Source organism: Pseudomonas sp. KH_021, from assembly GCF_057838865.1.
On the sequence record NZ_CM174477.1, the window covers coordinates 1,539,968 to 1,764,808 of the forward strand.

Genomic DNA, 224,841 nt, shown 5'->3' on the forward strand with positions numbered 1-224,841 from the left:
GGTGGTCGAACATGAAATCTACCAGCGCATGCGAGAGGGCCAGCTGTCGAACCAGACCATGCGTGAGTACCTGATTGGCGGCTGGCCGGTGGTTGAGCAATTCGCCTTGTACATGGCCCACAACCTCACCAAAACCCATTTTGCCCGTCACCCTGGCGAAGACATGGCGCGGCGCTGGCTGATGCGCAACATTCGCGTGGAGCTCAACCATGCCGATTACTGGGTGAATTGGAGCCAGGCCTATGGCGTCAGTGTTGAAGAGCTCAAGGCCCAGGACGTGCCGGCCGAGTTGCAAGCGTTGAGCCACTGGTGCTGGCAGACCAGCACCTCCGATTCGCTGGTGGTGGCGATTGCAGCGACCCACTACGCCATTGAAGGGGCGACGGGGGAGTGGTCGGCGCGGGTCTGTGCGGGCGACACCTACGCCGAAAGCCTGCCGCCTGAAGGGCGCAAACGAGCGATGCGCTGGCTGAAATTACACGCCCAATACGACGATGCCCACCCTTGGGAGGCGCTGGAAATCATCTGCACGCTGGCCGGCACCAACCCGTCCGAAAGCCTGCAAGCCGAGCTGCGCCGAGCCATCTGCAAAAGCTACGACCACATGCACATGTTTCTGGAGCGCTGCCTGGCCCTGGAAATGCGCCAGGCCGGTCGGGGCCGCATGGCATTGGTACATGGCGGTTAACACGCCCCTTGTGAACGACACAAAACCCTGTGGGGCCGCGGACGGCGTTTGATCTATGTGGGAGCTGGCAAAGCCAGCTCCCACATGAATCAAAAGCAGCCCTGAGGGATTTCCATCAACCATAGAATCTCCCACATCCGTGGGAGCAAACCTTGGTCGCGATGGCATCACCGCGGTGTATCTGAACCACCGCGGTGAATTCATCGCGCGTTATTGGGCGTTGAAGGCCTGGCCGTTGATGCCGGTGCTGTCTGGGCCCATCAGGTAGAGGTAGACCGGCATGATTTCTTCGGGCGTCGGGTTGTCCAGCGGGTTCTCGCCCGGGTACGCCTGGGCGCGCATGCTGGTGCGGGTGGCACCCGGGTTGATGCTGTTGGCGCGTACAGCCGCCACACCGTCGAGCTCGTCGGCCAGGGTTTGCATCAGGCCTTCGGTGGCAAACTTCGACACGCCATAGGCGCCCCAGTAGGCACGGCCCTTGCGGCCGACGCTGCTGGAGGTGAACACCACAGAGGCGTCTTCAGACAGCTTGAGCAGCGGCAGCAGGGTGCTGGTGAGCATGAACATCGCATTGACGTTGATCTGCATCACACGCATGAAGTTGTCGCCCGAGAGCTGCTCCAGGGGTGTGCGCGGGCCGATGATCGAGGCATTGTGCAGCAGCCCGTCAAGGCGGCCGAACTCGTTCTCGATCATGGCCGCCAGTTCGTCGTACTGGTGCGGCAGGGCGGTTTCCAGGTTGAACGGAATGACCACCGGCTGCGGATAACCCGCCGCTTCGATGCGGTCGTACAGCTCGGCAAGGGTGGCCTCGGTCTTGCCCAGCAGCAACACGGTGGCGCCGTGGGCGGCGTAGGTCATGGCGGCTGCCGCACCGATGCCGCGTCCGGCGCCGGTAACCAGTATGACCCGCCCTTTGAGCAGGGTGGGGCGAGCGGAGTAATCAAACATAGGATTTACCTTATGCCTGGGTTGAGTGAAGGCAGCGGCTATTCAGCAGCGGCACAGCGCATGATCCAGCACCTTGCGCAGCTCCAGTGGGTGATCCACCACCACATCCGCGCCCCAGTGATCCGGGTTGTCGTCCGGATGAATATAGCCAAAGCGTACGGCGGCGGTCTTGGTGCCAGCGTCGCGCCCGGACTCGATATCCCGCAGGTCATCGCCCACGAACAGCACGCTGGCCGGGTCCAGGTTGAGCATCTTGCAGGCCAGGATCAGCGGCTCGGGGTCTGGCTTGCTGTTTTTCACATGGTCCGGGCAGATCAGCAGGGCAGAGCGCTCGGCCAGGCCCAGTCGCTGCATGATCGGCTCGGCGAAACGCACCGGCTTGTTGGTGACCACGCCCCAGATCAGGTTGGCTTTCTCGATATCGGCCAACAGCTCGGCCATGCCGTCGAACAGTTTGCTGTGCACCGCGCAGTCCACTTGATAGCGCTCCAGGAACTCAAGGCGCAGTGGCTCGAACTCAGGCGCGTCCGGGTCCATGTCGAAGGCGGTGGAGACCATCGCGCGCGCGCCACCGGAAATCACATCGCGGATCGCTTTATCGGCCACGACCGGGCGGCCGTGGGCGGCCAGCATGCTCTGGCAAATGGCGATGAAGTCCGGCGCCGTGTCGAGCAGGGTGCCGTCCATGTCGAAAAGTACTGCTCTTAAACGCATTGATTACTCCTCGCGCAGCGTTTGGATCATGTAGTTGACGTCGACGTCCGCGGCCAATTTATAGTGCTTGGTCAGCGGGTTGTAGGTCAGGCCGATGATGTCCTTGACGGTCAGGCCGGCCGAGCGGCTCCAGGCGCCCAGCTCGGACGGGCGGATGAATTTCTTGAAGTCATGGGTGCCGCGTGGCAGCAGCTTCATGATGTATTCGGCACCGATGATCGCGAACAGGTAAGCCTTGGGGTTGCGGTTGATGGTGGAGAAGAACACCTGGCCACCAGGCTTGACCATGCGGAAACAGGCGCGGATCACCGAAGACGGGTCGGGAACGTGCTCCAGCATTTCAAGGCAGGTGACCACGTCGAACTGCTCGGGCATCTCTTCTGCCAGGGCTTCGGCGGTGATTTTCCGGTACTCGACCTCTACGCCCGATTCGAGCTGGTGCAGTTGGGCGACGGCCAGGGGCGCTTCGCCCATGTCGATACCGGTCACCGTAGCACCGCGCAAGGCCATGGCTTCGCTGAGAATGCCGCCGCCGCATCCGACATCCAGGACCTTCTTGCCGGCCAGCTTGACCCGCTCGTCAATCCAGTTGACCCGCAGCGGGTTGATGTCGTGCAGGGGCTTGAATTCGCTCTCGCGGTCCCACCAGCGGTGAGCCAAGGCCTCGAATTTTGCGATTTCGGCGTGATCGACGTTGCTCATGGACAATCCTCTGAAGCTTGAAAATACGGGGTTCCTGATGCCAGGCAAAATTGGCCTGGCAAAGATTATTCGTTGATGCCGCTGATGCGCTGGCCCCATTGGGTGGCGCTGGCATGCAGCTTTTGTTCATCCATTTGGGTCAGACGGCGGTCGGCGAGGAGCTGTTTGCCGCCCACCCAGACATGCTTGACGCAATCGCGACCGGTGGCATAAATGAGCTGCGAGACCGGGTCGTAGATCGGTTGCTGAGCGAGCCCCGACAGGTCGAACGCGACCAGGTCGGCTGCCTTGCCCAGTTCCAGCGAGCCGGTCTGCGCTTCCAGCCCCAGCGCGCGTGCGCCGTTTAGCGTCGCCATGCGCAATGCGCTATGGGCATCCAGGGCGGTCGCGGAACCCGCCACGGCCTTGGCCAGCAGGGCGGCGGTGCGGGTTTCGCCGAGCAGGTCAAGGTCGTTGTTGCTGGCGGCGCCATCGGTGCCGACCGCCACATTGACCCCGGCTTGCCACAGTCGTTCGACCGGGCAGAAGCCGCTGGCCAGTTTAAGGTTCGACTCGGGGCAGTGGATGACGCTGGTGTTGCTTTCTACCAGCAAGGCCAGGTCTTCATCGCTGATCTGGGTCATGTGCACCGATTGAAAGCGTGGCCCCAGCAAACCCAGGCGCGCCAGGCGGGCCAGCGGGCGCTCGCCGCACTGTTCGACAGACTGCTGCACTTCGAAGGCGGTCTCGTGGACGTGCATGTGGATCGCCGCGTCCAGCTCTTCGGACAGCATGCGGATCTTCTCGAGATTCTCGTCGCCGACCGTGTAGGGCGCATGCGGGCCGAAGGCAATGCTGATACGCGGGTGGTGCTTGAGGTCATTGAACAGCTCGATGCCTTGGTGCAGCGCTTCATCGGCCGTGCGTGCGCCAGGAATCGGGAAATCCAGTACCGGAATGGTAATTTGCGCTCGAATGCCGCTCTCATGCGCGCAGTCCGCAGCGATCTTCGGGTAAAAGTACATGTCGGAGAAACAGGTGATGCCGCCTTTGATCTGCTCGGCGATCGCAAGGTCAGTGCCATCGCGGACGAAGTCTTCGTTGACCCAGCGAGCTTCTGCCGGCCATATATGGTCTTCAAGCCAGGATTTGAGCGGCAGATCGTCGGCCAGGCCGCGAAACAGCGTCATCGCGGCGTGGCCATGGGCGTTGATCAGGCCGGGGGCCAGCAGGCAGCCGGGCAGTTCGTGCACGGCTTGAGTGGCAAGTTTCAACCCATCGCTGCGCGGGCCAATAAACACAATACGGCCTTCGCGCACGCCCAGCGCATGTTCGGTCAGTACCACACCCGCAGGCTCGACAGGCACCAGCCAGGTCGGCAGGAGCAGGAAGTCCAGGGAGGGACTGGCGTTGGGCATGGGCGGTTTCCGTTGCATTTGAGCGAAGAGGGCGAAGTATACCCGAGCGTCTTGATCGGGGGATCGCTATAATCGGCCGCTTTTGATGTCTGAGTACGGGGTGAGGCATGCGCGATCGACTGTTGGCTGCGGAGAAGGTGAAGGCCATCGATTGGCGAGACGGCACCCTTTATCTGCTCGATCAGCGCGCTTTACCCCTTCAGGAGTCCTGGCTGGGCTACACCGATGTGGCCAGCGTGGCCGAGGCGATCCGCCTGATGGTGGTGCGTGGTGCCTCGGCTATTGGCATCACGGCGGCCTATGGCCTGGTGCTGGGGGCTCGCCAGCGTTTTGCCGCCGGTGGAGACTGGTGCGCCGCGCTTGAAGAAGACTTTACCCTGTTGTCCGCATCGCGACCCACGGCCGTCAACCTGTTCTGGGCGCTCAATCGCATGCGTGACCGTCTGGAGCGCCTGAAAAACAGTGACGACCCGCTGCCTGCGCTTGAAGCCGAAGCGCTGGCCATCCACGAAAGTGATCGCGAAGCCAACCTGACCATGGCGCAATTGGGTGTCGACCTGATTCGCAAGTACCAGGGTAATGAGCAGACCCTGCTCACCCACTGCAACACGGGGTCGCTGGCCACCGGTGGTTTCGGGACTGCGTTGGGCGTTATTCGCGGGGCATGGCTGGAGGGGATGGTCGAGCGTGTCTATGTCGACGAAACCCGGCCGTGGCTGCAAGGTTCGCGGCTGACCGCCTGGGAACTGGCCAACGAAGGTATTCCGGTCACCCTCAATGTGGACTCGGCTGCCGCGCACCTGATGAAAACCAAAGGAATAACCTGGGTCATTGTCGGGGCCGATCGCATCACGGCTAATGGCGATGTGGCCAACAAGATCGGCACCTACCAATTGGCCGTCACCGCCATGCACCACGGCGTGCGCTTTATGGTGGTGGCGCCCAGCTCGACCATCGACATGAGCCTGGCCAGCGGCGAGGATATCCTGCTCGAAGAGCGCGACGCCAGCGAACTGCTGGAAGTGGGCGGCCAGCGGCTCGGGGCGGATGTGCCCGTCTTCAACCCGGTTTTCGACGTGACACCCGCCGACCTGATCGACGCCATCGTCACCGAGAAAGGCATCGTAGAGCGCCCAGACACCGCCAAGATGGCGCAGTTGATGTGCCGCAAGCGCCTGCACTGAGATGGCCTCTGTAGGGGGGGCGCATCGGTCTCACATTGTAGGAGCTGGGTTTACCCGCGATGAAGGCGACGCGGTCTTGCCGATGTACCGTGGCGCGGCCATCGCGAGCAAGCTCTGCTCCTACAGTGGTCTGTAGGGGGCAGGGTCCCTGAAGTGCGCCTACCCCTGCTATCTCTCCTTATCGCCAGCCACGCGACGAATGTCGCTCTCACAGCCCTGTTTGTGATAACATCCGGCGGTTTCCAAGGCCGCTCAGTGAAGCGGCCTTCACTGCGCAGATCCATGGTTTAACTCGTTGATTTGTCGTAAGTCGTCGCAGGGCAGTGCTCGCGGCGGCGAGCTTCGTTCGTCCCATATGGATGTGACGAGGTTTCACCAGAAAAAGGAATCAGGCTTCTCATGGGCGAACTGGCCAAAGAAATCCTCCCGGTCAATATCGAAGACGAACTGAGACAGTCCTACCTCGACTACGCGATGAGCGTCATTGTCGGGCGTGCACTGCCCGATGCGCGCGATGGCTTGAAGCCCGTGCATCGCCGCGTTCTGTTTGCGATGAGTGAGCTGGGTAACGACTGGAACAAACCGTACAAGAAATCGGCCCGTGTGGTCGGTGACGTAATCGGTAAGTACCACCCGCACGGTGACACTGCGGTCTACGACACTATTGTGCGTATGGCCCAGCCGTTCTCCCTGCGTTACCTGCTGGTCGATGGCCAGGGCAACTTCGGTTCGGTCGACGGCGACAACGCCGCAGCCATGCGATACACCGAAGTGCGCATGACCAAGCTTGCGCACGAGTTGCTGGCCGACCTGCACAAGGAAACCGTCGACTGGGTGCCCAACTACGACGGCACCGAGCTGATCCCGGCGGTCATGCCGACCAAGATTCCCAACCTGCTGGTCAACGGTTCCAGCGGTATCGCCGTGGGCATGGCGACCAACATCCCGCCGCACAACCTCGGTGAAGTCATCGACGGTTGCCTGGCGCTGATCGACAACGCCGATATCTCGATCGATGAACTCATGGAGTTCATCCCCGGCCCAGACTTCCCCACCGCCGCCATCATCAATGGCCGCGCCGGTATCATCGAAGCCTATCGCACCGGTCGCGGCCGCATCTACATGCGCGCCCGCTCCACCGTCGAAGACATCGACAAGGTCGGTGGCCGCCAGCAGATCATCATCACCGAGCTGCCTTACCAGCTCAACAAGGCACGCCTGATCGAAAAGATCGCGGAGCTGGTGAAAGAGAAGAAGCTTGAAGGCATCACCGAGCTGCGTGACGAGTCCGACAAGGACGGCATGCGTATCGTGATCGAGCTGCGTCGCGGCGAAGTGCCAGAGGTCATCCTCAACAACCTCTACGCCCAGACCCAGCTGCAAAGTGTGTTCGGCATCAACATCGTCGCCCTGATCGACGGCCGTCCGCGCATCCTGAACCTCAAGGACCTGCTCGAAGCCTTCGTGCGTCACCGCCGTGAAGTGGTGACCCGTCGCACCGTGTTCGAGCTGCGCAAGGCGCGTGAGCGCGGGCACATCCTTGAAGGCCAGGCCGTTGCGCTGTCCAACATCGACCCGGTGATCGCGCTGATCAAGGCTTCGCCGACCCCGTCGGAAGCCAAGGAAGCGCTGATCAGCACGCCGTGGGAATCCAGTGCGGTAATGACCATGGTCGAGCGCGCCGGCGCCGATGCCTGCCGCCCTGATAACCTCGACCCGCAGTTCGGCATGCGCGATGGCAAGTACTTCCTGTCGCCAGAACAGGCGCAAGCCATTCTGGACCTGCGCCTGCACCGCCTGACCGGTCTTGAGCACGAGAAACTGCTGGCCGAGTACCAGGAGATTCTCAACCAGATCGGCGAATTGATCCGCATCCTCAGCAGCGCCGAGCGCCTGATGGAAGTGATCCGCGAGGAACTGGAGCTGATCCGCGCCGAATACGGCGATGTGCGTCGCACCGAAATCCTCGATGCGCGTCTGGACCTGACCCTGGGTGACATGATCCCGGAAGAAGAGCGCGTAGTAACCATTTCCCACAGCGGTTATGCCAAGACCCAGCCGTTGGCGGCCTACCAGGCCCAGCGTCGCGGTGGCAAAGGCAAGTCTGCTACCGGCGTCAAGGACGAAGACTACATTTCCCATCTGTTGGTCGCCAACAGCCACACCACGCTGCTGCTGTTCTCCAGCAAGGGCAAGGTGTACTGGCTCAAGACCTACGAGATCCCGGAAGCTTCCCGTGCCGCGCGTGGTCGCCCGCTGGTGAACCTGTTGCCGCTGGGTGAAGGTGAGTACATCACCACCATGCTGCCGGTCGAGGAATACACCGAAGGGCACTTCATTTTCATGGCCACCGCCAACGGTACCGTGAAGAAGACCCCGCTGGAGCAGTTCAGCCGTCAGCGCAGCGTTGGCCTGATCGCACTGGAACTGGACGAAGGCGACATCCTGATCTCTGCCTCCATCACCGATGGCGAGCGCGAAGTCATGCTGTTCTCCGACGCCGGCAAAGTGACCCGCTTCAAGGAATCCGACGTACGTGCCATGGGCCGTACCGCTCGGGGCGTGCGGGGTATGCGCCTGGCCGAAGGCCAGAAGCTGATCTCCATGATCATCCCGGAAGAGGGCAGCCAGATCCTGACCGCCTCCGAGCGCGGCTTCGGCAAGCGCACCGCGATCAGCGAGTTCCCGGAATACAAGCGTGGCGGCCAAGGTGTAATCGCCATGGTCAGCAACGAGCGTAACGGCCGCCTGGTAGGCGCCGTGCAGGTACTCGACGGGGAAGAGATCATGCTGATCTCCGACCAAGGTACCCTGGTGCGCACCCGTGTTGGCGAAGTGTCGAGCCTGGGTCGTAACACCCAGGGCGTGACGCTGATCAAGCTGGCCAGCGACGAGACCCTGGTGGGCCTGGAGCGCGTGCAGGAGCCTTCGGATGAAGGCGACGAGCTGGAAGGTGAAGAGACTTCAGGCGAGTTCGATGTCGATGCCGATGTGGTTGCCGGTGACGAGCCGCAGCCCGAGGCCGGTGCCGACGAAGAAACCCCGCAGGAATAATGTAATAGCGCTAATGCCCGTGGCCGCTGCGGCTGCGGGCTTGTGAACATGAGCAGAGCGAGAGTGGATGTGAGCAAACGAGCCTTTAACTTCTGCGCAGGCCCTGCTGCGCTTCCTGAAGCCGTGCTGTTGCGTGCCCAGGCCGAAATGCTTGATTGGCATGGCAAAGGCCTGTCGGTCATGGAAATGAGCCACCGCAGCGACGAATACGTGGCCATTGCTGAAAAGGCCGAGCAGGACCTGCGCGACCTGCTGAATGTTCCATCCAACTACAAAGTCCTGTTCCTGCAGGGTGGCGCAAGCCAGCAGTTCGCTGAAATCCCGCTGAACCTGCTGCCTGAAGCCGGCACCGCCGACTACATCGAAACCGGCATCTGGTCGAAAAAAGCTATTGAAGAGGCTCGCCGCTTCGGCAACATCAATGTGGCTGCCAGTGCCAAGCCTTACGATTACCTGGCCATTCCTGGCCAGAACGAGTGGAACCTGACCCCAGGTGCTGCCTACGTTCACTATGCGTCCAACGAAACCATCGGTGGCCTGGAATTCGACTGGGTTCCAGAGACGGGCGACGTCCCGCTGGTGGTCGACATGTCTTCGGACATTCTCTCGCGCCCGATCGATGTGTCGCAGTACGGCCTGATCTACGCCGGCGCACAGAAAAACATCGGCCCGAGCGGGCTGGTGGTGGTGATTATCCGCGAAGACCTGCTGGGCCGTGCCCGCAGCAGTTGCCCGACCATGCTCAACTACAAGGTCGCGGCCGACAACGCCTCTATGTACAACACTCCGGCCACTTACTCCTGGTACCTCTCGGGCCTGGTGTTCGAGTGGCTCAAGGAGCAGGGCGGCGTCGAGGCCATGGAGCAGCGCAACCGCGCCAAGAAAGATCGCCTGTACGGTTTCATCGACAGCAGCGACTTCTACAGCAACCCGATCGCCCATAATGCCCGCTCCTGGATGAACGTACCGTTCCGCCTGGCTGACGAGCGTCTGGACAAAGCCTTCCTGGCCGGTGCCGATGCCCGAGGCTTGCTGAACCTCAAGGGCCACCGTTCGGTGGGTGGCATGCGCGCCTCCATCTATAACGCCCTGGGCCTGGATGCTGTCGAAGCACTGGTCGCCTATATGGTCGAGTTCGAGAAGGAACACGCCTGATGTCTGAACAAGAGCTCAAGGCGCTGCGCGTTCGCATTGACAGCCTGGATGAAAAGATCCTCGAGCTGATCAGCGACCGCGCCCGCTGCGCCCAGGAAGTTGCCCGGGTGAAGATGGCTTCGCTGGCTGAAGGCGAAGTGCCGGTGTTCTACCGCCCTGAGCGTGAAGCCCAGGTGCTCAAGCGTGTCATGGATCGCAATCCTGGCCCGTTGGACAACGAAGAGATGGCACGGTTGTTCCGTGAAATCATGTCTTCCTGCCTGGCCCTGGAGCAGCCGCTGAAAGTCGCTTACCTGGGGCCAGAAGGTACCTTCACCCAGGCAGCGGCCATGAAGCATTTCGGTCACGCCGTGATCAGCAAGCCGATGGCCGCGATCGACGAAGTGTTCCGCGAAGTGGCGGCGGGTGCCGTGAATTTCGGCGTTGTGCCGGTGGAAAACTCCACCGAGGGTGCGGTCAACCACACCCTGGACAGCTTCCTTGAGCACGACATGGTGATCTGCGGCGAAGTCGAGCTGCGCATTCACCACCACCTGCTGGTCGGTGAAAACACCAAGACCGACAGCATCAGCCGTATCTACTCCCATGCCCAGTCGCTGGCCCAGTGCCGTAAGTGGTTGGACGCGCATTACCCGAACGTCGAGCGCGTTGCTGTTTCCAGCAACGCCGAGGCGGCCAAGCGCGTCAAGGGTGAGTGGAACTCCGCGGCGATTGCTGGCGATATGGCCGCTGGCCTGTATGGCCTGACTCGCCTGGCTGAGAAAATCGAAGACCGCCCGGACAACTCCACGCGCTTCTTGATGATCGGTAATCAGGAAGTACCGCCGACCGGCGACGACAAGACCTCGATCATCGTTTCCATGAGCAACAAACCGGGTGCGCTGCATGAGCTGCTGGTGCCATTCCATGACAACGGCATCGATCTGACCCGCATTGAGACCCGGCCTTCGCGTAGCGGTAAATGGACCTACGTCTTCTTCATTGATTTCATGGGCCATCACCGCGATCCGTTGATCAAGGCCGTGCTCGAGAAGATCAGTCAGGAAGCCGTGGCACTCAAGGTGCTGGGGTCTTACCCGAAAGCGGTTCTCTGAGGCGATTAGCAATGAGCGATTTCTGTGGTTGATGCGATTGCAGTAGAGCCTGTCGTAGGGCGTCTGGTAGTGGTTGGCCTGGGCCTGATTGGCGGCTCGTTCGCCAAGGGCCTGCGTGAAAGTGGCCTGTGCCGTGAAGTGGTGGGCGTCGATCTGGATGCCCAGTCGCGCAAGCTGGCGGTTGAGCTGGGCGTGGTCGACCGTTGCGAGGCCGACCTTGCCGCAGCGTGTGTCGGTGCGGACGTCATCCAATTGGCGGTGCCGATCCTGGCCATGGAAAAGCTCTTGGCCAAACTGGCTGCGCTGGACCTGGGCACGGCCGTGCTCACTGATGTCGGCAGTGCCAAGGGCAACGTAGTGCGGGCTGCGCGCGAGGCTTTTGCCGGGCGCCTGTCGCATTTCGTGCCGGGGCACCCGATTGCCGGCTCCGAGCAGAGCGGGGTGGAGGCCTCCAATGCCACCTTGTTCCGTCGTCACAAAGTCATTCTGACGCCGCTGGCCGAAACCGATCCTGCTGCATTGTCGGTGGTTGACCGGTTATGGCGCGCGTTGGGCGCTGATGTGGAACACATGCAGGTCGAGCGCCACGATGAAGTGCTGGCGGCGACCAGCCACCTTCCGCACCTGCTGGCGTTCGGGTTGGTCGACTCGCTGGCCAAGCGCAACGAAAACCTCGATATCTTCCGCTATGCCGCAGGGGGTTTCCGCGATTTCACGCGTATTGCCGGCAGCGACCCGGTGATGTGGCACGACATCTTCCTCGCCAACCGCGAAGCGGTGTTGCGCACGCTCGATACGTTCCGTAGCGACCTGGATGCGCTGCGTGAGGCGGTCGATGCGGGCGACGGTCACCAACTGCTGGGGGTGTTTACCCGAGCGCGGGTGGCGCGGGAGCACTTTGGCAAGATTCTGGCTCGTCGGGCTTATATGAGCGCCAAGGATTCCTCCAATCTGGTGTTCCTGGCTCAGCCGGGCGGCCAGCTATCCGGCCGCATTCGCGTGCCGGGTGACAAATCCATTTCCCATCGCGCCATCATGCTGGGCTCGCTCGCCGAGGGCACGACTGAGGTCGAAGGGGTGCTGGAGGGCGAAGACGTCTTGGCTACGCTGCAGGCGTTTCGCGACATGGGAGTGGTCATCGAGGGGCCGCATCATGGGCGGGTGACCGTTCATGGCGTGGGCTTGAAAGGCTTGAAGCCGGCCCCGGGAGCCATCTATGTCGGCAATTCCGGCACCTCGATGCGCCTGTTGGCAGGGCTGCTGGCCGCCCAACCCTTCGACAGTGTACTCACCGGTGATGCCTCGCTGTCCAAGCGACCCATGGACCGGGTAGCGGCCCCTCTGCGACAAATGGGCGCCGTGATCGAAACCGCTGCTGACGGTCATCCACCCTTGACCATTCGCGGTGGCCAGGCCCTCAAGGGCATCGATTACTCAGTGCCAATGGCCAGTGCTCAGGTCAAGTCCAGTGTGTTGCTGGCGGGGTTGTACGCCGAGGGCGCTACCCGCGTGACCGAGCCTGCGCCCACCCGCGATCATACCGAGCGTATGCTGCGCGGCTTTGGCTGCCCGGTATCGGCGCAGGGTTCGACGGTTTCGCTGACCAGTGGTCACGCGCTGAGTGGGGCGCGTATCGAAGTGCCGGCCGATATTTCTTCGGCCGCCTTTTTCCTGGTGGCGGCCTCGATCGCCGAAGGCTCGGAGCTGGTGCTCGAGCATGTCGGCGTCAACCCGACGCGCACCGGAGTTCTCGATATTCTTCGCTTGATGGGCGCAGACATCACCCTGGAAAACCCCCGTCTGGTCGGTGGCGAGCCGGTTGCCGACATCCGTGTGCGATCGGCGCAGCTTCACGGTATAGAGATTCCAGAGGCGCTGGTGCCGTTGGCGATCGACGAATTCCCCGTGCTGTTCATCGCCGCGGCCTGTGCCAAGGGGCGAACCGTGTTACGGGGCGCGCAGGAGTTGCGGGTCAAGGAATCGGATCGTATTCAGGTCATGGCCGAGGGTTTGCAGGCATTAGGCATTAGCTGCCAGCCGACCCCGGACGGTATCATCATCGAAGGTGGTAAGCTTGGCGGCGGTGAAGTTCATGGGCATGGCGATCACCGTATCGCCATGGCATTCAGTGTCGCGTCCCTGCGGGCGTCGGCCCCCATTCGCATCCATGACTGCACCAACGTTGCTACCTCCTTCCCCAACTTCCTGGCGCTGTGCGCCGAAGTGGGACTTCGTGTTGCAGAAGAGGGCAAGTCGTGAAAGAACAAGCGCCGGTCATAACGATCGACGGACCTAGCGGTTCCGGCAAAGGCACCATCGCAGGCATGTTGGCCAAGCGGTTGGGGTGGAACCTGCTCGATTCTGGGGCCCTCTACCGTTTGCTGGCGTTCGCTGCCCGCAATCATGGGGTCGATCTGACCAATGAAGAATTGCTCAAGGCGCTCGCCGCTCATCTGGATGTTCAGTTCATTGCCGCCGACGGCAAGGACCCCCAGCGGATCATTCTGGAGGGCGATGACGTCACCCAGGACATCCGTAACGAGACCATCGGAGCGGGAGCCTCCCAGGTAGCTGCATTGCCCGCGGTGCGTGATGCCTTGCTGCAGCGCCAGCGCGCGTTTCTGGAGGCGCCAGGCCTGATTGCAGACGGCCGCGACATGGGCACGGTGGTTTTTCCTGCCGCCCCGCTGAAGATTTTCCTCACGGCCAGCCCTGAGGAGCGAGCACGTCGCCGATACTTGCAGTTGAAGGCCAAGGGCGATGATGTTAGTCTGTCGAGTCTGCTAGATGAGATTCGTGAACGCGATGAGCGTGACACCCAGCGAGCTGTCGCACCGCTGAAACCGGCGCCCGACGCCATTCAGCTGGATTCGACGGAGCTGTCCATCGAGCAGGTGTTGGAACGCATCGAGAGCGAAATCGCCCTGCGCGATATCGCCGGATGAACAAGGACGCATGCAGGGGACCAGTCAAAGTCCTGCATGCTTTCTTTTATATGAACGAAACCCGCATTGTCTGGAGTGCGGCTGATGGGCGTATGTTTCGCCCTAATTACAGGAATTAAAATGAGCGAAAGCTTTGCAGAACTCTTTGAAGAAAGCCTGAAAACCCTCAACCTTCAACCAGGTGCGATCATCACCGGTATCGTTGTCGATATCGACGGTGACTGGGTTACAGTCCACGCTGGCCTGAAGTCCGAGGGTGTCATCCCGCTCGAGCAGTTCTACAACGAAGCTGGCGAACTGACCATCAAGGTCGGTGACGAAGTTCACGTTGCGCTGGACGCGGTCGAAGACGGCTTTGGCGAAACCAAACTGTCCCGTGAAAAAGCCAAGCGCGCCGAGTGCTGGATTGTTCTGGAAGCAGCTTTCGCCGCCGAAGAAGTTGTCAAGGGCGTTATCAACGGTAAGGTTAAGGGCGGCTTCACTGTCGACGTTAACGGTATCCGTGCGTTCCTGCCAGGTTCTCTGGTTGATGTCCGCCCAGTGCGCGACACCACCCACCTGGAAGGCAAAGAGCTGGAATTCAAGGTCATCAAGCTCGACCAGAAGCGCAACAACGTTGTCGTTTCCCGTCGCAGTGTCCTGGAAGCCGAGAACAGCGCCGAGCGCGAAGCTCTGCTGGAATCCCTGCAGGAAGGCCAGCAAGTCAAAGGTATCGTCAAGAACCTCACCGACTACGGCGCGTTCGTGGACCTGGGTGGCGTCGATGGCCTGCTGCACATCACCGACATGGCCTGGAAGCGTATCAAGCATCCGTCGGAAATCGTCAACGTTGGCGACGAGATCGATGTCAAGGTTCTGAAGTACGATCGCGAGCGTAACCGCGTATCGCTGGGCCTGAAGCAACTGGGCGAAGACCCATGGGTTGCTATCAAGGCACGTTACCCAGAAAGCACTCGCGTCATGGCGCGCGTCACCAACCTGACCGACTACGGCTGCTTCGCAGAGCTGGAAGAAGGCGTGGAAGGCCTGGTACACGTTTCCGAAATGGACTGGACCAACAAGAACATCCACCCTTCGAAAGTCGTACAAGTCGGCGACGAAGTGGAAGTTATGGTTCTGGACATCGACGAAGAGCGTCGTCGTATCTCCCTGGGCATCAAGCAGTGCAAGTCGAACCCATGGGAAGACTTCTCTGGCCAGTTCAACAAGGGCGACAAGATCTCCGGCACCATCAAGTCGATCACCGATTTCGGTATCTTCATTGGTCTGGACGGCGGCATCGACGGTCTGGTTCACCTGTCCGACATCTCCTGGAACGAAGTGGGCGAAGAAGCCGTACGTCGCTTCAAGAAGGGCGACGAGCTGGACACCGTCATCCTGTCGGTTGATCCAGAGCGTGAGCGCATCTCCCTGGGCATCAAGCAGCTGGAAGACGATCCGTTCTCCAACTACGTTGCTGTCAACGACAAAGGCGCTATCGTTACCGGTACCGTTAAAGAAGTTGACGCCAAGGGCGCTGTAATCACCCTGGCTGAAGACATCGAAGCTACTCTGAAAGCCTCCGAAATCAGCCGTGACCGCGTTGAAGACGCGCGTAACGTTCTGAAAGTTGGCGAGCAAGTAGAAGCCAAGATCATCAGCGTTGACCGCAAGTCCCGCGTTATCAGCCTCTCCATCAAGTCGAAAGACGACGCTGAAGAGAAAGAAGCTATCCAGAGCCTGAAAGCTGCTCCGGAAGGTGCTCCAGCCGATACCACCATGGCTGCACTGCTGCGCGAAGCAATGGCCAAACAGAACTAAGTTCTGCTGGATCATGAAAAAAGGGCGACTTCGGTCGCCCTTTTTTGTCCCTGCGTTTTTTCGCCCCCGCCGATATTCGCCCTGTTCAAATCCCTCCGAGCATGCTAAAACCATGGAAGCGCTTTCCTAGCTGCTTGATAAAGAAGGGAAAAATATGACGAAGTCGGAATTGATCGAACGTATTGTCACCCATCAAGGGCTGCTCTCATCCAAGGATGTGGAGCTGGCCATCAAGACCATGCTTGAGCAAATGGCCCAGTGCCTGGCCACCGGAGACCGAATAGAAATTCGTGGCTTTGGTAGCTTTTCGCTACACTACCGCGCGCCGCGTGTAGGACGGAACCCAAAGACCGGGCAATCCGTCAGCCTCGATGGAAAATTCGTACCTCATTTCAAGCCGGGGAAGGAGTTGCGGGATCGGGTGAATGAGGATGAGCACGAAGATTAATTCGTTTAAAGGGAGATTTTTGTGCGTAACCTGAAGCGCTTGGTTCTTGTTGTTTTTTTGCTCCTGATCGTGGCCGCAGTGCTGCTTTTTGTCTTGGAAAATCAGCAGCCGGCATCTTTGGTGTTCCTGGGTTTTGCGTTGCCTGTGTTGCCGCTCTCGGTTTTTGTGCTGCTAGCGTTAATTGTTGGGCTGGCGGTGGGGCCAATGTTGGTACTTCTGGGTCGAGTATCTTCGCTAAAGCGTCGTTGAGTGAGATTGCGAAGGGTCTTCTTGCGTAATGTCGCAGTAATTCTTAACTGCGTCGGAAAAGTTTTGTAAGATGATTCTTGGGATCAATTCGCTGGATAGGTGCTGCTCAAGCAGCGGTTCATGTGCGAGATATTTGCAAGCTTCGACATTAAAGAAGTTGCTCCGACCAGAAAAAGGTTAATCATAAATGCAGGGAAATTTAGGTGTCGGATCGGCGAGAAGTGAGATCGATCTGGTTGAGCTGATACGAGCACTTTGGCGTCGCAAGGTTTTTATTCTGGGTATTGCTGTGCTTGGAGCGTTGCTTGGGCTCATATATGTCCTGGTGGTGACGCCGGTGTATGAGGCGAAGGGGCTTGTCATTGCCCCAACCCAACATAGCATCGCCGAGCTGAATAACGGTCGGACCAAGGAGACCGGTCTAGCCCCTGTCACGGTTGCAGCCGTCTACAAAGTATTCACGCGAAACTTAAGTTCGGAAATACTGCGGCGACGTTTTTTTGAGGAGCATTTCCTGCCTTCGCTGAGTGCTGAAGACCAGAAAAAATCCGCGAATCTATTGTACGGCGATTTATCGCGAGCCCTAGTCGTGGCCGCGGTCGACAAAAATAATCCTGATCGTTATTCCGTGGTCGTCCGGTATCCTGACCCCGCTGTTGCCGAGAAATGGGCGCGGCTATATATCGAACAGGCGGGCGTTTCTGCCACCAAGGAAGTGGTCGAAAATGCGATGCGTGAAACTGAGGTCCGGGCCAAAAATCTGACACAACAGATCAACACTCTGCGTGAAACAGGTCGAAAAGTCCGCGAGGATGAAATCGTCCGCCTTCGTGAAGCGCTGCGTGTCGCCCAAGCGATAGGCTTGCGTGAACCTCCCTTGATCACTGGCAGGCTTTCGAGTGAAGTGTCAGCTGAAATGGGGGGGGATTTGACATATATGCGCGGTTCCAAGGCGCTTGAGGCAGAGCTCAGAAATCTGGAAGAGCGTCAGTCTGATGATCCGTTCATCGACAGTCTCAGAACGCTCCAGTCACAGTATTCGTTTTACAAGAATCTGGAAATCGACCCTTCGAAGGTTTCGGCTTTCCGCTTTGACGGTCCGATTGATGTGTCGGATGCACCGATCAAGCCCAAGCGTGTCCTGTCTGTGATCGGTGGGGGATTCTTGGGGCTGATCCTGGGTCTGCTGATTGCTTGTGGGGCCCATTTGCTGACTGTTCCCGCACGGCGAGCTGGCTGAGACCTTCTCTGTTTGATTCTATTCGAGTTCAAGAATAGTGGCAGAAAGCTTCGATTCTGACATCACAGAGCGATGCAAGCGCATCGCTCTTTTGTTTTGAGTCGGGTGAACGGGAGGCGGCAGCCTGGAAAGTCGGTAGCTGTGTGCGGCGAGGGAAGATATGATACGGCTCACTCACGGGTGCTTGCCAATCGCATGTTCAAGGTGCTCGGATAGGCAGGCGGTCTGGTTGCTGTCGACGGTACGCACCACGGTAGGCGATATCGACAAGCCAGTCGGTTATTCATGATTTTATAGTTGGAGTATTAGGGATGTCGCTGCACAAGCAAGCCAGCGTAGAGAAATTCAAAAGCAGGAAGGCTCTGATCGGAATCGTTGGGCTTGGTTATGTCGGCTTGCCGCTAATGCTTCGCTATAACGCTATCGGTTTCAATGTGCTGGGTATTGATATCGATGCCAATAAGGTGGCTCGCCTGAATAAAGGTGAAAGCTACATTGAGCACATCAGTGCGACAAAGATCAGTGCCGCCCGTAATAGCGGTTTTGAAGCAACGACTGATTTTTCTCGCGCCGCAGAATGCGATGCGCTGATTCTCTGCGTTCCTACCCCCCTGAACAAGTATCGCGAACCCGACATGAGCTTCGTGATTAATACAACGGACGCGCTCAAACCCTACATGCGCGCTGGTCAGGTTGTTTCTCTGGAGAGCACCACTTACCCGGGCACGACGGAGGAAGAACTTCTCCCCCGTGTGCAAGAGAGTGGGTTGGTTGTAGGTGAAGATATCTTTTTGGTTTATTCGCCGGAGCGTGAAGATCCGGGTAATCCAGACTTCGAGACTCGCACAATTCCCAAGATTATCGGCGGTGACACAGCTGCTTGTCTTGAGGTCGGCATTGCCTTGTATGAGCAGGCTATTGATGAGGTTGTATCAGTCAGTTCCACTAAAGCTGCTGAGATGACCAAGCTCCTCGAAAATATACATCGCGCCGTAAACATTGGCTTGGTCAACGAAATGAAGATCGTTGCCGACCGTATGGGTATCGATATCTTCGAAGTGGTTGATGCCGCCGCGACAAAACCCTTCGGTTTCACTGCTTACTATCCTGGGCCCGGCCTGGGTGGACACTGCATTCCCATCGACCCCTTCTACTTGACCTGGAAAGCCCGTGAGTACGGTTTGCACACTCGTTTCATCGAGCTTTCCGGTGAGGTGAATCAGGCAATGCCTGAGTACGTGGTTGGTAAATTGATGGATGGGCTGAATAACCACGGCAAGGCACTGAAAGGCAGCAAGGTCTTGGTCCTGGGTATTGCCTACAAAAAGAATGTCGATGATATGCGAGAGTCTCCTTCGGTGGAGATTATGGAATTGCTTGAGGCTAAAGGGTGTGTGGTTGCCTACAGCGACCCGCACGTACCAGTATTCCCAGTGATGCGCGAGCACAGCTTTAAGTTGAGCAGCGAACCGTTGAATGCTGAAAACCTTGCCAGTTTTGATGCTGTCGTGCTAGCTACAGATCACGACAAATTTGATTATGAATTGATCAAAGCATCGGCGCGCCTGATCATTGATAGCCGCGGTAAGTATCGTGCTGTTGCCGAACATATTATAAAAGCCTGATTACAACGAGAGTGGCCCGGTTCGACGCCTCCGCGCGGTGCCGGGCAGCTTGACAGAAGGATGTTTCTTTCCATGAAGAATTTCGCTCTTATCGGCGCTGCTGGCTATATCGCTCCGCGGCACATGCGCGCTATCAAGGATACTGGCAATGTGCTGGTGTCTGCATACGATATTAATGACTCGGTCGGCATCATCGATAGCATCTCACCTGAAAGTGAGTTTTTCACTGAGTTCGAGCGTTTCCAGGAACACGCCTATCGTATCAAGCGAGACGCTGCTACAGCGCTGGACTATGTGGCTATTTGCTCTCCGAATTACCTGCATCACGCTCATATCGCTGCAGGCTTACGGTTGGGCTGCGACGTCATTTGCGAAAAGCCATTGGTCCCGAGTAGCGCGATTCTGGATGAACTGGCGTTGATCGAAAAAGAAACCGGTCAGCGGATCTACAATATTCTCCAGCTTCGTCATCATCAGGCAATTCTTGACCTGAAAGCAAAAGTTGCCCAGCAGCCGCGTGAGGAAAAGTATGAGGTCGAGTTGACCTATATTACGTCGCGGGGCAAATGGTACATGGAGAGCTGGAAAGGTGATCCTCGCAAGTCGTTTGGCGTGGCCACCAATATCGGCGTGCATTTTTATGACATGTTGCACTTCATCTTTGGTGCCTTGCAGCGCAATGTTCTCCACTACGCTGATAACTACAAGGCTGCCGGATATCTCGAGTATGAAAATGCTCGCGTTCGGTGGTTCTTGTCGATTGATGCGAACGATCTGCCGGACGTTGTAAAGGGCAAAAAGCCAACCTACCGCTCGATCACGGTTGATGGCAATGAAATAGAGTTTTCCGAAGGGTTTACGGACCTCCATACCGTTAGCTATCAGGAAATTCTAGCGGGCAGAGGCTATGGAATTGAAGATGCGCGTCACTGTGTTGAAACGGTAGAAACTATCCGCGCTTCTAGCCCGCAGGATCCCGCTCCCGGTGAGGGGCATCCCTTTCTCAGCACGCTGAAACCCGTTTGATGCGGTAGCGCAGGCGCACTGATAAGCGATACGGACTAGCGATTCCCCCGTATCGTATGGTGATGCAGATGATACTTCAAACGTAACCAGAGTCTGAATGAGCACTGTGGCTCATGTTTCATACGAAATCTTAATGGAAGAGAGGGAAGGCCTTGCATACTCAGCATCCTAGCGCGATCGTCGATCCCGGCGCGATCATTGGTGAAGGCACGCGAATTTGGCACTTTGTACATGTGTGTTCCGGCGCCCGCATCGGGAAGGGTGTATCCCTAGGGCAAAATGTTTTTGTAGGAAACAAGGTTGTCATTGGGGATAACTGCAAGGTCCAGAATAATGTGTCGGTTTACGACAATGTGACCTTGGAGGAAGGGGTGTTTTGCGGCCCAAGCATGGTTTTTACCAATGTTTATAATCCACGTTCTTTAATTGAACGAAAAAGTGAATATCGCAATACGCTCGTCAAGCAAGGTGCCACATTAGGGGCTAATTGCACTATTGTTTGTGGCGTGGAGATTGGTGAGTTTGCGTTTGTTGGCGCGGGTGCGGTGGTTAACAAAAGCGTTCCTGCCTATGCGCTGATGGTTGGGGTGCCGGCTCGCCAAATTGGCTGGATGAGTCAATATGGTGAGCAGCTCGATCTGCCACTGACGGGGGACGGTGTCGTCTTATGCCCGCATACTCACGAACGCTATATTCTTTCTGCGGGTCGGGTGACCCGAGAGGCAGCCAGTCATGATTGAGTTTATCGATCTCAAGTCTCAGCAATTGCGCATCAAAAAACAATTGGATGAGGCCATTCAGCGTGTTTTAGCGCATGGTCAATATATTCTCGGCCCCGAAGTCAATGAATTAGAAACACGCTTGGCCGCCTTCACCGGTTCTAAATATTGCATCACCTGTGCTAACGGTACTGATGCCTTGCAGATCGCGTTGATGGCACTCGGTGTAGGTGTTGGTGACGAAGTGATCACGCCGGGCTTTACCTATATCGCTACCGCAGAAACAGTCGCCTTGCTTGGAGCAAAGCCTGTTTATGTCGACATTGATCCCCGCACATACACCCTCGACCCGAGCCTTCTCGAGGGGGCGATCACGGCCAAGACTAAGGCGATCATCCCTGTTTCTCTGTATGGGCAATGTGCGGACTTCGATGCGATCAATGAAATTGCCGAGCGGCATGGCATTACGGTCATCGAGGATGCTGCACAAAGCTTTGGTGCTACTTACAAAGGCCAACGGTCCTGCAACCTCAGTAGTATTGCCTGTACCAGTTTCTTCCCGAGCAAGCCTTTGGGCTGTTATGGCGACGGCGGTGCCATTTTTACCAATGATGAGTCACTGGCCAAAGTCCTTCGGCAAATTGCCCGGCACGGACAAGAGCGGCGTTATCATCACGTCCGCGTAGGGGTCAATAGCCGACTGGATACCTTGCAGGCGGCCGTTCTTCTGGAGAAGCTTGAGATCTTTTCCGATGAAATTCTGGCACGGCAGAAGGTAGCAGATGAGTACAGTCGTCTTCTTGCCTTGGCAGGTTTCACGGCCCCGTTTGTAGAGACCGTCAATACCAGTGTCTATGCTCAATACACACTGTGTGTCGAGAATCGTGACCTTGTTCAGCAGCGCTTGCTCGAGCGTGGCGTGCCAACGGTTGTTCACTACCCGGTTCCTCTGAATAAGCAGATTGCGGTCAGTGACGCTGAGGCTTATTTGCCTGTCGGTGACCAAGTGGCAGAAAAAGTATTAAGTCTTCCTATGCACCCTTATTTGGAATTATCGGAGATCGAACGTATAGTTTCGATGCTGGTAGAAGTTCGTGAGTCGATTAATTGATTCGTAAACTGGCGATTACATCGTACTGGCGAGATATCGTGCTTCAGGCTTCAGGGAATAGCATCGCTCAAGTCATTGGCGTGATCGGTATTCCCTTGTTGTCACGGCTTTATACGCCCGCAGACTTTGCTGTTCAGAATATTTTTTTGCAGCTCGTTATGTTTCTTGCGGGCGTCATGACGTGGCGTTACGAGTATTTTTTTCAAATGCTCAGATCGCATGATGAGGCGCGCTTGTTGCTGCGCAGCATCGTCAGGATGGGTGTCCTGACGGGTGTCGCGTATACGATTATTCTTTATGCTTCGCTGCAGCGATGGGACACTGCATTTATTCCACCGGAATATCGCTCTTACCTGCTGCTAGCGCCGCTGACGGCCCTATTTGTTTCTTTAGCCCTGGCGCTCCAGCACAATATGCAGCGTCGAGGCGATTTTCGGGTGTCCGCAGTTTCTGAGGTATTCGGAAAGTCTTCCTATGTGGCAGCTGGGGCCGGCCTGAGTGTCATCGGAGGCGCCGGGCTGGTTGTCACGACCTTGTTTAGCGCTGTGGCGAAAGTGGCGTACATCGCGTGTTATTCAAAAGATCTATTACTGGAGAGAGGCGGTCGTAGTTCTCAGGCACATCCTTTGAAGTCGCATCGCAGCGGTGCGAATGCCATGGTGGTCTCGCACCTTTTACTTACGGTCAGTACAGCGGCCCCCATTTTCTTTATTTCCTATCGCTTTGGCGCCGAAGTGCTGGGGCAGTTCACCATGGTCATGACGACTATCTTCTTGCCGTCAGGGCTGCTGGGACTTGCGATAGGTCAAGTTTTCTATCAGCGCGCTGCGGCGAGCTCGAATGACCCTGCTATTGTGCTTGGGCTATGGTTAAGCACATTGAAGCGATTAGCGACTGTTGGCTTCCCTATTTATTTGGTCGCGGCAGTGCTATCCACCTTTATCTATCCTCTGGTTCTAGGCGGGCAATGGGAGGAGGCAGGACGCTACGCACAAGTGTTTTCGATAGCTGCATTTTTTGCTTTTATCAGCACGCCGTTAGACCGAGTGTCTCTGGTACTGAAGATTTCTTACTATCTGCCTGCATTGCATACCATACGATTGCTGTTCTCAGTGGGGACCTTTTGTCTTGCGCTGTATTTTGACCTGTCATTCATGCAGTTTTTGCTGATACACACGGCGCAGATGTCGGCCGTTTATGCACTCGATTTATTAATGGGGCGTTACTTTCTTGTGAGGGCCAGAGGGGCGAGTCGTGCGGTATGAGGCTTGCAATGTTCTTGTGTTCTAATAATTTTGTTTGCAACAAGGACGTTGATTGAAGGTGCAGGAGGTTGCATTGAATTTTGCTGGGTTGTTGGAGGCATTAAAAGAGCGTACGTGGGCCACCTCCAGGGATCGACTTTGGTTAATGTTTTGGGTGTTTCTCTACGGAGGGACCATCGTTCTCGGACATGAAAAGTACTTGGCGGTGGTCCAGGCGTTCTGGGGGTATGGTCAACCACATTACGACGGAGTAACGCTGCTGGTTGCCTGCATTTTTATGATGGCGACTACGGCCTTCTTGCCGTTGAGTTTCGAGCGGCCCTCGTCCTTGTTTATTCACGCTATTTATTTTTTTGTTTACATTCCTTCGTTGATGATCGCAATGGTCAGTCACGAAGACTCGCTGGACCGATACTTCTGGCTTTTTTGCAATTTTTCCCTAGGCCTTGTTCTTTGTTGTATTGCTGTTCGTTGCGCGCCTGCTGGCACGGAGGGGGAAAAAGGGCCCTCTGCACTTGTGGTGATATTAAGTTTACTGGGCTCGGCAATCTGCTTTGTTGTTCTCTATGCGACCTACGCTTCCATTCTTTCCTTTTCAGGTCTGGATGAGGTTTATCAGCAGCGAGAAGCCGGTGCGGCAACTTCCTTATTTGTCGGGTATTGCCAAGTCTATTTGGCTTACGTTTTTTCTCCCTGCCTTTTTGTGATCGGTCTGATGTACAAACGTGCGGTTATTCTATTGCTGGGGTTGGCCGGATTTGTGTTCGTCTACATGATCACAGCTGAGCGGACAGTCCTGCTGCTGCCGTTTGTACTGTTGATCATATTCGTGATGTTCAGATGGCGTGGCTTCGGAACGGAAAATCCGCGTGCGCTGTATGCTGTTGGGGCGCTCGGCGTAAGTCTGATTGCATTTTTGTTCGACCTGTCAGATGTGTTTAATGAATTGGGTTTCTATTTTTTTACGCGGTTGATCGCCGTGCCTGGCTTGTTTGTGAGCCAGTACTATGACCTCTTTTCAGTGCAAGGCTATACCTATTGGTCTCATGTCACCTTCATCGGAGGGCTCATCGAAACGCCATTGGCCTATGCGGGAGATGAAAAGTGGCCCGCATTGGGGAAAATTCTCGCCGAGCGGGTGTTGGGCGTTGAAAGCCAGTCAAATGCCAGCTTTGTAGCAACTGACGGTGTCGCAGCTCTTGGAAGCGTGGGTGTATTCTTTATTTTTGTGGTGTATACGGCTTGGTTGTTGGTGCTTGACAGAGTGGCGAGCGGCTGGAACAGAATGTTTGTAATTATGGTCCTTTTTCCGTTGGCATTTGTGTCGACCAATGGATCTTTTTTTACCATGCTGACCTCGTTCGGCGGGGCATTCTGGATGCTGGTATTTTTTGCAGATAAATATGATATCCGGTTGACTCGGAGGGCGAATTGAATGATCGGTTATATCTATTCCAGAGTGCTAAGGAAACTTCGAGGGAAAGCGGTTCATCATTCCTCAATTCCTTCGACCTCCAAGGTCGAGTCAGGCTGCACTGTGATAAACAGCGAGTTCGGCGAGCACTCCTTCTGTGGTTATGACTGTTCGTTCATCCACACGTCGGTCGGACGTTTCTGTTCAATTGCCAGTCGAGTTGTTGTTGGAGGGGCCCGACACCCCATCGAGTTTGTGTCCACCAGCCCGGTCTTTCTTGCCCACAAGGAAAGCATCCAGAAAAAATTCTCTCGGCACGATTATCGGTGGGAACCGAAAACCGTAATCGGCCACGATGTTTGGATTGGAGAAGGGGTTTATGTAAAGGGCGGGGTTACCATTGGTGTGGGTGCGGTCATCGGCATGGGGAGTGTCGTGACCAAAGACGTCCCTCCGTACGCCATCTATGCCGGTAATCCGGCGCGATTGATTCGTTATCGTTTCTCGGAAAACGTCATTGCCGGGTTGTTGGAGAGCCGGTGGTGGGAGTATTCAGATGAAAAACTAACAGCGGTCGCCGTTCAGTTCAATGATCCAGAAGCGTTCCTGAAAAGCCAGAATTTAATATGAAAATTATACATTTATGTCTGTCCTGCTTTTACATTGACAACTATCGCTACCAGGAAAATGAACTGGTACGTGAGCATGTTGCCGCCGGACATGACGTACTGGTCGTGGCCTCGACGGAAACCTACGTCGATAATCTCTCTCTGGGTTATGTTGCTGCAGGTGAGTATGTAGGGAGCGACGGCGCTACCGTCATCAGGTTGCCCTACAAAGGTCCGTTTCCCTTTTTCATGAAGAAAAAGCTCAGGATGCATCCGGGCGTTGCCGATATTCTTGAGCGCTTTTCTCCCGATGTCATCATGTTTCACGGGCTGTGCGGTTGGGAATTAAATACCGCCGCGAAATACAAGCGCGATAATCCCCATGTTCGGTTGTATGTGGACAGCCATGAGGATGCCAATAACAGTGCTGTTGGCAAGCTCTCAAAAATACTGCATCGCTTTTATTATCGTCCGATTATTCGTCGTGCCTTGCCTTGGATCGACAAGGTATTGTGCATCTCTCTGGAGACGATCGATTTTTGTCATCAGCAGTATGGCATCGCCCACGAAGACATGGAGTTCTTTCCCTTGGGTGGCTACATCGCCGATGACGCGACCTATGAGGCGAATCGCAATGAGGTCAGGGCAGAGCTGCAGCTGACACAGGGCCAGGTTGTATTCTTGCAATCAGGGAAGTTCGATAGCAAAAAGAAACTCATCGAAAGCTTGAAGGCTTTTTCAGCGACTAAGGCCCAGAACTTTCGCTTTCTGATTGTCGGGCGCGTTCATGAGTCGATCGAACCTGAGGTTGCCAGTCTTTCGGCTGCGGACCCTCGCGTGCAGTTTCTAGGCTGGAAGACTGCCGATGAGCTGTACCGCCTGCTTTGTGCTGCTGATGTGTACGTTCAGCCCGGAAGTCAATCGGCCACTATGCAGATGAGCCTTTGTGCCCGGCGCCCGGTTGTCATCGCGGACGTGCCGAGTCATCAACCCTTCGTTCGCGGTAATGGCTGGAAGGTTGGCAGTGAGCAGGCGTTGACGAGCGCATTCATGGCCATTGAGAAGGATCCAGCGATGCTCGACGAAATGTCACAGCGCTCTTTGGAAATCGCATCCGACCTTTTAGACTATCGCCGTATGGCAAAGCGCCTTTTGGTTTAACCACGGAATTTACAATGGCCCACTACCAGATCTGTACCCAATGCATCATGGATACACGCGATCCTCGGATCACGTTTGATGCTAATGGAGTCTGTGATTACTGCAATAATTTCAGCTCCACGATTAAGCCCAACTGGCATACTGACCAGCGTGGGGAGTCTGAATTAATGGCGCTGGCCGAAAAAATCAAGGCTGAAGGTCGCGGCAAGGACTTCGATTGCATTATTGGCTTGAGTGGCGGTCTGGACAGCTCATACGCCGCTTATATCGCCAAGGAAAAAATGGGGCTGCGTCCTCTTCTGTTTCACGTTGACGCTGGCTGGAACACCGATCAGGCCGTGGGTAACATCGAAAAGCTGGTGGATGGGCTCGGTCTACACCTCTATACCGAGGTGGTCAATTGGGAAGAGATGAAGGATCTGCAGGTCGCTTTTCTACGTTCGCAGATTGCTGACCAAGACCTGCCTCAAGATGCAGCATTTTTCTCCGGCCTTTATAAATTTGCCCGCGAGAACAAGATCAAATACATCTTGACAGGGGCGAATTACTCCACCGAGTGTTGTCGCGAACCTGAAGAGTGGGGAGGGTATCCTGGGATTGATAAGACCCTGTTCAAGGATATTCACGAAAAATTTGGCACCCGGAAGCTCAAAAGTTTCCCGTTGGTAGATATTCTTATTTACAAGGTCCTGTATCAGCGTGTTTTCGGGATGACGGTGGTCAAACCGTTGAACCTGGTGCCCTATATCAAGAAAGATGCGGAAGACACCTTGGAACAGCGCTTTGGCTGGAAGCGTTTTCAGCACAAGCATCACGAATCTCGCTTCACCCGATTTTACGAAGATTACTGGATGCCTCGCAAATTCGGCTATGAGAAGCGTCGAGCGCACTTTTCGAGCTTGATCATGACTGGCCAGATGACTCGCGAAGCCGCACTGGAGCGTATCTCAAGGCCCGAATTGGATGAGCAGTTTCTCAAGGGCGAGTTCGAGTATGTCGCGAACAAGTTGGACCTTACGGTCGAGCAGTTGCAGGAAATCTTCGACGGCGAGAACAAAACCTACAACGATTATCGTAACAAACGCTTCCTCATTGGCGTTGGTTCGCGTGTAATGAGTGCTTTAGGCTTGGAAAGAAGGCTGTTCAGATGATCACGATCATCGATTACGGATTGGGAAATATTCAGGCTTTTGTCAATGTTTACAAGCGCTTGAACATTCCGGTGAGCGTTGCTAGACAGGCAGACGATCTGCTCGCTGCAAAACGATTGATTCTGCCGGGCGTCGGCGCATTCGATCACGCCATGGAGCGTCTGGACGCCTCTGGAATGCGTCCCGCTCTGGAGCGAATGGTCCGAGAAGAACAGGTGCCGGTCCTGGGAATCTGCGTCGGAATGCAGATTCTGGCAGCATCCAGCGACGAAGGTTCGTCGTCTGGCCTGGCGTGGGTCGATGGCCGCGTCAAGGCATTTGCCGATGCACCGGGTTTGAAGGATTTGCCATTGCCGCACATGGGCTGGAATGACGTGCGCCCGACATCAGGCTCAGCGTTGTTCAAGGGCATGGAAAACGATGCAAGGTTCTATTTCCTGCACTCGTTCTATTTCGATTGTGAAGGGGCTGACGGGGCTGCTGCTCACGCATCCTACGGCCATGATTTTGTTTGCGCAGTCGCCCAAGGGAATGTTTTCGGTGTTCAATTCCACCCGGAAAAAAGCCACCACTGGGGTTCCAACCTCTTGAAGAACTTCGCGGAAATTTGACATGCTCAGGCCCAGAATTATTCCCTGCCTTCTGATTCAGGATGGTGGACTGGTCAAGACCGTTCGCTTCAAAGACCCTAAATACGTGGGCGACCCAATCAATGCGGTCAAGATTTTCAATGAAAAGGAAGCCGATGAGCTGGTTGTACTGGACATCGATGCCTCGGTAAACGGGGCCGAACCAAACTACAAGCAGATTGCCAATCTGGCTGCGGAATGCCGTATGCCTCTGTGTTATGGCGGTGGCGTCAGGACCCCTGAACAGGCAAGGAAAATCATAAGCCTGGGGGTGGAGAAGGTCGCCATTAGTGCTGCGGCACTTGAGAATCCCCAACTGGTCTCTGACATTGCTCAGGAAATCGGCCGACAGAGCGTGGTAGTGGTCCTGGATCACAAACGACGGCTGCTCGGCAACACTCAGGATGTGTGGACGCATAACGGTACACGCAATACCAAGCGATCAGTCTTGGAAGTCGCGGCAGAGATGGCTGAGCTCGGCGCCGGTGAAATTGTTATCAACTCTATCGATAACGACGGTCGCATGAAGGGCTACGATGTCAGCCTGGCAGCCAAATTGCGTCAAACCGTCAAGATTCCCATTACGATACTCGGGGGCGGCGGTTCGCTTGAAGATATGCAAAAGGTCATCGCCGAATGCGGTGTGGTGGGGGTGGCGGCCGGTAGCTTCTTTGTGTTCAAGGGACCTTACCGGGCGGTGCTGATCAGCTACCCAACGGCACAACAAAAAGATGACGTCATCCTCTCAGCTCTGCAGTCAAACTGACAGTCGCTTGCATTGAATTCAGGACTCAATATGTTCAGTGGAAAAAAACTTCTTATTTCTGGCGGCACCGGTTCATTTGGTAATGCGGTGCTCAAGCGTTTTCTCGAAACGGATATTGCCGAGATTCGTATATTTAGCCGCGATGAGAAAAAACAGGATGACATGCGTAAACGCTACGCCAATAGCAAGCTGAAATTCTACATTGGCGATGTTCGTGATTATCAAAGCGTTCTGAACTCCACGCGTGGCGTCGACTATATTTTCCATGCCGCCGCTCTGAAACAGGTTCCCTCTTGCGAATTCCATCCGATGGAAGCCGTGAAGACGAATGTCATCGGCACCGAAAATCTCTTGGAAGCCGCGATCCAGAACAAGGTTCGCCGAGTTGTTTGCCTGAGCACTGACAAAGCGGTCTACCCCATCAATGCCATGGGCATTTCCAAGGCCATGATGGAAAAAGTCATGGTGGCGAAATCTCGTAACCTTGACGATACCAAGACGGTCATCTGTGGTACCCGCTATGGCAACGTCATGGCTTCTCGCGGTTCTGTCATTCCTTTGTTTATCGAGCAAATTCGCGCTGACAAAGCGTTGACCCTGACCGATCCAAACATGACACGGTTCATGATGACACTGGCCGATGCAGTGGACCTGGTGCTGTATGCCTTCAAGCACGGTAATAATGGTGATTTGTTCGTACAGAAAGCTCCCGCTGCAACGGTAGAGGTCCTGGCCCGGGCGTTGACGGAGCTGGTCGGCAAACCAGAACACCCCATCCAGGTGATCGGTACACGCCATGGCGAGAAGCTCTATGAAGCGCTGCTAAGTCGTGAAGAGATGGCCTGTGCAGAAGACATGGGTGACTACTTCCGTATTCCACCGGATCTGCGCGATCTCAATTACGCTAAGTTTGTGGAGCAGGGCGAAACCAAGATCTCCCGCACCGAGGACTACAACTCGCACAATACAGAACGCTTGGACGTGAAGGGCATGCAGCAGTTGCTGTTGAAGCTGGACTTCATACGGGCCATACAGCGTGGCGAGCACGCAACGCCCGAGGAGTAATTCATGAAAGTTCTGATTACCGGTGCCAATGGTTTTGTTGGCCAGAATCTGATCTCGCACCTGCGCGAGCGGCCAGATGTCGAGGTGCTTCTCTTTACTCGTCAGAGCACTCAAGAGAGTTTGCCAGGCCTCGTTGCGCAAGCAGAGTTCATTTTTCATTTGGCGGGCGTCAATCGTCCGCAGGATCCTCAGGAATTCCAAACCGGCAATACTGATCTGACTCGCTTGCTGTGCGAAGCGGTCAAGGCCAGTGGCCGGCTAATACCGGTGCTGTACACGTCGTCCAGCCAGGCGGAATTGGATAATCCTTACGGAAGCAGCAAGCGTGGGGCTGAGCAGCAGTTGCAGAGTCTCAAGTCCACGCATGGCTGTCCTGTGCATGTGTTCCGGTTGCTTAATGTGTTCGGCAAGTGGGCGCGGCCTAATTACAACTCCGCAGTGGCAACCTTTTGCCACAATATTGCGCGCGACCTACCCATCCAGATCAATGATCCGCAAGCGTGCGTGAACCTTGTTTATATTGATGATGTGGTCGCTCATTTCATTGCCGTAATGGACGGCAAACTGGCTGGCGACCCCTTTGTTAACGTGCAGCCACAATACAGCACAACGGTAGGTGAGCTTTCCGAACAGCTCTACGCTTTCCGTGACAGTCGCAAATCGATGATCACGGAGCGCGTAGGGACCGGGCTGGTTCGCGCGCTTTACTCCACTTACTTAAGCTACTTGCCACCTGAGCGGTTTACTTACCAGGTCCCCAAATACGGTGATCCGCGTGGCGTGTTCGTGGAGATGCTCAAAACCCCTGATGCCGGCCAGTTTTCCTATTTCACGGCTCATCCGGGTATCACTCGTGGTGGTCATTACCATCATTCCAAAACTGAGAAATTTTTGGTTATCAAGGGCGAGGCCTGCTTCCGTTTTCGGCACATTGTTTCCGGTGAGTTCTACGAGCTGTTCACCACTGGCGAGCAACCGGAAATTGTTGAAACCGTGCCTGGCTGGACGCATGACATCACTAACGTCGGTCAAGACGAGATGATTGTGATGTTGTGGGCCAATGAAATCTTCGATCGCGAACACCCGGATACCTATGCTCAGCCCGTGGGCTGTCAAGCGTAAGCCTCTGTAAACAGGGAATTGCAATGAAAAAGCTGAGAGTTGTCACAGTGGTGGGCACGCGTCCAGAAATCATCCGTTTGTCACGAGTGATGGCAAAACTTGATGAGCACTGCGACCACGTTTTGGTTCACACCGGTCAAAATTACGATTACGAACTGAACGAAATATTTTTTCAGGACCTGGGTATTCGTAAGCCTGACCATTTTCTGAATGCGGCCGGCGCAACGGGCGCTGAGACCATCGGCAATGTGATTATCGGCGTGGACCGGGTGTTGGGCGAGGTTCAACCTGAAGCAATGCTCGTACTGGGGGATACCAACAGTTGTATGTCGGTCATTCCGGCCAAACGACGTAAAATCCCGACGTTCCACATGGAAGCGGGCAATCGTTGCTTTGACATGCGTGTGCCTGAAGAAATCAATCGGCGTATCGTCGATCACACGGCTGATATCAATCTGACCTACAGCACCATCGCTCGCGATTATTTGCTGCGTGAAGGCTTGCCGCCTGAAATGATTATCAAGACCGGCAGCCCGATGTTTGAAGTGCTCAATTATTATCGCGAGGGGATCGATCAGTCCGATGTGCTCTCACGATTGGGCCTGGAGGCTGGAAAGTTTTTTGTGGTCAGCGCGCATCGTGAAGAAAATATCGATTCAGATCAGAACTTTCTAAAGCTGGTCGATGTGCTCAATACAGTGGCTGCTGAATACGACATGCCGGTTATCGTTTCAACGCATCCTCGTACTCAAAAACGAGTCGATGCAATGGGCGTCAAGTTTCACGGCAACGTCCAACTCTTGAAGCCGCTGGGGTTCAAGGACTATAACAAACTCCAATTGACCTCTAAGGCCGTGCTGTCCGACAGTGGGACGATCAGCGAAGAGTCCTCTATTCTGAATTTCCCAGCCTTGAATATTCGTGAAGCCCACGAGCGTCCAGAGGGCATGGAGGAGGCGGCCGTTATGATGGTCGGCCTAGAAGTCGAGCGTGTGCTGCAGGGTCTTCAAATATTGGAAACACAGGGCCAAGGGGAGCAGCGCGACTTGCGCCTGGTCGCTGATTACAGCATGCCGAACGTTGCTGAAAAGGTGGTCAGGATTATCCACAGCTACCGTGATTACGTAATGCGTACTGTTTGGAAAAGGTACTAAGGCACATGGCGACCCGCGTACTGTTGTTGACCCAGTGGTTTGATCCCGAGCCTACGTTTAAAGGTTTGGTGTTTGCTCGTGAACTGGTCAAGCAAGGATTCGATGTTGAAGTGATCACTGGTTTTCCCAACTATCCAGGTGGGAAGCTGTATGCCGGCTACAAGATAAAACTTTTTCAAAAGGAAGTGATCGACGGTGTCAAGGTCACGCGGGTCCCGTTATACCCAAGCCATGGGCAAAGTGGTATAGGTCGAGTTCTGAACTACGTCAGCTTCGCGGCTGCTTCGTTGTTTTATGGGCTCTTCGCTGCCAAGCGGGCGGATGTGATTTATGCTTATCATCCACCGTTAACGGTCGGTATCGCAGCGGCCTTTATTCGTTTTTTTCGTCGCATACCTGTCGTTTATGACATTCAAGACATGTGGCCCGATACCCTGCGGGCAACAGGCATGTTTTCCAATGAAAAGGCGTTGAACGTCGTTGCCAAGGTGTGCGACTGGGTGTATCGGCACGTTGATCAGTTGGTCGTGCTGTCTCCTGGTTTCAAACGACTCTTGGTCGAGCGAGGCGTTCCCGAGAGTCGAATTGAAGTTATTTACAACTGGTGCGCTGAAGACCAGTTGGCCGTCTCCAGTCAGACGTTGCCGGACAATTTTCCCGATGCGGGCACATTCCGTGTGCTGTTCGCTGGCAATATGGGCAAGGCACAAGCGCTCGATTCGGTACTTGAAGCCGCCTCATTACTGCAAGCCCGGAATGTTGAAGTCACCTTCATTTTCTTGGGTGGCGGCGTCGAAGTGGAGCGATTGAAGTCGCTGGCCCTGCAGAAACGCTTGTCTAATGTTCTGTTTCTACCGCCTGTGCCGATGGCTGAAGTCGGAAGCTATTTGTCGGCAGCGGATGCGCTACTGGTACATCTGAAAAAGGATCCTCTTTTTTCGATCACCATTCCCTCCAAAACTCAAGCCTATATGGCCGCCGGAAAGCCAATGCTGATGGCTGTCGATGGCGATGCTGCCGACTTGGTGATCAACAGTGGATGCGGCCTGGTCGCTCAGTCCGAAGATCCGCATTCCTTGGTTGAGGCGACGCTGGCGTTGATGAATTCCAGTCAACAAGAGCGTGATCTCATGGCTGAAAAGGGACAGCGTTTCTATCGGGAAAAGCTGGCTTTACAAGTGGGCACGAAGCGATTTGCAGTGCTTTTCGAAGCATTGGCCAAGCGTCAATCGGCTGTATTCATTCCTCGGCTGGATCGACAGAAGTTCAAGCGTTTTTTCGACATAGTGGCTTCTTTTTGCGGTCTGATTGTTCTGGCACCTGTAATGGGTATCGTTGCTTGGAAAATCCGTCAGAAGCTCGGGTCCCCCGTATTGTTCAGGCAGATTCGTCCTGGGCGTGACGGTGTACCTTTCGAAATGGTCAAATTTCGGACCATGCGAGATGCAGTTGATGAGCATGGCACTCCCCTCGCGGATTCGGAGCGCATGACTGCATTTGGCAGCTTCCTGCGTTCAAGTAGCTTGGATGAACTCCCGGAGCTGTGGAACGTTCTTAAAGGCGATATGAGCCTTGTGGGGCCGCGTCCTCTGTTGATGGAGTACCTGCCGCTGTATAGCGAGGAGCAAGGCCGGCGTCATGAGTTGCGACCCGGCGTGACGGGGTGGGCTCAGATCAATGGACGCAATGCATTGAGTTGGGAGGAAAAGTTCAAGCTTGACGTCTGGTATGTGGACAATCAGTCGTTCTGGCTTGACCTGAAGATTATTTTCCTCACGTTGAAGAAAGTCATTGTCAAAGAAGGTATCAGTGGCGAAGGCGAAGTCACCATGTCCAAATTCACGGGTAACAAGCGATGAAACGCTTGGCTGTGTTAGGCGCCAGTGGGCATGGCAAAGTCGTCGCCGATACAGCCCTGTGCTGTGGTTGGGAGCAGGTGGATTTTTTTGACGACTCTTGGCCCTCTCGAACGATTAACGGCCACTGGTCAGTGATCGGGGACACCCCGGCACTGCTTGCCAGGATCCGCGAATACGATGGCGTTGTGGTTGCGATAGGTAACAATGCCGTTCGACATACCAAGCTGTGCGACCTGATTGCATCCGCTGCGCCAGTGGTGTCGCTGATCCACCCTGCGGCGATAGTCAGTCAGTATGCGTCGATAGGCCCAGGGTCCGTGGTATTTGCCGGCGCGATAGTCAACGTTGATGTGACAGTGGGCTTTGGCGCCATACTCAATACAGGGTGTAGCGTCGACCACGATTGCTGTTTGGAGGATGCTGTTCACATCAGCCCTGGAGCCAAGCTGGCGGGGGCGGTGAAAGTGGGAAGCAAAAGTTGGATTGGTATCGGCGCCTGTGTAAAGCAGATGATGACTATCGGCTCTGAGGTTGTCGTCGGGGCCGGGGCTGCAGTGGTTAGCGATGTGCCAGACAATAGTGTTGTCGTTGGTGTACCCGCTCGAGCGATTAAAGGATACTGAACCGGCGACGCTGCTGATTGTCCAGTGGTGAGAAAGGTGTTGCTGGGCGTTCTTAACTTTCTAAATTGATGGGTAATGGTTGTGTCGAATTCTCCTTTTTCCCCGTGGCCTTCGTTCTCCGAAGAAGAAGCCAACGCGGTTCGCGATGTCATTCTCTCTAACAAGGTCAACTACTGGACCGGGCAGGAATGCCGCGAGTTTGAGAAGGAGTTTGCTGCCTGGAGCGGTACGGAGTACGCGATTGCCTTGGCCAACGGCACCGTCGCTCTGGATGTAGCATTCAAGGCCTTGGGGATCGGTGAGGGGGACGAAGTCGTTGTAACCTCTCGTACATTCCTGGCCTCGGTATCCAGCATTGTCAATGCGGGTGCGACTCCGGTGTTCGCTGATGTGGATCGCGACTCTCAGAACATAACCGCTCGGACTGTCGAGGCAGTTATTACTCCCCGCACACGTGCCATCGTCTGTGTTCACCTGGCCGGCTGGCCATGCGATATGGACCCGATCATGGCGCTCGCTGAGAAGCATGGCCTGAAGGTGATCGAGGATTGTGCACAGGCTCATGGCGCCAGATACAAAGGCCGTCCTGTCGGCTCAATTGGTCACATCGGTGCATGGTCTTTCTGTCAGGACAAGATTATGACCACTGGGGGTGAAGGAGGGATGGTCACAACGAACGATCATGCCTTGTGGTCGTCCATGTGGTCATACAAGGATCATGGCAAAAGCTGGGAGGCGGTGTACGAGCGCCAGCATGCACCAGGGTTTCGCTGGCTTCATGAAAGCTTCGGTACTAACTGGAGAATGCTGGAAGTCCAAGGGGTGCTTGGCCGAATTCAATTGCGTCTCATGCCGCAGTGGCACGAAAAACGTGCAGCCAACGCGCAGAAAATCTGGAGTACCGCAAACCGGTTGATCGGCCTGCGCGTTCCTACGCTGCCCGAAGACAATTTGCATGCTGCCTACAAATGCTATGTATTTGTTGAGCCTCAAGCGCTGAAGGCCGATTGGAGCCGTGATCGGATTCTGAACGAGATATCTGCTCGTGGCGTTCCCTGCTTTTCTGGCTCTTGTTCAGAGGTTTATCTGGAGAAGGCCTTTGACGGTACCGCTTGGCGGCCGACCGAGCGCCTGGCAGTGGCGAAGGAGCTGGGGGAGACCAGCCTGATGTTTCTGGTTCACCCCACCTTGACTGACGAAGAAATCGACAAGACGTGTCAGGTTTTAGAAGCAGTGATGAGCGAAGCCGCAGCGGCTTAAGTTCAGGTAGAGTGCTCGCGGTATTTTTACGTCCAAGCCTTTTATGCTTTGAGCAGTGGCAGTCAGGAAAATAAAGGGCTGCCATGGATTGGCCATCGTTCGGCGCAGCTTCTTGCAAATTCAGTCAACTGTGCAGGGTTGATTTGTCTTGAGGTCTTACAACAATTGCGTCGAACCCGGTTTGTGAGCGGTACGAGGTGCGTGAAGGGGTTATGGATAAGTTGCGCAATATATTATTGGAGCTGCCACGTCGACAGAAGCGACTGATTCAGGTCGCCACGGATGTGGTGCTGGTTTGGCTTGCGCTTTGGATGGCATTTGTCGTGCGCCTTGGTATCGATGAACTGATCAACCCCTTGGAAGGGCATCGTTGGCTGTTTATCAGCGCACCGATTGTGGCGATTCCCTTGTTCATCCGATTCGGTATGTACCGTGCTGTAATGCGCTATTTTGGCAATGATGCACTGATTGCCATCGTCAAGGCTGTCAGTCTTTCTTCATTGATATTGGCGCTCGTCGTTTATTGGTACAGCAACCATGATCCCGTCGTCCCTCGCTCGATCATCTTCAATTATTGGTGGCTGAGCCTTGTCATGATTGGCGGGCTGCGCCTGGCAATGCGCCAATATTTCCTCGGTGACTGGTTTTCAGCTGCGCAGCATGTACCCTTCACCAGTCGCGATGATGGGCTTCCGAAAGTGGCTATTTACGGAGCTGGATCGGCCGGTAACCAGCTAGCGGTTGCCTTGCGGATGGGGCGCCTTATGCGCCCGGTTGCCTTCATAGACGATGACTCGAGTATTGCTGATCGAGTGATATCCGGGTTGCACGTCTACACACCTAAACATATAGAGCAGATGATTGAGGTGACGGGGGCGCAGGAAATCCTGCTTGCGATACCCTCGGCAACTCGCGCTCGGCGCCGTGAAATACTTGGGTTTCTCGAGGCTTTCCCTCTACATGTACGAAGCGTCCCTGGATTTATGGACTTGGCCAGTGGACGAGTCAAGGTCGACGATATTCAAGAGGTCGATATTGCTGACCTGCTCGGCCGCGATACTGTACCGGCGCAGGAAGACCTGTTTTCACGTTGCATCGAGAATCAGTGCGTTCTGGTGACAGGGGCTGGCGGCTCCATCGGTTCTGAACTTTGTCGTCAGATACTGGGCGCTCGACCCAAGACTTTGCTGCTCTTCGAACACAGTGAATTCAATCTTTACAGCATATTGTCTGAGCTGGAGCAGAGGGTTAGTCGCGAGTCGCTGTCGGTGAATCTATTGCCGATCTTGGGCTCCGTTCGCAACGAAAAACAACTGCTGGATGTGATGAAGAGCTGGCATGTGGATACGGTCTACCACGCAGCTGCTTATAAGCACGTTCCCATGGTCGAACACAACATCGCAGAAGGTGTCCTGAACAACGTCATCGGCACTCTCAACACCGCACAAGCCGCGCTACAGGCCGGGGTCTCCAACTTCGTACTGATCTCTACCGACAAGGCCGTTCGCCCAACGAATGTAATGGGCAGCACCAAGCGATTGGCCGAAATGACCCTGCAAGCGCTCAGTCGTGAAATGGCGCCGGTGCTTTTTGGCGATACCAGCAACGTTTCCCAGGTCAATAAAACCCGCTTCACCATGGTTCGCTTTGGCAATGTCCTGGGCTCCTCCGGCTCGGTAATCCCGCTGTTCCACAAGCAGATCAAGTCCGGCGGCCCCCTGACCGTTACCCATCCAAAGATCACTCGCTACTTCATGACCATCCCCGAGGCCGCTCAACTGGTGATCCAGGCCGGTTCCATGGGGCAGGGCGGCGATGTATTCGTGCTCGACATGGGCGAACCGGTAAAAATCGTCGAGCTGGCCGAGAAAATGATCCATCTCTCCGGGTTGAGCGTCCGTTCTGATCGTAACCCCCATGGCGATATCGCCATTGAGTTCAGTGGTCTGCGCCCTGGCGAAAAACTGTATGAAGAGTTGTTGATTGGCGATAACGTCGTGGCCACTCAGCATCCTATGATCATGAGTGCCAGCGAAGATTTGCTGCCTTGGGAAACGCTGAAGGAAAAGCTTGCAGATCTCCTGGCCGCTATTTCCCGCGACGATTACAATCGCGTACGCCAGCTTCTACGCGAGACAGTCAGCGGTTACACGCCTGAAGGTGAGATTGTCGACTGGATTCATCAGCAACGACGACTTGATCCGTAACATTCGGCGGTTTGACAGAAAACAGCGCTCGGCTAGGTTTCAGGGGCAGCTTAGGAAAAGCTGCCTTGTTACTTTCTGATGGAGCGTTAACTCATGCGTAAAACATTCTTGTCCTCTGTTCTGTTTGCCCTGTTCGCTTCTGTGGCCTTGCCGGCAGTTGCAGTCAATCCCGCCCCCATGCAGGGTGCGGAGGTAATGATTATGGATTCGAGCAAGACAGCCATGATCGACCTGAACAGCGCCGACGCTCAAACGCTGCAAAAGGAGTTGGCGGGCATCGGGCGTACAAAGGCTGAGGCCATCGTTGCGTACCGCGACAGTCAGGGTAAATTTGAATCGGTTGATGAGTTACTGGAAGTAAAAGGGATTGGTAAGGCCCTGTTGGACAGAAACCGCGACAAGTTGACGTTGAACTAAATCCGCGCCACGTCATAAGCCTCTTCAGAAAAGGGGCTTATGACGAAACAAGTTGTTTGAACTGTGGTTATCGATCCTTCGCCTCTTTGGCATCCATCTCAGCATTTCTCTCATGTATTTTCTTCAACTGCTCTTCGGTCAATGGCACCTTCTTGGCCGTCTCTTTGAGCATCATCAAGCCGCCGACAATCGATCCAATTGCGATCAGCATGATTAACCAGGCATACCAAGGCATTTTGTTTCTCCTCAAGGACCCGCCCGAGCCGAAATTCGGTTTTGAGGCGGTCTACTCATGTTGAGTGAATTTATTGACCCATGGTTCCATTATAGGTCCGCCCACGCGCTAGCATGACAATGAGTAAAACCCACGCAATCACGTTTTTGCTGATCGGTGGGTCCCGTAGGTGCCGCGCATCCGCTACAATGCGCGCCGATTTCGACTTGACCTGAGAGCCCGCCAATGTCCGCTTGCCAGACGCCTATCATCGTCGCCCTGGATTTCCCCACCCGTGAAGCCGCTCTGAAGCTGGCCGATCAGTTGGACCCCAAGCTTTGCCGGGTCAAGGTTGGCAAAGAGCTGTTCACCCGCTGTGGATCCGACATTGTCGAGACCCTGTGCAAGAAAGGTTTCGAGGTTTTCCTGGACCTCAAGTTCCACGATATTCCCAATACCACGGCCATGGCGGTCAAGGCGGCGGCGGACATGGGCGTCTGGATGGTCAACGTTCATTGTTCTGGCGGCCTGCGCATGATGGCAGCCTGCCGTGATGTGCTGGACCAGCGCAGCGGCCCGCAACCGCTGTTGATTGGTGTGACGGTGCTGACCAGCATGGAGCGTGAAGACCTGGCGGGTATCGGTCTGGATATTGAGCCTCAGGAGCAGGTGCTGCGTCTGGCGGCTCTGGCTGAGAAGGCGGGGATGGATGGCCTGGTCTGCTCGGCGCTGGAAGCAAAGGCCTTGAAGACGGCGCACCCGTCGCTGCAGCTGGTAACCCCCGGCATTCGGCCAGCGGGTAGTGCGGTCGATGACCAGCGTCGTATTCTGACGCCGCGTCAGGCGCTGGATGCAGGTTCCGATTACCTGGTGATTGGGCGTCCGATCAGCCAGGCGGCGGACCCGGCTAAGGCATTGGCGGCAGTCGTTGCTGAGCTTGCAGGTCGGTAATTCCGCTTGAGGCCGCTTGCCGGCCTATCGTGGCCCTGGGTTGCACACACTGCTTTGGGGTAGGAGCCGGCTTTACCGGAGTGCCGGACCACCGCGATGGCCACACCGCGGTATCTCAGACAAACCGCGGTGTGGCCATCGCGGTGGTCCGGCACTCCGCTAAAGCCGGCTCCTACCAGGCCTTGCGCCAGTTGAGGATCAGTAGCGTCAGTACGCCCGCGACGATGCCCCAGAAAGCCGAGCCAATCGAAAACAGGGTAAAGCCCGAGGCCGTGACCATGAATGTGATCAAGGCCGCTTCGCGTTCCTTGGGTTCGTTCATGGCCACGCTCAAACCATTCATGATCGAGCCGAACAGCGCCAGCGCGGCAATGGAGAGCACCAGCTCCTTGGGCAGGGCCGCAAACAAGGCCGCAAGCGTTGCGCCGAAGGTACCGGCCACACCGTAGAATACTCCGCACCACACCGCTGCCGTGTAGCGTTTGCGGTGGTCCTCATGGGCGTGAGGGCCGGTGCAGATGGCGGCACTGATCGCGGCCAGGTTGATGCCGTGGGAGCCAAAGGGTGCCATCAGCAGCGAGGCAAATCCGGTGACGGAAATCAGCGGCGAGGCCGGCACGTTGTAGCCATCGGCGCGTAATACGGCGATCCCCGGCATGTTTTGCGAGGTCATGGCGACTACAAACAATGGGATGCCGATACTGATGGTGGCGGCCAACGAGAAGTGCGGTGTCGTCCAGACCGGTGTCGCCACTTCCAGGTGGAATTGGCTGAAGTCCAGCAATCCCAGTACGCCAGACAGGGCCGTGCCTACCAGCAACGCCGCCAACACCGCATAGCGGGCCGACAGGCGCTTGGTCAGCAGGTAGGTGAAGAACATGCCCAGCACCAGCAGCGTGCGGTGCTGCGCAGCGACGAAAATCTCACTGCCAATCTTGAACAGGATACCCGCCAGCAGGGCGGCAGCCAGGGAGGAGGGTAGTCGTTTGACCAGTCGCTCGAAACTCCCCGTCAGCCCGCAGATCAACACCAGGACCGCACAGGTGATGTAGGCGCCGATGGCTTCGCCATAGCTTACGCCGCCCAGGCTGGTGATCAGCAGTGCCGCGCCTGGCGTGGACCACGCCACGGTAATGGGAGTGCGGTAGCGCAACGACAAACCGATGCTGCACACCGCCATGCCGATCGACAGGGCCCAGATCCACGATGAGATTTGTGCGCTGGTAAGCCCTGCCGCTTGCCCTGCCTGGAACATCAACACCAGGGAGCTGGTGTAGCCGGTCATCATGGCGATAAAGCCGGCGACGACAGCGGAAGGGGAGGTGTCGGCCAGGGGGCGCAACTGCGCTGGGGCGGCGTTGGTCATGGAGCAATCCTTGTGCGGTATCAGCAGCGTTTCAGGCTACCGCGCAAGTAACAGATTGTTGCGATACAGCAATCCGCGCAATGGACCGTACAGTGCGTACCCACCAGCCCTGTATTCAGGCCGCAAAGCGCTTGTTCAGATAGTCAATGATGACCTTGGACTCATACATCCAAGTGGTCTGGCCGTTCTCTTCGATGCGCAGGCACGGCACTTTGACCTTGCCGCCTTGGTCCAGCAGGGTCTGGCGATCCTGAGGGTTGTTCTTGGCATCGCGCAGCGCCACCGGCACATTCAGGCGGTGCAGCGTGCGGCGCGTTTTCACACAGAACGGGCACGCATGGAACTGATAAAGCGCCAAGCCCTTGGCTTGCTGCTCTACCTGCGCTTGGTCACCCAGCGAGCGCTTTTGCTTGCGAGGGCGGGTGATCAGGTCGAGCAATACAATGAGCTGGCCTAAGCCCACGCGCAGCGCTTTAACAATCATGCTGTAAAAATCTCCAAATAAAATAAAACCCGGCCCCAGGGGCCGGGTGTCGCCGTTATTTGATCAGGCTGAGAAACTCGCTGCGAGTGGCCGCATTGTTGCGGAACTCACCCAGCATCACCGAGGTGATCATCGTAGAGTTCTGTTTCTCGACACCGCGCATCATCATGCACATGTGTTTGGCCTCGACAACCACTGCCACGCCCAGTGCACCGGTAACCTGCTGGACCGCTTCGGCGATCTCGCGGCTGAGGTTTTCCTGGATCTGCAGGCGGCGAGCGTACATATCGACGATACGAGCCACTTTCGACAGGCCCAAAACCTTGCCATTTGGAATGTAGGCAACGTGTGTTTTACCGATGAACGGCAGCATATGGTGTTCGCACAACGAGTAAAGCTCGATGTCCTTCACCAGCACCATTTCGCTGTTATCGGAACTGAACAGGGCACCGTTGGTGACCTCTTCCAGAGTTTGTTCATAACCGCGGCAAAGGTATTTCATAGCTTTGGCGGCACGTTTGGGCGTGTCGAGCAGGCCTTCGCGGGACACATCCTCGCCGAGCTGGCCGAGAATCGCGGTGTAGTTCTGTTCCAGGGACATGGATCTACCTGTGGTTTTTTTCGCAAACGCGAAGGTTACGGCGGCTGTGACTGCGCTGCAAGCACAGTGTTATTCGTCGCGCCCCTCAAGCATGGTTCGTTTGAGCATCACATAGACGGCGCCAGCACCGCCATGGCGAGCCTGGCAGGAGCAAAAACCGAGTACTTGCGGGTGTTGGCGAAGCCAGGTGTTGACGTGGCTTTTGATCATCGGACGCTTGCCGTCCAGGCGTACCGCCTTACCGTGGGTCACGCGCACGCAACGCACTTCGAGGCGGGTGGCCTCGGCCAGGAACGCCCAGAGGGTTTCCCGGGCTTTCTCGACGGTCATGCCGTGAAGATCAAGGCTGCCTTCAAAGCTGATCTGACCCAGCTTGAGCTTGCGCATCTGGCCTTCCTGGACGCCGTCGCGGGCCCAGTGCAGCTCGTCTTCCGGGCCGACATCAATGACGAATTGGTCGGAGAGGCCGTCAACCGTGGTGGCGTTGCTGCGTACCGTCGCAGCCTGGCGCAAGGTCGCCAGCTGCTTGCGGTCGCTTCGGGGTTTGCCGGTATCAGCGCGATCATGCTTGATCGGCTTTATGCCGTGCATTTCGCTTTTGAACAGGGAAAAATCGTCGTCTTGCATGTAAGCCTCCACCAGGGAGGGCTAGTTTACGCGACTGATCCGCACGGCTGGTCAGCTCAATCGTGTTTTTTCATCAGGTGCGGTGCCAGGTGCAGTTCGCGGCCACGGCGCATCCGCACTCGGCAGATTCGCCACAAGCGAACACCCAGCCACAGCAAAACCAGGCCGACGACGATGATCATCGTTGCGCCCATGGGGCTTGAGTTGAGTTCGCCCAGTGCCGGTGGGCGGCCCAGCAGGCTGGCTGCACCGGCCATGGCCAGCAGCACGCCCAAGGTCGCCATCAGCGCGCAGATTGCACTGCCCAGTCGCATGCGCCAGTTGCTCGGCTCCTTCGGACGCAGGCGCCGAGCGTCGAAACCATCGGATAACTTCATTCCGATTTCCTCTATGGATATCGGGCGTTGGACCGTTTGCTTCCAAGGTGGTTCCGGCCGCCGGGCATTTTACAGGGCCCGGCGGGCCTTATCGGATAGGCGGTGTTTCAAACCAGGTCTTTGGTCAGGGTAACGCTTGCAAAGTTGTCCGCCATGATCGCCATTTCCGTGCGTTGGACCTGCGCGGCCGTGATCACTTCACCCTTGAAGGGCAGGTCGCGGGTGGCGCAGGCGTCTTCCACTAATGTGCAACGATAGCCGTAATCCTTCGCGGCGCGAACCGTGGTGCTGACGCTGGAGTGGCTCATGAAGCCGCAGACGATCACATCCAGGTGCCCGAGGCCTTGCAGCAGGCTGTCCAGGCCCGTGCCGTTGAAGGCGTTGGGCAGGCGTTTTTCGATGATGCGCTCATCGCCCAGAGGCTTGAGTTCAGGAATGAATTCACCGCGTTCGCCTTGTGGGTCGAACAGGCCGCCTACGGTTCCCAAGTGACGAATATGCACCACCGGCCGATTCGCCGCGCGTGCCGCTGCCAGCAATTGGGCAATGTTGGCCACGGCTTCATCCATGCCGGACAGCGCAAGAGGCCCGCTCTGGTACTCTTTTTGCGCATCGATAATAACCAGTGTGGCATGGCTCAGGCTGGCCGGTGAATAACCTCGACCGCTGAGTTGAAACATCGTCTTTGGAACGGACATCGGGGGCTCCTGTGGGTAGGGCTTTTGTCACATTGTCCTCTGCTGGAGCACTTATGTGAACCGCTTCGGTTGAAGCCAGCGTCGTTACTGGCCTGCAGCCATCCCGCGCCTATCCGAAAGAGGCATGGCGGGGATCATTTCAGACGTATCGCTGCTAGAATTGCCGGTCGTATTTCAAGGAGTCTGCCGTGATCACTTCCCGCCTGCGCACGTTGCGCGACCACATCCGTTGGGCTGTCAGCCGTTTCCACAAGGAAGAACTGTTTTTCGGTCATGGGACGGATAACGCCTGGGACGAAGCGCGACTGCTGGTGCTGGGCGCTGTGCATTTGCCGTGGGAAATCGCCGACAGTTATCTGGACTGCCGCCTGGAAGACGACGAATTGGTATACGTGCAGCGTATGATCAAACGTCGAATCGAAGAGCGTGTGCCAACAGCCTATCTGTTGGGTGAGGCCTGGTTCTGCGGTATGTCCTTTATCGTCGATCAGCGTGTGCTGATTCCCCGTTCACCGATCGGTGAGTTGATCGAAAAGCGCTTTGAGCCTTGGCTGGCCGCTGAGCCTGCGCGCATTCTGGACCTGTGCACAGGCTCCGGCTGTATCGGTATCGCGTGCGCCGATGTGTTCCCAGAGGCTGAAGTGGTGCTGGGGGACCTGTCGTTCGAAGCGTTGGAAGTGGCCAACCAGAATATCGAGCGCCATGGCCAGGAGGCGCGGGTGTACACCGTTCAGGGCGATGGTTTTGAAGGCTTGCCGGGCCAGCGATTTGATCTGATCGTTTCCAACCCGCCGTATGTCGACGCCGAAGATTTCGCCGACATGCCCGAGGAGTTTCAGCACGAGCCCGAATTGGGCCTGGCCTGTGGAAATGATGGCCTGGACCTGGTACGACGCATGTTGGCGCAAGCGGCGAATCACCTCAACGACAAGGGGTTGCTGATTGTCGAGGTGGGCAACAGCCAGGTGCATGTCGAGCAGTTGTACCCGCAAGTCGACTTTGCCTGGCTTGATTTCGAACGCGGCGGGCACGGAGTATTCATGCTGACCGCCGAACAATGCCGACAGCACCAAGCGTTGTTCGCCGCCCAACTGTAGGAGCCAGCCTCGCCGGAGTGCCGGACCACTGCGATGGTCGCACCGCGGTGTATCAGGCAAACCGCAGTGCATTCATCGCGGCTAAAGCCAGCTCCTACCCGACCGTGTAGGAGCCAGCCTCGGCTGCGATGGCCGCACCGCGGTGTATCAGGCAAACCGTAGTGCATTCATCGCGGCTAAAGCCAGCTCCTACCCGACCGCGTAGGAGCCAGCCTCGGCTGCGATGGCCGCACCGCGGTATATCCTGCAGACCGCAGCGCATTTATCGCGGCTAAAGCCAGCTCCTACCCGACCGTGTAGGAGCCAGCCTCGCCGGAATGCCGGACCACTGCGATGGTCGCACCGCGGTGTATCAGGCAAACCGCAGTGCATTCATCGCGGCTAAAGCCAGCTCCTACCCGACCGCGTAGGAGCCAGCCTTGGCTGCGATGGCCGCACCACGGTGTATCAGGCAAACCGCGGTGAGTTCATCGCGGGTAAACCCGGCTCCTACGCCTACCGGTGCGTCGCAATCCAGATCAGCAAACCTGCCTGGAACACGGCAAAGGCCACCAGGCAGGTGATGGTAAAGCGCAGCCCGTTGTCCTCGCGGCGATACTGGCTGATCCGCTCCTCCTGTTCGCGCAGCTTCACTTCCTGTTCTTGCAGGGTATGGTCGGCCTGTTGAAGCATGTGGGAGGCGTCCAGGATCTCGACCACTTGCACGCGCTCGCTGTTCCAGGCCCCGATCAATTCACTCACCGAAGCCTCGGTGTAGCGTCCTTTCAGATGCTGCGGATCGGCATATTTGACGGTCAGGCCAAGGCTTTTGAGGACATGATCACGGCGCAATCGAGTGTCTTCATTCAAGCCATCACGGCTGGACAACAAGGCGCCGTCGACGCGGTACTGAGGCCAGCGGCGCTGGGCCCAGAGCACCGCCTGGGCCAGTAGAAAACGCCCCAGTCCCCGATTCAGCGGTTCAAGCTGCAGCCCCGCTTCCGGGGCGATATGCAGGCGGCGCGTGGTGTGGTCAACCCACACATCCAGATGGTTCTGCTCTTTGCGCACGTGCTGGCCGGGCAACTGGATGTCCTGGCGCAGTAGGCTGCGCTCCTTGCTGTGGCGTTCGATGCGGCCATGCTGGACGAAGCGCAGCGGTCGGGCACCGCTGCTGCGATCAGTCGGCAGGGGAGCCAGTCGAAGCATCTGGAAATGTTCGGGCTCCAGATCCGTCCAGGGCAGCGTGACGGTCGGCGCGTCTGGCGGCTGGGCCACGTCTTCGGGAGTTTGCTGGGTTGAGGCGTCAGTCATCACGGCGATCCTTTTATACGCAGCACCGACCGCATTTGCACAGCCAGCACCGGCTTATCGGCCAGTTCGACCAGGACTGGAGCTCGCCATGTATCAAATCCCTTATTTTTTCGGCAAAACCTCGATAAAACTCACCAGGCTCTGTGCCAGCGTGCTGGCCAATGGCAGATCAGGGTTCTTATAAGAGTCCAGTTGCGATTGCAGATCTTGCGGCACGATGCGCAGCACGTGGTTCATACCTTCGACCAGTACCCATTGCGCATCGGGCTTGGCAGCCTTGAGCCGTTCGGCGTCGTCGATGCTGACCTGGATATCGTTGCGTCCCTGCACGATCAACGCCGGCATCTGCAGGCGTGCGAACGCGGCGGCGGGGTCCTGGCGGAACAGGGAGATCAGATAAGGTTGCACGCTGGGACGGAAAATAACCTGCAGGTCGTCGGGCACATCCGTGTCGACCCAGCCGGCCTTGAGGCTGTCGATCAGTTGTTCGCTGCGCTTGAGCAAGGGGTGTGGCAGGCGATCGCGCAGTTGCTCGCGCAAGACGGCGTCGATTGGCCGACCGGAACCGGCCAGCGAAATCATCGCTTGGGCCCCTGCCGGTTGAGCCGCCAGGCTGGCAATCAGCGCGCCTTCGCTATGGCCCAGAACAATCAGCGGCCCCAGGCGTGGGTCGGACGCCAGTTTTTTACCCCAGGCCACGGCATCGGCCACATAACCCTCAACGCTCAAATAGCGCTCGTCCGGGCCAGCGGCCAGGCTTGCGCCAACGCCACGCTTGTCATAGCGCACGCTGGCGATGCCATTGTTGGCCAACAACAGGGCCAAGCGCTTGAGGCTGTCATTGCGGCCACCGCCCAAGGCATTGTTGCCGTCGCGGTCGGTGGGGCCTGAGCCGGCAATCAACAGCACCACGGGCACAGGTTTATCACTGCGGGGCAATAGCAAGGTGCCTGCCAGGATGCCGCTGCCAGTGTCCAGGTTGATCGGGCGTTGTAGAACGCTGGGCGCGGCTTGCAGCAGGCCACTGCAGAGTAAAAGCACAAGGGTCAAGACACGCAACATCATCAAGCCACTATCGAGAAGGTGTCGTTTGGACTCACCCGATCGCACAAGGTTCGCGCAAGTAGGGATGAACTGCTCGGTTAGCCTGCGTATACTGGCGCCTTTGGTTTTTCAGGCTGATTTTTCGGAGCGTCCTGCATGTCCGGCAATACCTACGGCAAGCTGTTCACAGTCACTACCGCTGGCGAAAGCCACGGCCCGGCGTTGGTCGCCATTGTCGACGGCTGCCCGCCAGGACTGGAACTGTCGCTGCAGGACCTGCAGCACGATCTGGACCGGCGCAAGCCCGGCACCAGCCGGCATACCACCCAGCGCCAGGAAGCCGACGAGGTCGAAATCCTCTCCGGCGTGTTTGAAGGCCGTACCACGGGGTGCGCCATTGGCCTGCTGATTCGCAACACCGATCAGAAGTCCAAGGACTACTCGGCGATCAAGGATCTTTTCCGCCCGGCCCACGCCGACTACACCTACCACCACAAGTACGGTGAGCGTGATTACCGTGGCGGCGGCCGCAGTTCTGCGCGTGAAACCGCCATGCGCGTGGCCGCGGGTGCGATTGCCAAGAAATACCTCGCAAGCCTTGGCATCACCATTCGTGGCTACATGAGCCAACTGGGCCCCATCGAGATTCCGTTCAAGAGCTGGGAGTCGGTCGAGCAAAACGCTTTCTTCAGCCCGGACCCAGACAAGGTGCCGGAACTGGAGGCGTATATGGATCAACTGCGTCGCGACCAGGATTCGGTCGGCGCCAAGATCACCGTGGTGGCCGAAGGGGTGATGCCAGGCCTGGGTGAGCCTATTTTCGACCGCTTGGATGCCGAGCTTGCCCATGCGCTGATGAGCATCAACGCCGTCAAGGGTGTCGAGATTGGCGCAGGTTTCGCCAGCGTCGCCCAGCGCGGCACTGAACACCGCGACGAGTTGACCCCTGAAGGCTTCCTGAGCAATAACGCCGGCGGCATCCTGGGGGGTATTTCTTCGGGCCAGCCGATCGTTGCGCACCTGGCGCTCAAGCCCACCTCGAGCATCACCACTCCGGGCCGCTCCATCGATATCCATGGCAATCCGGTCGACGTGATCACCAAGGGCCGTCATGACCCGTGCGTGGGTATTCGCGCCACGCCTATCGCTGAGGCGATGATGGCCATCGTGCTGATGGACCACCTGTTGCGTCATCGCGGCCAGAATGCCGATGTACGGGTGAGCACGCCGGTCTTGGGTCAACTTTGAGGCCCCATTGCACCCAGCGCGCCACGGTGGCTTGATCGCCGTGGCGTCGATCCCCTACTGGCGGCTGTCCAGTTTCTATCTTTTCTATTTCGCCTTGCTCGGTTCGACAGCACCCTTTCTGGCGCTGTATTTCGATCACCTGGGCTTTTCGCCTGCGCGCATCGGTGAACTGGTGGCCATCCCGATGCTGATGCGTTGCGTGGCGCCCAACCTATGGGGCTGGCTAGGTGACTACACCGGTCGGCGCCTGGCGATCGTGCGCTTCGGCGCGATCTGCACACTGTTCACGTTCTCGCTTATTTTCCTCGACAAGAGTTACGCCTGGCTGGCCATGGTGATGGCGCTGCATGCGTTCTTCTGGCATGCGGTGTTGCCACAGTTCGAAGTGATCACCCTGGCGCATTTGCAAGGTCAAACCTCACGCTACAGCCAGATCCGCCTGTGGGGCTCGATCGGTTTTATCCTGACCGTGGTAGGCCTGGGGCGGCTGTTTGAAGGGTTGAGCCTGGACATTTACCCGGTAGCCTTGGTGGCCATCATGGCGGGCATCGTGCTCAGCAGCTTCTGGGTGCCCAATGCCCAACCGCCCAGCCAGGGCGACCGACCGGCCGGGGACGGGTTTTTACGACAGTTGGCCAGCCCAGGCGTGCTGGCCTTCTACGGCTGTGTAGCGCTGATGCAACTGAGCCATGGCCCCTATTACACCTTCTTGACCCTGCACCTGGAACAGCTGGGCTATAGCCGTGGCGTGATCGGTATGCTGTGGGCTGTCGGGGTGGTGGCCGAAGTGGTGATGTTCCTGGCCATGAGCTGGATTCTGGCGCGGCTTTCGGTTCGGCGGGTGCTGATGTTCAGCTTCCTGTTGGCCGCATTGCGCTGGGTGTTGCTCGGTACATTGGCCGAGCATCTTGGGGTGTTGCTGTTTGCGCAACTGTTGCACGCCGCGACTTTTGGCAGTTTTCACGCAGCCGCCATCCAATTCGTACAGCGCAGTTTCGGCGCTCGGCAACAAGGCCAGGGCCAAGCGTTGTACGCCGCGCTCGCGGGTACCGGTGGCGCCTTGGGGGCGCTTTACTCCGGATACAGCTGGAACACATTGGGCCCCGGGGTAACCTTTAGTATTGCCGCCGTCGCAGCGTTGATGGCAGCGGTTATGATTGCGATCCGAATGAAAGAGGACACCCGATGAGCTGCCTGAGCGTTTATCACCAATCCACCCCGGATATCCCCAACAAGGTGTTGACCCATCTGGAAGACATCGTCGCCACCCTTGCCGAACAGGGTGTGGGTTTTGAACGCCGGCAAGTCACGACGCCCATTCGGCCGGGGGCAGCGCGTGAAGAGGTGGTAGAGGCTTGCCAGATGTCGTTGGATCAACTGATGACTGAGCGTGGGCTGGTGAGCGTGGATGTCATCAGCCTGGATGACCATCATCCCGATAAGGCTGAGCTATGGGCAAGGGACGAGCACCATCATCAGTCCGATGAAGTTCGTTGGTTCGTGGCCGGGCGAGGGTTGTTCAGCCTGCACATTGGCGAATATGTGTATGCGCTGTTGTGCGAAAAGAATGACCTGGTTTCCGTGCCTGCCGGCACGGCGCGTTGGTTTGATATGGGCGAGCAGCCGCGTGTGAGTGCCATCCGCTTGTTCAAGCATGCGCAGGGGGCTCAAGAACACTTTACCGGCGACGATATCGCTAGCCGTTTCCCACCCTTTGATGACTGTTTGGTTTAATCACTCGCACCGTTCGCCGCTACATTGCATGATGCCTATCGCAGGTAAACCTGGCTCCTACACGGCCGGTAGGAGCCGGCTTTAGCCGCGATGAACGCGCCGCGGTCTCGCTTAGTGGTAAGTCGGCAGCGCAAAGCGATTCTGGCTCTGCAGCATTGAAATCGCGGGCAGTTCGCTGGCTTGCTCGGCCAGGTCCCGGCGAATGGCGCTGATCACCCACGACAGCTGTTCGGAAGAGTGCAGTTGATTGTGCGAAATAGAACGCTTGATCTGCTTGCCATCGGCACTGCGCAGGGTCAGCAGAATGGCGCCGTCAGGGCGAACCAGAGTGGTGACTTCATAGGCCGCGAACACCGACTCGAATTTTTGCTGGATCAGGTCCATATCAGCTCCTTAGCTTGTTTGGGTTAAGCAAGGAGAGGGGTGCAGCAATTGTGCCAGCCTATTTGCTTTTTAAATCCCTTATAAATCAACAATTTAAAAATAAACCAATCACTCTCGGTCGTGCATTTTGCATGAGCGCCTTCAAAGGCTCTTGCAAATTGCAGGACTGCGTTTCAACAGCGCCTATTCCATTGAACACGTCAGGCCCAATTAATTCCCATGCGGTGGCCCCATAGGCACTTTGCGGCTATCCTTGGCGCCCTTTTTTACTTTGTTGCAGGCACCACGCATGAAAAACCAACTGGTCGAACTTATTGGCAAAATTAGCTCGGGCTGCCTGCGTGACGAAGACATCGAGCGAATCGCCGACGAAGCCGCCCAGGCCTACGCCGACCCGCAAGGTTTCCTGGCCGCCAACCCGGACATCAACTACGACGATACCTTTCCCATGCCGCTGGGAGAATGGGTGGTGGTGGGCAGCCTGCCCGATACCGTACTGTTCCAGGCCGACAGCTACGCCGACTTGCTGCAGCAGATCATCGATTCGTTCGGCAAGGACATCACGTTCAATATCAAGCCCAAGCAGTTGAACAAAGTCGAAGCACTGACGGCGCTAAACCGTATCCAGGTGCAGATGGGCAGCATGAGTAAGGACCGTGGTGGTTACCAGTTGGTCAACTTCAGCCAGTTGCTCGACGACGAATTGCAGATGGTGCTGGTGTTTGGCGACGACCTGCCTCGCGTGTTGGAGCTGTGCAACGAGGTCGGCATTGTCGCCGCGCCCGCCCTCGAAGCCCTCAAGGTGGCTGTTCACGTTTAACCCTTTTGCAATGGCCGGCTATCCTCATCAAGCGTGCCAACATCCAGGAGCTTCGTATGGGGTCCACGTTCAATGGCCTGGTTGGCCTGATCATTCTTGCCCTGGATATCTGGGCCATCATCAACGTGATCAAAAGCAGCGCTGAGGTCAGCATCAAGATCCTCTGGGTGTTGTTGATCCTGCTGTTGCCGGTATTGGGGCTGATTATCTGGGCCATCGCCGGGCCCCGAGGTGATGTGCGTCTCTGACGGCAGTATTGTTACTCGCTATTGCCGAGAAGCATCCTCAACGAAATTTTCACATTCCATTGCCCAAAATCTGCACGCATTTTTCTGCCCATGCCTTTGTCGTTAGCACAAATGGCTGGGCAGCGCTTGCGCGATGGTGCAACATCTGCCGCTTCGCTTGATACACCCACTTTTCAACTTGAATCCAACGGATCTCCTAACCCCATGGCTAACACGGACGCCTTGAGTCAGCAGCGGGCCTCGTCGCGCTTGCTGCAACCGACTCTGAAATCGCACCTGGCCTACACGCTGCTCAGTGGCCTGGCCATCATGGTGATGCTCAGCGGGCTGCGCCTGGCCCTGCTGATTTACAACCGCGAGATGATCGGCGATACACCGGCGATGACCTTCGTCGAAGCCTTCATCAATGGCTTGCGCTTCGATCTGCGGCTGGTGGTTTATCTCAGCGTGCCGCTGCTGCTTGCCATCTTCAGTGCCCGGGCCATGGCCGCGCGTGGCCTGTTCCGCTTCTGGCTGACCATCACCTCCAGCATCGCGCTGTTTTTGGGCCTGATGGAGATGGACTTCTATCGGGAATTCCACCAGCGCCTCAATGGCCTGGTCTTCCAATACGTCAAGGAAGACCCCAAGACCGTACTGAGCATGCTCTGGTACGGCTTCCCGGTGGTTCGCTATCTGCTGGCATGGGCCTTTGTGACCTGGCTGTTGAGCCTGGTATTCAAGGGTATCGATCGTGTGACCCGACCGAGTGGCCCGTATGGCTCTCATACCATGGGCTCCCGTGCGGTCGCTCCCTGGTATGTACGCGGCGGCGTTTTCGTGCTGTGCTTGCTGATCGCCGTGGTTGCCGCCCGTGGCACCCTGCGCCAGGGCCCGCCGCTGCGCTGGGGAGATGCCTACACCACTGATTCGAACTTTGCCAACCAGTTGGGCCTTAACGGCACCCTGAGCCTGGTCGGCGCCGCCAAGAGCCGGATGTCCGAAGATCGTGACAATATCTGGAAAGCCACCCTGCCGCAGCCAGAGGCCCAGCAGACGGTACGCGACCTGTTGCTGACCCCCAATGACACATTGGTGGATGCCGATACTGCCGCCGTGCGCCGCGATTTCCTGCCGCCACTGCAGAACACATTGCCGATCCGCAATGTGGTGGTGATTCTGATGGAGAGCTTCGCCGGTCACTCGGTGGGCGCCCTGGGCAGCAATGCCAACATCACGCCTTACTTCGACAAGCTGTCCGAGGAAGGTCTGCTGTTCGATCAGTTTTTCTCCAACGGCACCCACACCCACCAGGGCATGTTCGCCACCATGGCGTGCTTCCCGAACTTGCCGGGCTTCGAGTACCTGATGCAGACCCCGGAGGGCAGCCACAAACTGTCCGGCCTGCCGGAGCTGTTGAGTGCGCGCAAATTCGATGACGTCTACGTCTACAACGGCGATTTTGCCTGGGACAACCAGTCGGGTTTCTTCAGCAACCAGGGCATGACCACGTTCATTGGCCGCAATGACTTCGTCAACCCGGTGTTTTCGGACCCAACCTGGGGCGTTTCCGACCAGGACATGTTCGACCGTGCAGCGCAGGAGCTTGAGCATAACTACGGCAAGAAGCCGTTCTATGCCCTGCTGCAAACACTGTCCAACCACACACCGTATGCCTTGCCCAAGGATCTGCCGGTCGAGCCGGTGACGGATCAGGGCACGCTCAACCAGCACCTGACCGCCATGCGTTACTCCGACTGGGCGTTGGGCCAGTTCTTCGAGAAGGCCCGCAAGGCGCCGTACTTCAAGGACACCCTGTTCGTGATCGTGGGTGACCACGGCTTTGGCAACAGCCAGCAGATTACCGAGATGGACCTGGGTCGTTTCCACGTGCCATTGCTGCTGATCGGGCCAGGAATCCAGGAGAAGTTTGGCCAGCGTAACCACACGGTGGGGATGCAGGTTGATATCGTGCCGACCATCATGGGCCGCCTGGGCGGTGAAACCCGTCACCAGTGCTGGGGCCGAGACCTGCTCAACCTGCCTGAAGGCGACAAAGGCTTTGCCGTGATCAAGCCGTCGGGCAGCGACCAGACGGTAGCGATCATCAGCGGTGACCGCCTGTTGGTCGAGCCCAAGGAGATGCCACCACGGGTGTATCGTTTCGAGCTGGGCGCGCAACCCAAAGGGGAGTTGATTTCCACGGCAGAAGACGAGGCAGATCTCAAGCGCAAGCTGGAGTCGTTTATCCAGACCGCGACCAAGAGCCTGATCGACAACACCGCAGGCGTCGTTCACGGCAACCCGGACTGATCGGCATCACACCTGTAGGAGCACGGCTTGCCGGCGATGGCCGCACCGCATTCCATCAGGCAAACGGCGGTGCGGCCATCGCCGGCAAGCCGTGCTCCTACAGGGATTTGTTATCAATTGAAGAGGCCGCCCGGCCTCTTTTTTTTGTTCTGCAGGCGCTGGCCGGGAACGAATAACCTGCGTTCAAGGTCAAGCATGTGTAAGGCGCAATCTGTTTCGCTTCGTGTACTTCTGCCTCAGGAGGTATCAATGAAAAACTGGGATATTTCGTTCGTTGATCAAAAAGGTGAGTCCAGGCACCTGTCGCTTGTGTCCGAGCAACGTCCCACGGTGGAGGAAGCTGCCCGATTGATTTGCTCCAGTCTTTTTCCGGTCATTACTGATGTCGACCTCAATGATTTCCAGGATCGCGTCAACTCTCCTACTGCCGAGTGGCTCAAAAAGCAGAATGGCGTTGAGATCACCGAAATCTTAGAAGTCCCTTGATACCGACGGCGACCTGTTCCAGCGCTCTGGCACAGGCGCTGGCTTCGCGCTAATCTGCAATCGGGATCGACGATTTACTCGCAACGACCCGGTCTTGTCAGCTCCATGCTTGTTCCAGTCGTCAACCTGCGCGTCTTTTGTGTACGGCAGGTTGTGGAAGCACTGAAAGTCTATCCATCGGTATTGAGGAGGACGATTCATGAGCACAGAAGACATCAGCAGCAGCGTGCTGCGCCGCATGAAAGAAGGCGGTTTCGACTTTGCCCGTATCCATCCTATCGAGTTTTATGCCGTGTTCCCGGATGAGCACCAGGCACGCAGGGCTGCGGGCAAGTTTCGTGGAGAGTCACTGAATGCACAGGTTAGTAAACGCGATGACGGTGTCTGGCACCTGGAATTGAGCAAGGTGATGTACGCCACCTATGGCGGCATCGGTGAGTTTGAGCATGATTTCGAGGCGGTCATCGAGCCCCTCGGTGGAGAAATCGAGGGGTGGGGCGTCAAACATGAGGTCGGACGCCCTCAGGCATGAATGTGTAAACCCGACACAACGGCCAACCCTAGGGTTGGCCGTTGTGCTTTACACAGAATGAAAAAGGATCAGGGGCGTCGCGCTGCCATGTGTTTAAGGTAGCCGATCAGCAAGTCCAGGTCGGCCTCGGGCAGCGCCTGGCTGCTGAAGCCTGGCATCTTGGCTTGTGGCCATTGGCGCAGGCTTTGCGGGTCGCGGATGTAGTGGCGCAGGTAATCGCCGCTTAAGTATTCGGTAGGGCTGTGCGGGATATTCAAGTCCGGCCCCATTTGCGCATCGCCAGCGCCGTTGAGGCGATGGCAGGCCAAGCAGTTTTTCTGGAACAGGGCGAAACCCTGGTTGACCGGGTCATCGACTGCCAGCGCAGGGTCGGGGCGCATTTTCGGAAAACGCTCGGCCACCGGCGCAAGCCTGCGGATGCTGGCGAGTTGGAAGGGCCACTGCTCGGCACTGATATGGCCGGCTTGCGGGTCAGTCCAGACCAGATAAAACGGCCCGGCACTCGGTTTGCCCAGGCCCAGTGCGGGCCAGGGATGAGCGGGGTCTTCAACGGCAAGCCACGCTCGCGCCGGCCCATTGCTCAATAGTGGCGCTGCCGGCATTTCAGCGGCAAAACCATCGGATGCGACGCCCTGCAGGTGATCCTGAGGCTTGATGCCTTCGAGCAGTACAGCCAAGGGGACTGCGCGATAGCGCATGGTTCTTTTATAAGAGACGTCTTGGTTGATGATCACCGACTGGGCTTGCGGGTGTTTAAGCAATGCGCTGGTTTGCCAGGTCTTGGTGCCTTGCCCCAGGTCCAGGGTCAATTGAGCGGCGAGTACCGGAGTGCTCAACAGTGCGGCGAGCAGGGCAAAACAAATGCGCATAGGCCAGTCTCCATCAGGTCGAACCGACAGACGGGCACACAAGGCCCAGGCTCGGTAGTACGCCGAGTCAAATTGAGGGCGTGCGTTGGCATGCCGCTGAATTAACCGAATAATCGGGTCAGATTCGGCAGAATCAACAGCAGGGTAGTGGCAAAAACGATGAGTCCGGCTTGGCGTACTTTTGATTGCTTGAACATGGCTGGCTGCCTTTTTTGTTGTTATTCCTGGTTGCCGTCGCCTGTAAACAAGGGTGTGCGGCGTTTGCTGCCTGTTGCTTTAACGATCCCGATAGCGGGTGCGCGTTTCATCAAGAGTGATGATGCATGATTAACATTAGGGCTCGCGTCACTGCTTGCTTAGAACCATTTTGTCTTTAACCGTTAGCTGGTTAAGGCTATTAGCTATGAGGCTAAATAATGGCGCATCAGCATGCCTTAACTAGACACCTTGGCTTATTGAGAACTGTACTCCTTAGCAAGCTACCGTTCGTCAGTCTAACGCAGCTTTTGTGACGGCGGCCACAAGTGCGGCGAGGGGCTTGCCTTGCAACCCTCAATCAAGGCAGGCTCTAAGGGCACTTTCGCCTACGTTGTGTCAGGTATTTTTATGTCGTTACGCATTTGCATCCTGGAAACCGACGTCCTGCGGCCCGAACTGGTCGAGCAATACCAGGGCTATGGACGGATGTTTGAAAAATTATTTGCCCGCCAGCCGATTGCCGCCCAGTTCTCCACCTTCAACGTCATGAACGGTGATTATCCGTCTGATGAGTCGACATTCGACGCCTATCTGGTAACCGGCAGCAAAGCCGATTCTTTCGGCAGCGACCCCTGGATTCAAACGCTCAAGACTTACCTGCTCCAGCGTTACGAGGCAGGCGATAAACTCATCGGCGTCTGTTTTGGCCATCAACTGCTGGCACTGCTATTGGGCGGTAAAACAGAGCGCGCCACGCAGGGCTGGGGTGTTGGCACTCACCGATACACCCTGGCAGAACAGGCCCCGTGGATGACCCCAGCGGTCGAGGACCTGACTCTATTGATCAGCCATCAGGACCAGGTCACTGCACTTCCTCAGAATGCTACGGTCATCGCTTCGAGCGATTTTTGCCAGTACGCGGCCTTTCACATCAATCACCAAGTGTTGTGCTTCCAGGGCCACCCGGAATTTATTCACGATTATTCCCGGGCCCTACTGGAGCTGCGCCAGCAACATTTGGGCGAGCAGGTGTATCAGAAGGGCGTGGCCAGCCTGGATCAACAACACCAAGGCGAAACCGTGGCAGAGTGGATGATGCGTTTTGTCGCGCACAAACCCGACGCTGCCACTTCCTGAGCCGCTTGCTTAGCGTTAGAGCCAGCCGGAGCGCTTGAAGTTGGCGTAAAGCCCGGTACATCCCAGGCCGATGGCGCCCAGCACGGCAAAATAGCCGTAATGCCAGGTGAGCTCCGGCATGTTCTCAAAGTTCATGCCGTAGATGCCGGCCACGGCGGTGGGGAAGGCGAGGATTGCCGCCCAGGCGGCAAACTTGCGCTGCACAATGCTTTGCCGTGAGGCTTCCAGCAGCAAGCCAATCTCGATGGTTTGGCCGGCGATATCGCGTATCGTCGCCAAGTCTTCCATTTGCCGAGTGACATGAATCTCCACATCGCGAAAATAGGGGGCCATGTTCTTGTCGATAAACGGGAAGTCCAGGCGTTGCAGTTCTTCGCTGACCTCTACCATCGGTGCTACATAGCGGCGCAAGCGCAAGATGTCGCGGCGCAGGCTGTGAATGCGCTGGATATCGGCTTCATTCAGTGCACCACCCAGCACGCTGGCTTCCAGTTGCTCGATCTCGCCGTGAATCGCTTCGCTGACCGGCTGGTAGTTTTCCGTCACAAAGTCGAGCAAGGCATACAGCACGAAGTCTTCGCCATGCTCCAGCAGCAGCGGTCGTGCCTCACAGCGTTGTCGCACCAACGAGTACGAAGCGGAGTGCCCATTGCGGCAGGTGATGATATAGCCTTTGCCAGCAAAGATATGAGTCTCGATAAACTGCAATTTGCCTTCGCGTCGCACCGGCGAGTAGGTGACGATAAACAGGGCGTCACCGAAGGTTTCCAATTTCGGCCGGCTGTGTTGCTCCAGCGCGTCTTCGATGGCCAGTTCATGCAAGTTGAATTGGCACTGCAGGTTGGCAAGCTCTTGTGCGTTGGGCTCCTCCAGCCCGATCCAGACGAAGTGGCCAGGCTTGCGGGCCCACTGGGCACCCTCGTCAATACTGATATTGGTGACTTTTTTACCGGCGCTATAAACAGCGGCAGCGACGACTCGACCCATGGTTGTTCGCTTATTCAGGTGGCAGTGACAAGCATCTTAGCTTGGCCTGCCACTTGAGAGTGGCCAAAGTCGGCAGGGTTCAGGCCAGATTCAGCTCATGTTGCATGCTATCGATGCACTGCTGCATCTGTTGGCGGCATTGCTCGATCAGCGCCGGCATATCCTCTTGGGTCAAGCCAGCAGTCGGGATGGGGGCCAGCGAACGGATGATGACTCGCTCGCGCTTGCAGCGATTGAGGTTCAGGCCATCGACGTAGCGGCTGACGCAGACCGGCACGATCGGCACACCCGCTTCAATCGCCATCTGGAACGCCCCTTTCTTGAAAGGCAGCAACTGCTCGCCCGGGTTGCGCGTGCCTTCGGGAAATACCCAGATGGACGTCGCCGCCTGTTGCAGGGTGCGAGTCGTGGTCTGCATGGCCTTGCGCGCCTGTTGGGCATTGCCCCGTTCAATCAGGATATTGCCGCCCAGCCAGAACAACTGGCCGAACAGCGGTACCCACTTGAGGCTCTTCTTGCCGATGCAGACAGTGCGGGGCGGCACCACCTTGCCCAGCACGAACAGATCGTAGTTGGATTGGTGGTTGGCGATGATCACGCAGCCAGGCGGCTGGTCGAACAGCGTCTTCACTTGCGCTTCAATACGCAGCGGCACGATCCAGCCAAATGGCCAGCTATACAGCCGCGCGCACAGTCGGCTGTTGTCCGGGTTGAAGGGGCGGCACAGCCCGACCAGCAAGCCCAGCACACCGGCCACCAGGAAGTGCAGCCCCAGTAGCAGCATGCGGATGACAAAAAGCATTGAAACGCCCCACCTTTAAGAAAGGCGGCGAGTGTACACAGGCTTGGAAGTGTGGTGGGAGTTACTGAGGCGCGGGAGCGCTCAAGGGCGCTCCTGCAAGACCTCAACGGTGTTCTTAGGCCAGATGTTCCTGATCAAGAACAATGGCGTTGTCCAGCGTCTCGAGCAGCGCTTTGCGTACTTTCAGCTTGGTGTTGCGGTGTGCGGTCATATTGATCTTCTTCAACTGTCGGGCCGCCGCCAGGGCTTCGGCGTGCAACTGTTCGACACTGACAACCTTATCGAGGAAGCCTGCGTCCACAGCACTGATCGGGTCGAACATTTCGCCATTGATCACTGAGCGATGGAAAGCCGAGCGACGCAGGCGGTCACGGGCAAGCTCAATACCGGCGTGGTGCATGGTCATGCCGATCTGCACTTCGTTCAGGCCAATACTGAAGGGGCCTTCGACGCCGATGCGGTAATCGGCGGACAGCAGCAAAAAAGCCCCCTTGGCCACGGCGTGGCCTGGGCAGGCAACAATGACAGGGAAGGGGTGCGACAGCAGGCGTCGTGCCAAGGTGGAACCTGCGGTCACCAGGCTTACCGCTTGCTGCGGGCCACTGGTCATCACCTTGAGGTCATAGCCACCGGACAAAATGCCTGGGGTGCCCGTAATGATCACCACGGCGCGGTCCTGCTCGGCACGATCGAGAGCGGCATTGAAGGCGGCGATAACATCGGGGGAGATCGCGTTGACCTTACCGTTGCACAGGGTCAGGGTGGCGATACCGTCTTCCAGTTGATAGGCAATCAGCTCACTCATGGCAGGGTTCCTAGAAGTTGAATTGCAACAGACGTTACCCAGCGGCCATGGCCAGGTAAAGCGCTGTGACTGACTGACCAGTCAGCCTCGGTGGCTGCCGACCACGGGATTACAGGGCAGAGGTGTTCTGCAAGGCCGAAGGCCAATATAGATTGGCGGCTTTGCCTTGTTGCCCTAGAGCATTGGCTAATTTTTGAACAAGTCGCTTAAGCACATGAAAATTCTGAAAAAAACCTTTGCCATTAGAAGACCTTTCGACTACATTAGCGCGCCTCGACAGACGAACAGTTTGAAGAGAAAACGGTGAAGTGTCCGAGTGGCTGAAGGAGCACGCCTGGAAAGTGTGTATACAGGAAACTGTATCAAGGGTTCGAATCCCTTCTTCACCGCCACATTTGAACGAAAAAGCCCTGATTATTCAGGGCTTTTTCGTTTCTGCGTTTCTGGAAAAATCCCAGACGGTTTTTCCACGTTTTAGATAATCGTAAGCATAGGTATTTATTGGTTTTTTTTGATTTCGTGCTTGACGCCTCAGCCGTAAAAACGTTTAATTTCGCCGCGGCCCAGATAGCTCAGTCGGTAGAGCAGGGGATTGAAAATCCCCGTGTCGGCGGTTCGATTCCGTCTCTGGGCACCACTAATACCGAACAAAAAGCCTCAGCCATGCGCTGAGGCTTTTTGCTTTCTGGGCAGGCCCACGTCAGGTAGGAGCCAGCCTTGGCTGCGATGAGCATAAGTATCTACACATCTTTTGGCGTCTGCTACGAATGTAGCCGCTGACGAGGTACGAGGCTGCGATCGGCAGCGAAGCGGCCGTAAAACCTGAGACCATAATCCATCAGGCACACCGAAGGGCCTGAATTTACGACGGCTTCGCCGCCGATCGCAGCCTCGTACCTCGGCAGCGGCTACAAGAGCCGCGCTGCCCCAGAGTTGTGTAGATACCTATGCTGCGATGAGCGCATCGCGGGGTATCAGGCGCGACGCCTCGCGGGTAAACCCGGCTCCTACAGTCAAGCGTCGTGCCGCCGTCAGGTAGGAGCCAGCCTTGGCTGCGATAGGCCACGCTGCGGTGTATCAGCCAGACCGTGTTGTTTTCATCGCAGGCAAGCCTGGCTCCTACATCTGATGATTGTCTATGCTGCTACTTATCGTACCGAGCCTGGTTAGGCAGAAGACGCTTGGCAACAGCGTCCTCCCTGCACGCCTCATTCCAGAGTGCGAAACACATGGGGAGCGCGCCAATGTCTATCGACACACACCAAGCCTCGGTGGAAGTCATCCCGAGAGTGCCCTCCCAGCTCTATAACCAGGATCTCGCACCCACGCAACCGGAAGCACGAACCTGGGGGACGTTCAGCCTTTTTGCGATGTGGATGTCCGACGTCCATTCGGTAGGCGGCTATACCTTTGCAGCCAGCCTGTTCTTTCTTGGGCTGGCGGGTTGGCAGGTTTTACTCTCAATGACCATCGGGATCACGATTGTCTACTTTTTGATGAACCTGATCGGCAGGCCGTCGCAAAAGTACGGCATTCCCTTTCCTGTGGTTGCGCGCTTGGCTTTCGGCATCATGGGGGCCAATCTCGCCGCGAGCGTGCGCGGGATAGTAGGAATCGTCTGGTACGGCGTGCAGACGTATTTCGCCTCCAAGGCGGTGCAGGTGCTGGTTATCACGTTAATGCCCTCGGCAGTAGAGCTTACCCACACGAGCCTGTTGGGCCTTTCCACGCTGGGGTGGATGAGTTTCGCTTTCATGTGGTTCTTTCAACTGGTGATTTTCCTGGCCGGGATGGAATCGATTCGCAAATTTATCGATTTCTGCGGGCCGATTGTCTATCTGGTCATGTTTGTGCTGGCCGGCTGGATGATCTCCAAGACCGGCATGGAGAGCTTCACGATGCAGCTGTCCGACAACCAATTCACAGGCCTTGAGTCGATCGGCCTGATGGCTAACGCCGCGATGTTGATCGTCGCGTACTTTGCTGCACTGCTGCTGAACTTTGGCGATTTTTCACGCTTTGCCAAGAGCGAGTCAGTGATGAAAAAGGGCAACTTCTGGGGCCTTCCGGTTAATTTCATCCTGTTTGCAATCATCACGGTGATTGTGACGGGCGGGTCGATGAAAGTGTTCGGCGAGGCCATCATGGACCCCGTCTTGATCGTTGAAAGAATCAATAACCCCATCGTCTCGATCATCGGCGCCATCACGTTCATCATCGCGACGATGGGTATCAATATCGTTGCCAACTTCGTCTCGCCAGCCTATGACATTGCCAACCTTGCGCCACAGAAAATCAACTTCAGGATGGGTGGCTTTATCGCCTCAATCCTGTCGGTGCTGGTCTGCCCATGGCTATTCGTGTCGAGTCCGCAGGCGATCACGATCTTCGTCAGTGTCTTCGGCGCCGTGTTGGGGCCGATGTTCGGCATCATGGTCGCGGACTACTATCTGGTGAAACGGCAGATTATCAATCTGGACGATCTGTACACCCTGTCTCCTGATGGCTCGTTGTATTTCGAGGGTGGCTGGAACACCAGGGCCTTGTTTGCACTGATTGTTTCGGGAAGTCTGTCGATCGGGTTGGCGTTGCTGGGTGCGTTCGGGATGATCGTTAATATCGGCGACTGGGGGTGGCTGATCGGTGCCGTCGGCGGAGCATTCATCCATGTGGCGGCAAGTCGCAAGGCGACGGTGATGTCGACGTTGGGTTAAAAGTCATAAGCCCCAGAGGCTGCACCAAACGACTTTTCTGAACCCCTGCACATTCAGGGGTTTTGAGTTTTCAGCCCCCGGCGTTTCCAATTTCCGGCTATCTTCGAATAGGTTTTGCTGTCGGTCACCGCCATTAACTTGCGGCCATCCTTGAAGGTGGCGACAAAGGTCACTTCCTCTTCCTTGCCGCCCAGCCACAGACCGGCCAGCAGGCCAATGGGCCCCGCGACCAAAGCACCGGCCACGCCCCAGCCAATGGCGCTTCCCAGGCTTTTGGTGGATTCCTGGCTGGCGATCTTGATGTCCTTGATGCGTGTCAGCGAAATCGTTTCCCCAGGGTAGGGGCTTCGGGTTGTCTTGAGCGTGAGCGATCCGTTGCTGTACTCGCCTTCACCTTGCAAGAAGTCGCCCGACTGAACGGAGAGTCTGGTCATGGGATTTCCTGAATAAATGGGGATGATGACACTTACTGATAAGTGCGTTGACGCTGAGCGTCAACGCGTTGGCGACGGGGTGTAAGCGTAGGTCAGATCTTTGTGATTGAAGGGAATAATCTGATCTCTTTTGCTCGGACGGCGCTCAGACCACGCCCACGATCTCATGGTGTTGAACGACGCCTGCGACATTGATCTGCACCTCATCACCTTCGAATTTGCCCAGTAGCGCCTGCCCCAGCGGCGAGCGCGAGGTGATGACTGTGACCAGGCCATCCGCCAGGAGGATTTTCAACCCGGCGGCATCAGGGCCCAAAAACAGGTGCTGGTGCTGGCCATTGTCTGCCCGCAATGTGACCAAGGCGCTGACTTCAATCCCCAGTGCCTCATCATAGTCGCGCAGGACCAGGCTCTGGTAATGAGTCAGTGAGTGGCGAATTTCCTCCATGCGCCGGGCCTGCCCGGTGGCCAGGTAAGAGGCTTCCAGGCCCAGGGTGTCGTACTTGTTTTCGGCAATGTTCTCTTCGGCGGTGGCGGCCTCGTAGGCGGTTTGCGCCGCTCGCTGGGCCACGTCCAGGTCCACCACCAGCTTGTCGATGATCGACTGCAGCAACTGTTGTTTATCCCGTTTATTCACAGAACTTGCTGACATTTGCCTGGCTCTTTTCGGTGGGGGCAGTGCGGTTCTGTTGTAGCCAGAACTGGCACTTGGGATTGGATTGGTTACGCTCGTTGGAAAGCGCTTGTTCATTGGCTTGTTGCTGGGCCTGTTTGTTCAGGTTTTGCTGGTACTGATCGAACATCGGGCTTTGCGGCGCCGGTTGGGTGATCGCTGGGCTTTGCGGTTCCAGGCCGGCCTGGCCAATGGGCAAGGAGGTGGTATTGAATAGCAGCTTATAGGCAAGCCAAGCCGTTGCCACGATAGCGACAAAACCCAGCCAGATCCCCAAGGCAATGGAGCCGGTCAAATGCAATGGATTAAGGGTGATATACAGCACGCGACGACGTGGACGATAGGGCATGGCCGCCTCCTGGCAGAGCGCTCGAATCGGAGTGAGCCGATTGTCGCACTTCTGGCGCTGCTTTTAATCGGCTGCGGGGCTTTTGTCGTGTTTGATTTAGCCGGACAATCGGCGTTTTTTCGCGGTCGGTGGTGCCCCCTATGAAGGTCTCCTGGGATATTTTCTGCAGCGTTGTCGATAATTACGGCGATATCGGCGTGACTTGGCGGTTGGCGCGGCAACTGGTGGCCGAGCATGGGTTCGCCGTGCGGCTGTGGGTCGATGATGTGAAGGCCTTCGTGCGGATCTGCCCAGAGGCCGATCCGACGGCGTTGACGCAGCACCATCAAGGCGTGCAGGTGTGTCACTGGCCTCGGGATTGGTGCCCGACTCAACCTGGCGATGTGGTGATCGGGGCCTTTGCGTGCCAGCTGCCGGTTCCCTATGTCGAGGCCATGAAAGCCCGTACCCAGCCACCCCTGTGGCTGAACCTGGATTACCTCAGTGCCGAGGACTGGGTTGCTGGCTGCCATGGTTTGCCGTCACCTCAGCCAAATGGGCTGCGCAAGTATTTTTTCTTTCCGGGATTTGAAGCCGGTACAGGCGGCCTGTTGCGCGAAGCCGGATTGCTGGCGAGCCGCGAGCAGTTCCAACAGGACAAGCCAGCACAGCAAGCCTTTCTGGCAACCCTTGGGGTGCAGCCGTTGGCCGATGCTCGGCTGATTTCGTTGTTCGCCTATGAAAACCACACGCTGGGCGGCTGGTTAACGGCGCTGGCCGAAGACACCCGGCCCAACCATCTGTTGGTGCCGGAAGGCCGCGTGCTGGGGGATGTGAGCAACTGGCTAGACGTATCGAGCCTTGCTGCGGGTGACATTCAGGTTCGCGGCAATCTGACGGTGCAAATCCTGCCGTTTATCAGCCAGACCGATTACGACCGTCTGCTGTGGTGCTGCGATTTTAATGCGGTACGCGGAGAAGATTCCTTCGTGCGGGCACAGTGGGCGGGGCGACCGCTGCTCTGGCATATCTATATCCAGGAAGAATATGCCCACTGGGAAAAGCTCGAAGCCTTCCTGGTGCTCTATGTCCGAGGGCTGTCAGCACCTGCGGCCCAGGCGCTGACCGAATTGTGGCGGGCCTGGAACATGGATCGCGACATGGCGGGCGGTTGGCGAGAAGTGCTGAAACACTGGCCGGAGCTGGCTGCGCATGCGGAAAACTGGTGCAAGCAACAGGCCACCCAGCCGGATCTTGCCGCGGCGCTGGTACAGTTTTACCGAAATTGGATATGATACGCGGCCTAGATTTTTGTAAATCCATCCAAAATTCGGATATTCGCAATGAAAACTGGTAAAGAACTGAAACCCGGTACCGTGATCCGTCTGGAAAACGACCCATGGCTGGTTCAGAAAGCTGAGTTCACCAAGTCGGGCCGTAACAGCGCGATCATGAAGACCAAGCTGAAAAACCTGCTGACCGGCTACAAGACTGAAATCGTCTACAGCGCCGACGACAAGCTGGACGACGTGATCCTGGACCGCAAAGAAGCGACCCTGTCCTTCATCAGCGGTGACAGCTACACGTTCATGGACACCACCGATTTCACCATGTACGAGCTGAACGCAGAAGACATCGAAGCTGTTCTGCCTTTCGTTGAAGAAGGCATGACCGACGTCTGCGAAGCCGTATTCTTTGAAGAGCGTCTGGTTTCCGTTGAGCTGCCGACCACCATCGTGCGTCAGGTTGACTACACCGAAGGTTCGGCTCGTGGCGACACTTCCGGTAAGGTCATGAAGCCTGCCAAACTGAAGAACGGCACCGAGCTGAGCGTTGCTGACTTCATCGAGATCGGCGACTGGATCGAGATCGACACCCGTGATGGCGGCTCCTACAAAGGCCGCGCCAAGGTTTAATTGCAAACCTTGCGTCACCCAAAAGCCGGGCCACTGCACAGTGGCCCGGCTTTTTTGTGGGCGACGGTCAGCCGATTTTAACGGGTGGCGACGATAAACAGCCTCGGGAAGGGCAGCAGTACGGTGCCATCGGTCAGCGCCGGATAGGCTTGAGTGATGGCTTGCAGGTAGCGTTCAAGAAACGCTGTTTGTTCGCCTGCCTCCAGCGGGGCAAGGTACGGCAGCACGGCGGTGCCCTTGAACCATTCCACTACCGCTGTGGCGCCACCGGCCAAGGCATGAAAGTAAGTCGTACGCCAGACATCGACCTTACGGCAGTGCGGTTTTAGCAGAGAGTAGTAAAAATCCGGCGTGTGCCTGGCCGGGTGGCGGATGTGGGCGATTTTGTCGGCCCAAGGTCCGTCAGCGGCGATCTCGCGTAACAGTTGGTGAGCGGGCTCTTGCAGGTTATCCGGGGTCTGGGTCGCCAGGCTGCCGCCTTCGTTGAGCAGACGGGTTAGTCTGGGGTAGAGCGTGGCGTGGTCAGGCACCCATTGCAGCGAGGCGTTGGCCAGAATCACATCAAACGTGGCGACAGGATTCCAGGTGGCGATATCGGCCAGTTCAAACTGCTGTTCGGGCAGGCGCTTGCGCGCGGCAGCCAGCATATCCTGCGATGAATCCAGCCCGGTCACCTGGGCGCCGGTGAAACGTCTCGCCAGCACTTGCGTGGAGTTGCCGGGGCCGCACCCCAGGTCGATCGCCGTGGCCACCTGTTCAGTGGGGATGGCCGCAACCAGATCAATCACCGGGCGGGTTCGTTGCAATTCAAAGGCCGAATACTGTTGGGCGGACCAGGGCATCGTGGCTCCTTGCGCGGTGCAGGCGTTTAAAGCCTGAAACCTTCGGCAATGTGTTCGGCCAGGCACTCGGTCATTGGCGATTGGGTCGAGGCGTTACGCAGCAGCATCACACTGGCCATCGGTAGCTGCGGCAGCCCCTCTGCTTCACCCAGGACGCGCAGGTCTGGCGTAATCAGGCTCTGCAGTTGCGCAGTCACGGCAAGGCCGGCGCTGACCACCGCCATGATGGCCGCCAGGCTCGGGCTCGTGTAGGCCACCCGATAGTCCTTCTGCATGGCATCCAGGGCATTGCACGCCCAAAGCCTGCAAAAACAATCGCTGTTGAACATGGCCAGGGGAATCGGGCTTTGTTCGTGGGGGCAGAAGCCGTTGGCCTGGGCCCAGACGAAGCGCTCGCTACGCAGCAATTGGCCAATCTCGCTGCCGGGCTCGCGAGTGACGATGGTCAGGTCCAGATCCTGGCGCAGCATCAACTGCTTGGAGCTCTCGCAATGGACCTCCACTTGCACCAAGGGGTAGGCCTGGGCAAAGCGCGACAGAATTCCCGGCAAAAAACGCATGGCGTAGTCGTCGGGTGTGCCAATGCGCACCAGGCCAACCATATGCGGTTCTCGCAGGGTGTTGAACACCTCACTGTGCAATTTCAGGATGCGCCGAGCATAGCCAAGCAGCACTTGGCCTTCGGCGGTCAGGCGAACCTGGCGGCCGTCGCGCTGGAATAGCTGGCGCTGGAGAATGTCCTCTTCCAGGCGCTTCATTTGCATGCTGACAGCCGATTGGGTGCGGTTAACCGTCTCTGCCGCGCGGGTAAAGCCGCCTTGGTCAGCGATGGCGACAAAGGTGCGCAGGACTTCGGAATCAATGGCCTGATACTGAGACATTCATCAATCTCCGAGATGTATTGCATAAGAAAGATTCGTTGGATTGATCTTATGCCCGACGAGACACTTGAGCCATCCCAACTGGAGGGCGAAATGATGAAAGGTCAAAAAGGTTTTGTACTGGTTCACAAACTGCCACTGGCCGGCGTTTCTCTAACTCAGGGGGTCATGTGGCTGGTTGGCCATATTGCCCGCTGGCATGAGTTGGCACGTCAGCGTCGTGAGTTGGCTCAGATGAGCGACAGCGCACTCAAGGACATTGGTTTGAGCCGTGCCGACATCCAGGAAGAGACCGAGCGCCCCTTCTGGGACGACCCGCTTAACCGGTAGGAGCTGGCTTTACCGGAGTGCCGGACCACCACGATGGACATAGGTATCTACACATCTTTTGGTGTACTGCATTTCGTAGCAGTGGACGAGTAGAACGAGGCCACGTCCGGCTGCGCAGCAGTCGTAAAACCTGGCACTTCAGTATTCAGATACACCGCGAGTACAGGCTTTGCGAGGACTACGTCCCCGGACCTGGCCTCGCTGAACTCGTCTACTGCTACGAATGTAGCCGCTGACGAGGTACGAGGCTGCGATCGGCAGCGAAGCGGCCGTAAAACCTGAGACCGTAATCCATCAGGCACACCGAAGGGCCTGAATTTACGACGGCTTCGCCGCCGATCGCAGCCTCGTACCTCGGCAGCGGCTACAAGAGCCGCGCTGCCCCAGAATTGTGTAGATACCTATGCCACGATGGATGCACTGCGGTTTACCTGATACACCGCGGCGTGGCCATCGCGCAACCGGTAGGAGCCAGCCTTGCAGGCTGTGTGAAAACTCAAAATTTGGTTGATTTAGGGGGTACTTGACCCCCTCCCGACTAGTCGATCGTCGCGTGTACGCGATTACAGGAGGTCGTTTTTTGAGTGGGTCGACTTTTGTCGGAGTTTTCACACAGCCTGCTTGGCTGCGATGAGGGCATTGCGGTGTATCAGGCAAACCGTGGTGCGTTCATCGCGGCTAAAGCCAGCTCCTACAGCGAGCCGCGGCGGTTTAACGCTTGACCTGCTTGAGTGTCTCGGCAATCAGGAAGGCCAGCTCCAGCGATTGGTCGGCATTCATGCGCGGGTCGCAGTGGGTGTGGTAGCGGTCTGACAGCGCATCTTCAGTGATAGGGCGAGCACCACCGATGCATTCAGTGACGTTCTGCCCGGTCATCTCGATATGAATACCGCCGGCATAGCTGCCCTCGGCTTCGTGTACCTGGAAGAACTGCTTCACTTCACTCAGGATCTGAGCGAAATCGCGGGTCTTGTAGCCGCTGCTGGCCTTGATGGTGTTGCCGTGCATCGGGTCGGAGCTCCAGAGCACCTTGCGGCCTTCGCGTTCGACGCTGCGGATCAGGCCTGGCAGGTGATCACCCACCTTGCCGGCACCCATGCGCACGATCAGGTTCAGGCGGCCCGGATCGTTATCCGGGTTGAGGATGTCGATCAGGCGGATCAGGTCCTCGGTGTTCATGCTCGGGCCCACCTTGACCCCGATCGGGTTGTGCACGCCGCGCAGGAACTCCACATGGGCGCCGTCGAGTTGGCGGGTGCGGTCGCCGATCCAGAGCATGTGCGCCGAACAGTCGTAGTAGTCGTTGGTCAGGCTATCGCGCCGCACGAAGGCTTCTTCGTAATTGAGCAGCAACGCTTCGTGAGCGGTGAAAAAGCTGGTTTCCCGAAGCTGTGGCGAGGTGTCCATGCCACAGGCGCGCATGAACGCCAGGGTTTCGTCGATACGGTCAGCCAGTTGGCTGTATTTCTCGGCCAGGGCCGAGTTGGCGATAAAGTCCAGGTTCCATTTGTGTACTTGATGCAGGTCGGCAAAGCCGCCTTGGGCAAAGGCACGCAGCAGGTTAAGGGTGGCGGTGGACTGATGATAAGCCTGGAGCAGGCGGCTTGGATCGGGCACGCGGCTGGTGGAATCAAAGCCAATACCATTGACGATGTCGCCGCGATAGGCCGGCAGCGTTATCCCCGTGATGGTTTCATCATTGGCTGAGCGAGGCTTGGCAAACTGGCCCGCCATGCGGCCGACCTTGACCACCGGGCAACCTGCGGCGAAGGTCATGATGATCGCCATCTGCAGGAGCACCTTGAAGGTGTCGCGGATTTTCGCGGCCGAGAATTCAGCGAAGCTTTCGGCGCAGTCGCCGCCCTGCAGCAAAAACGCTCGGCCCTGTGTCACTTCTGAAAACTGTCTGCGCAACTCCCGGGCCTCGCCGGCAAACACCAGGGGAGGGTAGCTGGCCAGGGTTTGCTCGACGTGCAGCAGATGTGCGGCGTCGGGGTAGGCAGGTTGCTGCTGGATCGGCAGCGCGCGCCAGCTTTCGGGGCTCCAGGGTTGGCTCATCACAGGCTCGGTTTTTCTTGGGATCGAGGCGCCATGTTAGCACTGGCGCAGCCGCAGGGCCTTGCGCACTTGCAAGGGGCAAGGCAGTTGCCTTCAATTAATGCGTGACCTGCCCGCGCTGCTCGCGGACAATTGTCGTTTTGCCTTGGGTGATGAGATGACAGTGGAACGCGAGGAGCGTGTACTTGCGCAAGTGCACGACGACTTTGGCACGATCAGGGTGCTTGAGGTCGGCGACTATCGCTTTCTTGAGTTCGGCGAGGCCATCGAGCAGAGCTGCACCTTCACTGCGGACCCTAGCTGGCTGGAATATGACTATACCCGGGCCATGCTGATTGGTGCCCTGTGCCATGAGCAACCGGAAAGCGCGCTGTTCCTGGGGCTTGGGGCGGGTACCTTGACCCAGGCCTGCATGAAATTTTTGCCGCTGGACGACATCGAGGCCATCGAACTGCGCCCCGACGTGCCGCGCCTGGCCATCGAATACCTGGGCCTGGACGACGACCCGCGGCTGTATATCCGCATCGGTGATGCGTTGGAGTTGCTGAACAGCGCCGAGACCGCCGACCTGATCTTCGTCGACCTTTACACCGATCACGGGCCCAACGTCGCACACCTGGCCTGGCGCTTTCTGGAGGATTGCCAGAAAAAACTCAACCCGGGTGGTTGGCTGGTGATCAACCAGTGGGCCGGCGACGATGGCAAGCCACTGGGCGCTGCCTTGTTGCGCGGCTTGTATCACCGCCATTATTGGGAGCTGCCGGTCAAGGAGGGCAATGTGATCGTGCTGGTGCCGGCGGATCTGGATCAGTCGTTGGACTTGGACGGCCTCAACGAACGGGCTAGCATTTTGATGCCGCAACTGGGATATTCCCTGGAGTCGCTGATCAAGGATATTCGACCAGCGACCTGATCGGCGGTGAGCCGATTTAGCCCTTCATATCGCAATGGGAAGCGCTACCGCACCCATTGCCGGTAACGTCTTCAGTTACAAAGGCGTTACCTGCCTGTTTCCGATAAAAAACCATGTCGCAATTCTCGATTTCGGGTATAGTGCGCGCCGGTCTTTTATCGGACCAACGTAAAAGGTAGTGCAATTTCCCGAAGACAACTTCGGCTGCGTGTCCGCACAACGGACTCTCCTTGACGTTCCTTCATTCAATCGTTTTCGCAAATCCCCGCCGACAAAGCTGCCAGGGTGACTCTTCCGAGTCTTACAAGGCATGCGCAGCTTTGGAGCATGGGTCTTTGCGGATGCACTTAGAGGCAGACCCATGACCCAGGAACTCGGCGGCTTCGCCGCTCTCGAACTTCACCCGAGTATTGTTGCAGCAGTAATCGCCACCGGCTACGAAGAGCCGTCGGCCATTCAGCAACAATCGATCCCGATTATTCTTGCCGGTCATGACATGATCGGCCAGGCGCAGACCGGTACCGGTAAAACCGCTGCCTTCGCTCTGCCAATCCTGCATCGCATCGACCCGAGCAAGCGCGAGCCGCAAGCCCTGATCCTGGCGCCAACTCGTGAGTTGGCGCTGCAAGTTGCTACCGCATTCGAAACCTACGCCAAGCAAATGCCAGGCGTTACCGTGGTAGCTGTATACGGTGGTGCCCCGATGGGCCCACAACTGAAAGCCATCCGCAACGGCGCGCAAATCGTCGTCGCTACCCCTGGCCGTCTGTGCGACCACCTGCGTCGCGACGAGAAAGTCCTCGCCACTGTTAACCACCTGGTGCTGGACGAAGCCGACGAAATGCTCAAGCTGGGCTTCATGGATGACCTGGAAGTCATCTTCAAGGCCATGCCTGAAACCCGTCAGACTGTTCTGTTCTCGGCCACCTTGCCGCAGTCGATCCGTGCGATCGCCGAGCGTCACCTGCGTGACCCGAAACACGTCAAGATCCAGACCAAGACTCAGACCGTTACCGCGATCGAGCAGGCTCACCTGCTGGTTCACGCTGACCAGAAAACCTCCGCTGTCCTGCGCCTGCTGGAAGTGGAAGAGTTCGACGCCCTGATCGCATTCGTGCGTACCAAGCAAGCGACCCTGGACCTGGCCAGCGCCCTTGAAGCCAAAGGCTACAAGGCTGCTGCCCTGAACGGTGACATTGCCCAGAACCAGCGTGAGCGCGTTATCGAATCGCTCAAGGATGGCCGCCTGGACATCGTTGTTGCGACCGACGTTGCTGCCCGTGGCCTGGACGTACCGCGCATCACCCACGTTTTCAACGTGGACATGCCGTACGACCCAGAGTCCTACGTTCACCGTATCGGCCGTACCGGCCGTGCTGGTCGCGAAGGCCGTGCGCTGCTGCTGGTGACGCCTCGCGAGCGCCGCATGCTGCAAGTGATCGAGCGTGTAACTGGCCAGAAAGTAGCTGAAGTTCGCCTGCCGAACGCTCAAGCCGTTCTGGATGCCCGCATCAAGAAGCTGACTAACAGCCTGGCGCCGCTGGTTGGCGATGCTGAAGCGACTCATGGTGATCTGCTGGATCGCCTGACTGCTGACATCGGTTGCAGCCCGCGTGCCCTGGCCGCAGCCCTGCTGCGCAAAGCTACCAACGCTCAGGCCCTGACCCTGGAAGCCGTTGAGCGTGAGCAGCCGCTGGTGCCAAACAGCGCGCCGCGTGAGCGTACCACCGGTGATCGTCCAGATCGTGGTGAGCGTGAGCGTCGTGCGCCCGTGCCATTGGGTGAAGGCCGTGCGCGTTGCCGTACCGCCCTGGGTGCTCGCGACGGTATTGCCGCGAAGAACCTGCTGGGTGCCATCCTCAACGAAGGCGGCCTGGCCCGCGAAGCAATCGGTCGCATCCAGGTGCGCGATAGCTTCAGCCTGGTCGAGCTGCCGGAAGAAGGTCTGGAGCGTCTGCTGGCCAAGCTCAAGGACACTCGCGTTGCCGGTAAGCAGCTGAAGCTGCGCCGTTATCGCGAAGATTGATCCTCGCTGAATAAAAAAATCCCCGACTGGTTCGGGGATTTTTTTTGCCGGTTTTTTGCCAAATCACTGCGGTTCGGCCATCTGTAGGAGCCGGGTTTACCCGCGATGAATGCACCGCGGTTTGCCTGATGCACCGCGGTGCATTCATCGCGGGTAAACCCGGCTCCTACAGGGAGTCAGTCGAAACGGTAGATGTCCATTCCCAGGGCGCCGAGGGTGAACCCTTGGTGTTCCAGAGAGAAGTGGTCACCGGCGCCCATGGCAAAATACAAGGGCAACAGGTGTTCGTCGCTGGGGTGGCTGCGCACGGCAGAAGGGGCCTGGCGGCGGTAGTCGAGCAGCGCGGCCTCGTCGTTGGAGGCAAGCTTTTCGACCATCCAGTCGCGGAAGGCCTTGGCCCAGGGCTGGATGCTTTCCGGTCCCGCTCGCCAATCAAGCTCGCCCAGATTATGGGTGATGCTGCCAGAGCCGATCAGAAGAACATCTTGAGCGCGCAGGCTGGCCAAGGCTTGGCCTACTTTCTGTTGCAGCTGTGGGCCGGCCTGGCTGGGCAGCGATACCTGCACGACAGGAATGTCGGCCTGTGGGTACATCAGCGACAACGGGACCCAGGTGCCGTGGTCGAACGGCCGCTCGGCGTCCAGTTGGGCAGGTAGGCCTGCGGCCGTCAGCAGTGCGGCGATCTCGCCGGCCAGGATGGGATCACCGGGGGCGGGGTATTGGACGGCAAACAGTTCCCGGGGAAAACCGCCAAAATCGTGCCAGGTGGCAGGGCTGGGGTGGCTGGATACCAGCAGATCATGGCTTTCCCAATGGGCCGAAACCACCACGATTGCTTTGGGGCGCGGCAGTTGAGCGGCCAGGCGCGTCAAGGCAGGGCCGCTGGCGCCGGGCTCCAGGGCGAGCATGGGAGAACCATGGGAAATAAACAGGCTAGGCAGCATGGGTGGGTCCTGAGCGTTAAGATAGGCCTATCTTCGGGCAGATCATTGATCTAAATCTAATATAAGTTTTCGTGTCTTTTGATCGAATTTATTGGAGTCAAACATGCAGCCGGACTTTTGGCACAAACGCTGGGAAACTGAGCAAATCGGATTTCACCTCGGGCACGTGAATCCCTACTTGCAAGCGCACTGGCCAGGCCTGGGCATTGCCGCAGGCTCCCAAGTGCTGGTACCGCTGTGCGGCAAGAGCCTGGATCTGGCCTGGCTGGCCAGCCAGGGTTTGCGAGTGTTGGGTGTCGAGTTGTCGCAGAAGGCGATCGAGGATTTTTTTCGTGAGCACGACCTGACCCCTGAACAGTCCCAGCAGGGCGACTTCAAGGTGTTCCGTGCGGGTGCGGTGGAGTTGTGGTGCGGTGATGTCTTTGCCCTGACTGCTCAGCATCTGGCCGATTGTGTGGGGCTGTATGATCGCGCCGCTCTGATCGCCTTGCCACCGGCCATGCGCCAGCGCTATACGCAGCACCTGGCCGAGTGTTTGCCCAAGCAATGCAAGGGCTTGCTTATCACCTTGGACTACGACCAGTCGCAGATCGATGGCCCGCCTTTTTCGGTGCCGGATGCAGAGGTTCAGGCGTTGATGGCTGGGCGATGGCAGCTCACCGAGTTGCAGTGCGAAGACGTTCTGGGCGAAAGCTGGAAGTTTGTGCAGGCAGGGGTTAGCCGTTTACAGGAGCGGGTGTATCGGCTTGAGGGGCTGTAGCCGCTGCCGATAGGCTGCGATCGCCGGAATGCCGGACCACCGCAGAGCGGGCGCGGGATTCGCGTTGGCGCCCCTGGCGGGGCGCATCGCAGCCTTCGGCAGCGGCTACAGATCAGCCGCGGCGCTGCATCAGCGCTTCAATGCGGTCTTCCAGCGGCGGGTGGGTCATGAACAAGCCAGCCAGGCCGTGCTTCAAGCCGCCGTTGATGCCGAAGGCGTTCAGCGTATCGGGCATGTGCACCGGTACGCCCTGTTCGGAGCGCAGCCGTTGCAGTGCGCCGATCATGGCGCTGGTGCCTGCCAGGCGGGCACCGGCTTCATCGGCACGGTATTCGCGTTTGCGCGAGAACCACATCACGATGCAGCTTGCCAGGATACCGAGCACCAGCTCCGCCACGATGGTGGCGATGTAATAGGCGATGCCCTGGCCTTCTTCGTTCTTGAAAATCACCTTGTCGACGAAATTGCCGATGATGCGCGCGAAGAACATCACGAAGGTGTTCACCACGCCCTGGATCAGTGCCAGGGTCACCATGTCGCCGTTGGCAACGTGGCCGATCTCGTGGGCCAGTACCGCCTTGACCTCGTCGGGCGAAAAACGCTCGAGCAAGCCTTGGCTGACAGCGACCAGGGCGTCGTTCTTGTTCCAGCCAGTGGCGAACGCGTTGGCTTCGTAGGCAGGGAAGATACCGACTTCCGGCATCTTGATACCGGCTTCGCGAGACAGCTGTTCGACGGTCTGCAGCAGCCATTGCTCATGGCGAGTGCGAGGCTGAGTGATCACCTGGGTGCTGGTGCTCATCTTCGCCATCCACTTGGAGATGAACAGCGAGAACAGCGAGCCTGCAAAGCCGAACACGGCGCAGAATAGCAGCAGTTGGTTCAGGTTGAGATCGACGCCGTTGGCCGCCATGAACCCGTTGAAGCCGAAAAGGCTCAGGGTAAGGCTGGCGATCAGCACTACCGCAAGGTTAGTGGCCAGGAACAGCAGAATGCGCATCATGGTTGTTACGTTCTCCTCACGGATAAAGATGTAGCGTATGCGGGTATATAAGGCGATGCCCACGGCTATTCAACCGAGGGACTATTTCAAACTGTGTCTTAGATCGATTCTAGACGCAGTTGAGCCACCCGAACGCTGGGCGCCGAGAGACAGCAGGCGGATAAAGACAGCGAATGCGCCCCTCTTCCTGGCTCGGAAGAGGGGCGAAGGGAGATTACTGGCGGTAAGACTTGAGGAACGAGCCGATTCGGCCAATGGCCTGTTCCAGGTCATCGACCCGCGGCAGTGTGACCACGCGGAAGTGGTCGGGCCACGGCCAGTTGAAAGCGGTACCCTGGACAATCAGCAGTTTTTCCGACAGCAACAGATCGAGTACGAATTTCTCGTCGTTGTGGATCGGGCAGATTTTCGGGTCGATGCGTGGGAAGGCGTACAGCGCCCCCATGGGCTTTACGCAACTGACGCCGGGAATGTCGTTGAGCAGCTCCCAGGTGCGGTTGCGCTGTTCCAGCAGGCGGCCAGGCGGCAGCACCAGGTCGTTGATGCTCTGGTAGCCGCCCAGGGCGGTCTGGATGGCGTGCTGGCTCGGCACGTTGGCGCACAGGCGCATGTTCGCCAGCATGTCGATGCCTTCGATATAGCTCTGGGCGGTGTGCTTGGGCCCGGAAATGGCGACCCAGCCAGAACGGAAGCCTGCCACCCGATACGATTTGGACAGGCCGTTGAAGGTCAGGCACAGAACGTCCGGGGCCAGCGAGGCAGTGCTGATATGCACGGCTTCATCGTAGAGAATCTTGTCGTAGATCTCGTCGGAGAACACCACCAGATTGTGCTGGCGGGCGATTTCCAGCATGCCCAGCAGCACTTCCTTGGGGTAGACGGCGCCGGTCGGGTTGTTCGGGTTGATGATGACCATGGCCTTGGTGTTGCTGGTGACCTTGGCCTTGATATCGTCCAGGTCCGGCCACCAGTTGGCCTGCTCGTCGCACAGATAGTGCACCGGGTTGCCGCCGGACAAGCTGACGGCGGCGGTCCACAAGGGGTAGTCCGGGGCCGGGATGAGGACTTCGTCGCCATTGTTGAGCAGGGCCTGCATCGACATCACGATCAGCTCGGAAACGCCGTTGCCCAGGTAGATGTCTTCGATGCCGACACCTTCGACCTGCTTCTGCTGGTAGTACTGCATCACGGCCTTGCGCGCGCTGAACAGGCCTTTGGAGTCGCTATAGCCCTGTGCGGTCGGCAGGTTGCGGATAACGTCCTGGAGAATCTCGTCGGGGGCCTCGAAACCAAACGGGGCCGGGTTGCCGATATTCAGCTTGAGGATGCGATGGCCTTCCTCTTCCAGGCGCTTGGCGTGCTTGAGCACCGGGCCGCGAATGTCATAGCAGACATTGGCGAGCTTGTTCGATTTGCTGAACTGCATGATTTGATCCCGACTAGAAAAGATCGCCGCGCATTGCGCCGTATAATCAGTGTTAAATGCGTTTGGCGTGACGCCTGTAAAGGCGCAATCATACGTGCCGCCCGATCCGTGGAAAAGAGACAGATCGGGCTTTTTCAGCTGCCGAGGTGCTCCCATGGAAAAGATCGATAAAACCCTAGATGAATGGCGCGCCATGCTCGATCCTGAGCAATATCAGGTCTGTCGCCTCAAGGGCACGGAACGGCCGTTCAGTGGCAAGTACAACGGCACCCAGGTCGCGGGTGTCTATCACTGTGTCTGCTGCAACGAACCGCTGTTCGATTCAAAGGCCAAGTTCGATTCCGGTTGCGGTTGGCCGAGCTTTTACGAGCCGATCGGCGCCAGCGCCATGGTCGAGATTCGCGATGTCAGCCACGGGATGGTTCGCACCGAAGTCGTCTGCGCCAAGTGCGATGCCCACTTGGGTCACGTCTTTCCAGATGGCCCACCACCGACCGGTCTTCGTTACTGCATCAACTCGGTCTGTCTGAACCTTGAACCACGCGAGTAAAGGGGGCTGCGCCATGGAAGAAAAACTGCTGAGCATTCCGTGCACCACTATTGCCGGGGAGAAGAAAACCCTGGCCGATTTTTCCGGCAAGGCGTTGCTGGTGGTCAATACGGCCAGCCAGTGCGGCTTTACCCCGCAATACAAAGGGTTGGAAGCGCTCTGGCAGCGCTACAAGGACCAAGGGCTGGTGGTGCTGGGGTTCCCCTGCAACCAGTTCGGCAAGCAGGAGCCGGGAGACGAGCGTGCGATCTCGCAATTCTGTGAAATGAATTTTGGCGTGAGTTTTCCGCTGTTTCGCAAAATCGAAGTCAATGGCAATGGCGCGCACCCGCTCTACGTCGAGCTGAAGCGCCGGGCCCCCGGATTGCTGGGTTCCCAGGGCATCAAGTGGAACTTCACCAAGTTCCTGATGGATGGCCAGGGCAAGCAGATCAAGCGATTCGCACCGACCACCAAGCCAGAAGACCTGAGCGACGAGATTGAAGCCCTGCTCAAATAGTGGTCCAGGCTAGCGCATGCCTGGCAGGGTTACCCAGTGGTCGATCAGGGTGATCAGCTCTTCGCGACGAAACGGCTTGGCCAGGTAATCGCTCATGCCCGCGGCTCGACAGCGCTCGCGCTCTTCGGGCATGGCATTGGCGGTCAGGGCGATGATCGGTAACTGCGGCCAGCGCCCGCTGCGGCGAATCTGCCGACTGGCCTCGTAGCCGTCCATGACGGGCATGTTGCAGTCCATCAGTACCAGATCGAACTCGGTGTGCTCCAAGCGCTCCAGTGCTTCTCCCCCGTGACCTGCAATAATCACTTCGCACCCCAGCTTGCCGAGCATGCCCTTGGCGACTAGCTGATTCACCGGGTTGTCTTCAACCAGCAGGATCCTGGCTCTAAGCTCCTGCGTCGGCTGGCCAGTGACGGGGTCGACAGCAGGTGGCTCTTCAGTCTGCAGTGTCCGTCGCAAGGTTTGGTAAAGCGCATTCCTCGCCAAGGGGCGCGCCTGCTGTTGCAGGGGCGAAAGGGCAGAGGCTTGTTCACCCGGCAGGAAATTGCCATACGCGGTAATCAGCAGGATCGGGGCGCTGACAGCGGCGCGCAGTGCGGGCAAGCATTCCACGCAGTCGGTGATCAGCAGGTCCGGGGCCAGGCCGGCCAGAGAGGTGTCGGTGTCATAGCGTCGGTAATTGAGCCCCCAGCCTGGCAACAGGCTGTCAAGCAATTCCGCCAAACCACTGCCGGCATTGCTGACACTTACCACGCGACCCTTGAGAGGCGTCGGTGGTATTGCCCGCGTATGCGAGGGCAGCGGCAACTCGACGCGAAACTGGCTACCAAACCCGGCCTCGGAACTAATGCTCAAATGCCCTTGCATGGCTTCGCTGAGGTTGTGCGTCAATGCCAGCCCAAGCCCTGTACCGCCGAATTGGCGAGTGATGCCAGCGGCGGCCTGAGTGAATGGCTGAAATATCTTGACCTGAGCGTCACGCGGGATACCGATACCGGTATCGCATACCTCGATCCGAACGCCACCAGGGTAACTGCTCAGGCGCACATCAACTCGGCCAAAACGGGTGAACTTCAAGGCATTGGAGAGCAGGTTGCTGACGATTTGCCGGACCCGGGTCGGATCGCCCAGCACCATGGACGGGAAGTTCGGGTCGATCAGGCAGGTCAGTTCTACGCTGGGTGCGGCATTTTGCGACAGCAGGTTGGTGGTGTCCTCGACCAAGGCGCCCAGGTCAAAGGGGATGCGTTCGAGCTCCAATTGCCCGGCATCGAATTTGGACAGGTCCAGAATGTCGTTCAGCAGCTCCACCAGTACCTTGCCTGAGTCGTGGGCAATCGACAGTTGTTGGCGCTGTTCGGCGTTAAGCGGGCTGTCCAGCGACAGGGCGAGCATGCCCAGCAGGCCGTTGAGCGGTGTGCGTATCTCGTGGCTCATGTTGGCCAGGAAGGCCGAGCGTGTCTGTGCCATATCCAGCGCCACGCGGCGAGCGCTTTCCAACTCTTGATTGGATTGGCTCAGACGAGTGTTGATTGTCTTGAGCTCGTTGGTGCGGGTTGAAACCCGGTCTTCAAGCTCACTCAAGTATTCGTTCAGGCGGTTTTCAGCGTTGCGCCGTTGCTGGATTTCCGTGGTCATGGTCACGAACTGGCGGTTGGCGACCTTGACCAGTACGCCGATTTCGTCGTTTTCGTGGCCGGGCGGGAAGGGGAGCTTGGTCGGATTGGGGGCGCGCGGGTCGCTGCTGCTCAAGGCGCTGATGACTTTGACCAGTGGCTTGGTCAGCATTACATAGAACAATCCCAGCAAAATACCCGTGAGGATCAGGCTGCGGGTAAAGCCGCTGAGCAGTGTGATTTCTGCCCGGCGCAAGAATCGCGATCCAAAGACGTAGGTGTCCACTTCAAGGTTAAGGGTGCCCAGGGTTTCTCTGGGGCGGTGGTTCAGATAAAGACGATCCTCGAAGCGCCGGGTTTCATCGAACAGGAAGTCGCTGATCCAGCGAAAATTGCTTTGCTGGCGTGGGCGCTGGAGGTTGGCCAGCACATTGCTGTTGTTGTCGGTCAGCCGCACGCCAATAATGGCAGGCGATTGCATAAGGCCCAGGGTCAGTTCCTTGGCCAGCTCTTCATCAATGTTATAAGCGATGCGGGAGGCGGGGTTATGGCTGATTTCCAGCAGCGACAGCATCTCGCGGTTGATAGAGGCGTCTTCGCTGGCATAATCGATGCAGATCTGGATGAGGCTGAGTAGAAAGCCGATGACGAAGCCGACCAGCACCGTTAGTCGGGCCTGCTTATAGGACAGTCGATGGGTGAACTTGATATCCATGGACAATGGGCCGAATCCTCATCCGAGCGCCGCCAAGCATAGCCGATCACACTGCGCTGTCGGTATTGGCGGTGTTGAAACATACAGTGGCAGGCGGGCGTCTATCAATTCGCCCGTTGCTGGATGGCCTTAAATAGTTGGAACAACAACCATGATTGATCTGAATGCGGCCGGTAACGGCCTGAATGGCTATGCCCTGCTGGCGGCACAACTGGAGTCGCTGCTGGCTGATGAACGAGACTTCATTGCTAACGCTGCGCAGTTCAGCGCTTTCCTTTATAGCCAGATCGACGACCTGAACTGGGCCGGCTTCTATCTGAATCGCAATGAAGAGTTGGTGCTCGGCCCGTTCCAGGGGCAAATCGCCTGTGTGCGGATTCCTTTCGGGCGCGGTGTATGCGGTACTGCGGCGGCCACTCGGCAAACCCAGCGAGTGGAGGATGTGCATGCATTTGCCGGCCATATCGCCTGTGACAGTGCGTCGAACAGTGAGGTGGTGATCCCATTGATCAAGGACGGGCGATTGATTGGAGTGCTGGACCTGGACAGCCCGAAGCTTTCGCGCTTCAGTGAGCAGGATCAGCAAGGGCTGGAGCGCTTGGCGCAGATTTTCCTGCAAGCTTCAGACTGCTGATTGTAGGAGCCCGGCTTGGCGGCGATAGGCATAGGTATCTACACAACTCTGGGGCAGCGCGGCTCTTGTAGCCGCTGCCGAGGTACGAGGCTGCGATCGGCGGCGAAGCCGTCGTAAATTCAGGCCCTTCGGTGTGCCTGATGGATTATGGTCTCAGGTTTTACGGCCGCTTCGCTGCCGATCGCAGCCTCGTACCTCGTCAGCGGCTACATTCGTAGCAGTACGCCAAAAGATGTGTAGATACCTATGCGGCGATAGGGTCACCGCGAAGTATCAGGCCTGACGCCATCAAGCTCCCACATCTATAGTCTCAGTCGTAGATCGCCTTCTTCTTCCAGTTCTCTTCCTCAGCCGTCTTCAGGCCTTCAGTCAGCTCGTTGACGTCATCCTCGGCCGGCTCGATTTCATTCAATACCATGGCGTTGGCTCGACCCAGATGCTTTTTCATAGCCTTGAGCTGTTCTGTATACAACTGCGGGTCCTGCTGCTTGCGCAAATACTGCACGCCGCGCTCCAAGGCCAACCGGGCTTGCCCGGGCTGGTTTTGGGTAAAGGCGATTTGCCCCAGGCTATTAAAGAACTCCACATGCAGCAGTACCAGGATATGGCGGATCTCCTTGACCCACTTTTTGGCCTCGGTGGCGGGCAGAAAGCCTTCCTGCGCTGCGCGGGTCACTTGATTGTGCAACCCTTCAAGCAACAGCCGCACATCCTTGGCCTTGGCTTCGGTGAGGATGGGGGCCTTAGGGTTGTTGATGATGATCTTTTCGCCCTGGCCGATCTCATACTCAAGCTCGGTGATGCGAGTCTTCAAGCCGCTATTGTTCTTGTCGGTCGCCAGCAGGCGCTGGGTCAGGTTCAGTTCCAGGCGTGCCAGCAGTAGTTTGAGCGCGGGCGACATGAACTGCCTTGGAAAGGTTTCGGTGATTGCACCACAGCGCCGCAGGCGCTCGGTCAGTTCGATCTTGAGGCGGGCCTTTTCCAGCTTGTTGTTTTCCACCGCATTGTTCAGGTAGCCGATGGCGATCAGGATCGCGATGCCGGCTACTATAAACAGGGTGATCATGAGTGGGGTCACCGTTGAGGCCTCATCAGGTAGGTTTCCATTTAAAGTGTAGTGGCTTCGTAATTGAGCGGGTAGAGGGGGTTGGCAGTCTCCGTGCGCTCGGTAATGGCCATTAGCTTTCACTTGCTGATTAAGCCATGCCACGCTGTACGGTGGGGCAGTAAAACGATGGGAAGTCTTTGATTTAAATAAATTTACATCAGGGGGTTGACGACTTCTCAATGCACCCCTAGAATGCGCGCCACTTGCAGCGGAAAGCACACAGCGAAACGCGGCAGGGAGTGAATGTTGTAGTTTGTCCCCTTCGTCTAGTGGCCTAGGACACCGCCCTTTCACGGCGGTAACAGGGGTTCGAGTCCCCTAGGGGACGCCAATGCGGGAATAGCTCAGTTGGTAGAGCACGACCTTGCCAAGGTCGGGGTCGCGAGTTCGAGTCTCGTTTCCCGCTCCAATTTCAAACGGTTCTGCTTTCGGGTGGGGCTGTGTAGGAAATCCAGGGTTTGATCGAAAGGTCAGGCTTTGGTCACTGAAACATGCGTTGCATGTTTTGGGCAGCGTCCCCTTCGTCTAGTGGCCTAGGACACCGCCCTTTCACGGCGGTAACAGGGGTTCGAGTCCCCTAGGGGACGCCATTTTTGCGGGAATAGCTCAGTTGGTAGAGCACGACCTTGCCAAGGTCGGGGTCGCGAGTTCGAGTCTCGTTTCCCGCTCCAAATTTAGATTTACAGCTTGGCTGCTGTAAATCGTTGGAAAGAGAGGCCGTAGGCCTCTTTTTTCGTTCTAGCGCTAGCGCTGGATACCCTTCGGGGATACCAAGTTTTGCGGGAATAGCTCAGTTGGTAGAGCACGACCTTGCCAAGGTCGGGGTCGCGAGTTCGAGTCTCGTTTCCCGCTCCAAATAAGAAAAGCGACCTTCGGGTCGCTTTTTTTTTGAGTTTTTTTTTGCTGTAGGAGCCAGCGGTTCGGCGCTCCGACTTGCCGGAATGCCGGACCACTGCGATGGGCGCGCCGCGGTGTATCAGGCAAACCGCAGCGTCTTCATCGTGGTGGTCCGGCATTCCGGCAACCCGGCTCCTACATTGCCGAGGTGTAATCAGGTGGCGTCGGCAGCCATTTCCGCGTCGTGGGCGATCAGCGAGACCAGGGCGTTCTGCTGACGGTGCGACAATTGACGGAAGCGTTGCAGTAGCTCGCGTTCGTGCAGAGACAGCTCTGGGCTGTCCAGGCGCATGCTCAGCTCTTCACCCAAGGCACCTTCCTGAATGAGGCTCTGTTCGAGACGGGCAATAATCTCGGAGTTCATGCTGCGGTGATGGTTGCGAGCGACCTCTGCAATGCGCTCACGCATTCCATCGGGTAGGCGCACGACGAATTTGTCAGCCGTACGGCTGGAGTAGATAGCCTGTTTCATTGGGCGCATATAATTGACCGGTTTGGTTCAGGGGAAGCGGTTCTCGAAATTGGCCGCAGGATGTGGTTACGACCACCCATGCAGCTAAATGTTCAACCTGAATTGTGAAAGGGGCGTGCATGATGCCTCAATGTCGCCGGTTCCTTGGCGTCAATTCTGTGACAAATCTTGAACCGAATAAAGGCGACTGGCCAGTACTGATTATCGGAAATGCGGACTGGTTTGAAAAGTTTCCTTCACCCCGTCGAGCGAATAAAGTCGCTAGGCTGAGTCGAGAGGAGCCCGGGCACGTAGGAGTGCTTTTTACCTGCACGTTCACGCACGAGCTACCCTGGAGATTCAGCATAGTGGTTCACAAGCCCGCCGCAAGTAGCGAGGTGCCATTACCGATGGCAGGCACAATTATCTACCTGATGGGCCCCTCGGGCTCTGGAAAGGACAGCCTGATCGACGCGGCTCGGCCTGCCTTGCAACGCTGTCATGTACGCGTTGTGCAGAGGGTCATTACGCGTTCCGCCGAGGCGGTGGGGGAGGACGCTATCGGCGTCACGCCCCAGAGATTTGAACAATTGCGCCAGGCGGGCGCCTTTGCCATGCATTGGCAAGCCAACGGCCTGAGCTACGGTATTCCCGAGCACATCAACGATTGGCTGGCGTGCGGTGACGACGTGTTGGTCAATGGCTCGCGCGGATACCTTGAAGAGGCGCTGCGACGCTACCCGGGGCTGCAGCCTGTATTGGTTTGCGTGAACAGTGAAGTGTTGCGTCAACGTTTGATCCGGCGGGGGCGTGAAAGCCTGGAAGAAATCGAGCGACGCCTGGCACGTAACGTCCAGTTTGAAGGTGAGCTGACCCCTGTCAATGGAGTGTCGATCACTCGACTGGACAACTCCACGACGCTTGGAGATGCGGTACAGCGCCTGCTGGGCTTGATTGACCGAATCGAGGCCGACTCAGCGTAGCGTCGGGTCAAGGTGAATCTTGCGACCGAGCAGCCTTCGGTTCCTTTAAAAAACGAATCGCTGGGTTTGGCCTGGGTTCGTCAACTGCGCTGGAAAAATCTCGGCGGCCTGCAGCGGACGCTGCGTCGGGGTGGCATGCATGACCGCGAATTGCGGCTTCATCGACGTGGCGGGAACATAGATGCGTGCAGCAGGGTCAGAGGTTTCAGTATGGAAATGAAATGAAACCAGAGCAACGAGGGCAATGGCATTGAGCAGGTAGAGGGCGCTGTTCATGAGACTTCTCCGCATTGATGACGGACAGCTGTTATTCATGAACTTTTTACAGCAGGCCTCATGCCAACCGGATTTGCTATAAAAATCCTATCAAATCAAGTGGTTATATTGTTTTGTCCAGACTGGCTCCTTGCAATCTGCATGATGGCTATTTTATGACATTGCAAAATGCATGATCTTGGGCAAAGGCTGGAGATAGACGTCTGAGCGCTGTTTAGCGGTCGCTGGGGGATGTGGCAAACAGCGTTACACTTAAAAAGCCCGCGGATGACATGACAAACCCTGGCATGCTGGGTAACATGCTCGCCGTCCAATGCCGCGCACGCTCGTCGCGCGGCCCGAAATGTCTCAGTAGCTCAATTGGATAGAGCATCCCCCTCCTAAGGGGAAGGTTGGCAGTTCGAACCTGCCCTGGGACACCATATAAATCAAGGCTTTCAGCGATTTTACTGGTAGTGGCCTGCATCAATGGTCAAATCTAGTAACTACTGTAGTCGCTACTTCCTTTTCTGTTCAATATCGATCCCCGGTCTTGGGGTTGTCTTCAATGACGGAAAGGTGGGTGTCAATTCCACTCCGCTCTTGTTGCGCACGTGCATCAGGCTCATGCTGCACGCAATTTTTTGGCCGGCTTGCGAGATCACGATGGAAATGTGAAATCGGCGCTAATACGCGCAACGATTACGTCGCCCGAGGTTGGCTCCAAGGCCCTGTTGATGATGAATGATGAGGTAGTCACGATCGAAGATGCCACAGCCGCGCATACTATGGCCCGACCAAGCGTCGCAGATGGGTACGTTGATCAAAAATGAGGCATCACCTAAGATGTGTCTAAAGAAAACCGCTAAAGGAGGCGGATATGATCGTTCAAGCCGCAGCCCCCAAAAAGGTCGTTGCTAAGCGCAAGAAGACCGACAAGCAACTCACTTTCGAGGACGTGCGCATCGCTGCACGAGGTGGTGAGTCTGCCTTGCGCTACTACGTCGAGAACGGAAAGCTTCCGGTCTCTAAGTGAGATTCTTTGTCAGCAGTAAAGGTATCTAACCTCTTCAAAGAGTCTCAAGGCTGGTACGACTTTTTTGTCGAAGTCCACGATTACAAGCTCTGCGGCGACCTCCCTGACATTTTCGGTCGGGATGAGGATCTTGACCTCGATGACATGTATCACATCCACCTTGCCGCCTCAGAGGCTGTGCAGGCGCGGTGGCGCGCAGCAAAAATGCAGTTCAGGCGAACGACAGATCCAAATCATCCGGAAGAATATTTTTGGCTGATCTATGCGCACGACCCGCTGCGAGACGAGTATCTACTGCTCACTATCCTTGGTCCGGACGCGCATAGCAGGGAGCAGTGGGGATCTTACCTGCGAGACCTACACCACGATATCGTTGCCCCTTGGATCAAGGGGCAGCTCGTCTACACCGACCCAGACGAAAACGAATAACCCCACAGGCTACATTCGGCAAAGCCGGTTTCAGTTGTTGCCAACACCACCTACGACGGATGGACGTGGCGCTTCGGCCCAAGCCTACATAGCGAGTTTGTCAGCATTACACTGCTCAAGCGCTGCGTCGTAGTCGAACAGCCTTGAAGCTGCATCACGCCAGGTTTCGATGCCTTGAATGCCGGGGTTAGCAGTCTGTTGGTAATGCAGAGGTGATGGCTTCAGCAATCGTTCCGTAACCGTCCGAGCTACACCACCTTGCATCTCAGACCTTAATCTCCTTTAACCACTGGTTGACGCGCTCCCATTCAAAAACCGTTGGATCGAAGGTACTACCATGCCACTCCAACATGTCTTCATGCTCTGGGTGGTTGGGGTCTGCCATCGCTTCAAGGAATTCGGCATAACCCGGCCCACCACCTACGTCTTCCGGCGGGCAAGCATTGGCACCGTCGAAGCAATACGGCACCTGAGGGGAGGCCCCAGCGGGCAATTTCTTTCCGACTTTGATCCGGTGATCCCAGCCGTCGCCAAAGTCATAGACGTAGCGAAACGTCTTTTTCCCGTTCAACGCTTTAATCAGGGTCTTGCGGGCTTCCGGGTTCACGGGTGGCCCCCACCCATCGGAGTCGGGAATGCCGTAATTTTCACCGGCTATTTCAAACTCATGCATATGGTCATCGTCCCAGCCCATTGCGATCTGGATCACCGTGTGCAATTTGCCCAAGGTGATGTTTTCGGGCACCGCCACACGGCGCCAGATCGCAGGTTCGATCCACTTCAATTCAATGTGCAGTAACAACAGGTCTGGCTCGGGTTTTGGCAAACGAACAGTTTTGACCATGGATCAGGCAACCTCGCAGTGTTCCGTGAGTGTGAGAGAAACGTTCCAGGGCAGCAGTTCGTCAACCCGATTGATCGGGTGCTCGGCGATGCGCTCCAGTACGTGTGTCAAATAGGCTTGCGGGTTCAGGTCGTTGAGCTTGGCCGAACCGACCAGGCTGTCAATCGCAGCCGCTCGTTCTCCGCCGGCATCGGAACCAGCAAACAGGTAATTGCGACCCAATGCTACGGCGCGCAACGCGCGTTCGGCGGCATTGAGTTCTTCGAGACTCAACTGGAGCTGGTCGATCATCGCTTCCAGTTGCTCGGAGCTACGACCGAACTGCGTGCGACGCAGCTTGGCGATCATCATCTTCAAGCGCTCAATCTCTGCACGCTGGACAGCGACCAGAGCCTTCAAGGCTTGAAGATAATTCGGCAGGGAGTCGGTCACGGAAGTCATGCCCGAATGTTACCGACGTTTTTCAGCGTTGCAAGTCAGACCGCGAGGACAGGCGCGGTGCGAATCGGCCTGCGCCAATCAATGCCCTCCAACAGCATCGACAACTGCGCAGTCGTCAGCGACACGCTGCCGCTGGTCGCTTGCGGCCAGACAAAGCGTCCTTGTTCCAACCGTTTGCAAAACAGGCACAACCCGTCGCCATCCCACCACAACAGCTTGATCCGGTCACCGCGCCGTCCGCGAAAAGCAAAGATCTGACCCGAGAAAGGATCGGCTTCAAGTTGAGTCTGCACCAACGCCGCCAACCCATCGAAGCCACGGCGCATGTCCGTGACACCAGCGGCGATCCAGATACGGGTTCCTGCGGGAGGAGCAATCATCGCAGTAACTGCTGCAAGATGAGTTGCACCGTCTGTGGATCTGGCGTGCCAGTGATGCGCAGCTTGGCTTTTCCCATCTCGACCACGATCTCGGAACGAGACTCAAGCTGTGGCTGAACAGTTTGCGATAAATCCGTCGGCGCCTCGATCACCTGGACAGGCAAAAACGTTGCACTCTGGTTAACTGGGCCGAACGCCCCTTCCTGATACTGGTGCCGCCAGCGAAACACCAGGTTGGCATTGACGTCATGCTCGCGAGCGATCAACGACACGGAGGCACAGGGCTGGAGGGTGGCCTCGACGACTTGGCGTTTGAACGTCAGCGGGAAGTTGGGACGGCGACCGGGGGCAGTAGTATCCGGCCCTTTTGGTCCTTCCAGCGGCTGCGCTTACCCCCACCACCTTGAACGTCGCTTTTGGATTTAACGGGAAAGGCATCTGGAAATGCAGGTAGTCCCAAGGGTGGCTTGTGATACTTAATATCACCACCGCCAATAGGTCGAGCAAACACCAGGTACAGCGACTTAAGGCCGGTGTCGGCTGGAAATACCAGAATGCAGTCGTCGGTTGTGATGTCCTCACCGGGAAGGCCTTCGAGCTGGCTATCGGTATTTTCCGGGATCGGGTGCACGAGGATGGTGTTGAGGCGGGCGCTGCTAATGCCACCACCTGCCACGCGCCCTAACGCGAGATCGGCACCAAGCGCCGTTGCGACTGGGGTACTGGCCCACGGAAAGAGCATTGCGCCCGCCACCATTACATTACCGAAGTTCGAAGCGGGTTCGGTGGTCATCCCCTTGCTGCGTTTGTCCGAATTGGCGTCAGGTTATTACCGCTGGAAACCGGCACAGCACAAGGTCGCGACATCGATTACGTCGAGGTGTTGGGGCATGATCGGGTTAACTTGAGACAAAATGAGCGGTGCGGGCCAGAGGCCGCCGCAGGAAGGCTTTCAACAAATAGATATTTCGCTCGGATTTTTCTGCTCGCAATAGGCGACTTGCAGGAGCCCGCTGTTGCGCCATACTTGGACATGTTCAGCCCAGAATGTGCGCCGGGCAGCGAGTGTGGCGGGTGGTTTCATTATGTGCTCCTTTGTTGGGGGGGCACAGCGTGGCGAGTGGAGGAAGGGAATTACAGGTGGCTGGGCTGGACGCTTACCGATCATGAGCATAGATTGTGCAACTACTTTTGAAATCGTCGAAGGCAAAATAGTCGGCTCCACATTCCGTGGTAGCAACTGCACATCCGATTGAGCGTGAGTCAGAAAGTACGCGAAGGTGAGCACGAACCAACCGAGGTTTGAAACGGAAGGTTGTCTGCTGACCACGCACAGGTTTCGCGATTTCAAATGCCAAAACCCCAGAGAGCGCATTTCTCCGATTTCAAATCGGAGAACTACACCGCCCCGGAAGGCGCGCAGACAAAGCTCCGCTCCCGCCGTCCAGACTCTATAAACGGGATTTTCCCGCATGTAGCCACCCAACTGCCTCGGCTTCAAACTGTGGCAGCGGATGGCGCCTACTTTCGCGTTTGAAGCGCCGGGTGAGCAGGGGGCATCCGGCGCTTAACTCAGAACAGAGATACAGATATCGAGATTCCTAGGGAATGATTGGCCTAGCACGCTTTCAATTTGCATAACTTGCCCCATCGTCAAGTCAACGACTTGATGTTTCACGCCGTCTTCAAGTGATTTCCAGCCGATGAGATCAAGCACGGCTTGGTTAAATTCAGACGCAACTTCTAGCTCAAACTGCACAAATTCGTTTTCGTGACCATCAGGAAAAAAACCTTCAATACATAAAAACATAGCGGCTCCTACTTTATTTCGGCGTTGTCCTACCGGGTTTGGCTGGCTTGGTTTGCTCGCCTGTTTCAGGATCGAATTCCCCGAGGTGCTTACCCTGCCTATCGTACATTTCAACGGCTCCGTGCTGGGTATCCCATTCATAAATCCTTCCAGAGCTATCAATCCAACGCCTTCGCTTGCCCCCACCTCCTTGGACTGACGACTTTTGCTTTGCTCGTCGAGCGTCCGGAAAGGCAGTCAGTCCATTAGGCGCAGGGTGGTAACGATGATCGCCGCCAATAGGTCGAGAAAACACCAGGTATAGCGACTTCAGACCGCTATTCGCTGGAAAGACCAGAATGCAATCGTCGGTCTCAATATCCTCGCCAGCCGGGTAGCCCTCGATCTCGGTGTCTGAATTCTCCGATATGGGATGAACCAGAATGACGGGGTCGCTATTGCGCTGCTCAGGATGGACCATGTACGGGATGGCCAGCGGTCCTCTAGGTGTCCATAAAATGGTGATGCCGTTCAAATCCGCTTCGAGCACTGTTTTGGTGGCACTCCATTTGACCTGTACCGTGCGTACGGAATCGTCGCCAGACGGGCCGGTATGAATCCCATAGACCTGCATCACGCCTTCGGCATCACGGCGAAACTGAAAGCGGACACGAGTCGGAGCGCGGCTCACCTGGCGCAGATCATCGTCGTTGTAGAGCGTTCCATCGCCCATCTGGGTCGGGAGCATTCCTGCAATGAACACCCCCGCAGGATTGCCGCGCAGTGCCCATCGGAAACCCTGTTGCAGGATGCCGCTACCGGCGATGCGTCCTAGCACCGCGTCGAAACCTACCGCGAGTCCCAGCGCTTCGATTGACGAGGGGACAAGCATCGGCGCGACCAACATGACCTTGCCAAAGTCTGAGGCGGGGACCGTGGCGGTACCGGGCTGGGTGCTGCACCAGTTTTCCGACACGCAGGATTTGGCAAACACTTGGTCGTTGCGAGGTTTGGGCGGCGGCCATGGCTCTTTGGTGGGGATATAGACTGGCTCCGGCGCTGGCGCTGGATTAGCCATGAAGCTGCCACCTGTGCTGATGGTTTGCTCTCTTACCAAGAGCAATTCACCCTTGCGAACAGCCGCAATAATGTCGCTGTCGGTTCTGATAAAAGGATGGCTTCCCCATTGTGTATGTCCAGATATCGTGTGGCGACCGTAGCGCAGAGCCTCGCTCACCAAACGGGCAGCAACCTCTGGACTTTCTGTCGCTTGGAACATGCTTTCACCACGCTTGATCAAGCGCATACGAATTCCCCCCCGTTAATTCTGCCGGGCTACTGTGGAGAGGGGCATTCGACCCAGCAACAAACGGAGTGTTGCGGCGTTTGTCAAAATTGGCATCAGGTTATTAACGCTGGAAATCGGCACAGCACAAGGTCGAGTCAAGTGATTGCGTCGAGGCGTTGGGGCATGATCGCGTTAGCTTGAGAGGCCACCGCAAAAAGGCTTTCAACAAATAGATATGTAGTTCGGATTTTTCTGACGCGCCCAGTCCCTTGTTCCTCCTCTAGTAATGCCATCGCCCGCCGCTGTCTTGAACAACACTCTTGTTTCTTCCGAGTTACGAACACCTGAGGACTGCACCATGAATGCAAGTATTCGGTTGGCGTGTCTGGCGGTAGGTTTCACCGTGTCATGGGTCGCGACGTCGGGGCACGCCGAAGTGATTCGATTTGAGGGGGCAATCACTGAGCGTCCTTGTGAGGTAGGCATCGAGCGCGTCAGTTGGGCGGGGATAGGGCAGGGCGTGCAGGTCTCGCTCAGCGAGTGTGCTTCTGTGCCGAGCATCACTCCCACTCAGGTGGGCAGCAATTTGATCTATCCGACCCTGGCGCTGACCGAATCGCAGTGGTTCATAGCGCTGGACGAACCCGGTCGGCTGGTCCGGCTGACCCTCACTTACCCCTGAGTCGGGTGACGCGGCTGGGGGTCGCTCCTTGGGTAGGAGCAAGCTTGCTTGCGATGGCCACACCGCGATGTATCAGACAAACCGCGGCGTGTTCATCGCGGCTAAAGCCGGCTCCTACAACATGCCGCGCCGCCGTCGAGGTAGGAGCCAGCCTTGCAGGCTGTGTGAAAACTCAAAATTTGGTTGATTTAGGGGGTACTTGACCCCCTCCCGACTAGTCGATCGTCGCGTGTACGCGATTACAGGAGGTCGTTTTTTGAGTGGGTCGACTTTTGTCGGAGTTTTCACACAGCCTGCTTGGCTGCGATGGCCACACTGCGGTGCATCAGACAAACCGCGGCGTGTTCATCGCGGCTAAAGCCGGCTCCTACAACATGCCGCGCCGCCGTCGAGGTAGGAGCCAGCCTTGGCTGCGATGGCCACACTGCGGTGCATCAGACAAACCGCGGCGTGTTCATCGCGGCTAAAGCCGGCTCCTACAACATGCCGCGCCGCCGTCGAGGTAGGAGCCAGCCTTGGCTGCGATGGCCACACTGCGGTGCATCAGACAAACCGCGGCGTGTTCGTCGCGGCTAAAGCCGGCTCCTACCTAGATATGCAAAGCGTGCCCCAGCGCTCGTAGCGCCGCTTCCTGCACGGCTTCACCCAGGGTCGGGTGAGCATGGATGGTGCCGGCCACATCTTCAAGGCAAGCACCCATTTCCAGCGACTGGGCAAAGGCGGTCGACAACTCCGATACGCCCACGCCCACCGCTTGCCAGCCGACGATCAGGTGGTTGTCCCGTCGCGCCACCACGCGCACGAAACCGCTTTTCGATTCCAGCGTCATGGCCCGGCCATTGGCGGCAAAGGGGAACTGTGCGACCAGGCAGTCCAGGCCTTCTTCCTGTGCCATTTGCGGTGTCTTGCCCGCCACCACCACTTCCGGGTCGGTAAAGCAGACTGCGGCAATTGCCATGGGGTTGAATTGCCGGTGTTTGCCAGCAATCAGTTCGGCGACCATTTCGCCCTGGGCCATGGCCCGGTGCGCCAACATCGGTTCGCCCGCGACATCCCCAATCGCCCAGACGTTGCGCATGCTGGTCTGGCAACGATCATCGATCGCCACCGCCGAGCCGTTCATGCCCAGTTCAAGGCCTTCCAGGTTAAAGCCTCGGGTGCGCGGACGGCGGCCGACAGCCACCAAAACACGGTCGGTATCAAGTTCGATCGACTCGCCGTTCGCCGTCCTGGCGCTCAATCGCCCACTGGCGGCGTCGTAGCCCTCCACGCTATGGGCAAGGTACAGCTTGATCCCCAGCGATTTGAGCGAGTCGGCCACCGGTTGGGTCAATTCGGCGTCATAGGTCGGCAGGATGCGATCACGCGCTTCCACCACGCTGACGGCCACGCCCAGCTTGCGATAGGCAATGCCCAACTCCAGGCCGATGTAGCCGGCACCGACCACCACCAAATGCTTGGGCAGCGAAGTGGGCGCGAGCGCTTCGGTGGAGGAAATGATCGGGCCACCCAGCGGCAGCATCGGCAAAGGGACGCTCTCGGAGCCGGTGGCCAGCAACAGGTGTTCGCATTGAATGCGCACGCCCGCGCTCTCGACTTCAACCATCTTGCCGTCGACGATCTTTGCCCAGCCGTGAATGACTTTGACGTCGTTCTTTTTCAGCAGCGTGGCCACGCCCGTGGTCAGGCGATCAACGATGCCGTCTTTCCAGCTGACGCTTTGGGTGATGTCCAGGCTCGGTGCCGAGACCTTGATGCCCAGGTTCGAATGCTGGCTGTGGTGCTGGGTCTGGTGAAACTGTTCGGCCACGTGGATCAACGCTTTGGACGGGATGCAGCCGATGTTCAGGCACGTGCCGCCCAGGGCCTGACCCTCGACCAGCACGGTGGGAATACCCAATTGCCTGGCGCGAATGGCCGCGACGTAGCCACCGGGGCCGCCGCCGATGATCAGCAAAGTGGTGCTCAGAGTCTGCATGGTCACTCCACAAACAGGGTGGCGGGTTGTTCGAGCAGGCCGCGTATGGCCTGGATAAAGAGTGCTGCGTCCATGCCGTCCACCACTCGGTGATCAAAGGAGCTGGAGAGGTTCATCATCTTGCGAATCACGATCTGGCCCTTGATGACCACTGGCCGCTCGACAATCCGGTTGACGCCGATAATCGCGACTTCCGGGGTGTTGACCACCGGAGTGCTGGCGATGCCGCCCAAGGCGCCCAGGCTGGTCAGGGTGATGGTCGAACCGGACAGCTCATCGCGGCTGGCCTTGTTGGTGCGCGCTGCCGTGGCCAGGCGGCTGATTTCAGCGGCGTTGCTCCACAGGCTGCCGGCTTCGGCATGGCGCAGTACGGGCACCTTCAGGCCGTCTTCGCTCTGGGTGGCAATGCCCACATGCACGGCGCCGTGGCGGGTGATCACCTGGCCTTCGTCGTCGTAGCGGGCGTTGATCTGCGGGAAGTCACGCAGGGCCACGACCATCGCCCGCACCAGCAGTGGCAGCAGGGTCAGCCGACCACGACTTTCGCCCCATTTGTCGTTGAGGTGCACGCGCAGTTCTTCCAGCGCCGTGACGTCGATTTCTTCGACATAACTGAAATGCGCGACACGCCGCTTGGCGTCCTGCATGCGCTGGGCGATCTTGCGGCGCAGGCCGATGACCGGGATCTGCTGCTCGTCGGTGCGTTTGCCATAGGCGGCCACCGGCGTGCTGCTGGTCGACGTCGGTTGTTGCAGGAAGGCATCGAGGTCTTCATGCAAGATGCGCCCGGCCGGGCCGCTGCCATGTACATAACGCAACTCGATACCGGCATCCAGGGCGCGTTTGCGCACGGCGGGCGAGGCCAATGGCCGCTCATGGGCGTCACGTGGGACAGGCGCTGTGGGTTGGCGTGTCGGGGTGGCGCAGGTCTGCGGGGCCGGCGCAGGTGTCTGCGCTTGGGCGGGGGCCGCGGGCGCAGCCACGGGAGCGGCTTTGGGCGTGTCTTGCTGATGGTTGCCGTCGCCTTCGACTTCAATGCTGATCAGGATGCTGCCGACGGCCATGACTTCGCCTGGCTCCCCGCCCAGGGAAATGACTTTGCCGTGAACGGGCGAGGGGATGTCGACCATTGCCTTGTCGGTCATCACATCGGCCAGCACTTGATCTTCAACGACCATGTCGCCGACCTTGACGTGCCAGACCGACAACTCAACTTCTGCGATGCCTTCGCCAATGTCCGGCATCTTGATGACGTGCGTACCCATTTAAACCTCCATGACCCGTTTCAACGCCGCGCCCACGCGGGACGGCCCTGGGAAATACGCCCACTCCTGGGCATGCGGGTAGGGGGTGTCCCAACCGGTTACACGCTCAATTGGCGCTTCGAGGTAATGGAAGCAATGCTCCTGCACCAGCGACACCAGCTCGGCGCCGAAACCGCAGGTGCGGGTGGCTTCGTGAACCACCACGCAGCGGCCAGTCTTCTTCACCGAAGCGACGATGGTCTCAAGGTCCAGCGGCCAGAGGCTGCGCAAGTCGATGACCTCTGCGTCGATGCCGGTCTCTTCGGCGGCGACCTGGGAGACATAGACGGTGGTGCCGTAAGTCAGCACCGTCACGGCGTTGCCGGGCCGGGTGATGGCGGCGCTGTCCAGCGGCACGGTGTAGTAGCCGTCCGGCACGGCGCTGGCCGGATGCTTGGACCACGGCGTTACCGGGCGGTCATGATGGCCGTCAAACGGGCCGTTATAGAGGCGCTTGGGTTCCAGGAAAATCACCGGGTCATCGTTCTCGATGCTGGCGATCAACAGGCCTTTGGCGTCATAGGGGTTGGAAGGCATGACGGTGCGCAGGCCGCAGACCTGGGTAAAGACAGCCTCGATGCTCTGGCTGTGGGTCTGGCCGCCATAAATACCGCCGCCGCAGGGCATGCGCATGGTCATCGGGGCGGTGAAGTCACCGGCCGAGCGATAGCGCAGGCGCGCCGCTTCCGAGACGATCTGGTCGGTGGCGGGGTAGACGTAGTCGGCAAACTGGATTTCCACCACCGGGCGCAAGCCATAGGCACCCATGCCGACGGCGGTGCCGACGATGCCGCTTTCGGAGATGGGTGCGTCGAACACCCGCGACTTGCCGTACTTGGCCTGCAAGCCTTCGGTACAGCGGAACACGCCGCCAAAGTAGCCGACGTCCTGGCCGTAGATCACGACGTTATCGTCGCGTTCGAGCATGATGTCCATGGCCGAGCGCAGGGCCTGGATCATGGTCATGGTGGTGGTTGCCATAGCGTTTTCCACCTGGATTTTGTGGTTGTGATCGTTCATGTCAGATCCCTAGCTCCTGGCGCTGGCGCCGCAAGTGGTCGGGCATTTCTTTGTAGACATCCTCGAACATGGTCGCAGCGCTGGGAATCTGCCCGCCGGCGAGGGTGCCGTAGCGTTCGGCTTCTTTTTGCGCGGCGACGATCTGGGCATCCAGCTCCGCCGTTACTGCCTGGTGTTCTTCCTCCGACCATTGGCCGATGGCAATCAGGTGCTGCTTGAGGCGTGCGATCGGGTCACCCAGTGGGAAGTGGCTCCAGTCGTCGGCGGGTCGGTATTTGGACGGATCGTCCGAGGTTGAGTGCGGGCCTGCGCGGTAGGTCACCCATTCGATCAAGGTTGGGCCCAGGTTGCGCCGGGCCCGTTCTGCCGCCCAGCGGGACGCCGCATAGACCGCCATGAAGTCGTTGCCATCAACCCGCAGGGAGGCAATGCCGCAGCCCACGCCACGGCCGGCGAAGGTACTGGCTTCGCCACCGGCGATGGCCTGGAAGGTAGAGATGGCCCACTGGTTGTTGACCACGTTGAGAATCACCGGCGCGCGGTAGACGTGGGCGAAGGTCAGGGCGGTGTGAAAGTCGGATTCTGCCGTAGCGCCATCACCGATCCAGGCTGAGGCGATCTTGGTATCGCCCTTGATGGCCGAGGCCATGGCCCAGCCGACGGCCTGTACGAACTGGGTAGCCAGGTTGCCGGAAATGGTGAAGAAACCCGACTCCTTGACCGAATACATGATTGGCAACTGGCGACCCTTGAGCGGGTCTCGCTCGTTGGACAGCAGTTGGCAGATCATGTCAAACAGCGACACGTCGCGGGCCATCAGGATGCTTTGCTGGCGGTAGGTGGGGAAGCACATGTCGGTGACATTCAGCGCAAGCGCCTGGGCGCTGCCGATGGCTTCTTCGCCCAGGCTTTGCATATAGAAAGACATTTTCTTCTGGCGCTGAGCGGTGACCATGCGGCTGTCGAATAGCCGGGTCTTGATCATGGCACGCATGCCCTTGTGCAGGAGCTCGACTGGAATGTCTTCGGCCCAAGGGCCCAGCGCGTTGCCGTGCTCATCCAGAACGCGGATCAGGCTGTGGGCAAGGTCGGCGGTACTGGCGGGGTCAACGTCGATCGGTGGTTTGCCAACCTGGCCCGCATCGCTCAGGTGCAGATAGGAAAAGTCGGTCTTGCAACCGGGGCGGCCGGTGGGCTCGGGAACATGCAGACGCAGGGGTTCATAGTCGTTCATTGCTGTCTCTACGCTCGCTCTTGTCATGTGTTTTTGTTGGGCGCGTTTGAGCGGTGAAGCATTGGCTACAAGTCTGGCTCAGGGGCCGGGGCCCTGCTCAGTTGCCAGTCATTGGAAATAGCCATGGCTCATCATATTCCCGGCCCCAGAGAATATTTCTCTCAAGTTCGTTGCCTTCGGGGTGAGTTGGAGATAAATATTCTTTTTCGGCTCGGTAATGAGGTGAAACTTTCTTATGCGCAAACTGGATAGAACTGACATCGGCATTCTCAACAGCCTTCAGGAAAACGCCCGCATCACCAACGCCGAGCTGGCCCGCTCGGTCAACTTGTCGCCCACACCGTGCTTCAACCGCGTCAAGGCGATGGAAGAGCTGGGGGTGATCCGCCAGCAAGTGACGCTGCTGGCGCCGGAGGTGTTGGGGTTGGATGTGAATGTGTTTATTCACGTGAGCCTGGAGAAGCAGGTGGAGCAATCGCTGCATCGTTTCGAGGAAGAAATCGCCGAGCGCCCTGAAGTGATGGAGTGCTACCTGATGACGGGCGACCCTGATTATCTGTTGCGGGTATTGCTGCCCAGTATTCAGGCGCTGGAGCGGTTTCTCGATTACCTGACCCGCTTGCCGGGGGTGGCCAACATTCGCTCAAGCTTTGCGCTCAAGCAGGTGCGCTACAAGACGGCGCTACCATTGCCGGCCAACGGCCTAACCCTAAGGTAGGAGCGCGGCTTGCCGGCGATGAAGCCACCGCGTTGTGTCAGGCCTGACGTCTCGCAGGCAAGCCTGGCTCCTACCTCGGACGGCGGAGCACGCGCAGGTAGGAGCGCGGCTTGCCGGCGATGGTCTCGCCGCCAGACATCAGATACACCGCGGCGTCTGCATCGCCAGCAAGCTGTGCTCCTACAGAAAGCCGGTGGAATTGTCGTTGCTGTGTATCTTGCATGTCGCTTTGGAACGTCTGACACAAAGCACATTGGCGAGAGTATTACGAGCAACGGTTTTTTTGGTCGGCGCCTAAGCGGCGTCAGCAATATCACATATTCTTAACCACAGTTTTCACCCATTCATGGAGCTGCACGGGACGCTGATGCGAACGATCTGGAAGTCTTTTCGAGCGCTTTACTTCGCTGCGCTGATGATGTTGATCGGCTCGGGCCTGTTGAGTACTTACCTCGCGTTGCGCCTCGCCGCCGACCAGGTCGATGGCCTGTGGGTCGGTGCCTTGATGGCCGCCAACTATTTCGGCCTGGCCCTGGGGGGCAAGATTGGCCACCGCCTGATTGCCCGGGTGGGGCATATCCGTGCCTATGCGGCGTGTGCCGGGATCGTCGGCGCGGCGGTGCTTGGGCACGGTCTGACCGATTGGTTGCCGGCCTGGCTGATTCTGCGGGTGATCGTGGGCCTTGGGATGATGTGCCAGTACATGGTGATCGAAAGCTGGCTCAACGAGCAGGCTGATGCCAAGCAGCGGGGTGCGGTGTTCAGTGGCTATATGATTTCGTCCTACTCGGGGTTGGTATTGGGGCAACTGATTCTGGTGGCCCATCCAGAATTGGGCCTTGAATTGCTGATGCTGGTAGCTGCCTGTTTCGCCCTGTGCCTGGTGCCGGTGGCATTGACCCAGCGTATCCACCCGGCTGCCTTGCACCCGGCGCCGATGGAGCCACGCTTCTTTATACAGCGGGTGCCGCAGTCGCTCAGTACGGTACTCGGCGCAGGCTTGATCGTCGGTTCGTTCTACGGCCTCGCGCCGTTGTACGCCTCTAATCAGGGGTTGAGCACCGAGCAGGTGGGTCTGTTCATGGGTTTCTGCATTTTTGCAGGGCTGTTGGTGCAGTGGCCGTTGGGGTGGCTGTCCGACCGTTACGACCGGGCTGTGCTGATCCGCACTGCAGCTGCGGGCCTTGCCATCACTGCATTACCGCTGGCCATTTTGCCCCAGGCACCGATTGAGGTGCTGTTCGTTGCAGGCTTTATCGTGTCGTTGTTGCAGTTCTGCCTGTATCCCTTGGCGGTGGCTTTTTCCAATGACCACGTAGAAAGTGAGCGGCGGGTTTCGCTGACGGCCATGCTGTTGGTGACCTATGGCGTGGGAGCAAGCATTGGGCCGCTGGTAGCGGGCGTGGTCATGAAGTTTTTTGGCAGCCAGATGCTCTATGCGTTCTTCAGCTTTTTCGCGCTGGTGCTGGTGTGGCGAATTAGGCCTAAAGCCGTTACCAACTTGCACCAGGTCGACGATGCGCCGCTGCATCACGTGGCCATGCCGGCCGTTGGCTCGCCCTTGGCGGCGGCGTTGGACCCGCGGGTGGACGAGCAGGTGGTGCATGACCAAATGCACACAGCGCCTGAGGAGCCAGAAGAGCCAGGCCCTGCCGGCGAAACAGCGGATGAGGAAGTGGCTAAAGAAGGCCCGGCAGCCAACTCCCCAGGGTAGGAGCCAGCCTTGGCTGCGATGGCCACACCGCGGTGCATCAGGCAAACCGCGGCGCCTTCATCGCAGGTAAACCTTGCTCCTACAGAAGCATGTAGGAGCCAGCCTTGCAGGCTGTGTGAAAACTCAAAATTTGGTTGATTTAGGGGGTACTTGACCCCCTCCCGACTAGTCGATCGTCGCGTGTACGCGATTACAGGAGGTCGTTTTTTGAGTGGGTCGACTTTTGTCGGAGTTTTCACACAGCCTGCTTGGCTGCGATGGCCACACCGCGGTGCATCAGGCAAACCGCGGCGCCTTCATCGCAGGTAAACCTGCTCCTACAGAAGCATGTAGGAGCCAGCCTTGGCTGCGATGGCTGCACCGCAATAAGCCAGGCAAGCCGCGGTGCATTCATCGCGGCTAAAGCCGGCTCCTACAGGCGATAGGGCTATCAGTAGTCGTCTTGGTCGAAGCGGCGGGCTTCACGCTGGAGCTGGTAGACAAAGCGTTCGACGTTGCGCTGTACCAGGCCACTCATGTTGTGGAAGCGCATGCCGGTGAAGGTGGTGTCAAGCCGCTCCTCATAGTGCAGGTAGCGCAACTCCACCGGGGTATCGATCCTGCCGAAGGGCAGGTGAGCGGTAAATTTTTCATAGACCTGGCCCAATTGCAGGCGCTCGCTGATATCGCCTTCAAAACGCAGCTTGCAACCCGTGGCGGAAAGATCCAGCAATTTACCTTTGATGGCGCCCTTGCCCTTGAGCTTGCCGCCATCCAGGGCCACGTCCACCAGTTGCGACAGCTTGAGTGCGGCGCGAAAAGCATTGCGACGCTGGTGATACACCACCTCTTCAGGCATCGGGCCGCGATAGCAGCGGCTGTCGGTGGACTCGTCGATGCTCAGTGGTGCGTTGCAATCCCAGGCAATTCGCACGCCGTCGTGGAAGCCTTCGATACGAAACGGCTCGCCGTTTTGAAGGAATTTTTCACCGGTACGCGGGATCATTTCGTCCAGTGCAATACAACCGCTCTCGCGATCCACTTCTACCAGGAAACTCTGAAAGCGCTGGCTGCGCTCATGGAAGGTGATCACCAGCGGATCATTGGCTTCTTGCAGCGCGCGCAAGTTGGCGGCGATTTCAAGGGGGGTAGTGAGAACCTTGGGAGGCTGCGGCGCATCATCCGCGTGTGAGGCATTGAACACGGTTAATCAATCTCCAGGCAAAAACGACTACACGCGAGGCATTATTTTGCCATCATGTTCGACGCCTTCATAAAGTGAGTCAAGCCTGACTGAGCGCCCGAGGCTTGGCGAGCAGCGAGGTTGAGCCTCGGGCGTCGTACAGCGAAGGGGATTCACCGCCCATCAGGATGCGCAATTGATTGGCGGTGGAAGCCTGCTGCAACTGGATCGAGCGGCCATTGCGCTCGTTCACGGCCTGGCAGTCGGCCAACAGTTTGGAGAGCATATCGCCGCGTTCGCGTAGCAGCTTGCCTTGGGGAGAAGTGGCGGCCAATGCCTCAAGGCCCTTGTGATCAGGGCTCAGGTTGGCGCCGGCCAGCAGCTCGCTGCGTCGCCGGCCATGCTGGTCGAGCAGTACGATCAACGACTGCTTGCGCGCCAGGATATTTTCCAGCAAGGGCATGTCCCGGCCGTGCAGGGCCACCGACTCAGCTTGCAGCAACTCAAGCAACTGTTGCGCTGGAGCAAGGTCTTCTTCGATCAAGTGCAGCAAAGTGGTGTCGTGCATGGCGGGCTCTGGGTCTCAAGCGTCCTGGAATCAATGCGGGCGTCGGGTCAGCGCTGCGCTTCGAAGTTGAGCAGCTTGCTGGCGACGCGCTTGCTGTCGACCTGATAGCTGCCGTCGGCGATGGCCTGTTTGAGGGCCTCCACGCGAGACTTGTCGACCACCGGTTGGTCGCGCAGTGAATCGGTGACCTTTTGCAATTGCTGGGCCTCTGGGCTCAGGTGTACGGCTTCGCCGCTCTGCACAGTAGTGGAAGTGGCAGGTGCCGATGGCTCGTTGCTGGTGGTTTCCTGGGTGGCGCCGGCACGATTGCCGGTCGCCACCGAGGGCGGGGAATTCACACGACTGAAGTCGATGACCATGATTGAACAACCTCTGGATTCTGGACGCTTGCCTTATTTTCGACCGTTTCCGGGAAAACTTTAGGCGCATTTCAATCATGCGCTTCAAGGCCGACCCTTGTAGGACACAGTTTAGGAAAAGCGGTTCCTAACGGCTACTTTCAATAAGTATTAATTACATGGCCATTTACATAGCTATTCACATAGCCACTTCCACTTGCCCAGGCCCCGTGACCCGCGCCTTGATCACGCGCTTGGAGTTGAGGTTGCGCACCCTGATCTGCTCGCTCAGCCCGCCCTTGACCAAGGCTTCGCCCGGCATGCGAACGCTCAACGTGCCACTGCGGGCGATGATCACCACATGATCGCCCTTGCGCACCACCTCGGCCTGCTCCAGGTGTGCCGGGGTCAATACCTGGTCGATAACGGTCGCCCTCACCAGTTTTTGGCCAACGGCCTCATCCAGCGAGGTCAGGTATCCCTGGCTGAGTAAACCCACATCCCGCTCGCGCAGTGCTACGTCCTGCTCGCCCACGATGCTTTCGCGCTTGAGCGGGCGGGTGACGCTGACCACATTGCGAAACAGCTTCACCTGGGCGGGCACGAACACCGTCCAGGGGCCGCTGCCATCACAGCGCACTCGTACGGTGACGCGTCCCATGGGCTGCGCCGGGCTTTCCAGGGTGGCTGTCAATTCCTTGTCGCACCCCGGCATACGCAAGCGAGGGTCCAGCGGGTTGACCTGGATCTCGAAGCGCCCTTCGGTTTGGCTGCTCGCCAAATAATCTTCGACAGTGAACTCAAGAAACCCCTGAGTGACGCCGATAAGCTGTTCGGGCAAGGTAACGCCGTCCGCCAACGATTGATGGCTTTGAGCTATCAAGCAGAGCAGGGGCAGGGCGCGTAGCAGGTGACGGGCCGGGCGTCGGAATACTGTCGTTTTTGCGTTCATGTCACTAAAAAGCAAGGGCCGTGCCGATTGACTGGATACGGTCCACGGGTTCGATCAAAGGAGTCTGACATGGCGGGTGTAATGGATTCGGTCAACCAGCGCACTCAGCTGGTGGGGCAGAATCGACTTGAGCTGTTGTTGTTTCGACTTAACGGCAAGCAGCTCTATGGGATCAACGTGTTCAAGGTGCGTGAGGTGCTGCAGTGCCCCAAGCTGACCATGCTGCCCAAATCAAGCCCGGTGGTTCGCGGCGTGGCGCACATTCGCGGGTCGACCCTGCCGATTCTGGATCTGGCGATGGCGACGGGTTTGCCGGCGATCAGCGATGTGCAGAACACCTTCGTCATCATCACGGAATACAACACCAAGGTTCAGGGCTTTCTGGTGCACTCGGTGGAGCGCATCGTCAACATGAACTGGGAAGAGATCCATCCGCCGCCCAAGGGCACGGGTCATGATCATTACCTGACGGCCGTGACCCGGGTTGACGACCAGTTGGTGGAAATCATCGACGTGGAGAAGGTCCTGGCAGAAGTAGCACCCGCCAATGAAACCATCTCCGCTGGTGTCGTGGATGAGGCGATCCAGCACAAGGCTGTCTCACTGCGGGTGCTGACGGTGGACGACTCTTCGGTGGCGCGCAAGCAGGTCACCCGTTGCTTGCAAACGGTAGGGGTCGAAGTGGTGGCGCTCAACGATGGCCGCCAGGCGCTGGACTACCTGCGCAAGTTGGCCGACGAAGGCAAGCGCGCGGATGAAGAGTTCCTGATGATGATTTCCGACATCGAAATGCCGGAGATGGACGGCTACACGCTGACCGCGGAGGTCCGCAACGACCCGCGCATGCAAAAGCTGCATGTCATCCTGCATACTTCCCTGTCCGGTGTCTTCAACCAGGCGATGGTCAAGAAAGTGGGGGCGGACGATTTTCTGGCCAAGTTCAAGCCGGACGATCTGGCCGCCCGCGTGGTCGACCGCATCAAGGCAACGGATAACAGCTAAGGGCGCAAGCCCTTGGCAGCACACATGGTTTTTAGAGGCGGCAAATTTGTCTACGGGTAACCTGGATTTCGAGCAATTCCGGATTTTTCTGGAAAAAGCCTGTGGCATTCTGTTGGGCGAGAACAAGCAGTATCTGGTAGCCAGCCGCCTCAATAAGCTGATGGAGCAGCAGGGGATCAAGTCGCTGAGCGAGTTGGTGCAACGCATCCAGTCCCAACCACGCAGCGGTCTGCGCGAGCAAGTGGTCGATGCCATGACCACCAACGAAACCCTCTGGTTTCGCGACACCTACCCCTTTGAAGTGCTGAAGAACAAAGTGCTGCCCGAGCAGATCAAGGCCAACCCGGGCCAGCGCCTGCGGATCTGGTCGGCGGCCTGTTCATCGGGGCAGGAGCCCTATTCGATGTCGATGGCCATCGACGAGTTCGAGCGCAGCAACCTGGGCCAATTGCGCATGGGTGCACAGATTGTGGCCACCGACGTGTCCGGCTCCATGCTCAATACCTGCAAAACGGGTGAGTACGACAGCCTGGCCATCGCCCGCGGCCTGTCGCAGGAGCGTTTGCATCGCTATTTCGACCCCAAGGGGGCGGGGCGCTGGGCGATCAAGCCACCGGTGAGCGGTCGCGTCGAGTTTCGCGCCTTCAACCTGCTCGACAGCTATGCTGCCTTAGGCAAGTTCGACATCGTGTTCTGCCGCAATGTGCTGATCTATTTCTCGGCCCAGCTCAAAAAAGACATCCTGTTGCGCATCCACGGCACCCTGAAGCCGGGCGGTTACCTGTTTCTGGGCGCATCGGAAGCCTTGAACGGCTTGCCGGATCACTATCAGATGGTCCAGTGCAGCCCAGGGATCATCTACCAGGCCAGGTAGGCGCCAGGCTTGCCTGCGATGGCCATAGGTATCTACACAATTCTGGGGCAGCGCGGCTCTTGTAGCCGCTGCCGAGGTACGAGGCTGCGATCGGCGGCGAAGCCGTCGTAAATTCAGGCCCTTCGGTGTGCCTGATGGATTACGGTCTCAGGTTTTACGGCCGCTTCGCTGCCGATCGCAGCCTCGTACCTCGTCAGCGGCTACATTCGTAGCAGTAGACGAGTTCAGCGAGGCCAGGTCCGGGGACGTAGTCCTCGCAAAGCCTGTACTCGCGGTGTATCTGAATACTGAAGTGCCAGGTTTTACGACTGCTGCGCAGCCGGACGTGGCCTCGTTCTACTCGTCCACTGCTACGAAATGCAGTACACCAAAAGATGTGTAGATACCTATGCTGCGATGGCCACACCGCGGTACATCAGGTAAACCGCGGCGCATTCATCGCAGGCAAGCCTGGCTCCTACCGGACGGCGGCGTGTGAGAGTGGTGGTCCGGCATCCCGGTTTACCCGCGAAGCTTTTGATGGCCCCCATTGCCGCTCCATCGCCACCAAGCGGTAATTCCTTGCCGCTTTTCCTGCCGTTGCCGCCTGCGGCAAATCCCCCAAACCCCGCGATTAAAGGCCCTTAGCTAGTTGGCACGCTGTTTGCTCAAGCTTGCTCAACGATCCCTTTGGCCAAACCCGCGCAGGTTTTTCGACATGAGCATCAGCTTCGACAAGGCGCTCGGCATCCATGAAAAAGCACTGGGCTTTCGCGCCCAGCGTGCCGAGGTGCTGGCCAACAACATCACCAATGCCGACACCCCGAACTACAAGGCACGTGACCTGGATTTCGCCGATGTGCTGGCGGCCCAGAGCAGCAAGAGCGCGTCTGGCCACTTTTCGCTGGAGCGCACCAACGCTCGCCACATCGAAGCCGATGGGCTGGCCAGCATTGGCGATGAGTCGCTCAAGTACCGCACCCCGATGCAGCCCTCGGTCGACCAGAACACCGTCGATGCCCAGATGGAGCAGTCCAACTACGCGCAAAACGCGGTGGGCTTCCAGGCCAGTTTCACGCTGCTCAACAGTAAATTCAAAGGGCTGATGTCGGCCCTGCGCGGAGAGTAATCCATGTCCCTCGCCAATGTGTTCAACATCGCCGGCAGTGGCATGAGTGCCCAGACCACGCGCCTTAACACCGTCGCCAGCAACATCGCCAACGCCGAAACCGTCTCGTCCAGCATCGACCAGACCTATCGCGCCCGCCACCCCGTGTTCGCCACCACCTTCGAGCAGGCCCAGAACGGTGTCGGCCAATCGCTGTTCCAGGATCAAGGCGAAGCCGGGCAGGGCGTGCAGGTGTTGGGTGTGGTGGAAGACCAGAGCAATCTGGAGGCCCGCTACGAGCCCAACCATCCGGCGGCGAACAAGGACGGCTACGTCTATTACCCGAACGTCAATGTGGTCGAAGAGATGGCCGACATGATCTCGGCCAGCCGTTCGTTCCAGACCAACGCGGAATTGATGAACACCGCGAAAACCATGATGCAGAAAGTCCTGACGCTGGGTCAGTGATAAGGGGTTTGGCATGAGCACCACCGATACCTCCAATAACGTCAGCACCTCGGTGCTGAGCTCGCTGCAAAAGCAGACGAACACGGCCAATGCCAACAGCGGCACGGCTGGCAGTGCGCTGGGCAAGGATGCGTTCCTGCAATTGCTGGTGACCCAGATGCAAAACCAGAACCCGCTGGACCCGCAAGACAACGGCGAATTCGTTGCCCAGCTGGCGCAGTTCAGCAGCCTGGAAGGCATGCAGTCGCTCAACGATTCGGTGAACACCATCGTGAGCTCCTTCCAGTCGTCCCAGGCGCTGCAGGCCTCATCCTTGGTGGGGCGCAGCGTGATCGTGCAAACCGACTCGGCGGTGCTCGACCCCGCCAAGGGTGTGGATGGCTCGATCAACCTGACCTCGTCCAGCACCGGCACCACTGTGGGTGTCTACGACAGCGCCGGTGAGCTGGTTCGCACGATCGACCTGGGTACCCAGGCCAGCGGCAATGTGAGCTTTAGCTGGGATGGCAAGGACGGTGACGGCCAGGCCGTCGATGCCGGCACCTACACCTTCAAGGCCAGCGCTACCGTCGACGGCGTGGCGACGGCCATGACCACCAGCCTGCCAGCCACGGTCAACAGCGTGACCATGGGCACCAACGGCGGGGAAATGATGCTCAACCTTGCAGGCCTGGGCAGCGTTGCCCTGTCGAACGTTCAAACCATTGGAATTTAAGGCCGATCAAGCGGCAGGAGTCAGACTATGTCCTTCAATATCGGCCTGAGCGGCATCAACGCTGCCAACAAGGCATTGAACGTTACCGGCAACAACATCGCCAACGTTGCCACCACCGGCTTCAAATCTTCGCGCGTCGATTTTGCCGACCAGTATGCGGCGTCGATCCGCGCCACCACCGGCAAGACCACCGTCGGCAGCGGTGTGGCGTCCGCCTCTGTTTCCCAGCTGTTCGGCCAGGGCAATATCGGCGCCACCGGTCAAAGCCTTGACCTGGCAATCAATGGCAGCGGCTTCTTCGTGCTCGACAGCAACGGCTCGAAAATCTACACCCGGGCCGGCGCCTTCTACAGCGACAAGCAAGGCAATGTGGTCGACGTCAACGGCAACAACCTGCAGGGCTACGGCGTGGACGCCAGCGGCACCGTGATTCCGGGCGCCTTGACTGACTTGCGGATCGACAGCTCGAACATCTCGCCGAAAAGCACCGGCACCGTTGCCGAAACCATGAACCTCAATTCCAGCGCCGCCAAGCCAAGCGTTACGCCGTTCGACCCGGCAACGGTGAACAGCTACAACTACACCTTCAATACTGATGTCTACGACAGCCAGGGTAACGTCCACCAGATGAATCAGTACTTCGTGAAAAACGATGCTGCCAACTCCTGGACGATGTACACCACCATCGACGGTCGCAGCCCGGCCGACCCGAGCAAGACCGATCCGCTGGTTAATACCCTGACGTTCAAGTCTGATGGTTCTATCGACAAAGACGCCATGCAGCCGGGCGCAGTGGCGGGGGGCATGACCATCACTGACGACAAAACCTTCAGCCTGACCGGTTGGACGCCCGCGGCCAAACAGGCCGATGACAGCTGGGCAGCCAACGGCGCGGCGTCCAATGCCACCGGCATCACTTTGGATATGCTGGCCGCCACCCAATACAACTCCACCTCGGCCGTCACCGCCAAGTCCCAGGACGGCTATGCCACCGGTGAACTGGCAGGCCTGACCGTCGACAGCAACGGCGTGCTGTTCGCCAGCTTCACCAACGGCCAGGACAAGGCTGTCGGCCAGGTGGCCATGGCGAACTTCGCCAACAACCAGGGCCTGACCCCGGTTGGCGGCACCAACTGGAAAGAGTCCTACTCCTCCGGCGTGCCGGTGGTGGGGGTGCCGAATGCCGGCACCATGGGTGAAATCGCCTCGGGCGCCCTGGAAGACTCCAACGTCGAGTTGACCAGCGAACTGGTCAACCTGATCAAGGCCCAGAGCAACTACCAGGCGAGCGCCAAGACCATCTCCACCGAAAGCACCATCATGCAGACCATCCTGCAGATGACCTGATGAGACAGATATTGCCTTAATGCCGACCAGTTAAGGCTCATGACCTGTGGGGCCTGTGGGAAATAATAGATGTGGGAGCGGATTTATCCGCGATGCGCCGCGCGGGCGGCGCGCGATCTCAAGAGCAAAGGAAAAGCCAAGGCGGGCACCTCGTGGGGCTCATGCAATCTGTTGACAGGCATTCTGCGGGTTCACCCTGAGAATGAAGGGGGAGAACCGTATCAAGGCTTCCAAGTGCTTGCCTGGGGTTTTGCGCTGTTGTCCAAATCGAGCGCCGCCCGCGCGGCGCATCGCGGCTAAAGCCGGCTCCTACATTTGTTGCAACGTGCCATGGCCTGTGGGGTAGGGGTTGTTAGCCTTGGTGGTTCGGCTTTTGATTTTTGTGGGCTCGGTGGGGATTGCGCGATTGCGCGTGGCTGACAACTCCACTCTCACAGGCCATGGCACGTTGCAACAAATGGGAGCAGGCTTTAGCCGCGATGCGCCGCGCGGGCGGCGCGCGATCTCAAGAGCAAAGGAAAAGCCAAGGCGGGCACCTCGTGGGGCTCATGCAATCTGTTGACAGGCATTCTGCGGGTTCACCCTGAGAATGAAGGGAGGAGAACCGTATCAAGGCTTCCAAGTGCTTGCCTTGGGTTTTGCGCTGTTGTCCAAATCGAGCGCCGCCCGCGCGGCGCATCGCGGCTAAAGCCGGCTCCTACATTTGTTGCAACGTGCCATGGCCTGTGGGGTAGGGGTTGTTAGCCTTGGTGATTCGGCTTTTGATTTTTGTGGGCTCGGTGGGGATTGCGCGATTGCGCGTGGCTGACAACTCCAATCTCACAGGCCATGGCACGTTGCAACAAATGTAGGAGCGACGGGGGCGCCTAGCCCTTGGTCGCGATGCGCCGCGCGGGCGGCGCTCGATTTGGACAACAGCGCAAAACCCAAGGCAAGCACTTGGAGGCCTTGCCCGGCTAAAGCCGCACACACAGGGTTGCCCCGCTAATAGGTCCCCTATGCAAAAAATCTTAATTGCCGCACTGCTACTCCTCTCCCTCCCGGCCCAATCCGCCCCGGCCCCCTTCTTCAAATGGCAAAGCCTGTCCACCGGTCGTTACATGTGCGCCCAGGTCGACCCCGGCAAAGGCTGGATGAAATTCGCAGGCCCCTTCAACAATGCCGGTTGCCGCCCTTAGGTTGCCGCTGGCGGCAAAACACCGCCGTTTTACCGACGCCCGTCATCCCCCATAACCCCCCCCCCAAAGCCCCGTAATACAAGGCTTTCCTCGGCTGCACCAGAGTTGGTCCGATAATTGCTCTATCCCAACAAAGCGACAGCCGTTGGTGAGAGGAGTGCGTTGTGGACAAGATGCTTTACGTGGCGATGACAGGTGCCAGCCAAAATGCCCTGGCGCAAAAGGCTCACGCCAACAATCTGGCGAACATTTCCACCACCGGCTTTCAGCGTGACTTGGAGCAGGCTCGTTCCATGCCGGTATTCGGTGACGGCCTTCCAGCCCGCGCCTACGCCATGACCGAACGCCCCGCCACCGACTTCACCCCCGGCGCCCTGCAGGAAACCGGTCGCGATTTGGACGTGGCCGTGGGCGGCGCAGGCTGGATCGCGGTGCAAACCCCGGACGGCAGCGAAGGCTATGTGCGCACCGCCAGTCTGAACATCGACGCCCTGGGCGTGCTGCGCGCCGGTAACGGCATGCCTGTCATGGGCAACGGCGGCCCGATTGCCGTGCCGCCCGAGCAAAAAGTCGAAATCGGCGAAGACGGCACCATCAGCATCCGCGCCATGGGCGAAGGCCCGCGGGTCATGGCCGAGGTCGACCGCATCAAGCTGGTCAACCCGGACCTTAAAAACATGGTCAAGGGCACCGACGGCCTGATCCACACCCAAGACGGCCAACCCGCCGTCGCCGATGCCGGTGTGCGCGTGGTGTCCGGGTTTCTGGAGGCGAGCAACGTCAATGCCGTCGAGGAAATGACCTCGGTGCTGGCGTTGTCGCGGCAATTCGAGCTGCACATCAAGATGATGACCACGGCCAAGGAAGGCGACGAAGCCATGGCGCGTGTCTTGCAAGTCAGCTAACCACCGGCCTAATTACACACACGTAGCGCCTTAAAACAGGCGCACGAGGAGAACAGCATGCTTCCGGCTCTTTGGGTCAGCAAGACAGGCCTGTCCGCCCAGGACATGAACCTGACCACCATTTCCAACAACCTGGCCAACGTCTCGACCACCGGCTTCAAGCGTGATCGCGCCGAGTTCCAGGACTTGCTGTACCAGGTGCGCCGCCAGCCGGGCGCCCAGTCGACCCAAGACAGCGAACTGCCCTCGGGCCTGCAATTGGGTACCGGTGTGCGCATTGTCGGCACCCAGAAAAACTTCACCGCCGGCAGCCTGCAAACCACTGACCAGCCGCTGGACATGGCCATCAATGGCCGTGGCTTTTTCCAGGTCTTGCAGCCGGACGGCACCGTTTCCTACACCCGTGACGGCACCTTCCACCTGAACTCCGACGGCCAGATCGTCACCGCCAGCGGCATGGCCCTGGAACCTGCGGTGGTCGTCCCCAACGACGCGCAAACCTTCACCGTGGGCCAGGACGGCACCGTCTCGATCACCACGGCCGGCAACGCCGCCTCCCAAGTGATCGGCAACCTACAGACCGCCGACTTCATCAACCCGGCTGGCCTGCAAGCCATTGGCGGCAACCTGTTCCTGGAAACCGCCGCCAGCGGCGCGCCACAAGTTGGCACCCCGGGCCTGAACGGCCTCGGCAGCATGCTGCAGAACACCCTGGAAAACTCCAACGTCAGCACCGTTGAAGAGCTGGTGAACATGATCACCACCCAGCGGGCCTACGAGATGAACTCCAAGGTGATCTCCACCGCCGACCAGATGCTCTCGTTCGTCACCCAAAATCTGTAATTGAAGTTTGCTACGCCGCGAGGTCTGCGTCATGAATCGCCTGTTATCTGTTCTTGCCCTGGGGGCGGCCGCCCTTGTGGCCGGTTGCGTCAGCCCGCCGCCCAAGCCCAACGACCCGTACTACGCGCCGGTGTTGCCGCGCACGCCTTTGCCCGCGGCGGCCAACAACGGCTCGATCTACCAGGCCGGTTTCGAGCAGAACCTGTACGGCGACCGCAAGGCGTTCCGGGTCGGTGACCTGATCACCATCACCCTCAACGAGCGAACCCAGGCCAGCAAAAACGCAGGCTCGCAAATCTCCAAGAACAGCAACACCAACATTGGCCTGACCTCGTTGTTTGGCGCCGGCGTATCAACCAACAACCCGTTCGGCAGCGGCGACCTGAGCCTGGACGCCGGCTACAGCGGCAGCCGTGCGACCAAGGGCGACAGCAAGGCGGCCCAGGGCAACACCCTGACCGGCTCGATCACCGTGACCGTGGCCGATGTGCTGCCCAACGGCATTCTGGCCGTGCGCGGCGAAAAGTGGATGACCCTGAACACCGGTGACGAACTGGTGCGCATCGCCGGCATGGTCCGCGCCGACGACATCGCCACCGACAACACCGTGTCTTCGACCCGGGTGGCCGATGCGCGCATCACCTACTCGGGCACGGGCTCCTTTGCCGACGCCAACCAGCCGGGCTGGCTTGACCGGTTTTTCTTAAGCCCGCTGTGGCCTTTCTAGGGTCGGATGATCATGCTCAATTTCAAGCACATGATGGCGGCGGTACTGCTTCTGGCAGCGGCATTCTCGGCCCAGGCCGAGCGGCTCAAAGACATCGCCAGCATTTCGGGCGTGCGCTCCAACCAGTTGATTGGCTACGGCCTGGTGGTGGGCTTGAACGGCACGGGTGACCAGACCACCCAAACCCCGTTCACCCTGCAGACCTTCAACAACATGCTCTCCCAGTTCGGTATCAAGGTGCCGCCGGGGTCGGGCAACGTGCAGCTGAAAAACGTCGCCGCGGTGTCGGTACACGCCGACCTGCCGGCGTTCGCCAAGCCTGGGCAGGTGATCGACATCACCGTGTCGTCCATCGGTAACTCCAAGAGCCTGCGCGGTGGCAGCCTGCTGCTGACCCCGCTCAAGGGCATCGACGGCAACGTCTACGCCATCGCCCAGGGCAACCTGGTGGTGGGGGGCTTCGATGCCGAAGGGCGCGACGGCTCTAAAATCACCGTCAACGTGCCGTCGGCCGGGCGGATTCCCGGTGGTGCCTCGGTGGAGCGGGCCGTGCCCAGTGGCTTCAACCAGGGCAACAGCCTGACCCTGAACCTCAATCGCCCAGACTTCACCACCGCCAAGCGCGTGGTCGACAAGATCAACGAACTGCTTGGCCCAGGCGTGGCCCAGGCTGTCGACGGCGGTTCCGTGCGCGTCACCGCACCGCTGGACCCCAACCAGCGCGTCGATTACCTGTCGATCCTGGAAAACCTCGAGATCGACCCCGGCCAAGCCGTGGCCAAGGTCATCATCAACTCGCGCACCGGCACCATCGTGATCGGCCAGAACGTCAAGGTCTCGCCAGCCGCCGTCACCCACGGCAGCCTCACCGTGACCATCACCGAAGACCCGATCGTCAGCCAGCCCGGCCCGTTTTCCAACGGCGAAACGGCAGTGGTGCCACGCTCCAAAATCAACGCCCAGCAGGAAGCCAAGCCGATGTTCAAGTTCGGCCCCGGCACCACGCTGGATGAGATCGTGCGGGCGGTCAATCAGGTGGGCGCAGCCCCAAGCGACCTGATGGCGATCCTTGAAGCCCTGAAACAGGCCGGCGCCTTGCAGGCCGACCTGATCGTCATCTGAGGCCGGCCATGAGCATCCCCAAAAGCGGTGTCGGCAGCGTGGCCGACAGCGGCGCCTACACCGACCTCAATCGCCTCAACTCGATGAAAGTGGGCGACCGAGACAGCGAGAGCAACCTGCGCAAAGTCGCGCAGGAATTCGAATCGTTGTTTCTCAACGAAATGCTCAAGTCCATGCGCCAGGCCAGCGACGTGATCGCCAAGGACAACCCGCTCAACACCGAGACCACCAAGCAATACCAGCAAATGTACGACCAGCAGTTGTCGGTCAGCCTTTCCCGGCAGGGCGGGGGCATCGGTTTGCAGGATGTGCTGATGCGTCAGCTGTCGAAAAACAAAGCCCATAGCCCAGCGCCCACCAGCGGCCCGTTGGCCCATAGCGATGCGCAGGTGCAGCGCCCACTGTGGGCGACCCGCAGCGCGGCGGCCGACAGCAAAGCCATTACCGGCGCTGAGGGTACGCAAGCCGGGCGTAACGACATGGCGCTGCTCAACCAGCGGCGCCTGGCCTTGCCCAGCAAGCTCGCCGACCGATTGCTCGCAGGCATCGTCCCTTCCGCCACGGAGGCGGTGGCGTCGAACAAGCTGATCGACACCTCGGGCATTCAAGGCAAAGCACTGGTAAACGTGAACTCCGCTGCAACGGCCCCCGGCGACTCGATGCGCATCTTGGGCCGCAGCATCGCCCAGCCACCTTTGGCGCCAGCGAAAAAAGCCTTCAGCAACTCCGATGAATTTATCGCCACCATGCTGCCGATGGCCAAGGAAGCAGCCGCGCGCATCGGCGTCGACCCCACCGTGCTGGTGGCCCAGGCCGCACTGGAAACCGGCTGGGGCAAATCGGTGATGCGCCAGGGCGATGGCAGCAGCAGCCACAACCTGTTCGGCATCAAGGCCACCGGCAACTGGGCGGGCGATCAGGCGCGGGCCATCACCAGCGAATTTCGCAATGGCCAGATGGTCAAGGAAACCGCTGAATTCCGCTCCTACGACTCCTACCAGGACAGCTTTCACGACCTGGTGAGCCTGTTGCAGAACAACGATCGCTATCAAGGTGTACTGAAGTCGGCCGATAACCCGGAGCAATTTGCGCGCGAGCTGCAAAAAGCCGGCTACGCCACCGACCCGCACTACGCCAGCAAGATCACCCAGATCGCCCGGCAAATGAAGTCTTATCAAAATTACGCCATGGCAGGCGGCACCACGAATTTATAAGGGTTGAAGCATGTCGAATCTGATTTCGATCGGGCTGAGCGGGTTGAACTCCAGCCAGGCCGCGCTGGCAGTCACCAGTAACAACATCGCCAACGTGGCGACCTCGGGTTACTCGCGCCAGCAGACCGTGAACAGCGCCGGTGCCCTGCAGAATATCGGGGTGGGGTATCTGGGGACGGGGACGACCATCTCGGATGTGCGGCGGATTTATAACGGCTATCTGGAGAATCAGCTGCAGATGGCGACTTCGCTGAGTGGCGATGCGTCGGCGTATCTGAACCAGATTACGTCGGTGGATAAGTTGCTGGCGGATAGCACCACGGGTATCAGCTCGGTGCTTTCCAGCTTCTTCGCATCATTGCAGACGGCTTCGGCTGCACCCGCCGACCTCGCTTCGCGCCAACTGCTGCTGACCAACGCCCAGACCCTGAGCAACCGCTTCAACTCCATCGCCTCGCAGATGAAGCAGCAGAACGACAGCATCAATGGGCAGCTCACCACGCTGACGGACCAAGTCAACAAACTGACCGCCGGCATTGCTGACCTCAACCAGCAGATCACCCAGCTGTCCGCCGCTGGCACCAGCCCCAACAGCCTGCTCGATGCCCGCAACGAAGCGGTGCGCTCGCTCAACGAACTGGTGGGCGTAACCGTGCAAGAGCGTGAAGGGGTCTACGACGTGTACCTGGGCACCGGCCAGTCGCTGGTGACCGGCAACCGCTCCAATACCTTGTCGGTAGTGCCGGGAGTGCCCGACGCGAGCCAGTACAGCGTCAAGGTCAACTATCAGGACTTCAGTTCTGACGTGACCTCGGTGATTGCGGGTGGCGAAATAGGTGGCCTGCTGCGTTATCGCAGCGACGTGCTGATCCCGGCGCAGAACGAATTGGGGCGCGTCGCGCTGGTGGTGGCCGATAGCATCAACACCCAGTTGGGGCAGGGCCTGGACGCCAATGGCCAGTTTGGCGCCTCGCTGTTTTCCAGTATCAATAGCGACTTGGCGATGAGCCAGCGCAGCCTGGCTTCGTCAAACAACGAAGGCTCCGGCAGCTTGAATGTGACCATCGCCAAGAGCGGCCAGTTGAGCATCTACGATTATCAGGTGACCTTCACCAGCCCAACGACTTACAGCGTGATGCGTTCGGACGGCACGTCCAAGGGCAGTTTCGACATCACCAAAGACCCCGCGCCGGTCATTGACGGCTTCTCCCTTGCGCTCAACAAGGACGGAGAGCTGAAAGAGGGCGACAGCTTCAAGATCATCCCGACGCGCAGTGCCGCCAGCACCATTACCACGACCATGACCGACGCCAACACGCTGGCCTTTGCTGGCGCGATCACGGCCAGCACAGGCACCGGCAACGGTGGGACGGGCACTGTCACCCCGCCAGCGTTGAGCAGCGCCCTGGATATCTACGGCGCCGACCTGGCTGAAAACCAGGCATTCATTCGTGACGCCTTGCCCGTCAAAATGGTGTTCGGTGAGGCGAGCAATGGCACTCAGGCGTACACGGTGTATGACGCCAAGGGCAATACCGTCGACGCAGGCACTATCTCGCCCGGCCAAGCGAGCGAGCGGCCCATCACCGTGACCATGCGCGATGAGCAGGGCAACCCGATTCTTGGCGCGGACGGCAAACCCAAGAGCTTTGAATTCAAGACCACCGTGTCCGGCGCCCCGGCCAACGGCGACAGCTTCACCTTCGCGTTTAACGTGGATGGCAAGTCGGACAATCGCAACGCTCAATCACTGCTGAACCTGCAGACCAAAGCCGCGGTCGGCACTGATTCCGGCACCGGCAGCAGCTTCACCTCCGCTTATGCCTCGCTGGTGGAGCGAGTGGGCGCCAAGGCCAGCCAGGCACAGATCGACACCAGCGCCACGGGAGCGATCCTGACGTCGGCCAAGTCCAGTCGAGATTCAGTGTCGGGCGTCAACCTCGACGACGAGGCGGCGAGCCTGGTCAAGTTCCAGCAGTACTACACGGCGTCTTCGCAGATCATCAAGGCTGCGCAGGAAACCTTCAGCATCTTGATCAACGCCCTTTAAGGAGATAGTCGACCATGCGCATTTCCACTTCTCAGTACTTTGAGACCAGCGCGGCGAGCTATCAAAAAAGCTTTGCCGAGACCGCCAAGACCACCGAGCAGATCAGCTCCGGCTCACGCATCCAGACCGCAGCCGACGATCCGATTGGCGCTGCCAAACTGTTGATGCTGCAGCAACAGAGCGCACTGCTAGGCCAGTACAGCGGCAATATCACCACCGCTACCAACGCGCTCAATCAGGAAGAGGGCGTGCTGTCGAGTATCTTCGATGCCATGCAGCGCGCCAGTGAGCTGGCGATCCAGGCAGGCAGCGCCGCGCTGAGCGACCCTGACCGCGCCTCGATTGCGGCGGAAATCGGAGAAATCGAAAAAAGTGTGTTCGGCATGCTCAATTCCAAGGACGCCAGTGGCGGCTACCTGTTTGCGGGCTCGAAGAGTTCAACGCCACCCTATGTGCGCAACGGCGATGGCACCTACAGCTATCAGGGCGACCAGACTCAACTGAGCGTGCAGGTATCCGACACCCTGCGCATGGCCACCAGCGATACCGGCTACAGCATCTTCGAATCAGCCACCAACAACAGCCGCACCCAGGCAACACAGACAGCACCAGCGGACAGCGCCAGTCGCGTCACCGTCTCCGATGGCCTGCTCAATTCGACGAGCAGCTACACCCAATCCTTCAAAGAGGGCCAGCCGTACACCCTGACCTTCAGCAGTGCGACCGAGTACAGCATTGCCGACAAAGACGGCAATGTGACGAAGGGGACCTTTGATCGAAACGAAGAAAACTCCCTGACCATCAACTTCCGGGGGGTGGACTTCAAGATGGAGGTCAACCTGCAGGAGGGCGAGACTGACAGCGTCATTGCCGGCCATACCTTTACCTTGCAAGCCAAGCCTGACTCGATCAACACGACGCGCAGTGCGGGCAATTCGACGGCCCAGGTCACGAACACAGAAATCAAAGACCCTGCCGCCTACCTGAGTACGTTTCCCAGTGGCGGGGCGGTGATCAAGTTCACCAGCGACTCCGAATACGAGCTGTATGCCCAGCCCTACAGCGACAGCAGCAAACCGATCAAAAGTGGCCCTTTCAGCGGAACAACCCTGACCGTCGCGGGGGTGAGCCTCACCTTCGATCCGGCGCCCAGCGGCAACGATCAGTTTTCGGTGCAGGCCAATACCCACAACACCCAGAACGTGCTCGACACCCTCGGCCAGCTTCGCAAGGCGCTGATGGTGCCGTCTACCGAGGCCGGTTCAACCAACCAGTTGAACAACGCAGTCGCCTCGGCCATCAGTAACCTGGGCAGTGCCCGGGATCGGGTCGATCTGGTTCGTGGGGAAATCGGTGCGCGCAGTAATTCGCTGGAAATTCAAAAGCAGGAAAACCTGAGCCTGGACCTGGCCAATAAAAGCACTCAGTCGGCGATTGGCGATACCGACATTTCGACCGCCTCCGTAACCTTGACTTTGCAGCAAACCATGCTCCAGGCCTCGCAACTGGCCTTTGCGAAAATCTCCCAGCTGAGCCTGTTCAACAAGCTCTGACGGCTCGCGGCCAGCGGCGGCAGCCTTTTCAAGGGGTTGCCGGACGCTGGCCGCGCTGTTCTGGCCCATCCTTAAGCCCTTGCGGCTGCATTTGAGTGTGACCAATAAGTCAAAACGCGCATCTTCCCTGTATTGTATTAGCGGATGATACTGGCCTCGGACGGCGCGATTTGTTTGAATTGCTTCAGGTATCATCCACGCCGCCTATGCCAGGCGTAGGATTTATCCCGTTTTTTTCGGCGCCCCTCAATTCACGCGAGTGGTGATCTTCAGCTGTTTATTATTGGGAAGCCATGATGATTGGCATAAAAAGCATAGCGAGTTACGTGCCTGCTCAAGGCCTGGATAACTACGCGCAGGGTGCCAAGTTCGAGAAGAACGAAGAGTTCATTCTGGGCAAGATTGGCTCGGCCTTTCTGCCCCGCAAAGATGACACCCAAGAAACCTCCGACCTGTGTGTCGAGGCCGTCAATGCCTTGTTCGCCCTCAACCCAGAACTCAAGCGCGAGTCGATTGACGCGCTGATCGTCGTCACCCAAAACGGCGACGAAGAGGGCCTGCCGCACACCGCCGCCATCGTCCAGGACAAACTGGGCCTGCCGACCTGCGTGGCCGCTTTCGACATCTCCCTGGGCTGCTCGGGCTACGTCTACGGCATCTACGCCCTCAAAGGCTTCATGGAAGCCGCAGGCCTCAAGAACGGCCTGCTGGTCACCGCCGACCCGTATTCGAAAATCGTCGACCCCGAAGACCGCAACACCACCATGCTGTTCGGTGATGCCGCCACGGCCACCTGGATGGGCGAAGACGCCCCCTGGCAGCTGGGCAAGGCCAAATTCGGCACCGACGGCTCGGGCGCACCGCATTTGAAGGTCAGCGACGGCGTGTTCTACATGAACGGCCGCCAAGTCTTCAACTTTGCCCTGCTCAAAGTGCCAGCCCACCTGCACGAACTGCTGGAAGAATCGGGCTACAAGGCCGACGACATCGACGCCTTCTGCATCCACCAGGGCAGCGCCGCCATCGTCGACGCCGTGGCCCGCCGCTTCGAAGAGCAGCCCGAGCAGCAAGCGAAATTCATCAAAGACATGGTCGAGACCGGCAACACCGTCTCCTCCAGCATCCCGCTGCTGTTGGAGAAACACGTGCTGGATGCCAGCTGGAAGCGCGTAGCCCTGAGCGGTTTCGGTGTAGGCCTGTCGTGGGGCTCGGCGATCATCTACCGCCCATAACCCGCTAATCGCACAAAAAAAGGCGCGCTTGCTAACCCGCAAGTGCGCCTTTTCTGTTTTACCGGGTTGGTGTGTAGGAGCAGAGCTTGCTCGCGATAACGTCAGCCCAGCCGATGCAAATTTTGACCGTGTCGACTCAACTGTAAATGCCAAACGATCAGACTGCATGGGTTCCATCGCCGGCAAGCCGTGCTCCTACCTCAGTGCGCGCCACCGATCGGGGTAGGAGCTGGGCTTGCCCGCGAGAGGACTTACCTGACGCACCGCGGTGGTTCTATCGCAGGCAAGCCTTGCTCCAGTAGCCAGTCAGTCGTCCGTATTTTGCCCGGGACCGGTCCGAAAACAACGTAAGCAAATATGCCGACATCTGGCGCGATCATGGTCCTAGGACCTATCCTACGCGCGCTGTCGCCGCTGTGAGGATTGTGTCTGGGAAGCTCTACCACTAGGATTTTCGGGTCGCTGAATGTTCAGCGATCGGGTGTGGTAACCCGGCATAGACTTGCTGCCAATATGGCGGCTGTACGCGGGAGAGCTTCGGCTCTGCCGGTCTAGTCTCTGCCGGTTTACCACCCCGCGTACAGCTGCCACCCATCGTGTGGTAACGACTGGCTGGTGGCTCAAGAGAGAGACTGATATGAAAAAACTAACTCCAGATCCTCCCAAGAAAATCCTCGCCAAAACAATCAAAACACCCATCGACAACTGCAACGCAGGCCACATGCCTCTGTTCGCCGTCCAGCCCGGCATCCACGCCGAAGACGCCCTGATCCACACCGCCTTGTTCCTGGAAAACGGAATCGACACTCTCAACAAAATGATCGAACAAGTCCCCAGTCACTGCCGGGGCCTGGGCTTGAACACCTTGCATTCCATGGAAATGGCCAAGGGTGTAGTCGAGGCGGTATTGGGCGGGATGAAGCGAGGCGATCCGGGAGCCCGGATGTAATTGATTGGCCTTGTTTTTGCACCTACCTCCACGCTGTCAAAATTGCGTCTAGTTTGACGCGACGAAAGGCAGCATCTGCCTGCGAAGGCCTAGTGCCTTCGCCTTAGCCCTATTTGCCGAGGTAGTAAATGACTGTCAATCCAGCGTCCGCCCATGAGGAGCGTTTTGCGCGTGCTCAGAAACAACATGGTGAGGGGCATGTCGAGGAGGCCATTGTCGAATACCTGGCTTTGGTTGCCGAGTATCCCCAAGACCTGGCGTTCAAAGTCGCGTTGGGTTCTGCCTTGCTGCACGTAGGGCGTGACGCTCAGGCTGAGCCTCATCTGCAGGAGGCGTGGGAGCGGGCGTCGGATGACATGGCCGCCAATTTCTTTTGGGGAAGCCTGCTGAATCGTCGCGGCGATTTCGATGCCGCCCATAGCTGCTTTCTAACAACTGTTGCTATCGAGCCGCGTCATGTCACAGCTATACGCTCGCTGGCCACGCTAGCGCTGCATCGTGGGCACCTGGATGAGGCGTATCACTGGATTGGGCGCCTTTCTGCACTGCAGCCTAAAGGCGACGTCAAAACTATTACTGCCCAGCTGGAAATGTTGCTGGGCAAGCGCAAGGCGAGCAGTGAGTATTACTGCGGTACCGCACAGGTGTTTTCCCGTTCCAGCAAATCTGCCGGAGGGCCACCGGGTGAGCGGGAGATTCTGGAGATCAACCCGGAGCGCCATGACGGCATCCTTGACCTTTGTGGCTGGTCCCGCATTGAACCGGGTACCCTGAATCTGGCATTAACGTTCAAATTCAGTGATGTCGCTGAAACGATCACTCCCGCTTTCTACGAAGCGGGTGAGCAGGTTGTTTATCCCGCCGCCTACCAGCACATCCCGCGGGCGCGCATCGGTTATTGGTACTACCAGGGCTTCGTGCATTTCCAAGAAAAGTACGCCCCCGTGCTGTTTCGTCGTGCGGTGACCCCGAACAGCGAAGAAGTTGTGGAAGTGTTCGCTGAGCATTCCATTCGTGAGCGCTTGGGCGTAAGTGATGGGCAGCAGGTCGTGTGCTACTTCGCAACGCCAGGCGAGGCGCTTGAAAACAATGAATGGCGTGCTTGTCTACTCGATGTGCATGGGATTTTCCTAGCTCAAGACCAGCAGTTTGGGCGCAAGCGCGAACTGTATCAGGGGCACGAAGGTTGGAATATGCCAGGCCAGCGCCCAACGCTTCATCGCTTCGAGAAGTATTCGCTGGATCAGTGGCTCGAGCCGGATGCTCGGGTGTTGGATATCGGCTGCAATATTGGTTGCTTTGGTGTTGAAGTCTCGAAAAATGTCGGCAGCTATGTTGGCTTTGATATCAACGATTCGCTGATTAAGATTGCTCGCAAGTTGGCCGGTTTCCATGGTGCCGATAATTGCGAATTCTTGGCGTCGTCGTTTGAAGAGTACCGCCAGAGCAATCCTGGCAAGTTCAACTTGATCTTTTCGTTCGCTGTGCATGTCTGGATCGGCAAACCGATGGTGGACTACGTAAGTGACCTGAAAACTATGCTTGAGCCGGGTGGTATCGTTGTGATCGAGAGTAACGATCTAGTGCGCAACGATGCTCAGTTCTTCGAGAATATGTCCCACTTCTACGAGCAAGGATTCTTCTTGCTGTATCGTGGCGTGCTCAAGGATGATGGTGTGATCAATCGCGGTTTTTGTGTGTTCAAGCGATTGGATTGAGGGTTGTTGTAGCTAAAACGACACCCCGTGATACGAGCTGTTTGTAAGCTTGGCAGCTGCGATGATCCTAAATAGAAATGCCCCGTATCGATAGATGAGGGGCATTTTTTGTGAGGTGCTTAGACGACTTTGTCGGTTTTGAGCAGATTACATGTGCGCATGAGTGCATCTTCCCAGTTGTTCAAGTCGCGGTTGCGAATGATTTTGGCGTTGCCATACCAGTAAGTGTTGCCTTCATTCAGTCCCCAGCGCCAGTTCGGGTTCAGCGGTACCAGGATGTAAGTCGGTATGCCCAGTGCGCCGGCGAGGTGGACGGTGGTGTTGTCGATGCTGACCACCGCATCGAGTGCTGAGATTTGCGCTGCCTGAATGTCGAGATCGCGTTTGGGGTCTACGCGTTCGTCATGATGAATGTCGACTCCATGGCGCCGTGCTTCCTCCAGCTCTTCGCGCGTATCACCGTATTGTAGGTCGATGAGTTGTACGTTCGGTAGCGAAGCCAGAATCTGCAGATCGGCCATTGGGATCAGACGGCTTTGCTTGTCGTTCTGAACGGTGCCGCCGCCGCGCCACGACACGCCAATCAGGCGTTTTCCGGGGAACAAATCCTGATAGTCATTACGAAATTCCGAAGTTTGCGCATCATCTGCCTGCAAATACTGTTTTTGCGCTGGAAAGCTTTCAAGTGACGAGCGAAAAAGCGTTGCCAGGCTGGCCATCGGGATTTGGTAATCGCTTTGCGGCCAGCTTTGTTTGAACAGTTGAACATTGCCGTGCTCTTCGCTGGCCAGATGCTCGCGGCGAATGAAGTTAACTCCGGCAAAGCTGCGCTCGAACAACTTGTCCAGGCGCGCATAGATCTCGAAATGCAGGGTTCCCCCCAGCGCTCTGAGTTCGTTAAGCATGCTGGCAAACATGATGTGATCGCCTATACCTTGCTCAGCCCATACCAGCAGGGTCTTTCCATCGAGTGGTTCGCCTTGCCAGCGCGGAATGGAAAACTCCTGGTATTGATCTTTTTGGGCTTGGGCCCAGCGCCATTCGTGATGTTTCCAGCCCGCTTCGAATTCACCCAAGCGAAGCATGATCAGCGCGAGATTGTGGTGAGTGCCGGTGTGTTCGGGCTCTATTGCCAGAACTTGCTGGTAGTAGTCGAAGGCTTCCTGGTAGCGTCCAACTTGTTCCAGCGTTGCGGCAAGGTTGAGCAATTGAGACTCTTCGTTCGGCCTTAATTGCAGTGCAAGATGATAGCAGCCGATACTGTCGTGGTAGCGAGCCTGGGAATAATAAAGCTGGGCCAAAAGCACCAGAAGTTGAGCCTGCTCAGAGGGTTGGAGTTGGCCTTCCAGTATCCGCTGAATCAGGCGTTCGGCTTTTTCTTGCCGATTGGCCTTGATCAGGGCTTCGTACAGAAGTTTGAAGCGCCAGAGGTTGGGGGCGTCCTCGAACCATTGCTGTGCTTGAGGCAAATTGTCGATAAAGCGGCGGCTTTTGCTCAAGTGGTTGAACAGGGTTTGGTCGACCTTGATTTCTGGTGGACGGGCCAGCGCCTGCTCGATATGGGGTAAGGCGGCAGCTTCATCTTTCTGCTCCATATACAGATGGGCTAATTGAGCATGAGCCAATGCCAGGTCCGGAGTCAGCTTGAGCAGCTTTTTGTATAGGCGTATCAACGCCTCGGTGTTGTTGTTTTTTTCTGCCTGGGTGAGGGCTTTGGCGAGGCTCTGCAGCTCGGCCTGCTCCTGAGTATTGGGCATCGCGGAGTCCGTGTTGGAAAATGACGTAGCGTTGACGGTAGGAGAGTGGGTAGCAAAAACGAGGCCATGCGGCAGAAGCGTGGCCGCAAGAAAAAAGTGAAAAAAGCGCTAAAGCCAGGAGGCTTGCAGACGATAACAACTACGAAGGTTCTCAATACCCGCTTGAAGGCTTAGCCAAGGCAGAGAGCCACAATACCCAGTAGCCCTCCATTTACAAGGATTTCGTCATGGCTCTCACTGTCAACTCCAACGTTACCTCGCTGGCGGTCCAGAAAAACCTCAACAAGGCTTCCAACGCCCTGAGCACCTCGATGAACCGCTTGTCTACCGGCCTGCGTATCAACAGCGCCAAAGACGACGCCGCAGGCTCCCAGATCTCCAACCGTCTGACCAGCCAGGTAAAGGGGCTGGACGTGGCGGTGAAGAACGCCAAGGACGCCAATTCCATCGCAGCTGCGGCCGAAGGCGCTCTGCAAGAGTCCAACAACATTTTGCAGCGTATGCGTGAGCTGTCGCTGCAGTCGGCTAACGGTAGTAACAGCAGCGAAGATCAGGCTTCCTTGAACCAAGAGTTCAAATCCCTGACGGCTGAGCTGACCCGTATTTCCAAGACCACCTCTTTCGGTGGTGGCAACTCGGGTATCAAGCTGCTGGATGGTGAGGCGGGTAACAAAGGCACCATGACGTTCCAGGTCGGCGCCAACGCCAACGAAACCGTCAGCTTTACTCTGAGCGACATGAGCGCAACTGCGCTTAAAGGTTCGGCAGGTCTGGCATCTGCAAACTTGACCGTTACCGTAGCCACCGCGACTGGCACTATCGCAACTGCTTCTACTTTGAAGTTGGGTGGTGCAACGATCGATATCGCCAAAGGCTCGTCGATCAATGACGTCGTCAGCTCGATCAACAACAACGTGAGCGGCGTCACTGCATCTCTTAATCAGGCTGGCACTGGTATCGTCTTGAATTCCGGGAACGATATCGCCGTCGCATCGGCAACTGGTAGTCTGACTACTACAACTTCGGCCGCTGTGGTTACTTCGAGCTTCACCGTTCAAGCGCTGAACATCAATGACGCCAGCTCCGCGCAAAAGGCGACTCAGGTAATCGACGCCGCCCTCAAGCAAATCGATACCCAGCGCGCCAGCCTCGGTGCCGTACAAAACCGACTAGACAGCACCATCTCCAACCTGCAAAACGTTTCTGAAAGCGCGACCGCAGCGCGCAGTGCGATCCAGGACGTGGACTTCGCTGCTGAAACAGCAGAAATGACCAAGCAGCAGACCATGCAGCAAGCCGGTACCGCCGTACTGGCCCAAGCCAACCAGTTGCCATCTGCCGTACTGAAGCTGCTGGGCTAAGCATCAGCCTCACAAGCCGATAACAGAAGGGGCGCCTAGCGCCCTTTCTTGTTTTGCGTATCTGAGGTGATGACCGATGGATGTAAATGCCAATCTGAAAAGCGCAGGTATCGCCGCCTTCGCCAGCATTCGTGACGCTGACCGGCAACCCTTGCAGGCAGAAACCAGCAAAGTCTTGCCGCTCAGCGACAAGGCCCAGCGCGATACAGCTGCACAAAACCTGGCTGACACCGTCAGCAGTATTCAAACCTTCGTTCAGTCGATTCAGCGAAACCTCGAGTTTTCGGTGGATGACAGCACGGGGGAAACCGTCGTCAAGGTCGTGGCGCGGGACAGTGGCGAGGTGATTCGCCAGATACCTTCCGAAATCGCCTTGAAATTGGCGCAAAGCCTCAAGGATGCCGACAGTCTTCTGTTTAATGACTGGGCATGATGAATGGCGCGGATTTTGTATAAAAAATTCACGGTCGCCATAACAAGGCGCTAAGCGCCAATATTTTGTGTGGGGGGAGATGCATATGGCCACTTCGATCAATGGAGTTGGGTCGGGGATCGACATCGATTCCATCGTGTCGGCGTTGGTCAACGCCCAAAAAGCACCGAAGCAGGCCCAGATCACCGATCAGAAATCCACTGCCACCACCAGGCTTTCCGCCATCGGAACGCTCAAGAGTGCGCTGGAAACTTTCCAGACGGCCATGAAGGGTGTCAATACGTCCACTGCCTTCGCAGGATTGGCCGCCAAGTCTTCCGACACAAATATTCTGACGACCACCCTCGGCACCGGTGCGGCTGCCGGTGTGTACAAGATCAAGACGTCAGTGCTGGCCACCGCCTCGAAAGTGGCCACCCAGTACATCGGTGCTACTGAAACCTTTGGTGCCGGAAAGCTGACGATCCAGCAGGGCGCCGGTTCACCGCTATCGGTTAACGTTTCCGCCAACGCCAGCCTCTCGACCATTCGAGACAGCATCAATACTCAGCTCAAGGAAGACGGTATCACCGCCAACATCATCACTGATGATGGCGGGCAGCGGTTGGTGTTGAGTTCGACCAAGACGGGTGAGGGCACTGACATCAGCGTCACGGCGAGCGGTGACAGCAGCCTGAGCAAGCTGGACATCGATGGGTTCGGCACCAAGGCTTCCGCCACCGAAGGCGGCTATATCCAGGCGCCGGCTGTCGATGCGCAGTTCACCATCGATGGGCTGTCGATGACCAGCGCTTCCAATACGGTCAGCAGTGCCATCGGCGGGGTTGAGTTCACTCTGGTCAAGGCTGATGAAGCGACCCTGACAGTGGCGACCAACAGCGCGGGCCTGAAGTCTTCGGTGAAGACCTTTGTCGATGCTTACAACACGCTGGTGTCGTCCATCAAGAAACTCACCAGCGTCACCACGGAAACCGATAGCGACGGTGTGACCACCAGCACGGCGGCGGCCTTGACGGGGGACTCGGCCACGCGTTCGATTCTCAGTTCGTTGCGTAGTGAACTGATGGGCTCATCGACCAATGGCGGCTCCATCAGCATGTTGTCGCAGATGGGCGTGACCTCGAAAAACGATGGCACGCTGGAAATCGACGACAAGAAGCTGGATGTCGCCCTGAGCAAGAACGCCGCTTCCGTCGAAGGTTTTTTTACCGGCAAGGGTGGGCTTTTGACGCGGATGTCCAGCAGCCTGGATATCTACACCAAGGACGACGGCCTGCTCGACCAGCGCACGGACTCGGCCAACGAAACCTTGAGCAATCTCACCAAGCAGCAGGAAGCGCTGGATCGGCGGATCGAAAAGGTGGAGACGACGCTGTACGCCAAATACAACGCCATGGACAACCTGATCGCCCAGCTGAATGCCACCAGCAGCAGTGTGATGACCACGCTGAACGCCTTGAACAAAGTCTCCGACGACTGATTTTTCAGCGGTCAACAAGGGCAGGTCCAGCACCTGCCCTTCGTTTTTGAACGCTTCGCAGATGGGGTGGACTTTAACGCCTGATGCGTTGAAAAGGTCTAAAGAATCCCTGAATTGTGCCGATAGCCTGATATCGCAAGCATCAATGCTCAGGTCATCAAAAAGGTACCGACATGAACCCGATGAACGCGCTTCGCCAATACCGAAACGTGAACACTCACTCCCAAATGGCCGACGCCACGCCACATCAGTTGATTCAAATGCTGATGGCGGGCGGGCTGAGCCGTATCGCGCAGGCCAAGGGCACGATGCAGCGCGGGCAGTTGGCCGAAAAAGGCAGCCTGATTGCCAAGGCATTGGGGATTGTGGGTGGCCTGCGTGAGGCATTGGATTTCGAGAAGGGTGGTGAGCTTGCGCAGCAGTACGCCAATTTGTACGACTACATGGAGCGTCGCTTGAATGAGGCGAACCGGTCTAATGACAGCGAAATCCTCGATGAGGTCTCAGCCTTGCTGCTGACTCTCAAAGAGGGCTGGGACGCCATCGCGACTACTGAATAGGCCTGTTGCCTGGGGAGATTGACATGAGTGCTTTACAACAAATTCAGGATACTCGCCAGGCACTGGTCGATGCCATGCTGATGCGCGACTGGGAAGCGATCGGCGAGCTGGATCTGGCGTGCCGAATGTGTGTCGAACAGGTTTTGGATGAGCAGCCGATTAATCAGGCGCTGATACGCGAAAACCTCAAGGAGCTTCTCAGCGTATACCGGCAACTTATTGAAATAACTTCAGATGAAAGAAAGGCTGCAGCCGACGAGATGTCGCACCTCAACCAAGCACAGAAGGCGACAAAGGTTTACCATCTGTTCCGCTGACAGATTGATGCAAAAAATGTAACGCGCCATAAATTTGACTGTGCACGCTTTTTTGACTTAACTAGGGGCTTGTTTACCCCATATCGGACGTCAATCTGTTACGCGACCGTTACGAAGTCCGAGCTTGCCCTGCCCGCAGGGTGCCGAGTTAACCAGGGAAGTTGCTATTGCATGTGGCGCGAAACAAAAATTCTGCTGATTGATGACGACAGCGTCCGCCGCCGTGATCTGGCGGTGATCCTGAATTTTCTTGGTGAAGAAAATCTGTCCTGCAGCAGCCATGACTGGCAGCAGGCTGTATCGTCTTTGACGTCGAGTCGTGATGTGCTCTGCGTTTTGGTCGGGGCTGTCAATGCTCCGGGCAATCTTCTAGGTTTGCTTAAGACAGTGGCTGGGTGGGATGAGTTCCTTCCGGTTCTGCTTTTAGGCGAAAATTCTACCTCCGACCTGCCTGAAGACCTGCGCCGTCGGGTGCTTTCCACCTTGGAAATGCCTGCCAGCTACAGCAATCTGCTGGATTCGCTGCACCGTGCCCAGGTCTATCGCGAGATGTACGATAAGGCCCGCGAGCGTGGGCGCCAGCGCGAACCCAACCTGTTCCGCAGCCTGGTCGGCACCAGCCGTGCCATCCAGCATGTGCGCCAGATGATGCAGCAGGTGGCCGACACCGACGCCAGTGTGTTGATCCTGGGCGAATCGGGCACCGGCAAGGAAGTGGTGGCGCGCAACCTGCACTACCATTCCAGCCGCCGTGACGCGCCGTTTGTGCCGGTGAACTGCGGTGCTATTCCGGCTGAACTGCTCGAAAGCGAGTTGTTTGGGCACGAGAAGGGCGCCTTTACCGGGGCGATCACTACCCGCGCCGGGCGTTTTGAGTTGGCCAACGGCGGTACGCTGTTCCTCGATGAAATCGGCGATATGCCGCTGCCGATGCAGGTCAAGCTGCTGCGCGTGTTGCAGGAGCGCACCTTCGAGCGAGTCGGCAGCAACAAGACCCAGAGCATCGATGTGCGCATCATTGCCGCGACCCACAAGAACCTCGAAAGCATGATCGAGGTGGGCACTTTCCGCGAAGACCTTTATTACCGCCTCAATGTTTTCCCCATCGAGATGGCGCCGCTGCGCGAGCGTGTCGAAGATATCCCGCTGCTGATGAACGAGCTGATCTCGCGCATGGAGCATGAGAAACGTGGCTCGATCCGCTTTAATTCGGCGTCGATCATGTCGCTGTGTCGGCACGCTTGGCCGGGTAACGTACGTGAGCTGGCCAACCTGGTGGAGCGCATGGCGATCATGCATCCCTATGGCGTGATTGGCGTGGCGGAACTGCCGAAAAAATTCCGTTATGTGGAAGATGAAGACGAGCAGTTGGTCGACAGCCTGCGTTCGGATCTGGAAGAGCGCGTGGCCATTAACGGCAATGCCGCGCAATTCAACCCTGGCGCCCAGTTGCCGCCTGAAGGTCTGGATTTGAAGGATTATCTGGGGGGCTTGGAACAGGGGTTGATCCAGCAGGCGTTGGACGATGCCAACGGTATCGTGGCCCGCGCGGCTGAGCGTTTGCGTATCCGTCGCACCACCTTGGTGGAAAAAATGCGCAAATACGGCATGAGCCGGCGCGATGGCGAAGAGACGGCGGAAGAATAACCCCCGCCGTGCCTGGGTGTGGCACGGGCTGTAGGAGCAGAGCTTGCTCGCGATGGCATCACCGCGGTATTACAAAAAAAACCGTGGTGATGCCATCGCGAGCAAGCTCTGCTCCTATGTATGGACTCGCCCCCACTATCAACCCGCTTTTGAACACTGCTACCCGGCTGCATCTATGTATAAGGCCTACTCGAGGAAGCCTGATCGGCTTCTGGCCAACATTCAATAAGCTCGCGGTATGCCAATTACGTTAAGGCCTCAAGGGCCAGTAGGAGCACAGGCATCAATCCGCGACGGTCTGATCTGGGGTCAATGTTCTTTAGCAAGGGTTGGAGCGCTTTAACGCCCCGGTGGCAGAACTCTGTCGATCAGTGACTCATCGTCGCCTCCTGGACATTGCCCATGTGGCGACGATAGGTCTGCTCGGTTTTCAGTAATACCCAGACGATGCGTAGGGTACGGTTGGCCAATCGGACGGCCGTTTCCTTGCGACCCAAGCGACACAGCCAGCGCAGCAAGCGCCGGTCATCGGGTTGTTCCGAATCAGGCCGCACCTGTCTCAAGACCGCATGCGCGCCCTGGATCGCCAGGCTGCGTAGGTAGGCGTCGCCCTGCTTGCTCATCTTGCCCAGCCGGATTTTCTGTCCGCTGCTGTGCTGAGTGGGCACCAAACCAAAGTAGGCGGCAAACTGGCGTGCGTTGGCGAAGCGCTCAGGCTCGACCTGCTTGGCCAGCAGCGCGGTGGCGATGATCGGACCGATGCCACGCACCGTCATCAACCTTTTCGCCGTCTCATCCTGCTGTGCGGCCGTTTCCAGTCGGCCGGTCAACACGCTGACGCGCTCGCCCAACTGGCTCCATTCGCCGAGCAGCTCAGCAATCAGCTCGCGCAGCAGATCCGGCAGCGGCTGGGTGGCATCCTCGAGTATCCGCGGCACCACCCGGCTGATCGCCGCCTCACCTTGCGCCAAGGCCACGCCATGCTCGAGCAGCAAGCCACGCATCTGATTACCCATGGCCGTGCGCCGCCGCACATAGCCCTGGCGGGCGCGATGCAGTGCCTGCATGGCCAGCGCCGCGGCACTTTTGACCGGCACTGAGACAATCCGACTATCTCGACCCGCCCGCAAGATCGCATGTGCATCGTTGCGATCATTCTTCGGCCCGCTGCGATGATCGGCCACATGCTGCGCAGGCAGGATCCGCACCGGGTTGCCTTGGGCCTGCAGCAACCGCGCCCATGCCTGAGCGCCTGGGCCTGTTTCCATCAGCACCATGACGCTCATGGGCAGTTGGCGAAGAAACGCCTGGAAGGCTTCGCGCGATTTGATTCGGTCCTCGTACACCACTTGGCCCAGGGCGTTTTCCCCGGCCACCTGGAAGACCCTCTTGGCAAGATCTACCGAGACGGTCGAACAGGTTGCTAGGTCGGCTGAAGACAAAGAGTGATTGTTGGTCGTATGCTTTTTCATGGGCTCGCCCTCGCTGTCGTTGGCTTCTTTATAGATGCCACCGTGGCGCATAGACGCCTCGGTTGGGGCGAGTCCATGTAATTACAGACCATCCACCATCCACCATCCACCATCGATCATCGATCGCCCGTCGATAGCCAATCCATCGCCACCGGATGTTTCAGGTTTGGGATTGTTTTGGATCCCGGCACGGCTATTGCTATGGCTCTTCCCAACGGACCGTTTTATGACGGTCAGCCATGCGAGAGAGCCCGATGCCACAGTCCGCCATTCTGACTTCCGATCCCGAGCCAAGCCCGCAGTCTGTCGAGCAGGCCAGTCGTCAGGGGCTGGAGCAGGCTTTTGCATTGTTCAGCCAGATGTCCGCCCAGCTCAGCGATTCCTACAGTCTGTTGGAGGCGCGGGTCACTGAGCTCAAGGGTGAGCTGGCGGTGGTCAGTGCCCAGCGGATGGCGGAGCTGGCGGAGAAGGAGCGCTTGGCCAATCGCTTGCAGCATTTGCTGGACTTGCTGCCCGGTGGGGTGATTGTGATCGACGGGCAGGGCGTGGTGCGTGAGGCCAACCCGGCCGCCATCGACCTGCTGGGCGAGCCTCTGGTCGGTGAGCTATGGCGTACCGTGATCGCCCGCAGCTTTGCCCCGCGCAAGGATGACGGCCATGAAGTGTCGTTGCGTGATGGGCGCCGCCTTTCCATTGCCACCCGTTCGCTGGACGCCGAGCCCGGCCAGTTGGTGCTGCTCAATGACCTGACTGAAACCCGTCGCCTGCAAGACCAGCTCGCGCGCCATGAGCGGCTGTCGTCCCTGGGGCGGATGGTGACCTCGCTAGCCCATCAGATTCGTACGCCGCTGTCGGCCGCCATGCTCTACGCCGGCCACTTGAGCGAAAAGCAATTGCCCTTTGAAACCCAGCAACGCTTTGCCCTGCGGCTCAAGGATCGCTTGCATGAGCTGGAGCATCAGGTGCGTGACATGCTGGTGTTTGCTCGCGGCGAGTTGCCCATGACCGATCGGCTTGCGCCGCGCCAGTTGTTCGAAGCGCTGGAGGCGGCCGCGCAGGCCAAGGTGCAGGGCTTGGCCATACGCTGGCAGTGTGACCGTGTGCCGGGGGAGTTGCTGTGCAATCGCGATACCCTGGTCGGCGCTTTGCTCAATCTGTTGGAAAACGCTATTCAGGCCGGCGGCCAAACGGCGCGCCTGAAAGTGCATCTCTATGCCCGTGGGCAGACTTTGCGCCTGAGCGTCAGCGACAGCGGTGCCGGGATCGAGCCCGCAACGCTGGCCCGTCTGGGCGAACCCTTCTTTACCACCAAGGCCACCGGCACCGGTTTGGGTGTGGCGGTGGTCGTGGCCGTGGCCAAGGCACATCAAGGCCGTTTGCAGTTGCGCTCGTGTGTCGGTCGCGGTACCTGCGCCACGGTCGAGTTGCCCTTGATCCTGGCCCCTCGGGAGGAGTTGTTGTGAACACCATCAAGGTCTTGCTGGTCGAGGACGACCGGGCCCTGCGTGAAGCGCTGGGCGACACCCTGGAGCTGGGTGGCTATCCCTATCATGCGGTGTCCTGTGCCGAAGACGCCTTGCTGGCGGTGGGCGAACAGGCCTTTGGCCTGGTGATCAGCGATGTAAATATGCCGGGCATGGATGGACACGGCCTGCTGGCGTCGTTGCGCGCCAGCCAGCCGCAGCTGCCTGTGTTGCTGATGACCGCCCATGGCGCGGTCGAGCGTGCCGTGGATGCCATGCGCCAAGGGGCGGTGGATTATCTGCTCAAGCCGTTTGAGCCGGCGACCTTGTTGGAGCTGGTGGCTCGCCATGGCCTGGGTCGCACTCGCCAGGGCGAGGGTGATGGCCCGGTGGCGTTGGAGCCGGCCAGCGCGCAATTGCTGGAACTGGCCAAGCGGGTCGCGCGCAGTGACTCCACCGTGCTGATCTCCGGTGAGTCGGGCACCGGCAAAGAGGTGCTGGCCCAGTTTATCCACCAGCAATCGCCGCGCGCCGGGCAGCCTTTTATCGCCATCAATTGCGCTGCCATTCCCGACAACATGCTCGAAGCCACCCTATTCGGCCATGAAAAGGGCTCGTTCACGGGTGCCATTGCCGCCCAGCCGGGCAAGTTCGAGCAGGCCGATGGTGGCACCCTGTTGCTCGATGAAATTTCCGAGATGCCGCTGGGCTTGCAGGCCAAGTTGTTGCGTGTATTGCAGGAGCGGGAGGTCGAGCGGGTTGGTGGGCGCAAGCCGATTGCGCTGGATATCCGCGTGGTCGCCACCACTAACCGTGACTTGGCGGGCGAAGTGGCGGCGGGGCGCTTCCGTGAAGACTTGTTTTACCGGCTTTCGGTGTTTCCACTGGCCTGGAAACCACTGCGCGAACGCACCGCCGACATTCTGCCGCTGGCCGAGCGATTACTGGCCCGGCACGTCAATAAAATGAAGCATGCCCCGGTGCGCCTGTCGGCTGCGGCCCGCGATTGCCTGACCACTTACCCTTGGCCTGGGAACGTTCGGGAGCTGGACAACGCCATCCAGCGAGCGCTGATCCTGCAGCAGGGCGGGGTGATCGAAGCGGCAGATTTTTGCCTGGCAGGCGCACCGACCCTGGCATGTGCCCCCGTTTCACCTCCTGTCGTCGAAGCCCCTGTTGGCCTGGGCGATGACCTGCGCCAACGCGAATTCCAGCTGATCGTCGATACCCTGCGCAGCGAGCGCGGGCGGCGCAAGGAATCGGCAGAGCGCCTCGGCATCAGCCCGCGTACCTTGCGCTACAAGCTGGCGCAGATGCGCGATGCCGGTATGGATGTGGAAGCCTATTTGTACGCAACCTGATACATTAGGCGGTTCCGCAGAGGCTGGCACCCTTGTTGCTACCTTCTGTGTAACGGCTGTGGGAAGCGTCAATAAATTGCAGGCCGTGGGAGACCAGATCAATGAGCCAAGGTGTTGAATTCAATCGCTTGATGTTGGACATGCGCGCCATGCAAATGGAGGCCATGAGCCAATCCAAATCCGCTGTACAAGCGCCTGAAGCCGGCTCCAGCAGCTTTGCCGACCTGCTTGGCCAGGCCGTCAACAAAGTCAACGACACCCAACAAGCGTCCAGCCAGTTGGCCACCGCCTTCGAAGTTGGCAAGAGCGGCGTCGACCTCACCGACGTGATGATCGCTTCGCAAAAAGCCAGTGTGTCTTTCCAGGCTATCACCCAGGTACGCAACAAATTGGTCCAGGCGTACCAAGACATCATGCAGATGCCGGTTTAAGGGTGAGATCCAGACATGGCAGATGCATCGGTGGATAACGTCCCAGCCAAAGCAGGCGCAGGCGGCAAGCCGCCCCTGTTCGGGCTCAATATCCTCGACAACCTTTCCCAGATGACCGTGCTGCGCCAGGTCGGCCTGATGGTCGGCCTGGCGGCGAGCGTGGCCATCGGCTTTGCCGTGGTGCTGTGGTCGCAACAGCCCGATTACCGTCCGCTGATCGGCAGCCTGGCGGGCATGGACACCAAACAGGTCCTGGACACCCTGGCCGCCGCCGATATCCCCTACAACGTAGAGCCGAACTCCGGCGCCTTGCTGGTCAAGGCCGATGACCTGGCCCGTGCACGCCTCAAGCTTGCCGCGGCCGGTGTGGCGCCCAGCGACGGCACGGTCGGTTTCGAGATCCTCGACAAGGACCAGGGCCTGGGCACCAGCCAGTTTATGGAAGCCACCCGCTATCGCCGGGGGCTGGAAGGCGAACTGGGGCGCACCATCGCCAGCCTGAATAACGTCAAGGCGGCCCGTGTGCACCTGGCCATTCCGAAAAGCTCGGTGTTCGTGCGTGATGAGCGCAAGCCGAGTGCCTCGGTGTTGGTCGAGCTCTACCAGGGCCGTGCGCTGGAGCCGGGGCAGGTCATGGCCATCGTCAATCTGGTGGCGGCCAGTGTGCCTGAGCTGACCAAATCCCAGGTCACGGTGGTGGATCAGAAGGGCAACCTGCTTTCGGATCAAGGCGAAAACAACGCATTGACCATGGCCGGCAAGCAGTTCGACTACAGCCGGCGCATGGAAAGCATGCTGACCCAGCGTGTGCACAACATTTTGCAGCCGGTGCTGGGTAATGATCGCTACAAGGCGGAAGTGTCGGCGGATGTTGACTTCAGCTCGGTAGAGTCTACCTCCGAGCAGTTCAACCCGGACCAGCCGGCGCTGCGCAGCGAGCAGTCGGTCAACGAACAGCGCACCACCAGCCTCGGCCCACAAGGTGTGCCCGGCGCGCTGAGTAACCAACCACCGGGCCCGGCCAGCGCGCCGCAGCAAACCGGCGGGGCCCAGGCCGTCGCTGGCATGGTGCAACCGGGCCAGCCGCTGCTCGATGCCAATGGCCAGCAGATCATGGACCCGGCCACCGGCCAGCCAATGCTGGCGCCGTACCCGGCCGACAAGCGCGTGCAGTCGACCAAGAACTTCGAGCTGGACCGCTCCATCAGTCACACCCGCCAGCAGCAAGGGCGCGTCAATCGCTTGTCGGTGGCAGTGGTGGTCGATGATCAATTCAAGATCAACCCGGCCAACGGTGAAGTCACCCGCACCCCCTGGAGCAGCGATGACCTGGCGCGCTTCACTCGCTTGGTGCAGGACGCCGTCGGCTTCGACGCCAGCCGGGGCGACAGCGTCAGTGTGATCAACGTGCCGTTCGCGGCGGACCGTGGCGAAGTGATCGCCGAGATTCCGTTCTACTCCCAGCCCTGGTTCTGGGACATCCTCAAGCAAGTGCTGGGTGTGGTGTTCATTCTGGCGTTGGTGTTTGGTGTGTTGCGCCCGGTGCTCAACAACATCACCGGCAACGGTAAGCAGTTGGCCGGCCCAGGTATCGACGGCGACGTCGAGCTGGGCGGCATGGGCGGCCTGGATGGGGAGCTTGCCACCGACCGGGTCACCCTGGGCGGGCCGCAAAGCATCCTGCTGCCAAGTCCGAGCGAGGGCTATGACGCCCAGCTCAATGCAATCAAGAGTCTGGTGGCCGAGGACCCGGGTCGCGTGGCTCAGGTAGTGAAAGAGTGGATTAACTCCGATGAGTGATAACCGAGCCCTGACCGCCAAGCTGTCCAAGGTCGACAAGGCCGCGATCCTGCTGCTCTCGCTGGGCGAAACCGATGCCGCGCAGGTGTTGCGCCATATGGGGCCCAAGGAGGTCCAGCGCGTCGGTGTGGCCATGGCGCAAATGCGCAATATCCACCGCGAGCAGGTCGAGCAGGTGATGGGCGAGTTCATCGAGACGGTGGGTGATCAGACCAGCCTCGGCGTCGGCTCCGACGGTTATATCCGCAAGATGCTGACCCAGGCGCTGGGCGAGGACAAGGCCAACGGCCTGATCGACCGCATTTTGCTGGGCGGCAACACCAGTGGCCTGGACAGCCTCAAGTGGATGGAGCCGCGTGCGGTGGCGGACGTGATCCGTTACGAGCACCCGCAGATCCAGGCCATTGTGGTGGCGTATCTGGACCCGGACCAGGCCGGCGAAGTGCTGAGCCATTTCGACCAGAAGGCGCGCCTGGACATCATCTTGCGGGTGTCCTCGCTCAATACCGTGCAGCCCGCGGCGCTTAAAGAGCTCAACCAGATTTTGGAGAAGCAGTTCTCGGGCAACTCCAACTCTTCGCGTACCACGCTGGGTGGCATCAAGCGTGCGGCCGACATCATGAACTTCCTCGATAGCTCCACCGAGGGCCAGTTGATGGACGCGATCCGCGAAGTCGATGGCGATTTGTCCGAGCAGATCGAAGACTTGATGTTCGTGTTTAACAACCTGTCCGATGTTGACGACCGCGGTATCCAGGCGCTGCTGCGCGAAGTGTCTTCGGATGTGCTGGTGGTGGCGCTCAAGGGCGCCGACGAGAAGGTAAAAGACAAGATCTTCAAGAACATGTCCAAGCGTGCCTCGGAGCTTTTGCGCGACGACCTGGAAGCCAAGGGGCCGGTGCGTGTCAGCGACGTCGAGACGGCGCAAAAGGAAATCCTCACCATTGCCCGACGCATGGCCGAAGCTGGCGAGATCGTGCTCGGCGGCAAGGGTGGCGAGGAAATGATCTGATAGTGGGCGCCGCCGTTGCCAAGCGGACGGCGGTGAGGCCATCGCAGGTAAACCTTGCTCCTACAGGGGTGGCGACCACCACCCTGTAGGAGCCGGGTTTACCCGCGATGAAGGCGCCGCAATATGCCTGGGACACCGCGGTGAGGCCATCGCAGGTAAACCTTGCTCCTACAGGGGTGGCGACCACCACTCTGTAGGAGCCGGATTTACCCGCGATGAAGGCGCCGCAATATGCCTGGGACACCGCGGTGAGGCCATCGCAGCATAGGTATCTACACAATTCTGGGGCAGCGCGGCTCTTGTAGCCGCTGCCGAGGTACGAGGCTGCGATCGGCGGCGAAGCCGTCGTAAATTCAGGCCCTTCGGTGTGCCTGATGGATTACGGTCTCAGGTTTTACGGCCGCTTCGCTGCCGATCGCAGCCTCGTACCTCGTCAGCGGCTACATTCGTAGCAGTAGACGAGTTCAGCGAGGCCAGGTCCGGGGACGTAGTCCTCGCAAAGCCTGTACTCGCGGTGTATCTGAATACTGAAGTGCCAGGTTTTACGACTGCTGCGCAGCCGGACGTGGCCTCGTTCTACTCGTCCACTGCTACGAAATGCAGTACACCAAAAGATGTGTAGATACCTATGGCCATCGCAGGTAAACCTTGCTCCTACAGGGCTGACGACCACCACCTTGTAGGAGCCGGGTTTACCCGCGATGAAGGCGCCGCAATATGCCTGATACACCGCGGTGAGGCCATCGCAGGTAAACCTTGCTCCTACAGGGCTGGCGACCACCACCCAAGGAGCCGGGTTTACCCGCGATGAAGGCGCCGCAATATGCCTGGGACACCGCGGTGAGGCCATCGCAGGTAAACCTTGCTCCTACAGGGCTGGCGACCACCACCCTGTAGGAGCCGGGTTTACCCGCGATGAAGACACCGCAATATTCCTGATACACCGCGGCGTCAATATCGCGGGACCACCGCGAACACATTTGAAGAGTGCCTGCAGCATGTCGACCAACGAGCATTTGAGTGAGCTGATCCGCGCTGGCGACATTGAGGCCTTCGATCGCTGGGCGCTGCCTAGCTTCGATCCCGAAGAGCCGGAACCCGAGCCGGAACCGGTCGAGGAAACCCCCGAGGAAATCGAAGAAGTGCCGCTGGAGGAAGTCCAGCCGATCACCCTCGAAGAGCTCGAAAGCATTCGCCAGGAGGCCTATAACGAAGGCTTCGCCACCGGCGAGAAAGAGGGCTTCCACAGCACCCAGCTCAAGGTTCGCCAGGAAGCCGAAGCAGCCCTCGGCGCGCAGTTGAAGCGGCTGGAGCGGGTGATGCAAAACCTGTTCGAACCCATCGCCGAGCAAGACACCCAGATCGAAAAATCACTGGTCACTTTGGTTGGGCACATCACCCGCCAGGTGATCCAGCGCGAACTGCGCATGGACTCCCGCCAGATCGAGCACGTGTTGCGCGATGCCTTGAAACTGCTGCCAATGGGCGCCAACAACATCCGCATCCTGGTCAATCCGCAGGACTTCGCGTTGGTAAAAGCGATGCGCGAACGCCACGAAGAAAGCTGGCGCATTTTGGAAGACGAAAGCTTGCAGCCAGGCGGTTGCCGGATCGAGACCGAGCACAGTCGCATCGACGCCAGTATCGAGACTCGCATCGAGCAGGCGCTGGCGCAGATGTTCGACCAGCTGCATGACCAGAACCTGCACCCGGCCAAGCCGGACTTGCATATCGACCTGGACAGCCTCGATGCGCCTTGACCGCACCAGCTTCGGCAAGCGCCTGGACGCTTACGCCGACACCATCAATGTCGCTGCCCAGCCAGTGGTCGAAGGCCGCCTGCTGCGCATGGTCGGCCTGACCCTTGAGGCCGAAGGCCTGCGTGCCGCCATGGGCAGCCGCTGCCTGGTGATCAACGACGACAGCTATCACCCGATGCAGGTCGAGGCCGAGGTGATGGGTTTTTCCGGCGGCAAAGTGTTTTTGATGCCGGTCGGCAGTGTTTCCGGTATAGCGCCGGGCGCACGGGTAGTGCCGCTGGCCGACAACGGACGCTTGCCCATGGGCATGAGCATGCTCGGGCGCGTACTCGACGGCGCCGGGCGGGCGTTGGATGGCAAAGGCGGAATGAAAGCCGAAGACTGGGTGCCAATGGACGGCCCAACCATCAACCCGCTCAATCGCGACCCCATCCACCAGCCGCTGGACGTGGGCATTCGCAGCATCAACGGGTTGTTGACGGTCGGCCGTGGCCAGCGCTTGGGCCTGTTTGCCGGTACCGGTGTGGGTAAGTCGGTGTTGCTGGGCATGATGACCCGCTTTACCGAGGCCGACATAATCGTCGTGGGATTGATCGGTGAGCGGGGCCGCGAGGTGAAGGAGTTCATCGAGCACATTCTCGGTACAGAAGGCCTCAAGCGCTCGGTGGTGGTGGCCTCGCCTGCAGACGATGCGCCCCTGATGCGTTTGCGCGCGGCCATGTATTGCACCCGTATCGCTGAATATTTTCGCGACAAGGGCAAGAATGTCCTGTTGCTGATGGATTCGTTGACCCGTTTCGCCCAGGCCCAGCGGGAAATCGCCCTGGCCATTGGCGAGCCGCCGGCGACCAAGGGCTACCCGCCGTCGGTGTTCGCCAAGCTGCCAAAATTGGTGGAGCGGGCCGGTAATGCCGAAGCCGGTGGCGGCTCGATCACCGCGTTCTACACCGTATTGTCCGAAGGCGATGACCAGCAGGACCCGATTGCCGACTCGGCGCGGGGCGTGCTGGATGGGCACATCGTATTGTCCCGGCGCCTGGCCGAAGAGGGTCATTACCCGGCAATCGATATCGAAGCTTCGATCAGTCGAGTGATGCCTCAGGTGGTGACGCCGGAGCAGATGACCCAGGCGCAGCAGTTCAAGCAGCTGTGGTCGCGCCTGCAGCAGAGCCGCGACCTGATCAGCGTTGGCGCCTATGTGGCCGGTGGCGACCGGGAAACTGACCTTGCGATAGCCCTGCAACCCAAGCTCGTTCACTTCTTGCGCCAGGGCCTGCACGACAACGTCAGCCAGGCGCAAAGCCGCGAGCATCTGGCGTCGGTGTTTGCCCCGCCAGCCCCGGGTTAATCGGCCATGGCACAGACAAGCCGCGCCCAGCGTTTGGCCCCCGTGGTGGAAATGGCCGAAAACGCCGAACGCCAGGCCGCCCAGCGGTTGGGGCAGTTCCAGCAGCAGGTCAACCTGGCCCAGGCCAAGCTCGCCGAGCTTGACCACTTTCGCAGCGACTACCAACAGCAGTGGATCGCCCAGGGCCGCCAGGGGGTTTCAGGCATGTGGCTGATGAACTATCAGCACTTTCTCAATCAGCTGGAAACCGCCGTGGCCCAGCAACAGCAAAGCCTGACCTGGCACCAGAACAACCTCAAGAATGCTCGCGGCACCTGGCAGCAGGCCTATGCGCGGGTTGAAGGCTTGCGCAAACTGGTGCAGCGCTACCGGGATGAAGCGCGCCAAATCGAAGACAAGCGCGAGCAAAAATTGCTGGATGAACTCTCTCAGCGCCTGCCGCGTCATGACCGCTACTGACGGGTATTTTCGCCCGCCAGGTTGCTGCCTGAGCGTACCGGTGCTACACCTTCCACTGTCTGGTATTGCCGCAAGGAATTGCATTCATGGCTGTAGGTTCTAAATGTTCCCAGGATGGGAAAAAACTGACGATTTCGATTAAAGGGCGTTTCGATTTCGGCAGGCATCAGGAGTTTCGAGATTCCTACGAGCGCCTGTCCCTCAAGCCCGAATTCGTAGTCATAGACCTCAAGGACGCCACCTACCTGGACAGCTCTGCGCTGGGCATGTTGTTGCTGTTGCGCGATTATGCCGGCGGCGAAACAGCGGATATCCGGGTCATCAACACCAATTCGGATGTGCGCAAGATCCTGGCGATCTCCAATTTCGACAAGCTGTTTGACATCAACTGACCTTCGTCATGCCAGGTGCCCAACCGCTGACGATCCTGATCGCCGAAGACAGCGCGGCCGACCGCTTATTGCTGTGTACCATTGTGCGCAAGCAGGGGCATACCGTACTGACCGCTGAAAATGGCCAGCAAGCCGTTGCGCTATTTGCCGAGCAGCGCCCGCAGCTGGTGCTGCTCGATGCCCTGATGCCAGTGATGGATGGCTTTGAAGCGGCCCGGCAGATCAAGGCGCTGGCCGGTGAAACGCTCATACCCATTATTTTCCTGACGTCCCTGAGTGAGCAGGATGCGCTGGTACGCAGCCTGGAGGCGGGCGGCGACGACTTTCTGGCGAAGCCCTATAACCCGATCATCCTGGCCGCCAAGATCAAGGCGATGGACCGGCTGCGACGATTGCAGGCCATGGTGCTGGAACAACGAGATCAATTGGCCCGCCACCATGAGCATCTGCTTGCTGAGCAGCGGGTGGCCAAGGCGGTCTTTGATCAGGTCGCCCATGCCGGTTGCCTCAGTGCGTCGAATATCCGTTACCTGCAATCGCCTTATGCGCTGTTCAACGGTGACCTGCTGCTGGCCGCCTTCACGCCTGGCGGCGATATGCATGTACTGCTGGGCGACTTTACCGGCCACGGCCTGCCTGCGGCGGTCGGTACCATGCCGCTGGCCGAAGTCTTCTACGGCATGACCGCCAAGGGCTATGGCCTGGCCCAGGTCCTGAGGGAAATGAACGCCAAGCTCAAGCGGGTCCTGCCGGTCGATATGTTCTGCTGCGCCACCTTTCTCAGCTTGAGCTTTCAGCGTCGGCAGGTGGAAGTGTGGAACGGCGGCATGCCCGACGGTTACCTGCATCGCACGGCCGCTGGTGAACGGCTGGCGCTGGTGTCGCGCCACTTGCCACTGGGCATTCTGGCGCCCCAGCAGTTCGACGACACCACCGAAGTGTTGCCGATGGCGTTGGGTGATCGGATCTTCCTATTGTCTGATGGTATACTCGACACCAGCGACGCCGACGATGAGTTGTTTGGCGTCGAGCGCTTGGGGCGGGTGTTTGACGCCAACCGGGAGCCTGTGCACCTGTTCGAGGACATTCGCCAGGCACTCAGCGATTTTGGCGGCCGTTCGCGCGACGATGTAAGCATGGTGGAAGTGACCATGGTCGAGCCCGATCATGTGCAGCCGCCGCCGTTGGTTTATTCCGACAGCGGCGTTTCGAGCCCGCTGGACTGGTCAGTGAGCTTCGAGTTTCGCGCCGAGACGCTCAAGCGTTTCAACCCCTTGCCGTATCTGTTGCAACTGCTGCAGGAAATCCACGGCCTGCGTGCTCAAAGCGGTGCGCTGTACAGTGTGTTGGCCGAGCTCTACTCCAACGCTCTGGAGCATGGTGTGCTGGCACTAGACTCCAGCCTCAAGAACGATGCCGCAGGTTTTGCCCTTTACTACCAGGAGCGCAATCGGCGCCTGGATGCCTTGGGTCACGGCTACATACGCCTGCATCTGCGGGTCGAGCCGATCAACCGGGGTGGTCGCCTGCTGATCGAGGTCACGGACAGCGGCAAGGGTTTTGACGTCAATGGGGTGCTGGCTCGGCCCCTGCGGGAACAAGGTCTGTCTGGGCGTGGTCTGACCCTGATACGTCAGTTGAGTCGCCGAGCCGATTGGGACGACGAGGGACGCACGGCGCGCGTGGAGTTTGCCTGGGGGGCCCTGGCATTAATCGATACTTGATCAAGGAGCGAACAAGTGAAAAAAGAACATCTCGATTACAACGTGCTCAGCGCGTTGCAAGAGGTCATGGAAGATGAATATCCTCTGTTGCTGGATACTTTCCTCAAAGACTCGCAGACACGGCTTGAGCTGCTGCGCCAGGCCCGCAGCGCCGAAGAACTGGGCCAAACCGCCCACAGCTTCAAGGGTAGCTGCAGCAACATGGGGGCTTTCGTGCTGGCTGACCTGTGTCAGGAGCTGGAAGATCGGGTCAAATACCCTCCCTTGTCCGGCATTGAAGACCTGATCAACCGCATCGATCAGGAATTCACTGCCATCGATCGTTTGTACCGCGACGAACGTCTGCGTTTTCCCTGCTGAACCTCTCCTGGCGTCGGGTGGCAAACCTGGCGTGACTTTTGCCTGAGCTTCGTGACTGTGCCGTTTATTACTGTGCCGCGGAGACCTTCATGCCCCTCGCTTCCAACCCGCTTCTGCAAGCCCCTTCGGCCACCAAGACGCAGGCGCCCGCCGCCAGCGTGCCGGAGCGTGCGCCGCAAGCAGCCAAGGGCGCGGCCGACAGCTTTGACACGGTATTTGCCCAGCAGTCGGTAGATAAGCCCACGGCTGATGAGGTGCCAAAGGTTGCCGATAGCGGCAAGGATTTGCCTGCCAAGGCGGCAGAAGATAAAGACGATACGGTGGAAGACAGCGACCCGGCGGTGGCGCAGGCAGTGCTTGCTACGCCCGAGGTTCTTGTTCAGGTGGTGAGCGCTGAGCCTGCTGCACAGCCCTTGCTCCAGGCTTCCACCCTGGCAGCGGTGGATCAGGCCCAGGCGGCTGCCCTGGCGGCAGAGGGCGACTATGACCCATCGACCGATCCCTTGGCGGATTTGCCGATGGTGCGCCTGGCCCTGGAGCAGAACGCCCAGGCTCAGGGGACGGTGTCTGCCCATGCCGGCAAGGGCGCTGCGGCCCAGGCCGAGGCTGCGCCTATGGCGGGCGTAATGGCTGGCATGGCGCTTGCGGATGAACAGGCCGCGGCCGACGGCGCTTCCACCGAGTCGGGTGAGCAGGCCTTCACCGGTCTGCTCGATGATGGCCTCAAGGACATCAAGGGCACCGCCAGCGACACGCGAGTGGACAATTTTGCCGAACGCTTGCAGGCGCTGTCCCAGGCGGCCCAGGTCAAACCCGTCAATGTCGCTGCTCAGCCGACGCCGCTGAGCCAGCCGCTGGCCATGCATCAGGGTGGTTGGACCGAGGGCTTGGTCAACCGCGTGATGTACCTTTCCAGCCAAAATCTCAAGTCGGCCGATATCCAGCTTCAGCCGGCTGAGCTGGGGCGCCTGGACATCCGCGTCAACCTGGCCCCCGACCAGCAAACCCAGATCGCCTTCAGCAGCGGCCATGCCGGGGTTCGCGAAGCGCTGGAAGGGCAGCAGCAGCGCCTGCGCGAGATGTTCGTCCAGCAGGGCTTGGGCGAGCCGCAAGTCAGCGTGTCCGACCAGTCGCGGGGCTGGCAGGGCCAGGAGCAAGGGCAGGGTGGCCAGCGTAGTGGCGGTGGTAATGGCAGGGTGGAGAGCGTGGAGTCAGTTGACAACGTAGCGACAATTGAAGCTGCCAGCACCGTGGTGATCGGCTCCAGCGTCGTGGACTATTACGCGTAAGGGTGAGGGGCTGTATCGAGGCTTCCAGGCGCTTGCCTTGGATTTTGTGCTGTTGCCGAGATCGAGCGCCGCCCGCGCGGCGCATCGCCGGCTAAAGCCGACTCCCACATTTTTTGCAACGTGCCATGGCCTGTGGGGTTGGGGTTGTTAGCCTTGGTGGTTCGGCTTTAGATTTTTGTGATTTCGGGGGGGGCGCGTGGCTGACAACTCCAATCTCACAGGCCATGGCACGTTGCAACCAATGTGGGAGCCGGCTTTAGCCGGCGATGCGCCGCGCGGGCGGCGCTCGATCTCAAGAGCAAAGGAAAAACCAAGGCAGGCACCTCGTGTGGCTCATGTTGCGCACCACGTTGATCTGGCATAACACTTGCTCCGCATCGCTCATGTATCAAATGAGTGACGGATTATTGGCATGGCGAAGAGCGACGCAGCAAAAGACCCCGCCGCAAAAGGCAAACTCAAGCTGATTATCCTGGTCGTGGTGGGCCTGTTGCTGGCCATCGGTGTCTCGGTGGGCGCCACCTGGTTTTTCCTGCAGAAGAGCGAGAGCAAGCCAGAAGCGGCCACCGAGGTCGCCAGCACCAAGCCGATGGCCCTGTACGAGTCATTGACTCCGGCTTTTGTCGTCAACTACAACCAGAATGGCCGCCAGCGCTACATGCAAGTCAGCATTACCCTGCTGGCCCGCGATCAGGGCGAGCTCAATGCGCTCAAAGTGCACATGCCGGTGATTCGCAACAATTTGGTCATGCTGTTCTCCGCGCAGCCTTTCGACACCCTGGCCACCCCGATTGGCCAGGAAATGCTGCGCCAGAAGGCCACGGCCAGCGTGCAGGAAGTGGCGATAAAAGAAGTGGGCAAGCCGGTCATTGACCAGGTGCTCTTCACCAATTTCGTATTGCAGTAGGAACACGACATGTCCGTGCAAGACCTGCTGTCCCAGGATGAAATCGACGCCCTCTTGCACGGTGTCGATGATGGTTTGGTCGCCATCGAAAGCCCCGCTGAGCCTGGCAGTGTCAAAAGCTATGACCTGACCACCCAGGACCGGATCGTGCGCGGCCGCATGCCGACCCTGGAAATGATCAACGAGCGCTTTGCCCGTTATACCCGTATCAGTATGTTCAACCTGCTGCGTCGTTCTGCCGATGTGGCCGTGGGCGGTGTGCAGGTGATGAAGTTCGGCGAGTACGTCCACTCGCTGTATGTGCCGACCAGCCTCAACCTGGTCAAGGTCAAGCCGTTGCGCGGTACTGCGCTGTTTATTCTCGATGCCAAGCTGGTGTTCAAGCTGGTGGACAACTTCTTTGGCGGTGACGGCCGTCACGCCAAGATCGAAGGGCGGGAGTTCACCCCGACCGAGCTGCGCGTGGTGCGCATGGTGCTCGATCAGGCCTTCAAAGACTTGAAGGAAGCCTGGCAGGCGATCATGGAAATCAACTTCGAGTACATCAACTCGGAAGTGAACCCGGCCATGGCCAACATCGTCGGCCCCAGCGAAGCCATTGTGGTGTCGACCTTCCATATAGAGCTCGATGGCGGTGGCGGCGACCTGCACGTGACCATGCCGTACTCGATGATCGAGCCAGTGCGCGAGATGCTCGATGCGGGCTTCCAGTCAGACCTGGACGACCAGGACGAGCGCTGGAGCAAGGCCCTGCGCGAGGACGTGCTGGATGTCAGCGTACCGCTGGGCGCCACCGTGGCGCGCCGCCAGCTGAAACTGCGCGACATCCTGCACATGCAGCCGGGCGATGTGATCCCGGTCGAGATGTCCGACGAATTGATCCTGCGCGCCAATGGCGTGCCGGCCTTCAAGGCCAAGCTCGGTTCCCACAAGGGCAACCTGGCCTTGCAAGTGATTGAGCCTATTGCGCGCCGTTGAACAGCGCGCAGGTTTAGACCCTCTCCCAGATGTAATGCCGTCGAGGACACCATGGCGAACGAACACGAAACCATTTCCGCCGAAGACCAGGCGCTGGCTGATGAATGGGCCGCGGCCCTGAGCGAAACAGGCAACAGCAGCCAGGCCGATATTGATGCCTTGCTGGCTGCCGATAACGGTAGCGCGCGCGCGCCTTCCAACCGCATGGGATTGGAAGAGTTCGGCAGCTCGCCGCGTGGCAATGACCACCACGTGAGCCTGGAAGGCCCGAACCTGGATGTGATCCTGGATATTCCGGTGACCATTTCCATGGAAGTGGGCAGTACCGAAATCAACATTCGCAACCTGCTGCAACTGAACCAGGGTTCGGTGATCGAGCTTGATCGCCTGGCCGGTGAGCCGTTGGACGTGCTGGTCAATGGCACCTTGATTGCGCATGGCGAAGTGGTGGTGGTCAACGAAAAGTTCGGCATCCGCCTGACGGACGTGATCAGCCCCAGCGAACGCATCAAGAAGCTGCGCTGAATGGACAAGCTCTGGGTAGCAGTGCTTGCGGGGCTGAGCACGCAGGTGCTGGCGGCGGAGCCGGTTTCGTCGATATCGGCGAGCGGCAGCGTGAGCGGCCAGTTGACGCAGCTGGTGCTGGGTTTGCTGCTGGTGCTGGGGCTGATCTTTCTGCTCGCCTGGTTGCTGCGCAAGGTGCAGAACGCCGCACCCCGTGGTCGCCAGGTGATCGACGTGATCGGCACCCGCGCCCTCGGCCCGCGGGACCGGCTGGTGCTGGTGCAGGTGGGCGAGGAGCAGATCCTGCTTAGCCACACCCCGGGCAGCATCACCACGCTGCACGTGCTGACCAAGCCAGTGGAGCCTTGCGAGGCCACTCGCCCCGCCTCCCCCGAGTTTGCCCAGCGCCTGATGGAGCTGTTGGGCAAGGATCAAAAGGATAAGCCTTGATGTCGCGCTTGCTGTTGACGCTGCTGCTACTGGTGGCGGCGCCGCTGGCGCTGGCGGCCGACCCGTTGTCGATTCCGGCGATCACCCTGTCCAGCGGGGCCGATGGCCAGCAGGAATATTCGGTCAGCCTGCAGATCCTGCTGATCATGACGGCGCTGAGTTTCATCCCGGCGTTTGTCATGCTGATGACCAGCTTTACCCGGATCATCATCGTCTTCTCGATCCTGCGCCAGGCCCTGGGCCTGCAGCAAACGCCGTCCAACCAGATCCTCACCGGCATGGCGCTGTTTCTGACGATGTTCATCATGGCGCCGGTGTTCGACCGGGTGAACCAGGATGCCCTGCAGCCTTACCTGGCTGAGAAGCTCAGCGCCCAGGATGCGATCGCCAAGGCCGAGGTGCCGATCAAGGACTTCATGCTGGCCCAGACCCGGCAGAGTGATCTGGAGCTGTTTATGCGCCTGTCCAAGCGCACCGACATCGCAAGCCCCGATCAGGCCCCCCTGACCATTCTGGTACCGGCCTTCGTCACCTCGGAGCTCAAGACCGCTTTCCAGATCGGTTTCATGATCTTCATTCCGTTCTTGATCATCGACCTGGTGGTCGCCAGTGTGCTGATGGCCATGGGTATGATGATGCTGTCGCCTTTGATTATCTCGTTGCCGTTCAAGATCATGCTGTTTGTGCTGGTGGATGGCTGGGCGTTGATCATTGGCACCTTGGCCAGCAGTTTCGGGGGTGTTTAGCCATGACGCCAGAAGTCGCTGTCGACCTGTTTCGTGATGCCCTGTGGCTGACCACCTTGATGGTCGCCGTGTTGGTGATCCCCAGCCTGTTAGTGGGCCTGGTGGTGGCGATGTTCCAGGCCGCGACCCAGATCAACGAACAAACCTTGAGCTTTTTGCCAAGGCTGTTGGTGATGTTGGTGACCTTGATCGTGGCCGGGCCCTGGCTGGTGCGCACGTTTATGGAATACATCCTGTCGCTGTACGGCAGCATTCCGCAACTGATCGGGTAAGCGGCCATGCTTGAGCTGAGCGATACACAGATTGGCACTTGGGTCGCCAGCTTCATGCTGCCGCTGTTTCGCGTGGCGGCGGTGCTGATGACCATGCCGGTGTTCGGCACTACGTTGTTGCCCGTGCGCATTCGCTTGTATTTCTCCCTCGCCATTACCGTCGTGATCGCGCCCGGTTTGCCGGCTATGCCTCAGGTGCATGCGCTGGACCTGAGCGCGCTGCTGCTGATCGGCGAACAGGTGATTATCGGCGCCTTGCTCGGGCTTTCGCTGCAGCTGTTTTTTCAGTCTTTCGTGATTGCCGGGCAAATCGTCGCGATCCAGATGGGCATGGGCTTTGCGTCCATGGTCGACCCCGCCAACGGCGTGTCGGTGGCGGTGATCGGGCAGTTCTTCACGATGCTGGTGACCCTGTTGTTCCTGGCCATGAACGGGCATTTGGTGGTGTTCGAAGTGCTGGCCGAGAGCTTTACCACCTTGCCGGTGGGTGGGGGGCTGTTGGTCAACCATTTCTGGGAGCTGGTCGGGCGCATGGGCTGGGTGTTGGGTGCAGCCTTGTTGCTGGTGTTGCCGGCCATCACAGCGCTGCTGGTGGTCAACATCGCCTTTGGCATCATGACCCGGGCGGCGCCGCAGCTGAATATCTTCTCCATCGGTTTTCCACTGACCCTGGTGCTGGGCATGTTCATTCTGTGGGTCAGCATGGCCGATATCCTCAACCAGTATCAGCCGCTGGCCTCCGAGGCTTTGCAGTGGCTGCGCGAATTGGCCAGGGCACGCTGAAATGGCAGAGAGCGAAAGCGGGCAGGACAAGACAGAAGACCCCACCGACAAACGTAAGAAAGACTCCCGCGAGAAGGGCGAAATCGCTCGCTCCAAAGAGCTCAATACGTTGGCGGTGATGATGGCGGGGGCGGGCGGCCTGCTGATATTTGGCGGCGCCCTGGCCCAGGCCTTGCTGGAGTTGATGCGGCTCAACTTCAGCTTGCCTCGCGAAGTGTTGCTCGATGAGCGCTACATGGGCATCTTCTTGCTCAACTCTGGCAAGATCGCGCTGTTGGCGACTCAGCCGGTGTTGTTGCTGTTGCTGCTGGCAGCGCTGGTCGGGCCGATTTCGCTGGGTGGCTGGTTGTTCGCCACCGGTAGCCTTGCGCCGAAATTCAGCCGCATGAACCCGCTGTCCGGGCTTAAACGGATGTTTTCGATGCACGCCTTGACCGAGCTGCTCAAGGCCTTGGCCAAGTTTTTCGTGGTGTTGATCGTGGCGTTGGTGGTGCTGATGTCCGACCGCGACGACTTGTTGGCGATTGCCCATGAGCCGCTGGAGCTGGCGATTGTGCATAGTGTCCAGGTGGTGGGGTGGAGCACGCTGTGGATGGCGTTGGGGCTGCTGCTGATTGCGGCGGTGGATGTGCCGATCCAGCTGTATCAGAGCAAGCAGAAGCTGATGATGACCAAGCAGGAAGTGCGCGACGAATTCAAGGACAGCGAAGGCCGGCCCGAGGTCAAGCAGCGAATTCGCCAGGTCCAGCGAGAAATGTCTCAAAGGCGAATGATGGCGGCAATTCCCGAGGCTGATGTGGTGATTACCAACCCGACGCATTATGCGGTGGCGCTCAAATACGACGCCGAGAAGGGCGGGGCGCCGATCCTGCTGGCCAAGGGCAGCGATTTTCTGGCCCTTAAAATCCGTGAAATCGCTACCCAGCACCAGATCCAGTTGCTCGAATCCCCGGCGCTGGCGCGCTCGATCTACTACTCCACCGAAGTCGATCAGGAAATCCCCGCCGGGTTGTACCTCGCCGTGGCGCAGGTGTTGGCGTATGTCTACCAGATCCGCCAATACAAGGCCGGGCGCGGCAAACGGCCTGATCCATTGAAAGACCTGCCTATCCCCCCGGACCTTCAGCGCGATTCTTGAGGTCCGCCCGCGATGATATCGCCGCGATTTACCTGTACAACCGCGGTGCCTGTATCGTAAGTAAACTTGGCTCCTACATGGCTGCGGCGCCTGAATCACGGGTAGGAGCCGGGCTCGCCCGCGATGATATCGCCGCGATTTTCCTGTACAACCGCGGTGCCTGCATCGCAAGCAAGCTTGGCTCCTACATGGCTGCGGCGCCTGAATCACGGGTAGGAGCCGGGCTCGCCCGCGATGATATCGCCGCGATTTACCCGTTAAACCGCGGTGCCTGTATCGCAAGCAAGCTTGGCTCCTACATGGCTGCGGCGCCTGAATCACGGGTAGGAGCCGGGCTCGCCCGCGATGATATCGCCGCGATTTACCTGTAAAACCGCGGTGCCTGCATCGCAAGCAAGCTTGGCTCCTACATGGCTGCGGCGCCTGAATCACGGGTAGGAGCCGGGCTCGCCCGCGATGATATCGCCGTGATTTACCCGTTAAACCGCGGTGCCTGCATCGCAAGCAAGCTTGGCTCCTACATGGCTGCGGCGCCTGAATCACGGGTAGGAGCCGGGCTCGCCCGCGATGATATCGCCGCGATTTACCTGTAAAACCGCGGTGCCTGTATCGCAAGCAAGCTTGGCTCCTACAACGGGTAGGAGCCGGGCTCGCCCGCGATGATATCGCCGCGATTTTCCTGTACAACCGCGGTGCCTGCATCGCAAGCAAGCTTGGCTCCTACCGGTTTGCGCGCGATGGGTTCATCGTGAATGGCCAAGTTGGAAAGCTTCTTGCAATAGCAGCGCTGCGCCCTCTATGGCGTCAAAAGTTTGCTTGATGCTTGTGAGGAAAATCGGTGGATCGTACCCAGTTAATCAATGCTGCCCGCAGCAACTTGTCCGGCCTGGGTCGGGGCAATCTGGGTGTGCCGCTGTTGTTGCTGGTGATGCTGGCGATGATGATGCTGCCGGTGCCGCCGTTTTTGCTCGATGTGTTCTTCACCTTCAACATTGCCTTGTCCATCGTTGTGCTGCTGGTGTGCGTGTACGCCCTGCGGCCGCTGGATTTCGCCGTCTTCCCGACCATCCTGTTGGTGGCGACCCTGCTGCGCCTGGCGCTGAACGTGGCGTCGACACGGGTGGTGATGCTCCACGGTCATGATGGCCACGCCGCAGCCGGCAAGGTGATCCAGGCCTTCGGCGAGGTGGTGATCGGCGGTAACTATGTGGTCGGTATCGTGGTGTTCGCGATTCTGATGATCATCAACTTCGTGGTGGTCACCAAGGGCGCCGGGCGTATTTCCGAGGTGAGCGCACGCTTCACCCTGGACGCCATGCCCGGCAAGCAGATGGCCATCGACGCCGACCTTAACGCCGGCCTGATCGACCAGGCCCAGGCCAAGGCTCGCCGCACGGAAGTGGCCCAAGAGGCCGAGTTCTACGGTTCCATGGACGGTGCCAGCAAGTTCGTGCGCGGTGACGCCGTTGCCGGCCTGTTGATTCTGTTCATCAACCTGATCGGCGGCATGGCCATCGGTATCTTCCAGCACAGCATGAGCTTTGCCGAAGCCGGTAAGGTTTACGCCCTGTTGACCATCGGAGACGGATTAGTGGCGCAATTGCCATCACTGCTGCTGTCCACCGCCGCGGCAATCATGGTGACTCGTGCCTCGGGCTCCGAAGACATGGGCAAGCAGATCAACCGGCAGATGTTCGCCTCGCCCAAGGCACTGGCGGTGTCGGCCGGCCTGATGCTGGTCATGGGCCTGGTGCCGGGCATGCCGCATTTCTCGTTTATTTCCCTGGCCATGGTCGCGGGCGGCATCGCGTATCTGGTGTGGCGCAACCAGAACCAGCAGAAAGTCCAGGCCCTGCAAGAGGTTCAGCGCCAGCAGGATTTGCTGCCTTCCCCCCAGCGCACCCAAGAAACCAAGGAGCTGGGCTGGGATGACGTCACCCCCATCGACATGATCGGCCTGGAGGTGGGCTACCGCCTCATTCCGCTAGTAGACCGCAACCAGGGCGGCCAATTGCTGGCGCGGATCAAGGGCGTGCGCAAGAAGCTGTCCCAGGACTTGGGCTTCCTGATGCCCACCGTGCATATCCGCGACAACCTTGACCTGGCGCCCAGCGCCTATCGCCTGACGCTGATGGGGGTGATCCTGGCCGAAGCCGAGATCTACCCGGATCGAGAGCTTGCGATCAACCCAGGCCAGGTTTACGGCACCCTCAGTGGTATCACCGCCAAAGACCCGGCTTTCGGCCTCGAAGCGGTGTGGATCGAGCTCAGCCAGCGCAGCCAGGCGCAGACCCTGGGCTACACTGTGGTCGACGCCAGTACCGTGGTCGCCACGCACCTCAACCAGATCCTGTACAAGCATTGCCATGAGCTGATCGGCCACGAAGAGGTCCAGCAGTTGCTGAACGTACTGGCCAAGGGCTCGCCCAAGCTTGCCGAAGAACTGGTGCCGGGCATTCTGTCGTTGTCCGGTTTGCTCAAAGTACTGCAGGCGCTGCTGGCCGAACAGGTGCCGGTGCGCGATATCCGCAGCATCGCCGAGGCCATCGCCAACAATGCCAACAAGAGTCAAGATACTGCCGCCATGGTGGCCGCGGTGCGTGTCGGATTGTGTCGCGCCATCGTGCAAAGCATTGTGGGGCTTGAGCCCGAGCTGCCTGTGATCACGCTTGAGCCAAGGTTGGAACAAATTTTGCTCAATAGTTTGCAGCGCGCCGGACAAGGCCAGGAAGAAGCTGTTCTTCTGGAGCCGAGCATGGCCGAAAAACTTCAGCGTTCGTTGATCGAAGCTGCCCAGCGTCAGGAAATGCAGGGGCAGCCGGCGATCCTGCTGGTCGCAGGGCCGGTCAGGGCGATGCTGTCGCGCTTCGGTCGTCTGGCTGTACCGAATTTGCACGTTCTGGCGTATCAGGAAATACCCGACAACAAGCAAGTCACCATCGTTGCAACAGTAGGGCCCAATGGCTGAGGTAACGGGTTATGCAAGTTAAGCGTTTTTTCGCTGCCGACATGCGCCAAGCGATGAAACTGGTTCGCGATGAGTTGGGGCCCGACGCCGCCATCATTGGTAACCGGCGGATTGCTGGCGGTGTCGAGCTGACGGCGGCGCTGGACTACAAGTTGTCGGCACTGGCGCCCAGCGCGCCAAACGTTGAACTCGAGAACGAGTTGCGCAAGACCCAGTCGCGTATCGTGACCGCGCAGGCTGAGCTGAGCATTCGCAACGATGCCAATACCAATGGCCAGTTGTTCGCAGGTTTGCCGCTGACCGCTGCCGAACCCCTGGTCGAGCCCCATTTCGAGGAGCCGCCACGCCCGGTTGCGCCACCTGCCATGCCGCCGGTCGACCACCGCCTGTTCGACTCCATGCGTTCGGAGCTCAGTGGCTTGCGCGAGCTGCTGGAAGTCCAGCTCGGCTCCCTGGCCTGGACCCAACTGCAAGGCAGCAAACCACAGCAGGCCAACCTCTGGCGACGCCTGCAGCGCATTGGCCTGTCTGGCCCGCTGTCGCGTGACCTGCTGGAACTGACCCGCGAAATCGAAGACCCACGCCATGCCTGGCGCATGTTGCTGGCCCACCTGGCGCGCAAGATCACGGTGCCTGAGATCGAGCCGATCGAAGAGGGCGGGGTGATTGCCATGGTCGGCCCGGCCGGCATGGGCAAGACCACCACCCTGGCCAAGCTGGCTGCGCGCTATGTACTCAAGTACGGCGCGCAGAGCCTGGCGTTGGTGAGCATGGACAGCTTCCGTATCGGCGCCCAGGAGCAACTCAAGACCCTGGGGCGAATCCTCAATGTCTCGGTGACCTACGTTGACCCTGGGCAGTCGTTGGCCCAGGCGCTGGAACCGTTGCTGCGCAAGCGCGTCGTGCTGATCGACACCGCTGGCCTGCAGGCCAGCGACCCGGCCCTGCGCATGCAGCTTGAAAGCCTGGCCGGGCGTGGCATCAAGGCACGCAACTTTCTGGTTTTGGCCACTACCAGCCAGAAACAGGTGCTCACCGCCGCCTACCACAGCTATAAGCGCTGCGGCCTGTCGGGGTGCATCCTGACTAAACTGGATGAAACGGCTTGTCTTGGCGAAGTGCTGAGCCTGGCCATCAGTCAAGAATTGCCGGTTGCCTACCTAACCGATGGCCCGCGCATTCCTGACGACCTGCACGTACCGCGCGGTCACCAGTTGGTGAGTCGCGCGGTCAGCGTGCAGATGCAGGAAGAGCCCAGCGAAGAGGCGATGGCCGATATGTTCGCTGATCTCTACCAGCGCCCCGGCCAGCGAGTGGGCTGAGGTGAACATGGAACAACAACAAAGTACCTGCATTGTCCGGCTGCCGCGCGCAGTCAGTCATGTGGCCGCGGTCTAAGAAAGACAAGGTAAAGAACGAACATGGGCAGCATGCATCCAGTACAGGTGATCGCGGTGACCGGCGGCAAGGGTGGCGTCGGCAAGACTAACGTGTCAGTGAACTTGTCCCTGGCGCTGGCTGAGCTTGGCCGTCGTGTCATGCTGCTGGACGCCGACCTGGGACTGGCGAATGTCGACGTACTGCTGGGGTTGACCCCCAAGCGCACCCTGGCCGACGTGGTCGAGGGGCGCTGCGAGCTGCGCGATGTGGTGTTGCAGGGGCCGGGCGGTGTGCGGGTGATCCCGGCCGCGTCTGGCACCCAGAGCATGGTCCACCTCACGCCCGCCCAGCATGCCGGCCTGATCCAGGCGTTCAGCGATATTGGCGACAACCTCGACGTGCTGGTGATCGACACCGCGGCCGGTATCGGTGATTCGGTGGTCAGCTTCGTGCGCGCCGCCCAGGAAGTGCTGCTGGTGGTGTGCGACGAGCCTACCTCGATCACCGATGCCTATGCGTTGATCAAGCTGCTCAACCGCGATTACGGCATGAACCGCTTCCGGGTCCTGGCTAACATGGCCCAGAGCCCGCAGGAAGGGCGCAACCTGTTTGCCAAGCTGACCAAGGTCACCGACCGTTTTCTTGATGTCTCCCTGCAATACGTGGGCGCGGTGCCTTATGACGAATGCGTGCGCAAGGCGGTGCAGAAGCAGCGTGCCGTCTATGAAGCCTTCCCACGTTCCAAGTGCGCGCTGGCCTTCAAGGCCATTGCCCAGAAGGTCGACACCTGGCCGCTGCCCGCCAACCCCCGTGGGCACCTGGAATTCTTCGTCGAGCGGCTGGTGCAGCGGACCAGCACAGGGCCGGTGCTATGAATGCCAGCGGCTATCGCATGTACAGCAAGGCCTCGCGTGACTCGCAGAGCGAGTTGATCGAGCGATACGCCCCGCTGGTCAAGCGCATTGCCTACCACTTGCTGGCGCGTTTGCCGGCCAGTGTGCAAGTCGAGGATCTGATCCAGGCCGGCATGATTGGCCTGCTGGAAGTGTCCAACAAATACGACGCCAGCAAAGGCGCCAGTTTCGAGACCTACGCCGGTATTCGCATCCGTGGTGCGATGCTCGATGAGGTCCGCAAGGGCGACTGGGCTCCCCGCTCGGTCCACCGCAATACCCGTATGGTCAGTGATGCGATTCGGGCAATTGAAGCAAAAACCGGCCGTGACGCTAAAGATCACGAAGTTGCGGCCGAACTCCAATTGAGCCTTGATGATTACTACGGGATTTTGAACGACACATTGGGCAGCCGCCTGTTCAGTTTCGACGACCTGTTGCAGGACGGCGAGCACGAAGGGCTGCATGAGGACGGCGCGAGCGCACAGCTTGAACCGTCGCGTGATCTGGAAGACGAACGCTTCCAGGCCGCGCTGGCCGATGCCATCGCCAATCTGCCCGAGCGTGAACGTCTGGTTCTGGCCTTGTATTACGACGAGGAACTGAACCTCAAGGAAATCGGCGAAGTGTTGGGCGTCAGTGAGTCACGGGTCAGCCAGTTGCACAGTCAGTGCGCCGCGCGTTTGCGTGGGCGCCTGGGGGAATGGCGGGCACGTTGAGCTGGGGCTGCCAGTCGATCGACGGGTAGCAAAGACGTTCTGCACGACGTTGCGAATTCATGCAGTCGTGGCACGCAACAAAACACCGGATTTGATTGAATGCGCACCCCGTAGCCGGGTGCGTTTAAGACTGCTTGGAGGTCGAATTGGACAAGAACATGAAAATCCTCATCGTTGACGATTTTTCGACGATGCGGCGGATCATCAAGAACCTGTTGCGCGACCTGGGGTTCACCAACACCCATGAAGCCGACGATGGCAACACCGCGCTGCCAATGCTCAACAGCGGCAGTTTTGATTTCCTCGTCACCGACTGGAACATGCCAGGCATGAGCGGGCTGGACCTGCTCAAGGCTGTGCGTGCCGATGCGCGCCTGAGCCACCTGCCGGTGTTGATGGTGACCGCCGAAGCCAAGCGTGAGCAGATCATCCAGGCCGCCCAGGCCGGTGTGAACGGTTACGTGGTCAAGCCATTCACGGCCCAAGCGCTCAAAGAAAAGATCGAAAAGATCTTCGAGCGCGTCAACAGCTGAAGATCGCCACGGGAGCGCTATGGAGCCTAACAATTCGTCTTTGGGTGACTTTGAGTCGACCCTGAAGAGACATGCCCACGAGTTGGTGAACAGCCTTGAAAAAGGCAAGTTCGGCGACGCGGTACATCTGATCCATGAGCTGAACCAGACGCGTGACCGTGGCCTGTATCAAGAGGTCGGCAAGCTGACGCGCGAACTGCACAGCGCCATCGTCAGCTTTCAGATCGACCCGCGCATGCCGCAGGCCGAGGAAGTCTCACAGATCACTGATGCCACTGAGCGTTTGTCTTATGTGGTCAAGCTGACCGAGGCGGCGGCCAATCGCACCATGGACCTGGTGGAGCAGAGCACGCCGGTGGTCAATGACATGGGCAGCGAGGCCAAGGCCTTGAGCGTCGACTGGCAGCGTTTCATGCGCCGGGAAGTCGAGGCTTCGGAGTTTCGTGAACTGGCCAAGCGGATCGACAGTTTTCTGACGCGCAGCGAGCAGAATGCCCGCACCGTGTCTGGCAGCCTCAATGACATCCTGCTGGCCCAGGACTACCAGGACCTCACGGGCCAGGTCATCAAGCGCGTCACGCAGATGGTCACTGAAGTCGAAAGCAACCTGCTCAAGCTGGTGCTGATGGCAAGCCAGGTGGATCGTTTTGCGGGTATTCAGCACGATCACCAACTGCTGGCCAACGAAAAAAATCAGGAAAATCATCCCGCCAGGGGTGAAGGTCCGCAGATTCATGCCGATAAGCGAGATGACGTCGTGTCAAGTCAAGACGATGTTGACGATCTGCTATCCAGCCTGGGCTTTTAGGGAGCACGTAAATGAGCTTCGGCGCCGATGAAGAAATCCTTCAGGATTTCCTGGTAGAAGCCGGCGAGATTCTTGAGCAACTGTCCGAACAACTGGTCGAGCTGGAAAGCCGACCCGATGATGCCGATTTGCTCAACGCGATCTTTCGTGGTTTTCACACTGTAAAAGGGGGCGCCGGCTTCCTCCAGCTCAACGAGCTGGTGGAGTGCTGCCATATCGCCGAAAACGTCTTCGATATCCTGCGCAAGGGCGAGCGCCGGGTGGATTCCGAGCTGATGGATGTCGTGCTCGAAGCACTGGACACCGTCAACCACATGTTCAGCGAGGTGCGTGAGCGCCACGACGTCACCCCAGCGACCCCTGAGTTGCTGGAGGCCCTGGCGCGTTTGGCTGAACCTGCACCGATAGGTGTGCCCGTCGTGGCCGTAGTGGCAGCGGTGGATCAGGCTCAGGAGCCTGGCGACATCACCGACAGTGAGTTCGAACAACTGCTGGATTCACTCAGTGCGGTCAAGGCCCAGGCCGAGGCGCCTGCTCCTTCCCCTGCGGTGGAGCCAGCCCATGATGAAATCACCGACGAAGAATTCGAAGCCCTGCTCGATCAGTTGCATGGCAAGGGCCAGTTCGCCCCTGCGGCGCTCAGTGAGCCGCAGATACCTGCACCGGTGGCCCCGGCACCCGACAGCAGCGAAATCACCGACGATGAATTTGAAGCCTTGCTGGACCAGTTGCACGGCAAGGGCAAGTTCGAGCCCGCTGCAGTCGCAGCCCCTGCGCCCCAGCACCGCGAGACCGCCGTTGCCCAGCCCAAGCCGCAGGCCCAGCCCGAGCCCGTTCGTGCGCCGGCTGCCCGGGCGCCGGTGGTGGAAAAACCGGTGGCCAGCGAAGTCGAGACCACGGTGCGGGTCGACACGGCGCGCCTGGACGAAATCATGAACATGGTCGGAGAGCTGGTGCTGGTGCGTAACCGCCTGGTCCGCCTGGGCCTCAACAGCAGCGACGAGGCCATGTCCAAGGCCGTGTCGAACCTGGATGTGGTCACGGCCGACTTGCAGACCGCGGTCATGAAGACCCGCATGCAACCGATCAAGAAAGTGTTCGGGCGCTTCCCTCGGTTGGTACGCGACCTGGCCCGGCAACTGAAAAAAGAGATCAACCTTGAACTGGTCGGCGAAGAAACCGACCTGGACAAGAACCTCGTCGAAGCCCTGGCCGACCCGTTGGTGCACTTGGTGCGCAACGCCGTCGACCACGGCATCGAGACGCCAGAAGAGCGTGAAGCCGCGGGCAAGCCGCGCGGTGGCCGGGTGGTGTTGTCGGCGGAGCAGGAGGGTGACCACATTCTCTTGTCGATCTCCGACGACGGCAAGGGCATGGACCCTGCCATCCTGCGCGCCAAGGCCGTGGAAAAAGGCCTGATGGACCGTGATGCGGCTGAGCGCCTGAGCGAATCAGAATGCTACAACCTGATCTTCGCTCCCGGCTTCTCGACCAAGACCGAGATCTCCGATGTGTCCGGCCGTGGTGTCGGCATGGACGTGGTCAAGACCAAGATTGCCCAGCTCAACGGCTCGATCAATATCTTCTCGGCCAAGGGCCAGGGCTCGAAAATCGTCATCAAGGTGCCGCTGACCCTGGCGATCATGCCGACCCTGATGGTCATGCTCGCCAACCAGGCGTTCGCCTTCCCGCTGGTCAACGTCAACGAAATCTTCCACCTGGACCTGTCGCGCACCAACGTGGTCGACGGCCAGGAAGTGGTGATCGTGCGCGACAAGGCGCTGCCGCTGTTCTACCTCAAGCGCTGGCTGGTGGCTTCGGCCAAGCATGAAGAGCAGCGCGAAGGGCATGTGGTGATCGTGTCGGTGGGGACCCAGCGCATCGGTTTTGTCGTCGACCAACTGGTGGGCCAGGAAGAAGTGGTCATCAAGCCGCTGGGCAAGATGCTCCAGGGGACACCGGGCATGTCCGGCGCCACCATTACCGGTGACGGCCGCATCGCCCTGATCCTCGATGTTCCGAGCATGCTCAAGCGTTACGCGACGCGGCGTATTTGATCCCGGTGGCGCGGCCTTCGGGCCGTGCCCCTCAATGGAGTGTTTATGGCAGTCAAAGTCCTGGTGGTGGATGATTCGGGTTTTTTCCGCCGCCGCGTCTCGGAGATTCTCTCCACCGATCCCGCTATCCAGGTCGTGGGTACCGCCACCAATGGCAAGGAAGCGATCGACCAGGCCCTGGCGCTCAAGCCGGACGTCATCACCATGGACTACGAGATGCCGTTGATGGACGGCATTACCGCCGTGCGGCATATCATGCAGCGCTGCCCGACCCCGGTGTTGATGTTTTCCTCGCTGACCCATGAAGGCGCTCGCGTCACCCTCGATGCGCTGGATGCCGGTGCGGTCGATTACCTGCCGAAAAACTTCGAAGACATTTCGCGCAACCCCGAGAAGGTCAAGCAACTGCTGTGCGAGAAAGTCCATACCCTTTCGCGCAGCAACCGCCGTTTCAGTGGCTACAGCCAGCCTGTGGCAGCCCCCGCCACACCCATCAGCAGCCTGTACAGCAGCAGTGTGCCGAGCCGGGCGGCGACCTTGCCCAGCAGGGTCTCGACGCCTTCTGTGCCGACGTCGCCGGCCCCTAAGCGCAAGGCCTATCGCCTGGTGGCTATCGGCACCTCAACGGGTGGCCCGGTGGCCTTGCAGCGAGTGCTGACCCAGCTGCCCGCCAACTTTCCGGCACCGATTGTCTTGATCCAGCACATGCCCGCGGCCTTTACCAAGGCGTTTGCCGAACGCCTGGATAAACTCTGCCGCATCAAGGTCAAGGAAGCCGAAGATGGCGACATTCTGCGTCCGGGCCTGGCCCTGCTGGCGCCGGGTGGCAAGCAGTTGATGATCGACGGGCGCGGGGCCGTGAAGATCCTGCCCGGTGACGATCGCCTGAACTACAAGCCTTCTGTGGACATCACCTTCGGCTCGGCTGCCAAGTCCTATGGCGACAAAGTGCTGGCGGTGGTGTTGACCGGCATGGGCGCGGACGGTCGTGAAGGCGCGCGCCTGCTCAAGCAAAGTGGCAGCCATATCTGGGCTCAGGACGAAGCCAGTTGCGTGATCTATGGCATGCCCATGGCCATCGTCAAAGCCAACCTCGCCGATGCGATCTACGGCTTGGATGAGATCGGTCGGCACCTGGTCGAGGCCTGCGTGTAATGGATGTACTTAGCCTGATCGGCCTGATTCTGGCCTTCGTCGCCATCGTCGGCGGCAACTACCTGGAAGGCGGGCACCTGTCGGCGCTGCTCAATGGTCCTGCCGCCTTGATCGTGCTGGGCGGTACCCTGGCGGCGTCGCTGTTGCAGTCCCCGATGCCGGCCTTCAAGCGCGCCTTGCAGATCGTGGGCTGGATTCTGTTCCCGCCGCGCATCGACCTGGCCGGTGGCATCGACCGAGTGGTGAGCTGGAGCCTGACCGCTCGCAAGGAAGGCTTGCTGGGCCTTGAATCCGTGGCTGAAACCGAGCTGGACAGCTACGCCCGCAAAGGCCTGCAGTTGCTGGTAGACGGGGCCGAACCCGAGGCGATCCGCAGCATCCTGGAGGTGGATATCGATACCCAGGAAAACCGCGATGTGCAGGCAGCCAAGGTGTTCGAAAGCATGGGCGGCTACGCGCCGACCATCGGCATCATCGGCGCGGTCATGGGGTTGATCCATGTGATGGGCAACCTGGCCGACCCGACGCAATTGGGTAATGGCATCGCCGTAGCCTTTGTCGCCACCATCTACGGTGTGGCCAGTGCCAACCTGATATTGCTGCCCATGGCCAGCAAGCTCAAGAACATTGCCCATCGCCAGACGCGCTACCGGGAAATGCTCCTGGAAGGCATTTTGTCGATCGCCGAGGGTGAGAACCCGCGCTCGATCGAACTGAAGCTTCAGGGCTTCATGGAGTAACGCATGGCCCGTCGTCGCCGCACTGAAGAACACGTCAATCACGAGCGCTGGCTGGTGTCGTATGCCGACTTCATCACGCTGCTGTTTGCCTTCTTTGTGGTGATGTATTCGATCTCGTCGATCAACGAAGGTAAATACAAGGTTCTGTCCCAGGCGCTGATCGGCGTGTTCAATGACCCCGAGCGCAGTCTGCGGCCGATTCCCATCGGTGACGAGCATCCGCTGACGGTCAAGCCCGCCGAGGCGCTGGTCAAGGACAGCGAACAAGCGGATGCGGGTCTTGCGCAATCGCCCGCCGAGCCGCTGCAAACCATCGCCCAGGACATGCGCGAGGCCTTTGGCGACTTGATCAAGTCCAACCAGGTGACGGTGCGCGGCAATGAGCTGTGGATCGAGATCGAATTGAACTCGGCGCTGCTGTTTGGCAGCGGCGATGCGATGCCCAGCGACAAGGCCTTCAGCATCATCGAGAAGGTTGCGAAGATCCTCAACCCCTACGGCAACCCCGTGCACGTTGAAGGCTTTACCGATAACCAGCCGATCCGCACGGCTCAGTACCCGACCAACTGGGAGCTGTCGTCGGCGCGGGCGGCGAGCATTGTCCGTTTATTGGCGATGGAAGGGGTGAGCCCTGGGCGCATGGCGTCGGTGGGGTATGGAGAGTTCCAGCCGGTGACCAGTAACGACACGGCTGCAGGCCGGGCGCGCAATCGCCGGGTGGTGCTGGTGATTTCCCGCAACCTGGAAGTGCGCCGCAGCCTGACCGGTACCGGCACGGCCAATGCAACGCCGGATGCGGCCTTGAAGCGTGCTGGCACACAAACTGCACCTTCGGGGCAAACGCCGCCGGTGAGAAGTGGGTCCGTCAATTCCCCGTCACCGGCCTTATAACGTGTCTCGGCACGGCACTCGATCCGGCCGGCAGGAAAGCGCAATGAGAGTCTGGGCAGTCGCCAATCAAAAAGGAGGGGTCGGTAAAACCACCACCTCCATCGCCCTGGCCGGCTTGTTGGCCGAGGCGGGCAAGCGCGTGGTCGTGATCGACCTCGACCCGCACGGCTCGATGACCAGCTATTTTGGGCACAACCCCGATTTGCTCGAGCACAGCTGCTACGACCTGTTCCTGCACAAGGGCAATGTGCCCGAGGGGTTGGCCGGGCAACTGTTGCTGTCCACCAGCGACGAAAAAATATCGTTGTTGCCCTCCAGCACTGCCTTGGCCGTGCTGGAGCGTCAATCTCCCGGCAAAAATGGCCTGGGCCTGGTGATCGCTAAAAGCCTGGCACAGCTGTGGGACGACTTCGACTACGCGATCATCGACTGCCCGCCACTGTTGGGTGTGCTGATGGTCAATGCCTTGGCGGCCTGCGAGCAACTGGTGATACCGGTGCAAACCGAATTCCTGGCGGTCAAGGGGCTGGAGCAGATGGTCAGGACCTTGGCGATGATCAACCGGTCGCGTAAGCAGTCCTTGCTGTTTCATATTGTGCCGACCCTGTTCGACCGCCGCACCCAGGCGTCCATTGGTACGCTTCGCGAGCTGCACGACAATTTCCCCGACCATACCTGGCAAGGCTATATCCCGGTCGATACCCGCCTGCGCGATGCCAGCCGAGCCGGGCAGACGCCGTCGCAGTTCGACGGCAAGAGCCGGGGCGTCATTGCCTATCGGGCCTTGCTCAAGCACTTATTGGCCCAGCAACTTCTGGGGCAGGTGGCTTGATGAACCGTCCGGCTTCGATCACCAGCCGTCCGCAATTGGCGTTGCAATCCTATCTGGATGGGTTGCTGCAGGAAGCCACTGACGTCATTGACGTCGTCGAGGCGCAGGTTGAAGTGGTGCTTGAACCGACGATCGAATCACCGCAAGTGCCCGTCGTCGAGTGGGTTGAGCCGGTGGTGGACGTTCATTTGCCCGCGGCGACCGCGCCGCGCCTGACCGCCGACGGTCGCCCGGAGTGGGCCGCCGAACCGTTCGAGTGCCTGTTGTTCGAAGTGGCCGGGCTGACCCTGGCGGTGCCACTGGTGTGCCTGGGTTCGATCTATTCGCTGCAAGGGCAGGCGTTGACACCGCTGTTTGGCCAACCGGATTGGTTTCTCGGCATCCTGCCCAGCCAGCGCGGCAACCTGAAGGTGCTTGACACCGCCCGCTGGGTGATGCCCGAGCGCTACCACGAGGATTTCCAGCAGGGCCTGCAATTCGTGATTTCAGTGCAGGGCTATGAATGGGGGCTGGCGGTGCATCAGGTCAGCCGCTCGCTGCGCCTGGACCCGGCCGAGATCAAGTGGCGTACCCAGCGCGGCCAGCGGCCCTGGTTGGCGGGCACCGTCATCGAACATATGTGCGCCTTGCTGGACGTTGCTCAACTGGCCGAACTGATCGCCAGCGGTGCGGTGCGCCAGATGCCGCAAGGCGCGTGCCACACACAATGACCGCCGCACCTTGCGGCACACCGGCAACATTTCGGATTTTGAGGAGTTAGGGTATGAATAAGTCGTCTGCACAAGGTTCCGAAGATCCGATTCTGCAATGGGTGACCTTCCGCCTGGACAACGAAACCTACGGCATCAACGTGATGCAGGTCCAGGAAGTCCTGCGCTACACCGAAATCGCCCCGGTGCCGGGTGCGCCGAGCTACGTGCTGGGCATCATCAACCTGCGCGGCAACGTGGTGACCGTGATCGACACCCGCCAGCGCTTCGGCCTGGCCCCGAGCGACGTCAGCGATAACACCCGCATCGTCATCATCGAAGCCGACAAGCAAGTGGTGGGCATTCTGGTCGACAGCGTTGCCGAGGTGGTTTACCTGCGTCAGTCAGAAGTCGAGACGGCGCCGAACGTGGGCAACGAAGAGTCGGCCAAGTTTATCCAGGGCGTGTGCAACAAGAATGGCGAACTGCTGATTCTGGTTGAGCTGGACAAAATGATGACCGAAGAAGAATGGTCCGAGCTGGAGAATATCTGATTGATCTTCGAGGTGGCGGTGCTTGTGCTGGGCATCCTCTGGGCCGGGACCTTGTGGATGTTTATGTCCTACAGCAAAAACCAGCGGCTGATCGCAGCGCAGCAAGCCGAGGGCGATGCGCTGCGTGACCAGCGCCTTCGCGAGCTGGTCAAGCGGGTGGATGACTACCAGAACATTTGTGTGCGCATGGGCGACGAACTGCATGAGTTGCGTGCGATGGTTGAGCCATTACCGGACAAACTGCTGCAGATCGAGCAGCGCGACCCTAGCAGCTTGTCCTATTCCCAGGCGGCCAAGCTGGTGGGGATGGGCGCCAGTATCGACGAACTGACCCAGGCCTGCGGCTTGACCCAGGCCGAGGCCGAGTTGATGAGCAAAATACACAAAAGCTGAGGCTTTGGGGTGGCGGTGCACACACTGTCCGCCTTGGTTTTTTCTTTGTTATTGAGATCGCGCGCCGCCCGCGCGGCGCATTCGCCGGCTAAAGCCGGCTCCCACATTGGTTGCAACGTGCCATGGCCTGTGAGAGTGGAGTTGTCAGCCACGCGCCCCCCCCGAAATCACAAAAATCTAAAGCCGAACTACCAAGGCTAACAACCCCAACCCCACAGGCCATGGCACGTTGCAAAAAATGTGGGAGTCGGCTTTAGCCGGCGAATGCGCCGCGCGGGCGGCGCTCGATTTGGGCAACAGCACAAAACCCAAGGCAAGCGCCTGGAGGCCCTGATACGGGCCAAGCCTATCCCGGTGTGATATCCCGCTCCACCCCCGGCTCCTGCGCCACAAACCCCGCCGGCATCTTGCCTTTCAAATGCCAGGCAAAGGCAATGATCTCGGCAATGGTGCGGTACAACTCCTCCGGTATCCGATCACCCAGCTCCAGGCGCGCCAGCAGCTTGACCAGCTCGGCGTTCTCGTAGATCGGCACTTCATAATCCCGGGCAATGGCCAGGATCGCTTCTGCCAGCGCGTCGTCGCCCTTGGCCGTCAGGGTGGGGGCCTGTTGGCCGTCGTAGCTCAGGGCGATGGCCTGGCGCGGTGTTGGCTCGGTCATGCGGTTTCATCCACCCAGCGTTGGTGCAATTGTGTTCGCGGCCCCTGGGGTGGGGTGCCCAGGTGGCAGTCCAGTTCGCCAACGGTGAGGCCGCAGGCCACCAGGCGCTCACGCAAGTAATTCAAGTGGCTGTCGATCAGGCGGGCTGTGGCCGGGTGTTCGGCCCACAGTTGGCTGGACAGGCTGCCACGCACCAGTTGCGCCTGGACCTGCATCGGCCCCAATGGGTGAACGTCGAAGGCCAGGTCTACGCGCCACAACAGCTCCTTGGCGTCGCGACGCCCGCGATCGGGGTGGGATGGTTGCTCCGGTGTTTCCTCACGTTGCAATTTGACCTGCAAGGGCAGGATGTCTTGCTGCGAACGCATGGGGATTTCCAGTTGCCAGGTGGTCAACAGGTTGCCATCGGGCGTGGTGCCGGTTTTTTCCAGGCTGCTCAATTGATGGGTCTGCAGGCGCGAGACGGCGGCGGCGGCCAGTTTGAGCAGGTGTTCAAGGTCATCGTCGCCGGCATTTTTCAGCAGCTTGGCCGGAAGTGGAAAACCACCCGCCGGGCCGCGGGTGCTCACCTGGCCGAGCATGCCCAAGGCACTGCGAACCATTGCGGGGAGTACCTGGGCCAGGGTGCTGCTGGCCACAGTAGGATTGAACGCGGTATTGGCCGGCAACCCTGGCAGGATCTGCGCTACCAGCCGCAACAGATGAGCCTTTAAGTCGGTGGCTTGGAGGGTGCCGCCGCCAAGCAGGCTGGCTTCCAGAAACACGCCACTGGCGGCCAGCGCCTGGGCCACGCCACGGGCCTCGCCCAGTTGGCGGATATCGGGCAGGCTGGCGATCAGCTTGTCGGCACTGGCGCGCACATCATCCGGTAGCGCGTCGCTGTCCTGCAGGCGTTGCAAGGCTGCGAACAGGCCCTCGATCGATCCTTGGCGGCTTTGTTGGGCACTGAGGTTTTGCACCAGCGCCAATTGATCCAGACGCCCGCTCAAGGGCACGAACGACAATTGTTGCGGCCCTTGCACCCTGGCGCTGAGCAAGCTGCCCAAGGCCAGCGGGCGAGGGCTGTCCAGGCTCAGGGTGGCACCCGCCTGGGCGGTGTTGAGCACACTGAGCAAGGCCCGATACACCGCGGGTTGGCCTGTCGGCTGGGGCAGCAATTGGGAGGTCAGCACTTTGCCTTGCAGCAGTGTGCCAACCGGCAGTTGCTTGATGTCCAATGAGGTCAACGCGGCGACATTGTTGTTGCTCGCCTGTTGCAGCAGTACGGCCAGGCTGTCGTTGGAAGCGCGGGTAACCGTCACCTGTGTGCCTTGCAGCAGCGGCGCCAGGCTCGACGCCTGAACGTTGGTCTGGCGACCATTGGCCAGCGTCAGGCGCAGCAGCAGTTGAAAGGTCTGTGCGGTCTGCTTGAGGTCCATGACTTCGGCGCTCGCGCTTTCGCCCACCGCCAGTGTGCCCGGCAGTGGCTGGAGCAATTTGAGCAGCTCGCCGGTGTTCGCTGCAGAACGCGTCGCAGACGCTGTCGGCAGCGGGCCGTTGAGGCTGTTGATTTCACTCGTCATCGCGTCCGACCTGTGGAAAATTGCACGCTTGGCCGGCGGACATGGCATGTATAATGCGGCCCGAATCGACCTTCGAAGGTGTCTGATTCTTCTATAACGGCCGAGCGGCGGCCGACTTGAACCGTATAGCAAAAACCATAAGGCGAACCCGTGACTCCTCATCTCCAAGCCGTGATGCTTGCGTGCGAGCGCGACTGGCGGATGCTCTTCGAGCACCTCGAATTGCAGCTCGACGCGGGCGACATGTTGCAGATCAGTGGCCCCAATGGCAGTGGCAAGACCAGCCTGCTGCGCCTGCTTTGCGGCCTTATGGAACCCACTCACGGCCAAGTACTGCTGCAAGGTCGGCCATTGGCCGAACAGCGCACAGAACTTGCGCGGGGGCTATTGTGGATCGGCCACGCCGCAGGCATAAAGGATCTGCTGAGCCCCGAAGAGAACCTCGCCTGGCTCTGCGCCTTGCACCAACCGGCTAACCGCGACGCTATCTGGAAGGCACTGGAAGCCGTCGGGCTGCGCGGTTTCGAAGACGTTCCCTGTCATACCCTGTCGGCCGGCCAGCAACGCCGCGTGGCCCTGGCGCGACTGTATCTGGACAGCCCGCCGCTGTGGATTCTCGACGAGCCTTTCACCGCCCTCGACAAACAAGGCGTGGCCCAGCTTGAGCAGCATCTGGCCCAGCACTGCGAGCAAGGTGGGATGGTGGTGCTGACCACGCACCACACGCTCGATATCGTGCCTGCCGGTTATCGGAATATTGATCTGGGGCATTGGTCCGTATGAGTGTTTTTGCGTTACTGGTCAGGCGTGAAGCACGCCTGTTGTGCCGCCGCCCCGCGGAGCTTGCCAACCCACTGGTATTCTTCGCCATCGTGATTGCGTTGTTCCCATTGGCGGTCGGTCCCGAAACTCAATTGTTGCAAACCTTGTCGCCAGGGCTGGTGTGGGTCGCGGCACTATTGTCCGTGCTGCTCTCGCTGGACGGGCTGTTTCGCAGTGATTTCGAGGATGGATCGCTGGAACAGTGGGTGCTTTCGCCGCATCCGCTGGCCCTTCTGGTGTTGGCCAAGGTACTGGCACACTGGGCGTTCTCGGGCCTGGCGCTGGTATTGCTGGCACCCCTGTTGGCACTGATGTTGGGCTTGCCAGCGGCGTGTTTGCCGGTATTGTTGGCATCCCTGTTATTGGGCACTCCGGTGCTCAGCCTGCTGGGCGCGGTCGGTGCCGCGCTGACGGTGGGTTTGAAACGCGGTGGCCTGTTGCTGGCACTGCTTATTTTGCCTTTATATATCCCGGTATTGATCCTCGGCAGCGGCGCCCTGCAGGCAGCCTTGCAAGGTATGCCGGCCACCGGTTATCTGCTCTGGCTCGCAAGCTTGATGGCCCTGGCAGTAACCCTGGCACCCTTTGCAATAGCTGCTGGCCTGAAGATCAGCGTCGGCGAATAATAAAAGGAGCTGGGCCCCGTGTCCCGGCTAAGACCCTGGATTTACCGTAATGAAAAACAGCGTAATCAGCTGGACGTGGTTTCATAAACTGGGTTCACCCAAGTGGTTCTATGGCATCAGCGGTCGCCTGCTGCCGTGGCTCGCTATTGCAGCGGCCCTGTTTATCGGGGTGGGCATCGTCTGGGGGCTGGTCTTTGCCCCACAGGACTACCAGCAAGGCAACAGCTTTCGTATCATCTATATCCATGTGCCGGCCGCCATGCTGGCCCAATCCTGCTACGTGATGCTGGCCGTGGCGGGCGTGGTCGGGCTGGTCTGGAAAATGAAAATCGCTGACATCGCCCTGCAATGCGGTGCTCCGATTGGTGCCTGGATGACCGCCGTGGCGCTGGTCACCGGCGCTATCTGGGGCAAGCCGACCTGGGGCAGTTGGTGGGTCTGGGATGCCCGCCTGACGTCGATGCTGATCCTGCTGTTTCTGTACTTCGGTCTTATTGCCCTGGGCCGGGCGATCAGCAATCGTGACAGCGCGGCCAAGGCCTGCGCGGTGCTGGCGATTGTCGGCGTGATCAACATCCCGATCATCAAGTACTCGGTGGAGTGGTGGAACACCCTGCACCAGGGCGCCACCTTCACCCTGACCGAAAAACCGGCAATGCCAGCCGAGATGTGGCTGCCCTTGCTGCTGACGGCGCTGGGCTTCTATTGCTTTTTCGGCGCTATGCTGCTGGTGCGCATGCGCCTTGAAGTGCTCAAGCGCGAAGTGCGCAGCAGTTGGGCCCAAGCCGAAGTGCTACGGGCCCTTGGGCGGGAGGCCGCACAATGAAGTTTGCGTCGTTCAGTGAGTTCCTGGCCATGGGGCATCATGGTCTGTATGTCTGGTCGGCCTATGGGATCTGCCTGTTGGTGTTGTTGATCAACGTCACCGGCCCCCTGGTCTCCAAACGCCGTTACCTGGAACAAGAGGCGCGTCGGCTGCGTCGGGAGATACGCAAGTGAATCCGCTGCGCAAGAAACGTCTGTTTATCATCCTCGGGTTGTTGGCTGGAGTCGGCATCGCCGTGGCCCTGGCGCTCAGCGCCCTGCAACAGAACATCAACCTGTTCTACACCCCCACCCAGATTGCCAACGGCGAAGCGCCGCTGGACACTCGCATCCGCGCTGGCGGCATGGTCGAGAAGGGTTCGCTGCAACGCTCTGGTGATTCGCTGGACGTGCGCTTCGTGGTCACCGACTTCAATAAATCCGTGCCGATCACTTACCGCGGCATCCTCCCGGACCTGTTCCGTGAAGGGCAGGGCATCGTCGCCCTGGGCAAGCTCAATGCCGAGGGCGTGGTGGTGGCGGACGAGGTGCTGGCCAAACACGATGAAAAATACATGCCACCGGAAGTGACCAAGGCGCTCAAGGAGAGTGGCCAGGCCGCCCCGGCGCCCGCTTCGACACCGGCCAAGCAGGGGTAATGCCATGACTGCCTCATTGATGATCCCCGAACTTGGCCACCTGGCCCTGACCCTGGCGCTGTGCTTTGCCGTCGTGCAGGCAACCCTGCCGCTGCTAGGCGCCTGGCGTGGCGACCGGCTCTGGATGAGCCTGGCCCAGCCGGCCGCCTGGGGCCAGTTCGCCTTTTTGGCCTTTGCCTTTGGCTGTTTGACCTACGCCTTCATGATCGACGATTTCTCCGTTGCTTATGTCGCCAGCAACTCCAACAGCGCCTTGCCGTGGTACTACAAGTTCAGCGCCGTATGGGGTGCCCACGAAGGCTCGTTGCTGCTGTGGGCCTTGATTCTGGGCGGCTGGACCTTTGCCGTGTCGATCTTCTCCCGCCAGTTGCCGCAAGAGATGCTTGCCCGCGTGCTGGCCGTGATGGGCATGATCAGCATCGGTTTTCTGCTGTTTCTGATCATGACCTCCAACCCCTTCGAGCGCATTTTGCCGCAGGTGCCGATGGATGGGCGCGACCTCAATCCGTTGCTGCAAGACATCGGCCTGATCGTCCACCCACCGATGCTGTACATGGGCTATGTCGGCTTCTCCGTGGCCTTCGCCTTTGCCATCGCCGCCTTGCTGGGCGGGCGCCTGGATGCGGCCTGGGCACGCTGGTCGCGGCCCTGGACCATCGTCGCCTGGGCCTTCCTGGGCATTGGTATCACCCTGGGCTCCTGGTGGGCTTATTACGAGCTGGGCTGGGGTGGCTGGTGGTTCTGGGACCCGGTGGAAAACGCCTCGTTTATGCCCTGGTTGGTGGGTACGGCGCTGATTCACTCGTTGGCGGTCACTGAAAAACGTGGCGTGTTCAAGAGTTGGACGGTGTTGTTGGCCATCGCTGCCTTTTCGCTGAGCCTGCTGGGCACCTTCCTGGTGCGTTCCGGGGTGCTGACCTCGGTGCATGCCTTTGCTTCGGACCCGGCCCGTGGCGTGTTTATCCTGATTTTCCTGCTGTGCGTGGTCGGCGGCTCGCTGGCGTTGTTCGCCGTGCGTGCGCCGGTGGTCAAGAGCCAGGTCGGCTTTGGCCTGTGGTCGCGGGAAACGCTGTTGCTGGGCAATAACCTGGTGCTGGTGGTCGCCGCCTCGATGATTCTGCTCGGCACCCTGTACCCGCTGGTGCTTGACGCCCTGACCGGCGCCAAGCTGTCGGTCGGCCCACCGTACTTCAATGCCTTGTTTGTGCCGCTGATCGGCCTGTTGATGGTGGTCATGGCGGTGGGCGTGCTGGTGCGCTGGAAAGACACCCCGCTCAAATGGCTGGCCGGCATGCTCACGCCGGTGCTGATCGGCAGCGCGGTGATTGCGCCGCTGGCGAGCCTGATGGTCGATGATTTCGACTGGCCGGTGATGACCACCTTCGCCCTGGCGGCGTGGATTGCCTTGGCGGGTGTGCGCGACATTTTCGACAAGACTCGCCACAAGGGCCTGATCAAGGGCATCCGTGGCTTCAATCTCAGCTACTGGGGCATGCATGTGGCGCATATCGGCATTGCCGTGTGTGCCATGGGCGTGGTGCTGTCGAGCAGCAACAGCGCCGAACGCGACCTGCGTTTGGCGCCGGGCGAGTCAATGGAGCTGGGCGGCTACCAATTCGTTTTCGAGGGTGCCAAACATTTCGAAGGCCCCAACTTCACCTCCGACAAGGGCACGGTGCGGGTGCTGGAGAAGGGTCGCGAAATCAGTGTGCTGCACCCGGAAAAGCGCCTGTACACCGTGCAGCAATCGATGATGACCGAGGCCGGTATCGACGCAGGCTTTACCCGAGACCTGTACGTGGCCCTGGGTGAGCCCTTGGGCGAAGGCGCCTGGGCGGTGCGGGTACACGTCAAGCCGTTCGTGCGCTGGATCTGGTTCGGCGGACTGCTGACCGGCTTGGGTGGTTTGCTGGCCGCGCTGGACCCGCGTTATCGAGTCAAGGTCAAGAGCCGGGTGCGTGAAGCGCTGGGCATGAGTGGAGCGACGGCATGAAGCGTTGGATTTTGTTGTTGCCGCTGGCGTTGTTTCTGGTGGTAGCGGTGTTTCTGTATCGAGGCCTGTACCTGGACCCGGCCGAGTTGCCCTCGGCCATGATCGGTAAACCCTTCCCGGCGTTTTCCTTGCCAACCGTGCAGGGCGACAAGACCCTGAGCCAGGCCGACCTGCTCGGCAAGCCAGCGTTGGTCAACGTCTGGGGCACCTGGTGCATCTCCTGCCGGGTCGAGCACCCGGTGCTGAACAAACTGGCCCAGCAAGGCGTGGTCATCTATGGCATCAACTACAAGGATGACAACGCCGCGGCGCTCAAGTGGCTCAGCGAGTTCCACAACCCCTACCAGCTCGATATCCGTGATGAGCAAGGCACCCTGGGGCTGAACCTGGGCGTTTATGGTGCCCCGGAGACCTTCCTGATCGATGCCAAGGGCGTGATCCGTCACAAGTTCGTGGGGGTGATCGATGAGACCGTCTGGCGCGAGCAACTCGCCAGCCTCTACCAGGGCCTGGTCGACGAGGCCCGGCCATGAAGCGCTGGCTTGCCGCTGCCGTTTTGGGCTTGAGCCTGGCGGGTGTGGCCCAGGCGGCCATCGACACCTATGAATTTGCCAGCAACCGTGATCGCGAGCGGTTTCGCGAGCTGACCAAGGAACTGCGCTGCCCCAAGTGCCAGAACCAGGACATCGCCGATTCCAATGCACCGATTGCCGCGGACCTGCGCAAGGAAATCTTCCGCATGCTCGGCGAAGGCAAGAGCAATCAACAGATCATCGACTTCATGGTCGATCGCTACGGTGACTTCGTGCGCTATAAACCGGCACTGAGCTCACGCACCTGGCTGCTCTGGTTCGGCCCGGCCGGGCTGTTGCTGGGCGGCGCGGTAATGATCGCCGTGATCGTGCGCCGTCGCAGCCGGGCTTTGCCTGCCAGCGACACCGACCTTACCGATGCGCAACGTCAGCGCCTCGCCCAATTGCTGGACAAAGACCAAACCCATGATTGATTTCTGGCTTGCTGCAGGGTTGCTGTTGCTGGTGGCCTTGAGTTTTCTGTTGATCCCTGTATTGCGGGGCCGCCGTGCCCAGTTGGATGCTGACCGCACCGCCTTGAACGTCGCTCTCTATCAAGAGCGCGTGGCGGAACTGGCAGCAGAGCGTGACGAGGGGGTGTTGACCGAGGCGCAGATGGACAGCGGTCGCGCGGAAGCGGCGCGTGAATTGCTGGCCGATACCGACGGTGACCAGCAGCTTCGCGTTTCACGCCTGGGCAAGCCTTTGCCGCTGCTGGCGGCGCTGTTGGTGCCGGTGTTGGGGCTGGGCCTGTACCTGCATTTCGGGGCCAGCGACAAGGTCGAGCTGACCCGCGAATTCGCCCAGGCGCCTACGTCCATGGAAGACATGACCCGGCGCCTTGAACGGGCAGTGGCGGCTCAGCCAGACTCGGTCGAGGGTGTGTACTTTCTGGGTCGCACCTACATGACCCAGGAGCGCCCGGCCGATGCGGCCAAACTGTTCGAACGCAGCATTGCCCTGGCCGGTCGCCAGCCAGAGCTGCTCGGCCAATTGGCCCAAGCGCGCTATTTTGCCAACGGCAAACAGTGGAGCGATGAGCTGCAGGCGCTGACTGATGAAGCCTTGAAGGGCGACCCCAAGGAAGTGACCAGCCTGGGGCTGCTGGGTATCGCCGCCTTTGAAAGCGAGCGTTACCAGGATGCCATCGACCGCTGGACGCAGCTGCTCGAGCTGCTGCCCCCTGACGACAGTTCGCGCTCAGCGCTCGAGGGCGGTATCAAGCGCGCCAGCGAGCGGCTGGTGGCCAGTGGTGGCAGCGTCAAGCCAGCCCCTGCGCAAGCGGCCCAGGCGCGGATGAAAGTGCGAGTGGACCTGGCGGCCGATGCGAAGGCCAAGGTCAAGCCAGATGACAGCGTGTTTATCTTTGCCCGCGCAAGCGCAGGGCCGCCCATGCCCTTGGCGGTCAAGCGCGTGACCGTGGCAGACCTGCCGATTGAGGTGGAGCTGAGCGATGCCGACGCGATGATGCCTCAGCTCAAGCTGTCGAAATTCCCCGAGGTGCAACTGGTGGCGCGGGTATCGCGTGCAGGACAGCCGACCCAGGGCGAGTGGATCGGCCGCAGCCAGCCGCTGGCCAGCACCACCACGGCCTTGCAGCACGTGCTGATCGATACCCCAGAGCCCGTGCGTTAACTGTCCCGTAGGAGCAGACTTTAGTCGCGATGGCATCACTGCGGTCTAAGATAAACCGCGGTGATGCCATCGCGACCAAGGTCTAGGCGCCCCCGTCGCTCCTACGGGATTGAAGTCCAACCGATCACGCCCGTAACGTTTCTTCCATTGAACGACCGCTATACACGAGAGCATCGCCATGACCGCCATTGCCCGTCTGACCCTTCTTACTCTGGTACTGGGCTTGAGCGCCTGTGCGGTACATGAACCCATGCCCACCGAGCCCTTGCCCACGCCGCCACCCAAGGGCCCTGTGATCAAACCTCCGGTGACCAAACCCAGCACCGCGCCCAAGCCCCCAGCGGCCACACCCAAGCCGATGCCACGGACCTCGGCAAGTTTCGCGCCGCCACCGGGTGGCGCTAGCCACTGGGACCCGAAGCTGGGCGTGTATGTACTGGAAAAACAGACCAATACCTTCTACCGTCAGCGCACCTACTACCGCTGGAATAACGGCTGGAGTTGGTCCACCAACCTCAATGGCCCTTGGCAGGAAACCGATAGCAGTGGAGTACCAGGCGGATTGGGCCGAGCATTCTCCAACTGACTGGCCACGTGTAGGAGCCCGGCTTGCCGGCGATAGGGCCCCGCGGTGTGTGTTGTCTAACGCATAGTGCTTTCTCGTGCAAGGTAATCTCATGAACAGCAATCCCCCCTTTGGCACCGGCGATGCCTCCTACCAAGCCGCAGGCGGCCATGAAGGCTTGCGCCAACTGGTCGACGACTTTTATCGGCTGATGGACGAGTTGCCAGCGGCCGCTCGTTTACGCGCCATGCACCCTGAAAGCCTCGACGGCTCGCGTGAAAAACTCACCTGTTTTCTCAGCGGCTGGCTGGGCGGGCCAAAATTGTTTGCAGAGAAATTTGGCTCGATCTCGATACCCGCCTTTCACGCCCAATGGCCAATCGATGAAGCGGGGAGTGCAGCCTGGCTGATGTGCATGGAGCAGGCCATTGCCTTGCAGCCTTACTCGCCCGAGTTTGCCGACTACCTGCTGGCCCAACTGCGCGTGCCGGCGCAGCGGATCGTACAGGCCAGCCGTAATCGGCACGGTGCTCAGGGCGAGGGTTGAGCGGTCATCCCCTGCAGTAGCTCGATCATTGCGATCAGATTGCGTGACTTGACCCCCTGGCGCCAAATCAACCAGGTGTTCAGATGCCGGAAGGCCGGGCTCAGTGGCCAGACGCTGACATTACTGCTGCCCGGCATGCTTTCAAGCATGCTGCGCGGCATCAGTGCCAGGCCCGCTCCGGCGCTGACGCACGCGAGCATGCCGTGATAAGACTCCATCTCGAAGATTTTCCCCGGCATCGAACCGTCATTGCTGAACCAGCGTTCGAAGTGCTTGCGGTAGGAGCAGTTGGCGCGAAAGGCATAGATGCTGGCACCGTTCACCTGTGCAGCACTGAGAATCGGCGGGTGGCTGGAGGGGGCGATCACGACCATTTCCTCTTCAAACACCGGCATGCCCTCCAGCGCCGGGTGCAGTACCGGCCCATCGACAAAGGCAGCCGACAGGCGACCGTCCAGCACGCCCTCGATCATCGTCCCGGAAGGGCCGGTGGAAAGGTCCAGTTCGACTTTGGGAAAGTGTTGGTGATACGCCGCCAGTAGGGCAGGGATGCGCACGGCGGCGGTACTTTCCAGGGAACCTAGCGAAAAACCGCCTTGGGGTTCACTGCCGGACACGGCCAGCCGGGCCTCATCCACCAGGTCGAGAATGCGCTTGGCGTATTCGAGAAAATTCCAGCCAGCGGGTGATAGGCGCAGGCGCAGCTTTTCGCGGATAAACAGGTCGACCCCCAGGTCCGCCTCCAATTGGCGAATCCGCGTGGTGAGATTGGAGGGCACCCGATGGACCCGCTGGGCGGCGGCACTGATGCTGCCTTCCTCAGCCACGGCGCGGAACATCTCAAGCTGGGTCAGGTCCACGACTTTCTCCTTTAGAGAATGAATCGGTCAGTATTATTCAGTTTTAATGATTGTAGGCCTGACTTATCGTGGTCGTCATCCACTACCCAGGAGCCCTTCGATGAGCAACCTTGCCGCTGTTTCTATCAACCCCACCACCGGTGAGCCGGTTGGCGAGTACCCTTTCGACAGCGCTGAGGCCTTTGAGGCCACGCTGGCCAGCACCGCCACTGCGTTCGCCACCTGGCGCCGTGCGCCATTGAGCGTGCGGACTGAGCGCCTGCAGGCGTTGGCCAAGGTACTGCGTGACAACAGCGAAGCCATGGCGCGCATGATTACCCTGGAAATGGGCAAACCGATCAAGCAGGCCCGTGGCGAAATCGAAAAATGCGCCCAGCTGTGCCTGTGGTACGCCGAGCAGGGCCCGGCCATGCTGGCCCCGGAAGCGACTCAAGTTGAAGGCGGCAAGGCGCGGATCGAATACCGCCCGCTCGGCCCGGTGCTGGCGGTGATGCCGTGGAACTTCCCGATTTGGCAGGTGCTGCGCGGTGCGGTGCCAGCGATCCTGGCGGGTAACACCTATGTGCTCAAGCATGCCCCGAACGTGATGGGCAGCGCCTATCTGCTGCTGGATGCCTTTGCCGAGGCAGGTTTCCCTGAGGGGGTGTTCGGGGTGCTCAACGTCACGCCCGACGGCGTGTCCAAAGCCATTGTCGATCCGCGTATTGTCGGCGTGACGGTGACGGGCAGTGTGCGTGCAGGCGCGGCAATCGGGGCTCAGGCCGGCGCCGCCTTGAAAAAATGTGTGCTCGAATTGGGTGGCTCCGACCCCTTTATCGTGCTTGCCGATGCCGACCTTGGCGAAGCAGTGAAGGCCGCCGTGATCGGTCGCTACCAGAACACCGGGCAAGTCTGCGCGGCGGCCAAGCGGATGATCATCGAACAACCCGTGGTCGAAGCTTTCACGGCCCAGTACGTCGAGGCAGTCAAAGCCCTGAAGATGGGCGACCCGCGGGTGGAAGAAAACTATTTGGGGCCGATGGCGCGTTTTGACCTGCGCGACGAGTTGGACGATCAAGTACAAGCGACCCTGGCTGAAGGGGCAACCCTGCTGCTGGGTGGCCACAAGACCGAGGGCGCGGGCAACTTCTACGAGCCTACCGTGCTTGGCGATGTGACCGCCGACATGACCTCGTTCAAGCAGGAACTGTTCGGGCCGGTGGCCTCGATCATCACCGCTCGCGATGCAGACCATGCGCTGGCGCTGGCCAATGACAGCGAGTTCGGCCTGACCGCCACGGTCTACACCGCCGACCTTAAGCTGGCCGAGCGTTTTGCCGACGAACTGGAAACCGGTGGTGTGTTTATCAACGGCTACAGCGGCTCGGACCCTCGCGTGGTGTTCGGCGGCGTGAAGAAAAGCGGCTTTGGCCGGGAACTGTCGCACTTTGGCGTGCGCGAGTTCTGCAACGCGCAAACCGTGTGGTATGAGCGTCACTGATAAGCCCTTCAAGCACCCGCAGCCTGCAATGGGCCGCGGGTGTTTTGCAGCGATCAGGCTGCAGGAATGGTCAATCCCTTGACTACCGCCGGCCGTGCCAGGAAGCGATCCAGGGCCGCTGTCACATTCTGAAAATCCGAAATACCCACCAGATCACCCGCCTCATAGAAGCCAATCAGGTTGCGCACCCACGGAAAGGTCGCGATATCTGCAATGCTGTATTCATCGCCGAGCAACCACTGGCGCCCCTCAAGGCGCGTATTGAGCACGCCCAGCAAACGCTTGGATTCGGCCACATAACGGTCGAGTGGGCGCTTGTCTTCGTAATCCTTGCCGGCAAATCTGTTAAAGAACCCCACTTGGCCAAACATTGGCCCGATCCCGCCCATCTGGAACATCAGCCACTGGATGGCTTCATAGCGCCCGGCCGGGTCCTTGGGCAGCAGTTGGCCGGTTTTTTCGGCCAGGTATATCAGAATCGCGCCTGACTCGAACAAGGGCAGTGGTTCGCCAGCCGGGCCGTTGGGGTCGAGAATGGCCGGGATCTTGTTGTTCACACTCAGGGAAATGAATTCGGGCGACAGTTGGTCATGGGTTTCGAAGCTGACCCTATGGGGCTCATACGCCAGGCCGATCTCTTCGAGCATGATCGAGATTTTCACGCCATTGGGTGTTGGCAGCGAATACAGCTGCAGGCGCTCGGGATGCTGCGCGGGCCACTTCTGGGTGATCGGGAAGGCAGACAAATCGGTCATGACAAATACTCGATAACAGGCTGTTGTAGGAGCAGAGCTTGCTCGCGATGGCCTCACCGCGGTCTTCCTGAAAACCGCGGTGAGGCCATCGCGAGCAAGCTCTGCTCCTACAATTGGAGCCAGATTTGCCTACGAATAACAAGGTCGACGTTGGTTGCGTGAAATTTATCTGTTATTTTTTCATGAAACTAACAGTGTAAAGTTTCACGATGAAAAACATGCAGGAAGAAGTCGAAGGCCTCGCGATCCTGATTCGCGACCTGCGAAAATTCAAGAACCTGACCCTGGGCGAACTGGCCCAGCGCATCGATCGCTCGGTGGGCTTCTTGTCTCAGGTCGAGCGCGGCCTTTCTCGCCCGACCGTGGCAGACCTGACCGCCATCAGCGAAACCCTCGGGGTGCCGACCACCTATTTCTACCACCTGGACAAACCTCGGGACGTCAGTTGGGTCACGCGGCCCGATGAGCGTCGTACCCTGTATTACGCCGGTGGCATCACTGATGTGCTGGCCTCACCGACCATTGCCGGTGGCTTCTCTATGCTCGATAGCCACCTGCAACCGGGCGCCACCAGTGGCGAGGGCCATCTGAACGACAGTTCGGAGCAGGGCGGTTTTGTGCTCGAAGGCGAGCTGACCGTCTGGCTCGACGAGGGTGAAGCCGTGACGTTGTACCCCAACGACAGCTTCCAGTTGCCACCCCATGCGCAGTTCCGCTACGCCAACCTGACCGACAAGCTCGCCCGCGTGCTGTGGGTCTTCAATTGAATTCGCCACGCCTGAAGGATAAAAAAATGACAGCCGTCTATCCCGATCTGCTCAGCGAAGTGCGTGCGTTTCGGGCGCAGCACCCGCAGGTGCGTTATGTCGATTTGATCGCCCTGGACATTCCCGGGCATTTTTACGGCAAGCGCTATCCCATGGACATGCTGGAAAAAGTCGCCGCCGGTGCGCCGCTCAAGCTGCCGCAAAACTGCGTGCTGCTGGGCGTGCAGGGCGGCCTGTATCCCATTGGTGACTATTGTTTTGCCGACGGCGACCCCGATGCGCTGCGCCGCCTGATCCCCGGCACCCTCAAGCCTGTGCGCTGGGAAAGCGAGCCCATGGCGCAGATGCTGATCAGCTCGGACGGCACCACCGCGCCCATCGAATTCGAACCGCGGGAAGTGCTGGCGCGGGTGATCGAGCGCCTGGCCAAGCGCGGGATTCGCCCGGTAGTCGCCTTCGAGCTTGAGTTCTACCTGTTCGACCGCAAGCTCAAGGACGGCCTGCCGCAATTCCCCCGAGACACCTGCTGCGACGATGAAGACGATCAGCCGAACTTGCACATCGAGCGGCTGACACGGTTTTCATCGGTACTGCACGAGATGGTCGAGGCGGCCAACGAACAGGGCGTGCCGGCCAACGTCATCACCGCCGAGTTGGGCCCGGGCCAGTTCGAGATCAACTTCGAGCACAGTATTGATGCCATGAGCGCCGCCGACTGGTCGGCGCTGTTCTGCCGCAGCACCCGTGGCGTGGCGCTCAAGCACGGCCACCGGGCGAGTTTTATCAGCAAGCCCTACCTGGATGCGCCGGGCAGTGGCATGCACGTGCATGTGAGCCTGTATGACGAGGCCGGCAACAATCTGTTGGCGGCCGACGAGCAAAAACCCTTGCGCCATGCCGTGGCGGGCTGCCTGGAATTGCTGCCGCACTGCATGCCGATCTTCGCGGCCAACCACAACGCTTTCCGCCGTTATGGGGCCATGGTCAACGCCGCCAGCTGCGCGAGCTGGGGGTTTGAAGACCGCGATGCCTGCATCCGCATCCCCGATTCCGACTCGCGCAACCTGCGCATCGAACACCGCCTGGCGGGCGCCGACGCCAACCCGTACCTGGTCCTGGCGGCAATCCTGACCGGCATGGAACATGGCCTGGACCAGGCCCTGGAGCCGATCGCACCGCTGAACGAAAACCGCCAAAGCGGCATCGACTTCCCCAAGGACATGCTCAGTGCAGTGGCTGCCATGCGCCAGCATCCGGTGGTCAGCCAGGGGTTGGGCAGTGAATTTGTGATGGTCTATTGCGAGAACAAGCGCCAGGATCATCTGGCGTTCATGAACGAGGTGAGTGCGCGGGAGTATCGGTGGTTTTTGTAATCATCCATTAATCATTCGCGGACAGGTCCGCGAATGGGTATCAATGGGCGGGCTGCTCACGGCTTTTAGGGTAGGAGCCAGCCTTGCAGACTGTGTGAAAACCTAGCAATTTTCGCAGCGATTCAAGAAAATGCCTCGTATTGAAAACACGGGGCATTTTTCAGTGGCGTACATTCAAGGCGAAGCGCGGCACCAGACCAGTCTCTTTCCGACTTCCCTGGAAGATCTGATACCTGAAGATCATCTCGTGCGCGTGATTGACGCCTATGTCGCCAGGCTGGATCTAGTGCAACTGGGCTTCGGTAAAGCGATTCCCAAGAGCACAGGTCGCCCTTCCTACGATCCTGCTGATCAGCTCAAACTGTACTTCTACGGTTATTTCTACCGGATTAGATCCTCACGCCGGCTTGAAGCCGAGTGCCAGCGTAACGTCGAAGTTATGTGGCTGATCAATCGACTCAAGCCTGACTTCAAGACCATTGCCGATTTTCGCCGCGACAACAAAGCAGCCTTCGTTAAAACGTGTCGAGCCTTTGTCCAGTTTTGCCGCAAGGCCGGCTTGATTGCGGGTAATTTGGTGGCCATTGATGGCAGTAAATTCCAGGCGGTAGCCTCTGCACGGCGTCATTTAAGCCTCAAGCAACTCAAACTGCAGGAAGAAAAGCTGGACAAGCGCATTGGCGAGTATCTGGCACAGCTGGATGAGGCCGATAAGTCTGAAGACAGCGAAACAATTGACCCCAGCGCTATCAAAACAGCGCTGGCTCGACTTGAAGACAAGCAATCAAACAACCGGGCTCGCCAAGCGTTGCTGAAGTCCAAGGGGCTAGAACAGTTCAACACCCACGAAAGTGATGCCCGCATGATGCGCACTGCCAAGGGCTCGCAGGTTGCTTACAACGTGCAAACGGCGGTGGACGCCGAGCACTGCCTGATCTTGCACCATGAAGTGACTCAGGATGGCGAGGACAGGCGCCAATTAGAGCCGATGGCCAAGGAAGCCAAAGAGCTGTTGCAACAGCCTGAGCTAACGGTGACTGCCGATGGTGGTTACTCCAATGGCAAGCAATTCCAGGCGTGTGAAGACGCGAGCATCACCGCTTATGTCCCGCCCAGCCGCTCAAAAAACTCCAGCAAAAAGGGTCAGGATTTTTTTGAGCGAAGCGCTTTTACTTACGACCAAGAGCAAGACCACTACACGTGTCCTGCGGGTCAATTGCTGATATTTAAACAGTTGCACAACGATGGCCGGGTCTATAAGGCCGTCAGCGATTGCACATCGTGCGCGTTAAAAGGGCAATGCACCGACGCTAGGCGTCGATACCTCTCGCGCCATGCTCACGAAGATGCTTTTGAGCGAATGGCGCAGCGAATGCAGGCGCATCCCGAGATGATGGTCAGCCGAAGATCGATTGTTGAACACCCTTTTGGCAACCTCAAACAATGGCTATTTGGTAATGGCCGTTTCTTGTTGCGACAACTTGAGGGTGCGCGAGCGGAAATGGCGCTTGCGATAACCGCTTACAACCTTAAAAGAGCAATTAACGTGCTCGGGGTACGCCAAATGATGGCGCTAATGGACTGAAAGGTCTTTTTTCGTCCATATTTTCGATTCAAGCAAACACCCCGAACAGGTCGGGGCGCTTGCTTGAATCGATGGCCGCGGGTTTTCACACGGTCTGCTTGGCTGCGATAGGCATAGGTATCTACACAATTCTGGGGCAGCGCGGCTCTTGTAGCCGCTGCCGAGGTACGAGGCTGCGATCGGCGGCGAAGCCGTCGTAAATTCAGGCCCTTCGGTGTGCCTGATGGATTATGGTCTCAGGTTTTACGGCCGCTTCGCTGCCGATCGCAGCCTCGTACCTCGTCAGCGGCTACATTCGTAGCAGTACGCCAAAAGATGTGTAGATACCTATGCTGCGATAGGATCACCGCGGTTTGCCTGATGGACCGCGGTGTGCCCATCGCAGCCAAGCAGGCTGTGTGAAAACTCCGACAAAAGTCGACCCACTCAAAAAACGACCTCCTGTAATCGCGTACACGCGACGATCGACTAGTCGGGAGGGGGTCAAGTACCCCCTAAATCAACCAAATTTTGAGTTTTCACACAGCCTGCAAGGCTGGCTCCTACCCGCACGGCGTCAATGGTGAATTCACGGGAAGGTTCGCGCTCACCCCGGACAATTTCATCCATCTGCTGAACGCTTTCCATCAGTTCATCAAAAAACTTGCTCATCGTTACCTCATCCTGAAGCTCTTCCACTAAAAATCGTACGCCAGCGACGTACCATTTCGCAGCTGCCCAAGTAGCATGTCCCCTCCAGTCCGCGTCCGAAAATCTTGTCGGAGGTTTCGGTTACAATGCCCGCCCATCCCGCCACCACCCGACGCCATGAACCCCGCTGCCCTCGCCACACTGCATCAACACCTGATCCAGGCCCTCACCGACGCCCCCGACGAAACCCGCCGCCTGTTCCATGGCCGCGGCCGCTGCTGGGCGGGGTTGGAGCAGGTGACGGTCGACTGGCTACAGGGGGTTGTCCTGGTGGCGTTGTTTCGCGAGCCTGAGGCCGAGGAGCTGGCGGCGCTCAAGGCGATGTTGCTGGAGTTTGCCGTCTCCCCCTTGTGGGCTGAGCGCAAGGCCCACAGCCTGCTGTTGCAACACCGTTATCTGCCCGACAGCGCCACCGAGTGGTTGCTGGGCGAGCAAGTAGAGCATTGGCTGATCGAGGAAGACGGGCTGCGTTACCAGCTCGACCTTGGCATCAAGCAAAACAGCGGGCTGTTTCTCGACATGCGCTATGGTCGTCGCTGGGTGCGTGAGCAGGCGCGTGGCAAGCGGGTCTTGAACCTGTTTGCCTACACCTGCGGCTTTTCCGTGGCGGCGGTGGCTGGCGGCGCCGAGCAGGTGGTGAACCTGGACATGGCGCGGGCCGCCTTGAGCCGAGGGCGGGATAATCATCGGCTTAATGGTCATGATCTGTCCGGCGTCAGCTTCCTGGGTCATGAGCTGTTCAAGTCCTGGGGTAAGGTGAAGAAATACGGCCCTTACGATTTGATCATCATCGACCCGCCGACCTTCCAGAAAGGCAGCTTCGCCCTGACCAAGGATTACCAGCGGATTCTGCGCCGCTTGCCTGAGTTGCTCAGTGCAGAGGGGACGGTCCTGGCCTGCGTTAACGACCCGGCCATCGGCACGGCATTCTTGATCGACGGCATGGCCGCCGAAGCGCCAGCGATGCAGTTTATCGAGCGCCTGGACAACCCGCCGGAGTTCCCCGACAGCGAAGCCGAAGGCGGCTTGAAGGCACTGGTGTTCCGCCAGCAACCGGCACAAGGTTGACGGGCGGACCGCCGATGACGGAATGCTGTTCTAGGCTATGAGCTCAGCGCAACCCTATCGAGACCGCTGAATGCGTTTACGAAAGATCCAAGCCAATGACCTGGATGGCGTCTACGACCTGTTCGCCGAGGTGAACGGTGAAGGCCGTTTTTCAGCGCAAACCTACGCGCCGCCCAAGGATGTGATTGCCCGTTCGCTGGCCGAGGCGCAGCGCAATGACTGGCCCTTGTACGTGGTTGCCGAGGCTGGGCGTATCGTTGGCTCTGCCGAGGCTTATCCTGAAAGCTTTTGCCGGCCCGGTGGTGATGCCGGCGTGGCAGTGCTGGGCCTGCAGGTTTCGGCCGATCAACGCCGGCGCGGTCACGGCCAGCGCCTGCTGAAAGCGGTGATCGCGCACTGCGCACGCTCGGGCTTTACCGCCATCGAACTGTCGGTGCTCAAGTCCAACCAGCCGGCCATCAAGTTGTATTTGAAGCTGGGTTTCAAGTGGGTCAAGGACCTGGGGATCTGCGAGTTACCCAATGGCGTCCAGGACCGTTCGCAATTGATGCGCCTGGCGCTCTGACCGCTCAGATCTGCGCCAACAGCCACTGGCGAAAGGCCCGCAAGGACGGCAGCGCTTCATTGCGCGGCGGGTAGATCAGGTAGTAACTGCGCTGGCTGGCGATGCCTTCACCGGGGCTGATCACCTCTCCTTTTTGCAGTTCTTCTTCCACCAATATGCGCGGCACCAGACCAATGCCGATACCGGCACGCACGGCCTGGATCAGGTGTGACGTCAGCTCGAAACTCGGCCCCAGGCGCATGGCTCGGTGGGGCAGGCCGTGGTGGGAAAACCATTCGCCCCAGGCATGGGGGTTGTTGGCGACATTGAGCAGCACGAACTCGCTGATTTGCTGGGGCGTGAGCTGTTCGACCTGTTGCGCGGCCGATGGGCTGGCAATCACTACCAGTTCTTCAGCGTGCAAGCGGTGGCTGATCAGGCCCGGCAAGTCGCCGCTGGCGACGCCGATGGCAGCATCGATTTCACTGGTTTCAAAGTCGATGGCTTCGATACGTGAATGGATATGCACCAGCATGCCAGGGTTGGCGGTGTAAAAGTCATGCAAGCGCGGTAGCAGCCACTTCGACCCGAAGGTGGGCAGGGTGGCCAGCCGCAAGGTGCCAACCCCCGACTGATAAGCCAGCGCTTGCAAGGTGGCGCTGCGAATCCTGCCCAATGCTTCGCTCATCTCGCGCTGATACAAGCGGCCGACATCGGTCAATTGCACCTGGCGGCCCTCGCGGCGGAACAGGGTCAGGCCCAATTGCTGCTCCAGTGCCTGCACCTGGCGGCTGACCGCGCTTTGGGTCAGCGACAGCTCTTGCGCGGCGCGGGTGTAGCTTTCGTGCCGGGCGGCGGCCTCGAAAGCCAGCAGTAAGGACATGGAAGGAGTCAGTCGGCGGTAATTCATTCAGAAAAGTCATCGATAGCGGCAAGAATATCCGTTTGCCCTTGGCGCCCAATACCGGGAACATTGGCACGGCTCGGCAATAGAGGCTGGAGCACTTATGCGACGTTGGCAAGTTTCACCGATCGTTTTCTTCAAGTTCAGATGATAAAGAGGCATCCCCGATGATCGCCCAGTTGCAACCGACCGTGACGGCTGCCAGTTACCAGGATTTTCTCGAAGCGCTGCGCAACAGTGGCTTCCGTGGCCAGATCAGCGCCGACTACGCCAGCCGTACGGTATTGGCCACCGACAACTCCATCTATCAGCGCCTCCCCCAGGCAGCCGTGTTTCCGCTGGATGCCGACGACGTAGCCCGCGTGGCCGCGCTGATGGCCCGGCCAGGCTTTCGCGACATCAAGCTGACCCCGCGTGGCGGTGGTACCGGCACCAACGGTCAGTCGCTGACCGATGGCATTGTTGTCGACCTGTCGCGGCACATGAACAAGATTCTTGAAATCAACGTTGAAGAACGCTGGGTGCGCGTGCAGGCCGGCGTGGTCAAGGATCAGCTCAACGTCGCACTCAAGGCCCATGGCCTGTTTTTCGCCCCGGAACTGTCGACCTCCAACCGCGCCACCGTCGGCGGCATGATCAACACCGATGCCAGCGGGCAGGGCAGTTGCACCTACGGCAAGACCCGTGACCACGTCCTGGAACTGGACACCGTGCTGCTCGGTGGCGAGCAGATGCACACGCAACCGATCAGCGATCAAGAGCTTGAGCGCCAGTGCGCTCGCCAGGATCGCACCGGTGAGGTGTATCGCATCGCTCGCCAGATCAACGCCGAAAAAGCCGAGCTGATCGACGCCTGCTTTCCCAAGCTCAACCGCTGCCTGACCGGCTACGACCTGGCGCACCTGCGCGATGAACAGGGCCGCTTCAACCTCAACAGCGTGCTGTGCGGCGCCGAAGGCTCGCTGGGTTTTGTGGTCGAAGCCAAGCTGAATGTGCTGCCGATTCCCAAGTACGCCGTACTGGTGAACGTGCGCTACGCAAGCTTTATGGACGCCCTGCGCGACGCGCGTGCCTTGCTTGAACTCAAGCCGTTGTCGATCGAGACGGTGGACTCCAAGGTGCTGATGCTGGCGATGAAAGACATCGTCTGGCACAGCGTGTCGGAGTACTTCCCGGAAGATCCGGCGCGCCCGACCCTGGGTATCAACCTGGTGGAGTTCTGTGGCGACAACCCCGATGAGGTCAATGCGCGCGTTGCTTCGTTCGTCGAGCACCTGCAGAGCGACAAGGCTGTCGAGCGTCTCGGCCACACCCTGGCGGCCGGTCAGGAAGCGGTGACCCGCGTCTACGTGATGCGCAAGCGCTCGGTGGGCCTGCTGGGTAACGTGCAGGGCGAGGTGCGCCCGCAACCATTCGTGGAAGACACGGCCGTGCCACCGGAGCAACTGGCTGACTACATCGCTGAGTTCCGTGCCTTGCTCGACAGCTATGGGCTGCAATACGGTATGTTCGGCCATGTCGATGCCGGCGTGCTGCACGTGCGCCCGGCGCTGGACATGAAAGACCCGGCCCAGGCCGCGTTGATCCGGCCGATTTCCGATGGCGTGGCACAGCTTACCCAGCGTTACGGCGGCTTGCTCTGGGGCGAGCACGGCAAAGGCGTGCGCTCGGAATACGCACCGAAATTCTTTGGTGACCTGTACCCGTCGCTGCAAGCCTTGAAAAGCGCTTTCGACCCGCACAACCAGCTCAACCCCGGCAAGATCTGCACGCCACTGAACAGCACTGAATCGCTGCTGAAAGTCGATGAAGTGACCATGCGTGGCGACCTCGATCGGCAGATCGACGAGCGCGTCTGGCAGAGCTTCGGCAGCGCCGTGCATTGTAACGGCAATGGCGCCTGCTACAACTTCGACCCCAACGACGCCATGTGCCCGTCCTGGAAAGCCACCCGTCAGCGCCAGCATTCGCCCAAGGGCCGGGCTTCGCTGATCCGTGAATGGCTACGCCTGCAAGGGGCGGCCAACGTCGATGTACTGGCCGCCGCGCAGCGCCCGGTTGGCTGGCTCAAGGGCCTCGCCCAGCGGGTGCGCAACAGTCGCGCCCAGCGCCAGGGCGAGCAGGATTTCTCCCATGAAGTCTACGACGCCATGGCCGGTTGCCTGGCGTGCAAGTCGTGCGCCGGGCAGTGCCCGATCAAGGTCAACGTGCCCGAGTTCCGTTCGCGCTTTCTGGAGCTGTACCACGGCCGCTACCTGCGCCCGATGCGTGATTACCTGATCGGCTCGCTGGAGTTCAGCATTCCGTACCTGGCGCGCTTGCCGGGGCTGTACAACGGCCTGATGGGGTCGAGCCTGGTCAAGAACCTGTTGGTCAATCAAGTCGGCATGGTCGACAGCCCGCTGATCAGCCGCTTCGATTTCCAGGACACCCTCAACCGCTGCCGCGTTGGCGTGGGCACGCCCGCCAACCTGCGCGGCCTGACCCCGGCGCAGCGCGAGCGCAGCGTGGTGCTGGTGCAGGATGCCTTTACCCGCTATTTCGAAACCCCGCTGTTGGCGTCTTTTATCGAGCTGGTGACTCAGCTGGGTTATCGGGTGTACCTGGCGCCCTACAGCGCCAACGGCAAACCGCTGCACGTACAGGGCTTTTTGTCGGCCTTCAACAAGGCGGCGATTCGCAACGCTAAACAGTTGCAAGCCCTGAGTGATTGCGGCGTGCGCCTGGTTGGCCTGGACCCGGCCATGACCCTGGTGTATCGCCAGGAATACCAGAAGGTGCCGGACCTGCGTCAATGCCCCACCGTTGAGTTGCCGCAGGAATGGCTGCTCGATGCATTGCCTGAGCACAACGCTGAATCGGCCGGCAAAGCGCCGTTCCGTTTGTTGGCGCACTGCACCGAGAAAACCAACGTGCCGGCGAGTACCCGCCAGTGGGAGCAGGTGTTCGCGCGTTTGGGCTTGAAATTGGTGACCCAGGCCACCGGTTGCTGCGGCATGTCGGGCACCTATGGCCACGAAGCGCGCAATCAGGAAACCTCGTGGATCATCTTTGATCAATCGTGGGCTGGGCAGTTGCAGAAGGAAGGCGAGGCGCTGGCGACGGGGTATTCCTGCCGCAGCCAGGTCAAGCGCTTTGCCGACCAGCAACTGCGCCATCCGTTGCAGGTGGTGCTCGAAGCCTTGCGCGGCTGACCCTATGCGTATATTCGCTGGCGAGCCAGCTCCCACACCGTTCACTCTTTTTCTGGAGTGGGGTCAGTTCAGTCTCCACCCCTTTCGGATGTGGGGATTGTGGGAGCCGGCCTGCCGGCGAATAGCCGCAACGCGGTTCAAGCCTGATTACTGACCGCTATAAATCTGGTCGAAAACCCCACCGTCATTGAAGTGGGTTTTTTGCACAGTGCGCCAGTCACCAAAGGTCTTCTCCACCGACAAAAAGTCCACTTTCGGGAAGCGGTCGGTGTGCTTGGCCAGTACCGCAGGATCGCGTGGGCGCAGGTAGTTGTTGGCAGCGATTTCCTGGGCTTCAGGCGACCACAGGTACTTCAGGTATTCCTCGGCGGCGGCGCGAGTACCTTTCTTGTCGACCACCTTATCGACCACGGTTACCGGTGGCTCGGCTTCAGCGGAGACGCTCGGATAGACCACTTCAAACTGGTCGCGACCGAACTCGCGGGCAATCATTTCCGCTTCGTTCTCGAAAGTCACCAGCACGTCGCCAATCTGGTTGGTCATGAAGGTCGTGGTAGCGGCGCGGCCACCGGTGTCCAGTACCGGCGCTTGCTTGAACAGCTTGCCGACAAAGTCCTTGGCCTTGGTTTCGTCACCGCCGTTCTTGAGCACATAGCCCCAGGCCGACAGGTAGGTGTAGCGGCCGTTGCCCGAAGTTTTCGGGTTTGGCACGATCACCTGCACGCCCTCCTGAAGCAGGTCTGGCCAGTCTTTCAGTGCCTTGGGGTTGCCTTTGCGCACGATAAACACCGTGGCCGAAGTGAACGGCGCGCTGTTGTTCGGCAGGCGGGTCACCCAGTTGTCCGGTATCAGCTTGCCGTTGTCGACCAGGGCATTGATGTCGGTCGCCATGTTCATGGTGAGGACATCGGCCGGCAGGCCATCGATGACTGAGCGTGCCTGCTTGCTGGAGCCGCCGAAGGACATCTGCAGGTTGATCTTTTCGTTGTGCTCTTTTTCCCAGTGCTTTTGGAACGCGGTGTTGTAGTCCTTGTAGAAGTCACGCATCACGTCATACGAAACGTTGAGCAGCGTGGGCGCCGCCTGGGCAAGACTGCCAAAGGCTAAACCGGCGGCCAGCAGCGAGGCACTGAAGAGTTTTTTCACGGGACGCGATCCTTGTTGGTTTTTAGTTCAAAGCATCTGGCCCGCGACTATAACGGTCTAAGCAGGCCGGCTAAAAGATCAAAAAGTAAGGCACTTATTCCAGTTTCCTGAACAGCGCATTGCCGCAGCGCGAACAAAACGCCGCGCCATGGTCATGGTTGCTCTTACGGCACACCGGGCAATCATGCTTGAGCTGCTCGCCGCGCATGGCGTTGGCAAGCTCGGCGGTAAAGATACCCGTGGGCACGGCGATGATCGAATAACCGGTAATCATCACCAGCGATGACACCACTTGGCCCAGCGGCGTCTTGGGCACGATATCGCCAAAGCCCACGGTCGTCAGCGTAACGATGGCCCAATAAATGCCCTTGGGAATACTGGTAAAACCATGCTCGGGGCCTTCGACCACATACATGATCGTGCCGAACACCGTGACCAGCGTCGAGACGCTGAGCAGAAACACAATGATCTTCTGCTTACTGCCGCGTAGCGCTTCGAGCAGGTAGTGGGCCTGCTTCAGATAGGGGCTGAGCTTGAGCACCCGAAAAATCCGCAGCATTCGGATGATTCGGATAATCAGCAGGTACTGCGCATCGGCGTAATACAGCGCAATGATGCCCGGCACGATCGCCAGCAGGTCCACCAGCCCATAAAAACTGAAGGCATAGCGCAGGGGTTTGGGCGAGCAATACAGGCGTAGCAGGTATTCGATCAAAAATACGCCCGTAAACGCCCACTCGATCCCGGCCAAGAGCCCGGCGTAGTCGCGGTGGACGGTGTCGATACTGTCGAGGATCACCGTCACGAGGCTGGCGAAAATGATCAGCAGCAGCGCGCTGTCAAAGCGCCGGCCGGCGACGGTGTCGGTCTGGAAGATGATGACGTAAAGCTGTTCGCGCCAGGTCTGGGCGTTGGACATGAGGGATAGTTTCCGATGGCGTTGGGCAACAGCCTAGGTGTCCGCAGGCGGGGAACGCAAGTGGTAGGAGCCAGCCTTGCAGGCTGTGTGAAAACTCCGACAAAAGTCGACCCACTCAAAAAACGACCTCCTGTAATCGCGTACACGCGACGATCGACTAGTCGGGAGGGGGTCAAGTACCCCCTAAATCAACCAAATTTTGAGTTTTCACACAGCCTGCTTGGCTGCGATGGCTACACCGCGGTAATCATTCAGGACCGCGTCGTTTTCATCGCGGGTAAACCCGGCTCCTACAGGCCCTGCTCGGCGTCGATGTGAAACGTTGGATTAATGATTCAGCCACAAAGTTGGTGGAGCGAATACCTAGTAGTTCTGTCAGTTTCATTTTGTGATGGATGGAGGAGAATCATGAGCCACCACCTGTGAGGGGGCGTGACGATGACGAGTAGATTGCCCGGTGTTGCGCTGCTACACACCGACAGGGCGAGGTCTGTGCTGTGTACACGTTCAACCGGCGGCGCGGTCTACACGCCCTATGGCTTTCGCGTCGTATCAGATTCGGTGGCTGCACTTGGGTTTAATGGCGAATTGTTGGAAGGCAGGGTGGCGGGCTATCAGGGTGACGTCTTTACGACGCGCAATCTGGGCAGGTTTGAAGATGTTTACGAAAGCCGGCGTGGGTCGAGTAACCTATTGTTTAAAACTCACACAGGGCATGGTGTTGGTAAGCTATTCAATCACTATCGCCCAGTGACGGTACGACCACAGCGGTGAGGAATGAGGGGTGGGGGATGGCTAAAGCCCGAAAATGAGGTGGTGGACTTGGCGTCAGCTCCCAGCTACCTATCGCGTGCGAGAGCGCTTATCAAGCCACTGTTCTAATTCCGACCGGGTGATGCCCATGCCACCGATGCTGACGTTAGACAGATGCTCAAGGTCGTAACGAGTGTCTTCGATAAATTTGTCTCTCTGCTCTTCCGGGAGTTTCCGAGCGCTCTCTAGTAGCAGCGACTCAATCGCCTCACCCTGCCTTTGCCCGCTCACGATTTGAGCGACCAGTGCCCGGCGCTGTTGGCGATGAAGCACCCGCAGGGTATCGATGCCAACGGATTCAGCAACCGCTCCATAGCGATGACAACTGCGGATGTACGACCAGACATAGAGGTCAGCTAAAGGGCCGACTTCATTGAGTTCATACACAGCGATCACGGCGCTCGTATAGTCGTCTGTGCTGATGTCGCCAAACGACAGCGGCACCAGGTTGTAGCGCACCAACGGAATATTGGCGGACATGCGCGAAGTGCGTTTATTCACATCGATGAAGCCCTGTAGGTAGGCGACATGGACCAGTAAGAACAGGCTCTGCTCAAAAGGGTTCTGGATCTGCGCTGCCGTATGGCTAATCAACTCTAAAAGGCGCTCCAGACGATCCTTGCCTTCCAGTGGCATGTACACCGTGGAAGAGATGCGAACACCCTCATCCCGAAGGTTGCCAGCCATACCGGGGGCGACCAGGCCATCTGCCAACAGGTAATGCAGGGTCCGTATGTTGTCGCTGCTGATTTCCAACTGATGAATACCATCCACCAGAAAACGGATGGCTTCCCGGTGGTTGAGGATCATCACCTTTTCCATGTCCAGCTTGCCGTCGGCCGGAATGCCTTCCAACAACAACTTCTCGGTATCGACGAGCGAGTAGGTGTTTCCTTCGAGGCGTGAGGAGTTATAGGAAAGGTCTATCAACAGCCGATTGTATATTTTCTTCGCGTAGGTGCCGGCGGGCATCTCATCGTTAGCACGTCGACCATGCTCGTGCAGAAGCGACAAGTGCTCGGTGGGTAGATAGGCGGTTTCGTTTGGTTTGTAGGAACGTAGCCAGTCTTCTCGATAAGAACAGGGCGTGCGTGTAAACAGAGGCGCGCGTATGCGGGCAATGATGTCTGCACTTCGGTCGGAGAAAACGGGCAAAGGCCTACTGCCCGAGCGGTCAACCGACGCAGTGTCTTGGTGAGCATGAGCAAGTCGGTATGCACGTCCCCGCGTATTTCCTCGTGCTTGCAGTTGGCCTTCTTGTACCGATGCTTTCAGCCAGTTACGCAAGGTTCGCTCAGGGACACCCAATTCAGGCAAGAGATCAGCCAGGGACAGCCACCGCTCAGGTTGGGCGCGGAACAGGCTGATCATGTTGTCGCGATTGGGGGGCGATGGTTGGGCCATGAGGGTGTCCGTGCCGGATTTCTAAATGGCCAAGGCAAGCCATCGATTCGGCCAAATCTTAGGCTATTCGGCCAGATTCGGCCATTCGATTGAGCTATTCGGCCAAATTTGAAGGGTAAAATGGCCGAATACTCATTGATTCGGCCAGTTTTCAGTCCTGATTTCAGGATTCGGCCATTTATTCGGCCAAATCGCACGGCCGCTTCAACGCCTCATCCTCCATCCCATCCAACAACGCCTCAGCCAGACCTCTGGCCGCTTCGGCGCTGTGCAGGTTTGACCAGAGCAGCCCCCTGAGGTCGGCATCTGCGGTGTGCTCGCAAGCTTTTTTCGAGACGGATTCGATGCCGGTCAGCAGGTTGGATAGATGCACCAGGGCGTCTTCGAGGGCGATGCCTTCGCGCACGGCAAACAGCGGGGCGTGACTGCCGTTGCAGGTGGTGAAGGTTGAGCTGGCGGTTTTGGCGAAAGCGGGCGGATCGGGAACAATCTTTGTCATGGTGAATCTCCTTATCAATGGAGCTACCACCATTAGCGACCAAGCAGAATGGGTGGCAGCTGTACGCAGGTTGGTCGACCGGGAAAGGAGCTAAACCGGCAGGGCACAAGGCCCTCCATACGCACAGCCGCCATAGCAGGAATTGCGGGCATAAAAAAACGCCGGCAAAAGCTTTGGGGCGAATGCGCTACTTTCCATCGGGCGACCAAGCCCGGTCTCTGATGTGCAGAGACCGGGAAAGCCTACCGTGGTCGGTAACGCGGTGCAAGGTTGCTCAACACCAAATGCACCGCCACGGCGCCTGTTGCTCGGTTGAAGCCGAAGAGGCCGTGGAAAGTAGCATTGGTTTCATCATTGAAGAATATTTCGGGAAGGTGAGGCATACACGTCTGGCGGTGTCAGGTACGACGCCTCGCGGGCAAGCCCCGCTCCTAATCTATGGAGGGATACCCAGCAGTTTTGTCAGGTAGTCAATTTTGGTGGGGGTGGGATACTGGCGATTCTTCTACTGTGGTAGACACTAAAAATGAAAGCGCAATATGCTGAATCACGAGCGTTACTATTGCAGGCTGACCAACAAACGTCCGTGTTGGGCATGGTGTCAGCAGGTTCAATGAGAAGGGCTTCTTACTCCCCTTATGGACATTGGACAGGTCAATATTTAGCTTCGCAGCAAGGGTTTAATGGGCAGTTGCTGGAGCGCGGGCTTGCGGGTTATGTATTAGGCGGCTATCGTATTTTTAATACCGTGTTGAGGAGATTTCACAGCCCTGATAGTTGGAGCCCGTTTGGTGTGGGCGGATTAAGCACTTACGGGTACTGCTTGGGAGATCCTGTCAATCGTGTCGACCCTTCGGGGCACTTGGGATTACTTAAGATCGCCATTAGGCCAGTGACTAGACGTTGGCGTCATGTTTTTTATGAGAAAAGTATAGGTGACGTCAACAATATTGGGGAGGGCGCATTTATTTTTTCTGATAAAGGTGGGCGTCGCCTCAATATTGCTGCGCATGGGGCGACTGGTTTTATTGGGCTGAACGGGGCTCTCCATGATGCGGTGAAATTACATCGTCATTTGGAGGTGAGTGGGTTTGATGTAAAAAAATACATGAGTATTAGGGTCTTAGCATGCAGGTCTGCTGATGGATATCCTTCGTTCATTCAAGATTTAGCAGATACAACCGGTGTTTCCGTAAAAGGGTATCTGGGGCGTCTAACTGTTGATTTACCTGATATGTACGAGCCTATGCCTGGGCATAATAGTTTCTCTTCGTGGAAGGGTAAATTTAGGCCTAAGAAATATGGGCGGTATGATGCGACTGGGCTAGACAAATTAAATTATTCGCCAGTCGTTGTTCAGCCTAGACGAGGAAGATGAGGGGCTGACTAGGTTTCTTCGAGCCCTGAGGTCTATTCACGTTGGGTTATTGCGGCCCCGCACAATTTCGGTGGCAGAGTCGATTGGACATCAGAAGCATGCGTCGGAGGAATTGACTCCAGGCTTGGAGGCGGGGGAAGGTACGTGCAAGCTTCAGGCAACCGCCTGAGCCAGGCTTGCCTGCAATGGGCCGCACGCGGTACATCAGTTAGACCGGATCGTCTGCATCGCGGGCAAGCCCAGCTCCTACAGGCCTTGCTGGGCATCAGTATGAAACGGTGGATTAATTATTCAGCCACAAAGTTGGCGGAGCAGAAACCTAGTGTGCTGTTTCCGAAATAACTTGCCCCTCCATCTGCGTCTCCATCGCCTCGCGTGCTCGCCGTATCTTGCTCAAAATTTCCTCGCCCTTTGCGTTCCAAACGTACCGGGTCGGTTGTGCGTTCCGTAATGCCAGGAAGGCGGTAATCGAGCTTTCCAACTCACGTACGGAGCCGAAGCTGCCGTCGCGCAAGAACACGGTAATGTCCCTGAAAAACCGCTCGACCATGTTCATCCACGAGCTGGAGGTCGGTGTGAAATGCACATGGAAGCGCTGATGTTTCGCCAGCCAAGCCTTCACCTTTGCGTGCTTGTGTGTCGCATAGTTATCCACGATCAGATGCAGCTGGAGATGCTTGGGCGTTTCCTTGTCGATTTTCTTAAGAAAAGCCAACCACTCCTGATGACGGTGCTGGCGCTCGATGCTACTGATCAGTTTGCCCTGGAGATAATCCAGCGCTGCGAACAGCGTGACCGTGCCGTGGCGAGTGTAATCATGGGATTTTGTTTGGATATGACCGATCCCCAGAGGCAGCCCAGGCTGTGTGCGTTCCAAGGCTTGCACCTGACTTTTCTCGTCGCAGCAGAGCACCAACGCCTTGTCTGGCGGGGCCAGATACAGGCCGATGACATCCCAGAATTTTTCCTCGAACTGCGGGTCGTTCGACAGTTTGAAGGTACGTGTCAGATGAGGTTTCAAGTCATTGGCCGCCCACAGTTTATGCACGGTGGTCGCTGATATGCCGGCGGCACGGGCCATGCTTCGGCAGCTCCAGCGGGGCTCGCCGATACGAGGTTGAGTGACCTGTTCGAGCACGCGGCGGATCGTGTCAGCAGGCAGAGGGGATTTGCGTCCTCGGCCAGGCTTGTCGAGCAGGCCTTCCAATCTGAGCGCCTGAAAACGCTGGCACCAGTCGGTGACCGTAGGGCGAGAGAAACCTGTCAATCGCACGATTTCTTCTCGCGTTGATCCTTGCGCTGCCAGCAAGATGACGCAGGCTCGACGGCCATCGCGCTGACTGATGGTGGCGGAACGTACGCGACGGCTCAGTTCGGCAAATTCTTCGGGGCTAAGCGTAATGTCCAGAGCGCTCACCAGGAACTCTCCAAGGTAGGAATGGCACCTGAAGTGTAGTGCAAGCATGGAGAAATTTATTTCGCGAACAGCACACTAGTAGTTCTGTCAGTTTCTTTTGCAATGGACGGAGGAGGATCATGAGCCACCACCTGTGAGAGGCGTGACGATGGCGAGTAGATTATCTGGTATTGCACTTCTGCAAACTGACAATGCGAGGTCTGTGCTGGGCACACGTTCAACCGGTGGCGGGGCTTACACTCCCTATGGGTTTCGCTCTGTTTCATATTCAGCGGCTGCGCTTGGATTTAATGGTGAGTTGCTGGAAAGCAGGGTAGCGAGTTATGCGTTGGGGCAAGGGTATCGGTTGTTCAGTACTGTGCTAATGAGATTCTATAGCTCGGACAGTTGGAGCCCTTTTGGTTTAGGGGGAGTGAACGGGTACAGCTACTGTGTGGGCGATCCGGTAAACGGGTCTGACGCTTCCGGGCATGTCAGTATTTTGCATAAAATTGCTAGATATGTAAGTAACAAGATTCCCAACAAAAAAATTACTAACGTCCGGAAAATTGATCATGGATTGTTTGTTTTTGAAGATAAGCGAGGGTCCCGTCTTAATGTATCGGTTCACGGCAAAGTCGATGAGCACGGTCGAGGGGTTGTAGGGTTTAATGATTGGAATGGGCGTGGAGACGATTGGAACGGACATGCAAACGTGCTACATGCGCGCCTGGTCGAGAAAGGGGTTGGCTTTCAAAAATATACGAGCGCTCGAGTGTTTGCTTGTCGTTCTGCTGCAGGCATAAGGCCACTTAATCAGGAATTTGCGGATTTGATTCGTATGCCTGTAAAAGGGTATCGGGGACTCGTAAATACCAAGGCTCGACCCGAAAGTTTCGAGCAGTTATTAGAGGCTGGAGCTATTGTTGAGGGCGGGAGTTATACGTTTTTACGCAAATATGGGCCGACTAAATACAAAACTCAAAAGAATGCTCGTGGGATTCAGCTCGAATACGACCCAGTCACTGCTAACCCATCGCAATAGAGGTGGATCTCTATCTCAAGAAGTGCAGGCGAAAAAACGCCTGCATTTAGAAGGTGGGCGACGTGCGCATTGGGATTGCGGGCGACCAAGCCCGGTCTCTGATGTGTAGAGACCGGGAACGCCTATCGTGCAAGGGTAACGCGGTGCAAGGTTGCTCAACGCCTGTTCCACCGCAGCTGCGTCTGTTTCTCTCCACTCATCAAATGGCACCCCATCTGCAAGACCCAACACGCCAAAACAAACGGCGCGGTAAGTGTGAACATCGGCAATAGGCCCAGCACCGGTTGCAACACGACGGCCAGGACAATGGCCAACAACGGCTTCCACGGCTGTTGGCGGGTCTGGCTGAAGGCAAGCGCAGCCAAGGCGGCGTTGAAGCTGTAGAGGCCGTAGAACGCTGCATCGGCTTCGCCATTGAACAAGGCGACGCTGCCGCCTATGGCTGAACCCAGCAGTGCCCACGCGGCGGCGTAGGGGTTGGCGATCAGCAGGCCGATGACGATCAGCAGGCCAGCGACAGGGTGGTCGAGCCGGAAGATCTGGCCCAGGCCGCGGACCAGGGCCGACAGTGGGTCATGATCGACGATGCCGGCTGAGGTCGCAGGCTCCAAGACCATCAACAGGGCGCCGGCCAGCACTATGTAAGGGGTGGTGTAGGCGGGCAGCACGGCAGAGTGCTCGGTGCGCTTGAGCCATTGGTGCACGAGGATGCTGCTCAGGCCGCTGGCGGCGATGATCAGCGGCGGCACGATGGCCGACCACGGCAGTAGTTCGCAGATCAATACGCCCAGCAGCACACCGTTGTAACTGTAGAGGCCGTTTTGCCGGTCGCTGCGGGCATATCCGCGGCGTTGGGCGGTGAGTAGGCCGGCGAGTGCGCCGAGCAATGCGCCGCCCAGCAGGTGGGGGGCGGTGAAAAGGAAGGCCAGCACACAAAGAAGACCGCACAGCGGGTTGCGCTGTAGAAGGACCTGGCTGAATCCATTGAGTAAGGCGGTGGCCCAGTCGGGGCAGTGGATCAGGTTTTGGGTGGTCATGATGGCGGTTGGACAGTGGTTGGATGTGTGCGGCTTCCAGCCGCGAATGCGCCGCGGGGCGGCGCTCGATTTAGGCAACACCTCAAAACCCAAGGCAAGCACCTGGAAGCCTTGATACGGCCCTCCGCCCTTGATTCTCATGGTGACCCCTTAGGGGCCTGTCAACAGATCGCATGAGCCGCACAAGGTGACCGCCTTGGTTTTTTCTTTGTTCTTGAGATCGCGCGCCGCCCGTGCGGCGCATCGCCGGCTAAAGCCGGCTCCCACATTGGTTGCAACGTGCCATGGCCTGTGAGAGTGGAGTTGTCAGCCACGCGCCCCCCCGAAACCACAAAAATCCAAAGCCGAACCACCAAGGCTAACAACCCCTACCCCACAGGACATGGCACGTTGCAACCAATGTGGGAGCCGGCTTTAGCCGGCGATGCGCCGCGCGGGCGGCGCTCGATTTTGGCAACAGCGCAAAACCCAAGGCAAGCACCTGGAAGCCTTGATACGGCCTCCCTCCCTTCATTCTCAGGGTGAACCCGTAGGGCGCCTGTTAACAGATCGCATGAGCCACACAAGGTGCCTGCCTTGGTTTTTTCTTTGTTCTTGAGATCGCGCGCCGCCCGCGCGGCGCATTCGCGGCTAAAGCCGCCCACAGAGGGCCTATCAGATCAACGTTTCAATGCGCAGCGAGTTGGTCGATCCCGGTTTGCCAAACGGCACGCCGGCGGTGATCAACAAGGTGTCGCCACGGCTCGCCATGCCCTGCGCCTGGGCGATTTCCAGTGCGGTGGAGCAGACTTCGTCCACTTGGCGCAGGCGATCGTTGACCACCGAGTGAATACCCCAGGCCACGGTCAGGCGGCGGGCGGCGGACAGGTTTGGCGTCAGGTTGAGGATCGGCACCCGTGGTCGCTCGCGTGCGGCACGCAGGCTGGAGCTGCCCGACTCGCTGTAGTTGACCAGCGCTGCCACCGGCAGGATGCCGCTGATACGGCGGATGGCGCAGCTGATGGCGTCCGACACGGTGGCTTCGGCTTGTGGCCGGCCGGCGTCGAGTTGGGTCTGGTAGTCCGGGCCGCTTTCGACCTGGCGGATGATCTTGCTCATCATCTGCACCGCGTCGAGCGGGTAGTCGCCCGAGGCGGTTTCAGCCGACAGCATCACGGCGTCCGCACCTTCGGCCACGGCGTTGGCGACGTCTGTGACCTCGGCACGGGTCGGCGCTGGCGAGAAGCGCATGGATTCCAGCATCTGGGTCGCCACGACCACCGGCTTGCCCAGCTGGCGGCAGGTGCCAATGATGCTTTTCTGGATTTGCGGCACGCTTTCGGCCGGCACTTCCACGCCCAGGTCGCCACGGGCCACCATGATCGCGTCGCTGAGTTCCGCGATCTCGCGCAGTTGGGTGACGGCGGTGGGTTTCTCGATCTTGGCCATCAGGAAAGCACGGTCGCCGATCAGTTCGCGCGCTTCAAGAATGTCTTCGGGGCGCTGAACAAATGATAGCGCCACCCAGTCCACGCCCAGCTCCAGGCCGAAACTCAAATCGCGACGATCCTTGGCCGTCAGCGGGCTGAGTTCCAGCACCGCTTGTGGCACGTTCACGCCTTTGCGATCCGACAGTTCACCGCCGTTGAGCACTTCGGTGTCGATGGCATCGGCGTGCTTGGCGGTGACGCGCAGGCGCAGCTTGCCGTCGTCCAGCAACAGGTCCATGCCCGGTTCAAGGGCGGCGATGATTTCCGGGTGCGGCAGGTTGACCCGGCGCTGGTCGCCCGGGGTGGCATCCAGGTCCAGGCGCAGGGCCTGGCCACGCTGCAGTTGCACCTTGCCATCGGCAAAGCGACCCACGCGCAGCTTTGGCCCTTGCAGGTCCATGAGGATGCCGAGCGGGTAGTTGAGTTGGGTTTCGACGTCACGAATCCACTGGTAGCGCAGGGCGTGATCGGCGTGTTCGCCGTGGCTGAAGTTCAGGCGGAAGATGTTCACGCCGGCTTCGACCAATTGGCGAACATCGTCGATGCCCTTGGTGGCCGGGCCCAGGGTCGCGAGGATTTTTACTTTTTTATCAGGCGTCATTGGGATGGGCTCTCAAGAATCAGGATGGCACGAAAATCGTTGACGTTAGTGCGCGTAGGCTCTGTCACGATCAAGGCGTCGAGGGCGGCGAAGTAGCCGTAGCCGTTGTTGTTGTCCAACTCATCGCTGGCCGACAGGCCCAGGGCCGCGGCTTGGGCGTAGCTGTGCGGGGTCATGAGGGCGCCGGCGTTCTCTTCCGAGCCGTCGATGCCGTCGGTGTCACCGGCCAGTGCGTAGACGCCGGGCAGGCCCTTGAGGTTTTCGGTGAGGCTGAGCAGGAATTCGGCGTTGCGCCCGCCACGGCCATTGCCGCGCACGGTCACGGTGGTTTCGCCACCGGAGAGAATCACGCAGGGCGCGGCCAGTGGCTGGCCGTGCAAGACGATCTGGCGAGCGATGCCGGCGTGGACCTTGGCCACTTCACGTGATTCGCCTTCCAGGTCACCCAGGATCAGCGGGCTGAAGCCGGCCATGCGCGCCTTGACGGCGGCGGCCTCCAGCGACTGCTGCGGTTTGGCGATCAGTTGGAAATGGCTGCGCGCCAGGCACGGGTCGTCGGCCTTGACGGTTTCCGACTCGGGGTTGTTGAGCCAGGCCAGTACGGCGGCGGGTGCTTCAATGTTGTAGCGCTTGAGAATCGCCAGCGCCTCGGCCGAGGTACTGGGGTCGGCCACGGTGGGGCCGGAGGCGATGACCGTGGCCAGATCGCCCGGTACATCGGAAATCGCATAGGTATAGACGCTGGCTGGCCAGCAGGCTTTCGCCAGGCGGCCGCCCTTGATCGCCGAGAGGTGCTTGCGCACGCAGTTCATCTCACCGATGGTGGCGCCGGACTTGAGCAGGGCTTTGTTGATGGTTTGTTTGTCGGCCAGGGTGATCCCTTTTGCCGGTAGGGCGAGCAGCGCAGAGCCACCGCCGGACAGCAGGAAGATCACGCGGTCATCTTCGTTCAGGTTGCTGACCAGCTTCAGCACCCGCTCGGCGACAGCGAGGCCCGCGGCATCCGGCACGGGATGGGCGGCTTCGACGACTTCGATTTTCGAGCAGCTGGCGCCGTGGCCGTAGCGGGTCACGACCAGGCCTGTGACCTCGCCTTGCCAGCAGTGTTCGACCACTTCGGCCATGGCGGCTGCGGCTTTGCCGGCGCCGATGACGATGACGCGGCCGGTACGATCAGTGGGCAGATGGGCTTCGAGGACCTGGCGCGGGTGCGCGGCGTCAATGGCCGTGGCGAAGAGCTCGCGCAGAAAACGTTGCGGATCGAGCGACATGGCAGGCTCCCGTTTTGTGTTTTTTTGGGGGGCAGGGGGACTTACTTACTGTAGGAGCGGACCTGGCCGCGATGGGCCGCAATGCGGCCCCGGTTCCCGATCTCAATTAAACCCAAAGCGGTCTGCTGCGCAGTCCATCGCGCCCAGGTGCGCTCCTACAGGGCGTATTTCAGCCGGACGTTATTTGTCGCCACGGATCGAGAAGTTGGCCATGTGTTCCAGGCCTTTGATCAATGCCGAGTGGTCCCAGTTGGCGCCACCGATGGCCGCGCAGGTGCTGAACACTTGCTGGGCATTGGCGGTGTTGGGCAGGTTGATCGACAGCTCCTTGGCGCCTTGCAGGGCCAGGTTCAGGTCCTTCTGGTGCAGGCTGATACGGAAGCCCGGGTCGAAGGTGCCTTTGATCATGCGCTCGCCGTGCACTTCCAGGATCTTCGACGAAGCGAAGCCGCCCATCAGCGCTTCACGCACCTTGGCCGGGTCTGCGCCGTTCTTGGCGGCGAACAGCAGGGCTTCGGCGACGGCCTGGATGTTCAGGGCGACGATGATCTGGTTGGCGACCTTGGCAGTCTGGCCATCGCCATTACCACCGACCAGGGTGATGTTCTTGCCCATGGCCTGGAACAGCGGCAGGGCGCGTTCGAAGGCCTGGTTGTCACCACCGATCATGATGCTCAGGGTGGCCGCCTTGGCGCCGACTTCACCGCCCGATACCGGCGCGTCGAGGTACTGCGCGCCCGTGGCGTTGACCTTGACGGCGAAGGCCTTGGTAGCGGTGGGCGAGATCGAGCTCATGTCGATCACGATCTTGTTCGGGCCCAGGCCTGCAATCACGCCGTCTTCGCGCTCAAGCACGTCAGCGACCTGAGGGGTATCGGGCACCATGATGATGATGAATTCAGCTTCCTGGGCCACTTCCTTCGGGTTGGCCAGGGCGATGGCGCCCGCGGCGACCAGGTCAGCTGGCGCGGGGTCGTGATGCTGCGACAGGAAAAGGCTGTGACCTGCTTTTTGCAGGTTCGACGCCATTGGGTGGCCCATGATGCCGGTGCCGATAAATCCGATTTTAGCCATGAGAAATACCTGCTCAGATTGCGTTGTGGGTTTTCAGCCAGCCGAGGCCCGCTTCGGTGGTGGTCAGTGGCTTGTATTCACAGCCCACCCAGCCCTGGTAACCAATGCGGTCCAGGTGTTCGAAGAGGAAGCGATAGTTGATCTCGCCGGTGCCAGGCTCGTTGCGGCCGGGGTTGTCGGCCAGTTGAACGTGATTGATCTGTGGCAGGTGCGTGGCCAGGGTGCGGGCCAGGTCACCTTCCATGATTTGCATGTGGTAGATGTCGTATTGCAAGAACAGGTTGGCGCTGCCGACCTTTTCCTGGATGGCCAGGGCCTGCTTTGTGTTGTTCAGGTAGAAGCCTGGGATGTCGCGAGTGTTGATCGCTTCCATCACCAGCTTGATACCGGCCGCTTGCAGCTTGTCGGCGGCGAATTTCAGGTTGTCGACGAAGGTTTGCTCGACAGTGGCGCAATCCAGGCCTTGTGGGCGGATGCCCGCCAGGCAGTTGATCTGGGTGTTGCCCAACACTTGTGCGTAAGCGATGGCAAGGTCGACGCCAGAGCGGAATTCTTCGACGCGGTCAGGGTGGCAGGCGATACCGCGTTCGCCCTTGGCCCAGTCACCGGCCGGCAGGTTGAACAGCACTTGAGTCAGGCCGTTGCTGTCCAGCTGTTGTTTGATTTCAGCGGAGCTGAAGTCGTAGGGGAACAGGTACTCGACCCCGCTGAAGCCTGCGTCGGCTGCAGCCTTGAAACGGGCGAGAAAGTCCTGCTCGGTGAACAGCATGGACAGGTTGGCGGCGAAACGTGGCATGTGTGTCTCCTTGCGAAATTGCGCCCTCACCCCTAGCGGGATGAGGGCATCGGCAGGTCAGTCCAGCAGCGAGATGGCGGTCGGTGCGTCGCCGCCGACCAGCGCCAGGTCTTCGAATTCGTTGACGGCGTTGATCTCGGTGCCCATGGAAATGTTGGTCACACGCTCCAGGATGATCTCGACCACCACTGGCACTTTGAACTCGTCCATCATCTGCTGGGCTTTGCGCAGCGCAGGGGCGATGTCCTTCGGCTCGAACACACGCAGGGCTTTGCAACCCAGGCCTTCAGCGACGGCCACGTGGTCCACGCCATAGCCGTTGAGCTCAGGGGCGTTGAGGTTTTCGAAGGCCAACTGCACGCAGTAGTCCATCTCGAAACCACGCTGGGACTGACGGATCAGGCCCAGGTAAGAGTTGTTCACCACGACGTGGATGTACGGCAGGTTGAACTGCGCGCCCACGGCCAGTTCTTCGATCATGAACTGGAAGTCATAGTCGCCCGACAGTGCCACGACTTTGCGGGTCGGGTCGGCCTTGACCACACCCAGTGCAGCAGGGATGGTCCAGCCCAGCGGGCCGGCCTGGCCGCAGTTGATCCAGTGGCGAGGCTTGTAGACGTGCAGGAACTGGGCGCCGGCGATCTGCGACAGACCGATGGTGCTGACGTAGCAGGTGTCTTTGCCGAACACCTGGTTCATTTCCTGGTAAACGCGCTGCGGCTTGACCGGCACGTTGTCGAAATGGGTCTTGCGCTGCAGGGTGGCCTTGCGCTGTTGGCAGTCTTGCAGCCAAGCGTCACGGCTCTTGAGCTTGCCGGCGGCTTTCCACTCGCGAGCCACTTCCAGGAACACGTCCAGGGCTGCACCTGCGTCGGAAACAATACCCAGGTCCGGGGTGAACACGCGACCGATCTGGGTGCCTTCGATGTCAACGTGGATAAAGCGACGGCCTTCGGTGTAAACCTCAACAGAACCGGTGTGGCGGTTGGCCCAGCGGTTGCCGATGCCCAGTACCACATCGGACTTGAGCATCGTGGCGTTGCCGTAGCGGTGCGAAGTTTGCAGGCCCACCATGCCGACCATCAGCGGGTGATCGTCAGGGATGATGCCCCAGCCCATCAGGGTTGGAACCACTGGGATACCGGTCAGCTCAGCGAACTCGACGAGCTTCTCGCTGGCGTCGGCGTTGATGATGCCGCCACCGGCTACCAACAGTGGGCGCTCGGCGGTGTCGAGCATGGCCAGCACTTTTTCGGCCTGGACGCGGTTGGCTTGTGGCTTGTAGACAGGCAGCGGCTGGTAGGCGTCGATATCGAATTCGATTTCTGCCATCTGCACGTCGAACGGCAAGTCGATCAGCACAGGGCCTGGGCGACCGGAGCGCATTTCAAAGAAGGCTTTCTGGAAAGCGTACGGCACTTGGCCCGGCTCCAGGACGGTGGTCGCCCACTTGGTCACAGGCTTGACGATGCTGGTGATGTCGACGGCTTGGAAGTCTTCCTTGTGCATGCGGGCACGCGGCGCTTGGCCGGTGATGCACAGGATTGGGATGGAGTCGGCAGAAGCACTGTAGAGGCCGGTAACCATGTCGGTGCCGGCAGGGCCGGAAGTGCCGATGCACACGCCGATGTTGCCGGCTTTGGTGCGGGTGTAACCCTCAGCCATGTGCGAGGCGCCTTCAACGTGGCGAGCGAGGACGTGATCGATACCGCCGACTTTCTTCAGGGCCGAATACAGCGGGTTGATCGCTGCACCCGGAATGCCAAACGCGGTCTCAACACCTTCGCGGCGCATCACCAGAACGGCTGCATCAATTGCTCTCATTTTGCTCATGGTTTTGTGCCTCTTGTGTTTTGTAATTGTATACAAATGGCTTTCAGCAGAGTTTATTCACGCCTGACTCATTCGGTCAATTCTTTTTCGTCTGCTGCCTTGGATTCGCCAAAAAGCCTGCTAAAACTGCTTCTGGCTCGATTAGTTTTCACTTGCTGGAATTATTGTATACAAAAAAATATCTCATTGTGTTCTATTTGTCGCAGAGATTTTTCACTTGCCCTTTGGGCTTCTTATAACAAGAGGACGTATTTATGAACGCTCTGACCTTGAAAGCCGCGCTGGAATTGGTCTCCCGCGCCCTGGCTACCGGCCGTGAAATCAATGCCGCACCGCTGGCGGTGGTGGTGTTGGATGCCGGGGGGCACCCGCTGGCGATGCAACGCGAGGACGGCGCCAGCGTGATGCGCCCGCAAGTCGCCACAGGCAAGGCGTGGGGCGCCATTGCACTGGGCAAGGGTTCACGTTTGCTGGCTGAGGATGCGGCCAAGCGGCCGGCGTTTTTTTCGGCGTTGAACGGTTTGGGGCAGACGTCGGTCGTGCCAGCGCCCGGGGGCGTGCTGGTGCGCGATCAGGCGGGGAATGTATTGGGGGCGGTGGGGATCAGCGGGGATACATCAGACATCGACGAGCAATGCGCGATCAGCGCGATCGAAGCGCTGGGCTTGCGGGCTGATGCCGGGAAAGTCTGATCGAGCCTAACCCGCGGTGCGTTCATCGCGGCCTGTAGGAGCCGGGTTTACCCGCGATGGCCACACCGCGGTCCATCTGATAGACCGCGGTGTGGCCATCGCGGGTAAACCCGGCTCCTACAGGGGATGTGCATTGCGTAATGCATCAGGCAAACCCAAGTGCGTGGGCCGACAAAATCAGTGGGCTTCGGGTTCGCAACCCTTGAGGACCAGGCGGATGATGGTCTGCGCCGCCGCCTCATAATCTGCATCTTCCAGTTTGGCCTTCCCGGTCACCGTCGAAATCTGCCAATCGAAATCCGCATAGGTCTGCGTCGCCGCCCAGATGCTGAACATCAGGTGGTGCGGGTCGATGGGGGCGATCTGGCCGCGGTCGATCCAGGTCTGCAAGCATTCGATGTTGTGCCGGGCCTGGACGTTGAGCTGCTCGACTTGCTCAGGGCTCAGGTGTGGCGCGCCGTGCATGATCTCGCTGGCAAACACCTTGGAGGCAAAGGGCACATCGCGGGAGATGCGTATTTTCGAGCGGATATAGGCACTGAGTACCTCTTTGGGGTCGCCCTCGGCATTGAAGGGCGTGGAGGCCTGCAGGATCGGCTCGATGATGCTCTCAAGGACCTCGCGGTAGAGGTTTTCCTTGGACTTGAAGTAGTAGTAGACATTCGGCTTGGGCAGCCCGGCCTTGGCCGCGATGTCACTGGTCTTGGTGGCAGCGAAGCCTTTTTCGGCAAATTCCTCACTGGCTGCGCGCAGGATCAGTTCTTTATTGCGCTCGCGAATGCTGCTCATCGTTCGGGGGAGTCCTTGTTTCGCCGCAAGTGGCGCGTGGCCTGGTCGGGCGGTTGCGCATGGTAGCACCGGCCTTGCGCGGCGCTCAAGGCCGCGCGCCGGCGCCTGGGGCAGGCTATGCTGAGCAGTCAAATCACTGTGTGGAGCCGGATCGATGGCAGGAAGCAGCTTGCTGGTACTCATCGACGACATTGCGACTGTGCTCGATGACGTCGCCCTGATGACGAAACTGGCCGCCAAGAAAACCGCCGGGGTACTGGGGGATGACCTGGCCCTCAATGCCCAGCAGGTCACCGGGGTGCGTGCCGAGCGCGAAATCCCGGTGGTCTGGGCGGTGGCCAAGGGCTCGTTCCTGAATAAATTGATTCTGGTGCCTGCGGCGCTGGCCATCAGCGCCTTCGCGCCTTGGGCCGTCACACCGCTGCTGATGGCGGGCGGGGCGTTCCTGTGCTTTGAGGGCTTCGAGAAGCTGGCGCACAAGTACTTGCACAGCGAAGCCGAGGATCAACTCGAACACGCGCAATTGACGGCGGCAGTCGCCGATCCAGACGTCGATTTGGTGGCGTTCGAGAAAGATAAGATCAAGGGCGCGGTGCGTACCGATTTCATCCTGTCTGCCGAGATCATCGCCATCACCTTGGGGGTTGTCGCAGGCACTTCGCTGACGCAGCAGATTATCGTGCTATCGGGCATTGCCATCGCGATGACCATCGGCGTGTATGGGCTGGTGGCGGGCATCGTCAAGCTTGACGACCTGGGGCTGTGGCTCACGCAGAAATCCAGCGCTGCGGCCAAGGCGGTCGGCAATGGCATCCTGCGGGCAGCGCCCTACATGATGAAGAGCCTGTCTGTGATCGGTACAGCGGCGATGTTCCTGGTCGGCGGCGGGATTCTGGTGCACGGCGTCGCGCCGCTCCACCACGCGATTGAAGGCATCGCGGCCAGTACGTCGGTGTCGATGTTGGTGTCGACGCTGCTCAACGCCGCGGTGGGTATCGTCGCGGGCGGGGTCGTGGTGGCGGCCTGGACGCTGATCGGCAAGGCGCGCAAGGCGGTTGCCGGTTGAAACAAACCCGGCGCCGCCCTCAGGTGACGCCAGTCTCGCTTAGAAGTGCACCTTGACCAGCAGGCTCGCGGTGTTCTGGTTGGTGTCGAAGAACGGGGTGTCTTCGATGCCGTACTTATCCTTCCAGTAGTCGTACTCGATACCGACGTACAACTGCTTCTCGCCCAGGTTCAGCGCTTTGCCCAAGTCGTATTTGACCTGTGGGTTGAAGTGCAGGTTGGCGTGGTAGGTGCCACGGGCGTTCTCGTCGTTGTCGACCACCCAATCCATGAAGCCGTCGATCAGCACGTCGGACTTGCCCACAGGGATGGTGTAGGACCAGGCCGGGGTGATCTGCCAGACGTTGTCACCGGGACGGTCGCCGTCGGTGTGACGCTGGTAGAAGTTCAACTGGAAGTAATCGAAGCCCGGGATGTCCAGGTCGAAACCTGGGCCGATCAGGTAGGAATCAACGTCACCCTCACCAAACTCGTAGGTCATGGCCAACAACACGTCTTTGACCGGGCCGAAGGCTAGCTTCTGGTTAAAGATCTTGCCGAACGACAAGCGCGGGCTGAATTCGCCGTAGTAGGTGTTCGGGCCTACGACTGGGTCTTTCTGGCCGTTGTAGAAAATCTTGTCGATGAACAGGAAGTTGTCACCGTACTTCCAGCCGTCGGCATGTTCGAACGTGACGGTTTGCTGGATCTCGGGGTTGACGGCGAAGTCCTGGCCGTAGAGGTAGGTCAGGCTGTTGTTCTGCCACTGCAGCAGGTCACCGGCCAGGGCTTGTCCGCCAGCCAACAGGCTGCCAGCGAGCGCGAGGCTCGAGAGAGTGCGTTTCATCGGTTGCTCCCAGTTTGTAGGTTTCAGTTCTTGTTGGATTTGGTGCCTGAAACGGCACCCTTTGTCTCAAAATCCTGATCTCTTGGTCAACTTATTTCTTTGGCGCGCAGCATAAGAAATCGATGGCAGAAATCCTGATCGAGACGATAAGAATTCGAGGGGGGGGTCGAGCGGGCGCGCAGAGTACTGGCTTGCGCGCCACAGCTCAAGTGCTTGGCGTAGGAGCTGGCTTTAGCCGCGATGCCCGCGGGGGATCAGAAATGGGCTTTGGCCAGGACGCTTACGACGCTTTCGTCGGTGTCCAGCCTGGCGCTGTCCTGAATGCCGTATTTGTCTTTCCAGTAGCTGTACTCAACGCCCACATACAGCTGTTTGGCACCGATATTCAACGCTTTGCCCAGGTCATATTTGACTTGCGGGTTGAAGTGCAGGTTGGCGTGGTAGGTGCCTCGTCGGGTTTCATCGTTGTCGACTACCCAGTCCATATAGCCATCGATCAGTACGTCGGATTTACCCGCCGGGAGGGTGTAGGAGAACGAGGGGGTGATTTGCCAGACACGGTCACCGGGGCGGCTGCCTTCGGTGTTGCGCTGGTAGAAGTTCAGGGTGAAATAGTTGAAGCCCGGCACCGCCAGGTCAAAGCCTGGGCCGATCAGATAAGACTCGGTGTCGCCCTCGCCGTATTCATAGGTCATGGCCAGCAGCACGTCCTTGATCGGGCCGAAAGATAAGTCGCTGTTGGAAATCTTTGCCAATGACAGACGTGGGCTGAACTCGCCGTAGTAGGTATTGGAGCCTTTGTTACGGTCGTCCTTGCCGTTGAAGAAAATCTTGTCGACGAACAGGAAGGTGTCGCCGTATTTCCACTTGTCGGCATGCTCGAAGGTCACTGTCTGCTGGACCCGTGGATTGATCTCAAAATGCGTGCCGTACAGGTAGGTCAGGCTGTTGGTCTGCCACAGCAGGGCATTTCCCGCGATGGCGGGTACCGTCGCCAGCAGTCCGGCGCCGAGGAGCAGAAGGGTGCAGATGCGCTTCATAGATTCGATCCCGTTTGTTGTTATTGTCGGTAGTGGCTTATTTCGGGCACGCAGATGCCCGCCGGCCTGAGTGCTTCAGGTCGCTGGTCAGCTTTTTGCGTTGAGGCTATTGGCGGCGGTTCGGCGCTCCGACAGGCCCACTCTACAAGTCTGTAAAAGTGGGCGTTTGTCGGGCCCGACCGCGACGTAGCCTTTAGTGCGGATGCGCGTTCATCGCTTCACGTCCGGCACCACCCAGTATGTTGAACAACAGGTTCAACAACATTGCGCTGACCGTGGCCATGGCGATGCCGCTGTGGGTGATGGGCTCCATCCAGTGCGGCAGGTGGGCGAAGAACTCCGGGCGTACCACGGGGATCAGGCCCATGCCGACGCTGACGGCCACCAGCAACTGATTGCGGCGGTCGACGATGTCGGCTTCCTGGAGAATGTTGATACCCGTGGCCGTCACCATGCCGAACATGGCAATCGCCGCGCCGCCCAGTACCGCAGGCGGAATCGAAGCGACCAGAAAGGCCGCCTTGGGCAACAAGCTCAGGAGGATCAACAAGCCGCCCGCCACGACCGTGACGTAGCGGCAACGCACACCGGTCATCTGCACCAGGCCAATGTTCTGGGCGAACGAGGAGTGGGTGAAGGTGTTGAGAAAGCCTGCGAAGAACGAGGCCACTGCATCGCACATCAACCCGCGGCGCAACATCCCTGGGGTGACTTCACGATCCGTGACCTTGCCCAGCGCCAGGAACATTCCCGTGGACTCGACAAAAATGATCACCACCACCAGGCACATGGACAGGATCGGCGCCAGGCTGAACGTCGGCATGCCGAAATGCAGCGGCGTCACGACGCGCAACCAAGGTGCTTGCGCCAACCCGCTCAGGTCAACCATGCCGATCATGCCCGCCACAGCGTAGCCCAGGCCCATGGCGATCAGCACCGACACGTTGACCCAGAAACCCCGCATGAAGCGGTTGATCAGTAGAACAGTGGCCAATACCAGCGCCGCAACTGACAGGTACACCGGTGCACCGAAGTGAGTGGCGTCCTGCCCGCCACCGGCCCAGTTGACCGCTACGGGAAGCAGCGACAGGCCGATAGAGGTAATGACGGTACCGGTCACCAGCGGGGGGAAGAAACGCACGATCCTGGACATGAACGGCGCGATGAGGATGCCGAAAAAGCCAGCCGCAATCGTTGCGCCAAAAATGCCCGACAGGCCCACCCCAGGCATGCCGGCCATAGCCACCATGCTGCCGACGGCCGCAAAGCTTGCGCCCATCATCACCGGCATGCGAATGCCGACCGGGCCGATGCCCAGCGACTGCACCACGGTGGCGATGCCGGCGACCAGCAAGTCGGCATTGATCAAAAAGGCGATGTCTTCACGGGACAGACCGGCGGCTTGGCCGATGATCAAAGGCACTGCAATAGCGCCCCCGTACATCAGCAGAACATGTTGCAAACCCACCAGAATCAATTGCATCAACGGAAGGGGCTGTCGGGCGGGCGCAGGGGGGATGTGCGCCTTGAGAGACACGGACATGCAACACCTCGGATTTTGTTTTTATTGTTCGGCTTTTGATCTGGCGACCGGCTGCGCAGCCATACGAACACTACCCAAGGCAAGCCATGGGCAGTGTTCAATACGGCCATTGCCGGCCGCGAGGTCGATCAGTGGGTCGGTGCGCCCTTGGCGATCCATGCGCCAATGAGTTCACGTTCCTGCTGGGTCATCTGGGTGATGTTGCCCAGTGGCATGATCTGGCTGGCGACGGCCTGGGCCTGGATACGCGGTGCCATTTGCTTGATCTGTTGCGGGGTGTCGAGCATCACGCCGGCAGGCGCAGTGCTGAACAGGGGGCTGGTGGGCTTGGCCGAATGGCAGACCGTACAACGTTCCTGGATGACGCTATGGATTTTTTCAAAACCGGCGTCGTCCAGTTTGGTGACGGCAGGTTGATCGGCGTCTGCAATGGCCGGTGCAGCAGGTTCGGCGGCCTTTTCAGCGGCAGTCTTGCCACCTTGGGCGGTTTCCGGCAGTGGCTGGTACTCGATTTTCGCAGCGGCTTGCTCAGGGGCTGACGGCATCGGCGAAGGGCCAGTGACGTAAGCCAGGCAGATCATCGCCAGGGCGCCGACGGGCAAGGTCCAGGCGTACTTGTTGCTCTCGTGGCGGGTGTTGAAGTAGTGACGCACCAACACCGCTGCAATCGCGATACCGGCCAGGATCAACCAGTTGTACTGGCTGCCATAGGTACTCGGGAAGTGGTTGCTGATCATGATGAACAGCACCGGCAGGGTGAAGTAGTTGTTGTGACGCGAACGCAGCAAGCCCTTGGCTGGCAGGCCTGGGTCCGGGGTACGGTTCTGCTCGATGGCGGCTACCAGTGCACGCTGGGCCGGCATGATGACGCGGAACACGTTACCGACCATGATGGTGCCCATGATGGCGCCCACATGCAGGTATGCGCCGCGACCGCTGAACACTTTGCTGAAGCCATAGGCAGCGGCGATGATCAGCACGAACAGGAGGCCACCCAGCAACGCAGGGCGTTTACCCAGGGCCGAGTCGCAGAGGAAGGAGTAGATGAACCAGCCGAGGAACAGCGAGCCGATACCGATGGCTACGCCTTCAGGGCCGCTCAAGGTGCTGCCGGGAGCCAGCAGGTAGAGCGTCGGGTTGGAGTAGAACACCACGCACATCAGCGCGATACCCGACATCCAGGTGAAGTAAGCTTCCCATTTGAACCAGTGTAGGTTCTCGGGCATTTTGGGTGGAGCGAGCTTGTATTTTTCCAGGTGGTAGATACCGCCACCGTGGATTGCCCAAAGATCTCCCGACAGTCCGTCGCGAGGGTTGACGCGGTTGAGGTTGTTTTCCAGCCATACGAAATAGAACGAAGCGCCGATCCAGGCGATACCCGTGATCATATGAACCCAGCGTACGCTCAGGTTCAGCCATTCGAACAGATGTGCTTCCACAGTATGTACCTCTTGCCGGCCACCGACAGTCGGTGGCCAGCCCTTCTCTTATTGGTGGGGGGGGAGGAGCAATAGCTCTTCCTCGTTGAAAAAATGCTCATCGCAGTTATTGCCAGAACCACTGCGATCAACCACCAGGAAGTCATCCCGCTTTTCGATCGTCAGCACCGGATGGTGCCAGACGCCGCGATGGTAATTAATGCCCTGCCTGCCGTTGGTAAGGAAGGCGCGGACCGAACCCGATACAGGTACATCGCCAAGTGGCGCGACCACGATCAGAAAGGGATTGCCGAGCAGCGGTATAAAAGCTTGGCTGCCCAGCGGATGGCGCTCCAGCATGCGAATGGTCAGCGGCATGTCCTGCGCGTCGGCGCGGAAGATGCTGATGATCGCCTTGTCTTCTGGCTGGGCTGTTTCAACCTCGGCCAGACGATGGAAGCGCATGGTCGAGCCATTGTTGATCATGAAGTGATCGCTGCCATCGGTTTCGATGACGTCACCGAACGGGGCGAAAGCTTCTTTGGTCAGGGGCTCAATCATTAATGTGCGCATGCGGATTCTTCTTTATTCAGTGTTGTGGGGACTCTCATTAAAATCGGGGCCGGTTGCGATTCACGCAGCCAGCCCCGAGGGTGTTACTTCGCTACTTTGCCCAGTATGCGCAGACGGCTGATACCACCGTCCGGGAATACGTTGATACGGATGTGGGTAATCGGGCCCAGTTCCTTGATCTGCTCGGCAAAGGTGTGTTCTTCGTGCATTTCAAGCTTCTGGTTGGGCAGCAGTTCACGCCAGAACAGGCTCTGGGTTTCGATCTGGCTGTCGGTACCGCCCTTGACGAACGCGCCCTGGATCGAGCAGCTGTCTGGGTAGTTGCCTTTGAAGTGCAGGGTGTCGACCACGATTTTTTCAATGATACCGGCATGGCCCAGGGCGACGATGATCCAGTCATTGCCAGGGGTGCGGCGGCGGGCGGTTTCCCAGCCATCGCCCATGTTGATGCCACGGCCTGGGTTGAGGATGTTGCTCATGCGGCCGAAGTGCTCGTCGGAGCAGGCCAGCGCACGGCCGCCGTTCAGGGCGGAGGCCAGGTCGATCTGCTCGTTGTCGGCGATGGCCGACCAGTCGCGGAACGGCACGCCGTATACGCGCAGACGGGCTACGCCGCCGTCCGGGTAGATGTTGAAACGCAGGTGGGTGAAGGCCTGGTCGTTGTTAACTTCGTGGTAGTGGTGGCTGTTGCCTTGCAGTTCGACTGCGGACAGCACTTCAACCCACTGGGTGTTTTCGCTCGGGTCGCCTTCGGCTACAAAGCAGCCTTCCAGGGACGCCGACGGCGGGAAGTTGCCGGTGAAGTGCGAGGTGTCGATGTCCAGGCCCTTGATGGTGCCAGGCACGCCCAGGCGGATGACCGCACTGTCGAAACCTTCGAAGCGCTTGCGGCGCGACTCCCAGCCATCCATCCACTTACCGTTGTCGTCGAACACGCCTTCTTTCCAGACCGCTGGGGTCGGTTGGAACAGGCGGTTGACGTCGGCAAACCAGTCGTCGGTGACCGAGATGGCTTTGGTACCCAGGCGCGCGTCGGCCAGGTTGACGAATTTTTCGAAGGGAACGGCGTATGCTTTCATTTTTTCTTGTCTGCCTTAAATAGGTGGCTGGGGATGCTTGCCTGGCGCAGGCCGCTCGGCGTTCTTGAGCGGGCCCTTGCCGGGCTCACTAAAGCTGCAGTAATCGGAACAGGGCGATCAGGTTGATCTGTGCCAGTGCTTCCTTGAACTCGGTTTCTTCAGAGTTGTGGATGCGCTTTTCGAACGCGGCAAGGATCTGATGCCGGTTGCTGCCTTTTACCGCCATGATGAAGGGAAACTTGAACTTGGCTTTGTAGGCGTCGTTCAGCTCGGTGAAGCGTGCGAACTCTTCGGCCGTGCATTGGTGAATACCGGCGCCAGACTGTTCATTGGTGCTGGCTTCGGTCAGTTGGCCCTGGACGGCGGCTTTGCCGGCCAGGTCCGGGTGAGCGTTGATCAAGGCCAGTTGGCTTTGATGATCAGCGCTTAACAGGATATCGCTCATGCGTTGGTGCAGGGTTTCGATCTCGTCCAGCTCGGCGAGCTGGCCCAGGTCAAAGGCCTTTTCAGCAACCCATGGCGAGTGTTCGTAAATGTCCGCGAACGCGGCGACGAAGGCATCGCGGTCCAGGGACGAAGGCTTGAGCGTCTTGAACTGGCTCATTTGGCAGTCTCGGCGTTGAACGGGTGCGTGGCCTGCCAGTGACGGGCGATATCGACACGACGGGTGAACCAGACGCCCTCATGGCTCTGGGCGTACTCAATGAAACGCTTGAGTGCGCCGATGCGGGCAGGGCGGCCGACCAGGCGGCAGTGCAGGCCGATGGACAGCATCTTCGGTGACTCGGCGCCTTCGGCGTACAGCACGTCGAACGCATCCTTGAGGTACTGGTAGAAGTGCTCGCCTGTGTTGAAGCCCTGGACCTGGGTGAAGCGCATGTCGTTGGTGTCCAGGGTGTATGGGATCACCAGGTGCGGCTTGCCGGTCGGATTGTTGGGCTCCCAGTAGGGCAGGTCGTCGTCATAGGTGTCGGAATCATAGAGGAAGCCGCCTTCCTCCATCACCAGCCGGCGAGTGTTCGGGCCAGTGCGGCCGGTGTACCAGCCCAGTGGGCGTTCGCCGGTGATTTCGGTGAGAACGCGGATGGCTTCGAGCATGTGCTCGCGCTCTTCGTTCTCATCCATGTATTGATAGTCGATCCAGCGATAGCCGTGGCTGCAGATTTCGTGGCCGGCTTCGACCATGGCGCGGATCACATCGGGGTGACGCTGGGCGGCCATGGCCACCGCGAACACGGTCAGGGGCACGCCCTGATCCTTGAACAGCTTGAGCAGGCGCCAGACGCCAGCGCGGCTACCATATTCGTAGAGCGACTCCATCGACATGTTGCGCTCGCCCTTCAGAGGCTGGGCGGCCACCATTTCCGACAGGAAGGCTTCAGACTCTTTATCACCGTGCAGGATGTTGCGCTCGCCGCCTTCTTCGTAATTGAGCACGAACGATAGGGCGATGCGGGCGTTCCCCGGCCAGCGTGGGTGAGGTGGGGTGTTGCCGTAACCAATCAGGTCGCGAGGATAGTCAGCGCTCACTGCAGTCTTCCTTCTTGTTCGTGGTAACGAGGCGTGGTGCCCGCTTGGCGGGTGTTGTCCACAGCGATGAGCTGATTGTATACAACTTTATATTCGTTTTGTAAGCCTGTTTTTTGCATTTCTTATACGCGGTGCTGTCCATAGATAATGCAAAAAATCTGCCTGATTGGTCAAGTAATCGTGCTTTAGGTCATGGGAGGCCTGGTTTTGCGACGAATTGGATTTTCAACTGGGCTCGCTCCGCTGAAGGCCAGGGAATGTGAGAATTATTGTGTACAATTTTTTGGCAAAGTGTCTTAATGTCCTCGCTGCCGCACGCGATCGAGCTCTGCAACGGTGCGGCGTGGGTATTTTCGCAACCGATTTGATAAAGCGAGCAATGCAATGGGACGTTTGACCACGCACGTACTGGATGCAGCCCATGGCTGCCCTGGCAGCTCGATCAAGGTCGAGCTTTATCGCGTCGAAGGCCAGCAGCTAACGCTTGTGGCCACGGCCCTGACCAACAGTGACGGTCGTTGCGACGCACCGCTGTTGCAGGGCGACGATTACCGCAGCGGTGTCTACCAGCTGCAATTTGAGGCCGGCGACTATTACCGCGCTAAAGGCGTGGCGTTGCCCGAGTTTGCGTTTCTGGATGTGGTGGTGCTGCGCTTTGGCATCAGCGCCGAGCAGGATCACTACCATGTGCCGCTGTTGATTTCTCCTTATAGCTACTCCACCTACCGGGGCAGCTAGACGCGATTCCTGGTCCGAATCTTCGTAGGTATTTTGCCCGCTCACACTGCGGGCTTTTTTTTGCCTGGCAAAAAGGTTAATCCGCACTTATACGCTTGTATGGGGTGGGCTACTACCTGACAGTTCTGCGAGTACCGATTTCATTGCCTTTGCTATTCAATCATGACACGCCAGCATCCCAAGGATTGTGGCTGGGTACTTATCGATGACGTGGAGGGTAGGGCAATGTCGTATTCCATGGAAGAACTGCTGGACTGGATGCGGTTGGAGTCCAGGCTTTTGAAGTGGGGAATGATCGTTGCGATTGATCGGGCCAAGGGCAATCGGTTGTTGGCGCAGTCTCATATTCACAAATTGGGGGGCGAAAGTTATCTTCCTGTGTTCGGTGGCGAAGTTGAGATCACGTCCACAGAAAAAGAAGTGCTCAGCAATATGGTGCTTTCTGTCCCACGTCTTTCATTTGAGAACGCTAACCTGAATGACTCCAGGGCCAAGTTGGCCATGGATATCCTCGGGGGTAGTCAAATCACAATGCAAAAGGTGGGTGAGAACTGGCAACCCTTGAGGATCAGTCATTTCGACCCCCTTCAAGGTCCCTCTCTTTTTTTGGATCTGTTGTTGAAGGATGTCGCTGGCAGTGTGGGTGACGAAGACGGCGTTGTGTTGCTGGACTTGAGTCAAAGCGATAATTTTCGTTTGACGTTCGCTGAGTCGGGGCCTGCCCAAGGGATGGGGGGCGATTTGTTCAAGTATCTATTCAGGCAACTTTCTCCTGAACAGCGAGTGTACCCGTTGGGGGTTGTGCAGCCAGGTCATCATGAATTATTTAAAGCAGCGTCATTTGGCATGCATACCCAAGCCAGCGGCGCAGGGCAAACCGAAGCCGAATCGACCGAGCCAGGTGATGGCGCGATCGTAATATTCGTGGGAATGCAGGGGAGCCATGATGGCTATTATCCAGGGGCTGACTCTGGGTACAGGTATCTGATTCCAAATGACAACGCTGAATACTCATCCGCCGTGTTGATGGACGCGGCGCGCGTGTTTTTATCCGTGTTGATGGACAGTATAAAAAACACATTGGATTTTGAATTGCACTATCGCTACAGTGCGACCGGTGAAGTAGTGGGGGCAAACGTTGTAGTCGGTCAGTTGGCGATCCCTGCGCTTGATATTCATACCATTACTAGTCCCCCTTCTTATTGGCGTTATGAGTCTGATTCGTTCAGCTTTTCTGCCGAATCAATGCAGATAACGCTTGAGTCCGATAAGGCGATTGTGCGCTGGGGAAGCGGGAGTGAATGGTCTGGGTTTTATCATCAATATATCTTTAATGCCAATAATCCTGAAGAGATGCAGCATAGTGAATTTTCGGGGGATATCACGGCTTCCTATGCGTTTGTTTTTACTGCGGAATACTCGTTTGAACGAGCAGCGTTCGCGGTTCGTCGAACCCGTATGAATTTCGAGGTCGTTGAGAGTAAAGTGGCCGTTGATAATCTGACCTTCCCCTGGTGGTTCTCTGATGAGGCAAAAGAGGCCTCTAGGGAAACGATGGTCCGAAATGTGAGTGCAACCATATCGAGTAAAGTGCTTGTGGAACATGTGCAGGATGTCATTGTGTTGGCGTTGCAGCAATACATGCCTGTTTCGATCTCCCTTGATGAAGTCGCCAATGACATTGTCCAGTTGTATTTTGGTGAAGCTATTTCGCTTCAGCAATACAAGGCACCTCTCGATATTGCTGCGTTTGGGCAGGTTAATACGAAACATACCACTTTTATTATCGATCCGCTTCAATCATTGTTAGGTGTCAATGCGAGGCAGGCTTTCAAAGTTTTACCCGAACAAGATGGCATTTCCTGGGATGTGAAGAACGTTGCAGACCCGCCCGCACCTGCCGGTCAAATTACGCCGGCGGGCATTTATCAGGCCCCGGAAGAGATTGAAGGTGAATTTGCTCGTGTGCGTGTAATCGCAAAAAAAGGTGAGTTTTCGAGTTCCGCGCTGATCACGGTGGTACGTAATTCAATCGCTTTGAATCCCGTGGTGCAATTGATGAAAACTGGTAGGTCCTCTCCGCTGAAGGCCGGTTCGTTACATGAAGGCGCTGCCTCGTGGCGAATAAAAAATCCGGTGGATGACACGGGCACGCTCGAGTTCGATGGCTTGGAGTGCACGTTCGTGCGTCCGAAAACAGTAAGGAGCTCGTTACCGGAACCCTCTTACCTGCTTCAGGAGATCGAAGTGCAGGTGGCGGAGGAAACATGCAGTTCCTGGATTGTGATCGAGCGATGGGCAGGCCTGCTGGAATTAAGAGTTGAACGCTACGACGCTGGCGGTGCGCAATTTAAAGCGAAGTTTAGAGGTAACACCGACTATCCTGTTGAATGGATGCTTGACCCCGGTAGCCCGGGTTTGATAGATGAGGTAACGGGCTATTATTCGGCAGGCGCTGCTTTGGGGCATCGTTTTGCGATTATTTTTGCAAAATATCATGGTGCTATCGAGGGGTGTTTTATTCTGCCGTTACCCATTGTGGTGCCTGACGCAGGCGGCAGTTGATGAGTGATGGTTGAGAGGTCACTCAAGTCAGTTAATGATGATGGTTTCTATTTTTTTATTCAGTGTTGAATAAAGTTTGTTCCTGTGTTCGCTGCCATGGAGCATTGAACAGTAAATTTAATGGAGTGTTCGTAAATGTCTTACTCGATGCAAGAATTATTGGTATGGATGCGACAAGAGTCCCGCATTTTAAACTGGGGAATGATTGTGGCGATGGATAAGGCGAAGGCTAATCGGCTGCTCACGCAGGCGTATATCTGGAAGTTTGATCAGCACAGTCAATTGGGGCCGTTCGGTGGTGAGGTCGAATTTACCAGCGATCGAAAAGAATCGGTCGAGAATTTTGTACTGTCAGTGCCGCGCCTTTCATTCGAAAATGCGGACTTGAATGACTCCAAGGCCAGGTTGACCATGGATGTGGTGGGAGGCAGTCAAATTAGTCTGGAAAAGGCCAATAGTCATTGGCAAACGGTCAAGATCGAGCGTATCGATCCACTGCAAGGCCCTCAGTTGACACTCGATCTGTTGCTCAGTGATGTCCCCGGCAGTATTGCGGACGGCGGAGTGATCCTGCTGGACTTGAAGGAAAGTGACAACTTTGATCTGACGTTTGCAGACACGGAGCATGAGCGGGGGCTGGGAGGGGCGTTTTTTAAAGAGCTGTTTAATCGATTGTGCCCTGAAAAACGTGTTTATCAGTTGGGTAAAATCCAGCCGGGCAGTCATGAGTTGTTCGAGGCCCAATCCTTCGGCTTGCGCACCCAGGCCAGTAGCGAGAATGCGCGCAACCCGCAATCAGAAGAATACGGAGAGGGGGCTATTCTGGCGTTTGTTCGCATGCAGGGCAGTAATGAAGGAATCTTCCCTACCCCTCTGTCAGGGTTTCGCTACCTGATTCCGAATGATGTCAGTCAGGCGTATTCGGCGACGACGCTGTTGGACGCCAACCGTATTCTGATGATGCAAGCCACTCGAATGCTGGAAGAGTTGTTGGGTATTGAATCATTCGAGTACGTCGTTGATCGGGATCGGAAGTCACTCACCGCGACAGCGAATAGGGGGAGCATGCAACTGCCCCGGTTCAGCAATCAGTTGACAGTGCCCGGCGCAGACGATTTTTTTGGCGAGTTCAGTTTGGAGATCAACTTCGACGCTCAACCCTCTCGCCTGCAGGTCAGCGATGTCGTCATTGAAGTCGTTCAGGGAGTGGTGGCGATTCGATTTGGTTTGGAGGGAGACATTGAATCTGAGTTGGAATTCACCGGCGATCAGACAGTCACCGGGACGTTTATTCCTTTTCTTGGAATACATCGTCCCGAATTCGACCCGCATCACCATGTGTTTAACACCCGAGTGATGGTTTCTACTGAGTATAAAATGGACCCTGATGGCGATGCTCTTATGATGCAGCGTCAATTTCTAGAGGCCGAATCGGTGAGCGTTTCGTCTTACCGTCGGGACTTGAAGAGGGATCCGAGTAAGACTGTCATGTGTTGTAGTTGGGGCCCTATCACGGAGGAACAGATTGAAGAGATGATCGAGAGGCTGTCCGACGCAATAGCCAATGCTATTGGGACGGGATTGAGGGAGGCAGACGTTACCAGCGCTCTTGAAGCTGTCCTGGTAGAAGAGGTTCCTTTTTTCAGCGCGGCAGACGACTTGGTCGATGAGGTCCTGTCACTGAATTTCGGTGAGGCCGTTACGCTATCCGAGCGTCGAGCCCCCCACGATATTGTTGGTTTCGGGAAGGTTAATCCCGCTCTGACTAGCTTTGTCATTGACCCACTGTCCCCACTGCTCGGTGCCAATACAACTCAGGCCTTCAGCCTTTCCCCTGCACAGATCGGTGTGGCCTGGACCATTGAAAATATCACTGACGGTGAGCCTGCCGGCTCCATTACTCAAGAGGGGGTGTATCAGGCGCCTGTGGCGACGGACATCAACGCAGAATTCACCCGTGTGCGGGTAACTGCCACAAAGGGCAACTTTTCAAGCTCCGCATTGGTCACGGTGGCGCGTAACTCAGTCACCCTTAATCCCCTGGTCCAAGTGATGAAGAACAATACTTCATTACCGCTCAAGGTGGGCTCCCTACACAGTGGCAATGTCACCTGGGCCCTCAAGAACCCGGTAGATGATAACGGAACGCTGGAGTCGGACGGCCGGGAATGCCGCTATGTGCGAAACGGGCGGGGCACTTCCGACGATGCCATCGGGCTTCAGGAGGTCGAGGTTGAAGTGGCAGGGGAGACGCGCAGTACCTGGCTGGTGTTCCATCGATTCCCAACGTCGTTGAGTCTCAGGGCTGAAACGTATGAACAGGATGGCGTACAGCTGAAGGCTTCAAAAAGAAACAACGACGATTATCCGGTTGAATGGGAATTGGCCCCTGGAAGCCCAGGTGTGATAGGTAACGACGGCTTTTATCGACCGGGGGTCAATCCAGCACAGCACTTTGCAGTCATCCTCGCGAAAGACGGTAGCAATGTAGACGCCTGCTTGATCTTGCCGTTGCCGCTGAAGAAGCCTGATGAGTATCACTACACAGGATGGACGGCTGGCTTTTCAAAGAAAGGTAAATTACTTGGCCGCTATCGATCAGCTACGGCTCAATAGCGATGCGACGCCAGCACCCCCGAACAAGCCTGCGCTCACCCGATTGAACCAGCTTTGCCCCTTGCCACTGCGCAGATACTGCGCGGCGCCGTAGGCACCTAGGCCGTAGGCCAGTTTGCAGGCCAGGTCCAGCACGGCCCAGGACGCGATCATGATCAGCAGTTGGCCGAGCAACGGGCGGTCAGCGGTCAAGAACTGCGGCAGGAAGGCCGCAAAGAACAGGATGTCTTTAGGGTTGCTGGCCCCCAGCGCAAAGGCACGCCAGAACAGAGCGCGGAATCGAGGCACAGGCTGCGCTTCAGGCACATTGGCAGCCTGGGCCGGCTGGCGTGACTGCAGCCAGCTCTGCCAGGCGAGGTAGAACAGATACGCCCCACCGACGATTTTCAGGCCGCTGAACAATTGCTCGGAGGCCATCAACAGGGCGCCCAAGCCCAGGGCCGAGGCGCTGAGCAGGCAGATCGAGGCGCTCACACCGCCGAGAAAAGCCGGGTAGGACCTGCGCAGGCCGTAGTTCAGGCTGTTGCTGATCATCAGCAATGACAGTGGGCCCGGGATCGCAATCACGATCAGCGCCGCGCCACAGAACAACAGCCAGGTTTCCACGCTCATTACTTTTCTCCTATATGCCAAAGCCCCACCCAGAGGGTGAGGCTTCAGATTGCTGACCAACCTCGGGGTAACCCGCCATTTTGTAGGAGCCGGCTTTAGCCGCGATGGGCTGCGAAGCGGCCCTACGATTCTTAAACCTGCGAACTTGCAAGCCTGCATCGCAGATGTTACTGGCCTCTGGGGCCGCTGCGCGGCCCATCGCGGCTAAAGCCGGCTCCTACCAGGGCCGCTGTTACAAAAACACAAACTTGGCGATGAAGATGGCGCACAGCACCCACAGGCTGGCAGAAATCTCCTTGTGCTTGCCGGTACCCGCCTTGAGCACGACGTAGGTGATAAAGCCCAGGGCAATCCCATCGGCCACCGAGAAGGTCAGCGGCATCATGATGGCCGTGACAATGGCCGGAATGCTGTCGGTGGCTTCATCCCATTCGATGTGGGCCATACCGCCCATCATCAGCATGGCGACATAAATCAGCGCACCTGCGGTGGCATAGGCTGGAATCATGCCGGCCAGCGGGGCGAAGAACATGGCCGCGATAAACAGGATGCCGACGACAACGGCGGTCAGGCCCGTGCGACCTCCTGCGGCAACCCCAGCCGCACTTTCGACATAACTGGTAACCGGCGGTACACCCACTACCGCGCCAAACACGCTCGAAGCACTGTCGGCCTTCAGAGCACGCGACAGGTTTTCGATGCGGCCATCGGGATTGACCAGATTAGCCCGCTGCGCAACGCCCATCAGAGTACCAGCAGTGTCGAACATGTGTACAAAAAGAAAGGCCAACACTACGCTAATCATGCTGACATTGAATACACCTGCAACGTCCATGGCCATCCAAGTCGGCGCCAAGCTAGGGGGCAGGGAGAACACACCTCCATATTCCACCATTCCCAAACCCCAACCCGCCAGGGTCACGGCGATGATGCTGATGAGGATCGCGCCGAACACCCGGTGGTAGCTGAGCACGGCAATCATCAAGAAGCAGATGGCCGCCAACAGCGGGCCGGGCTCGCTCAGGTGGCCGAGCTTGATCAGCGTCGCCGGGCTATCCACCACGATACCGGCCGTCTTGAGACCGATCAGTCCGAGAAACAATCCGACGCCGGCACCCATGGCATGACGCAGGCTCACCGGGATGCTGTTGAGCAGCCATTCGCGAATCCTTGATAGGGTCAGGATCATGAACAGCACACCTGAGACGAACACCGCACCCAGTGCGGTTTCCCAGTTGTAGCCCATGGTGCCGACCACGGTGTAGGTAAAGAAGGCGTTCAGGCCCATGCCCGGCGCCAGGCCCACCGGCCAGTTGGCATACAGGCCCATCAACAGGCAGCCCAGGGCTGCGGCGATGCACGTGGCGACAAAGGCTGCACCATGGTCGATCCCGGCATCGGCCATGATGTTGGGGTTGACGAAGATGATGTAGGCCATGGTGATGAAGGTTGTCATCCCGGCGATCAATTCGGTCTTGACGGTCGTACCGTGCAGCTTGAGTTTGAAAATCCGTTCCAACCAACTCGGGTTGAGCGGCGGCGCGAGATCCAGCGTAGGGGCTTCGGATTTGTTGCTTTCCACAGCATGTACTCCTCAAGACTCTTCTTGTTTTGCAGAACCGGTCCTGAGACGTGGCACTAGGGGGTTCTGTGAGGCGGATGGGTTAGCGCAGCTGACTCGATTTTTTCTTGACCGTTAGGTCAGGAACTGCACGAGTGGATTATGCTGTTGTATACAAATAATGCAAATACTGTTTTTTCTTTTGTTGACACGGATACCGCATAGAACGCTATAACTGTCATATGGCCCTGCAGATTCGGGCCTCAATGTGTACAATGTGCTCAGTTTTCCTTGTGTTTTTTCCTTGCCAGGGACCTGCGGCCTGGTATTACAGTCCCGGTATCGCTGCCAAATCTTCTTTCGAGTGCCCATGAACGATCAGCTGCAACCCCTCAAGAAACCCGCCCGCGCCGGCAAGGCTGGCCGCAGCGGCACCCAGGACGACATCGTCTATGCGCATATTTTCGAGGCGATCCTCGAACAGCGCTTGGCGCCCGGGACCAAATTGAGCGAGGAAGCGCTGGGCGAGATCTTCGGTGTCAGTCGTACCATCATTCGCCGCGCTCTATCGCGCCTGGCCCATGAGGGCGTGGTGCTGCTGCGGCCCAATCGGGGTGCGGTCGTGGCCAGCCCAAGCGTGGATGAGGCGCGGCAGGTATTCTTCGCCCGACGTATGGTCGAGCGTGCGATTACCGAACTTGCCGTCGAACACTCCACGGCCGAGCAGTTGGCCGAACTGCGCCACATGGTGCAGGAAGAGCGTGATAGCTTTTCGCGCGGCGACCGCGGCGCGGGCATCCGCCTTTCCGGCGAGTTTCACCTCAAGTTGGCTGAAGCGGCCATGAATGCGCCGCTGATCAGCTTCCAGCGCAGCCTGGTCTCGCAGACCTCGCTGATCATCGCCCAGTACGAAAGTGGCAATCGCTCGCACTGCTCGTACGACGAACACACTCAATTGATCGACGCCATCGAAGCACGCGACGCCAAGCTTGCGGTTAGCCTGATGATGCATCACATGGACCATATCGACAGCAAGCTGAACCTCGACGAGGAAAGCGCGTCCGATGACCTGCATGCGGTGTTCTCCCACCTGTTGCAAGTCAAGAAGCCCGCCAAG

216 protein-coding genes, 8 tRNA genes and 3 pseudogenes (2 of these 227 only partly in view) are annotated in these 224,841 nt (G+C 58.7%); 151 read left to right on the forward strand and 76 right to left on the reverse strand.

The window, feature by feature from the left end:
• A protein-coding gene (locus AC3IX4_RS07215) for an iron-containing redox enzyme family protein (RefSeq protein ID WP_489259891.1) crosses the window boundary here: on the forward strand, positions 1-688 show its 3' portion. 101 nt of this gene lie to the left of the window's left edge; 688 of the gene's 789 nt are visible here — the last part of the coding sequence; its start codon lies beyond the left edge, outside the window; the stop codon is at positions 686-688.
• Between the two features lie 210 nt (positions 689-898).
• On the opposite strand, the gene AC3IX4_RS07220 is transcribed toward AC3IX4_RS07215, so the two are convergent.
• The 4 genes from AC3IX4_RS07220 to AC3IX4_RS07235 all read right to left on the reverse strand — a co-directional run bounded on the left by AC3IX4_RS07220 (position 899) and on the right by AC3IX4_RS07235 (position 4,452).
• Entirely contained in the window at positions 899-1,639 is a 741-nt protein-coding gene (locus AC3IX4_RS07220) for a YciK family oxidoreductase (RefSeq protein ID WP_489259892.1), read from the reverse strand.
• 42 nt (positions 1,640-1,681) lie between these two features.
• Entirely contained in the window at positions 1,682-2,353 is a 672-nt protein-coding gene (mupP, locus tag AC3IX4_RS07225; RefSeq protein ID WP_489259893.1) for an N-acetylmuramic acid 6-phosphate phosphatase MupP, read from the reverse strand.
• Between the two features lie 3 nt (positions 2,354-2,356).
• Positions 2,357-3,055, reverse strand: coding sequence for a bifunctional 2-polyprenyl-6-hydroxyphenol methylase/3-demethylubiquinol 3-O-methyltransferase UbiG (gene ubiG / locus AC3IX4_RS07230; protein WP_489259894.1), 699 nt, complete (start codon positions 3,053-3,055; stop codon positions 2,357-2,359).
• Between the two features lie 65 nt (positions 3,056-3,120).
• Positions 3,121-4,452 carry a TRZ/ATZ family hydrolase gene (locus AC3IX4_RS07235; protein ID WP_489259895.1) on the reverse strand — a complete coding sequence of 444 codons (1,332 nt, stop codon included), beginning with the start codon at positions 4,450-4,452 and terminating at the stop codon, positions 3,121-3,123.
• Between the two features lie 107 nt (positions 4,453-4,559).
• Between AC3IX4_RS07235 and mtnA the strand changes: the two genes are divergently transcribed.
• The 30 genes and pseudogenes from mtnA (at position 4,560) to AC3IX4_RS07385 (ending at position 38,803) form a co-directional block, all read left to right on the forward strand.
• Positions 4,560-5,636 carry an S-methyl-5-thioribose-1-phosphate isomerase gene (gene mtnA, locus AC3IX4_RS07240; RefSeq protein WP_489259896.1) on the forward strand — a complete coding sequence of 359 codons (1,077 nt, stop codon included), beginning with the start codon at positions 4,560-4,562 and terminating at the stop codon, positions 5,634-5,636.
• A gap of 399 nt (positions 5,637-6,035) precedes the next feature.
• On the forward strand, positions 6,036-8,690 hold the full coding sequence (gyrA, locus tag AC3IX4_RS07245; RefSeq protein WP_489259897.1) for a DNA gyrase subunit A: 2,655 nt from the start codon (positions 6,036-6,038) through the stop codon (positions 8,688-8,690).
• A gap of 69 nt (positions 8,691-8,759) precedes the next feature.
• A complete protein-coding gene (serC, locus tag AC3IX4_RS07250; protein ID WP_489259898.1) occupies positions 8,760-9,845 on the forward strand; it encodes a 3-phosphoserine/phosphohydroxythreonine transaminase in 1,086 nt (361 codons plus the stop codon).
• A complete protein-coding gene (gene pheA, locus AC3IX4_RS07255) occupies positions 9,845-10,939 on the forward strand; it encodes a prephenate dehydratase (RefSeq protein WP_489259899.1) in 1,095 nt (364 codons plus the stop codon). Before serC ends, pheA begins: the two co-directional genes overlap by 1 nt.
• A 24-nt stretch (positions 10,940-10,963) precedes the next feature.
• Positions 10,964-13,198: a bifunctional prephenate dehydrogenase/3-phosphoshikimate 1-carboxyvinyltransferase gene (locus tag AC3IX4_RS07260; RefSeq protein WP_489259900.1), complete on the forward strand. Its 2,235-nt coding sequence runs from the start codon at positions 10,964-10,966 to the stop codon at positions 13,196-13,198.
• Complete coding sequence (cmk, locus tag AC3IX4_RS07265; RefSeq protein ID WP_489259901.1) at positions 13,195-13,884, forward strand: (d)CMP kinase; 690 nt, start codon at positions 13,195-13,197, stop codon at positions 13,882-13,884. Before AC3IX4_RS07260 ends, cmk begins: the two co-directional genes overlap by 4 nt.
• A gap of 120 nt (positions 13,885-14,004) precedes the next feature.
• On the forward strand, positions 14,005-15,684 hold the full coding sequence (gene rpsA / locus AC3IX4_RS07270; RefSeq protein WP_489259902.1) for a 30S ribosomal protein S1: 1,680 nt from the start codon (positions 14,005-14,007) through the stop codon (positions 15,682-15,684).
• A 154-nt stretch (positions 15,685-15,838) separates the two neighbouring features.
• On the forward strand, positions 15,839-16,132 hold the full coding sequence (gene ihfB, locus AC3IX4_RS07275; RefSeq protein WP_489259903.1) for an integration host factor subunit beta: 294 nt from the start codon (positions 15,839-15,841) through the stop codon (positions 16,130-16,132).
• 21 nt (positions 16,133-16,153) lie between these two features.
• The gene (locus AC3IX4_RS07280) at positions 16,154-16,381 is read left to right on the forward strand and encodes a DUF1049 domain-containing protein (RefSeq protein ID WP_489259904.1); all 228 of its coding nucleotides are present in this window, start codon (positions 16,154-16,156) and stop codon (positions 16,379-16,381) included.
• Positions 16,382-16,568: 187 nt separating this feature from the next.
• Positions 16,569-17,621 (forward strand): LPS O-antigen chain length determinant protein WzzB, encoded by a 1,053-nt coding sequence (locus tag AC3IX4_RS07285; protein ID WP_489259905.1) that lies wholly within the window; start codon positions 16,569-16,571, stop codon positions 17,619-17,621.
• A 311-nt stretch (positions 17,622-17,932) separates the two neighbouring features.
• The gene (gene wbpA, locus AC3IX4_RS07290; protein ID WP_489259906.1) at positions 17,933-19,246 is read left to right on the forward strand and encodes a UDP-N-acetyl-D-glucosamine 6-dehydrogenase; all 1,314 of its coding nucleotides are present in this window, start codon (positions 17,933-17,935) and stop codon (positions 19,244-19,246) included.
• A 72-nt stretch (positions 19,247-19,318) separates the two neighbouring features.
• On the forward strand, positions 19,319-20,272 hold the full coding sequence (locus AC3IX4_RS07295) for a Gfo/Idh/MocA family protein (RefSeq protein WP_489259907.1): 954 nt from the start codon (positions 19,319-19,321) through the stop codon (positions 20,270-20,272).
• A 152-nt stretch (positions 20,273-20,424) separates the two neighbouring features.
• The gene (gene wbpD / locus AC3IX4_RS07300) at positions 20,425-21,012 is read left to right on the forward strand and encodes a UDP-2-acetamido-3-amino-2,3-dideoxy-D-glucuronate N-acetyltransferase (RefSeq protein ID WP_489259908.1); all 588 of its coding nucleotides are present in this window, start codon (positions 20,425-20,427) and stop codon (positions 21,010-21,012) included.
• Positions 21,005-22,102 carry a DegT/DnrJ/EryC1/StrS family aminotransferase gene (locus AC3IX4_RS07305; protein WP_489259909.1) on the forward strand — a complete coding sequence of 366 codons (1,098 nt, stop codon included), beginning with the start codon at positions 21,005-21,007 and terminating at the stop codon, positions 22,100-22,102. Before wbpD ends, AC3IX4_RS07305 begins: the two co-directional genes overlap by 8 nt.
• On the forward strand, positions 22,099-23,367 hold the full coding sequence (locus tag AC3IX4_RS07310) for a lipopolysaccharide biosynthesis protein (protein WP_489259910.1): 1,269 nt from the start codon (positions 22,099-22,101) through the stop codon (positions 23,365-23,367). The genes AC3IX4_RS07305 and AC3IX4_RS07310 overlap by 4 nt, the downstream gene beginning before the upstream one ends.
• A gap of 58 nt (positions 23,368-23,425) precedes the next feature.
• Positions 23,426-24,802, forward strand: coding sequence for a hypothetical protein (locus AC3IX4_RS07315; protein ID WP_489261237.1), 1,377 nt, complete (start codon positions 23,426-23,428; stop codon positions 24,800-24,802).
• A complete protein-coding gene (locus AC3IX4_RS07320) occupies positions 24,803-25,411 on the forward strand; it encodes a CatB-related O-acetyltransferase (RefSeq protein WP_489259911.1) in 609 nt (202 codons plus the stop codon). It abuts the gene before it with no gap.
• Positions 25,408-26,550, forward strand: a complete 1,143-nt coding sequence (locus AC3IX4_RS07325; RefSeq protein ID WP_489259912.1) for a glycosyltransferase family 4 protein — start codon at positions 25,408-25,410, stop codon at positions 26,548-26,550. The genes AC3IX4_RS07320 and AC3IX4_RS07325 overlap by 4 nt, the downstream gene beginning before the upstream one ends.
• 14 nt (positions 26,551-26,564) lie before the next feature.
• Positions 26,565-27,701: an N-acetyl sugar amidotransferase gene (locus AC3IX4_RS07330; RefSeq protein WP_489259913.1), complete on the forward strand. Its 1,137-nt coding sequence runs from the start codon at positions 26,565-26,567 to the stop codon at positions 27,699-27,701.
• Entirely contained in the window at positions 27,698-28,312 is a 615-nt protein-coding gene (gene hisH / locus AC3IX4_RS07335; protein WP_489259914.1) for an imidazole glycerol phosphate synthase subunit HisH, read from the forward strand. The genes AC3IX4_RS07330 and hisH overlap by 4 nt, the downstream gene beginning before the upstream one ends.
• A gap of 1 nt (position 28,313) precedes the next feature.
• Positions 28,314-29,096 (forward strand): AglZ/HisF2 family acetamidino modification protein, encoded by a 783-nt coding sequence (locus AC3IX4_RS07340; protein ID WP_489259915.1) that lies wholly within the window; start codon positions 28,314-28,316, stop codon positions 29,094-29,096.
• Positions 29,097-29,126: 30 nt separating this feature from the next.
• Complete coding sequence (locus AC3IX4_RS07345; RefSeq protein ID WP_489259916.1) at positions 29,127-30,161, forward strand: polysaccharide biosynthesis protein; 1,035 nt, start codon at positions 29,127-29,129, stop codon at positions 30,159-30,161.
• A gap of 3 nt (positions 30,162-30,164) precedes the next feature.
• Positions 30,165-31,283 carry a UDP-2-acetamido-2,6-beta-L-arabino-hexul-4-ose reductase gene (gene wbjC, locus AC3IX4_RS07350; protein ID WP_489259917.1) on the forward strand — a complete coding sequence of 373 codons (1,119 nt, stop codon included), beginning with the start codon at positions 30,165-30,167 and terminating at the stop codon, positions 31,281-31,283.
• 23 nt (positions 31,284-31,306) lie between these two features.
• Positions 31,307-32,437: a non-hydrolyzing UDP-N-acetylglucosamine 2-epimerase gene (gene wecB / locus AC3IX4_RS07355; RefSeq protein WP_489259918.1), complete on the forward strand. Its 1,131-nt coding sequence runs from the start codon at positions 31,307-31,309 to the stop codon at positions 32,435-32,437.
• Between the two features lie 5 nt (positions 32,438-32,442).
• Positions 32,443-33,525, forward strand: a pseudogene (locus AC3IX4_RS07360) (glycosyltransferase family 4 protein); the annotation flags it as partial.
• A 162-nt stretch (positions 33,526-33,687) separates the two neighbouring features.
• Positions 33,688-34,296, forward strand: coding sequence for a sugar transferase (locus AC3IX4_RS07365; RefSeq protein ID WP_489261238.1), 609 nt, complete (start codon positions 33,688-33,690; stop codon positions 34,294-34,296).
• The gene (locus AC3IX4_RS07370) at positions 34,293-34,919 is read left to right on the forward strand and encodes an acetyltransferase (protein ID WP_489259919.1); all 627 of its coding nucleotides are present in this window, start codon (positions 34,293-34,295) and stop codon (positions 34,917-34,919) included. Before AC3IX4_RS07365 ends, AC3IX4_RS07370 begins: the two co-directional genes overlap by 4 nt.
• Positions 34,920-35,000: 81 nt before the next feature.
• The gene (locus AC3IX4_RS07375; protein ID WP_489261239.1) at positions 35,001-36,179 is read left to right on the forward strand and encodes a DegT/DnrJ/EryC1/StrS family aminotransferase; all 1,179 of its coding nucleotides are present in this window, start codon (positions 35,001-35,003) and stop codon (positions 36,177-36,179) included.
• Positions 36,180-36,391: 212 nt separating this feature from the next.
• Entirely contained in the window at positions 36,392-38,386 is a 1,995-nt protein-coding gene (locus tag AC3IX4_RS07380; protein WP_489259920.1) for a polysaccharide biosynthesis protein, read from the forward strand.
• Between the two features lie 93 nt (positions 38,387-38,479).
• Positions 38,480-38,803, forward strand: coding sequence for a ComEA family DNA-binding protein (locus AC3IX4_RS07385; protein ID WP_489259921.1), 324 nt, complete (start codon positions 38,480-38,482; stop codon positions 38,801-38,803).
• Between the two features lie 67 nt (positions 38,804-38,870).
• Here the strand turns inward: AC3IX4_RS07385 and AC3IX4_RS07390 are convergent, their stop codons facing one another.
• Positions 38,871-39,038, reverse strand: a complete 168-nt coding sequence (locus AC3IX4_RS07390; protein ID WP_489259922.1) for a DUF2897 family protein — start codon at positions 39,036-39,038, stop codon at positions 38,871-38,873.
• 225 nt (positions 39,039-39,263) lie between these two features.
• Here AC3IX4_RS07390 and pyrF point away from each other — a divergent pair, with 225 nt between their 5' ends.
• Positions 39,264-39,968: an orotidine-5'-phosphate decarboxylase gene (pyrF, locus tag AC3IX4_RS07395; RefSeq protein WP_489259923.1), complete on the forward strand. Its 705-nt coding sequence runs from the start codon at positions 39,264-39,266 to the stop codon at positions 39,966-39,968.
• A 172-nt stretch (positions 39,969-40,140) separates the two neighbouring features.
• Here pyrF and AC3IX4_RS07400 read toward each other — a convergent pair whose 3' ends face one another.
• The 6 genes from AC3IX4_RS07400 to AC3IX4_RS07425 all read right to left on the reverse strand — a co-directional run bounded on the left by AC3IX4_RS07400 (position 40,141) and on the right by AC3IX4_RS07425 (position 44,121).
• On the reverse strand, positions 40,141-41,334 hold the full coding sequence (locus tag AC3IX4_RS07400) for a benzoate/H(+) symporter BenE family transporter (protein WP_489259924.1): 1,194 nt from the start codon (positions 41,332-41,334) through the stop codon (positions 40,141-40,143).
• A gap of 115 nt (positions 41,335-41,449) precedes the next feature.
• Positions 41,450-41,818: a glutathione S-transferase N-terminal domain-containing protein gene (locus tag AC3IX4_RS07405; RefSeq protein ID WP_489259925.1), complete on the reverse strand. Its 369-nt coding sequence runs from the start codon at positions 41,816-41,818 to the stop codon at positions 41,450-41,452.
• Positions 41,819-41,873: 55 nt separating this feature from the next.
• Positions 41,874-42,419, reverse strand: a complete 546-nt coding sequence (folE, locus tag AC3IX4_RS07410) for a GTP cyclohydrolase I FolE (protein WP_489259926.1) — start codon at positions 42,417-42,419, stop codon at positions 41,874-41,876.
• Between the two features lie 69 nt (positions 42,420-42,488).
• Positions 42,489-43,046, reverse strand: a complete 558-nt coding sequence (locus AC3IX4_RS07415; protein ID WP_489259927.1) for a Smr/MutS family protein — start codon at positions 43,044-43,046, stop codon at positions 42,489-42,491.
• Positions 43,047-43,102: 56 nt separating this feature from the next.
• Positions 43,103-43,423 carry a hypothetical protein gene (locus AC3IX4_RS07420; RefSeq protein WP_489259928.1) on the reverse strand — a complete coding sequence of 107 codons (321 nt, stop codon included), beginning with the start codon at positions 43,421-43,423 and terminating at the stop codon, positions 43,103-43,105.
• 107 nt (positions 43,424-43,530) lie between these two features.
• Positions 43,531-44,121 carry a cysteine hydrolase family protein gene (locus AC3IX4_RS07425; protein ID WP_489259929.1) on the reverse strand — a complete coding sequence of 197 codons (591 nt, stop codon included), beginning with the start codon at positions 44,119-44,121 and terminating at the stop codon, positions 43,531-43,533.
• Positions 44,122-44,309: 188 nt separating this feature from the next.
• Between AC3IX4_RS07425 and prmB the strand changes: the two genes are divergently transcribed.
• Entirely contained in the window at positions 44,310-45,218 is a 909-nt protein-coding gene (gene prmB / locus AC3IX4_RS07430; RefSeq protein ID WP_489259930.1) for a 50S ribosomal protein L3 N(5)-glutamine methyltransferase, read from the forward strand.
• 495 nt (positions 45,219-45,713) lie between these two features.
• Here the strand turns inward: prmB and AC3IX4_RS07435 are convergent, their stop codons facing one another.
• On the reverse strand, positions 45,714-46,511 hold the full coding sequence (locus tag AC3IX4_RS07435) for a hypothetical protein (protein ID WP_489259931.1): 798 nt from the start codon (positions 46,509-46,511) through the stop codon (positions 45,714-45,716).
• Positions 46,512-46,613: 102 nt separating this feature from the next.
• Positions 46,614-47,576, reverse strand: coding sequence for an alpha/beta hydrolase (locus tag AC3IX4_RS07440; RefSeq protein ID WP_489259932.1), 963 nt, complete (start codon positions 47,574-47,576; stop codon positions 46,614-46,616).
• Between the two features lie 135 nt (positions 47,577-47,711).
• Between AC3IX4_RS07440 and aroC the strand changes: the two genes are divergently transcribed.
• Genes aroC through AC3IX4_RS07455 form a run of 3 tightly spaced genes read left to right on the forward strand, consistent with a single transcriptional unit; the run spans position 47,712 to position 50,537 of the window.
• Complete coding sequence (aroC, locus tag AC3IX4_RS07445; RefSeq protein WP_489259933.1) at positions 47,712-48,803, forward strand: chorismate synthase; 1,092 nt, start codon at positions 47,712-47,714, stop codon at positions 48,801-48,803.
• 40 nt (positions 48,804-48,843) lie between these two features.
• The gene (locus tag AC3IX4_RS07450; protein ID WP_489261240.1) at positions 48,844-49,992 is read left to right on the forward strand and encodes an MFS transporter; all 1,149 of its coding nucleotides are present in this window, start codon (positions 48,844-48,846) and stop codon (positions 49,990-49,992) included.
• Positions 49,989-50,537 (forward strand): 1,2-dihydroxy-3-keto-5-methylthiopentene dioxygenase, encoded by a 549-nt coding sequence (locus AC3IX4_RS07455; protein WP_489259934.1) that lies wholly within the window; start codon positions 49,989-49,991, stop codon positions 50,535-50,537. Before AC3IX4_RS07450 ends, AC3IX4_RS07455 begins: the two co-directional genes overlap by 4 nt.
• A 111-nt stretch (positions 50,538-50,648) precedes the next feature.
• Here the strand turns inward: AC3IX4_RS07455 and AC3IX4_RS07460 are convergent, their stop codons facing one another.
• Positions 50,649-50,921 (reverse strand): DUF3509 domain-containing protein, encoded by a 273-nt coding sequence (locus tag AC3IX4_RS07460; protein ID WP_489259935.1) that lies wholly within the window; start codon positions 50,919-50,921, stop codon positions 50,649-50,651.
• 289 nt (positions 50,922-51,210) lie between these two features.
• Here AC3IX4_RS07460 and AC3IX4_RS07465 point away from each other — a divergent pair, with 289 nt between their 5' ends.
• The 5 genes from AC3IX4_RS07465 (at position 51,211) to AC3IX4_RS07485 (ending at position 55,299) form a co-directional block, all read left to right on the forward strand.
• Positions 51,211-51,741, forward strand: coding sequence for a hypothetical protein (locus AC3IX4_RS07465; protein ID WP_489259936.1), 531 nt, complete (start codon positions 51,211-51,213; stop codon positions 51,739-51,741).
• A 56-nt stretch (positions 51,742-51,797) separates the two neighbouring features.
• Positions 51,798-51,989, forward strand: a complete 192-nt coding sequence (locus AC3IX4_RS07470) for a PLDc N-terminal domain-containing protein (protein ID WP_489259937.1) — start codon at positions 51,798-51,800, stop codon at positions 51,987-51,989.
• 204 nt (positions 51,990-52,193) lie between these two features.
• Positions 52,194-54,281: an LTA synthase family protein gene (locus AC3IX4_RS07475; protein WP_489259938.1), complete on the forward strand. Its 2,088-nt coding sequence runs from the start codon at positions 52,194-52,196 to the stop codon at positions 54,279-54,281.
• 249 nt (positions 54,282-54,530) lie between these two features.
• Entirely contained in the window at positions 54,531-54,767 is a 237-nt protein-coding gene (locus tag AC3IX4_RS07480; RefSeq protein WP_489259939.1) for a hypothetical protein, read from the forward strand.
• Positions 54,768-54,966: 199 nt separating this feature from the next.
• Positions 54,967-55,299 (forward strand): ribonuclease E inhibitor RraB, encoded by a 333-nt coding sequence (locus AC3IX4_RS07485; RefSeq protein ID WP_489259940.1) that lies wholly within the window; start codon positions 54,967-54,969, stop codon positions 55,297-55,299.
• A gap of 68 nt (positions 55,300-55,367) precedes the next feature.
• On the opposite strand, the gene AC3IX4_RS07490 is transcribed toward AC3IX4_RS07485, so the two are convergent.
• Positions 55,368-56,168 (reverse strand): c-type cytochrome, encoded by an 801-nt coding sequence (locus AC3IX4_RS07490; protein ID WP_489259941.1) that lies wholly within the window; start codon positions 56,166-56,168, stop codon positions 55,368-55,370.
• A 606-nt stretch (positions 56,169-56,774) separates the two neighbouring features.
• Between AC3IX4_RS07490 and AC3IX4_RS07495 the strand changes: the two genes are divergently transcribed.
• Positions 56,775-57,503: an amidotransferase gene (locus AC3IX4_RS07495; RefSeq protein WP_489259942.1), complete on the forward strand. Its 729-nt coding sequence runs from the start codon at positions 56,775-56,777 to the stop codon at positions 57,501-57,503.
• 15 nt (positions 57,504-57,518) lie between these two features.
• Here AC3IX4_RS07495 and AC3IX4_RS07500 read toward each other — a convergent pair whose 3' ends face one another.
• The 3 genes from AC3IX4_RS07500 to AC3IX4_RS07510 form a co-directional block, all read right to left on the reverse strand.
• The gene (locus AC3IX4_RS07500; protein WP_489259943.1) at positions 57,519-58,490 is read right to left on the reverse strand and encodes a magnesium and cobalt transport protein CorA; all 972 of its coding nucleotides are present in this window, start codon (positions 58,488-58,490) and stop codon (positions 57,519-57,521) included.
• Between the two features lie 79 nt (positions 58,491-58,569).
• Positions 58,570-59,292 carry a lysophospholipid acyltransferase family protein gene (locus AC3IX4_RS07505; protein WP_489259944.1) on the reverse strand — a complete coding sequence of 241 codons (723 nt, stop codon included), beginning with the start codon at positions 59,290-59,292 and terminating at the stop codon, positions 58,570-58,572.
• A 115-nt stretch (positions 59,293-59,407) separates the two neighbouring features.
• A complete protein-coding gene (locus AC3IX4_RS07510; protein WP_489259945.1) occupies positions 59,408-60,097 on the reverse strand; it encodes a crotonase/enoyl-CoA hydratase family protein in 690 nt (229 codons plus the stop codon).
• Positions 60,098-60,399: 302 nt separating this feature from the next.
• Between AC3IX4_RS07510 and AC3IX4_RS07515 the strand changes: the two genes are divergently transcribed.
• The 3 genes from AC3IX4_RS07515 to AC3IX4_RS07525 all read left to right on the forward strand — a co-directional run bounded on the left by AC3IX4_RS07515 (position 60,400) and on the right by AC3IX4_RS07525 (position 62,811).
• Positions 60,400-60,489: transfer RNA gene (locus tag AC3IX4_RS07515), tRNA-Ser, on the forward strand.
• A gap of 169 nt (positions 60,490-60,658) precedes the next feature.
• Positions 60,659-60,734 (forward strand) — tRNA-Phe (locus AC3IX4_RS07520).
• Between the two features lie 607 nt (positions 60,735-61,341).
• Positions 61,342-62,811: an NCS1 family nucleobase:cation symporter-1 gene (locus AC3IX4_RS07525; RefSeq protein ID WP_489259946.1), complete on the forward strand. Its 1,470-nt coding sequence runs from the start codon at positions 61,342-61,344 to the stop codon at positions 62,809-62,811.
• A gap of 53 nt (positions 62,812-62,864) precedes the next feature.
• On the opposite strand, the gene AC3IX4_RS07530 is transcribed toward AC3IX4_RS07525, so the two are convergent.
• The 3 genes from AC3IX4_RS07530 to AC3IX4_RS07540 form a co-directional block, all read right to left on the reverse strand.
• Positions 62,865-63,245 (reverse strand): hypothetical protein, encoded by a 381-nt coding sequence (locus tag AC3IX4_RS07530; RefSeq protein WP_489259947.1) that lies wholly within the window; start codon positions 63,243-63,245, stop codon positions 62,865-62,867.
• A 145-nt stretch (positions 63,246-63,390) separates the two neighbouring features.
• Entirely contained in the window at positions 63,391-63,897 is a 507-nt protein-coding gene (locus tag AC3IX4_RS07535) for a GreA/GreB family elongation factor (protein WP_489259948.1), read from the reverse strand.
• Positions 63,875-64,267: a hypothetical protein gene (locus AC3IX4_RS07540; protein WP_489259949.1), complete on the reverse strand. Its 393-nt coding sequence runs from the start codon at positions 64,265-64,267 to the stop codon at positions 63,875-63,877. The genes AC3IX4_RS07535 and AC3IX4_RS07540 overlap by 23 nt, the downstream gene beginning before the upstream one ends.
• A gap of 140 nt (positions 64,268-64,407) precedes the next feature.
• On the opposite strand from AC3IX4_RS07540, the gene earP reads away from it, so the two are divergent.
• On the forward strand, positions 64,408-65,541 hold the full coding sequence (gene earP, locus AC3IX4_RS07545) for an elongation factor P maturation arginine rhamnosyltransferase EarP (protein WP_489259950.1): 1,134 nt from the start codon (positions 64,408-64,410) through the stop codon (positions 65,539-65,541).
• 48 nt (positions 65,542-65,589) lie between these two features.
• Entirely contained in the window at positions 65,590-66,162 is a 573-nt protein-coding gene (locus tag AC3IX4_RS07550; RefSeq protein WP_489259951.1) for an elongation factor P, read from the forward strand.
• 77 nt (positions 66,163-66,239) lie between these two features.
• Here AC3IX4_RS07550 and tam read toward each other — a convergent pair whose 3' ends face one another.
• Entirely contained in the window at positions 66,240-67,004 is a 765-nt protein-coding gene (tam, locus tag AC3IX4_RS07555; protein WP_489259952.1) for a trans-aconitate 2-methyltransferase, read from the reverse strand.
• A gap of 26 nt (positions 67,005-67,030) precedes the next feature.
• Entirely contained in the window at positions 67,031-67,885 is an 855-nt protein-coding gene (locus AC3IX4_RS07560) for a LysR substrate-binding domain-containing protein (protein ID WP_489259953.1), read from the reverse strand.
• 96 nt (positions 67,886-67,981) lie between these two features.
• Between AC3IX4_RS07560 and AC3IX4_RS07565 the strand changes: the two genes are divergently transcribed.
• Positions 67,982-68,215 carry a DUF1127 domain-containing protein gene (locus AC3IX4_RS07565; protein WP_489261241.1) on the forward strand — a complete coding sequence of 78 codons (234 nt, stop codon included), beginning with the start codon at positions 67,982-67,984 and terminating at the stop codon, positions 68,213-68,215.
• A 711-nt stretch (positions 68,216-68,926) separates the two neighbouring features.
• On the opposite strand, the gene AC3IX4_RS07570 is transcribed toward AC3IX4_RS07565, so the two are convergent.
• Complete coding sequence (locus tag AC3IX4_RS07570; protein ID WP_489259954.1) at positions 68,927-70,273, reverse strand: class II 3-deoxy-7-phosphoheptulonate synthase; 1,347 nt, start codon at positions 70,271-70,273, stop codon at positions 68,927-68,929.
• Positions 70,274-70,430: 157 nt separating this feature from the next.
• Between AC3IX4_RS07570 and AC3IX4_RS07575 the strand changes: the two genes are divergently transcribed.
• Together AC3IX4_RS07575 and AC3IX4_RS07580 are read left to right on the forward strand one after the other, a co-directional pair.
• The gene (locus AC3IX4_RS07575; RefSeq protein WP_489261242.1) at positions 70,431-71,186 is read left to right on the forward strand and encodes a spermidine synthase; all 756 of its coding nucleotides are present in this window, start codon (positions 70,431-70,433) and stop codon (positions 71,184-71,186) included.
• A 361-nt stretch (positions 71,187-71,547) separates the two neighbouring features.
• Positions 71,548-73,212, forward strand: coding sequence for a DEAD/DEAH box helicase (locus tag AC3IX4_RS07580; RefSeq protein WP_489259955.1), 1,665 nt, complete (start codon positions 71,548-71,550; stop codon positions 73,210-73,212).
• A 176-nt stretch (positions 73,213-73,388) separates the two neighbouring features.
• Here the strand turns inward: AC3IX4_RS07580 and AC3IX4_RS07585 are convergent, their stop codons facing one another.
• Entirely contained in the window at positions 73,389-74,156 is a 768-nt protein-coding gene (locus AC3IX4_RS07585) for a DODA-type extradiol aromatic ring-opening family dioxygenase (protein ID WP_489259956.1), read from the reverse strand.
• Between the two features lie 103 nt (positions 74,157-74,259).
• On the opposite strand from AC3IX4_RS07585, the gene AC3IX4_RS07590 reads away from it, so the two are divergent.
• Complete coding sequence (locus tag AC3IX4_RS07590) at positions 74,260-74,916, forward strand: thiopurine S-methyltransferase (RefSeq protein WP_489259957.1); 657 nt, start codon at positions 74,260-74,262, stop codon at positions 74,914-74,916.
• Between the two features lie 112 nt (positions 74,917-75,028).
• On the opposite strand, the gene htpX is transcribed toward AC3IX4_RS07590, so the two are convergent.
• Both htpX and AC3IX4_RS07600 read right to left on the reverse strand, forming a co-directional pair.
• Positions 75,029-75,919 (reverse strand): protease HtpX, encoded by an 891-nt coding sequence (gene htpX, locus AC3IX4_RS07595; RefSeq protein ID WP_489259958.1) that lies wholly within the window; start codon positions 75,917-75,919, stop codon positions 75,029-75,031.
• Between the two features lie 214 nt (positions 75,920-76,133).
• Positions 76,134-77,345 (reverse strand): pyridoxal phosphate-dependent aminotransferase, encoded by a 1,212-nt coding sequence (locus AC3IX4_RS07600; protein WP_489259959.1) that lies wholly within the window; start codon positions 77,343-77,345, stop codon positions 76,134-76,136.
• Positions 77,346-77,499: 154 nt separating this feature from the next.
• Here AC3IX4_RS07600 and msrB point away from each other — a divergent pair, with 154 nt between their 5' ends.
• Positions 77,500-77,895, forward strand: a complete 396-nt coding sequence (gene msrB / locus AC3IX4_RS07605) for a peptide-methionine (R)-S-oxide reductase MsrB (RefSeq protein WP_489259960.1) — start codon at positions 77,500-77,502, stop codon at positions 77,893-77,895.
• Between the two features lie 13 nt (positions 77,896-77,908).
• Positions 77,909-78,394, forward strand: a complete 486-nt coding sequence (locus tag AC3IX4_RS07610; protein ID WP_489259961.1) for a glutathione peroxidase — start codon at positions 77,909-77,911, stop codon at positions 78,392-78,394.
• A 9-nt stretch (positions 78,395-78,403) separates the two neighbouring features.
• On the opposite strand, the gene AC3IX4_RS07615 is transcribed toward AC3IX4_RS07610, so the two are convergent.
• Positions 78,404-80,725, reverse strand: coding sequence for a hybrid sensor histidine kinase/response regulator (locus AC3IX4_RS07615; protein ID WP_489259962.1), 2,322 nt, complete (start codon positions 80,723-80,725; stop codon positions 78,404-78,406).
• Between the two features lie 151 nt (positions 80,726-80,876).
• On the opposite strand from AC3IX4_RS07615, the gene AC3IX4_RS07620 reads away from it, so the two are divergent.
• Positions 80,877-81,359 (forward strand): GAF domain-containing protein, encoded by a 483-nt coding sequence (locus AC3IX4_RS07620; RefSeq protein ID WP_489259963.1) that lies wholly within the window; start codon positions 80,877-80,879, stop codon positions 81,357-81,359.
• A 310-nt stretch (positions 81,360-81,669) separates the two neighbouring features.
• Here the strand turns inward: AC3IX4_RS07620 and AC3IX4_RS07625 are convergent, their stop codons facing one another.
• The gene (locus AC3IX4_RS07625; protein WP_489259964.1) at positions 81,670-82,437 is read right to left on the reverse strand and encodes a hypothetical protein; all 768 of its coding nucleotides are present in this window, start codon (positions 82,435-82,437) and stop codon (positions 81,670-81,672) included.
• Positions 82,438-82,722: 285 nt separating this feature from the next.
• Between AC3IX4_RS07625 and AC3IX4_RS07630 the strand changes: the two genes are divergently transcribed.
• From AC3IX4_RS07630 to AC3IX4_RS07650, 5 genes are all read left to right on the forward strand, one after another.
• Positions 82,723-82,798: transfer RNA gene (locus AC3IX4_RS07630), tRNA-Glu, on the forward strand.
• A gap of 2 nt (positions 82,799-82,800) precedes the next feature.
• A tRNA-Gly gene (locus AC3IX4_RS07635) sits at positions 82,801-82,876 on the forward strand.
• A gap of 105 nt (positions 82,877-82,981) precedes the next feature.
• Positions 82,982-83,057, forward strand: a tRNA-Glu gene (locus AC3IX4_RS07640).
• Between the two features lie 5 nt (positions 83,058-83,062).
• A tRNA-Gly gene (locus AC3IX4_RS07645) sits at positions 83,063-83,138 on the forward strand.
• 108 nt (positions 83,139-83,246) lie between these two features.
• Positions 83,247-83,322: transfer RNA gene (locus tag AC3IX4_RS07650), tRNA-Gly, on the forward strand.
• Positions 83,323-83,518: 196 nt separating this feature from the next.
• On the opposite strand, the gene AC3IX4_RS07655 is transcribed toward AC3IX4_RS07650, so the two are convergent.
• Positions 83,519-83,845, reverse strand: coding sequence for an Arc family DNA-binding protein (locus AC3IX4_RS07655; RefSeq protein WP_053124387.1), 327 nt, complete (start codon positions 83,843-83,845; stop codon positions 83,519-83,521).
• Between the two features lie 380 nt (positions 83,846-84,225).
• On the opposite strand from AC3IX4_RS07655, the gene phnN reads away from it, so the two are divergent.
• Entirely contained in the window at positions 84,226-84,798 is a 573-nt protein-coding gene (gene phnN / locus AC3IX4_RS07660; protein WP_489259965.1) for a phosphonate metabolism protein/1,5-bisphosphokinase (PRPP-forming) PhnN, read from the forward strand.
• A gap of 45 nt (positions 84,799-84,843) precedes the next feature.
• On the opposite strand, the gene AC3IX4_RS07665 is transcribed toward phnN, so the two are convergent.
• Positions 84,844-85,074 (reverse strand): hypothetical protein, encoded by a 231-nt coding sequence (locus tag AC3IX4_RS07665; RefSeq protein WP_489259966.1) that lies wholly within the window; start codon positions 85,072-85,074, stop codon positions 84,844-84,846.
• A gap of 345 nt (positions 85,075-85,419) precedes the next feature.
• On the opposite strand from AC3IX4_RS07665, the gene AC3IX4_RS07670 reads away from it, so the two are divergent.
• From AC3IX4_RS07670 to AC3IX4_RS07680, 3 genes are all read left to right on the forward strand, one after another.
• A tRNA-Arg gene (locus tag AC3IX4_RS07670) sits at positions 85,420-85,496 on the forward strand.
• Between the two features lie 437 nt (positions 85,497-85,933).
• On the forward strand, positions 85,934-86,089 hold the full coding sequence (locus AC3IX4_RS07675) for a hypothetical protein (protein ID WP_489259967.1): 156 nt from the start codon (positions 85,934-85,936) through the stop codon (positions 86,087-86,089).
• A gap of 6 nt (positions 86,090-86,095) precedes the next feature.
• The gene (locus tag AC3IX4_RS07680) at positions 86,096-86,518 is read left to right on the forward strand and encodes a type II toxin-antitoxin system YafO family toxin (RefSeq protein ID WP_489259968.1); all 423 of its coding nucleotides are present in this window, start codon (positions 86,096-86,098) and stop codon (positions 86,516-86,518) included.
• Between the two features lie 265 nt (positions 86,519-86,783).
• On the opposite strand, the gene AC3IX4_RS07685 is transcribed toward AC3IX4_RS07680, so the two are convergent.
• From AC3IX4_RS07685 to AC3IX4_RS07715, 7 genes are all read right to left on the reverse strand, one after another.
• On the reverse strand, positions 86,784-87,362 hold the full coding sequence (locus tag AC3IX4_RS07685; RefSeq protein WP_489259969.1) for a plasmid pRiA4b ORF-3 family protein: 579 nt from the start codon (positions 87,360-87,362) through the stop codon (positions 86,784-86,786).
• Positions 87,363-87,365: 3 nt separating this feature from the next.
• Positions 87,366-87,803 carry a transposase domain-containing protein gene (locus AC3IX4_RS07690; protein WP_489259970.1) on the reverse strand — a complete coding sequence of 146 codons (438 nt, stop codon included), beginning with the start codon at positions 87,801-87,803 and terminating at the stop codon, positions 87,366-87,368.
• A gap of 35 nt (positions 87,804-87,838) precedes the next feature.
• Entirely contained in the window at positions 87,839-88,183 is a 345-nt protein-coding gene (gene tnpB, locus AC3IX4_RS07695) for an IS66 family insertion sequence element accessory protein TnpB (RefSeq protein ID WP_029571618.1), read from the reverse strand.
• A complete protein-coding gene (gene tnpA, locus AC3IX4_RS07700; RefSeq protein WP_489261243.1) occupies positions 88,180-88,563 on the reverse strand; it encodes an IS66-like element accessory protein TnpA in 384 nt (127 codons plus the stop codon). Before tnpA ends, tnpB begins: the two co-directional genes overlap by 4 nt.
• A complete protein-coding gene (locus tag AC3IX4_RS07705) occupies positions 88,503-88,976 on the reverse strand; it encodes an S-type pyocin domain-containing protein (protein ID WP_489259971.1) in 474 nt (157 codons plus the stop codon). The genes tnpA and AC3IX4_RS07705 overlap by 61 nt, the downstream gene beginning before the upstream one ends.
• A gap of 774 nt (positions 88,977-89,750) precedes the next feature.
• Positions 89,751-89,993 carry a pyocin S6 family toxin immunity protein gene (locus AC3IX4_RS07710; RefSeq protein WP_489259972.1) on the reverse strand — a complete coding sequence of 81 codons (243 nt, stop codon included), beginning with the start codon at positions 89,991-89,993 and terminating at the stop codon, positions 89,751-89,753.
• A gap of 13 nt (positions 89,994-90,006) precedes the next feature.
• Positions 90,007-91,278, reverse strand: coding sequence for a colicin E3/pyocin S6 family cytotoxin (locus AC3IX4_RS07715; protein WP_489259973.1), 1,272 nt, complete (start codon positions 91,276-91,278; stop codon positions 90,007-90,009).
• Positions 91,279-91,618: 340 nt separating this feature from the next.
• On the opposite strand from AC3IX4_RS07715, the gene AC3IX4_RS07720 reads away from it, so the two are divergent.
• A complete protein-coding gene (locus tag AC3IX4_RS07720; RefSeq protein WP_489259974.1) occupies positions 91,619-91,942 on the forward strand; it encodes a hypothetical protein in 324 nt (107 codons plus the stop codon).
• Between the two features lie 589 nt (positions 91,943-92,531).
• On the opposite strand, the gene lpdA is transcribed toward AC3IX4_RS07720, so the two are convergent.
• The 4 genes from lpdA to AC3IX4_RS07740 are packed head-to-tail and all read right to left on the reverse strand — an operon-like array spanning position 92,532 to position 97,478.
• Positions 92,532-93,920 carry a dihydrolipoyl dehydrogenase gene (gene lpdA / locus AC3IX4_RS07725; protein WP_489259975.1) on the reverse strand — a complete coding sequence of 463 codons (1,389 nt, stop codon included), beginning with the start codon at positions 93,918-93,920 and terminating at the stop codon, positions 92,532-92,534.
• Positions 93,921-93,922: 2 nt separating this feature from the next.
• Entirely contained in the window at positions 93,923-95,185 is a 1,263-nt protein-coding gene (locus tag AC3IX4_RS07730) for a dihydrolipoamide acetyltransferase family protein (RefSeq protein WP_489259976.1), read from the reverse strand.
• Entirely contained in the window at positions 95,186-96,244 is a 1,059-nt protein-coding gene (locus tag AC3IX4_RS07735) for an alpha-ketoacid dehydrogenase subunit beta (protein ID WP_489259977.1), read from the reverse strand.
• A gap of 1 nt (position 96,245) precedes the next feature.
• The gene (locus AC3IX4_RS07740; protein ID WP_489259978.1) at positions 96,246-97,478 is read right to left on the reverse strand and encodes a 3-methyl-2-oxobutanoate dehydrogenase (2-methylpropanoyl-transferring) subunit alpha; all 1,233 of its coding nucleotides are present in this window, start codon (positions 97,476-97,478) and stop codon (positions 96,246-96,248) included.
• Between the two features lie 235 nt (positions 97,479-97,713).
• On the opposite strand from AC3IX4_RS07740, the gene bkdR reads away from it, so the two are divergent.
• Together bkdR and AC3IX4_RS07750 are read left to right on the forward strand one after the other, a co-directional pair.
• Positions 97,714-98,196, forward strand: coding sequence for a Bkd operon transcriptional regulator BkdR (bkdR, locus tag AC3IX4_RS07745; protein WP_489259979.1), 483 nt, complete (start codon positions 97,714-97,716; stop codon positions 98,194-98,196).
• A gap of 367 nt (positions 98,197-98,563) precedes the next feature.
• Positions 98,564-99,910 carry an MFS transporter gene (locus AC3IX4_RS07750; protein WP_489259980.1) on the forward strand — a complete coding sequence of 449 codons (1,347 nt, stop codon included), beginning with the start codon at positions 98,564-98,566 and terminating at the stop codon, positions 99,908-99,910.
• A 430-nt stretch (positions 99,911-100,340) separates the two neighbouring features.
• On the opposite strand, the gene AC3IX4_RS07755 is transcribed toward AC3IX4_RS07750, so the two are convergent.
• From AC3IX4_RS07755 to flgA, 4 genes are all read right to left on the reverse strand, one after another.
• Entirely contained in the window at positions 100,341-101,093 is a 753-nt protein-coding gene (locus tag AC3IX4_RS07755) for a flagellar brake protein (protein WP_489259981.1), read from the reverse strand.
• 79 nt (positions 101,094-101,172) lie between these two features.
• Positions 101,173-101,640 (reverse strand): flagella synthesis protein FlgN, encoded by a 468-nt coding sequence (locus AC3IX4_RS07760; RefSeq protein ID WP_489259982.1) that lies wholly within the window; start codon positions 101,638-101,640, stop codon positions 101,173-101,175.
• A 47-nt stretch (positions 101,641-101,687) separates the two neighbouring features.
• The gene (gene flgM, locus AC3IX4_RS07765; RefSeq protein ID WP_489259983.1) at positions 101,688-101,999 is read right to left on the reverse strand and encodes a flagellar biosynthesis anti-sigma factor FlgM; all 312 of its coding nucleotides are present in this window, start codon (positions 101,997-101,999) and stop codon (positions 101,688-101,690) included.
• A gap of 178 nt (positions 102,000-102,177) precedes the next feature.
• A complete protein-coding gene (gene flgA / locus AC3IX4_RS07770) occupies positions 102,178-102,930 on the reverse strand; it encodes a flagellar basal body P-ring formation chaperone FlgA (protein ID WP_489259984.1) in 753 nt (250 codons plus the stop codon).
• Between the two features lie 69 nt (positions 102,931-102,999).
• On the opposite strand from flgA, the gene AC3IX4_RS07775 reads away from it, so the two are divergent.
• The 18 genes from AC3IX4_RS07775 (at position 103,000) to AC3IX4_RS07860 (ending at position 121,914) form a co-directional block, all read left to right on the forward strand.
• On the forward strand, positions 103,000-103,932 hold the full coding sequence (locus tag AC3IX4_RS07775; RefSeq protein ID WP_489259985.1) for a chemotaxis protein CheV: 933 nt from the start codon (positions 103,000-103,002) through the stop codon (positions 103,930-103,932).
• 46 nt (positions 103,933-103,978) lie between these two features.
• Positions 103,979-104,806 carry a protein-glutamate O-methyltransferase CheR gene (cheR, locus tag AC3IX4_RS07780; protein WP_489259986.1) on the forward strand — a complete coding sequence of 276 codons (828 nt, stop codon included), beginning with the start codon at positions 103,979-103,981 and terminating at the stop codon, positions 104,804-104,806.
• A gap of 697 nt (positions 104,807-105,503) precedes the next feature.
• Complete coding sequence (gene flgB / locus AC3IX4_RS07785) at positions 105,504-105,914, forward strand: flagellar basal body rod protein FlgB (RefSeq protein ID WP_489259987.1); 411 nt, start codon at positions 105,504-105,506, stop codon at positions 105,912-105,914.
• Positions 105,915-105,917: 3 nt separating this feature from the next.
• A complete protein-coding gene (flgC, locus tag AC3IX4_RS07790; protein ID WP_166569244.1) occupies positions 105,918-106,361 on the forward strand; it encodes a flagellar basal body rod protein FlgC in 444 nt (147 codons plus the stop codon).
• Positions 106,362-106,374: 13 nt separating this feature from the next.
• Positions 106,375-107,076, forward strand: a complete 702-nt coding sequence (gene flgD / locus AC3IX4_RS07795) for a flagellar hook assembly protein FlgD (protein WP_489259988.1) — start codon at positions 106,375-106,377, stop codon at positions 107,074-107,076.
• 27 nt (positions 107,077-107,103) lie between these two features.
• Positions 107,104-108,423, forward strand: a complete 1,320-nt coding sequence (gene flgE, locus AC3IX4_RS07800; RefSeq protein WP_489259989.1) for a flagellar hook protein FlgE — start codon at positions 107,104-107,106, stop codon at positions 108,421-108,423.
• A gap of 69 nt (positions 108,424-108,492) precedes the next feature.
• Positions 108,493-108,723, forward strand: a complete 231-nt coding sequence (locus AC3IX4_RS07805; protein ID WP_489259990.1) for a hypothetical protein — start codon at positions 108,493-108,495, stop codon at positions 108,721-108,723.
• Between the two features lie 698 nt (positions 108,724-109,421).
• The gene (locus AC3IX4_RS07810; RefSeq protein WP_489259991.1) at positions 109,422-109,601 is read left to right on the forward strand and encodes a hypothetical protein; all 180 of its coding nucleotides are present in this window, start codon (positions 109,422-109,424) and stop codon (positions 109,599-109,601) included.
• A 164-nt stretch (positions 109,602-109,765) separates the two neighbouring features.
• Positions 109,766-110,506 carry a flagellar basal body rod protein FlgF gene (locus AC3IX4_RS07815; RefSeq protein WP_489259992.1) on the forward strand — a complete coding sequence of 247 codons (741 nt, stop codon included), beginning with the start codon at positions 109,766-109,768 and terminating at the stop codon, positions 110,504-110,506.
• A 57-nt stretch (positions 110,507-110,563) separates the two neighbouring features.
• Positions 110,564-111,349, forward strand: a complete 786-nt coding sequence (gene flgG, locus AC3IX4_RS07820; RefSeq protein ID WP_489259993.1) for a flagellar basal-body rod protein FlgG — start codon at positions 110,564-110,566, stop codon at positions 111,347-111,349.
• 31 nt (positions 111,350-111,380) lie between these two features.
• A complete protein-coding gene (flgH, locus tag AC3IX4_RS07825) occupies positions 111,381-112,076 on the forward strand; it encodes a flagellar basal body L-ring protein FlgH (protein ID WP_489259994.1) in 696 nt (231 codons plus the stop codon).
• A gap of 12 nt (positions 112,077-112,088) precedes the next feature.
• The gene (locus AC3IX4_RS07830) at positions 112,089-113,198 is read left to right on the forward strand and encodes a flagellar basal body P-ring protein FlgI (RefSeq protein WP_489259995.1); all 1,110 of its coding nucleotides are present in this window, start codon (positions 112,089-112,091) and stop codon (positions 113,196-113,198) included.
• An 8-nt stretch (positions 113,199-113,206) separates the two neighbouring features.
• Positions 113,207-114,412, forward strand: coding sequence for a flagellar assembly peptidoglycan hydrolase FlgJ (gene flgJ / locus AC3IX4_RS07835; protein ID WP_489259996.1), 1,206 nt, complete (start codon positions 113,207-113,209; stop codon positions 114,410-114,412).
• Between the two features lie 10 nt (positions 114,413-114,422).
• Positions 114,423-116,462, forward strand: coding sequence for a flagellar hook-associated protein FlgK (gene flgK, locus AC3IX4_RS07840; protein WP_489259997.1), 2,040 nt, complete (start codon positions 114,423-114,425; stop codon positions 116,460-116,462).
• Positions 116,463-116,476: 14 nt separating this feature from the next.
• Positions 116,477-118,015, forward strand: a complete 1,539-nt coding sequence (locus tag AC3IX4_RS07845; protein WP_489259998.1) for a flagellar hook-associated protein 3 — start codon at positions 116,477-116,479, stop codon at positions 118,013-118,015.
• A 296-nt stretch (positions 118,016-118,311) separates the two neighbouring features.
• The gene (locus tag AC3IX4_RS07850; RefSeq protein WP_489259999.1) at positions 118,312-119,247 is read left to right on the forward strand and encodes a ketoacyl-ACP synthase III; all 936 of its coding nucleotides are present in this window, start codon (positions 118,312-118,314) and stop codon (positions 119,245-119,247) included.
• A 637-nt stretch (positions 119,248-119,884) separates the two neighbouring features.
• A complete protein-coding gene (locus AC3IX4_RS07855; protein ID WP_489260000.1) occupies positions 119,885-120,196 on the forward strand; it encodes a hypothetical protein in 312 nt (103 codons plus the stop codon).
• Between the two features lie 128 nt (positions 120,197-120,324).
• Positions 120,325-121,914 carry a methyltransferase domain-containing protein gene (locus tag AC3IX4_RS07860; protein WP_489260001.1) on the forward strand — a complete coding sequence of 530 codons (1,590 nt, stop codon included), beginning with the start codon at positions 120,325-120,327 and terminating at the stop codon, positions 121,912-121,914.
• A gap of 119 nt (positions 121,915-122,033) precedes the next feature.
• On the opposite strand, the gene AC3IX4_RS07865 is transcribed toward AC3IX4_RS07860, so the two are convergent.
• A complete protein-coding gene (locus AC3IX4_RS07865) occupies positions 122,034-123,671 on the reverse strand; it encodes a tetratricopeptide repeat protein (protein WP_489260002.1) in 1,638 nt (545 codons plus the stop codon).
• Positions 123,672-123,898: 227 nt separating this feature from the next.
• On the opposite strand from AC3IX4_RS07865, the gene AC3IX4_RS07870 reads away from it, so the two are divergent.
• The 6 genes from AC3IX4_RS07870 to AC3IX4_RS07895 all read left to right on the forward strand — a co-directional run bounded on the left by AC3IX4_RS07870 (position 123,899) and on the right by AC3IX4_RS07895 (position 129,469).
• Positions 123,899-125,032, forward strand: a complete 1,134-nt coding sequence (locus tag AC3IX4_RS07870) for a flagellin N-terminal helical domain-containing protein (protein WP_489260003.1) — start codon at positions 123,899-123,901, stop codon at positions 125,030-125,032.
• A gap of 76 nt (positions 125,033-125,108) precedes the next feature.
• Positions 125,109-125,465, forward strand: coding sequence for a flagellar protein FlaG (locus AC3IX4_RS07875; RefSeq protein WP_489260004.1), 357 nt, complete (start codon positions 125,109-125,111; stop codon positions 125,463-125,465).
• A gap of 85 nt (positions 125,466-125,550) precedes the next feature.
• Positions 125,551-126,945 carry a flagellar filament capping protein FliD gene (gene fliD / locus AC3IX4_RS07880; RefSeq protein WP_489260005.1) on the forward strand — a complete coding sequence of 465 codons (1,395 nt, stop codon included), beginning with the start codon at positions 125,551-125,553 and terminating at the stop codon, positions 126,943-126,945.
• Positions 126,946-127,118: 173 nt separating this feature from the next.
• Entirely contained in the window at positions 127,119-127,505 is a 387-nt protein-coding gene (gene fliS / locus AC3IX4_RS07885) for a flagellar export chaperone FliS (RefSeq protein ID WP_489260006.1), read from the forward strand.
• A 23-nt stretch (positions 127,506-127,528) separates the two neighbouring features.
• The gene (fliT, locus tag AC3IX4_RS07890; protein ID WP_489260007.1) at positions 127,529-127,822 is read left to right on the forward strand and encodes a flagellar protein FliT; all 294 of its coding nucleotides are present in this window, start codon (positions 127,529-127,531) and stop codon (positions 127,820-127,822) included.
• 171 nt (positions 127,823-127,993) lie between these two features.
• On the forward strand, positions 127,994-129,469 hold the full coding sequence (locus AC3IX4_RS07895; protein WP_489260008.1) for a sigma-54 dependent transcriptional regulator: 1,476 nt from the start codon (positions 127,994-127,996) through the stop codon (positions 129,467-129,469).
• A gap of 368 nt (positions 129,470-129,837) precedes the next feature.
• Here the strand turns inward: AC3IX4_RS07895 and AC3IX4_RS07900 are convergent, their stop codons facing one another.
• Positions 129,838-130,941 (reverse strand): IS110 family RNA-guided transposase, encoded by a 1,104-nt coding sequence (locus tag AC3IX4_RS07900; RefSeq protein WP_489261185.1) that lies wholly within the window; start codon positions 130,939-130,941, stop codon positions 129,838-129,840.
• Positions 130,942-131,195: 254 nt separating this feature from the next.
• Between AC3IX4_RS07900 and AC3IX4_RS07905 the strand changes: the two genes are divergently transcribed.
• The 35 genes and pseudogenes from AC3IX4_RS07905 (at position 131,196) to AC3IX4_RS08075 (ending at position 164,730) form a co-directional block, all read left to right on the forward strand.
• The gene (locus AC3IX4_RS07905; protein ID WP_489260009.1) at positions 131,196-132,404 is read left to right on the forward strand and encodes a sensor histidine kinase; all 1,209 of its coding nucleotides are present in this window, start codon (positions 131,196-131,198) and stop codon (positions 132,402-132,404) included.
• A complete protein-coding gene (locus AC3IX4_RS07910; protein WP_489260010.1) occupies positions 132,401-133,765 on the forward strand; it encodes a sigma-54-dependent transcriptional regulator in 1,365 nt (454 codons plus the stop codon). Before AC3IX4_RS07905 ends, AC3IX4_RS07910 begins: the two co-directional genes overlap by 4 nt.
• 101 nt (positions 133,766-133,866) lie before the next feature.
• Positions 133,867-134,196: a flagellar hook-basal body complex protein FliE gene (fliE, locus tag AC3IX4_RS07915; protein WP_489260011.1), complete on the forward strand. Its 330-nt coding sequence runs from the start codon at positions 133,867-133,869 to the stop codon at positions 134,194-134,196.
• A gap of 15 nt (positions 134,197-134,211) precedes the next feature.
• A complete protein-coding gene (gene fliF, locus AC3IX4_RS07920; RefSeq protein WP_489260012.1) occupies positions 134,212-135,996 on the forward strand; it encodes a flagellar basal-body MS-ring/collar protein FliF in 1,785 nt (594 codons plus the stop codon).
• Positions 135,989-137,008 (forward strand): flagellar motor switch protein FliG, encoded by a 1,020-nt coding sequence (fliG, locus tag AC3IX4_RS07925; protein ID WP_489260013.1) that lies wholly within the window; start codon positions 135,989-135,991, stop codon positions 137,006-137,008. Before fliF ends, fliG begins: the two co-directional genes overlap by 8 nt.
• 998 nt (positions 137,009-138,006) lie before the next feature.
• Entirely contained in the window at positions 138,007-138,768 is a 762-nt protein-coding gene (gene fliH, locus AC3IX4_RS07930) for a flagellar assembly protein FliH (RefSeq protein ID WP_489260014.1), read from the forward strand.
• Positions 138,758-140,116: a flagellar protein export ATPase FliI gene (gene fliI / locus AC3IX4_RS07935; RefSeq protein WP_489260015.1), complete on the forward strand. Its 1,359-nt coding sequence runs from the start codon at positions 138,758-138,760 to the stop codon at positions 140,114-140,116. The genes fliH and fliI overlap by 11 nt, the downstream gene beginning before the upstream one ends.
• Before the next feature lie 6 nt (positions 140,117-140,122).
• A complete protein-coding gene (fliJ, locus tag AC3IX4_RS07940) occupies positions 140,123-140,575 on the forward strand; it encodes a flagellar export protein FliJ (protein ID WP_489260016.1) in 453 nt (150 codons plus the stop codon).
• Positions 140,576-140,661: 86 nt separating this feature from the next.
• Complete coding sequence (locus AC3IX4_RS07945; protein ID WP_489260017.1) at positions 140,662-140,967, forward strand: STAS domain-containing protein; 306 nt, start codon at positions 140,662-140,664, stop codon at positions 140,965-140,967.
• Between the two features lie 8 nt (positions 140,968-140,975).
• Positions 140,976-142,691, forward strand: a complete 1,716-nt coding sequence (locus tag AC3IX4_RS07950) for a fused response regulator/phosphatase (protein WP_489260018.1) — start codon at positions 140,976-140,978, stop codon at positions 142,689-142,691.
• A 66-nt stretch (positions 142,692-142,757) separates the two neighbouring features.
• Positions 142,758-143,051, forward strand: coding sequence for an Hpt domain-containing protein (locus tag AC3IX4_RS07955; protein ID WP_489261244.1), 294 nt, complete (start codon positions 142,758-142,760; stop codon positions 143,049-143,051).
• 89 nt (positions 143,052-143,140) lie between these two features.
• A complete protein-coding gene (locus tag AC3IX4_RS07960; protein ID WP_489260019.1) occupies positions 143,141-144,340 on the forward strand; it encodes a flagellar hook-length control protein FliK in 1,200 nt (399 codons plus the stop codon).
• A 412-nt stretch (positions 144,341-144,752) separates the two neighbouring features.
• Positions 144,753-145,247 (forward strand): flagellar basal body-associated protein FliL, encoded by a 495-nt coding sequence (gene fliL / locus AC3IX4_RS07965; protein WP_489260020.1) that lies wholly within the window; start codon positions 144,753-144,755, stop codon positions 145,245-145,247.
• A 9-nt stretch (positions 145,248-145,256) separates the two neighbouring features.
• A complete protein-coding gene (gene fliM / locus AC3IX4_RS07970) occupies positions 145,257-146,225 on the forward strand; it encodes a flagellar motor switch protein FliM (RefSeq protein ID WP_489260021.1) in 969 nt (322 codons plus the stop codon).
• 51 nt (positions 146,226-146,276) lie between these two features.
• The gene (fliN, locus tag AC3IX4_RS07975) at positions 146,277-146,750 is read left to right on the forward strand and encodes a flagellar motor switch protein FliN (protein ID WP_489260022.1); all 474 of its coding nucleotides are present in this window, start codon (positions 146,277-146,279) and stop codon (positions 146,748-146,750) included.
• Positions 146,751-147,179 (forward strand): flagellar biosynthetic protein FliO, encoded by a 429-nt coding sequence (gene fliO / locus AC3IX4_RS07980; protein ID WP_489260023.1) that lies wholly within the window; start codon positions 146,751-146,753, stop codon positions 147,177-147,179.
• Positions 147,160-147,925, forward strand: a pseudogene (gene fliP / locus AC3IX4_RS07985) (flagellar type III secretion system pore protein FliP). Before fliO ends, fliP begins: the two are co-directional and overlap by 20 nt.
• 2 nt (positions 147,926-147,927) lie before the next feature.
• Entirely contained in the window at positions 147,928-148,197 is a 270-nt protein-coding gene (fliQ, locus tag AC3IX4_RS07990; RefSeq protein ID WP_166569278.1) for a flagellar biosynthesis protein FliQ, read from the forward strand.
• 6 nt (positions 148,198-148,203) lie between these two features.
• On the forward strand, positions 148,204-148,980 hold the full coding sequence (fliR, locus tag AC3IX4_RS07995; RefSeq protein ID WP_489260024.1) for a flagellar biosynthetic protein FliR: 777 nt from the start codon (positions 148,204-148,206) through the stop codon (positions 148,978-148,980).
• A gap of 1 nt (position 148,981) precedes the next feature.
• Entirely contained in the window at positions 148,982-150,118 is a 1,137-nt protein-coding gene (gene flhB / locus AC3IX4_RS08000) for a flagellar biosynthesis protein FlhB (protein ID WP_489260025.1), read from the forward strand.
• Positions 150,119-150,195: 77 nt separating this feature from the next.
• Positions 150,196-150,489 (forward strand): hypothetical protein, encoded by a 294-nt coding sequence (locus AC3IX4_RS08005; protein WP_489260026.1) that lies wholly within the window; start codon positions 150,196-150,198, stop codon positions 150,487-150,489.
• Between the two features lie 467 nt (positions 150,490-150,956).
• Complete coding sequence (gene flhA / locus AC3IX4_RS08010; protein WP_489260027.1) at positions 150,957-153,086, forward strand: flagellar biosynthesis protein FlhA; 2,130 nt, start codon at positions 150,957-150,959, stop codon at positions 153,084-153,086.
• An 11-nt stretch (positions 153,087-153,097) separates the two neighbouring features.
• Positions 153,098-154,408 (forward strand): flagellar biosynthesis GTPase FlhF, encoded by a 1,311-nt coding sequence (gene flhF / locus AC3IX4_RS08015; RefSeq protein ID WP_489260028.1) that lies wholly within the window; start codon positions 153,098-153,100, stop codon positions 154,406-154,408.
• A gap of 99 nt (positions 154,409-154,507) precedes the next feature.
• On the forward strand, positions 154,508-155,341 hold the full coding sequence (gene fleN, locus AC3IX4_RS08020) for a flagellar synthesis regulator FleN (protein WP_489260029.1): 834 nt from the start codon (positions 154,508-154,510) through the stop codon (positions 155,339-155,341).
• Positions 155,338-156,078 carry an RNA polymerase sigma factor FliA gene (gene fliA / locus AC3IX4_RS08025; RefSeq protein ID WP_489260030.1) on the forward strand — a complete coding sequence of 247 codons (741 nt, stop codon included), beginning with the start codon at positions 155,338-155,340 and terminating at the stop codon, positions 156,076-156,078. Before fleN ends, fliA begins: the two co-directional genes overlap by 4 nt.
• 158 nt (positions 156,079-156,236) lie before the next feature.
• Positions 156,237-156,611: a chemotaxis response regulator CheY gene (cheY, locus tag AC3IX4_RS08030; protein WP_166569285.1), complete on the forward strand. Its 375-nt coding sequence runs from the start codon at positions 156,237-156,239 to the stop codon at positions 156,609-156,611.
• A 19-nt stretch (positions 156,612-156,630) separates the two neighbouring features.
• Positions 156,631-157,419 (forward strand): protein phosphatase CheZ, encoded by a 789-nt coding sequence (locus AC3IX4_RS08035; RefSeq protein WP_489260031.1) that lies wholly within the window; start codon positions 156,631-156,633, stop codon positions 157,417-157,419.
• Between the two features lie 11 nt (positions 157,420-157,430).
• Positions 157,431-159,476 (forward strand): chemotaxis protein CheA, encoded by a 2,046-nt coding sequence (locus AC3IX4_RS08040; protein ID WP_489260032.1) that lies wholly within the window; start codon positions 157,431-157,433, stop codon positions 159,474-159,476.
• Positions 159,477-159,521: 45 nt separating this feature from the next.
• Positions 159,522-160,631 carry a protein-glutamate methylesterase/protein-glutamine glutaminase gene (locus AC3IX4_RS08045; RefSeq protein ID WP_489260033.1) on the forward strand — a complete coding sequence of 370 codons (1,110 nt, stop codon included), beginning with the start codon at positions 159,522-159,524 and terminating at the stop codon, positions 160,629-160,631.
• Positions 160,631-161,371, forward strand: coding sequence for a flagellar motor protein (locus AC3IX4_RS08050; RefSeq protein ID WP_489260034.1), 741 nt, complete (start codon positions 160,631-160,633; stop codon positions 161,369-161,371). Before AC3IX4_RS08045 ends, AC3IX4_RS08050 begins: the two co-directional genes overlap by 1 nt.
• 3 nt (positions 161,372-161,374) lie before the next feature.
• Complete coding sequence (gene motD / locus AC3IX4_RS08055) at positions 161,375-162,262, forward strand: flagellar motor protein MotD (protein WP_489260035.1); 888 nt, start codon at positions 161,375-161,377, stop codon at positions 162,260-162,262.
• Positions 162,263-162,305: 43 nt separating this feature from the next.
• Positions 162,306-163,094 (forward strand): ParA family protein, encoded by a 789-nt coding sequence (locus AC3IX4_RS08060; protein ID WP_489260036.1) that lies wholly within the window; start codon positions 162,306-162,308, stop codon positions 163,092-163,094.
• On the forward strand, positions 163,094-163,804 hold the full coding sequence (locus AC3IX4_RS08065; RefSeq protein WP_489260037.1) for a CheW domain-containing protein: 711 nt from the start codon (positions 163,094-163,096) through the stop codon (positions 163,802-163,804). Before AC3IX4_RS08060 ends, AC3IX4_RS08065 begins: the two co-directional genes overlap by 1 nt.
• 53 nt (positions 163,805-163,857) lie before the next feature.
• Positions 163,858-164,337 (forward strand): chemotaxis protein CheW, encoded by a 480-nt coding sequence (locus AC3IX4_RS08070; RefSeq protein ID WP_489260038.1) that lies wholly within the window; start codon positions 163,858-163,860, stop codon positions 164,335-164,337.
• On the forward strand, positions 164,338-164,730 hold the full coding sequence (locus tag AC3IX4_RS08075) for a DUF2802 domain-containing protein (protein ID WP_489260039.1): 393 nt from the start codon (positions 164,338-164,340) through the stop codon (positions 164,728-164,730).
• 346 nt (positions 164,731-165,076) lie between these two features.
• On the opposite strand, the gene AC3IX4_RS08080 is transcribed toward AC3IX4_RS08075, so the two are convergent.
• Together AC3IX4_RS08080 and fliK are read right to left on the reverse strand one after the other, a co-directional pair.
• Entirely contained in the window at positions 165,077-165,391 is a 315-nt protein-coding gene (locus AC3IX4_RS08080) for an EscU/YscU/HrcU family type III secretion system export apparatus switch protein (RefSeq protein WP_489260040.1), read from the reverse strand.
• Positions 165,388-166,953, reverse strand: a complete 1,566-nt coding sequence (gene fliK / locus AC3IX4_RS08085) for a flagellar hook-length control protein FliK (RefSeq protein ID WP_489260041.1) — start codon at positions 166,951-166,953, stop codon at positions 165,388-165,390. Before fliK ends, AC3IX4_RS08080 begins: the two co-directional genes overlap by 4 nt.
• Positions 166,954-167,127: 174 nt before the next feature.
• Here fliK and ccmA point away from each other — a divergent pair, with 174 nt between their 5' ends.
• The 11 genes from ccmA to AC3IX4_RS08140 all read left to right on the forward strand — a co-directional run bounded on the left by ccmA (position 167,128) and on the right by AC3IX4_RS08140 (position 175,176).
• The gene (gene ccmA, locus AC3IX4_RS08090; RefSeq protein ID WP_489261245.1) at positions 167,128-167,736 is read left to right on the forward strand and encodes a cytochrome c biogenesis heme-transporting ATPase CcmA; all 609 of its coding nucleotides are present in this window, start codon (positions 167,128-167,130) and stop codon (positions 167,734-167,736) included.
• Positions 167,733-168,401 carry a heme exporter protein CcmB gene (ccmB, locus tag AC3IX4_RS08095; RefSeq protein ID WP_489260042.1) on the forward strand — a complete coding sequence of 223 codons (669 nt, stop codon included), beginning with the start codon at positions 167,733-167,735 and terminating at the stop codon, positions 168,399-168,401. The genes ccmA and ccmB overlap by 4 nt, the downstream gene beginning before the upstream one ends.
• A 49-nt stretch (positions 168,402-168,450) precedes the next feature.
• On the forward strand, positions 168,451-169,227 hold the full coding sequence (locus AC3IX4_RS08100) for a heme ABC transporter permease (protein WP_489260043.1): 777 nt from the start codon (positions 168,451-168,453) through the stop codon (positions 169,225-169,227).
• Positions 169,224-169,400 carry a heme exporter protein CcmD gene (gene ccmD, locus AC3IX4_RS08105; RefSeq protein ID WP_489260044.1) on the forward strand — a complete coding sequence of 59 codons (177 nt, stop codon included), beginning with the start codon at positions 169,224-169,226 and terminating at the stop codon, positions 169,398-169,400. The genes AC3IX4_RS08100 and ccmD overlap by 4 nt, the downstream gene beginning before the upstream one ends.
• On the forward strand, positions 169,397-169,864 hold the full coding sequence (ccmE, locus tag AC3IX4_RS08110) for a cytochrome c maturation protein CcmE (protein WP_489260045.1): 468 nt from the start codon (positions 169,397-169,399) through the stop codon (positions 169,862-169,864). The genes ccmD and ccmE overlap by 4 nt, the downstream gene beginning before the upstream one ends.
• Before the next feature lie 19 nt (positions 169,865-169,883).
• Positions 169,884-171,857 carry a heme lyase CcmF/NrfE family subunit gene (locus AC3IX4_RS08115; protein ID WP_489261246.1) on the forward strand — a complete coding sequence of 658 codons (1,974 nt, stop codon included), beginning with the start codon at positions 169,884-169,886 and terminating at the stop codon, positions 171,855-171,857.
• Entirely contained in the window at positions 171,854-172,390 is a 537-nt protein-coding gene (locus AC3IX4_RS08120; RefSeq protein ID WP_489260046.1) for a DsbE family thiol:disulfide interchange protein, read from the forward strand. The genes AC3IX4_RS08115 and AC3IX4_RS08120 overlap by 4 nt, the downstream gene beginning before the upstream one ends.
• Positions 172,387-172,863, forward strand: a complete 477-nt coding sequence (locus AC3IX4_RS08125; protein ID WP_489260047.1) for a cytochrome c-type biogenesis protein — start codon at positions 172,387-172,389, stop codon at positions 172,861-172,863. Before AC3IX4_RS08120 ends, AC3IX4_RS08125 begins: the two co-directional genes overlap by 4 nt.
• Entirely contained in the window at positions 172,856-174,064 is a 1,209-nt protein-coding gene (gene ccmI / locus AC3IX4_RS08130) for a c-type cytochrome biogenesis protein CcmI (RefSeq protein ID WP_489260048.1), read from the forward strand. Before AC3IX4_RS08125 ends, ccmI begins: the two co-directional genes overlap by 8 nt.
• A 178-nt stretch (positions 174,065-174,242) precedes the next feature.
• Positions 174,243-174,650 (forward strand): hypothetical protein, encoded by a 408-nt coding sequence (locus AC3IX4_RS08135; protein WP_489260049.1) that lies wholly within the window; start codon positions 174,243-174,245, stop codon positions 174,648-174,650.
• Positions 174,651-174,741: 91 nt separating this feature from the next.
• On the forward strand, positions 174,742-175,176 hold the full coding sequence (locus AC3IX4_RS08140) for a group II truncated hemoglobin (RefSeq protein ID WP_489260050.1): 435 nt from the start codon (positions 174,742-174,744) through the stop codon (positions 175,174-175,176).
• Here the strand turns inward: AC3IX4_RS08140 and ptrR are convergent.
• Complete coding sequence (ptrR, locus tag AC3IX4_RS08145) at positions 175,161-176,036, reverse strand: putrescine utilization regulator PtrR (RefSeq protein ID WP_489260051.1); 876 nt, start codon at positions 176,034-176,036, stop codon at positions 175,161-175,163. The two genes, AC3IX4_RS08140 and ptrR, sit on opposite strands and share 16 nt — an antisense overlap.
• A gap of 100 nt (positions 176,037-176,136) precedes the next feature.
• Here ptrR and AC3IX4_RS08150 point away from each other — a divergent pair, with 100 nt between their 5' ends.
• Positions 176,137-177,516: an aldehyde dehydrogenase family protein gene (locus AC3IX4_RS08150; RefSeq protein WP_489260052.1), complete on the forward strand. Its 1,380-nt coding sequence runs from the start codon at positions 176,137-176,139 to the stop codon at positions 177,514-177,516.
• Positions 177,517-177,569: 53 nt separating this feature from the next.
• Here the strand turns inward: AC3IX4_RS08150 and AC3IX4_RS08155 are convergent, their stop codons facing one another.
• Positions 177,570-178,271 carry a glutathione binding-like protein gene (locus tag AC3IX4_RS08155; RefSeq protein ID WP_489260053.1) on the reverse strand — a complete coding sequence of 234 codons (702 nt, stop codon included), beginning with the start codon at positions 178,269-178,271 and terminating at the stop codon, positions 177,570-177,572.
• Between the two features lie 218 nt (positions 178,272-178,489).
• Here AC3IX4_RS08155 and AC3IX4_RS08160 point away from each other — a divergent pair, with 218 nt between their 5' ends.
• From AC3IX4_RS08160 to AC3IX4_RS08170, 3 genes are all read left to right on the forward strand, one after another.
• A complete protein-coding gene (locus AC3IX4_RS08160; RefSeq protein ID WP_489260054.1) occupies positions 178,490-179,038 on the forward strand; it encodes a helix-turn-helix domain-containing protein in 549 nt (182 codons plus the stop codon).
• A gap of 26 nt (positions 179,039-179,064) precedes the next feature.
• On the forward strand, positions 179,065-180,411 hold the full coding sequence (locus tag AC3IX4_RS08165; RefSeq protein WP_489260055.1) for a glutamine synthetase family protein: 1,347 nt from the start codon (positions 179,065-179,067) through the stop codon (positions 180,409-180,411).
• Positions 180,412-180,574: 163 nt separating this feature from the next.
• Entirely contained in the window at positions 180,575-181,996 is a 1,422-nt protein-coding gene (locus AC3IX4_RS08170) for an IS1182 family transposase (protein ID WP_489261247.1), read from the forward strand.
• Between the two features lie 543 nt (positions 181,997-182,539).
• Here the strand turns inward: AC3IX4_RS08170 and AC3IX4_RS08175 are convergent.
• Positions 182,540-182,647 (reverse strand): annotated as a pseudogene (locus AC3IX4_RS08175) (transcriptional regulator); the annotation flags it as partial.
• Positions 182,648-182,803: 156 nt separating this feature from the next.
• Between AC3IX4_RS08175 and AC3IX4_RS08180 the strand changes: the two are divergent.
• Positions 182,804-183,754, forward strand: coding sequence for a class I SAM-dependent methyltransferase (locus AC3IX4_RS08180; RefSeq protein WP_489260056.1), 951 nt, complete (start codon positions 182,804-182,806; stop codon positions 183,752-183,754).
• Positions 183,755-183,824: 70 nt separating this feature from the next.
• The gene (locus tag AC3IX4_RS08185) at positions 183,825-184,319 is read left to right on the forward strand and encodes a GNAT family N-acetyltransferase (protein ID WP_489260057.1); all 495 of its coding nucleotides are present in this window, start codon (positions 183,825-183,827) and stop codon (positions 184,317-184,319) included.
• A 4-nt stretch (positions 184,320-184,323) separates the two neighbouring features.
• Here the strand turns inward: AC3IX4_RS08185 and AC3IX4_RS08190 are convergent, their stop codons facing one another.
• A complete protein-coding gene (locus AC3IX4_RS08190; protein WP_489260058.1) occupies positions 184,324-185,208 on the reverse strand; it encodes a LysR substrate-binding domain-containing protein in 885 nt (294 codons plus the stop codon).
• A gap of 161 nt (positions 185,209-185,369) precedes the next feature.
• Between AC3IX4_RS08190 and ydiJ the strand changes: the two genes are divergently transcribed.
• Positions 185,370-188,396, forward strand: coding sequence for a D-2-hydroxyglutarate dehydrogenase YdiJ (ydiJ, locus tag AC3IX4_RS08195; protein ID WP_489260059.1), 3,027 nt, complete (start codon positions 185,370-185,372; stop codon positions 188,394-188,396).
• A gap of 147 nt (positions 188,397-188,543) precedes the next feature.
• Here the strand turns inward: ydiJ and AC3IX4_RS08200 are convergent, their stop codons facing one another.
• The 4 genes from AC3IX4_RS08200 to AC3IX4_RS08215 all read right to left on the reverse strand — a co-directional run bounded on the left by AC3IX4_RS08200 (position 188,544) and on the right by AC3IX4_RS08215 (position 193,177).
• The gene (locus AC3IX4_RS08200; RefSeq protein WP_489260060.1) at positions 188,544-189,542 is read right to left on the reverse strand and encodes a sulfate ABC transporter substrate-binding protein; all 999 of its coding nucleotides are present in this window, start codon (positions 189,540-189,542) and stop codon (positions 188,544-188,546) included.
• Positions 189,543-189,636: 94 nt separating this feature from the next.
• Complete coding sequence (locus AC3IX4_RS08205) at positions 189,637-190,461, reverse strand: ion transporter (RefSeq protein ID WP_489260061.1); 825 nt, start codon at positions 190,459-190,461, stop codon at positions 189,637-189,639.
• Positions 190,462-191,304: 843 nt separating this feature from the next.
• Positions 191,305-192,678, reverse strand: a complete 1,374-nt coding sequence (locus AC3IX4_RS08210) for a Fic family protein (RefSeq protein ID WP_489260062.1) — start codon at positions 192,676-192,678, stop codon at positions 191,305-191,307.
• Positions 192,679-192,856: 178 nt separating this feature from the next.
• Positions 192,857-193,177 (reverse strand): DUF3077 domain-containing protein, encoded by a 321-nt coding sequence (locus AC3IX4_RS08215; RefSeq protein WP_489260063.1) that lies wholly within the window; start codon positions 193,175-193,177, stop codon positions 192,857-192,859.
• Between the two features lie 526 nt (positions 193,178-193,703).
• Between AC3IX4_RS08215 and AC3IX4_RS08220 the strand changes: the two genes are divergently transcribed.
• Positions 193,704-194,555: an RHS repeat-associated core domain-containing protein gene (locus tag AC3IX4_RS08220; RefSeq protein ID WP_489260064.1), complete on the forward strand. Its 852-nt coding sequence runs from the start codon at positions 193,704-193,706 to the stop codon at positions 194,553-194,555.
• A 319-nt stretch (positions 194,556-194,874) separates the two neighbouring features.
• Here the strand turns inward: AC3IX4_RS08220 and AC3IX4_RS08225 are convergent, their stop codons facing one another.
• Positions 194,875-195,972 carry an IS630 family transposase gene (locus AC3IX4_RS08225; RefSeq protein WP_489260065.1) on the reverse strand — a complete coding sequence of 366 codons (1,098 nt, stop codon included), beginning with the start codon at positions 195,970-195,972 and terminating at the stop codon, positions 194,875-194,877.
• Between the two features lie 133 nt (positions 195,973-196,105).
• Between AC3IX4_RS08225 and AC3IX4_RS08230 the strand changes: the two genes are divergently transcribed.
• Positions 196,106-196,996, forward strand: a complete 891-nt coding sequence (locus AC3IX4_RS08230; RefSeq protein ID WP_489260066.1) for an RHS repeat-associated core domain-containing protein — start codon at positions 196,106-196,108, stop codon at positions 196,994-196,996.
• Between the two features lie 155 nt (positions 196,997-197,151).
• Here AC3IX4_RS08230 and AC3IX4_RS08235 read toward each other — a convergent pair whose 3' ends face one another.
• The 6 genes from AC3IX4_RS08235 to gcl all read right to left on the reverse strand — a co-directional run bounded on the left by AC3IX4_RS08235 (position 197,152) and on the right by gcl (position 205,077).
• Positions 197,152-198,033, reverse strand: a complete 882-nt coding sequence (locus tag AC3IX4_RS08235; RefSeq protein WP_489261248.1) for an urea transporter — start codon at positions 198,031-198,033, stop codon at positions 197,152-197,154.
• A 654-nt stretch (positions 198,034-198,687) separates the two neighbouring features.
• A complete protein-coding gene (pyk, locus tag AC3IX4_RS08240; RefSeq protein WP_489260067.1) occupies positions 198,688-200,103 on the reverse strand; it encodes a pyruvate kinase in 1,416 nt (471 codons plus the stop codon).
• Positions 200,100-201,374: a glycerate kinase type-2 family protein gene (locus AC3IX4_RS08245; protein ID WP_489260068.1), complete on the reverse strand. Its 1,275-nt coding sequence runs from the start codon at positions 201,372-201,374 to the stop codon at positions 200,100-200,102. The genes pyk and AC3IX4_RS08245 overlap by 4 nt, the downstream gene beginning before the upstream one ends.
• Before the next feature lie 180 nt (positions 201,375-201,554).
• A complete protein-coding gene (locus AC3IX4_RS08250) occupies positions 201,555-202,448 on the reverse strand; it encodes a 2-hydroxy-3-oxopropionate reductase (protein ID WP_489260069.1) in 894 nt (297 codons plus the stop codon).
• A 13-nt stretch (positions 202,449-202,461) separates the two neighbouring features.
• Positions 202,462-203,244 (reverse strand): hydroxypyruvate isomerase, encoded by a 783-nt coding sequence (gene hyi, locus AC3IX4_RS08255; RefSeq protein WP_489260070.1) that lies wholly within the window; start codon positions 203,242-203,244, stop codon positions 202,462-202,464.
• A gap of 57 nt (positions 203,245-203,301) precedes the next feature.
• Positions 203,302-205,077, reverse strand: coding sequence for a glyoxylate carboligase (gcl, locus tag AC3IX4_RS08260; RefSeq protein WP_489260071.1), 1,776 nt, complete (start codon positions 205,075-205,077; stop codon positions 203,302-203,304).
• Between the two features lie 254 nt (positions 205,078-205,331).
• On the opposite strand from gcl, the gene AC3IX4_RS08265 reads away from it, so the two are divergent.
• Entirely contained in the window at positions 205,332-205,769 is a 438-nt protein-coding gene (locus AC3IX4_RS08265; RefSeq protein WP_489260072.1) for a GlcG/HbpS family heme-binding protein, read from the forward strand.
• A 177-nt stretch (positions 205,770-205,946) separates the two neighbouring features.
• On the opposite strand, the gene AC3IX4_RS08270 is transcribed toward AC3IX4_RS08265, so the two are convergent.
• The gene (locus AC3IX4_RS08270; protein WP_489260073.1) at positions 205,947-206,558 is read right to left on the reverse strand and encodes a TetR/AcrR family transcriptional regulator; all 612 of its coding nucleotides are present in this window, start codon (positions 206,556-206,558) and stop codon (positions 205,947-205,949) included.
• A gap of 154 nt (positions 206,559-206,712) precedes the next feature.
• On the opposite strand from AC3IX4_RS08270, the gene AC3IX4_RS08275 reads away from it, so the two are divergent.
• The gene (locus AC3IX4_RS08275; RefSeq protein WP_489260074.1) at positions 206,713-207,624 is read left to right on the forward strand and encodes a DUF808 domain-containing protein; all 912 of its coding nucleotides are present in this window, start codon (positions 206,713-206,715) and stop codon (positions 207,622-207,624) included.
• Between the two features lie 39 nt (positions 207,625-207,663).
• On the opposite strand, the gene AC3IX4_RS08280 is transcribed toward AC3IX4_RS08275, so the two are convergent.
• From AC3IX4_RS08280 to puuE, 8 genes are all read right to left on the reverse strand, one after another.
• Positions 207,664-208,449, reverse strand: a complete 786-nt coding sequence (locus tag AC3IX4_RS08280; protein ID WP_489260075.1) for an outer membrane protein OmpK — start codon at positions 208,447-208,449, stop codon at positions 207,664-207,666.
• A gap of 254 nt (positions 208,450-208,703) precedes the next feature.
• A complete protein-coding gene (locus tag AC3IX4_RS08285) occupies positions 208,704-209,489 on the reverse strand; it encodes an outer membrane protein OmpK (RefSeq protein WP_489260076.1) in 786 nt (261 codons plus the stop codon).
• Positions 209,490-209,682: 193 nt separating this feature from the next.
• Positions 209,683-211,032 carry a nucleobase:cation symporter-2 family protein gene (locus AC3IX4_RS08290; RefSeq protein WP_489260077.1) on the reverse strand — a complete coding sequence of 450 codons (1,350 nt, stop codon included), beginning with the start codon at positions 211,030-211,032 and terminating at the stop codon, positions 209,683-209,685.
• A 128-nt stretch (positions 211,033-211,160) separates the two neighbouring features.
• Complete coding sequence (locus tag AC3IX4_RS08295; protein WP_489260078.1) at positions 211,161-212,471, reverse strand: urate hydroxylase PuuD; 1,311 nt, start codon at positions 212,469-212,471, stop codon at positions 211,161-211,163.
• A gap of 48 nt (positions 212,472-212,519) precedes the next feature.
• Positions 212,520-213,023 (reverse strand): ureidoglycolate lyase, encoded by a 504-nt coding sequence (locus tag AC3IX4_RS08300; protein WP_489260079.1) that lies wholly within the window; start codon positions 213,021-213,023, stop codon positions 212,520-212,522.
• An 83-nt stretch (positions 213,024-213,106) separates the two neighbouring features.
• Positions 213,107-214,102, reverse strand: a complete 996-nt coding sequence (gene alc / locus AC3IX4_RS08305) for an allantoicase (RefSeq protein WP_489260080.1) — start codon at positions 214,100-214,102, stop codon at positions 213,107-213,109.
• 88 nt (positions 214,103-214,190) lie between these two features.
• Entirely contained in the window at positions 214,191-214,706 is a 516-nt protein-coding gene (uraD, locus tag AC3IX4_RS08310) for a 2-oxo-4-hydroxy-4-carboxy-5-ureidoimidazoline decarboxylase (RefSeq protein ID WP_489260081.1), read from the reverse strand.
• Complete coding sequence (gene puuE / locus AC3IX4_RS08315) at positions 214,703-215,632, reverse strand: allantoinase PuuE (RefSeq protein ID WP_489260082.1); 930 nt, start codon at positions 215,630-215,632, stop codon at positions 214,703-214,705. The genes uraD and puuE overlap by 4 nt, the downstream gene beginning before the upstream one ends.
• A gap of 384 nt (positions 215,633-216,016) precedes the next feature.
• On the opposite strand from puuE, the gene uraH reads away from it, so the two are divergent.
• The 3 genes from uraH (at position 216,017) to AC3IX4_RS08330 (ending at position 221,551) form a co-directional block, all read left to right on the forward strand.
• Complete coding sequence (uraH, locus tag AC3IX4_RS08320) at positions 216,017-216,370, forward strand: hydroxyisourate hydrolase (RefSeq protein ID WP_489260083.1); 354 nt, start codon at positions 216,017-216,019, stop codon at positions 216,368-216,370.
• 225 nt (positions 216,371-216,595) lie between these two features.
• Positions 216,596-218,935, forward strand: a complete 2,340-nt coding sequence (locus tag AC3IX4_RS08325; RefSeq protein WP_489260084.1) for a hypothetical protein — start codon at positions 216,596-216,598, stop codon at positions 218,933-218,935.
• Positions 218,936-219,070: 135 nt separating this feature from the next.
• Complete coding sequence (locus AC3IX4_RS08330) at positions 219,071-221,551, forward strand: hypothetical protein (protein WP_489260085.1); 2,481 nt, start codon at positions 219,071-219,073, stop codon at positions 221,549-221,551.
• Here AC3IX4_RS08330 and AC3IX4_RS08335 read toward each other — a convergent pair.
• Both AC3IX4_RS08335 and AC3IX4_RS08340 read right to left on the reverse strand, forming a co-directional pair.
• Entirely contained in the window at positions 221,534-222,163 is a 630-nt protein-coding gene (locus tag AC3IX4_RS08335; protein ID WP_489260086.1) for a LysE family translocator, read from the reverse strand. The genes AC3IX4_RS08330 and AC3IX4_RS08335 overlap by 18 nt on opposite strands.
• A gap of 232 nt (positions 222,164-222,395) precedes the next feature.
• Positions 222,396-223,745, reverse strand: coding sequence for an NCS2 family permease (locus AC3IX4_RS08340; protein WP_489260087.1), 1,350 nt, complete (start codon positions 223,743-223,745; stop codon positions 222,396-222,398).
• Between the two features lie 349 nt (positions 223,746-224,094).
• Between AC3IX4_RS08340 and AC3IX4_RS08345 the strand changes: the two genes are divergently transcribed.
• A protein-coding gene (locus AC3IX4_RS08345; protein WP_489260088.1) for a GntR family transcriptional regulator crosses the window boundary here: on the forward strand, positions 224,095-224,841 show its 5' portion. Its footprint extends 6 nt past the window's final position; 747 of the gene's 753 nt are visible here — the first part of the coding sequence; its start codon is at positions 224,095-224,097; its stop codon lies off the right edge, out of view.

Excerpts from the sequence above, each read along its gene's own strand:
- AC3IX4_RS07810 (WP_489259991.1), top strand. The coding sequence starts at position 109,422 with ATGCAAAAAATCTTAATTGCCGCACTGCTACTCCTCTCCCTCCCGGCC.
- htpX (WP_489259958.1), bottom strand. The coding sequence starts at position 75,919 with ATGATGCGCATTCTGCTGTTCCTGGCCACTAACCTTGCGGTAGTGCTG.
- AC3IX4_RS07865 (WP_489260002.1), bottom strand. The coding sequence starts at position 123,671 with ATGCCCAATACTCAGGAGCAGGCCGAGCTGCAGAGCCTCGCCAAAGCC.
- AC3IX4_RS07685 (WP_489259969.1), bottom strand. The coding sequence starts at position 87,362 with ATGGTCAAAACTGTTCGTTTGCCAAAACCCGAGCCAGACCTGTTGTTA.
- AC3IX4_RS07665 (WP_489259966.1), bottom strand. The coding sequence starts at position 85,074 with ATGAACAGCGCCCTCTACCTGCTCAATGCCATTGCCCTCGTTGCTCTG.
- AC3IX4_RS07655 (WP_053124387.1), bottom strand. The coding sequence starts at position 83,845 with ATGCGCCCAATGAAACAGGCTATCTACTCCAGCCGTACGGCTGACAAA.
- bkdR (WP_489259979.1), top strand. The coding sequence starts at position 97,714 with ATGCGCAAACTGGATAGAACTGACATCGGCATTCTCAACAGCCTTCAG.
- AC3IX4_RS08060 (WP_489260036.1), top strand. The coding sequence starts at position 162,306 with ATGAGAGTCTGGGCAGTCGCCAATCAAAAAGGAGGGGTCGGTAAAACC.
- AC3IX4_RS07510 (WP_489259945.1), bottom strand. The coding sequence starts at position 60,097 with ATGAGTGAGCTGATTGCCTATCAACTGGAAGACGGTATCGCCACCCTG.
- fliK (WP_489260041.1), bottom strand. The coding sequence starts at position 166,953 with ATGACGAGTGAAATCAACAGCCTCAACGGCCCGCTGCCGACAGCGTCT.
- wbpA (WP_489259906.1), top strand. The coding sequence starts at position 17,933 with ATGTCGCTGCACAAGCAAGCCAGCGTAGAGAAATTCAAAAGCAGGAAG.
- tam (WP_489259952.1), bottom strand. The coding sequence starts at position 67,004 with ATGCCCTGGTCCGCCCAACAGTATTCGGCCTTTGAATTGCAACGAACC.
- AC3IX4_RS08045 (WP_489260033.1), top strand. The coding sequence starts at position 159,522 with ATGGCAGTCAAAGTCCTGGTGGTGGATGATTCGGGTTTTTTCCGCCGC.
- AC3IX4_RS07285 (WP_489259905.1), top strand. The coding sequence starts at position 16,569 with ATGCAGGGAAATTTAGGTGTCGGATCGGCGAGAAGTGAGATCGATCTG.
- AC3IX4_RS07585 (WP_489259956.1), bottom strand. The coding sequence starts at position 74,156 with ATGCTGCCTAGCCTGTTTATTTCCCATGGTTCTCCCATGCTCGCCCTG.
- ihfB (WP_489259903.1), top strand. The coding sequence starts at position 15,839 with ATGACGAAGTCGGAATTGATCGAACGTATTGTCACCCATCAAGGGCTG.
- AC3IX4_RS08065 (WP_489260037.1), top strand. The coding sequence starts at position 163,094 with ATGAACCGTCCGGCTTCGATCACCAGCCGTCCGCAATTGGCGTTGCAA.
- AC3IX4_RS07380 (WP_489259920.1), top strand. The coding sequence starts at position 36,392 with ATGGATAAGTTGCGCAATATATTATTGGAGCTGCCACGTCGACAGAAG.
- AC3IX4_RS07550 (WP_489259951.1), top strand. The coding sequence starts at position 65,590 with ATGAAAACTGGTAAAGAACTGAAACCCGGTACCGTGATCCGTCTGGAA.
- AC3IX4_RS08280 (WP_489260075.1), bottom strand. The coding sequence starts at position 208,449 with ATGAAACGCACTCTCTCGAGCCTCGCGCTCGCTGGCAGCCTGTTGGCT.
- wecB (WP_489259918.1), top strand. The coding sequence starts at position 31,307 with ATGAAAAAGCTGAGAGTTGTCACAGTGGTGGGCACGCGTCCAGAAATC.
- AC3IX4_RS07560 (WP_489259953.1), bottom strand. The coding sequence starts at position 67,885 with ATGTCTCAGTATCAGGCCATTGATTCCGAAGTCCTGCGCACCTTTGTC.
- AC3IX4_RS07875 (WP_489260004.1), top strand. The coding sequence starts at position 125,109 with ATGGATGTAAATGCCAATCTGAAAAGCGCAGGTATCGCCGCCTTCGCC.
- AC3IX4_RS07470 (WP_489259937.1), top strand. The coding sequence starts at position 51,798 with ATGGGGTCCACGTTCAATGGCCTGGTTGGCCTGATCATTCTTGCCCTG.
- AC3IX4_RS07805 (WP_489259990.1), top strand. The coding sequence starts at position 108,493 with ATGTGGGAGCGGATTTATCCGCGATGCGCCGCGCGGGCGGCGCGCGAT.
- AC3IX4_RS07895 (WP_489260008.1), top strand. The coding sequence starts at position 127,994 with ATGTGGCGCGAAACAAAAATTCTGCTGATTGATGACGACAGCGTCCGC.
- pyrF (WP_489259923.1), top strand. The coding sequence starts at position 39,264 with ATGTCCGCTTGCCAGACGCCTATCATCGTCGCCCTGGATTTCCCCACC.
- wbjC (WP_489259917.1), top strand. The coding sequence starts at position 30,165 with ATGAAAGTTCTGATTACCGGTGCCAATGGTTTTGTTGGCCAGAATCTG.
- AC3IX4_RS07610 (WP_489259961.1), top strand. The coding sequence starts at position 77,909 with ATGGAAGAAAAACTGCTGAGCATTCCGTGCACCACTATTGCCGGGGAG.
- tnpB (WP_029571618.1), bottom strand. The coding sequence starts at position 88,183 with ATGATTGCTCCTCCCGCAGGAACCCGTATCTGGATCGCCGCTGGTGTC.
- AC3IX4_RS07480 (WP_489259939.1), top strand. The coding sequence starts at position 54,531 with ATGAAAAACTGGGATATTTCGTTCGTTGATCAAAAAGGTGAGTCCAGG.
- AC3IX4_RS08220 (WP_489260064.1), top strand. The coding sequence starts at position 193,704 with ATGAAAGCGCAATATGCTGAATCACGAGCGTTACTATTGCAGGCTGAC.
- ubiG (WP_489259894.1), bottom strand. The coding sequence starts at position 3,055 with ATGAGCAACGTCGATCACGCCGAAATCGCAAAATTCGAGGCCTTGGCT.
- AC3IX4_RS08120 (WP_489260046.1), top strand. The coding sequence starts at position 171,854 with ATGAAGCGTTGGATTTTGTTGTTGCCGCTGGCGTTGTTTCTGGTGGTA.
- ccmB (WP_489260042.1), top strand. The coding sequence starts at position 167,733 with ATGAGTGTTTTTGCGTTACTGGTCAGGCGTGAAGCACGCCTGTTGTGC.
- AC3IX4_RS07390 (WP_489259922.1), bottom strand. The coding sequence starts at position 39,038 with ATGCCTTGGTATGCCTGGTTAATCATGCTGATCGCAATTGGATCGATT.
- AC3IX4_RS07340 (WP_489259915.1), top strand. The coding sequence starts at position 28,314 with ATGCTCAGGCCCAGAATTATTCCCTGCCTTCTGATTCAGGATGGTGGA.
- AC3IX4_RS08245 (WP_489260068.1), bottom strand. The coding sequence starts at position 201,374 with ATGTCGCTCGATCCGCAACGTTTTCTGCGCGAGCTCTTCGCCACGGCC.
- AC3IX4_RS07600 (WP_489259959.1), bottom strand. The coding sequence starts at position 77,345 with ATGCAGTTCAGCAAATCGAACAAGCTCGCCAATGTCTGCTATGACATT.
- AC3IX4_RS07530 (WP_489259947.1), bottom strand. The coding sequence starts at position 63,245 with ATGACCAGACTCTCCGTTCAGTCGGGCGACTTCTTGCAAGGTGAAGGC.
- AC3IX4_RS08050 (WP_489260034.1), top strand. The coding sequence starts at position 160,631 with ATGGATGTACTTAGCCTGATCGGCCTGATTCTGGCCTTCGTCGCCATC.
- AC3IX4_RS07710 (WP_489259972.1), bottom strand. The coding sequence starts at position 89,993 with ATGTTTTTATGTATTGAAGGTTTTTTTCCTGATGGTCACGAAAACGAA.
- flgK (WP_489259997.1), top strand. The coding sequence starts at position 114,423 with ATGTCGAATCTGATTTCGATCGGGCTGAGCGGGTTGAACTCCAGCCAG.
- AC3IX4_RS08005 (WP_489260026.1), top strand. The coding sequence starts at position 150,196 with ATGGCTGCGGCGCCTGAATCACGGGTAGGAGCCGGGCTCGCCCGCGAT.
- AC3IX4_RS07455 (WP_489259934.1), top strand. The coding sequence starts at position 49,989 with ATGAGCTGCCTGAGCGTTTATCACCAATCCACCCCGGATATCCCCAAC.
- AC3IX4_RS07740 (WP_489259978.1), bottom strand. The coding sequence starts at position 97,478 with ATGAACGACTATGAACCCCTGCGTCTGCATGTTCCCGAGCCCACCGGC.
- AC3IX4_RS07460 (WP_489259935.1), bottom strand. The coding sequence starts at position 50,921 with ATGGACCTGATCCAGCAAAAATTCGAGTCGGTGTTCGCGGCCTATGAA.
- AC3IX4_RS08275 (WP_489260074.1), top strand. The coding sequence starts at position 206,713 with ATGGCAGGAAGCAGCTTGCTGGTACTCATCGACGACATTGCGACTGTG.
- folE (WP_489259926.1), bottom strand. The coding sequence starts at position 42,419 with ATGTCCCTGGAACAGAACTACACCGCGATTCTCGGCCAGCTCGGCGAG.
- flgJ (WP_489259996.1), top strand. The coding sequence starts at position 113,207 with ATGAGCATCCCCAAAAGCGGTGTCGGCAGCGTGGCCGACAGCGGCGCC.
- AC3IX4_RS07525 (WP_489259946.1), top strand. The coding sequence starts at position 61,342 with ATGTCTATCGACACACACCAAGCCTCGGTGGAAGTCATCCCGAGAGTG.
- AC3IX4_RS07705 (WP_489259971.1), bottom strand. The coding sequence starts at position 88,976 with ATGACCACCGAACCCGCTTCGAACTTCGGTAATGTAATGGTGGCGGGC.
- uraH (WP_489260083.1), top strand. The coding sequence starts at position 216,017 with ATGGGACGTTTGACCACGCACGTACTGGATGCAGCCCATGGCTGCCCT.
- AC3IX4_RS07730 (WP_489259976.1), bottom strand. The coding sequence starts at position 95,185 with ATGGGTACGCACGTCATCAAGATGCCGGACATTGGCGAAGGCATCGCA.
- fliR (WP_489260024.1), top strand. The coding sequence starts at position 148,204 with ATGCTTGAGCTGAGCGATACACAGATTGGCACTTGGGTCGCCAGCTTC.
- AC3IX4_RS07860 (WP_489260001.1), top strand. The coding sequence starts at position 120,325 with ATGACTGTCAATCCAGCGTCCGCCCATGAGGAGCGTTTTGCGCGTGCT.
- ccmI (WP_489260048.1), top strand. The coding sequence starts at position 172,856 with ATGATTGATTTCTGGCTTGCTGCAGGGTTGCTGTTGCTGGTGGCCTTG.
- hyi (WP_489260070.1), bottom strand. The coding sequence starts at position 203,244 with ATGCCACGTTTCGCCGCCAACCTGTCCATGCTGTTCACCGAGCAGGAC.
- ydiJ (WP_489260059.1), top strand. The coding sequence starts at position 185,370 with ATGATCGCCCAGTTGCAACCGACCGTGACGGCTGCCAGTTACCAGGAT.
- lpdA (WP_489259975.1), bottom strand. The coding sequence starts at position 93,920 with ATGCAGACTCTGAGCACCACTTTGCTGATCATCGGCGGCGGCCCCGGT.
- AC3IX4_RS08165 (WP_489260055.1), top strand. The coding sequence starts at position 179,065 with ATGACAGCCGTCTATCCCGATCTGCTCAGCGAAGTGCGTGCGTTTCGG.
- AC3IX4_RS07485 (WP_489259940.1), top strand. The coding sequence starts at position 54,967 with ATGAGCACAGAAGACATCAGCAGCAGCGTGCTGCGCCGCATGAAAGAA.
- ccmD (WP_489260044.1), top strand. The coding sequence starts at position 169,224 with ATGAAGTTTGCGTCGTTCAGTGAGTTCCTGGCCATGGGGCATCATGGT.
- fliA (WP_489260030.1), top strand. The coding sequence starts at position 155,338 with ATGAATGCCAGCGGCTATCGCATGTACAGCAAGGCCTCGCGTGACTCG.
- rpsA (WP_489259902.1), top strand. The coding sequence starts at position 14,005 with ATGAGCGAAAGCTTTGCAGAACTCTTTGAAGAAAGCCTGAAAACCCTC.
- flgD (WP_489259988.1), top strand. The coding sequence starts at position 106,375 with ATGAGCACCACCGATACCTCCAATAACGTCAGCACCTCGGTGCTGAGC.
- AC3IX4_RS08185 (WP_489260057.1), top strand. The coding sequence starts at position 183,825 with ATGCGTTTACGAAAGATCCAAGCCAATGACCTGGATGGCGTCTACGAC.
- AC3IX4_RS08180 (WP_489260056.1), top strand. The coding sequence starts at position 182,804 with ATGAACCCCGCTGCCCTCGCCACACTGCATCAACACCTGATCCAGGCC.
- AC3IX4_RS07715 (WP_489259973.1), bottom strand. The coding sequence starts at position 91,278 with ATGCGCTTGATCAAGCGTGGTGAAAGCATGTTCCAAGCGACAGAAAGT.
- AC3IX4_RS07830 (WP_489259995.1), top strand. The coding sequence starts at position 112,089 with ATGCTCAATTTCAAGCACATGATGGCGGCGGTACTGCTTCTGGCAGCG.
- AC3IX4_RS07950 (WP_489260018.1), top strand. The coding sequence starts at position 140,976 with ATGCCAGGTGCCCAACCGCTGACGATCCTGATCGCCGAAGACAGCGCG.
- AC3IX4_RS07955 (WP_489261244.1), top strand. The coding sequence starts at position 142,758 with ATGGAAGATGAATATCCTCTGTTGCTGGATACTTTCCTCAAAGACTCG.
- AC3IX4_RS08210 (WP_489260062.1), bottom strand. The coding sequence starts at position 192,678 with ATGGCCCAACCATCGCCCCCCAATCGCGACAACATGATCAGCCTGTTC.
- AC3IX4_RS08160 (WP_489260054.1), top strand. The coding sequence starts at position 178,490 with ATGCAGGAAGAAGTCGAAGGCCTCGCGATCCTGATTCGCGACCTGCGA.
- AC3IX4_RS08250 (WP_489260069.1), bottom strand. The coding sequence starts at position 202,448 with ATGGCTAAAATCGGATTTATCGGCACCGGCATCATGGGCCACCCAATG.
- AC3IX4_RS07900 (WP_489261185.1), bottom strand. The coding sequence starts at position 130,941 with ATGAAAAAGCATACGACCAACAATCACTCTTTGTCTTCAGCCGACCTA.
- AC3IX4_RS08205 (WP_489260061.1), bottom strand. The coding sequence starts at position 190,461 with ATGTCCAACGCCCAGACCTGGCGCGAACAGCTTTACGTCATCATCTTC.
- AC3IX4_RS07345 (WP_489259916.1), top strand. The coding sequence starts at position 29,127 with ATGTTCAGTGGAAAAAAACTTCTTATTTCTGGCGGCACCGGTTCATTT.
- cheY (WP_166569285.1), top strand. The coding sequence starts at position 156,237 with ATGAAAATCCTCATCGTTGACGATTTTTCGACGATGCGGCGGATCATC.
- AC3IX4_RS07400 (WP_489259924.1), bottom strand. The coding sequence starts at position 41,334 with ATGACCAACGCCGCCCCAGCGCAGTTGCGCCCCCTGGCCGACACCTCC.
- AC3IX4_RS08150 (WP_489260052.1), top strand. The coding sequence starts at position 176,137 with ATGAGCAACCTTGCCGCTGTTTCTATCAACCCCACCACCGGTGAGCCG.
- fliJ (WP_489260016.1), top strand. The coding sequence starts at position 140,123 with ATGGCACAGACAAGCCGCGCCCAGCGTTTGGCCCCCGTGGTGGAAATG.
- AC3IX4_RS07540 (WP_489259949.1), bottom strand. The coding sequence starts at position 64,267 with ATGCCCTATCGTCCACGTCGTCGCGTGCTGTATATCACCCTTAATCCA.
- fliN (WP_489260022.1), top strand. The coding sequence starts at position 146,277 with ATGGCGAACGAACACGAAACCATTTCCGCCGAAGACCAGGCGCTGGCT.
- fliI (WP_489260015.1), top strand. The coding sequence starts at position 138,758 with ATGCGCCTTGACCGCACCAGCTTCGGCAAGCGCCTGGACGCTTACGCC.
- AC3IX4_RS07475 (WP_489259938.1), top strand. The coding sequence starts at position 52,194 with ATGGCTAACACGGACGCCTTGAGTCAGCAGCGGGCCTCGTCGCGCTTG.
- AC3IX4_RS07420 (WP_489259928.1), bottom strand. The coding sequence starts at position 43,423 with ATGAAGTTATCCGATGGTTTCGACGCTCGGCGCCTGCGTCCGAAGGAG.
- AC3IX4_RS07945 (WP_489260017.1), top strand. The coding sequence starts at position 140,662 with ATGGCTGTAGGTTCTAAATGTTCCCAGGATGGGAAAAAACTGACGATT.
- AC3IX4_RS07850 (WP_489259999.1), top strand. The coding sequence starts at position 118,312 with ATGATTGGCATAAAAAGCATAGCGAGTTACGTGCCTGCTCAAGGCCTG.
- AC3IX4_RS08235 (WP_489261248.1), bottom strand. The coding sequence starts at position 198,033 with ATGACCACCCAAAACCTGATCCACTGCCCCGACTGGGCCACCGCCTTA.
- AC3IX4_RS08070 (WP_489260038.1), top strand. The coding sequence starts at position 163,858 with ATGAATAAGTCGTCTGCACAAGGTTCCGAAGATCCGATTCTGCAATGG.
- phnN (WP_489259965.1), top strand. The coding sequence starts at position 84,226 with ATGGCAGGCACAATTATCTACCTGATGGGCCCCTCGGGCTCTGGAAAG.
- AC3IX4_RS07405 (WP_489259925.1), bottom strand. The coding sequence starts at position 41,818 with ATGATTGTTAAAGCGCTGCGCGTGGGCTTAGGCCAGCTCATTGTATTG.
- AC3IX4_RS08190 (WP_489260058.1), bottom strand. The coding sequence starts at position 185,208 with ATGAATTACCGCCGACTGACTCCTTCCATGTCCTTACTGCTGGCTTTC.
- AC3IX4_RS07385 (WP_489259921.1), top strand. The coding sequence starts at position 38,480 with ATGCGTAAAACATTCTTGTCCTCTGTTCTGTTTGCCCTGTTCGCTTCT.
- AC3IX4_RS07845 (WP_489259998.1), top strand. The coding sequence starts at position 116,477 with ATGCGCATTTCCACTTCTCAGTACTTTGAGACCAGCGCGGCGAGCTAT.
- AC3IX4_RS07295 (WP_489259907.1), top strand. The coding sequence starts at position 19,319 with ATGAAGAATTTCGCTCTTATCGGCGCTGCTGGCTATATCGCTCCGCGG.
- flgH (WP_489259994.1), top strand. The coding sequence starts at position 111,381 with ATGAATCGCCTGTTATCTGTTCTTGCCCTGGGGGCGGCCGCCCTTGTG.
- fliG (WP_489260013.1), top strand. The coding sequence starts at position 135,989 with ATGAGTGATAACCGAGCCCTGACCGCCAAGCTGTCCAAGGTCGACAAG.
- AC3IX4_RS08080 (WP_489260040.1), bottom strand. The coding sequence starts at position 165,391 with ATGACCGAGCCAACACCGCGCCAGGCCATCGCCCTGAGCTACGACGGC.
- fliS (WP_489260006.1), top strand. The coding sequence starts at position 127,119 with ATGAACCCGATGAACGCGCTTCGCCAATACCGAAACGTGAACACTCAC.
- uraD (WP_489260081.1), bottom strand. The coding sequence starts at position 214,706 with ATGAGCCAGTTCAAGACGCTCAAGCCTTCGTCCCTGGACCGCGATGCC.
- AC3IX4_RS07855 (WP_489260000.1), top strand. The coding sequence starts at position 119,885 with ATGAAAAAACTAACTCCAGATCCTCCCAAGAAAATCCTCGCCAAAACA.
- AC3IX4_RS07690 (WP_489259970.1), bottom strand. The coding sequence starts at position 87,803 with ATGACTTCCGTGACCGACTCCCTGCCGAATTATCTTCAAGCCTTGAAG.
- AC3IX4_RS07370 (WP_489259919.1), top strand. The coding sequence starts at position 34,293 with ATGAAACGCTTGGCTGTGTTAGGCGCCAGTGGGCATGGCAAAGTCGTC.
- fliF (WP_489260012.1), top strand. The coding sequence starts at position 134,212 with ATGGCAGATGCATCGGTGGATAACGTCCCAGCCAAAGCAGGCGCAGGC.
- AC3IX4_RS08100 (WP_489260043.1), top strand. The coding sequence starts at position 168,451 with ATGAAAAACAGCGTAATCAGCTGGACGTGGTTTCATAAACTGGGTTCA.
- AC3IX4_RS07575 (WP_489261242.1), top strand. The coding sequence starts at position 70,431 with ATGACAGTGGAACGCGAGGAGCGTGTACTTGCGCAAGTGCACGACGAC.
- alc (WP_489260080.1), bottom strand. The coding sequence starts at position 214,102 with ATGAAAGCATACGCCGTTCCCTTCGAAAAATTCGTCAACCTGGCCGAC.
- ccmA (WP_489261245.1), top strand. The coding sequence starts at position 167,128 with ATGCTTGCGTGCGAGCGCGACTGGCGGATGCTCTTCGAGCACCTCGAA.
- AC3IX4_RS08125 (WP_489260047.1), top strand. The coding sequence starts at position 172,387 with ATGAAGCGCTGGCTTGCCGCTGCCGTTTTGGGCTTGAGCCTGGCGGGT.
- AC3IX4_RS07750 (WP_489259980.1), top strand. The coding sequence starts at position 98,564 with ATGCGAACGATCTGGAAGTCTTTTCGAGCGCTTTACTTCGCTGCGCTG.
- hisH (WP_489259914.1), top strand. The coding sequence starts at position 27,698 with ATGATCACGATCATCGATTACGGATTGGGAAATATTCAGGCTTTTGTC.
- AC3IX4_RS08115 (WP_489261246.1), top strand. The coding sequence starts at position 169,884 with ATGATCCCCGAACTTGGCCACCTGGCCCTGACCCTGGCGCTGTGCTTT.
- AC3IX4_RS07535 (WP_489259948.1), bottom strand. The coding sequence starts at position 63,897 with ATGTCAGCAAGTTCTGTGAATAAACGGGATAAACAACAGTTGCTGCAG.
- pheA (WP_489259899.1), top strand. The coding sequence starts at position 9,845 with ATGTCTGAACAAGAGCTCAAGGCGCTGCGCGTTCGCATTGACAGCCTG.
- AC3IX4_RS07320 (WP_489259911.1), top strand. The coding sequence starts at position 24,803 with ATGATCGGTTATATCTATTCCAGAGTGCTAAGGAAACTTCGAGGGAAA.
- AC3IX4_RS08265 (WP_489260072.1), top strand. The coding sequence starts at position 205,332 with ATGAACGCTCTGACCTTGAAAGCCGCGCTGGAATTGGTCTCCCGCGCC.
- AC3IX4_RS07415 (WP_489259927.1), bottom strand. The coding sequence starts at position 43,046 with ATGCAAGACGACGATTTTTCCCTGTTCAAAAGCGAAATGCACGGCATA.
- AC3IX4_RS07465 (WP_489259936.1), top strand. The coding sequence starts at position 51,211 with ATGAAAAACCAACTGGTCGAACTTATTGGCAAAATTAGCTCGGGCTGC.
- AC3IX4_RS07235 (WP_489259895.1), bottom strand. The coding sequence starts at position 4,452 with ATGCCCAACGCCAGTCCCTCCCTGGACTTCCTGCTCCTGCCGACCTGG.
- AC3IX4_RS07720 (WP_489259974.1), top strand. The coding sequence starts at position 91,619 with ATGAATGCAAGTATTCGGTTGGCGTGTCTGGCGGTAGGTTTCACCGTG.
- fliT (WP_489260007.1), top strand. The coding sequence starts at position 127,529 with ATGAGTGCTTTACAACAAATTCAGGATACTCGCCAGGCACTGGTCGAT.
- AC3IX4_RS07735 (WP_489259977.1), bottom strand. The coding sequence starts at position 96,244 with ATGAACGATCACAACCACAAAATCCAGGTGGAAAACGCTATGGCAACC.
- AC3IX4_RS08155 (WP_489260053.1), bottom strand. The coding sequence starts at position 178,271 with ATGACCGATTTGTCTGCCTTCCCGATCACCCAGAAGTGGCCCGCGCAG.
- AC3IX4_RS07490 (WP_489259941.1), bottom strand. The coding sequence starts at position 56,168 with ATGCGCATTTGTTTTGCCCTGCTCGCCGCACTGTTGAGCACTCCGGTA.
- AC3IX4_RS07775 (WP_489259985.1), top strand. The coding sequence starts at position 103,000 with ATGGCGGGTGTAATGGATTCGGTCAACCAGCGCACTCAGCTGGTGGGG.
- AC3IX4_RS08335 (WP_489260086.1), bottom strand. The coding sequence starts at position 222,163 with ATGAGCGTGGAAACCTGGCTGTTGTTCTGTGGCGCGGCGCTGATCGTG.
- AC3IX4_RS07870 (WP_489260003.1), top strand. The coding sequence starts at position 123,899 with ATGGCTCTCACTGTCAACTCCAACGTTACCTCGCTGGCGGTCCAGAAA.
- fliQ (WP_166569278.1), top strand. The coding sequence starts at position 147,928 with ATGACGCCAGAAGTCGCTGTCGACCTGTTTCGTGATGCCCTGTGGCTG.
- fliL (WP_489260020.1), top strand. The coding sequence starts at position 144,753 with ATGGCGAAGAGCGACGCAGCAAAAGACCCCGCCGCAAAAGGCAAACTC.
- AC3IX4_RS07330 (WP_489259913.1), top strand. The coding sequence starts at position 26,565 with ATGGCCCACTACCAGATCTGTACCCAATGCATCATGGATACACGCGAT.
- flhF (WP_489260028.1), top strand. The coding sequence starts at position 153,098 with ATGCAAGTTAAGCGTTTTTTCGCTGCCGACATGCGCCAAGCGATGAAA.
- AC3IX4_RS07305 (WP_489259909.1), top strand. The coding sequence starts at position 21,005 with ATGATTGAGTTTATCGATCTCAAGTCTCAGCAATTGCGCATCAAAAAA.
- AC3IX4_RS08270 (WP_489260073.1), bottom strand. The coding sequence starts at position 206,558 with ATGAGCAGCATTCGCGAGCGCAATAAAGAACTGATCCTGCGCGCAGCC.
- AC3IX4_RS08290 (WP_489260077.1), bottom strand. The coding sequence starts at position 211,032 with ATGTCCGTGTCTCTCAAGGCGCACATCCCCCCTGCGCCCGCCCGACAG.
- AC3IX4_RS08215 (WP_489260063.1), bottom strand. The coding sequence starts at position 193,177 with ATGACAAAGATTGTTCCCGATCCGCCCGCTTTCGCCAAAACCGCCAGC.
- mupP (WP_489259893.1), bottom strand. The coding sequence starts at position 2,353 with ATGCGTTTAAGAGCAGTACTTTTCGACATGGACGGCACCCTGCTCGAC.
- fliE (WP_489260011.1), top strand. The coding sequence starts at position 133,867 with ATGAGCCAAGGTGTTGAATTCAATCGCTTGATGTTGGACATGCGCGCC.
- AC3IX4_RS07435 (WP_489259931.1), bottom strand. The coding sequence starts at position 46,511 with ATGACTGACGCCTCAACCCAGCAAACTCCCGAAGACGTGGCCCAGCCG.
- flgA (WP_489259984.1), bottom strand. The coding sequence starts at position 102,930 with ATGAACGCAAAAACGACAGTATTCCGACGCCCGGCCCGTCACCTGCTA.
- AC3IX4_RS08040 (WP_489260032.1), top strand. The coding sequence starts at position 157,431 with ATGAGCTTCGGCGCCGATGAAGAAATCCTTCAGGATTTCCTGGTAGAA.
- msrB (WP_489259960.1), top strand. The coding sequence starts at position 77,500 with ATGGAAAAGATCGATAAAACCCTAGATGAATGGCGCGCCATGCTCGAT.
- flgM (WP_489259983.1), bottom strand. The coding sequence starts at position 101,999 with ATGGTCATCGACTTCAGTCGTGTGAATTCCCCGCCCTCGGTGGCGACC.
- gyrA (WP_489259897.1), top strand. The coding sequence starts at position 6,036 with ATGGGCGAACTGGCCAAAGAAATCCTCCCGGTCAATATCGAAGACGAA.
- AC3IX4_RS07905 (WP_489260009.1), top strand. The coding sequence starts at position 131,196 with ATGCCACAGTCCGCCATTCTGACTTCCGATCCCGAGCCAAGCCCGCAG.
- AC3IX4_RS07565 (WP_489261241.1), top strand. The coding sequence starts at position 67,982 with ATGAAAGGTCAAAAAGGTTTTGTACTGGTTCACAAACTGCCACTGGCC.
- AC3IX4_RS08300 (WP_489260079.1), bottom strand. The coding sequence starts at position 213,023 with ATGCGCACATTAATGATTGAGCCCCTGACCAAAGAAGCTTTCGCCCCG.
- motD (WP_489260035.1), top strand. The coding sequence starts at position 161,375 with ATGGCCCGTCGTCGCCGCACTGAAGAACACGTCAATCACGAGCGCTGG.
- AC3IX4_RS07675 (WP_489259967.1), top strand. The coding sequence starts at position 85,934 with ATGATCGTTCAAGCCGCAGCCCCCAAAAAGGTCGTTGCTAAGCGCAAG.
- flgC (WP_166569244.1), top strand. The coding sequence starts at position 105,918 with ATGTCCCTCGCCAATGTGTTCAACATCGCCGGCAGTGGCATGAGTGCC.
- mtnA (WP_489259896.1), top strand. The coding sequence starts at position 4,560 with ATGCGCGATCGACTGTTGGCTGCGGAGAAGGTGAAGGCCATCGATTGG.
- AC3IX4_RS08330 (WP_489260085.1), top strand. The coding sequence starts at position 219,071 with ATGTCTTACTCGATGCAAGAATTATTGGTATGGATGCGACAAGAGTCC.
- AC3IX4_RS08035 (WP_489260031.1), top strand. The coding sequence starts at position 156,631 with ATGGAGCCTAACAATTCGTCTTTGGGTGACTTTGAGTCGACCCTGAAG.
- pyk (WP_489260067.1), bottom strand. The coding sequence starts at position 200,103 with ATGACGCCTGATAAAAAAGTAAAAATCCTCGCGACCCTGGGCCCGGCC.
- AC3IX4_RS07425 (WP_489259929.1), bottom strand. The coding sequence starts at position 44,121 with ATGTCCGTTCCAAAGACGATGTTTCAACTCAGCGGTCGAGGTTATTCA.
- AC3IX4_RS07615 (WP_489259962.1), bottom strand. The coding sequence starts at position 80,725 with ATGGATATCAAGTTCACCCATCGACTGTCCTATAAGCAGGCCCGACTA.
- flgB (WP_489259987.1), top strand. The coding sequence starts at position 105,504 with ATGAGCATCAGCTTCGACAAGGCGCTCGGCATCCATGAAAAAGCACTG.
- AC3IX4_RS08285 (WP_489260076.1), bottom strand. The coding sequence starts at position 209,489 with ATGAAGCGCATCTGCACCCTTCTGCTCCTCGGCGCCGGACTGCTGGCG.
- fliD (WP_489260005.1), top strand. The coding sequence starts at position 125,551 with ATGGCCACTTCGATCAATGGAGTTGGGTCGGGGATCGACATCGATTCC.
- AC3IX4_RS07505 (WP_489259944.1), bottom strand. The coding sequence starts at position 59,292 with ATGCTTTTTGTCATCCGCATGCTGCTACTGGGGCTGCACTTCCTGGTG.
- aroC (WP_489259933.1), top strand. The coding sequence starts at position 47,712 with ATGTCCGGCAATACCTACGGCAAGCTGTTCACAGTCACTACCGCTGGC.
- flgE (WP_489259989.1), top strand. The coding sequence starts at position 107,104 with ATGTCCTTCAATATCGGCCTGAGCGGCATCAACGCTGCCAACAAGGCA.
- gcl (WP_489260071.1), bottom strand. The coding sequence starts at position 205,077 with ATGAGCAAAATGAGAGCAATTGATGCAGCCGTTCTGGTGATGCGCCGC.
- AC3IX4_RS07220 (WP_489259892.1), bottom strand. The coding sequence starts at position 1,639 with ATGTTTGATTACTCCGCTCGCCCCACCCTGCTCAAAGGGCGGGTCATA.
- fleN (WP_489260029.1), top strand. The coding sequence starts at position 154,508 with ATGGGCAGCATGCATCCAGTACAGGTGATCGCGGTGACCGGCGGCAAG.
- fliO (WP_489260023.1), top strand. The coding sequence starts at position 146,751 with ATGGACAAGCTCTGGGTAGCAGTGCTTGCGGGGCTGAGCACGCAGGTG.
- AC3IX4_RS08325 (WP_489260084.1), top strand. The coding sequence starts at position 216,596 with ATGTCGTATTCCATGGAAGAACTGCTGGACTGGATGCGGTTGGAGTCC.
- AC3IX4_RS08140 (WP_489260050.1), top strand. The coding sequence starts at position 174,742 with ATGAACAGCAATCCCCCCTTTGGCACCGGCGATGCCTCCTACCAAGCC.
- fliM (WP_489260021.1), top strand. The coding sequence starts at position 145,257 with ATGTCCGTGCAAGACCTGCTGTCCCAGGATGAAATCGACGCCCTCTTG.
- AC3IX4_RS07325 (WP_489259912.1), top strand. The coding sequence starts at position 25,408 with ATGAAAATTATACATTTATGTCTGTCCTGCTTTTACATTGACAACTAT.
- AC3IX4_RS07760 (WP_489259982.1), bottom strand. The coding sequence starts at position 101,640 with ATGCACGACACCACTTTGCTGCACTTGATCGAAGAAGACCTTGCTCCA.
- AC3IX4_RS07500 (WP_489259943.1), bottom strand. The coding sequence starts at position 58,490 with ATGGGTCGAGTCGTCGCTGCCGCTGTTTATAGCGCCGGTAAAAAAGTC.
- AC3IX4_RS07960 (WP_489260019.1), top strand. The coding sequence starts at position 143,141 with ATGCCCCTCGCTTCCAACCCGCTTCTGCAAGCCCCTTCGGCCACCAAG.
- flhB (WP_489260025.1), top strand. The coding sequence starts at position 148,982 with ATGGCAGAGAGCGAAAGCGGGCAGGACAAGACAGAAGACCCCACCGAC.
- earP (WP_489259950.1), top strand. The coding sequence starts at position 64,408 with ATGAAGGTCTCCTGGGATATTTTCTGCAGCGTTGTCGATAATTACGGC.
- AC3IX4_RS07590 (WP_489259957.1), top strand. The coding sequence starts at position 74,260 with ATGCAGCCGGACTTTTGGCACAAACGCTGGGAAACTGAGCAAATCGGA.
- AC3IX4_RS07570 (WP_489259954.1), bottom strand. The coding sequence starts at position 70,273 with ATGAGCCAACCCTGGAGCCCCGAAAGCTGGCGCGCGCTGCCGATCCAG.
- AC3IX4_RS07620 (WP_489259963.1), top strand. The coding sequence starts at position 80,877 with ATGATTGATCTGAATGCGGCCGGTAACGGCCTGAATGGCTATGCCCTG.
- AC3IX4_RS07495 (WP_489259942.1), top strand. The coding sequence starts at position 56,775 with ATGTCGTTACGCATTTGCATCCTGGAAACCGACGTCCTGCGGCCCGAA.
- flgG (WP_489259993.1), top strand. The coding sequence starts at position 110,564 with ATGCTTCCGGCTCTTTGGGTCAGCAAGACAGGCCTGTCCGCCCAGGAC.
- AC3IX4_RS07440 (WP_489259932.1), bottom strand. The coding sequence starts at position 47,576 with ATGATGTTGCGTGTCTTGACCCTTGTGCTTTTACTCTGCAGTGGCCTG.
- AC3IX4_RS08135 (WP_489260049.1), top strand. The coding sequence starts at position 174,243 with ATGACCGCCATTGCCCGTCTGACCCTTCTTACTCTGGTACTGGGCTTG.
- AC3IX4_RS07580 (WP_489259955.1), top strand. The coding sequence starts at position 71,548 with ATGACCCAGGAACTCGGCGGCTTCGCCGCTCTCGAACTTCACCCGAGT.
- fliH (WP_489260014.1), top strand. The coding sequence starts at position 138,007 with ATGTCGACCAACGAGCATTTGAGTGAGCTGATCCGCGCTGGCGACATT.